Consider the following 230,686-nt stretch of genomic DNA (forward strand, 5'->3'; position numbering starts at 1 on the left):
TTGCTCCATCTCGAACCAAGAAGCTAAGCTCGTCATGGCTGATGATACTATCTCTTACTGGGACTGGAAAAGTAGGTCGCTGCGAGCTTTGTTAAAAATACTCTTTGATATTCTTATTTTTTTTAATTCTATTTTATAAAATCAATTTAGAATAATTAAAATATTTTTTATTAAAAGCTTTATAAACTTTTATTTTTAAATAAATTCATTTTACTTGTTAATTTCTTTTTATTTTACGCTATAATTAAAACTTCAATTTTATTTTAAAGGATTATCATGAAAAAATTACTTTTACTTATAGCTATGCTAGCTAGCCTTGCCTTTGGCGCTGTGGATATTAACACAGCTAGCAAAGAAGAGCTAATGAGCCTAAAAGGCATAGGTGCTGCTAAGGCTGAAGCCATTATCGCAGCTCGTCCTTTTACAAGCACTGATGAGATTAAAAAGGTAAAAGGCATAGGTGAGGGTATTTACAATAATATCAAAGATGAGATTATTGTAAAGTAAGCTTGCTGTGTTCTGCTGGGAATTCTAGATTGGGAATTCTAGTTTAAGAATTCTTGTTTGGGAATTTTAGTTTAGGAATTCTCTTTGGGAATTCTAGATTAGGAATTCTAGTTTAAGAATTCTAGTTTAGAAATTCTAGAATTCCTAAAAAAATTGCTAAGAAAATCTAAAATTCCTAGCATAAAATCTCTAGGAATTCTAGATTTATTTATTTTTAAAATTGCGGAATTCTAGAATTCTGCAATAAAGCTTCAACAATCTCTAGGAATTCTAGATTAGAAATTCTAGAATTCCTGCTAGTTTAAAACTAGCTTAGGCTTCTAAGTTCATAGTGTTGCCGCTAGTATCACCGCCAAGCTGTGCTATGCGGTCTTCTATTAGTTTTAAAGTAAGCTCTTGGGTCTTTTGTGAAATATCAGGTAATGCACCACCCCAAAGCTTCGTAGCTTCGTCGTATCCTCGTTTTATGCCCTCTAAGCCTGCTTTTAGCAAGTCTAGATTATCACCTGCGCCTTTTAGCACGAAATCAGCCACACGGTTTGCTGTGTTTTTCATACCAAAAAATCCTGAATCGCTCACAAGCGCAGCCGCATCATCCTGTGTTAGCTCGCTTAGCGGTTTGCCCTCGTAGCCTATATCGCTTAGATTAAACTTGCTTAAAATATCATTAAGCTGTCCTAGCGCACCCATCCGCCCAGTTACTGTTAGTGTGGTTAGATTGCTCTGCGTTTTGCTATACATACTCATGCTATCTCCTGAGTTAAAGGCGCTTTGAAAGCCGCTAGTATTTAGCACTGAGAGCTGAAATGAGAAGTTTCCACCGCTTTGAGTAAAACTTGCTTCCATAAAGCTTGCTTGGTAGCTTGAGCTAATTGAGCTACCCGCTTTTAGTTTGCTAGCAGCGTCTTGTAGGGCTTCTTTGTTGCCCCCCGCTAGGGCTTGGTTAAAGCTTGCCAAAGCGTTACCAGTGCTGTTTTTTTGGCTATTATTTTTAACTCCGCCAAAAAAGTTATTTAAGCTGCTTAGTGAGTTTGTGATTGTATTTGCCATTTTTTATCCTTTTTAGATTTACTAGCTAAATCGGCAAAAGTATTTAAAGTTTTAGCTTTTTGCTGTGAAAATGTGTGAAAATTTGCTTTTTGCTGTGAAAAACTATGTGAAAATCTTGGAGTTGATACATAAAGTCTGGGGAATTCTAGATTAAACCTGAGCCGTATTTGTTTTGAAGCTTTAAAAGAGCGTCATCTAGGGCTTTTTGTTTGTTTGATTTTTGCTGCCAAAACAGCCCCTTTTGTCCGCTAAAATCGCTGCTGCCAAGGCTGATATAAACAACACCTAATCTAGGCGAGTTATCAAGCGCACAAAAGCTTTGCCAAAACTCACTAGCTAGTGTGGTTTGAGTGAATTCTTTATCTGTGCTAAAAGTGTGGCTGGTGGTTTTTGAGTGTTCGTAGGCAAAGCGGATTTCAAGTTTTTTTGGCACGAGATTTTGCTCTGCAAGGTCTATGTGTAGGTGTTTTGCGAGTATTCTTATGCGGCGCTTTAGCTCAGTTCTATCAAAAACACGCTCAAAAGTGCGAGCAATGCTAAGGCTTTTTGGCGCGTTTTCTTTGCGCAAAAAATCGCCACTGCTCCCACAAATATGCTCCCATAAGCTAAGTCCAGCCTTACCAAGTCGCTCAAAGCTAGGGCGTGAGTTTTTAGCATCATTTAGCGTGATTATGCCCTCTTTATTTAGCTTATCTAGGCTAGCTTTGCCAGCCCCAGCAAAGTCTCTTAAAAGAACAGAGCCAATCTCATCAAAACTTGAAATATGCTTTATTCCAGCTGGTTTTGCTAGACTTGTAGCAAGCTTTGCCCACCATTTATGTGGCGCAGTGCCAAGCGAGCAAGGTAGGGCAAGCTCACTTTCAATGCGGTTTTTTATAATACTAGCAAGAGCACTTGGTTCATTATCCCAGCTAGTGCCTCTAAGGTCTAAAAAATACTCATCAATGCTGTATTTTTCAATCTCATTTGTATAATCATAAAGCACATTAAAAACTTCTTTGCTAAGCTTTTTATATAGCGTAAAATCTGTGCTAACTAGCTTTATTTGTGGATCTATTTTTTGAGCGGTGGCTGCTTGCATAGTGCATTTTATGCCTTTTGCGCGTGCTTCATAGCTAGCACTTAGCACCATACCAGGCGGTAAAAAATCGCCAAAGATATCCACGCAGTTTCCGCTGATTACAGCTGCACTCACTCCACGCAAGCTAGGCTCTTTTGTTCTAGCAGCGTTTATAAAAAAAGCATCAAGGTCAATGTGTAAAAACACTAAGCACTCTTTTTTATAAAGGCAAAAAAGAACCCCGTTGCTAGCGCAGAACAAGCAAAAATAACTAAGCCAAGTTGCCAAGGCATATTTGCTCCATACGCTCCCACACCAAAGCTAATAATCCCAGCTAAAGCAAACTGCGCAGTTCCAAGCATGGCTGAGGCTGTACCTGAGTGCTCTTTAAAGCGTGACATAGCTAGGGTTACAGCATTTGGCGCAATAAGCCCCAAGCAAGCAATAGCGCAAAATAACGCTCCCTCAAACAGCCAAAAACTATCAAAAAACATCAAAAGCAAAGAAAAAGCACACATCAAAGCAAGTCCAAACCCGAGCAAAGTGCGTGGCTGGCACCAAAAAACAAGCCTAGCGTTTATAATGCTAAGAATCATAAAGCCTAGCGAGTTTGCGCCAAAAACAAGGGCATAAACCTGCTCATGTAAGCCAAAATACTTAATAAACACAAAAGAACTGCCAGTAATATAAGCAAACATCGCCCCCATAGCAAAGCCTGATGAGAGCGTGTAGATGATAAAAGAGCGGTCTTTTAAAACATCTTTGTATCTTGAGGTAATAGCTTTAAAATCAAAGCTTTCTTTGTGTGGTTCGTGGCTTTCTTTTAGGGTAAAAATCACAAAAAGTAGCAGCGCAATGCCAAGCAAAAATAAGCTTATAAAAATGCTCTCCCAGCTAAAAAGCTGAAGTAAAAATCCGCCAAAAGTAGGCGAGAGCATAGGCGCAAGTGATGATACTACCATCATCAGCGCAAAAACAGCTGCTGCCTCGTGCAGCTCAAAAAGATCATTTACAATCGCCCTTGCTATCACGACCCCAGCACATCCCCCAAGTGCCTCTAAAAAGCGAAGAGCAATAAAATGCGCAACATTATCTACCATAACACAGCCCAAAGACGCACTCATAAATAAAGCAATGCCGATAATAAGGGGCTTTTTTCGCCCAAAAAAGTCGCTTAGTGGCCCATAAATGAGCTGCCCTAAAGCAAAGGCAATGAAAAAACTAGCCAGGCTAAGCTGGGTGAAAAACTCGCTTGTAGCAAAGGCTTCTTGAACGTTGGCTAGGGCTGGCAAATACATATCAGTGCTAAGTGGCGCAACTGCGCTCATAAAAGCTAGGATAAAAATAAGCCAGAGCTTTTTAAAGCCTGTGATTTTGGTGCTTGTTTGCATGGTTTGCCTTTTGATTTTGCGTTTATTATACAAAATTTTGGCAGAATTAATACTAAAAGACGCTTTAAAAAATGCGCTACCTTGGTGGGCATGATGGGGCGAGGGCTGTAATTATTCAATAGAGTTTAGAAGCAATGTGCGCCGTGTTTTCCACCATTTTACTATGTATGGCTTTATTTTCTATTTTATAGCTACTTTGCTTGGAGTTATTTATTTACATAACTTAAATCTAGAATTCCTAAGGAATTCTAGATTCTTATTTAAATAAATTAGCTGGCAAGCTTAGTGTATTTTTTATAATGTTATATGGTGTGCTTAGGATGTCTACTGCCACTGTGGATGTGTATTTTGGGTCGTCATAAGTGCCAAAGACTTCGATTATGGTAGAAGCAACTTTATTCTCGCCTAGTAAAATGTGGTTTATGATAGGGATATTAGCTATTACACTGCTAGCTGTTTTTAGCAGGCGTAATTCTAGTTGCATTTTTATATCCTTATTATCCGTGTTTATTCCACCAGTGCCGTAGATATCAGCATTTGAGCCATTTATCGTAAGAGCGTTTATTTGTAGCAAATTACCTTGTCTTTTTAGCTGGGCTTGGGCTGTTTTTGCCTCAAAGCCTTTTTTTGTAAAGTCATTTACTTTAAAAATTATAAGACTTGGAATGCTATCTAAAAAAGCAAGCAAATTTTGCTGTGCTTTAAGACCTAGAAAATATGTATCTTTAGCATTTATAGTGGCTGTGAAGTCCTTAAAATCCCTGCCTTCTAGCTTGATATCAAAGCCACCATCAAAAATGAATTTACCACCTAAAAAGTCGTTTATAGAAGTATCTGGTAGATTTGTGCCATTTATTTTTAGATAATTAGGCTTTAAGACAACATTAAGCTTCCTGTCATTTCCATAATCGCCAGTGAAATCTAATCCCTCTTTAAAATCAGCTCTAAAAGCTTTGAAGTTTAAGGTGCGGTTAAAATCGCTTAGAGATAGTGATGAGTTTTTGCCTATGTATGTTATGTTTGTTTTGCTTTTATTGCTTGTTGCTTGTTGATTTATAGGGATTATTATATTGTTTACAAAGACTTCTAGTTTGCCTGTTTTGCTATTTTTAGCAAGTATATTTCCGCTTCTAGATGTGAGATTAAAACCCTCTTTTGCTACCAAAAAGGTGAATATATCGTGGTTGTATGGATTTTGATTTTGATCTTTTAAGCCAAAGTTAAAAAACAGCTCAAAAGCTCCACCAAAGTTTGTAAAATCATCGCCATCTAGCTTAAAAGACCCAGCCGTTGCGTTAAGCTCACTTAGTAAAGGAGAGTATTTTATCACCTTGCTTAAATCATTTATACTAAGACGCTTTTTGCCTGAAAAATTCCCAACAAAATCAAAATCAGCTATGCTTACCTCAAAATCTTTAGCTAAATCTAGCTTGGCAGTGGTTTTTATATTTTTGATATTTAGCAAATCTCCTTCTAAATCAAGGCGCTTTATATGCGTATCTAGCGTGCCTTTATCGCTACTAAAGTCTAGTTTGCCAACAAAATCAATATCCAAAAAATCTGAGCTAAGATTTGCTTTTTTAAAGTTTAGCACAGTGCCATTTAAGTCTAAATCAAGAATAGTGCTATAAAAACTAGCCTCACCTATGCGCAATGGACTTTTGGTGCTAAAAGCGAAGTTGCCATCAGCCCTAACATCAAAAGGCTCCAAGCTAATATCAAGGCGCAAAGTGGTAGTAGTAGGCGCAGACGAGCCAAGCACACCCAAATCTATATCATAGTTTGCCAAAATAGGCTTAGCATCATCAAGGCTGATTTCATTTGAGCTAAGATCTACTATGATATGAGAATTCTCTCCTGTGATATTTGTGATGGCAACCTTTGAGCCCTCTAAGCTCTTGCCCTCAAAGCTAGGCTCATTTAGCGTGAAGTTTAGGCTGTCATTAGCTAGCTTTATATCAATGCTTTTAAACAAAATCGGCTTTAAACTAGGTGAGAGAAAAAGACTAGCATCACTAGCATGTGCTAAGCCATCTAGTCTTTTTATCTCTTTGCTTCTTGTATCAATGCTGCCTTTAAAGCTGTATATTTCATAATTTTTGGCTTTTATATAGACATGAATCCACTTCTTTATCTCCTCATCTAAGTCTATATTTTTAGCAAGGCTATCCATAAAATCATCAATACTAGCTGCCCTCGCATCGCTAATCTCAAAATCTAGAATTCCATTATTTAGCCTAGCACTCATATTAGCACTTATATCAAAGCTAGAAATACTGCCATTTAAATCAAAATTTTGCTCGCTAGCATCTATATTAATATCGCCGTTAAATCTAAAATCAAAGTCCTTTAAAAGCAGTTCATCAACCTTGGTTTTTGCGCCATCAAAAGTAGCAATAAGCGTTACATAGTCGCTATCTAGCGTAAATTTATCGCCAAAGTAAGTAAGGGCAAACATATTATTTTCATAAGAAATTTTATCAAAAATAAGTTCTTTAAAGAAAATTTTTATATAATTAGCGCTTTGAAAAAAAGTTTCTAGTTCTTCAGTCGAGCTATCAGTTTGCCTGCTAGCGTTGATATGAAGGCTCTCAAGTCGCAAAATAAACTTTTTTTCCAGCTTAAAATATAGATTTTCAAGTGAAAAATAAGGCGTTTTGAAGCTAGAAATGTGAATGCCTTGCATCAAAAAAACTATGCCACACAGGAATAACATGAGTATAAAAAGTAAAATATTTTTTTTCATAGCACACTTTGTTTTGCTCTTTTTTATAAGCTGGGGCGCAAGCTTGTGCCAGCCCATGAATACGAGCAAAGTTGTATTTATCCCAAAAGGATCTAGTGCTGATATTATATCTTATTTATCTTTGCGAAACTTTAATGTAAACAAGCTTGATAAATATATTTTAGCACTTCTTGGCTCGGCGCAGGCTGGCTGGGTGGAGATAGGCACTTCTAGACTAAGCAGGCTTGATTTTCTTTACCGCCTTACAAAAGCTAAGGCCGCCTTAGAAGAAATCACGCTAGTGCCTGGAGAGACTAGCGAATATTTTTTAAAAGACATTTCTAGCAAACTAGGGCTAAAATACGAGCTTTTGCTAAGCGAGCTAAGGGCAAATGCGCTGTTTTTTGAGGGATTTTTGGTGCCTGATACTTACAAAATTCCGCTTGGCATGAGCGAAAAGCATTTGATATTTTACCTAGTAAATTTATCCAAAAAAACCCATGAAGAACGCTCGGCCAAGATCTTTGGCACCTTTAATCAAAAAGAGTGGGAAAACTACATAATAATCGCCTCAATCATCCAAAAAGAAGCCGCAAACGAAGATGAAATGCCGTTGGTAGCATCAGTGATCTATAATCGATTAAAAAAAGGCATGAAACTACAAATGGACGGCACGCTAAACTACGGCTTATACAGCCACGAGAAAATCACCCCACGGCGCATAGCAAATGATAATACCAAATTTAACACCTATAAATTTGCAGGACTTCCAGAAGGGGCTGTGTGCACAGTATCTATGTCTGCTATAAGAGCAGCGATTTTTCCTAAAAAGACAGATTATTTATACTTCGTTCGCGATAAAAAAACTGGCAAGCATATTTTCACCACAAACTATGACGCTCATGTAAATGCTATAAATGCTAGTAGAAAGTAGGAATTCTAGATTTAGCAAGTTTTAATGCCTAGGAATTCTAGGTTTTAATGCGCAGGAATTCTAGATTAGGAATTCTAGATTTAGCAAGTTTTAATGCCTAGGAATTCTAGGTTTTAATGCGCAGGAATTCTAGATCAGGAATTCTAGATTCACAAGTAAAATCTAGAATTCCTATATTTATTGCGCATATTTATTGCGCAGATATTGCCTAGGAATTCTAGATTTAAATTATATTTTTATAAGGAATTCTAGAATTCCTTATAAAAAAAAAGGGAGCAAAACTAGAATTGAATTCTAGTTTGTAAAGATTTTATTACATACCCTCAAATGGATTTGTAACAACCTCGTTGCGATCAACGATATATGGGATAAGAGCTGCTTGACGAGCTCTTTTAATAGCACGCTCAACCATCTCTTGGTATTTTTTGCTAGTGCCAGTTAGACGGCGAGGCATGATTTTAAAGCGCTCTGAAAGGCAGTATTTTAGCATTGATGTATCTTTGTAATCAATAAACTCAACCTTTGCCTCTGAGTAGCGGCAGTATTTTTTGCTATATTTTCTTTTTTCAGCCATTTGTTATCCTTTTTTAAAATGGTATTTCGTCTTCTTTATCTAAGTCAATCTCTGGTAGTTTTTCTTCTTGTTGTGGGGCTCTTTGCTGGCGAGCGAAATTTGCGTTATTTGCTCCATTTGCGCCTTGATTAAAACCTTGGTTTACATTTACCCCAAAGTTATTTGCGCTTTTGCTAGGGTTTTGATATCCGCCATCAAATGAGCCATAATTAGCATTTCCAGCATTATAGTTAGCATTGCTGCCATTATAGCTTTGATTGCTGTAGTTTTGGCTAGCATAATTTTGGCTAGCGTAGTTTTGATTGCCATAGTTTTGGTTGCCATAGCCACCATCATTGTAGCCATTATCATAGCCACCGCCATTATAGCCGTTATTTGAGCCACTTTCTTTTGAGCCTAGCATTTCCATACTTTCTACTGTCACAGAGTGTTTTGAGCGGTTTTGTCCGTTTTGGTCTTGCCATTGCTCTAGCATTAAACGACCCTCAATAAGCACTTTTGAGCCTTTTTGAAGGTATTGATTTGCTATCTCTGCTGTGCGACCCCAAAAAGTAAGGTCTATAAAGCAAACTTCTTCTCTCATCTCACCATTTACATTTGCCTTGCGACTTACCGCAATACCAGTTTTTGCCACTGGTGTGCCTTTGCCCTGAGTGTATTTTAGCTCTGGGGCGCGAGTGAGATTTCCTACCAAGATTACTTTGTTAAAAGACATTTTTTACTCTTCGTTTTCTTCTTTTGCTTCTTCTTTAGTAGCTTTTGGTGCGCGTGGCTCAGGCTTTTTGATTTGGTTTAGCTTTTCGCCGCGGCTTAGTTTTTCCCAAGCTGCTATTTCGCGTTTTGTCTCGTATTTTACAACCAAGAAGCGAATGATATCTTCGTTAATGCGGATATTGCGTACTAGCTCTTCAATTAGAGCTGTTGGTGCCTCAAAATAGCATACTTTATACACGCCGCGCTCAAATTTGTCTATTTTATACGCTAGTTTGCGTGTACCCATGTCTTGCCAAGATGTGATTTTACCGCCGTTTTTGGTGATTACACCCTCGATGAAATCAACTCTTGCTTTTACTTCTGTTTCTTCAAGTGTAGGCTTGATGATAAGAAGAACCTCGTAGTGTTTCATTTATCTCTCCTTGTGGATATTTAGCTCTTTGCCATAGCAAAGGGCAAGGATTTTTGTCTTTAGAATTCTAGACCTGCGCCTTTAAATTCCAAAAAACAAGCGCGGATTTTAGCTAAAATATACTTAATGTTTGCTGTGTTTTGCGATAATGCTTGAGAGTTTTAGCAATTCTGAGCGTAAAAAAAGCTCTTTATCCATGAAATTTTTTGGCTTTTTAAGCTCATAATCACAAGCATTTAAATGCGCAAAAATATCATAAAACATAGGCAAAGAAAAGCGGCTTGCCTGCGCTTTTAGCTCAGTTTCTACATGTGCTGGCAGTGCGTAGCCTAGGAATTCTTGAAGCTTTGCGTTAGGTTTTAGTTTTAGCCCTAAGTGGACAAGAAAAAGGCGGTGAAATGATTTATAAAGCGCAGCTAAAAAAACGCTTTCTTCTATGCTATTTGCATCAAAATACTGCGCAATTTTTGCGCTTGCATCGTGGCTTTTTAAAAGCGTGTTAAAAAGTGTATCAAAGCTAATGGCATTTAGACTTGAGACTAGTTTTGCGATTAGTTCGTCATTTAATTCTAGCCCTGAAATAGCAATGCGGTTTAGCTCTGAGGTAGCAAGATATACATTTTCATTATGAATATGATAAATGCGTAGTAAAAGCGCAGGATTTGCGTTTGTAATGCCTAGTTTTTTTGCGTGATTTAGCAGGATTTCGCTAGCTTCGCTGTCGTTTTTTGGCACAAAAAAGCGAGCAAAATTAGCACCAAAAACCTTTGCTTGTTCTGCTACATTTTTTTGCACTCCATCGTGAAGCTCATAAACAAAAATCGCAGAGCTATTAGCAAGGCTAACAAGGGCTTTTAGCTCTTTTAACTGGATTTTTTTATCAGTTTTGATGTGTAAAATGCTTACATCGCCAAAAAGCGAGTTTTGCTCAATCTGCGATTTTGCTCTATTAAAATCATACTCATCAAAGCTAAGTGTGAGTTTATCCCCATTAAAGCGTGAGAGATATTCTTTGGCATAAAGCTCTATTTGATAGCTATCATCTCCATAAAACATAAAAAAATAGGGTATATTCTTACCCTTTAGTATAAAATCTAGATCTTTTTTATACATCTAGTTTCTCCACGACTTTGCCGATGATTTTAGCACTTGCGATATCGCTTGAGATTATGCGTACACGTACTCTTGTAAGCAGTGGGCAAGTGAAGTTTGGCAGGATTATCCTAGCGCCTTTTAGCTCATCATCAAGCCTAGCAATAAGTGGCTCACTAATCTCACTAATGTAGCAAATAAATTCCTTGCCGATGTTTTGCTCTGCCCATCTAGCAAACTTTCTATCCATAAAATCAAAGGCTACTTTATCAGCTTCTCTTTCTTTTATATTTAGCTCCTCGCAAGTAGCTTCAATGCCCTCTAACAAATAATTATAGAGCTTATCGTCTTTTGCTAACTGCGCTTTTAAAAGGCGGTGTAAAGTAAGGTCGCTATAACGCCTAATAGGGCTAGTAAAATGCGTATAAGTCTCAAACCCCAGCCCAAAATGCCCACTGCTAGTGTGCGAGTACTCGGCTCTTTTTTGCGCTTTTATTATTAGTTTATCAGCATCTTCTCTTATGCCTAGTTCATTTGCTTTGCTTTGGATTTTGGCTATCATCAAAGCAAAGTCACTCTCATACTGTGCTTCTATGCCAAGGGTAGCTAAATTATCAAGTAAGAAATTTATTTTTTTTATATCAGCTGGGGCGTGGTTGCGAAATATGCCTTTGCTTATCATTTTTGCAGCGGCTTTGTTTGCTAGAAGCATACAGTCCTCTATCAAAGCATGGCTTGGCGTCTCGCTCTCAAAATGCGTGCTAGCTATGAGCCCATCATCATTAAGGCTCATTTTTAGCTCTTTTGAGCGAAAATCAAAGCCCTTTTTTAATCTAATTTGTTTTAGTTTTTGCGTGATTTTGTGTAGTGGCAAAAGCCAATCTAGAATTCCTTGTTCGCAGCCGCTTTTATTTTCTAAAATTTTATCTACTTCATTATAAGTAAAACGCTTTTTGCTTTTTATAATCGCAGAAAAAAGCTCTTCTTTTTTTACGCTTAGATCGTCATTTAAGCTAATTTTAAAAGTAAATGCTAATCGTGGCTCATCAGGCCTTAGCGAACAAATATTTTCGCTTAGAGTTCGTGGCAACATAGGCACACTTTTGTGTGGAAAATATATAGAAAAACAGCGGTTTTTTGCTTCTTTATCAGTAGCACTAAACGCACTTACATACTCGCTAACATCAGCTATTGCTACATAAAGTTCGTTTTTGCTAGTATCGTAGTAAATAGCATCATCAAAGTCTTTTGCATCATCAGGGTCAATGGTGCAAAATGGCAAATGCTGCAAATCCACTCGCTCTTTATACATGCTAGGATCTACCGTATCTCCCCACGCTCTTGCCTCATCCTCGCAGGCTGGGGTAAACTCATCTTTTTTATTATATATAGCAAGGGAGATTTTCTCATCTATATTTGGATCAGTTATTAGCCCTAGAACTTCGGTTATTTCATTATTTGCGTTATTTATTTTTAGCAGAGTGCCAAGGGGCAAGGCTTTTAGGGATTTTTGGCTAGCTTTTAGAGCTAGACTAAGACCATTTTGGATATTTACGCCTAGAACTGCCTCGCCAAAGCGTTTTAGATATACTAGGCTAGTTTCATTTGCAGGTTCTAGCACGGCTAGGATTTTTGCGCTTTGGCGAGATTTTTTATTTGAGAGCAGATGAGCCACCACTATATCGCCAAGGTGCGCACCACCAAGATTTTTGCTCTCAACTACGATATCACGCATGGGCTTGTCGCTAAATACTTCTATAAAGCCCACGCCCATTGCGTTTATATCAAGGCGACCTGTTATAAAACCATTGTTTAGATATGCTTTGCCTTTGTGAAAGCTAATTGCTTTTAGGAATTCTAGAATTCTTAGGGCTTCTTTACATTTAGCATTTGGGTTACTAGCCCCACGACTAAGCGTTTCTAAAAAATATCTCACACGCCTACTTTTTCTAATGCTTGATTAAAGGCGCTTTCATTTAGTCCAGCAGTTTTTAGATTTGCTTTAGCAGCAGCTACGCCTTCTTCGCTAAATTTTGAAAATACATTAACTGCGTTTTTAACTACATTTAGCACTGCTGAGTAGTCTCTTATCTCAGTTGGGGCATCAGCAAAGTCATTTATGTGTAAAATGCTCTCAACCACTTTATACTCAAAGTTCCATTGCTCCAAAATTTTAGCTGCTACTTCCTCGCTATCTACGCCAACTAGCGATATTTCAAGCTCGCTTAGCTCTTTTAGACTTTTAATTTCATCAAAGGCTTTTTTAAACTCATCTGCTTTGCCACTCTCTATTAGCTCTTTTGAGATGATGATTTTACCAACTTCCATAAGAAAGCTCGCTGGCGAAATTACATTTAAAAACTCTCCGCCAAGCTTTTTGCACCAATCAAACGCTAGAGCATTTTGCGTGCTTACTATATCTAAAAACTGCTCAGAGTTTAGACTATATGGACCAAGGTCGATTTTAAAGTTTTGTTTAATAGCACCATATAGCGCAAAACCACGAATTGTCGCCATGCCAAATAGATTTACAGCTTGATTTATCTCTGTAATCTCGCGTGAAAAGCCATAAAGTGGGCTGTTTGCTGAGTGTAGGATATTTGCTGTTAGCATAGGGTCTTTTTTGATGACATCTACTAGTTCGCCGATTGTTGCGTTTTCATCACGGCAAATTTGCTGGATTTTAATCACAGTATCATCAAGTGGCGGTAGAGTTTTTATGCTTTTATAGATTGAATCATTCATAGCTTTGCCTTTTAGAAAAATAAATTGCGCAATTATAATAAAAAAAAATTAAATTTTGCCAAAATTTTAAAAATTTTTCAGCACTTTTGGCTATAATCGCAAAATCAATTTTTCTAAAAGGATCAAAAATGGCTGTTACAGTTTATTACGACAAAGACTGCGATTTGAGCATAATCAAATCAAAAAAAGTAGCAATGATAGGCTTTGGCTCACAAGGTCACGCACACGCTGAAAACTTACGCGATAGCGGCGTAGAAGTTGTTGTTGGACTTCGCCCAAATGGTAGCTCAGCAAAAAAGGCAGAGGCAAAAGGCTTTAAAGTACTAAGCGTAGCAGAGGCTACAAAATACGCTGATGTTATTATGATTTTAACCCCAGATGAGCTTCAAAGCGAGATTTTTGCTAACGAAATCGAACCAAACCTAAGCGAAGGCAAGGCTATTGCTTTTGGTCACGGCTTTAATGTTCATTTTGGTCAAATCAAAGCGCCAAAAGGCGTGGATTGCATCATGATAGCACCAAAAGCCCCAGGTCACACAGTAAGAAGCGAGTTTGTAAATGGTGGCGGAATTCCTGATCTAATCGCTGTTGCCCAAGACGCAACTGGCAAAGCAAAAGAACTCGCTCTAAGCTATGCTAGCGCAATCGGCGGTGGTCGCACAGGTATAATCGAGACTACATTTAAAGACGAGACTGAGACTGATCTATTTGGCGAACAAGCTGTGCTATGTGGTGGTCTATGCTCGCTAATTAACGCTGGCTTTGAGACGCTAGTTGAGGCTGGATATGAGCCTGAGATGGCGTATTTTGAGTGCTTACACGAGCTAAAACTAATCGTAGATCTAATCTACCAAGGCGGTATGGCTGATATGCGCTACTCTATTTCTAATACAGCTGAATACGGCGACTATGTAAGTGGCCAAAGAGTAGTAAATGAAACATCAAAAGCTGCTATGAAACAAATCCTAAAAGAAATTCAAGATGGCACCTTTGCTAAAAACTTCATTTTAGAGCGCAAAGCAGGCTATGTGAAAATGAACGCAGAGCGCGCTATCACAGCCAACTCGCTAATAAGCAAAACAGGCGATAAGCTAAGAGCGATGATGCCGTGGATCGCCAAAGGCAAAATCGTAGATAAAGATAAAAACTAAGAGTTTTTCTTTTGAGTCCAAAAATAAAAGGGGCGGGTAAAACCGCCTCAAAATCTAAGCCAAAGAATTCTAGCAGGAATTCTAGTTTAAATTCTAGTAGGAATTCTAGTTTGAATTCTAAAAAAAGATCTTTTAATATAACAAGAGCTTTTTTGGCTGTTTTTGTGCTAGTTATGTTAGCGTGGTTAGCTGCTCTTATGATGATAAAAGAAGAACCACAAGCAAAAAAAGCAAACCTAGCCCAAAATAATAACACACAAAAAATCCACGAACTACTAGAGAGTAAAAAGAAAAAAAGCTCTGTTTTAGACGAGCAAAACAGCAGCCAAAAAATAAGCAAAGACAATAAGATTGCTAATATCTACGAAGAAATCAGCGATGAAAAACTTAAGGAATTCTCTAAAAAACTACAAGAACAAAAAGAAGAGTTTATCGCTAAAACTGTAATAGAGCAAAATATAAGCGAACAAAACGCCAGTAAAGAGCAAAGCACTTTTGAAAAAACAGCCGAGCAAGCACCGAAATACAGCTACAGCGCAAACTCTCACTCCAAGCTAAAATCTCACAAAGCCCCAAACGGGGGACCAAAACTAGCTATCATAATGGATGATATAAGCACAAATGCACAAGCAAGCGAGCTAAAAAAGCTTAGCATAAAAGTAACGCCTAGCATTTTTCCGCCTGAGAAACAGCATCCAAAAACCGCCGAGCTAGCAAAGGAATTTTCTGTTTATATGGTGCATTTGCCCCTGCAGGCTCTAAACTACACAAACGAAAAAGCAAATACTTTGCGCACTGGCGATAGCAAAGAAAAAATCTCCCAGCGCATAAAGGATATAAAAAACGACTTTAAAGGCGTAAAATACATAAATAATCACACCGGCTCAGGCTTTACTAGTGATTTTAAAAGCACGCTAGCATTGCTTGATGAGCTAAAAAATAGTGAAATTTACTTCATTGACAGCCTTACAACAAACAAAAGCACTGTGCTTGATGCTAGCAAGAAACTAGGGCTAAAATATGCTTATAGAGATGTTTTTTTAGATAACGAACAAAATGTAAGCAAAATCCTAAAAATGATAAATAACGCAGTTGCGGTGGCAAAAAAAGATGGCGTGGCAATTGCGATTTGTCATCCTTACAAAAGCACTTTTGAAGCTCTCAAAATCGCACAAAAAGACGCATTTAAGGGCGTTGAAGTAGTGTATGTGGATAAAATCTATGAGTACTACAAATAATCTAGAATTCCCTAATTCTAATCTAGAATTCCAAGATAAAAATCTAGAATTCCAAGATGAAAATCTAGAATTCTCAGCCAAACTAGAACTAAAGGGGCAAATAGCAAAAAAGCTTTTGCGTCTTAAAAAACCGCCAAAAGAGCTGTTTTTCAAAGGCGATACTAGTCTTTTAAGCTGTCCTATTGTAGCAATTGTAGGCTCTCGCAAATGCTCAAAATACACGCAAAACTTGATTTTAAATCTCTCAACCACGCTTAAAAAGCACGGAGTTGTAGTAATCAGCGGTGGGGCAATAGGCGCTGATATTTTTGCTCACGAAGGCGCCTTACCACGCACTATAGGCGTGTTTGCAAATAGCCTTGATATGATTTATCCAGCCCAAAACGAAGGCATAATAAAGCAGATTTATAAGCGCGGTCTTGCTTTAAGCGAGTTTGCTAGTTCGCATGCGCCAAGAAGCTATGATTTTTTAGCCAGAAACCGCATAGTAGTGGGACTTAGTGATGCTGTAGTAATAGCCCAAGCTGATATAAAATCAGGCTCAATGTCTAGCGCAAACTACGCAAAAAGCGCAGGAATTCCCCTTTTTGGCTTGCCTCAGCGCAAGGGTGAGAGCAATGGGACAAATATACTTATAGCAAAAGGCGATATGAAGCTTTTAGATGATTTTGAGAGCTTTGCGCTGTCTTTTGGCGCTGAGCTTTTTGTGAGTTTAAGTGAGCAAAAGAGCAGAAAGGGTGATGAAATTCTAGAATTCCTTAGCGCAAATAATGATTTTAACGCAGCCTACGCACGCTTTGGCGACAAGCTTTTTGAGTATGAGATTGAAGGGCTTGTAGCAATTGATGGGGCTTTTGTGAGGGTGCTGTGATAATCGCTCTTGATATAGGCTTAAAGCGCATTGGCGTTGCTATTTGCCCTGATAAAAAGACTATTTTGCCTAGCACGGCGATTTTGCGAAAAAATCGCAATCAAGCAGCAAGAGATACTAGCCAAATGCTAAAAGAAAAAAACGCAAGCACGCTTGTTGTAGGTGTGCCGCTTGGTGGGGCTAGCGAGGATGAGATGAGACGCAGGATAGAGCATTTTTGCAGCTTACTTGATACGGATTTAGAGCCGGTTTTTGTAGATGAGAGCTTTTCTAGCGTGGAAGCTAGCAAGCTTTTGGCTGGGGGATACTCAAAAAGCCGTGATGGCAAGCTTGATAGCCTCTCAGCTTGCGAAATTTTAAGGCGGTATTTGTGTTTAAAGAGTATTTAAAAGAGCTTTTAGGCAGCGATTTTGAGAGTGTTTGGGCTAGTTTTTTTGCGCCAAAAAAATCTGGCTTTTTTATCACTGACAAAAGCGCAAAAAAGCGAGTGTTAGAGCAATTTAAGGGCGCAAAAGAGCTGTTTGATAACTTTTATATTTATGATAATAAAAGCGCACTTAGTCATAGTGAGTTTTTTAGCGCAGGGCAAATATATATCCAAAATCCTAGCTCGTATCTTGCTACCTTGTTTTTAGAGCTTTGCATGGGTGATGAGTTTTGCGATATGTGTGCAAGCCCAGGCGGTAAGAGCATAGCACTTTTTAGCCGCTTTGCTGGCATTAGCGGGGCTGCTATAGAGTATGATAAAAGCCGCTTTTTTACCCTCAAGCAAAACCTAGAAAAATACGGACTAAAAGGCATTAGAGCCTATAATAAAGATGCGCGCAGCATTGCAAAAACCTGCGCAAATCGCTTTGATAAAATCATGCTTGATGCGCCTTGTTCGTCATATTCGCACTTTAATGAGATGTTTAGCGAAAAATCTCCAAAAGAGCTAAAAGCCATAGCAAAACTTCAAAAAGGGCTTTTAAACGCAGCACTATACGCTTTAAAAGACGGCGCAGAGATGATTTATAGCACTTGTACCTTTTTTAGCGCTGAAAATGAAGAAGTGATAGAAAATGCGCTGAACTCACGCTTTAAGCTAGAGATTTTGCCACTAGATTTTGAGCAGTTTTTTAGCAGCCAAAATGCTGCCCCAAAAATTCTGCCACGAAAATACGGCGCGCTTATTTTGCCAGATGAGCTTTATAGTGGATTTTATATTTGTAAGCTAAGAAAAGTTTGCCAAAAAGAGCAAAATTAACAAAAATTTTTTTAAAATAAACTAGAATTTCTAGCACAGAATTCCTAGCAAAGGAGAGAAAATGAGATATTTTTTGATACTAGCGATGTTTTTTGCCTTAGCGCAGGCTAGGGTTGATGTTAGCATCAGCACGCCAAATGTTTTTATAGACATAGGCGGCGGCGGACACTATTACAAAAGAGGCTACAAAAATCACCACAGAGATCATTATAGAAATAAAGGTTATTATAAGCGTGGCTATATCCCAAGGCATCATTATAGACCACACCACTACCGCCCTTATTCTAGATGGTAAAAGTTTTTTAAAATTTTCTAAGGAATTCTAGAATTCCTTAGTATAAATTTTCTAGGGAATTCTAGCTAGGGAATTCTAAAAATTCTTTAGTCCAAATTTTCTAAGAAATTCTCTACGGAATTCTACGGAATTCCAAAATTCCCTAGTATAAATTTTCTAAAATTCTCTAAGGAATTCCAAAATTCCTTAGTCCAAATTTTCTATGGAATTCTAGGGAATTCTAGCTAGGGAATTCTAGAATTCCCTAGCCGCCCTCACTCTACAATCTCATCCCAAAAGCTCTCTAATAGCAGTGAGTAAGCCCTAAGCGCAGATTGTTCTCTTATATAATCTCTATCTCCGCTAAAATGACACTCTCTAACCTCGCAGTGCTCGTCATTTGCCACTGCTATATACACTAGTCCTACTGGCTTTTCTCTACTTCCTCCGCCAGGTCCAGCAATACCGCTAATTGCTATAGCAAAATCAGCCCCTGACATATTTAAAGCCCCTTTTGCCATTTGCTCTACGCACTGAGAGCTAACGGCACCTTTTGTCTCTAGCACGGCCTCATCCACGCCTAGCCAGACATTTTTGATGTGATTTGAGTAGGTTACAAGAGAGCCTGAAAACACCTCGCTAGCGCCAGCTATAGAGCCTAATTTAGCAGCTACAAGCCCGGCTGTGCAACTCTCAGCAAAGCTTAGATTTAGCCCCTTAGCTTTTAGGCTTGAAACTATGAATTCTGCTATATTATCGCCTTTTATGAAGTGCTTTTTAAGCCGTTCATTTACGCTTGCTAAAAACTCGTCAATTTGACCAAATTTTTGATTTGTCGCACGCACCAAAACAAGCTCAGGCAAGATTTGGCTAGTAAAAATATTTACATTAAAACTATCAGCAAGAGAGGCTAGCAAGCTAAGAGCGTCATCTTTATTTACAGCATTTAGCATGAAGTTTTCTGTGCGAGTGGTATTTTCTAGCAAGAATACAGGCAAAGCCTTATTAGGACAAGCTTTTAAGAGATTTATTTTAGCATCTAAGATTTCAGCCACAAAAGAGTTTTCTACAAAAAGCTCAGTTCTGCTTGGCATTAAAGTATCGTTTTTTAGCTCAAGTGAGTCGCTACTTAGAGTACAAAGAATTTTTGAGATTGTATAAAAGTTGCTTTCATTTGCGATAATGGTAAGATAATCATAGTTTTTGGCTAAATTTTCTATCTTAAAAGGCAGTTCTTTGTCGCTATTGCCGATGTAAGAAATAAGCGGCGTGTGTGTAAAATGCTCTTTAAAACGCTTTAAAATATAGTCCATAAAAGGCTCATTTATGTGAATTTCTTCTCCAACGATGATTAAAATATGTCTCAAGCTTTACCTTTAAAAATCTAGAATTCCTAGAAAAATTTTTCATTATTCTAGCAAAATAAAAGTTATTTTTATGTAATTTTTGCTAAAATTGCCGAATTTTTATACAAAAAAGGCTTATTTTATGGACTACAAAGATACATTATTATTGCCAAATACTGATTTTGCCATGCGTGCTAGCTTGCCTGAAAACGAGCCAAAGCGTTTTGCAAAGTGGCAAAAAGAAGGCGCTTATGCTAAAATGAAAGCAAACCGCAAGAATGCTAGTGCAAGCTTTTGTTTACACGATGGCCCTCCGTATGCAAACGGACACATTCACATCGGCCACGCACTAAATAAAATTCTAAAAGATATAATCATAAAAACGCATTATTTTAGCGGTGAGAGCGTGCGATACACGCCAGGTTGGGACTGCCACGGCTTGCCTATTGAACAGCAAGTTGAAAACAAGCTAGGCGAAAAGAAAAAAACCGCCTCAAAAGCTGAAATTAGAGAGCATTGTAGGGCTTGGGCTAGCGAGTTTATAAATATACAAAGAGATGAGTTTAAAGCCCTTGGCGTCATAGCTGATTGGGATGAGCCGTATCTTACGATGAAATACGCCTTTGAGGCTGATATTTACAAAGCTCTTTGTGCGGTGGCAAAAAAGGGGCTTTTAATAGAGCGTTCTAAGCCTGTGTTTTGGAGCTGGGCAGCACGCTCAGCCCTAGCTGAGGCCGAGGTAGAATATGAAGAAAAAGAAGACTACAGCATTTTCGTAGCCTTTGCCCTAAGCCCTGAGGCAGAGCAAAAAATAGACGCCAAAGGCGCAAGGGCTGTAATATGGACTACGACGCCTTGGACTTTGGTAGCAAATCAAGGCATAAGCCTAAATCCAAATGAAACCTACGTGCTAACTGCTGAAAATCTAATCTTTGCTAAGCCTTTAATAGAAAGCGTAGTAGCGCAGGGGCTAAGCAAGGGCGAGATTATAAAAGAGTTTAAAAGTACAGAGCTAGAAGGATTATACGCTATAAATCCGCTAAATGGTAGAAAATCGCTATTTATGCTTGGAGAGCATGTTTTAATGGATGGTGGCTCAGGTCTAGTTCATACAGCACCAGGACATGGAGAGGATGATTATTTCGTAAGTCTTAAATACAATGTAGAGGTTATAATGCCTGTTGATGAGGGCGGCTGCTATGATGAGACTTTAAGGCTTAAAGAGCTTTTGCCAAAAGACTTGCTTGATGAGTTTATAGGCATGCATATTTTTAAGGCAAATGACCGCATCGTAGAGCTTTTAGGCGAGTTTGCTCTAAAAGTTAGCAAGTTTACACACAGCTATCCATTTTGCTGGAGAACGCATAAGCCTGTGATTTATAGAGCGACAAAGCAATGGTTTATCTCAATGGATAGCCCAAAACTAAGTGGCGGACGCTCTTTAAGACAAGTTGCTTTAAGTGATCTTGAAAATGTAGAGTTTATCCCAGCTGCGGGCATAAAGCGCATTAGCTCAATGATAGAAAATCGTCCTGATTGGTGTATTTCACGCCAAAGAGACTGGGGCGTGCCGATTGCGTTTTTTAGGCACAAGGGTAGTAAAGAGCCGATTTTTGATGAGGGAGTGCTAGAGCATATTGCTAGCATTTTTGAGCAAAATGGCTGCGATGCGTGGTGGGAGCTAGAAATTAGCGAGCTTTTGCCAAAAAATAGTAAATACAAAGCAGATGAGCTAGAAAAAGTCTATGATATACTTGATGTGTGGTTTGATAGTGGCTCAACATGGAATGCTGTGCTAAAAAGCGGTAACTACGATGCAGGCGGTTTTAAAGCTGATATGTATTTAGAAGGCTCTGACCAGCACAGAGGGTGGTTTCAAAGCTCGCTTTTGCTAAGCTGTGCGATAAATGAGTGTGCTCCGTTTAAATCAGTGCTAACTCATGGCTTTACAGTAGATGGCAAGGGCGAAAAAATGAGTAAAAGCAAGGGCAATGTCGTTGCCCCTGATGCTGTGGCAAAGGAATTCGGTGTAGAAATTCTGCGCATGTGGGTAGCACTAAGTGATTATACAGATGATCTAAAAATCAGCCCTGATATCCTAAAACAAACTGCTGAGCAATACCGAAAAATTCGTAATACAATTCGCTTTTTGCTAGCAAATACAAATGATTTAAAAGAGATAAAAACTGATAATTTCACTTTTATTGATAAGTGGATTTTAAGCCGAGCTAGCGAGACTTTTAGCGCAGTGACTAAATGCTTTAAAAGCTATGATTTTTCAAAAGGCTTTAATATCTTATTAGGCTTTTTAAGTGGGGATTTGAGCGGAATTTATCTTGATATTTGTAAAGACCGCCTTTACTGCGATAGTAAAAACTCAGCTCGTAGAATTTCAGCCCAGTCAGCCATGAGTCTTATAGCAAAGGCGCTTTTAAGCCTTGTAGCACCTACGCTTACTTACACAGTAGATGAGGCTTTAAGCTCAGCCCCAAGTGCGATAAAAGGGGATTGGAGCGATGTATTTAGCATAAGTGAGTTTAAGCTTGATTTTGATTTTGGCATTGATGCAAGCTTTTTGCTAGCTAGCAGAGAGCTATTTAACGAAAGCATTGATAAACTAAAAAAAGATAAAATCATAAAAAGCACCTTAGAACTTGAACTTGTTACTGATAGCAGAAGAATTCTAGCTCTTTGTGATGAATTTGGCGATGATATTAGTGATTTTTATGGTGTTAGTGCTGTAGTAGCAAAAGAGAGCGGTGAGGTGCTTTGTAAGTTTGCTTGCGACGAGGCAAACTTTAGCACACAAAAAGCAAGTGCTTTCAAATGTCCTCGCTGCTGGAAGCTTAATGCCAGCAAAACTGATGCTCTCTGCCCTCGCTGCGAGGCTGTAATGGAGAACAAATGAGTCCAGTGCCAAGCTGGCTTGTAGTAGCTACTATCGTGATTTTAACAGCACTTACACTAAGTGGTGTGTATTTAGTAAATAAAGGAAAGAAATGATAAGTTTAAAAGAAGCTTTAAAGCTTGATAATAATGGTGTTGTAGAGCTTAGAAAAGAACTAAAAGAAAAAATAAAAGCAAACTCTCATTTAGGCGCATATATAGAACAGCTTACAAATGCAGAACTTAGCGATGAATATTCTGGAATTCCCATCGCTATAAAAGATAATATCCAAGTAAAAAACTGGTCAATTACAAGCTGTTCAAAAATACTTCAAGGCTACATCGCCCCATATAACGCTACTGTAATAGAAAAAATGCTTAGTAGAGGTTTAGCACCTTTTGGACGAACAAATATGGACGAGTTTGCTATGGGAAGCACGACTGAATCAAGCTTTTATGGCAAAACCTTAAATCCACTTGATAATGCCTATGTGCCTGGCGGTAGCAGCGGTGGGTCTGCGTGTGCTGTAAGTGCTGGTATTGCTCTAGCTGCGCTTGGTAGTGATACTGGCGGTTCTATCCGCCAGCCAGCAGCGTTTTGTGGTTGCGTGGGATTTAAGCCAAGCTATGGCAGGGTTAGTCGCTATGGGCTAGCAGCCTACTCATCAAGCCTAGATCAAATAGGACCTATTACAAGAAGCGTAGAAGACGCAGCTATTTTATACGATATAATAGCAGGCTATGATGAGCGAGATACTACTAGCGCAAATGTAGAGTTTACGAGCACCGCTGACAAGCTAGATTCAAACAAAAAATACAAAATCGCCCTAGTAAAAAACTACACAGACGAAGCCAGCGATGAGGTAAAAAACTCAATCTACCTAGCTGCTAATAAACTAAAAGAAGCTGGCCACGAAATAAGCGAAGTAAGTCTAAGTAGCGCAAAATACGCAATCGCAGCTTACTACATCATAGCCACCGCTGAGGCTAGCGCAAACCTTAGTCGCTATGATGGCGTAAGATACGGCAGGCGTGGTGAGGCTGAGAGCCTTGGAGCAATGTATGCTACTACAAGAGGCGAGGGCTTTGGTGCTGAGGTTCAAAGGCGTATGCTTCTTGGCACTTTCGTGCTAAGTAGCGGCTACTACGATGCTTATTATATCAAAGCGCAAAAAGCAAGAGCTTTTATTAGCAAGGCTTATGAGAGCGTTTTAGATGGCGCGGATGCTTTGCTAATGCCTGTTGCGCCGCACGCTGCTTATAAGTTTGGCGAGCTAAAAGACCCACTTACTGCTTATCTAAGCGATGTTTATACAGTTAGTGTTAATCTTGCTGGTTTGCCAGCTATCTCTGTGCCAGTTACCAAAAATGCTGATGGATTAAATATTTCAGCGCAGATTATAGGGGCGCAGTGGGAGGAACAAAAGGTGCTAGATATTGCCGCATCACTAGAAAGAGCGTGTAAATAAAATGGCTTTTGGCGATTCGTCTCGCAGCACTATTACACCAAAATCCTGCGGAAATGCGCACGGCTCGGTGAACTATATGTTCTACCCACGCCGTGCGCACCGCAGGTTTTTGGCATACTAGCACATGGGTACTAGAATCGCCTTTTAACAAATTTTTGATAGGGAATTCTAGATTTTATATTTTAGAAATTGCAGATTTTTAAAATGTGGAATTAAGAAAGAAAGGACAAACGATGAATATACTTAAAAAAGCTCTTACTTTTGAAGATGTGCTTTTAGTACCACAATACTCAGAAGTACTGCCAAAAGAAGTAGACATAACTACAAAATTCACAAAAAACATTAACCTAAATATCCCACTAGTATCAGCTGCTATGGATACAGTTACTGAGACTCGTGCGGCTATTGCTATGGCTCGCCTTGGTGGTATAGGTGTAATTCACAAAAATATGGATATAGAAAGCCAAGTAAAACAGATAAAAAGAGTGAAAAAAAGCGAGAGCGGTATCATCTTTGATCCAGTTTTTGTTCACCCTGATGATAGTGTAAGCCAGGCGCTAGACATTATGGGTGAGTATCACATTTCTGGTGTGCCTGTGGTGGATGAAAATAAAACCTTGCTAGGAATTCTTACAAACCGTGATTTGCGCTTTGAGAAAGCCTTTGATAGAAAAGTAGGCGAGGTGATGACAAAAATGCCACTAATCACCGCACCAAAAGGCTGCACGCTTGATGATGCTGCTAAAATCTTTGCTGGAAATAAAGTAGAAAAACTACCTATAGTAGATGATAATAACAAGCTTGTAGGCTTGATTACTATAAAAGATCTAAAAAAGAAAAAAGAATATCCAAACGCAAATAAAGATGAGCTTGGCAGACTAAGAGTGGCTGCTGCTATCGGTGTAGGTGGGTTTGAGAGAGCAAAGGCTTTAGTAGAAGCTGGGGTTGATGCGCTTGTCATGGACTCAGCCCACGGACATACAAAAGGCATAATTGATACGCTAAAAGCTATCAAAAAAGAGCTAAATATAGATGTAGTTGTGGGAAATATCGCAAATCCAGCCGCTGTAAAAGACCTAATAGATGCAGGCGCTGATGCGATAAAAGTGGGAATTGGACCAGGCTCAATCTGTACTACTCGCATAGTCTCAGGCGTGGGTGTGCCACAAATCACAGCTATAAGCGACTGCGCAGATGTAGCTAGAAGCTATGGTGTGCCTATCATCGCAGATGGTGGTATCAAGTACTCAGGCGACATCGCAAAAGCTCTAGCTGTTGGGGCAAGCTCAGTTATGATAGGCTCGTTATTTGCAGGCTGTGATGAGAGCCCTGGAGATATAGTAACTTTTGAGGGTCGTCAGTATAAGAGCTACCGTGGTATGGGTAGCCTTGGGGCTATGAGCAAAGGCAGCTCAGATCGCTATTTTCAAGAAGGCACCGCTGCTGAAAAACTAGTGCCAGAGGGCATAGAAGGACGCGTGCCGTATGCTGGGACAATGGCTAGCGTAGCTCATCAGCTATTAGGCGGCGTGAGAAGCTCTATGGGGTATTGTGGCTCTGCTAGCATAAGCGAGTTTTGGGCTAAGGCTGCTTTTGTGGAGATTACTAGCGCAGGTCTTAGAGAGAGCCACGCTCACGATGTAATCATCACAAGAGAAGCGCCAAACTATAAACTAAAAGGTGGTAATTAAAACTTGTTTTTTTGTAGGCTGGCTCAGCTTGCGGGCGAATTTTGCTAAAGTGCTTTTGCGCAGCCCAGCTCGTTCTGGCGAAACTTCTGCGGCAGTTTTCTACGCTCGCCGCTGAATTTGTGGTGTTTTTGATAGCAGCGGCGAGCTTGAAATTCAGCCGCACAATTTCACCAGCCGCTGCCGCGGACACGGCTCCACGGCTAGCGCTGCAAGCACTTTAGCAAAATTCCCGCCACAATCTTAGAGCCGTAGTCATAAGTAAAAAACTAGAATTCCTTAGGAATTCAAATTTTTAGGAATTTGAATTTTTGAATTCCTAGGGAATTCTAGAACAAAAGCATAGCCAAATAAAAAAGATGAATATACAAACAAAAAAAGAGTATTTTAACGAAGTTTTGCGCTTAGAGAGCGGTCGTATTTTAAGTGAGTTTGAGCTAGTTTATGAGACTTACGGCGAGCGTGCTAGCGATGATAGCAATATCATAGTGATATGCCACGCACTAACTGGCAGCCACCACGCAGCAGGCAAATACGATGAGAGCGAGCCAAAGCCTGGTTGGTGGGACACTCTAATCGGCGATGGTAAGTGCATAGATACTAGCAAATATTTTGTGATTTGTGTTGATATTTTAGGCTCGCCTTTTGGCTCTACTAGCCCACTTAGTATAGAGCCAAATAAAAATGCGCAGTATCGCTTGCGCTTTCCAGTGCTTGCTATTAGCGATGTGGTAAATGCGCAAATGAGGCTTTTTAAGAGGCTTGGTATAAAAAAGGTGCGAGCCATCATCGGTGGCAGTCTAGGTGGTATGCAAGCATTATGCTTTGCTATAGAGCATCCTGATTTTGCTAGAAATGTAGTGAGTATGGCTAGCACTTACGCCACGCAGCCTTGGGCGATAGCGTTTAACAAAATCGCTATGCACGCTATCAAAAATGACCCTGAGTTTAAAGGCGGTTATTATGATGAAAAGCAAGTGGCAAAAAATGGACTTTTAGGTCTTGAAGTAGGGCGAATAGCTGGGCATATAAGCTTTTTAGCCCCAGCTAGCATGGAGCGGAAATTTGCTCGTCGCTATGTAGGCACGGACGGACTTTATGAGCTTTTTGGTAGGTATGAGGTGGATCGCTACATGGAGTATAACGGCGCAAACTTTGCTAAGCGCTTTGATCCGCTATGCTATCTTTATACTATAAAAATGATGAATAACTTTGATACCACTCGTCACTACGGCTCACTAACAGCTGCGCTTAGCAAGGTTCGCTCGCAGCTTACTTTGCTAAGCTTTAGTGGGGATATGCTCTTTTTCCCAAGCGAGATGAAGGCTATAGCCGATGAGCTAAAAGCACTTGGCAAGGAGCATTATTACGAAGAGATTAAGAGTGATTATGGGCATGATGCTTTTTTGGTAGAAGTCCCAAAGATAGAAAATCACATTAGAAAGGCTATACAATGAGTGAAGAAATGAGTGAACTAAGCTTTGAAGCAGCACTAGCAAGGCTTGAAGAAATCACAACGCAAATACAAAAAAGCGATATTGGCTTGGAGAAAAGCTTGGAGCTTTTCAAAGAAGGCGATAAGCTAGCAAAAAAAGCTAGTGCGCTACTAGAAAACGCAAAACTAAGCCTAGAAGAATACCAAAAAGGCGAGCAATGAGCGAACTAAAACTTTGCGCCTTGCAAATTGGCACCTTGGCACTTAGTAATTCTAGACTAGATTATTACCTCCAAACAGCAGCCAAAAGTGGCGCAAAAGTCGTGCTACTGGGCGAATATGTGATAAATTCGTTTTTTAGTGAGCTAGAACTGATGCCAAAAAGCATGATAAAAGAACAAAGCGAGAGCAAGAAAAAAGCCCTAGCCGAACTTGCTATAAAGTATGATCTACACATCATCGCCCCTATCGTGCTTGTAAAGCCAAAAGAGTATGTAAAGGCAATTGCGCATTTTTCTCAAGCTGGTGTGAAATACCGAGTGGCTAATGCTCTTATGCCATATTCTCACTGGAATGAGGCGGCGTTTTTTAGCGCAAATGAGAGCCTTGAGATTGGTGCTTTTAGCGTGGATGGATTTAAGTTTGCTACGATTTTTGGCTTTGAAGCGCATTTTGATGAGTTTTTTGCGCTTGCTCGTGCCAAAAAAATAGACTGCTTACTTATGCCAACAGCTTGTGCTTTGGAGTCAGGACCTCGCTGGGATAGTTTGCTTAGTATGAGAGCATTTACTAATAATATATATATTTTAAGAGCAAACCGCCTTGGCAAAGCTACTTTTGGAAGCGGCAAAAACGAGTATGAAACGCAGTTTTATGGGCGTTCTATGCTATGTTCGCCACACGGAGAAATCACTCATATACTAGGTGAAAAAGAAGAAATGCTACTTGCTACAATCTCAAAAAGCGAGCTAAATGATGCTAAAAAAACTTGGAAATTTGGCACAATCTCAAATAGCTTTGTTAGATAAAGTTTATTAGGATTTCTAGAATTCCCAGAATCTAGAATTCCCAAGTCTAAAATCTAGAATTCTTTATGAAAATACAGCTAGGAATTCTAGACTTCCTAAGTCTAAAATCTAGAATTCCTTATGAAACTACAGCTAAGAATTCTAGAATTCCCAAAATCTAGAATTCCCTGAGAGAATTCCTAGAATAATTTTAGAATTCCTAGAATAAATTCTAAAATTCCCAAGCCTTGTGTCATCCCCCGACTTGACTCTAGGATCTCATCACAAATAAATTTTTGAATTCCTAGAGGCTTTTTGCGTTTATATCATTTAAGAATTCTAGAATTCTATATAGGGATCCCCCAAAGGGGCTGGGGGGGGGGATGACATAGTAGAGAATTCTAAAATTCCTTAAAGAGAATTCCTAAACTAAAATTCCCTAAACTAGAATTCCTTAAAGAGAATTTCCTAAACTAGAATTCCTTAAACTAGAATTCTTTAAGATAAAAAATACCCCCTAACCCCCAAAAAGCCTATGAATTCTAGAATTCCCAAAATCTAGAATTTCCAAGTTTAAAATCTAGAATTCCCTATGAAAATACAACTAGGAATTCTAGAATTCCCAAAAATCTAGAATTCCTACAATCCAGAATTCCCTAAAACTTCGGTACGCTAGCACGCACAAGCTGACTAAACTTCACGCCTTTTAGTCCCTTGATATTTGCGCTAAACTCCTCTATATCACGCACCACACCACGTAGTATCAGCGTCTCCAAGCAGTTGTGATGGTCTATGTGAATGTGATTTGTGCAGATGATTTCTACCTTGCTGTCGTGTTCTAAGCGCATTTTGCGCATTAGTAGCTCGCCTTCGTGGTGGTCATAGCTGATTACTAGCACGGCAGTGGCTTCGCTACTACTATCACTCCAACTCTTGCGCCCTAGATACTCACGGATGATATCGCGCGTAAACTCACTTCTACTAGCGTAGTTTTGGGCTTTTACAAGAGCGTCAAGCTCTTTTAGCAGTGGCGCAGGTAGCGAAATGCTATACCTTAAAATCTTCTCATTCATTTTCATCCTTTAATGCGTAGTAAAGCTGACCTAAGGCTATGCTCTCATCGCCAGCAGGCAGATTTTTTGGCAGGTAATAGGGCGTATTTTGCGCTTTTAGTAGGGTTATAGTTCGCTCTAAAAGAGCCTTATTGGCAAAACAGCCGCCGCCTAAAACCACGCTTTTTTCGTGCTTTTTGGCAATTTTTGCAATAAGTGCTGCGATGCCGTTTATAAAGCCAGTTGCTGCCACGCTTGGCAAACTCTGGGCCAAAATGCTCTTTAAAACAGCTTCTAGGCTGATTATCTCGCCACTTAGGCTAAACTCATAGCAAACATCAAGGCTAGAATCATAAAGAGCTTCTAGCTCCATAGCTGCTTGCGCATCGTAGCTAACGCTATCAAGCCCAAGTACAATGCTAGCAACTGCGTCAAATATCCGCCCCAGCGAGCTAGTTTGAACACTAGCGGCTTTTAAGCCGATTTCAAGCCTTTTAAGCTGATTTTCATCAAAACGCCCAAAAAAGCTAGGCGCGCTTAGCTCGTATTTTCTAAGCAGCGCAAAGGCTAAAAAATAAATGTTTTTTATAGCATTTTGGCTACCTATCATCGCAAAATAATCAAAATGATAAAGCCTTTTAAGCCCCTTGCTATCGCAAACTCCAAAAACCTCTCCGCCCCAGATTTTAGCGTCCTCTCCATAACCTGTGCCATCAAAGGCAAAGCCGAGTATATCAGCATTTAAGAGCAGGTTATTCTCGCACATTACGCTATAAATGTGCGCCTTGTGGTGGGCTAGTTTTTTTATGTTTTGCCCACTTTTTTCAAAGTCCTTTGTATGGCTAAAATGCGGATGCAAATCAGCGATAATCTCAGTGAATTCCAGCTCATAAGTACGCTTAAAAGTAGCTAGTAGGGCATCAAATCTCTCTTTTGTAGCTATATTTTTTAGATCGCCGATATAAGGACTTAGAAAAATATTTCCCTCGTGGTAAATGCCAAAGGTGTTTTTAAGCTCGCTGCCAAGGGCGAGTATGGTTTTGTGGGGGGTGCGGGGGGTGTATTTTGGAATTCTAGAATTTTCGCTAGGAATTCTAGAATTTAATAAATTATCGCTAGGAATTCTAGAATTTGGCGAAATATTATTTGGAATTTCAAAAGGTACAATGCTAGGTCTTAGCCCCCTTGAAGTGCGTATATACTGCGCCAGCTCCAGATTCTCAGAGTAAAACACCACGCTATCATCGCTAGGATTTAAAATCTGCCTATTGTGATCAAGCACAAAATCAGCCACCGAGTTAAGTTTAGCACAAAGCTCGTGGGAGCTTGTAATAATCGGCTCACCACTTAGATTTGCGCTAGTTGCGATGATGGGCTTTTTAAAGTAATGAAAAAGCAAGAGATTAAAAGAAGTTGGAGCCAGAAAAACACCGATTTTATCAATGTTTGGAGCGATTGCCTGACTAAGTTTAGCTCTTAAAAATTGTGATTTTTTTGCTAGCACGATAGGGCGAAGCTGTGAGTTTAGAAGCTTTTTTTCGCCCTTAGTAAAATCAGCCAAAGCACTTGCCATTTGCTCGTTTTCGCACATTATAGCAAGCGGCTTTGCTGGGCGATTTTTGCGCTTTCTTAGCTCATTTATTGCCTTAGCATTTGAGCCATCACAGCATAGATGAAAGCCGCCAAGCCCTTTGATTGCGATGATTTTACCTTGTTCTAAAAGCTCTGCGCAGGTGTTAAAAGCACTCTCGCCCTCCGCGAAAATCTGTCCTTTTAAATCTTTTAAAAACGCTTTTGGACCGCAGTTAGGACAGCAAGTAGGCTGAGCGTGAAAACGACGATTTAAAGGGTCGTTATACTCACGCTCACAGCTAGCACACATTTTAAACTCTGCCATGCTAGTGTTTTTGCGGTCGTAGGGCAAAGATGAGATGATAGAAAAGCGTGGTCCACAATGCGTGCAGTTTATAAAAGCGTGATGGTAACGGCGGTTTTTAGGGTCTCTAAACTCAGCCTCACAATCAGCGCAAATAGCAAAATCACTTAAAATCGGCGCGATTTTTTGCGCCTGCTGCGAGCTAAGAATTCTAAAATCATCAAAAATCTCGTTTGAGCTCTCACAAATAATCTCATCAATGCGAGCAAGTGGGGGTGGATTTTTTTTAAGCCTAGATAAAAAGCTCTCGCAGTCTGCTGCACTGCCACAAAGGCTGATTTGGACGCCAATACCATCATTATAGACCTGTCCTTTTAAGCCAAGAGAGAGTGCGAGATTATAGATAAAAGGGCGCATGCCCACGCCTTGGACTAGCCCTTTTAGCGTGATTTTAAGGCAGTTCAAGTGGATAAATCTCACTTAGTTTAGCATTTGTGTGTTTTAGGGCCAGCTCGCCAAGTGGCTTTGAGCTAAATAGCGAGCCTAAAAGAACGAAATCTTCGCATTCTAGCTCATTTTTTAGCAAGTCAGTATAGCTGTCAATAAAGCTAACAAGGCTCTCAATCAGCCCAAAGCTGATATTTCTCTCATCAGCGCCAGCTAGCGCAAAGCTCATCGCTGAAGCAATTAGGCTGATTGTATCAAACTCATCCTTACTTTGCATTTTATAATCAATCCTAACGCCCCTTGCGCCGCTAAAATCAGCCCCAAGGTCAAGTGGCTCATCCTTAAAGCCTAAAATCTCAGCGATAATACAAAATAGCGAGTAAAAATTCGCAGGGCGGTCTATTTTGCCGGTTTTTAGAGGGAATTTTGCCTTAAAATTTTCAATAAGAGCTGAGCGAGAGCTGATTATTTCATATATTTCTTCGTATGAGCTAGGGATATTGATTTTTAGCATTTCGTATTGGCTATCACCTTTGAAAACCTTGATAAAATCAGCATTTTCTTTGCTAAAATAAATTAGTCCGCAGTTTTGAGGACTGATTTTGTACTCGGCTAAAACTAGCGCAAATAGCGCTGCTAGCTTGTTTTTGCTGTTTATGACTGGGCTAAACTCTCCGCCTTTAATCACGCAAAGCTGGCGCTCAAGCAAGTTTGCGCAAAATGGGCGATTTGAGTCCTTTATAGCTAAGAAGTTTATGCCCTCTAAGCTCTGGGCTAGTTTAAAAAGATTTATATCAAAAGGCGCTCTTACCCCAAAAAATAGTGGCGCATCCTTGTGATTTTGGCGAAAAAGCGCACTGGTTCGCAGGCGAATAACTGGCTTTTCAAAACTACTTAGTGCTATCATATTTTTTTCATCGCAAATAAAAATCTTTGGCAAGAGATTTAGCCTTGTAGGCATGATATAATCGCAATCAAAGTTTTCTAGCTTTGAGATAATAAGCCCTTTGTAGCTGACACTTTGAGAAGCTTTTAGAGCTTGGGATGCAGCTTTTATAAAGTCCTCATCGCTCTCAAATCCGCACTCATTTTTGCCAGTTTCAAGTGCATATGGCGTGATATTTGCGCTTTTAAAATCCGTGCTAAATGCTGGGATATCAGGCACTTCGTCACAAAGCTGGACGCTAGTGTCTTTTAAAAACACCGAAGTAGACATCTTAGCTAGCTCATCGCTAAACTTTGTTAGCTCGCTCTCGCTGCCTTGTATAAAAAGCTCGCAGCTATCATCATTTTGGCGCAGAGCATAGCGCAGATTTGAGCGCCTAGCCCAAAAATCCACAAAAAACGCAATATGCCGCGCCTTGCTATAAAATGTGAAATGTAAAGTCATAAAAACGCCTTAAATTCTAGAATTTAAATATCGTGATTATAGCAAAAATTATAAGGAATTCTAGAATTCCTTAGGTAATTGTATGATTTTTTCTAGGGGGTGTGGGGGAATTCTAGTTTGGGAATTCTAGAATTTTGCCTTTATTTTAGCCCTAGCTTTGAGTGCGAACCAAAGCGTAAGCAGTGTAAAATAAGCTCATTTTCGTTTTTTTTCATATACCAAAAGTGCATTGCCTTTTATGTGGCATTCTCTCGTGCCGATAAAATCGCCTTTTAGTGCGTGGTCTTTGTATTTTGGCTCTAAAATCTCATCATTTGCTAGCTTTTCTATGACAGCACGAAGCTCGGCTATAAGCGCAGAGTCGTTTTTAAAAGGCTTTAAATCTTTTTTAAAAACCTTGTGGTATTTAATGCTAAATTTCATTTTAGCAAGTCGCTCATAAGCTCATCTACATCGCTATAAGCTTTTGAGAGATTTTTGTTATTTCTAGCTTCGTTTATTACTTTTAGCGTTTGGCTTTGGTCGGTGCTAAACTTAAACTTTTGATTTTGTTCTTTTGCTAGTTTTTTGGCAAATTCTAGAATTTGTTCTAAAAATGCGCTATTTGCGCTTAGTGTTAGGCTTGTCATCTTTGCTCCTTTTTGTGAATTTTAGCTGAATTTTTAGGCTTTATGTAGATTTTTTAGCAAATTCTAGAATTTAGAGTTAGGAATTCTAGATTTTATTCTAAGGAATTCTAGATTTAGAATTCTAAAATAATTTAGGAATTCTAGAATTGCTTTTAAAATTGTTTTTCTTGCCATTTTTTGGCAATGTCAGCTATGCTGTAATCAGCCTTTTTATCACAAGTAAAGCCAAGCTTACTCAGTTCTTTTAAAAACACCTTGCTCATTACAGGCACGGCGTTTTGTAGCTCAGAGCTTAGCTCAAAGCTCATAGGCTCTATGCGTTTTGGGATAACGCCTATTATCTTAGTCTTTGGGCGGTCGCCTAGCAAGTCCATCATTTGTAGGGTTTGGAGCATTTCTACTTCATGCGCTGAGCCACTCCATTTTATAGCATTTGGGGCATCCTCAAAGTCAAAAAAATACACATCGCCCACCAAGCCACCATTTGCGTCAATGCAGTCGCAAACTATGAGATACTCATAGTCAGCGATGATAGGGGCAAGGTGATTTGCCATTGTCCCACCATCAAGGAAAGTCAAAGTATGCTCTGGCGATGAGAATTCGTAGTTTTCGCTCATCATTTTCATAAAATGAACGCCTACGCCCTCATCGCCAAACATCACATTGCCTATACCAAGAGCTAGTATTTTCAAGTGCGTTTTCCGTCTTTTATAAACTTATAGCCGCTAAAAATCGCATCCATGCCGCCGTCTCTACCTTTTATAGCGTTAAAGACAGCCATATAGATATGAACACAGACAAAAATCACAACAGCCCAAGTAAGAATATGATGAATTTGGCGTACATTTGCTAGACCACCAAACATCGCCTCAAAGCTCCTCATACACTCATAAATAAGCCCACCAAAGCCCTCGTGATAGCTATTTGCGTATAAAATAAACCCAGTTAAGCAAAGTCCTATCATAAGCAAATAAAATACCACATAAGATATAAATTGTAGTGGATTATACACGCCTTTTAGGTGTGGGTGCTCGCCTACAAATAAATAATATTTTATTTGCGCTACCCAAGTTTTGATATTAAAGCTATCTTTTATACTTACTCTTTCTCCATGACTTTTTCTATCAAAGAAAAACAAATAGCTTTTAAAAATCAAGCAGCCAAGCAAGATAAATCCAGCCACTTCATGTACAGCACGCCATTTAGCGTTCATGAAGTTTATCGGCTCGCCAGTTACCACAGGTGCAGCAAATACATAAGCGATATATAGACCGCTTACAGTAAGCACGATTATGCTTATAGCACGCACCCAGTGAGTAAAGCGCAAGCCAATAGAAAATTCATAAACAGCTTCTCTATTGTTCTCGCCGCTTCCGTGTTTATATACTTCTTTCATGCTCGCCCCTTAGATCAGGTTTGGATTTACTTTGTAGTGGCTGATTTCATTGCCTTTCATATCCATTACATGTACAGCACAAGCGATACAAGGATCGTAGCTGTGGATTTTGCGGATGATTTCTAGTGGCTGTTTTAGATCAGCGATTTTTAGTCCTACTAGGCAAGCCTCATAGCTACCCATTTTGCCAGCAGCATCTTTTGGAGATGCGTTCCATGTGCTTGGCACTACTGCTTGCCAGTTTTCTATCACTCCGTTTTTTATACGACACCAGTGGCTTAGAGTTCCTCTTGGCACATGTCCTATGTAGCGACCTTTGTATTCTTTGTTTTTATCTATTACATATGGTGCGCAGGTGCTATCATCTACTTTTAGATTTTCTACTAGGTTGTTAAAGGCTTTTAGGCAGTTATCAGCTATTACTTTTGCTTCTATCATGCGAGTTGCGGTTCTACCTAGTGTGCTAAGAACTGCGCCTAGTGGCAAGCCAGTATCGCTTAGGAATTTCTCTACAACAGGCGCTACATATTGATTACCTTTTGCGTAGTTTACTACGATATTTGCAAGTGGTCCTACTTGCATAGGCTCGCTGTCATAGCGTGGTGCTTTTATCCAACTATACTTGCCAGCATGATCAAATACCTTGCTATCAGCCATTTGCCCTTTTGCGTTTAGCGTTTTTTCATCTTTAAGCCCTGTGAAGTTTGGCTCAGTCTCGCCGTCGTATGGATGTAATGCTTTGTCATTTTTATACCATGAGTGAGTGGCTTCTTCTGTGATTTTGCTCTCATCTACTTCAAGCACATTTTTTATATCGCCGTTCATAATAATACCGCTATCAAATAGATAGTCATTTTTGCCTACCATAAAGGTCCTGCTTGTAAACAGATTTGGTACGCCCACATCATTTAGCACGCTTGCTTCGTTTGCGTAGGCTTTACCTGCCATTACTAGATCTGGGTAGTAAGCACGGTTGATAAAATCAGCAACTTCCTGGAATTTAACCATATACTCGCCTAGTCTTGCTGGGCTTTTTAGATCCATTACGCAAGTTACGCCGCCAACAGTTAGGCTTTGTGGGTGAGGTTGCTTGCCGCCAAAGACAGCCATCATCTGCGCTGCTGTTCTTTGTACTCTTAGGCACTCTAAATAGTGGCTTAGAGCAATAAGGTTTTGCTCTGGTGTGAAATGATAAGTGCTGTGTCCCCAGTATGCGTTAGCAAAAGGTCCTAGTGCGCCCTTTTTCACAAAGGCTGCTACTTTGTCTTGGACTGCTTTTAGCTGGTCTGCACCACAAGCGTATGGAGTAGAGCAGTATTTAAAGGCTTCATCGCTTGCTTTTTTAGGATCGGCTGAGAGAGCGCTAACGATATCAACAAAATCAAGTGCGTGGAGTTGATAAAAATGCACCGGATGGTCGTGTAAAAATAGTGCTGCATTCATCAGCGTTCTAGTTAGCTCAGCATTTAGTGGGATTTGAATTCCAAGAGCGTTTTCTACTGCTTCTATGCCGGCTCGGTAGTGAGAAAAGGTACAAACTCCACAAATGCGCTGAGTCATAAAGCCAGCATCGCGTGGGTCACGGCCTTTTACGATTTGCTCGATTCCACGCCATAGAGTTGAGCCGCTATAAGCTTCTTGGACTACATTATTTTCATCTACCATTACTTCTATGCGCAAGTGTCCTTCAATGCGTGTGATAGGATCTACTACTATTCTTTGTGCCATGTTTTATTCCTCCGCTTTTTTCGCACTTGCGATTACTGCGTGAGCAGCTATCGCTACACCAGTTAGAGCTAACACGCCTATGCCGATTTTATCAGCCACGGCGTCGCTGCCAAGTCCGCCAAATACGCTTTTATATAATCTATCGCCCAAAGGCTCTTCAAATGGTCCCATGTTATCCCAGAAGTTTGGCTCTGAGCAGCCGATACAGCCGTGACCTGCTTGGATAGGCCAGCTTGTGTGGCTATTAAAACGTTCTTGCGAGCAGTTATTAAATGTATATGGGCCTTTACAGCCGACTTTGTATAGACAGTAGCCTTTTTTTGCGCCTTCATCGCCGAAGGCTTCTACGAACTCGCCAGCATCAAAATGTCCTCTACGCTCGCAAAGGTCGTGAATTCTATGTCCGTAAGCCCATTTTGGTCTATTGTAGCTATCAAGTGCTGGCAAAGTGCCAAATAGCAAGTAATGAAGCACATTTCCTACTATATTTTTCTCACTTGGTGGACAGCCAGGGACATTTATAACAGGTTTATTTGTTACTTTGTGAAGTGGCATTGCGCCAGTTGGGTTTGGAGCTGCTGCTTGGATACCGCCAAAGCTAGAACAGGTGCCAATAGCAAATATAGCAGCCGCATTCCCAGCTGCGTGCTTAGCATGTGCCTCGCCAGTTTTGCCCTCTGGACCTACGCTTAGATAAAAGGCGTTTTGTCCGGCTGGAATTCCACCTTCTACCATTAGCACATATTGACCTTTGTATTTTTCTATCGCGCCCTCTAAGTTCTCTTCTGCTTGCCAGCCACTAGCTGCCATCACAGTCTCGTGATACTCAAGGCTAATGTAGTCAAATATAAGACTATCAATAGTTGGCGCATCGCTGCGAAGTAGGCTCTCAGAACATCCTGTACACTCAGCCATGTGTAGCCAGATAACAGGCAGACGATCTGCCATCTCAGCAGCCTTTGCCACGCTTGGTGCTAAGCTAGCAGGCAGTGCTAGTAGGGCAGTCATAGAACCAGCCCATTTCATAAAATCACGGCGAGAAAAGCCATGAGATTTAAGAGCGTCCATTATAGAGCCGTCTTTCATCTTTGGCAAAGCTTGAAGCTGTGCTAGACGAAGATCAAGCGAATTTTGAAGGTCTTTCATCTTTACCCCTTTACAAAAGATTTTTCGTAATTATATTTAATTATTATTTATAAAAAAATAAGTTTTTAAACTAATATTTTTTTTTAAGATTTTATTAATAAGACAGGGAATTCTAGAATTCCTAGACTAAAAATACCCCCACACCCTGGGTCAGCGGATGCGAAGCAAAAAATCTAGAATTCCTAGCAAAATTCTAGAATTCCTAGAACTTATAAATAAAAAAAGCCCTAGGGAATTCTAGAATTCCTAGCAAAATTCTAGAATTTCTTAGGGCTTGAGATTTAGTGAATTCTAGATTTATAAAAGAATTCTAGAATTCCCTAGAAAAGCTTAGAAGCTAACTCTTAGTATTTTTTCTTTTCGTTATCTTCTACGATGCTTTTTGCGATTTTGCTTACTTCGCTAGCGATAGTAGCTGAGTCGTGAGCGATAGTAGCATTTTCGTTCATATGAATTTCTATATTAGCTACATTTTCGTTAATTCTCTCAATGCCTTCGCTTTGGATGCGGATTTGCTCGCTCATGTCATTTACGCTTTGAACTAGTATGCTAGTGTTGCTCTCGATATCAGCTAGTGATTTTTGAGTTTTTTCAGCTAGATTTCTTACTTCATCAGCAACAACAGCAAAGCCTCTACCATGCTCACCAGCTCTTGCAGCCTCAATAGCAGCATTTAGAGCTAGCAGGTTGATTTGATCAGCGATATCGCGGATGATAGCAGTTACATTTTTGATATCCTCAGACTGAGTGGCAACTTCGCTAGTTTTTTGAACTACATTTGACATAGATGCTGTGATATTTGCTAGTAGATCAGCACTAGATTTTAGATTTTTGTTTTGCTCATCTGAGCTGTTTCTTAGAGCATTTACTCTTGATGTTAGCTCCTGGCTTTGTGCGCTAAGTGCCTGCGCAAAGCCAGCAGAGGTGCGTAGCATTTTGATAATCTCATCGCCAAGAGCATTTGTAGTAAGCTCAACATCGCCTTTTGCGCCTTCAATTTTATTTCTAAAATCAAGTGCTTTATACTCATCAAAAGTTTTTAGTATAATATTCATATCATTACCAACTCTAGCTTGAAGAGTATCAAGCATTTTATTTAGCACATTTTTAAGTTTAACTAGCTCTGGGTTATTTGGATTAAGAGCAATGCGAGCTGTTAGATCACCTTGCTCTATGCTTTGAGCTACTGCAACTGAGTTTTCCACAGCATCGGTATCTTGTTTTAAGCCAGCTTCCGTGCTTTTTATATTTTTATTTATCATAGAAGCAATTCTGCCAAACTCATCGCCTGTGTTGATATTTAGTAGTTTTGGAGCAGATGAAAGCTCGTGATTTACATATTTAAAGCTATCTGCTACGCTTTTTTCGATTAAAGCAATAGGTGCTAGGAAGTGGCGCAATACAAAATATAGTGAAATCGCACCGATGATTAAAAGCACTATAACAGCAATAACCTGAGCTAATAAGTTTTCATTTAAAACGCCGTTATAGTCTTTGTCAGCTGCTTCTGCGACAACAGTCCAGCCAAAATCAAATCTTTGATAAATTGCTGTTACTTCCTCATTGTTAAAGTTTATAAACTTAAATGTGCCAGTAGTATTGTTTGAGCTTTTAAGAGCGGCATCTAGTTTTTCTTTTAGATTACCGTTTGCTTGAGTGCGAATAACACCATTATCTTTATGTGAGAAAATTCTACCTGAACTATCTAGTAAAAAAATATTTTGACTAGGAATTGTTTTACTAACAAATTTATCAAATCTTGTTTGAAAATCATCAACAAAAATATCAACTGCTACAACACCAACAATAGCTCCATTTTTCTTCATCGGCAAAGCTGCTTTAGCTACCATGCGACCTGCAAAAGGACCATCTTGTAGCTGATGAACTTCGCTGATGTATAGTTTGTCAGATTTTTTTGCTGCTTGATACCACATTTCATTTCTTAGATCTGTGCTTTCATCCCAAGCAGTGTTAGCAGGGCGGAAGTCTTTATTTAGCCAGCTTACAGCACTACTGCCAGACTCAAATGCTACATAAGCCTTAGGATAGCGGATTAGCTCCATTACATCATCTTCTATAATGCGAGTATTTTGTAAGCCGTGAATAGCCAAAGAATCACCAAGAGCTTTTAGGTGCTGCTCTGCTTCTATGTTCATAGTGATATTTATGGTTGTGTGAGAAGCACTTAGTGCTAGGCGTTGAATATCACTAAAATAATCAACTGTTTCTGATTTTACTCTTGCATGCGAATAAGCGCTAAGTGCGCCTACAAGCACAATAAAGAGCAAAACAACTACGCTAATTGTTTTAGCGTTTAAACCCATTTTGTTCATGTTTTGTCCTTTTTTTGATGAAAATTAAGGTTTGATTCTAGCAAAATAATTTTAATATAAACTAAAATTTAATATTTTTTCATTTTAATTCGAAATTTTATTTTAAATTTTTTAATTTTATATATTTAAGTTTGAAAGTAGAAGATAACGAAAAGAAAAATACTAAAAGTTAGTTTTTAAGTTTTTCTAGGGAATTCTAGAATTCTTTGTATAAAAATTCTAGAATTCTTTTATAAATCTAGAATTCCCCAAATCTCAAGCCCTAAGGAATTCTAGAATTTTGCTAGGAATTCTAGATTTTTTGCTTTGCATCCGCTGACCCAGGGTGCGGGGGTATTTTTAGTCTAGGAATTCTATATTTTGCTAGGAATTCTAGATTTTATTTGTTTTTTTTCTTTACAAAACTCGCTTAAAAAGCAGTCCTCGCAATGAGGCTTAATTGCCTTACAAGTATAGCGACCAAAGATTATCATTGCTTGATGAAGTCTATTTAAATCAGTTTTAAAAAGCTCGCTTAGCTCGACATCAGCTTGTTCTGGCACCTTAGCTTTTTTTAGCAAATCAAGCCTTTTTGATATGCGAAAAACATGCGTATCAACAGCCATGAAGTTTGCTCCAAGTGCTTCTATTAGCACCACATGCGCAGTTTTTACGCCCACGCCTGCTAGAGCCTTTAGCTCGTTTTCATCTAGTGGCACCTCTCCTGCGTGCTTTTGGCACAGAGCTTGCGCCATTTTTATGAGATTTTGCGCTTTGTTGTTAAAAAACGAACACGAGTTTATAAGCAGTTTTAGGCTGGGTAAGTTTGCCGCTGCTAGACTTTTTGCATCAGGATAACGCTCAAAAAGCGCTGGCGTGATGAGATTTACACGCTTGTCAGTACACTGGGCTGAGAGCATAACGCACACAAGTAGCTCAAAATTGTTTTTAAAAACAAGCTCAGTTTTTGCGCTTGGGTAATGCTCCAAAAGGCGTTCTTTGATAATTTTTACATTTTTTTTACTTTGCATGCTCGCAGTTTACCAAAAAATTCTTTAATTGTGCTATAATTTGCGTCCAAACTTACAAAAAGGAAAAAAAATGAAAAAATCACTAATCGCAATGCTAGCACTTGCTGGCGCTCTAAATGCTGCTCCAGTAGCTGTAGTAAATGGCGAGAGCATCGATGATGCTATCTTTGGTCCAAACCCAGCCGAGCTAAAGCAAATGCCAGCTGATGCTAGAAAACGCCTAATAGATAGTGCAATCGATCGCAAACTAGTGTTAATGGAAGCAAAAAAAGAAAAAGTTGAAAACTCAAAAGAATATAAAACTCTAGCTCAACTAGCAGAAGAAAATGTTTTAATCCAGCTTTGGGAGAAAAAACAATTTGACGCTATTAAAGTAAGTGACGCTGAAGCACAAAACTTCTACAACCAAAACAAAAATCAGTTCGTTGTCCCTGCGCAAGTTCGCGCAAAACACATTTTGGTTCAAAGCAAAGCAGAAGCTGATGCTATAATAAAAGAACTAAGCGCACTAAAAGGCGAAGCACTAAGCGCAAAATTTTCTGAGATCGCAGCAGCAAAATCAATAGACAAAGGCTCAGCAGCAGCTGGTGGTGAGCTAGGCTGGTTTCCAAAAACTCAAATGGTTCCAGCATTTGGCGATGCAGCATTTGCTCTTAAAAACGGTGAGATGACAAAAAAAGCAGTTCAATCACAATTTGGCTATCACATCATCTATAAACAAGATTCAAAAGCACAACAAACACTAACTTTTGACCGTGTTAAAGATAATATAATCGGCAACCTTAAAGCACAAAAACTTCAAGGTGACCTAGCTAAAAAAGTAGAAAATCTACGCAAAAACGCAAAAATCGAGTATAAATAAAAAGGCGAAAAATGGGAGCATTATCATTAGTCCCAGCCGGTGTGCTAACTGGCTGCCAAGCTTGCCAGCTCTATGAACATGCAAAAGAAGTAGGCTTTGCTATGCCTGCTGTAAATGTAGTAGGCACAAACAGTCTAAATGCCGTGCTAGAAACTGCAAAAAAGGTAAACTCACCAGTCATCATACAGCTTAGCAATGGTGGAGCGTCATTTTATGCTGGCAAAGGCATAAATGGAGCTAGCCAAGTAGGTGTTGGAGATGCGCTAGGTGCGATAGCTGCGGCTCATCATACGCATCTTTTAGCTGAGCATTATGGCGTGCCTGTTATACTTCACACCGACCACGCTGCTAAAAAGCTTTTGCCGTGGATAGATGCTCTAATCATAGCAAACCGCAAGTATAGAGCCGCTAATGGCAAACCGCTTTTTAGCTCTCATATGCTTGATCTTAGCGAAGAGAGCCTAGAAGAAAATGTAGCAATCAGCAAAAAATACCTAAAAGAGCTAAGCGAGCTTGATATCGCTCTAGAAATTGAACTAGGCGTAACTGGCGGCGAAGAAGATGGTGTGGATAACACAAATGTAGATAACGCCAAGCTCTACACTCAGCCAGAGGATGTGGCATATGCTATAAAAGAGCTAAGCGAGGTTAGTTCTATGTTTAGTATAGCAGCTAGCTTTGGCAATGTTCATGGCGTCTATAAGCCAGGAAATGTAGTGCTTCGCCCTGAGATTTTGGATAATTCTCAAAAATATGTGATAGAACACCTTGGTGCTAGCACTTTTAAGCCTGTAAGCTTTGTATTTCACGGCGGCAGCGGCAGCGATATAAAAGACATCAAAGATGCTGTTAGCTACGGCGTTGTCAAAATGAACATTGATACTGATACACAATGGGCGTTTTGGGACGGAGTGCGAGATTATGAGGCTAAAAACCACGGATATCTACAAGGTCAAATCGGCAATCCAGAAGGCGATGATAAACCAAATAAAAAATACTACGACCCACGCAAATGGCTAAGAGAGGGCGAGGCTAGTATAGTAAAAAGACTAGAACGAGCTTTTGAAGAGTTAAATTGTATAGGTAGAAACTAAAATATTTTAGTCTAAATTCTAGAATTCCTAGTAGGAATTCTAGATTTTTTATTAGGAATTCTATATTTTTTATTAGGAATTCTAGAATTTTTATTAGGAATTCTAGAATTCCTTAAGATAATCAAAAAATTCTCAAAGTACAAAAACTTTTGTTTTTTGAGAATTTTTTTTAAAAAATAGGGCGCATTGTGAATAAAAATGAGATTGATTTAAACCTGCCTGAAGGAAGAGCTGGCAGTCGTATCATAGTTTATAGCAAGATTGTTTTCTTGCCTGTTTTGGTGCTTGGACTTTTTGCTTTTGGGTATTTTAGCGGATACTGGCCAAGCATTGATAAAACAGCCCTTGTGCTAATGGGTGTGATTTTACTTTTTGCTCTGTTTTTTGCTAGACATAATGCTAGATTTGGTTGCTATATTTTTGAACAACAGCAAATAGAGTTTAAAAAAGACTTAAAAGAATTCATCATAAAAACCCTGCTTACCATCGGCAAAGAGACCAAATCAAACGGCGATTTTGACGATTTTGTGCGAAACTATACTAGATTTGTACGAAATGACAGCTTTGCAAATGTCGCCTCAGCTACATTTTCTATACTTGGCGTGCTTGGTGTTTTTGTGTGTATCGCACTAAGACTGCCAAACTTCGCTTTTAGCGATGCAAAGGAGTTTGAGTTTGAGATAGCACAGCTTTTTATCTCTGTGGGTTCTGCTTTTTATGTGGCTATTTATGGACTTTTACTAGCATTGTGGTGGATATTTTTTGAGCGTTTTGGGCAAAGTAGATTTAGGGTTGTTATAAACCGCCAAAAGCTTGCTACAAGGAGCTTTTTTTGGAGCAGAGACGAGATAGAACACCGCCAACTTCAAGAATCCATTGATAGCTTTGCTAAAATCAGTCAAATTTTTGGCTATGTAAGCAATCAAGAATTTTTCAAAGAACTCGATAGAGTGATTGAAAATAAATTTGAAAACTTCACGAATATAATGAAAAATGAAGAACAAGCCGTAAAACTAAGTGGCGAACAGCTAAAGCAAACCATGGCAGGACTTAGCAAAGCCCAAAGAGAACAAAAAGATATGGCGCGCGTCCATAGCGAGATTATAAATGTGCTTTATAACTTTAATCAAACCTTAAAAGAAATGCAAGAAAGCTTTGCACAAAACTATGCTAGACTTCAAACTATCAGCGATGAGCGTATTGTACGCTTGGAGCGTGCTATAGGCTCGCTTTGTGAAAATGTGGATAGATTTGAGATGAAATTAGAGCATTTTAATGCCAACTTGCTTGATAATCAAAGGGTGGTGCTTGATGGATTTAGATCAGCAATGTTTGATGGCATGCAAGCATTTCGCAAGACCTTTGATGATGAGGGCACAGACGCACAAGAAAGCATTGATACTATAAAAGACTTGAGAGAGAGCATTGCTCAGCTAGATAAAGAAGCAAATGACGCCCTAGCAAATCTTCAAGAAAAAAGAGCCCAAGAGTGAGACCAAACGAACACACCAGCTTTTGGTTAAGTTATTCAGGGCTTTTTTTGGCTCTGTTTTTTATATTTTTACTGATTTTTGGCGCGCTTAGTGCTAAGCTTGTGTTTTTACAAGATGGCACAAAAGCTAAAAACCAAGCCATAGAAGAAGATAGAAAAGCACTGCTACTAAAAGCTCATAAGCTAGAAAAAGAGCAGCAAACCTTGCTTAGTTTCATCTCTGAAATAAACGCTACAAACGAGCTGCTAGCTAGCAAAATCTCACTTAGCTTTTTAAAGCTAAAAAATGATAGCAATGAAACAGCTGATTTGCTAAGTCGCAAAGAAAGTGAGATAAATCAGCTAAAACTAAACCTAAACAAGCTAGAAAGCAAGCTAAATGAAGCTAGGCAAAAAGAACCAGTGCTAATGGTAGATCAAAACTCCACAAAAGCAAATCAAAATAGCCTAAAAATCATCGCTAATCTTAAAATGCGCTTAAAAGATGCTGAGCTTAGTGAGAAAATCGATGCCAAAACTGGCTCTTTAGCACTTAGCGCAGATGAGTTTTTTGATGGCTCAGCTCTAAAAAATGAAGATGCTTTAAAAAGTTTGATTGAGTCTTATTTTGCCGTGCTTTTGGACCCTGAGATTTTTGAGAGAGTGCTTTTTATCACAGTGGCTGTGCCTGCGCCAAAGGACATTGATGATGCGCTTTTAGCACTTGAGAGAGCTAGTGCTTTGGCTGGATTGATTTATGGTTTTAAAGAATCTGCTGTTTTTAAAGACAAGCTAGTCTTTGCTCCACTCTCAGCGCAAAATGAGCTTTTAAGTCTTTCTTTTGTGCCAAAGCCTTAAAAGAGACTTAAAATGAGTGAGTTTTTTAGCCAAATTCACTTTGAAAATCGTGATTTTTTCGTGCTTAGAGATGATTTAATAGATGCAGAGTTTAATGGCAATAAGGCTAGAAAATTAGAGTTTTTTCTACACGCTGATTTGAGTGCTTTTAATTGTATTTTAAGCCACGGCTCATCTCAAAGCAACGCTATGTCAGCGCTTAGCAGCTTTGCTAAGCTAAAAAATCTAGAATTCCTATATCATCCCACGCATATTAGCTCGTTTTTAGCGCAAAATCCTTGTGGTAACTTTGCCTTTGCGCTTAAAAATGGCATGAAAATTATAAGCCAAAAAAGCCAGTTTGATAGCTTAAAAAACAGTCCCAGCACGCTTTTTATCCCTGAGGGAGTAGCCTGCAAAGAAGCTGAGCAGGGCTTTAAAAGCCAAGCAAGACTGATTGATAATCTTAGCGTAGAATTAGGCTGTGATTTTGATATATTTTTGCCAAGTGGGACTGGGGCTTCGGCTGCTTTTTTATCTAGGAATTCTAGATTTAGCGTATTTACCACGCCTTGTGTGGGCAGTCCCCAGTATCTAGCAAAGCAGATTTTTGCGCTTGTGCCAGACTCAAAGGTGCGTATTTTACCCCCAGCTATTAAGGCGTATTTTGGCGAGCTAAAACTAGAATTTTTGCGTATTTGGCAAAGGCTAAAAGAACAAACTAGCATTACTTTTGAATTGCTTTACGACCCTCAGGGCTGGCTTACTTTGCTAGCAAATCTTAGCGTGTTTTCAAAGCCTGTGCTTTATGTTCACCAAGGCGGACTTGGCGGACTTGCCTCCCAGCTAGCAAGGTATGAGCGAAAATTTGGTTTAGTAAGTTTGGTTTAGCAAGTTTGGTTTAGAAAATTTGGCAATAAAATGATAAAACTAGAATTCCTAAGCGAACTAAGGGGCAAAAAACTACTTTTAGCCTTTTCACACGGTAGCGATAGCACGGCACTTTTTCATCTGTTATTGCAAGCAAACATCAGCTTTGATTGTGCTTTGTTTAACTACAAAACAAGAGCCAGCAGCGACCTTGAAGAAGCAAGTGCAAAAGAGCTTTGCGAGCGTTTTGGCAAAAGATTTTTTAGCAAAAGCGCAGAGCTAAAAAACGGCAATTTTGAAAGCAAGGCTAGGGCTTTGCGCTATGATTTTTTTAAGGGGCTTTGCTTAGAGCATGGATATGAGGGGCTTGTTTTAGCCCACCAGCTAAATGACTATTTTGAGTGGTTTTTGATGAGATTTTCTAAGGGTGCTGGGCTTGCTAATTTGCTTGGCTTTGATGAGAGTTTGAGGCTAGAAAATGGAGAAAAAATAAATATTTATCGCCCTCTTAAAAACACGCCAAAGCACGAAATACTAGCATTTTTGCGCGAGAATAATATAAAGTATTTTAACGATGAGAGCAACAAAGATGAGAGTTTTGAGAGAAATTATATAAGGGCTAATTTTAGCGATAAGTTTATTTCTAGTTTTGCTGCTGGCGTGGCAAGGACTTTTGAAGCTTTAAATGCTGATAAAAAGGTGCTTTTGGGCGATTTTGCCTTTGAGAGTGGTGGGCTTTTTGTGCTAAAAAATGATGAAAAAGCCATAAATCTAGCCGATAAAGCACTAAAAAAACTAGGTGTTTTGCTAAGTGCGGACTCTAGGGCTGTGGCTGCTCGGGCCATGAAAAACGAAGGGCAAATCGTGCTTTCTCATAAAGTTGCACTTTGCGCTAACAGCGCTTTTATTTTCATCGCTCCACTAAAAACTGTTGTGCTAAAAAAAGAGTTTAAAGAAGAGTGCAGGCTGCTAAAAATCCCTAGTAAAATTCGGGCATTTTTGTTTTTAAACAAAGATATTTTTAAAGATTTAAAAGAGTTTTTAAGCTAGTTTTTTTCTGGGGGTTAGGGGGTATCTTTTAGGGAATTCTAGAATTTTCGTCATTGCGAGCGAAGCGAAGCAATCTCTAGAAATTCTAGATTCATCCTTAGGAATTTTAGATTTATTTTTAGGAATTCTAGATTTGTCTAGGAAATCTAAATTTTTGCTTGCTTTAGTGGGGTTTGCCTCACTGCTCGCAAATTTTATAAAGGCTATGCCTTAAACCCTTAGGGGCTACCTCCCCTAAAACCCCACTAAAATCTAGAATTCTCTTGCTTTATTTTCGTTTTTGAGGTTAGGGGGTATTTTTAGCCCTAGGAATTCTATAATTCCTAGAGATTGCTTCGGTCGCTCTGCTCCCTCGCAATGACGGCAATACGGAATTTTGAATGAGATTGCTTCGCTTCGCTCGCAATGACAGAATTTCCGCAATGACGGGAGTTTAGACGAGATTGCGGAAATTTGAATGAGATTGCTTCGGTCGCTTTGCTCCCTCGCAATGACGGATGAATTCTAGAATTCCCTATAGAGATCCTCGGGTCAAGCCCGAGGATGACAAAGAAAGTTAGGTTGGGGGATGGCACAAGGTTTAGGGAATTCTAGATTTATTCTTAGGAATTCTAGATTTTGCTTAAAAGAAACCCCCTAACCCCCAGAAAACTAGAATTCCTAGCTTCGGTCGCTTTGCCCCCCCCCAATGACGCAGGGAATTCTAGATTTTTTCAAAATACCCAGCGTTGCTAAGTTTTTCTAAAATATTATCTAAAAAGCCTTTAAATACAGCGTCATTTGGAGCTTCTATTTTTTCTTGTTTGCCATTTCGCACTTGAACTAGGCTTTGTCCGCTTGATTTAATTATATCCTTAAAGCCTTTTAAAACCTTGCCAAGATCCCTGCCATCGCACAAAAGTGCTACTTTTGCCTCAAGCGGACTTAGCGAAATTAGCGCATTTAGCTCATTAGCAGCACCGATTACAGGCGCATCAGTGTTAGCAAAGTAACTTATATAGCCACGCAAACTCTCTTTTACTCTGGTTTTTGCGCCCTCATAGCCTAGCACTCGCAGCGGCGCAGCGCTAAAGTCAATCACGCCAAGTGCTAGTAGTTGCGCTACGCTAGCCCAGATGATATCTTGCTTTTGGCTGTATTTTTCTAGCAGGTCTTTTAGACTAAGGGTGCCTGGATAAAGAGCGTTAAACTCATCGCAAAGCCATTTTAGCTCGGGATTTATTTTGTGAGCTTTGTTTAGCTTTGAGATGATTTCTAGTTTGCCATCGGGGCTGTTTTGATACTCAAAGCCAGCTTGAAAATACAAGTTTTGTAGCACGCTTTTTTTCACACCACCATCAAGCCCACCGCCAGCTGTAAAAAGCTCTAAAACACTCTCTTTTAGTCCCAAAATAGAGCATCTAAAAGCCTTATTTAACAAAAAGTCGCCAAATTGCTCTTTTATAATGCGGTCATTTGGCATCATGCTAGCAGGTATTGCCTCAAAAATCTGTGAAAAGTGCGAGCTTAAATGCGTATCAGCGACATAATCTAGCCCATGACTTCTAGCCTTTGCTACAAAATCCTTAAAATAGCAAGGGTCATTAAAGGTCTCAAAATACTCGTGCATCACATAATAATCTTTTTCTGGGTTATTGGTCAGCACATGTTCTTTAGCAAAGTTTATTGTGTGGCGTGAGATTCCAAGCTTGTAGCACTCATCTTGACCGATTTTTTCGCTAAAGTCCACTAACGCAGTACAAAAGCCCTTTGCCATAGCTAGTTTGTTTTTAGCACTTAGCTCGCCATTTGCGTCTATTTCAGCTTTTGCGATGTCTTTGGCAGCTGCTATGCTAAGCGCTGTCTCGTTACTAGCAGCAAATAGCATGAGATCACGCAATACATCTTTGCCTTTCCAGCCTGGGTAAGTGTTGTATGAGATGTAGATTAGTCCGTGCGGGCTAAGGTAGTTTTTGCCCACTTCAAAAATAGCATCTTTGACAAAATCAGGCACCCAGCTATAAATGCCATGAACGATGATATAATCAAACTTTTCGCCAAATTCTCTGCTGCCCCCCCCCATAGCGATTTGACTGATGTCGCCTTGGATGAGTTTTAGGTTTTTTATACCCATTTGTTCTACGATTTTTGAGCCGCGCTCTATTTGCTCGCTTGAGAGGTCGATGCCGATAAACTCGCTATCAGGGCAGCGCAGAGCACTCATCATGAGATTGCCACCAAAGCTACAGCCAAGCTCTAAAACACGGCATTTTTCGTGTGGGGCTGGCTCAAAACCGCTCATTTTAGCGATTGCTTCTAAGCGAAAAATGCTTGATATTGCAAAGGGATTTGAGGTATAAGGGATGCTATCATAGGTGTCTTTTATATTATTTTCTTGCATTTTTTGACCTTTTTATTGTATTTATTGTGGGAATTCTAGATTGTTCTAAGGAATTCTAGAATTTGCCTAGGAATTCTAGAATTTCTAGCTTCGGTCGCTTTGCCCCCCCCCAATGACGCAGGGAATTCTAGAATTCCTAAGCTCTAAAATTACAGCTCGTAGCCTAGCATGCCATTAAAGTCATTTGAAACTCCAAGTAGTTCAAGTTCTGCGCCTACTATGCCTCTGTGGTGGGTGCTGTGATTTAGCAGAGCCAAAATTAGATTTGCGCGAGATTTTTTAAATGTTATGCCTGGAAAGCTTAGCTCGTCTATTTTTTCTAGCTCTGGCGTTTTTTCTATGATTTGGATGATTTTTTCATCACAGGCGGCAAAAAGCTTAGCAATGCTTGCTACACCCTTATTTTTGAGGCTTAGATCTTCATTTATCTGGCTTAAAATATCAGCGCAGTCCACGTCAGCCCACTTAGCAAACACACCGCCAAAAACAGCCACTTGAACGCCTAAAATATGAGCAAGCTCAGCTCTTAGATTTTTGTAAAAAAGCCCTAAATTAGCATCTAATTTCTCATCGCTTAGACTTGCTGCAATGCTCATCATAGCAGCGTTTGCGGCTTTATTATACTTTGCTTGAAGTACTAAAATTTCTTTCATTTTTTATCCTATTTTAATATTTTTGTTAGATTTTTAGCAAATCGCAGTCTTTTTTTATAGCTTCTTTTGCGGTTTTAAGCTCGCAAATATCAGCTAAAATCTTGATTTTTTTGCCAAATTTCACAGCCCTGCCGCAAGGATAGCCACTCTCATTAAGTGCCGAACAGACAAGCACTTTGCCATTTCTTGCCCTTAAAGCTTCGCAGATTTTTAGAATTCCTGCTGCTGGGGCAAAGTAAGCTGACGAGCCAAGCAGACTAATTATCCTTGCGCCACTTTCTTTGGCTAGGTTTTCTAGCTCGCAGGCTAGATTTTGGCTTATTTTTTGCCCTTTTGCGTATAAGTTTGCAGCGCTCATATTTTCTCCATGCTCGCCGTAAATCTGCCCTTTGCATTCGCTGTTTTTTAGCCCAAAGTGTTTGGCTATCTCAAATCTAAGCCTAGCACTATCAAGCTCGCCAGCCATGCCAAAGACTTTCCCACGCTCAAAACCGCTGGCGGAGTGAGCGCAAAAGGTCATAGCATCAAGTGGGTTGCTAACTACGATTATCACGCTTTTTGGGGCGTATTTGGCTATTTGCTTGCTTGCGTGCTTTATGATACTAGCGTTTGTGGCTAGCAAGTCAGCACGGCTTTGGCCAACTTTACGGGGCACGCCTGCTGTGATCACGCAGATATCAGCGTTTTTGATGATTTTATACTCATCGCTGGCTTTGATTTTTGTATCATTGTCAAGCAGGGCTGCCATGTGATTTAGATCTAGTGCTTTGCCTAGGGTAGGGTTTTTGGCGATGTCTACAAGGGCGATTTTTTTTGCTACATTGCGAGCAATGAGCAAAGCAGCTGCGTTTGCGCCGACATTGCCTGCGCCGATTATTGCTATTTTCATAAAATTTTACCTTTGTGTGTGGCTCTTGCAAAGTGGACGCTTTTTAGAGCCTTTTTTATAATATGTAAAAAATAAATTCACAATAAATCTCTCAAAATATTTTAAGAAATTTATTGTGAATTTACTAGGGAATTCTAGAATTCTTTAGCAAATTCAGGAATTCCTAGAATTCTCTAGGAATTCTAGGAATTCTAAACTCGCGGCAGCGGCTGTTAAAATAAAGTGCAGTGTGAGAAAAGCCGACAAATACGCTATTTAACGGCGATTCTAGTATCGTGGTGCTAGTATGACAAAAGGCAGCAAGCGCGCCGCAGGGATAGAATACGAAATTCATCCCAAGGCGCGCGTGGCTGGCTTTTTTTATAATAGTGCTGCGAGACGAATCGCCAGCTGCTAGCCAGCAAAATTATTTAGACAAAGCCTCGTTAAATAATTTTGATGATCTCATCACAGCATTTGCCTTAGCATCATCAAGCTTATAGTATCCGCCTACATCAGCTGGACTGCCTTGATTGCCGTTTAGCTCGTTTGCGATTTGCTCTTTATTTGCGTTTAAAAACTCAGCCAAGCCTTTAAACTTATCCCCAAGTTCGCTATTTGCAAGCTCATTTGCCCAGTAAAGTGCTAGGTAGAAGTGAGAGCCGCGGTTGTCGTTTTCACCTACTTTTTTGCGTGGTGAGTTGTCGTTTTTAAGATACTGAGCGATTGCTTTATCAAGCGTGCTAGCTAGTACTAGTGCGCCTTTTTTGCCAGAGGTATTGCCAAGGTGCTCTAGACTTGCCCCAAGTGCTAAAAACTCGCCCAAGCTGTCCCAGCGAAGGTGTCCTTCATCTAGTAGTTGGCGAGCGATTTTTGGTGCTGAGCCACCAGCTCCGGTTTCAAATAATCCACCGCCATTTAGAAGTGGGACGATTGAGAGCATTTTAGCACTAGTGCCAAGCTCCATGATGGGGAAAAGATCTGTTAGATAATCACGCAAAACATTTCCAGTCACGCTAATAGCGTCTTTTCCTGTGCGCATGATAGCTAGGCTGTCTTTCATCGCTTTTTCGTAGTTTTCTATGCGGATATCAAGCCCTGTGGTGTCATATTTTTTTAACTCATCTTTTACTATTTTTATCATATTAGCATCGTGGGCTCTTTTCTCATCTAGCCAGAAAATCGCAGTAGCACCAGTGGCTTTTGCTCTATTTATCGCTAGTTTTACCCAGTCTTTGATAGCCTCATCTTTTGCTATCATCGCACGCCAGATATCGCCTTTTTCTACTTTAAAGCTTAGGCTTTCTTTGCCATCACTTAGCACAAACTCGCCGTCTTCTTCGGCAATAAAGGTTTTATCGTGGCTGCCGTATTCTTCTGCTTTTTTTGCCATTAGACCTACATTTGATACTGAGCCTACCACAGCTGGATTTAGTGCGCCGTTTTCTTTTAGCTCATCGATGATTGCGCTATATATCATAGCGTAGGTTTTATCTGGGATTGCAGCCAAGGTCTCTTGCTCTTTGCCATCTTTGTTCCACATTTTGCCGCTATTTCTTATCATATTTGGCATTGAGTTATCTATGATGATATCGCTTGGTACATGTAGGTTTGTGATACCATTGTCGCTATCAACCATAGCTAGGGCTGGGCGAGTGGCTAGGATTTCATTGTATTTTGCTATTACTTTATCTTTTATAGGGCTATTTTCTATTTTGGTAAATAGGTCTTTTAGTCCGTTATTAGCATTTACGCCAAGGTTTTTTAGCTGCTCGCCAAACTCGCTAAATAGCTCAGCAAAAAATACCTTTACAAAATGCCCGAACATAACAGGATCGCTTACTTTCATCATTGTAGCTTTTAGGTGAACTGAGTAGAGAAGCCCTTCTTTTTTAGCATCAGCAATACTGCTTTCAATAAAGCTATCAAGGGCTTTTGCGCTTAGATAAGTTGCGCTTATTACATCGCCTTTATTTAGCTTGATACCGCTTTTTAGCGTTTTTTCGCCACTTGCACCTTTAAATTTTATGCTAAACTCGCTAGCATCACTAGCAATTAGTGATTTTTCATTTGAATAAAAATCACCGCCGTTCATGTTAGCTACTCTTGTTTTTATACTTTTATCCCAAGCGCCGTTTTTGTGCGGGAAAGCTTTTGCGTATTCTTTTACAGCAGCGGCGCAGCGGCGATCGCTATTACCTTCTCTTAGCACTGGATTTACAGCTGATCCTAGCACTTTTGCGTAGCGAGCTTTGATTTCTTCTTCTTTGGCATCTTTTGGCTCTGCTGGGTATGCTGGGACTGCGTAGCCTTTTTGATTTAGTTCAGCGATAGCTGCATTTAGTTGTGGGATAGAAGCTGAGATATTTGGAAGTTTGATGATATTTGCTTTTGGATCCTGCGTCATTTCTCCAAGTTTAGCTAGAAAATCAGGGATTTTTTGATCTTCTTTTAGATAGTCGCTAAAATTAGCCAGAATTCTACCAGCTAGCGAAATATCCATAGTCTCAATGCTAACATCGCCACGGCTTAAATATTCTTTTAATACCGGAAATAGCGAATAGGTCGCAAGTAGCGGCGCTTCGTCTGTGTAAGTGTAGATGATGTCACTCATTTTAAGTCCTTTTTAGAAAAATAAACGCAGAGATTTTAGCAAAAAAATATAAATTCTTTTAAATTTTTTAAAATTTTAAGGAATTCTAGATTTTGTTTGCTCTTTTTGTTACAAAAAGTAACGCAAATATCAAAAAAACTTAAAAAAATATAAAATTAAAAATTAAGTTTAAATTGTTTACTTTGATTAAAGGTTTTTTAGCTAGAATTGCGAAAAATTTTTAAAAAGGAATAGTTATGGTAGAACAACCGCAAAACCAAGCGGTATGGGTAGACGAAAGTCGCTGTAAAGCCTGCGATATATGCGTTAGCTATTGTCCAGCAGGCGTTTTGGCGATGAAAGAGGATACTCATGCCATCCAAGGCACGCTAATTGAAGTAGTACACCCAGAGAGCTGTATAGGATGTAGAGACTGTGAGCTTCACTGCCCAGACTTTGCTATTTATGTAGCTGAGAAGGGATTTAAGTTTGCTAAGCTAACACCAGAGAGCAAAGCAAGAGCAGAGGCTGTAAAGGCAAATCATTACCGCAAAATCGACTAAGGAGCTAATGTGAGAGAAGTAATTTCAACAGGAAATGCGCTTGTAGCAAAAGCTGCTATTGAGTGCGGATGTAATTTTTTTGGCGGCTATCCTATCACTCCAAGTAGTGAAATAGCTCACGAAATGAGCGTGCTTTTACCAAAACAAAGAGGCACATTTATCCAAATGGAAGATGAAATCTCAGGTATCTCAGTAGCACTTGGTGCTGCGATGAGTGGAGCAAAGGCGATGACAGCTAGCTCAGGTCCTGGAATTTCTTTAAAATCTGAGCAAATCGGTCTTGGCTTTATCGCTGAAATTCCACTTGTTATAGTAAATGTTATGCGTGGTGGCCCATCAACTGGACTTCCAACTCGCGTAGCACAAGGCGATATTTTACAAGCAAAAAGCCCTAGCCACGGCGACATTTGCTCACTAGCAGTCGCTCCTGGTAGTATCAGTGAGATTTATACTGAGACTATTAGAGCATTTAACTTGGCAAATAGATTTAGCACTCCGGTTTTCTTGCTGCTTGATGAGACTATCGGTCACATGCAAGGCAAAGCTTTCTTGCCAGAGGTTAGCGAGCTAAAAATTGAGCCGCGCCGTGAGTTTAAAGGCGATCCAAAAGACTATAAACCTTACGAGGCAAAAGAAGATGAGCCAGCTACACTAAACCCTTTCTTTAAAGGATATCGCTATCACATCACAGGACTTCACCACGGCCCAACAGGCTTTCCAACAGAAGATGGAGTGATAGTAGATTACAATATCAAGCGTCTATTTAACAAATTCCACGCTCACTTAGATGAGATAGACAACTACGAAGAATACAAGCTTGATGATGCTGATATTTGTGTGATTTGCTACGGAAGTGTTAGTCTAGCGGCAAAAGAAGCGATAAACAAAGCAAGAGAAGCAGGTATAAAAGTAGGGCTATTTAGACCTATTACTCTATGGCCAAGTCCAGAAAAAAAGCTAAAAGAAATCGGTAAAAAATTCAAAAATATCTTAGTAGCTGAGCTAAATATGGGGCAATATTACAGCGAAATCGTGCGCTGCACACTAAGAGATGATATGAAAACATTATTTAAAGCAAACGGAAGACCGCTAAGCCCAAGCGAAATTCTAGCTAAAATCAAGGAGTTCTAAGATGGCATTTAATTATGATAAATATTTGCGCACAGACAAAATGCCTACACTATGGTGCTGGGGCTGTGGCGATGGTGTAATTCTAAAAAGCATAATCCGTGCTATCGATGCGATGGGCTGGGATATGGACGATGTGTGCCTAGTAAGTGGTATAGGCTGTTCAGGACGCATGAGTAGCTATGTTAATTGCAACACAGTTCATACTACTCACGGACGCGCGATTGCTTATGCAACTGGAATTAAGCTAGCAAACCCTAAAAAACATGTAATCGTAGTAAGTGGCGATGGTGATACACTAGCAATCGGTGGTAATCACACAATCCACGGATGTCGCAGAAACATAGATATAAATCACATTCTAGTAAATAACTTCATCTACGGCCTAACAAATAGTCAAACAAGTCCTACTACTCCACAAGGATTTTGGACTGTTACAGCGCAGTGGGGAAATATAGATCCAAACTTTGATGCAGCTAAGCTTGCTATTGCAGCAGGTGCGTCATTTGTAGGTCGCCAAAGCATTATTAACCCAGCTCAGCTTGAAAAACTATTTGTAGAGGGCTTTAAGCATGAGGGATATAGCTTTTTTGATGTGTTTTCTAACTGCCACATTAACCTAGGTAGAAAAAACAAAATGGGCGAGGCTGTCCAAGCGGTAAAATGGGTAGATAGTAGAACTGTAAGCAAATCAAAATTTGAGGGGCTAAGCGAAGAAGAGCGCAAAGGACTATTCCCGCTTGGTGTGCTTCACAAAGACGAGAGCCGCATAGAATACTGCAAAGCATACTCTATGGTTCAAGAAGCAGCTGCTACTAAGGGCAAAATTAACTTTGAGGAGATAGTAAAATGACGCAATTAAGATTTGTTGGTGTTGGCGGTCAGGGCGTTATTTTAGCAGGTGAAATTCTCTCAGCTGCCAAAATCGCTGATGGCGGATATGGAATAAAAGCAAGCACTTATACCTCACAAGTGCGTGGCGGTCCTACAAAGGTTGATATTTTGCTAAGCGATGATGAGATACTTTATCCTTATGCAAACGAGGGCGAGATAGACTTTATGCTTGCTACTGCGCAAAAAAGCTATGATGCTTTTAAAGACGGCGTAAAAGAAGGTGGCATAATCGTAATAGAGCCAAACCTAGTAAAACCAAGCGAAGAAGACAAAAAACGCTGGAAAATTTACAATATTCCTATCATCTCAATTGCCAAAGATGAAGTAGGAAATGTGATCACTCAAAGCGTGGTAGCACTTGGTGTGGCTATGGAATTTACTCATGTAATGGACATGGAAAAAGTGCGCCAAAGAATGCTTGATAGCGTGCCTGATAAAGTGAAAGCCGCTAACGAAAAAGCCTACGAGCTTGGTATAAAATACGCAAAAGAAGCTAGGGGATAATTTCTTTTAATTAAATAAATCTAGAATTTCTTATGGAATTCTAGATACTTTCTTTTTATTCTACCTTATTTTTATATTTTCAAGATGATTTAGGAAATTCTAGATGAGAATTCTAGTTTGTAGGAATTCCAGATTGGGAATTCTAGTTTAGGGAATTCTAGAATTCCTAGGCTTTTTGGGGGTTAGGGGGTATTTTTTATCTTAAGGAATTTTAGTTTGTAGGAATTTTAGAATTCTAGAATTTTCTACGCTATATTAAAATAAACTTAATTTCATCTATTTTTAAGTTTATTTTAATGGGGGGGGGTATAATAAGAGCTTATTTTACAAAAAAGGTAGGCTATGAGTATAGAAGAAATTTGTCAAATCGCCCAAATCGAACCTAGCGATGAAAATAAAGAAATAATTGAAAAGTATACTAAGCATATCATTGCTTGGATAACTAGCGATGAGTTTAAGCAAAACTGGGCTCATAAGCCTTTTCCACCGCTCATTAATCCAGCTGTTATGGACTATGCAGGCTCAGATGCCTCTCATGCGTGGGTACTAAATCTGCCGCTGCCTAAATACTATGATTTTGTAGTATTTGGAGCGCATGCTAGTGGCTTGCACTCAGCCATTCCTGCTTTTCTATATCTTTGCGGCTGTGGTTTGCGAACGATGTATCTAAGAGAAATGGATGGTCAAAAAGACGAACATAAGGGCAATAAAGGCAATTATATCCGCATGTATGACGAGCTAGTATTAGCAAAACAATTAAAAGACCGCGGAGATATTAAATATGCGTTTTTACAGCTTAGTGACTTGTGCTTGGATAAAGATGGAGTGAAGTTTTTTAGTCTTGTTGATGCTAGCAAGGCTTTGCATGTAGTAAAAGATCCACTTGAAATCATAAAATCACACTCTGCTTGTCCGCACCGCCTAGAAAAACTTGGCTTTAAAGACAGCGATGAGAGCGTGCCTCTTGGTGTGTTTTTAGATACTGATCCAAAGGAGTTTGCCAAAAATCATATTTTTTACAGCTCGCCTAATGTAAAAGACTGGACGATAGAACGCCCAAAAATGCCTGATATAAATAGTGCTGAGGGCTGGATAATGGATGGGGCGCAAAACTTTCATAATGCGCTTATGTTTGCTTTGCTAAAAGGTAGTTTGAAAGTTGTTAAATTAAAACAAACTAATGATTTTATAGGCGATAAATGTTTTGATACTATGAAGGAAGTGGCGGAGTTTTTGGGTATTGATGCACCAAAAGAACAAGATAGGTGGCTTTTTGAGAAGCGTGTGAGTGACTATAAGCATTTTTTGCCACTTAGAGTATATGCAAATGATGAAATGAGTGTGTTTGACGGCTCAAATGCTAGAAAAATAAGCTTTGATAAAAGTGCTTATTATATGGACAAAGTTAGCAAAGAAGTGGTAGAAAATAGTGTAGAGTTCATTATCTCCACGGCTTTTAGCGACCTTAGTGCTAGGGCAAGCGACCAAGATATCAGCGAGCTTTTTGAGCTAGGCGATGATGTGATGAGAGTGTTTATCCGCCTAAAAGATGCTATAAAGCTGCTGAAAAATCCTAATTTGCTCCAAAAAGCTAAAAAGTATATAAAAATGCTAACAAATGAAATAAAAGAACAAGCAAAGATTGAAAATACAAAGAAATTTAAAGCAAGTGATTTGCTAGAATATTTAGAAAAACACCCAAAAATTGCCTTTGATTTAAAAGAAATTTTAGAGCAAGATTTGAGTGTTTTAATGGCAAACAAACCTGAAATTATAGATGGTTGGCAGACTTATCAGGACTTTTTAAAACTTTGTGAAAAACTGCAAAAAGAACAAAAAGATATTGAGCTAAAGCCTATGATGAGCAATTTATCTGTTTGTCTAGCTCTTATGGATAGCAGACTTGTAAAGAGCGTTTAGAGATGAAAATTCTAGGGAATTCTAGAATTTCTCTGACTTCAAAACATATCAAGGATAAAAATGGGGCAGATTATTTGGATAAATGGCTTAGCTGGGGCTGGTAAAACTACTACTGCAAAAGCTCTGGTAGCTAGACTAAAAGAACTACAAAAGTTAGGCGAGCTAAAAGACGATGGTGTGATTTACACAGATGGCGATGAGTTTAGAACTATTTTTAAAAGCATTGGGTATAGCAAAGAAGCTAGAATACAAGGCTCTAAACAAAGAATAGCACTCAGTATAGCCTTAGCAAAGCAAGGTTTTTGTGTAATTGATGCTGCAATAACACTTTTTAATGAATGCTACGAAAATAACCGTAAAATGTGTAAAGAAGCAAATATAAAATATACTGAAATCTTTATAGACTGCCCATTTGAAGTGCTTGAAAGCAGAGATCAAAAAGGACTATATAGCGGTGCTAAAAACGGCACTCAAAAAGATGTAGTGGGCGTAGATATAGCCTATGACATACCAAATGCTGATGTAGTGCTAAATGGTGCTGGCGATGTAAAACAAAATATAGAGCAAATTGTAAAATATCTAGGTTTGTAGATGAATATAGCAGTCGTTTTAGCAGCTGGTAGTGGTAGCAGGATAGCTAGTGATACACCAAAGCAATATATAGAGATTTTAGGCAAACCGATACTTGCTTATACCTTAGAAATTTTTGAAACAAACAAAAATATAGATGCTATTTTGGTGGTAACAAATGATTTTGATAGAGTTAGAGAGATTTGCGCTACTTATCATATATCAAAGCTTAAATGGCTATGTGCTGGCGGGGATAGTTTTCAAAACTCGGTTAAAAATGCTGTATTTGAGCTAAGGGATAAAATAGCAGATGATGATATAGTTGTAATTTCATTTGGTGTGGCTCCGATGACCCCACAAGATGATATAGATGATGCTATCCTTGTAGCTAAAAAATATGGTAACGCTATAAGCGCAAAAGATATTGATCTTTGTACTTGCATAAAAGACAATGAAATTTCATCAAGTAAGAGCATTTTAAGAGAGAGCTTAAAAGGCTTTGCTAATCCTTGGGCTTTTAAATATGCTGAGCTATTTTTGGCTTATGAATATGCGATTGAAAAGGGAATTCTAGAACAAATCGAGCCGCATACGACTTCACTTTATTTTGAATTAGGCAAAAAAATATATTTTTCAAAGTGCACTAGTGCGCAAGCAAAAATCACTTATAAAAGCGATTTAGAGCTTTTTGAGGCTTGGGTTAGATTTAAAAGGACTTAAATGTTAAATTATAAAGAATTTGAGTTATTAAAAGATTTGTTGGAGACTTCATGCATCGCTGATATAGCAAAAAACTCTAAATATGAAGTGTTTGAAGATGAAAATGAAATAAATGAAATCATAAAAGAACTAAGTAGTAGAGGTTATTTAGAGAATTTTATTCTTAGCAAAAAAGCTCTTAGCGAACTAGAAAAGTATAAGGTAAAAAATGCTGTAATTTTAGCAGCTGGTGGGGATGAAGTATCTGCTAAGTCTGTTTATTCTATGCCAAAAGGACTTTTTGTAAAAGACAATGAAACCTTGATAGAAAGGCAGATTAGGCAATTACACGAAGTGGGCATTGATGATATTACAATAGTAATTGGATATAAACAAGAGTTGTTTTTCTTTTTAGAAGAGAAATGGGGCGTAAAACTGCTAATCAACCCAGATATCAAAAAAAATAATATTTATTCTTTGTTTATAGCAAAAGATAAACTAAGTCAAACTTATATTTTAAACTCTGATAATTATTTTACGCAAAATCCTTTTAGTAAGTATGAATATCACGCATTTCACGCTACTGTTTATAAAGAAAATACAAAAAATGAGCTTTTTATAGAAAAAAATGATTTTAGCAGAATAACTAAGGTTTTTAGTGGAAAAAATAGTGGCGAGTGCGTATATGGACATGCTTTTTTTGATAATAATTTTTCTAAAACTTTTAAAAAATACTTAGAAAACCAAATAGATGATTTTAGAGTTTGTATGTTATTTTGGGAAGAATTTATTTATAAAAATATAAAAAACTTAGATTTATACGCTCATAAATATAATGATGATTTTGTTTATGAGTTTGATAGCATTTCGCAGATACAAAATATAAATACTTTATTTTTAGATACTGTAAGCCAAAAGATAAATAATACAATTTGCGCTGTGTTTAAATGCCAAAAAGAAGATATTAAAAATATACAAATACTACAAAAAGGCTTAACTAATATTTTATTTACATTTGAAATAAAAGATGAAAAATATATTTTTAGATATCCGGGTGATTCTAGTCAGTTTTTTATATACAGACAAAACGAGTGTGTAGCACAAAAAATAGCAGCTAGTTCTGGTGCTGATGGGACTTTTGTCTATATAGATGATAGTGGGATGAAAATCTCTAAATATAGACAAAATTGTATAAACTTAGCAGATATTTACTACAAAGATATAAATTTTATGAAAGAAGTAGCTAGAAAAATTAGGCTTTTTCACGAAGCAGGACAGGCTAGAAATGACTTAGAGCGCTATTTTTACGACCCAGTAAAAGAGTGCGAAAAGCTATTTTTTGAAGCTTCAAAAATCAAGGGAAATTTGTTTGATATTTTTAAAAAAGAGTGGCAAGAAATAAGGCTTCTACAAAAATACGCCGATATGGATGGATTTAAAAAAACTATGTGTCACAATGATATAAATATAGACAATATCTTATTAAGCGATGAAGGTATAGATATTATAGACTGGGAGTTTGCTGGATTTAACGACCCTGGATATGATTTTGGTCGTGTTATGGCTGGGCTTTGCTATGAGTGTGACGATGCTAGAATTGATGAGATTTTAGAGGCGTATTTTAGCAGACCTGCTAGTGCTGATGAGAAGCTACATTTCATGGCTTATAGTGCTATACATAATTGGTATTATGTCGGCTGGGCTTTGTATAAAGAGTCTATAAACGAAAGCAGCAGGGACTGGATGATATTTTTTTATAAACAAAGCAAAAAGCTACTTTCTTGGTGCTTGCTACGATATGAGAAAAAATATAAAATTTCTAGGGAATTCTAGTTTATGGAATTCTAGAATTCCTAGGCTTTTTGGGGTTAGGGGGTATTTTTTATCTTAAGGAATTTTAGTTTAAGAATTCTAGATTGTAGGAATTCTAGTTTAGGGAATTCTAAATTCTGTGAATTTTAGATTGTAGGAATTTTAGATTTTGGGAATTCTAGAATTCCTAGCTGTATTTTCATAAGGAATTCTAGATTTTAGACTTGGGAATTCTAAATTTTGGGAATTCTAGAATTCCTACTTGCTGGCGATTAGTTCCATTGGATTTATATGATAGTTTTTTTGCGTGACTTCAAAGGTCAGGTCTCGCTCAACCCTGCCTATCACATAGCCTTTTTTTAGTCTTGAGCCTACTTTTATGGTTGGGGCGATTTTGCTAAGGTGCGCGTATATCGTGTGTATGCCATCCTTGTTTTCTACAATCACTACTTTTTGTAGCAAAGAGGTTTCTTTGGCAAAGACTACCTTGCCATCAAGCACATTTTTTACCACAGCATCGCTCAAAGCCGAGCGAAGCACGACTGATTCGTTGAAAATCTTGATTTTATATATAGGATCAGTATAGTCGCCAAAGGCTTGTTTTAGCGTGAATTTTTCGAGCGGTGCTATGGTTTTTGCACCGGTGTAGCGTTTGACTTGGCTCATTTGGTAGCTTGAGCCTACTTGACGCACATCATTTTTGGCTGTTTTTTGGCTTTGGCTAGCTAATTTTTCATTATTTTTAGCTTTTTTGGCTTCTTCTAATTTGGCTTTTTGCTGGGCTCTAGCTTTTTCTTCTTCTTCGTTTTTAGCGATTATTGCTAGTTTTTCTAGGGTTTTTCTTAGTTCTTCTTGGTCAGCTTGGATAGCGCTTAGTTCTTTTTCGTAGCTATCCTTGTCGCTTTTTAGCTGGGCTAGGTCTTTTTTTTGCTTTGTTTGTAGGGCGATTAGCTTGTCTTGTTTGCTGCGAAATTCTGCTAAATCAAGCTTTATAGCACCTATTTTATCGGTTTGGGATTTGATAGAGTTTATTGTTTTACTATAGTCTTTGGCGATTTTGTTTACTTCGTTTTGTGAGTCTTTGGTAAGGGAGTTTAAAATTTCAGCTGAGATAATGCTCTCTTCGCTTTCTATGTAGTTTTTTGGCACTATTAGATCGTAGGCAAAACGCTTTGAGATGATAGCTAGCAAGGACGCTTCTATGCGTTTTTGTTCGGCTACTAGGTCTTTGTTTTGCGCTATTAGTGTATTTAGCGAGGCATCAGCTGCTTTTGCGCTGCTTTCTAGCTCTTTTACTTGCACGCTTAGGGCTGAGATTTGCTCGGCTGTTGTTTTGACATTTTCTTCGCCACTTAGTATGCTTTTTGCCAGCTCGTCAAGCTTTTTGTTTAGCTTTTTTTCTTGTTCAGCTTTGGTTTTTAGATTTTGCTTGGTGCTTTGAGTTTTGTTTGCTGTTGTCCCAGCAGCAAAAAGAGTAGCACACACTGCCAAAATAAGTAAAAAAGCCCTAAAAATCATAAGAAGCCTTTGAGGCAAGCATTACTACGCTAACTGTGATGATAGAAATGCCCACACTAGCAGCTAGCAAAATTACTGCATCTTTTACTATATCGATACTTGGCATACTAAATCCTACGCTAAAAAGCACAGATGAAAGCAAAGATGGAGCAAAAATATATATAACACAAACCAGCGCAGTCGCTACTATACTATCACCTATGGCTAGTTTGTATAGCCTAGATGCTTTTAACCAAAATGAAGCCCCAAGATCACTCATAACCTCTATCCTGCGCCTGTGCTCGTAAAGCCAAATGCGCATTTGCTTGAAAATCAGTGTAATTCCCATAAGCGCAATGAGAGCTGTAAAGCCCTGAGCTACAGCTTTAAATAGCACTAGCATTCTATATACTTTATCGTGAGTTTTAGCAAAAGTTTCTACCTTGCTAACCCCTTCAATGCCTAGTAAATCACGCTCAATTTTTGCCATAAAAGTAGGGCTAGGCAAAATATTTAGCTTGATTGAATAAAACTTTGGCAAGGAATTTTCTAGCTCTTTTAGGTTTTTATCACTCATTTGCCCTTTTAGGCGGTCTAAAACAGGCTTAGCATCAAGTAAAATTGCGTTTTTAAAACTAGGAATTCTAGATTTAAAAACTTCATCGCTAAGCTCTTTTTGGCTAACTGCGATGATATTATACTCATCACTCATTGAGCTTTCATAATCGCTTAAAATTTTGCCAGCTACCACGCTAAACTCTATAGCAAAAAGTAGCACAAATAGAGGTAAAATCACGCCAAAATGGTTTTTTAAACTTCTCATTTTCTAGCCTATTTCTATTACTTTGCCATCTTCTATCTCAAAGTGGCGGTAGCTCATGCGTAGGTTTGTGGGAATTCTATGAGTAACTACGATGATAGAGGCATTTAACTCTTCTCTAGCTGAGCGAAGTAGCTTCCAAATAATCTCACTTGAGTACTCATCCAAGCTTCCAGTTGGCTCATCACACAAAAAAAGCTGTGGATTGTGCGCTAGTGCTCTTGCTACTGCTACTCGCTGCTGTTCGCCACCTGAGAGCTGCATAGGATAAGCATCTGCTTTGTGAAGTAAATTTACTACTTTTAGCATTTTTTGGGCTTGTTTTTTTGATATATTTTTTGAGTAGCCTTTTATAAGCAGTGGTAGCATTACATTTTTTTCTATGCTCCACTCATCAATTAGCTTAAAGTCTTGAAAAATCAGCCCTAGCTTTTGGCGGAGTTTTGCTAGCGAGCTAGAGCTTATGTTATTTAGCTCTTTTAAGCAGACTCTTAGACTTCCACCAGCGCAGGGTAGGGCACCATAAAATGAGCGAATTAGCGTGCTTTTGCCAGAGCCACTTTTGCCTGTTATAAACACAAAGTCCTTTGCATTTATACTAAAACTAGCGTTTTTTATGATGGGCTGAGATTTTTCGTAGCAAATGCTTAGATTTTTTGCTTCTATTATTGTTTGCACAAAATTTCCTTTAATTTTTCATGCGCTTTTGCGTTTGCCTTTGTTGCTGGTGGGGCAAAGATATAATTTATGTGTTTATTTATCAGCAAATAAACATTACATGGTGCGTAAAAATCGCCCATGCTCAATTTAAGTAGCAAGCCAGTAGGCCCTACATGCAAGCTTAAAAAATGCACAAAAAAGTCATCAAATTTCAAAGTAGCTGTGTTAAAGTTGCTTTTTAGTTCGTCTTTTAAGCCCTCTTTTGGAGAGTTAAAACTAAAATCAAAGTTTTGGCATTTTTGTAATAAATCTGTATTTTTATCGCAAATATAAATCATATCATAAATATCTTTATCTTGTTCTCTCCATCTTGCTTCGTATTTACTAACTATCTCAAGTTGGCGGTCTTTTATTATACGCAAATTAGCATTAGGTAGTTGCATGAAAAGCTCTACTGCGTCTTTAAAAAACTCTTTATCATCGCTTCTTAGCTCAAACTCTCCGTTTTGGATGAGAATTCTATTTAGTTCTTGGACGAAGTTTTTATTTAGAACACGGCGGCTTGGGCTTTCATTCCATGGCACTGGAAAGTGCATATAAACTAGGCTAAAAAGGTCGTTTTTAAACATTTCGCTTAGCTGGCGGATATCAGCGTTTGTAAAAAGCACATTTTTTAGCCCCATTTCATTTGCTATTTTGCTGGCTTTTGCGACACCTGGGCGGTAGATTTCTACACCTACAAAAAGCACATTTGGCATTTCTTTTGCGCGGTAAAGTAGGTGAGAGGCAGACCCAAAGCCGATTTCTAGGCGAATTTCTTTAAAATACTCTAAATTCCAAATCCCAAAAAGAGTAGGAAAATCAAATCCATGCCCATTTTCATTGCCGTTTAGCACATTTGCTAGTCTTTCTGGCTCAAGTACTAGTGGCATTTTTGCCGGTGTTTTGTTGCTTGTAGTATCACTCATGATATCAAAGGCATAGTTTTGCTTAAAAGTATTTAGTACCATGTGAAGGTGGCTAGTGTTTGTTGGCTTTGTATTTTTATCGCCTTTTACTACATATTCACCATTTGTTTTTTTTGAGATACTTATGAAAAAAGCACTATTTTCAAAAGCAGTAAGAACTAAAAAATTCCCAGTATTCTTGCCATCTCTAAGCTCTTCAAAAGAGCTTTTAAACTCACAGCCGTTTATGCTGGCTGGGAATTCTAGTTTACTTAGTTTTTTACAAACGAAATTTGGCATTATTGTAACTCTATTTTGGCAGTTTTGCTTTTATCACTCTCTAAGCCGTATTCATCTATGGCTGAGACTTCATATTCATATTTTTGAGAGCTTTGAACATTGCCATCAAAGTAACGGGTATCATTTACTTCTATAGCCTCATTACCTAGGTTTGAGCTTTTATAGATTATGTATTTTTGTGCTCTTGGGACTGGATTCCATGCTATATCAATGCCTCCGTTTGTATAAGATGACATTATTATATATGGCTGTTCTGGTGCGCTTAGGGTTGCTCCCTCTACGCTAGAGCTTGGCTTTTGCCCCTCTAAGCCACTAGTATCTACAGCTGTCACCTTATAAAATCTAGATGAACCATTTGTGCTTATATAATCATCATAGCTAGTTTCTTTTGTGGTGCCTAGCTTGGTTGCTGGCAAAAACTTTGAGCGAGAGCTGTAAATTACATAGTGGTCTATATCATCTTGGGCTGGGGCTTGCCAGCTTAGCGTGATTTTTTTAGGTTGATCTAGGCTTGCGCTTAGATTTGTTACTGGTAGTGGTAGAGCCTTTGTAGTAGAGTTTTGTGCTCCACTTGGTTCGCCTAGCACACCATCACTTGATTTTGCTCTAACTCTGTAATCAAAGCTTTCTTCAGGCTTTAATCCGCTATCTATATACTCAGCACTTAGTCTGCCCTTTACTTCAGCGATTTTGCTCCAGTTATTTGCGCCTGCTTTGCTACGCTCTATTACATACGAACTTACCCTTAAATCCTCATGCGGAGACCAAATGATTTTGGCTCTTAAAGGTAGGTTTGTGATAACTTGAGTAAACTCCACAGCAGAAAAAGATGAGAGAGTTTGTATAGTGTATATGCTGCCCATTTGCGAGTGAGCGCCGTCTTTGTCATAAGTACTCATAGCATACTGATAGTTAGTGCTTGGCTCAAGCCTAGTATCTACATAGTGCGTGCTAAATCTATCTTTTATGGTTGCAATTTTTTGTAGTTCACCGCCGTCTTTGGCGCGGTATAGGTTGTATCCAGCGACTTTTGGATCTTCGCTTCTCTCCCACTCAAAGGCAATCTGCGTCATTTCACTAATTGTATTGAAGTTTGAGATAGTAGCAAGCTCTGCATTTAGCGTCTCTTTCTTGCTTGCCTGCAAACTAGCTAAGGCACAGCCACTGATTAATAGGCTCAAAGCAAGAAAGCACAAAGTTTTTAGTAAGTTTTTCATTTAAAGTCCTTGTATCCACACCAGTAAGTGCGGCAAAATCATCCTCTAAAGGTGCGCAAAAGCTCATCATTTGCCCTGTGCGTGGGTGTTTTAGCTCTAAAATATAGCCGTGTAAAAAAACTCTCATTATATCGCAAGAGCCCTTAAAACCATATAAAACATCGCCTAAAATATGGCGATTTATGCTAGATAAGTGAACTCTTATTTGATGCGTTCTGCCTGTGAAGAGCTTTGCTGCGATGATATTTGGCGTGTTTTTTTGAGGTGAGTTTTGCGAGTTTTGAACTTCATCTAAAAAAATATTACAAAAGGCTGATTTTGCGTATTTTGCGCCGTTTTTACCTAGCGGATAGACAGCCTTTTTTAGCCTGTTGTTTTCACATCTGCCAATGGCTCTTTCTACTACGCAATTTTGCTTAAGTGGCAAATCGCAAAGTGCGATATAGATGCGAGAAGCAGTCTTTTGCTGCAGCTGTGAGCTTAGTTCTGCACTAGCAAAATCGCTTTTTGCTACGACCATTACGCCACTTGTATAACGATCAAGCCTATGGACAATCCCAGCTCTAAACTCTCCACCAAGCGTGGCTAGCTGCCTGCCGCTTTGCTTTAAAAAATCCACCAAAGTACTCTCGCCTTTTAGCGAGCTAGCCTCGTGGACTACTAGCCCTGAGGGCTTTGAGATTACCAAAATATCATCATCTTCATAAATAATCTTGATTTTTTCAAAAAGCTCACTAGAAATTCTAGAATTCTCACTAGGAATTCTAGAATTCTCACTAGGAATTCTAGATTTTTTTACTAGCACTTCATCGTTTATTTTTAGTTTATGAGATGGCTTTAAAACAGCCTTTTTATTTACGCTTACAAGTCCTGCTTTTATCGCTGCTGAAATGCTAGAGCGAGATGCCCCGGGCAAAATTTCGCCTAAAAACCTAGCCAAAAAACTATCAAGCCTTTGCGCATCATTACAGACGATTTTTTGAAATAAAACTTCATCACTCACAATAAAATCCTAAATTTTTGCTACAATTCTAGCTAGTTTTTTAGAATTTTTTGCTTTAAGGTAATAATTTTGATTTTGCTTGATAGAAGGCTTTGGTCGCATTTTGATTTTATTTCGCCTTGTTTAATCATACCTATAATCATACTTTCGCATATGCTAATTAGCGATAGTAGCGATTTTCTGGCTAGCAAGCAGCTTGTGTATTTTGGCTTTGGGGCGGTGGCTTTTTTGGCATTTTTCTTGCTGCCGCTGCGCAGGTTAGAGTGGCTGATACCGCTTTTTTTCTGGTTTTGTGTGGTGCTACTTTTGGGGGTTGAGTTTTTTGGCGTTAGCAAGCTTGGTGCCAAGCGCTGGCTAGAAATCCCTTTTGTACATTTTACCATCCAGCCTAGCGAGATTATGAAGCCAGCGTTTATAATGATGATTGCTTATCTTATTAAAAAGCGTCCGCCAGGCCCAGATGGCTATGGTTTAAAAAGCTTTGTGAAATTTAGCTTTTATATTATGGTGCCTTTTGCGCTGATTTTAAAAGAACCTGACCTTGGTTCAGCGTTAATCTTGCTTATTAGTGGATATGGAATTTTATTTTTAGTTGGCGTAGATAAGCGCATTTGGATCACGCTAGCAGCGATCATAGCTATCTCTGCGCCGGTGCTTTATGATTACGGGCTTAGAGATTATCAAAAAAAGCGCATTGCTGATTTTTTGGGCGAGCCTAGCTATCAGGTGCGCCAAAGTGTGATTGCTATCGGCAATGGCGGACTTTGGGGCAAAAGCGAGGATGAGGCTACTCAAAGTAAATTTAAGTTTTTGCCGATTTCTACTAGCGATTTTATTTTTGCTTATACGATTGAGAGGCACGGTTTTGTGGGTGCGCTTGTGCTTTTGGGGCTTTATGGGGCGTTGATTGCGCATTTTTTATCCTTGGTGTGGCGTTTTAGGCGCGATCATTTTGCTAGTGGAGTTAGTGCTGGTATTGCGATGCTAATTTTTATTTATGTTAGCGTAAATGTGCTAATGACTATCGGCTTTGCGCCGGTGGTGGGTGTGCCGCTGCCGTTTTATAGCTATGGTGGCAGTAGTTTTATTACTTTTATGTGTCTTTTTGGGATAATGCAAAACTTAATTACATTTCGCTATGACCCTGAGTATAATAAGCTTTTAAAAATAAAATTTTAACTCTAGGGAATTCTAGTATCGTGGTTCTAGTGTGGCAAAAAATAGGCTCCAATTGTGCGGTGATTTTTTCTACTCGCAGCGTAGTGCTAGGGCTGTGTCTGCAGTAGCGGCTGGCGAAATTTTGTGCTGATTTTTTAAGGCGGTAGCCACAGAAAAACGCTGCGAAAGTTTTGCTAGAACGAGCTGTGAGTACAGCCAAGCTTTTTAGTGCTTTTTGCTCAAAAATCTTAGAGCCTGATTTTTACTGCCGCGTAACTAAAAGCCCTAGGGAATTCTAGAATTCCTAAATCTAGAATTCCCTAGAAAAATTCTAGAATTCCTAAAAACTAGAATTCCCTAGAATTCCTAAAAACTAGAATTCCCTAGAATTCCTAAAAACTAGAATTCCCTAGAAAAATTCTAGAATTCCCTAGAATTCCCTAGAATTCCTAAAATCTAGAATTCTCTAGAAAAATTCTAGAATTCCCTATTGAAATTTCAAAGCCTCTCTAATGGCAAAAACTTCTTTTAAGCTTTGCTTTAATTGCGCTGGTGTAAGCATATTTGCCCCATCGCTTAGAGCGTCTTTTGGGCTTATGTGCGTTTCATAAAAAAACCCATCCACGCCCACAGCCGCAGCAGCTCTAGCCAAAATCGGCGCAAAGCTAGAATCCCCGCCGCTAGTCTCCCCAGCTCCTGCTGGCATCTGCACGCTGTGAGTGGCATCGTAGATTACAGGTGCATACTCACGCATTATAGCTAGGCTTCGCATATCTACTACTAAGTTGCCATAACCAAAGCTGCTGCCTCGCTCGCAAAGGCAGACTTTGTTCTCAAGGCAGATTTCATAGCTAGGTTCCTCTTTAATACCACGAGTTTCTAGCACTTTTTTTAGGCTGTGCTTCATGGCTTGTGGGGCTAGAAACTGACCTTTTTTTATGTTTATAAAAGCATTGGTTTTTGCAGCTGCTACAAGCAAGTCAGTCTGGCGACACAAAAACGCTGGGATTTGTAAGGCATCAGCGACCTTTGATACAGGAGCAGCCTGGTAGCTTTCGTGGATATCTGTTAAAATCTTATAGCCAAATTTTTCTTTAACCTCGGCTAGTATCTGGCAGCCCTTTTCAAGTCCAGGACCACGAAAGCTTGAAATACTCGTGCGATTTGCCTTATCAAAGCTAGATTTAAAGTAAAAATCTACATTTGGCAAACTAGCAATTTCTCTTAGTTCTTCTGCCATTTGTAAAATAAAATCACGGCTTTCTATTACGCAAGGCCCAGCAATTAAAATCATTTTCTATCCTTTTATTTTTTTGTGATTATAGTTTATTTTTGCTTAGCTAATAGCACGCCACTAAGTGCGATTACAAAAATTCCACAAAGTGCGATGAAATTTGGCAAAGCCTCACCCAAAAACAGCCCAAAAATCATAGCAAAAATAACATCGCTATAACTAATGCTAGCTATTATCCCAGCTTTTTTTGAAGCAGCAAAAGCCTTTGTAAGATAAAGCTGAAAATAATACCCACCAAGTGCCACAAGCCCCAAAAGCAGCCACTCATAAGCATTTGGAAAACTAAATTTCACGCCTTTTAAAAGCCCGCTACCCTTTGGATAAAGCTCGCCTAAAATCAGCAAAACCGCCATTAGCAAAGCCCCTGCTATCATGTATGAAAGCACGATTGAGTTTGCTTTGTAGTATTTACGCAGCTCATGGACGCTTGCTAGTGCTGCGCCTGAGCACAGACCTCCTATGATGCCAACAATATCAGTTAGCGCAAATCCACCGCTTGGCTGCGCTGTTAGCAAAAAGCCAACAAAACCAAGCAATATAGCAAACCAGCTAAGGGCTCGCAGCTTTTGCGCAAAGAAAAATCCAGCAATCAAAGCTGTAAAAATCGGTGCTGTCTTGTAAAAAGCAAAAGCCATAGAAAGCCCAGCATTTGCGATATTATAAAAAAACGCAGCCATACCGCAAACGCCGATAAATCCACGAAATAAGAGCAAGCACATATGCCCACCACGCAAAAAATCGCACTCACCGGCTTTTTTAATCGCCCAAAGCACGATAAAAAGCCCTATTAGATTGCGCCAAAAAACTATTTCAAAGCTATGAAGATTTTGACTTAAAATTTTAGCCAAAAATCCAAGGCAAGCATTGTAAAAACTAGCAATAAGCATATAATAAATACCAAGGTGGCGAAGTAAAAATGGATTAAACTCTCTCATTATTTTTCTTTTGCTATTAAAAGTCCGCTAAATATGATCACGACTATACCAAGCAAGGCAAAGCCCATAGGTAAAGCATCGCCTAGTAAAACGCCCAAAATCATACTAAATACGATATCAGCGTAGCTAACAGCAGCTGGAATTCCTGCTTTTCTAGTGGCTCTATAAGATTTTGTCATATATACTTGATATATATAGCCTAGCAGCCCCACACCAAGTGCTAAAACCAAGCCAGTACTATCAGGCATCACAAAAGCAGGCAAACTCTGGGTGTATTCACCAAGTGCTAAAATAATAGCCATAGGAATAGTGCCAAAAATCATAAATGATAGTATTATCATATCAGCCGAGTAGTATTTTCGCATTTTTCGCACGCTAGTCATAGCAAGCCCCATACACACGCCACCACTAAGTCCTATTATACTATCAATTAGCCCCATATCTCCGCTTGGTTTCATTATAAAAACAATACCGATAAAACCTAGCAAAATCGCTACCCAGCCAAGCTTTGATAGTTTTTCTTTTAGCGCAAAATATGAAAAAACAGCTATAAAAATCGGTGCTGTTTTTTGAAAGGTAAAAGCCGTGCCAAGCTCGATGTGAGCGATATTATAAAAAAAGCAAAGAAGTCCAAGTGAGCCAATAACCCCACGAAAAACAAAAAGCCACGGCGCACCACCTTTGCCAAAATTGCGGTGTCTATATAGCGCAGCTAGGATAAATGCTAATCCTATAATATTACGAAATAGCACAATCTCTACGCTGCTTACTTGCTCGCTAAGTAGTTTTGAGGCAGCCCCCATCAAAGAAAACGCAAAACAAGCAATAAGCATGTAATAAACGCTTAAATGCCTGATAATAAATAATCTTAAAGTATTCATAGTCTTACTTTTAAAAAATAAGCGCAATTTTAACATAAAGTTTTAAATTTATTCGTAAACTTAAGGAGAAAATTCATTTTTAAATATATTTTCAATAATTTTTTGCTAAAATGACAAAGCAAAATTTTTTACAGGTGAAAACATGAAGCACACACTACTTTTAGCAAGCGTACTTCTAGCTTTTATCGCATGTAGCGACAAAGAACTAGAGGAAAAAGAACGCTTAGCTCAAAGCGCTGTTCGTGGAAAAGTTCTTTTTGAACAGTGCGTAGTCTGTCACGGAGAAAGAGCTGAAAAATCATATATGGAAGAAGTCCCACCAATCAAGCTTATAGACTATGGCATGAGAGCACAAATGATGAAATCATATCGTGATGGCACTCTTGGCAAAAAGGGAATTTATGGTCTAGCTGACCTTAAAGGGGAGGTTATGCTGCGTCTTAGCGATCAAGACATGGCTGATATTGATGAGTATATCGAGAGTATGAAACTAGCCGATGAGGCTGCGGAAGAGAATACAAAATAAAGAAAATAAATGAAAAAAATAGCAATTAGCCTAGGTGATCCAAACGGTATAGGCATAGAAATAGCTTTAAAAGCTCACGATGAAATTAAGCAATTTTGTAAGCCACTTTATTTTATAAACAAAGCCTTACTTCAAAGAGCAGCCAAACTGCTTGGATGTAGAATTCCTGATGATTTTATAACCTGTGAGTGTGGCAAGGACTTTGAGCTAAAACCAGGCAAACTTAGCAAAAAAGCTGGCAAGTTTTCTTTTGTAAGCTTTGCAAACGCATTTTTAAATGTAAAAAATCATAAAGCAGACGCTCTTGTGACCTTGCCGATAAATAAACAAGCTTGGGCAAAAGCAGGTATTAAATACCACGGACACACAGAGGCACTAAGTGATTTTTGTAAGCGTGATGCTATTATGATGCTAGGCTGCGAGGAGCTTTTTGTGGGGCTTTTTACCGATCATCAGCCTTTAAAATCAGTCCCAAAAAGCGTTAAAAAAAAGGCATTAGCAAGATTTTTGCTAAGCTTTGCTAAAGCTAGTGGCTTTGATAAAATCGGCGTTTTGGGGCTAAATCCTCACGCAGGCGATGGCGGAATTTTAGGGCGTGAAGACGAAAAAATCGTAAAAGCCATAAAAATCGCAAACAAAGTTTTAGGCGCAAGGGTTTTTAGCGGTCCACTCGTGCCTGATGTAGCCTTTAATCCACTTGCGCTAAAAAGGACAAATCGCTTAGTAGCTATGTATCATGACCAAGCCTTAGCACCGCTAAAAGCTTTGTATTTTGATAGTGCTATAAATGTAAGCCTTGCTTTGCCTATTATCCGCACTAGCCCAGATCACGGCACGGCTTTTGATATCGCTTACAAGGGCTTTGCAAACATTACAAGCTATATAAATGCTGTAAAATACGCAGTAATACAAGCTAATAATAAAAAACGATCTAAGTAAAAAAGGAGGAAATTTTGAGTGCAGGCTTTTTAAAAGCAAAAGATAATGTTTTTGCTTTAATTTTCTTTATTATTTCAGTTTGTGCTTTTTTTGTTTGGGGCTATAACTATATACCTAGCAATCATTTATTGCTTTTCATGCTAGCTAGTGTTTTTGGTATTTTTATGGCTTTTAACATCGGTGGAAACGATGTGGCAAACAGTTTTGGAACAAGCGTGGGCGCTAAGACGCTTACGATCAAGCAAGCTTTAGTGATCGCTGCTGTTTTTGAACTAAGTGGTGCGATTTTTGCTGGTGGAGAAGTAACAAATACCATTAGAAGTGGAATTATCACCATTAGCGATAATGTGCCGCCTATGTCTTTTGCAGCTGTTATGATGGGGGCTTTGTTTAGTGCTGGTGCGTGGCTGTTTATCGCTACGAAGTTTGGTATGCCAGTAAGTACTACTCACTCTATCGTTGGTGGTATTTGTGGTGCTGGAATTACTATGGGTATGATGCACTTTGGTGGTTGGGTGGAAACATCTGGGATGATAAATTGGAGCAAGGTTTTAAGCATCGTTGCTAGTTGGTTTATTAGCCCTGCGGCTGGACTTATTATAGCTTTTCTTATCTTTGGCTTTGTAAAAACTAAAATCATCACTCCAAGTGAGAAAAAATACGAACAAGTCCGTGAGCTAAAAAAAGAGCGCAAAACATACAAAAATCAATACTTCAAAGAACTTCGCTCTAAAAGCGAAGCCGAGCAGCTTGCAACACTTAGAAAAATAGCTTCAGTAGATGATGATGACGAGGACGACCCAGAAATGTCAGTATCTACAAAAAGCGAGTATAGAAATCAAATCCGCAAGATGAAAAAAGCTGAAAAAGAAATAGATGTTGGCAGCCACATGAGATTAAATATCCCGATTGTAGCAGCTTGTGGTGCTATGGTTATTGCTTCATCTTTGCTATTTAAAGGACTTCAACACCTAAACCTTGGCTTTAGCCTTTTTGAGACGCTTTGGATAATCTTTGTTATCGGGCTTTGTGCTTATCTTATTATCTTTGCGCTTGTAAATATGGTAAAAAGAGATAATCCTAAAAAAAGCATTAACCGCATTTTTGGCTGGTTTCAGATCTTTACGGCTTCAAGCTTTGCTTTTAGCCACGGCGCAAACGATATCGCAAACGCTATAGGTCCATTTGCAGCGATTTTGGATGTGCTAAAAACTAGCTCAATCAACTCAGAATCACCAATTCCATTTATCGCAATGGCTACTTTTGGTGTCTCTCTTGTAGTGGGACTTTGGTTTTTAGGTAAAGAAGTTATCACAACAGTGGGTAATAAACTTGCAAATATCGAGCCTTCAACAGGATTTAGCGCAGAGCTAGCTAGTTCTATTGTTATCCTAGTAGCTACAAAAATGGGTTTGCCAATCAGCTCAACACATGTGCTAATCGGTGCAGTTTTAGGCATCGGCTTATATAACAAAAGTGCAAACTGGGCTATGCTAAAACCAATAGGCCTAGCGTGGGTTATCACAGTGCCAGCTGCTATGCTAGGCTCTGCGCTTTGCTACGCTGTTATTGCTTATTTGATGGGACTTGCGTAGCCAGGCTTACTAAGAGAGCGATTAGGAATTCTAAAATTCCCAAGCCTTGTGTCATCCCCCGACCCCTTCGGGGGATCTCATCACAAATAATCTAGAATTCCCAATCTAGAATTCCTTATAAATTAACCACCATTAACCAAAGTTTATTATAATTTAGACATGAATACAAGTCAAAGTAGAGTTTATCTTATTTTTATCTGTATTGCGTTTTTTGCAGCTGTGTTTGCCGTCTTTACGCTCTACCGAGTAACGCTTGATCGCTCACTACCAAAGCTAAACACCTCAGATGAAGACACGGCTCTTAGAGGCGATATTATTACAAGTGATGGATTTAGCGTAGCAACAAGCCAAAAGCTCTACTCAGCTGTCGTAAACACTCGCAACATAGACCCAAACAAAAAAGAGCTTTTTATAAATTTATATAGTCTTTATAGTGGGGCTGATCCTAAAAAAGTAGAAAAAATCCTAAAGACTAAAGGCTCAGTTACGCTCTCAAAAGATCTAAATGCTAAAGAGGCAGCTCACCTTAGAGAACTAGCGCGCAAGCTTTATCGCAAAAAAGTCTTTATCCCCTATCAAGACCCAAAAACTGGCATAGTCACCACCCAAGGCCTAGATGTAACAGAAAGTGGCGAAAAACGCAGCTACATAGCAGGTGATACACTCACGCCACTGATAGGCTATACAAGCAAAAAACAAGAGGGCAAAATCACCAAAGCAAGCGGCGTAAAAGGTATAGAAAAGTTTTACGAAGACCAGCTTGATGATATCACAAATGAGAGTTTAAAAGGTCCAAGAGACCTCTCAAATACCATAATCCTCTCAGGCGAGAGCAAACTAAAACGCCGCAAAGACGGCTATAATGTAGTGCTAAACATAAATCTTCGCCTCCAACAAATGCTAGAAAAAATGATAGATGAACGAGCCAAAAGTCTAATCGCAAAAGAAATAGTTTTGGCTGTCATGGAGGCAAAAACAGGCAAACTTCTAGCCCTAGCATCAACCAAACGCTACAATCCAGGCGCAATCACGCAAAAAGACTACGAAGCCCTAAACTCATCAGCTAGCGAGTATGCTTATGAAATGGGCTCAGTTATGAAGCCGATTATATTTTCACTTGCCTTGCAAGAAAACAAAATAAATCCGCTTGAGAATATAAATGTCTACGGCGGCAAATATAAGCTAGGCACACGCACCATCACAGATAGCCACAAAGCAGACAGCCTAAGTGCCGAAGAAGTCATCGTTCAAAGCTCAAATATCGGTATGATAAATGTCATCGAGCGCCTTGATGATGTTAGCATTTACAATGGTCTGCGCAACTTCGGCTTTGCGCAAAAGACAGGCGTGGATCTAAGCTACGAACAAACGGGCAAAATTCCGCAAATCAGTGACCTAAAAAACCGCACTTATAAGGCAACTTTAAGCTACGGCTATGGAATTCAAGCTACTTTTATGCAACTTCTAAGCGCGTATAATGCTATAAATAATGGCGGCGTGATGATGGAGCCAAGGCTGTTTTCGCACCTTGAGCGTGATGCTAAAAAATACTTTTTACATAGCGGCGAGACAAAACAAGTGCTTAGCAAAGAAGCTGCTGATAAAATGCGAGCTATATTAGTAAAAGTAGTAGATAGCCCACGCGGCACAGGTAGAGCGGCAAGAATTCCAGGGCTAGTGCTAGGTGGTAAAACAGGCACCGCACACATCGCCACCACAGGCGGATATAGTGACAAGCGTTATAACGCAAGCTTTTTTGGCTTTGCTAGCGATGATGCGGGACACAACTACACAATAGGCGTTTTGGTGCGAGAGCCGATGCGACCTTATCCTTATTATTTTGCTAGCTGGAGTGCTTTGCCAGTGTTTAAGCAAGCTGCTGAAATTCTAGTAGAAAACAACTATCTAAGTCCAAGCGAAGCCTTTAATAGAAACAAAAACGACATCGCAGCTACAGCACTGGATTAAAAATCTAGAATTCCTAGCAAAATTACTTAGGAATTCTAGAATTCCTAGGACTAAAATCTAGAATTCCCAGCAAAATCACTTAGGAATTCTAGAATTCCCTAAAGCTGTGTCATTCCCTGACTTGATCGGGGGATGACATCACAAATAAATTTAGAATTCCATATGGAGATCCTCGGGTCAAGCCCGAGGATGACATAGTAGGGAATTCTAGAATTCCTAATGCTTTTTAAGATTATAAATTATATTTATTGCTAAACTTGCCCAAATAAGCATAAAGCTAGCAAGTTTTAGCATGCCAAGTGGCTCATTATACAAAAAAATTGCCACCAAAAAGCTAATGCTAGGGCTTAAATACTGAAAAAATCCCAGTGTGCTAAGGCGCAAGTATTTTGCCGCGCTATTAAAGGTCAGCAGCGGCAGTATGGTCACCACCCCGCTAAAAGCTAGCAAAAATCCTGTGCTATCAAAATCCAGCCTTGCTTCTCCCACGCTCCACAAATACAGCAAAAACCCAAGCGCAAAAGGCAAGGTAAGCATAGTCTCTACAAAAAGCCCATGCGTGCTAGGCACTCGCACTTTTTTGCGAATTAGCCCATAAAAAGCAAAGCTTGCTGGCAGTATGAGCGAAATAAAAGGCAGGCTGCCAAGGTCGTAGATTTGAATGCAAATTGCGATAACTACGATAAAAAGCGAGATTTTGCTAGCCTTGCTAAGTCGCTCTTTTAAAAAAATAGCACCAAGCAAAATACTAAAAAGCGGATTTATAAAATATCCTAGGCTGGTTTCTAGTATCTGCCCACGCTCCACCGCCCAGATGAAAACGCCCCAGTTAATGCTAATTAACACGCCGCTTGCTAGTAGATTTAGAGCTACTTTTTTTATAGAGAGCAGGCGAAAGACTTGGCGTAGTTTGCTGCTAAAATAAAGCAAGCCAAAAAGAATAATCGCTGACCACAGGATACGGTGAGCCAGCACCTGCACCGCACCCACATCTGCTAAAAGCTTGAAATAGATAGGAAAAACGCCCCACATAAAAAATGTGCTAAGCGCAAAGGCAATGCCTTTTTGCTCCTTATTCATTTTTTATCCTATTTGTGCTTTGCGTAGCTTATTATATAAGTAGCGCCTGAGTATAGAGTAAGAGCCACCGCTATCCACAGCAGCAGCTCACCAAAGACCCACTGCATGGTCAAAAAACCCACAGCTATCATTTGAAAAGTAGTTTTTAGCTTGCCAGCAAAGTTAGCTTTGATGCTGATATTCTCACTTGCTAAGACCACACGAAAACCTGTTATAAAAAACTCACGCACAAGTATGATATAAACAGCCCAGACATTTGCCCTATCAATCATCGCAAGTCCCAAAAATGCGCCCAAAATCAGCATTTTATCAGCCAGCGGATCTAAAATCTCTCCAAGCTTAGTTCGCTGATCCCAAGCCCTAGCGATATAGCCATCAAAAAAATCGCTTATACTAGCGATGCTAAAAACAAGTGCAGCAAAATAATTTAGCCACGAAATCGCCCCAGCATCATCTGTGCTTTTTGTTTGAAGCAGTAAAAACAAAAACAAAGGCGCAAGTAGTATTCTAACACTTGCTATTGCGTTTGGTAGATTAAGGTTTTTCATTGTTTAGCTTTTATTTTTTAGATTAAAAAGCGAATTTTACTTTAAATTTTAGAATTTTGAGTAAAAAAATATGAAAAAATAAAAAATTTTACGCATTAGCGCCTAGTTTATTTAAAGCTATTTTTGCATTTTTGTACCAAAAGCTAAGGAATTTTAGAATTCCTAGTGATTTTTGCTTAGGAATTTTAGAATTTATTCTAGGGAATTTTAGATTTTGCTCACTTTAGTTGGGCAAGCCCCACTGCTCGCAAATTTTATAAGGGCTACGCCCTAAACCCTTAGGGGCGTTGCCCTTAAAACCCACTAAAATCTAGAATTCTCTTGCTTTATCTGTGTTTTTGGGGGTGCGAGGGTATTTTTTAGGGAATTCTAGAATTTCCTATAGAGATCCCCTAGTCAAGCTGAGGGATGACACTAAGAAAAAAATCACCTTAGCCACTTTTGTGAGCAATTTTTTATATTTTCTCTCATTACTGAGATGCCGCCTGCTATGTTAAATAGCCAAGTGCCATGGATGCTAACCAAAAGAAAGAGCTTTTCGTGCTTTTCTTCTAGTGTTTCACTAGGTTTTGCGATGATAGCAGTAAACTCTAACTCTTGGTGCTGGATAAAAGAGTTTAGCACAGCATAATACGAGCTTTTAAATCTCTTATCATCCAAACTAGCCTTAAAATCGCCGATTTCAAATGAGAGCTTTTGTAGCTTGTCATAGTTGATTTTTTCAGCTTTGCCTTGCTCTTTTAGCTTTTTGCCACGCTCTATTTGCTTGGCTAGTTTTAAAAACAGCTTTTCACATTTTTTTTGTAAGCTCTCGCCGTATTTTAAAGTGGCTTTTATGCGCTTTGAGAATTTTTTATATTTTGCTTCTTTTTGTCTATCATTTAGCTTTTTTGGCAGCGGCAAATGCGTTTTAGTCTCTTTGAAAATCTCTTTTTCTAGCAGTTTTTTAAAAGGCAGTTCTATCGCACCTTCTATTCTAGCGCCACCTTCGGTGCAGTTGTAAACGCTTATTTCTTTATGGTCTTTTTTGGTTAGGGTGATTAGCACCTCAAAAAACTGCCTAAACTGATTCCACACAGTCATGGTCTCTACCTCGCCATCCCCGCCATAAGCTGGGGCGTATTCTGATGGCATGGCTTCTTCTAATTCTGTGGTGGTTACATGGCCTTTTGCGTGTGTGCTTCTGCCTTTGCCATAAGCTAGGTCTTGTCCTATTAGCACGATTTTTTCATGCCCTAGCTGCACACTTAAATCAAAGGCTAAGTGTGCAGCTGATTGCCCACCGCCTATGTAGCCAAAGGTGGAGTCGCCAAAGCCCTTTTCATAAGAAAGCGGTCTAAAAACATAAGCTGTATTTCTGCCTTTTAGATACTCTACTGTGTTTGAATGAACTAGCGTAGCAACTACAAAGATGATATTTTCATCAAACTCGCTTGGCTTGCTAGCAAAAAACTCAGCTGTGAGTGGCTCTCTTTCTATACAAGCTACATAATCAGGTTTTATTCCGTGAGCTTTTAGTATAGGATAGCTAGCATCTACGCTGATTATAGTAGCGTGAGATTGTGCAATTTTGAGCAGTTTTAGTTGTTTGTTTAGACTAGGGCCTGTTGAGACTATGATAGCGGTTTTATTTTTTTTGCCTCTTTGTTTTTTGATATGGCTTAGTGGAATGCTATTAAGCATATCTGGGATATGTTCTGTGGTTTGCCTCACTCCTATTAGTGAGTCTACGCCGTCGTTGCCAGCTTCTCTTAGAAGTTGCATTATAGCCTTTGAGATACCAGCGGTTACTTTTTGCATATCGTCTTTGTAAATATCATAAAAATTGCTTGTTATATATAGATTAAAAAGCCTTGCGCTTAGTAGCACATCTTTCATCTTTGCCATTATATAGTAGTGTGGCATGTCCAAAATGTCGCTTTGAAATATAATTAGCCTATTTTTAAATATCTGCGTGCTAAAATCAAAAAAGTGAAAAACTATATAAATAATCTCAATTTCTGGCTCAAATACAACAATAGTTTTATGAGTTTGGTTTTGTAAAATTCCTTTTAAAAGCACGCCGTTGCCAAGTCCGTATAAAAAAAGCGCACCATAGTGAGAATACTCTTTTTCAAAGCTATCAAGTTGTTCTTCTATATCTTTTAGCGGATTCTCATACATGTAGCGTGAGCCATCTTTTGTGATTAGATTTATATCTAGTGGGTCTTTGCCAGTAAAGACATTGATTTTTTTGTTGCCTTGTAGTTCTAATAGTCTTTTGGCTAGCTGGGCTGAGTAGACAGCAGTTGCTATTAGATTTTTTTCAAACTTTGATATCGTGCCTTTTTTCTTTGCTATTGCTTCTATTTGATTTGAGAATTCTTCGTTTGTCATTTTTATCCTTTTGGATTTTTGGGATATAAGCAATTTTTGTGCCAAAAGCGTGGAATTCTAGAATTCCATAGCTAGACAAGGCGTATATGTCATCCTTGGGCTTGAGCTGAGGATCTCTATAGAAATTCTAAATTTATTTGTGATGAGATCCTCCGATCAAGTTGGGGGATGACACAGAGCGGTCAAGGCGGGGGATTTTTATAGAGATTGTCCGGTCAAGCCGGACAATGACACAAGGCTTGGGGATTCTAGAATTCCTAAGGTAAATAAATAAAAAAGCTAGGAATTCTAGAATTCCCTAAGATTTAATTAAAATTATTTAAATGTTGTGCCACCATCTACTACTAGCGAATGTCCTGTTATCCAGCTAGCTGCCTGTGAGCACAGAAATAAACAAGCCCCACTCATGTCTGCCGGCTGTCCCATGCGAGATAGTGGGCTTAGGCTAGCTGTGGCATCGCGCACTTCTTCATAGTTTGTAAAGGCTCTTAGAGCGTCTGTTTCAATGGGTCCTCCGCACACGGTATTTACACGGATATTTTTCTCTCCAAGCTCAGTAGCTGCGTAGCGAGCCATAGCCTCCACAGCAGCCTTTGCTGTGCCATGACCGCTGTAATGCTCTATATATACCAAATGCCCTGTGCTTGAAAGTGTGATAATAGAGCCGCCGCCTACTTTTTCCATGCGCTTAGCTGCTTCTTGGCTGCCACAGACAAAGGCGTTAATGGTAGCAGTAAAGATATTGTTTAGCCCTTTTGGCTTTAATTTCATAAACTTAGTATATCCCCCAGCTACTGCTCGCCCTGAAATAATCGCATTTGAGATAAAAAAATCCACTCTATCAAAGTCTTTGTCTATTTCTTCAAATACTTCTTTATAGCTCTCAGGCTCTAAGATATTTAGAGCGTAAGCTCTTGCTTTTATGCCATACTCTTTTTCAAGCTCTTTTGCTTGTTGCTCGGCTAACTGGGCGTTTGAGTTATAAGTAAATGCTATATTTACGCCATTTTTAGCAAAGTCAAGCACGATAGCTCTGCCTATGCCACGAGTACCACCACTAATAACTAAGGTTTTGCCTTTAAACTCATCTCTAAAATCCATTTAAAATCCCTTTATTTCGTAGTTTTTAAGTGTTTGTTCTATTTTTTTCATATTCTCATTGCTTGGAGCGCAAAGTGGCAAGCGGTATTCTAGCGTAGGGATAAGACCAGCTATATACATCGCTGCTTTTACCGGTATTGGATTGCTCTCGCAAAACATGATTTTATTTATCTCAAAAAGTCTTTCATTTATCTGCCTAGCTGCGTTAAAATCGCCTTTTAAGGTAAGGTGCGTTAGCTTAGCAGTTAAATCAGGTAAAAGATTTGAAGTTACAGAAATCACGCCCTTGCCGCCATTTGCTAGGATAGGGAAGTTTATCGCATCTTCGCCACTTATGACGCAAACTTCGCTGCTATGAGCTAGCAAATCTACGCAACGCTCCATATTTCCGCTAGCTTCTTTTACTCCATAAATATTCTCGCACTCGTTAAATAGCCTAATAGTAGTGCTTGCTGCTATATCACAGCCTGTGCGACCTGGGACATTGTAGAGTAGAACAGGGATTTTTACGCTATTTGCTATTGCTTTATAGTGCTGATAGAGGCCTTCCTGCGTAGGTTTATTATAGTAGGGGGCGACTGAGAGAATTCCGTCTGCGCCGCAGTTTTGAGCAAACTTAGCAAGCTCAATTGCTTCGTGCGTAGCGTTTGAGCCAGCACCAGCTAGCACCTTTACAGCTGTATTTTTACACTCATTTACAGCTATTTCAATACACAGCCTATGCTCATCATGCGTTAGTGTCGCACTCTCGCCAGTGGTGCCAACAGGCACTATTGCATCTATGCCAAGCTTTATTTGGCGTTTTATAAGTTTCTCGTAGCTTTCTACATCTACTTTGCCGTTTTTAAAGGGAGTAATTAGCGCAGTCATTGCGCCGGTTATTGTTTTTTTCATTATCTGCCTTTCAGTATGACTGAGGTCATTTGATTTTGATTTAGGTATTTTTTTGCCATTTTGTTTATATCGGCGCCTGCTAGTTTTGCGGTGCGCTCTTCTAGGCTATAAAGCGGTGAAATGTCGCCGTTTGCGATATACTCGCCTACTAGCCTTGCTGTGCTAGAGGCTGAGCTTAGCTGGAATTCTAGATCGATTTTTAGCGCATTTTTAATTTTTTCTATATAGCTTTCATCAATATTTTGGCTTTTTGCGCTTTTAATTAGCTTTAAAATTTCGCTTTTTAGCTTGCTAGCACGCACTTTTGGATTGGCAATAGCAATGATGATAAAAAGCCCAGCATCTTTTAAAGCCATATTAAAACAGCTTATGCTAGTGGCTAGTTTTGCGCTATCAACTAGCTCTTTTTGTAATAAAGAGCTTTTACCATCGCCTAGATACTGAGCCAAAGCATCCAGCGCAGGCACATCATCGTGAGCAAAATTTGGCGTTTTAAAGGCTAAGGCGCAAATCTGGCTATCATTTGGTTTTATTATTGTGATTTCTTTTGCGCCTTTTTGTTCTGGTTCGCTAAAAGTGCGTTTAGGCAGTTCGCTTTTGTTTTTGATACTGCCAAAGTGCTTTTTAGCCACGCTAAAAGCTGTTTTAGCATCACTTGCGCCGCTTATCATCAAAAAAGCATTTTGCGGCTGATAAAATCTTTTGTGAAAGTCTTTTATATCATTTATATCCCAGTTTATGATATCATCATAAAAGCCAATCGGTAGCCAGTGATATGGATGATAGCCAAAGGCACTCTCAAAAAGCTTAAAATACAAAAAGCCCATAGGATCATTATCAGTGCGCCATCTGCGCTCTTCTGCTACTACATTTCGCTCTGGTTCAAACTCACTTTTTTTAAGCGCAAGATTTTCCATCATATCGCTAAAAAGCTCTAAGCTTTTATCTAGATTGCTTTTTTCACATTTTATATAATAATGCGTAAAATCAAAGCCAGTGCTAGCATTATCCACGCCACCAAAACTCTTTACAATGCGGTCAAACTCGCCAGCTTTATGCTTTTTGGTGCTTTTAAAATTCATATGCTCTAGCATGTGTGCGATGCCTGTTTTGCCAAGTGTTTCATCACGCGAGCCTACTTTGTAGTATAGATCTACGCTTATTACGCCACTTTTTTCATTAACAGGGGCAAAGTACACCTCAAAGCCATTTTCTAGTGTGATTTTCTCGTATTTTGGTATCAAAGCTTTCCTTTTTTTTAAGCTGCGCATTTTAGCGCATTTTGTCTAGATTTTAGCTAAAAAAAGGATAAATTTTACTTTTTATAAGCAAATCTAGAATTCCTAGTTAAATTTTAAGAAAATTCCACTAGGAATTCTAGATTTTGCTTATTTTTTTAGCGCAGAGCCCACGGCCTCATTTATGTTTTCAAAGCCTTCGATTTTTAGCAGATTTGCTAGTTCTTTGTTTAGATTTTCTATCATTGCTGGGCCTTTGTAGATAAGGGCTGTGAAAATCTCTATTAGGCTAGCACCATGCTTTATACGCCATAAAGCCTCTCTTGCATCGCTTATGCCGCCGCAGCTTATTAGCACAGCCTTGCCAAAAATCTCGCTTGCTACCGCGCTAAAAAGCTCACGACTTTTAGCACAAATTAGCTCGCCGCTTAGCCCACCTATGCTTTTTGCTCCTCTGTAGAGCGAGTAGTCTATGCTGGTATTGTTTATTATTATAGCATTAAAGCCACTTTCTATGGCACACTGACACAGAGCCACAGCAGCATTTGGCTGCATATCAGGGGCGATTTTTAGCACAAGTGGATTATTAGTAATTTTTCTTAGTTCTTTGCCAAGAGTGCTTAAAAACTCATCATTTTGAAGCTCACGCAGATTTGGAGTATTTGGCGAGCTGATATTTATCACAAAGCCATCGCAAAGCTTTTCAAAACGCTTTGTAAGGTAAATATAATCATTTATCGCATTTTCATTTGGAGTAGTTTTGTTTTTGCCGATATTTGCAAAAACAGGCAGTGAAAGCGGAAAATACTTGGCGATATTTTGCTCCACCGCAGCTGAGCCTTCGTTGTTAAAGCCCATTGCGTTTTGAAGGCTATTATGTTCTTTTATGCGCCAAAGCCTTGGGCGAGGATTGCCACTTTGGGGGCGTGGAGTAAAGGTGCCATACTCCAAAAAACCAAAGCCAAGATAGCCGAGGCCGTAAGCCAAATCAGCATTTTTATCAAAACCACCGCCTATGCCGATAGGATTAGCAAAATTTAGGCCTAGTAAGTTTTGGCTCAAAATTTCATCTTTAAAATCTTTTTTAATAAGATTTTTTATAAGTGGCGTTTTTATCCCTAGTTTTAGCCCCAAGCCAGCTAGGTGATGAGCGCACTCAGGGGGCAGGGTAAATAGCAGTGGTTTTAGCGTTTCATACATTTTTCTCTCCTTATTCTATATGGCTTAGTTTTTTAAAGGCATCGCAGTTTTGAAGTAGGGCTTCTTTGCTATCAAAGCCTACTACTTTGCCGCCATCTAGCACTAGAATTTTAGTAGCGTTTTTGATACTGCTTTGGCGGTGAGCGATAACAAAGATTATGCGGCCTGAGCGAATACGCTCTATGACATCTGTGATGATGCGCTCGCTTTCATTATCCAAAGCACTTGTAGCCTCATCAAAGATGAGAATTCTAGGTTCGTTGTACAACGCCCTTGCTATTGCTATGCGCTGGCGCTGTCCACCGCTGAGATTAGCTCCAAACTCATCTAGCATAGCGTACACTCCACCTTCCATATTCTCTACAAAGTCCCAAGCATTTGCTACTTTTAGAGCGTTTATTACTCTATTTTCATCAATTTCTTTTGCGCCATAAGCTACATTTGCAGCGATAGTGTCATTGAAAATATATATGCGCTGGGTTACTATACCGATATTTTGGCGCAAAGATTGTAGTTCAAAGTCACTGATTTCGCTTTGATTTATTAGGATTTGTCCGTTATTTGCGTCATAAAAGCGCATTAGCAGATTTATTATAGTGGTTTTGCCACCACCGCTTGTGCCTACTATACCGATGATTTCATCGCTATTAGCCTTAAAGCTCACGCCTTTTAAAATCTCGTTTTCATCATAGCCAAAGCGCACATCATTAAAGCTTATGCTAAGCAGATTTTTAGGGAATTCTAGATTTCCGCCGATTATGCTAGGGCTTTGATTAAGCAGCTCAAAAGTCCGTTCAGTAGCAGCGATGGCGTCTTGCATTTTGTTATATAGATAGCTTATGCGCTTAATAGGCGTATAAAGCATAAAAAGCGCTGTTGTAAAGCTAAAAAATCCACCAACGCTAAGCGCACCAGAGATTACCTCTGAACCGCCGATTATAATCACTACCGCGATGCCCACAGCACCTAGCATCTCCATTAGCGGATTTACTAAGGTGCTGGTTCGCTCAGCTTTTATATTTAGATGAAAAAAGCGTTCATTATGGCTTTTAAAACGCTCTAGTTCTTTGTTTGCGGCATTATTTGCTTTGATTATTTCTATATTTGTAAAGATTTCAGACAAAGCTGAGGTCATATCGCCGATTTTGGCTTGGCTTTGGTGAGAGTATTTTTTGATTTTTTTAGCTAAAAGCGAGAGCGGATAAATCGCAGCTGGAAAGATCACAAGCGCAAAAAACGCTAGCTTGGGACTTTGATAAATCACCACTGCTAGCAAGCAAATAGCAGTAATTACCTCTCTTGCAAAATCAGGAATCATACTTGAGACTACATTGCGAATTCTATCTATATCGTTTGTATTTCGGCTGATTAGCTCGCCAGTTCTAAGGCGGTTAAAAAAGCTAAGATCTAAGCGCAGCAGGTTTTCAAGTAGCATAAAGCGAAAACGCCGCACCATATCATGCCCGATATAAGCAGTAAAATACTGTTGTAAATAAGTGCCAAGTGCTTTTAGAAAAAACACCGCCACCACGATATAAGGCAGGATATAAAGCAGATTTTCATTTTTGCTTATAAAAATCTCATCAAGCACATCTTTTATAAGATACGCACTGCCTGCTGTGCCAATAGCTGCCATTATCATACCAAGCACAGCTATACAAAACTGCGGAATATAGTCTTTTAAATAGCCTTTAAAACGGCTAAAAATTATTTTTATGCTATTCATAATTTAACCTAGATTTTTTTGTAAGCTAAATTTTAGCAGAATTTCAAGGGATTTTAGTAGGAATTCTAGATTTTTTAGGGAATTCTAGAATTTTTAAGGAATTCTAAAATTCCTTAGGGAATTCTAGTTTGATGAATTCAAGTTTAAGGAATTCTCTTTGGGAATTCTGGTTTTTTTAGGGAATTTTAGAATTTCTAGAGTTTTTGGGGGTTAGGGGGTATTTTTTAGGAATTCTAGTTTAGGGAATTTTAGATTATGGAATTCTAGATTTTTAGGGAATTCTAGTTTATTTAAGGAATTCTAGTTTAAGGAATTCTAAAATTCCTTAGTGAATTCTAGGGAATTCTAGAGTTTCTTTACACCCTTGCACTCGGCGCAAAGCTCGTTTAAATCAGCATCCAAGCCCTTATATCTATCCCAAAATGGAAAGCTTTTGCACTGCTGTGGTCTAGCAGCATAGATGCTACAATTTTTGTTAATTTCATTAAAAAATACACAAGCAGCACCGTCATTATAAGGCTTTTCTGCTATAGAGTAGCGACCATCAAGGCGGTATAAATATCGCTCTTTTAGCTCATCCTTGCTGATATTTAATAGGCTTGCTAGGGCTGTGATCTCGGCTTCGTTTATCCATATAAAGCCGCTTTCTCCTGTGCAGCACGCCCCACCACAGCCACCGCAAGCACTCTCATCAAAGATAAAATTAAAGTTTTCTTGTCTAATCATTTTAGGGTTTAGCAAATTCTAGAATTCATTAAAAGCAATTTTAATTATTTAAGCGAGTTAAAAATTATAGAATTGTGCGTTTTGTGTGCTTGTGGCGGTTCGCACGCTAGGTAAATAACCTGCGAAGAGCCGCCACAAGCGCAATAAGCGTGCAAGACGAATTTTTAACTCGCTTAGCCAATTATTCGTGTGGTGCTATCATGTTTTCTGGGATAACCCAAGCATCAAACTCTTCGGCTGTTAAAAAGCCCGAGTTTATAGCCTCTTCGCGCAAAGTAGTGCCGTTATGGTGCGCAGTTTTAGCAATTTGCGCTGCTTTTGCGTAGCCGATGTGTGGATTTAGCGCAGTTACAAGCATCAGGCTTTCTTTCATTAGTTTTGAGATTTTCTCTTCATTTGCGCTAATTCCACTTGCGCAGTGCTCATCAAAGCTGATTATGCTATCGCTTAGCAGTTTGATTGCTTGAAGTAGATTATAGGCGATCACTGGCTTAAACACATTTAGCTCAAAGTTACCTTGGCTTGCGCCAAACGCTACGCTTGCGTGATTTCCAGCTACTTGAACCGCTACCATTGTTACAGCTTCGCACTGAGTAGGATTTACCTTGCCTGGCATGATTGAGCTGCCTGGCTCGTTTTCTGGAATGTTGATCTCGCCGATACCAGAGCGAGGTCCGCTAGCTAGCCATCTTATATCATTTGCGATTTTCATCATATTAGCAGCAAGTCCGTTTAGCGCACCGCTTAAAAATACCTCTGCATCGTGGCTTGTTAGGCCATGGAATTTATTTGGGTGTGAAACAAAGGCGTATTTTGTGCTGGTTTGTTTGTTTAGTTGAGCGCTTACTAGCTCAGAGAATTTTGGGTGGCTATTTAGTCCTGTGCCAACTGCTGTGCCGCCTATTGCAAGCTCGGTTAAAAACGGTATGCTAGCGATGATTTGAGCTTTGCTAGCTTTTAGCATGTGCGCATAGCCGCTAAACTCTTGACCCAAAGTTAGCGGAGTAGCGTCTTGAAGGTGAGTGCGGCCGATTTTTACGATTTTAGCAAACTCAGCCGTTTTTTTATCCAGGGTTTTTTCAAGTCGCTCAATAGCTGGTAGGATTTGCTTTTGAAGCTCCAAAACAAGCGCAATGCGAAGCGCTGTTGGATAAGTGTCATTTGAGCTTTGACCTTTGTTTACATGGTCGTTTGGGTGAACGAAGTTTGGCGCGTCAGTTGCTGGCTTAGCTCTAAAATCTGCTCCCATTATCTCCATAGCGCGATTTGAGATGACTTCGTTCATATTCATATTGCTTTGTGTGCCTGAGCCTGTTTGCCACACGACTAGCGGAAAGTTTCCATCTAGTTTGCCCTCTAAAATCTCATCGCAAGCCTTGGCAATTGCATCAGTGCGTGCTTTATCCATTCTGCCAAGCTCATTGTTTACAATAGCGCAAGCTTTTTTAAGCTCGGCAAAGGCGTTTATTATTTCGCTAGGCATTTTTTCAATACCGATTTTGAAGTTTTCAAAACTACGCTCAGTTTGTGCTCCCCAATACTTATCGTTTGGGACTTTGATCTCACCCATAGTGTCTTTTTCTATGCGATAATCCATCTTTGCTCCTTTTTGTAAGATTTAAATGCGATAATTATATAAAAAATATCTAAATATTTGAGTGATTTTATAGAAATTTTTGTAAAGATTAAAAAAGTTTTGAAAAATCTAGAATTCCTAGGTAGGAATTCTAGATGAATTCTAGAATTCCTAGAAAAAGGCTAAATCTTAGCCAAAAATAGCAGTAGCTAAAAAGCCTAGAGCAACGCTAAATGCGATTGCTAGCACGCCTGGGATGAAGAAAGCGTGGTTAAAAACATACTTACCGATTCTTGTTGTGCCAGTATCGTCCATTTGAACAGCACCAAGTAGAGTTGGGTAAGTAGGCAATACAAATAGCGCAGAAACAGCCGCAAAGCTAGCTACGATCATATAAACATTGCTTGTGTCACTAGCTGTGATGCCAAGTGCTACGATAACAACCGGAGTGATGGCTTTTGCAGTTGCAGCTTGGCTATATAGCAGCATCGCTGCAAAGAAATAAACTACCGCAAGTAGAGCAGGGATCGCTTTTACCCACTCTTCGCTTAGAGCTTTGATCTGATCAGTGTGGCCACTTACAAATACAGTTCCTAGCCAAGCAACACCGATTACACACACAGCAGCAGTCATACCGCTTCTAAATACGCTAGTCTCAGGAATTTTGCTAGCTTTGATTTTGCATAGTATTACGATAAGCGCAGCCACTGTTAGCATGATACCAACGATAGCTGAGTCGCGGTTTACTTTTACATTTTCAATTAGCACTGGTTTGCCACCGATTTTTGAAATCGCAGTAGCATAAAGAACAACCACAATAACGCCGATGATGAAAAGTAAAACAGAAAGTTTAGCACTTTTTGTAACTTCCATATTTTGTGCACCTTTTGGAGCTGAGACTAGACCAGCTGCTAGGCGCTCTTTGTAAACTGGATCGCTGTTTAGATCAAGATTGCTAACCAAAGTCATGATAAATGCTGTGATCATACAACCAATAAATGTAGTTGGAATCCAAATAGCAAGTAGCACTGGATAGCTCCAGCCAAACGGCTCTAAAGCACCTGTCATATACACAACAGCAGCTGAAACTGGGCTAGCAGTAATTGCGATTTGGCTAGCTACAACTGCGATTGATAGTGGCGAGCTTGGTTTGATACCTTGTTCTTTTGCCACCTCTACGATAACTGGGATCATAGAAAATGCTGTATGTCCAGTACCTGCTAGGATAGTAAGTAGATAAGTTACAGTTGGGGCTAGGTAGTTGATGTATTTTGGATTTGAGCGCAGGATTCTCTCTGCGATTTGAACCAAATAATCAAGTCCGCCAGCAAGCTGCATAGCAGAAATGCATGAAATAACCGCCATAATGATAACAACGACATCCCAAGGAATCATCTTTGTATCTACATTCATACCAAGCACAAGGCCAAGCACTATAACGCCTAGACCACCAGCATAACCGATGCCGATGCCGCCAAGGCGAATACCGATGAAAATCGCACCAAGAAGCACGATAATCTGCAAGATTAACATAATGTCCATCTTAACTCCTTTCTTTTTGGTTTTATACTTTTAGGGAATTCTAGAATTCCCTAAATCTAGAATTCCTAAATCTAGAATTCCTAAATCTAGAATTCCTAAATCTAGAATTCCTAAATCTAGAATTCCTAAATCTAGAATTCCCTAGAATTCCAGCTAGTAAGCAAGTTTATTTTGTCATTCTTGGATCTAGCATGTTTTTAGGATCAAGAAGTTTATCTATCTCCTCGCGGCTTAGATATCCACGCTCAAAGCAGATATCGCCTACGCGTTTGCCAGTCTCAAGTGCTTCTTTTGCTATGCTAGCTGATTTTTCGTAGCCGATGGCTGGGTTTAGCGCAGTTACGATGCCAACTGAGTTTAGCACATGGTTTAAGCAAGCCTCAGGGTTTGCTTTAAGTCCTACGATAGCACGCTCTCTTAGTGTTCTAGCTGCGTTTTCTAGGATAACGATAGAGTTAAATATCGCATAAGCAATACCTGGCTCAAAAGCATTTAGCTCAAACTCAGCTCTTTCTGAGCAGTGAGTGATAGTTGTATCATTGCCAAATACCTCATAGCACGCTACGCCTGTTACTTCGCAGATTACTGGATTTACTTTACCTGGCATGATTGAGCTACCTGGTTGCATTTTTGGAAGTTCTATTTCGCTTAGACCAGTTCTTGGGCCTGAGTTCATTAGACGGATGTCGTTTGCGATTTTGCTTAGGCGAACTGCCAAAGACTTTAACACACCGCTAACAAATACAAAATCAGCTGTATCTTGAGTAGCAGCGATGAAGTTTGTTGAAGGGATAAACTTTATGCCTGTGATAGCACTAAGGTGCTTTTCTACGCAGTCTTTGTAGTCTGGGTGGCAGTTGATACCAGTGCCGATGGCTGTTGCACCCATGTTTAGGTGAGTCATAGGCTCTTTTGCAAGTTCAAGTTGTTTTAGGCTATTTTTGATATAGTGACCAAAGGCTTTAAAGGTATTGCCAAGTGTGGTTGGAACAGCATCTTCTAGCTCTGTGCGTCCCATTTTGATTATATCTTTCCACTCTTGCCCTTTTTTATTTAGCTCAGCTTCCAGCTTCTCAAGCTCAGCTTGAAGGTCGCAAAGTTTAGCATAAGTAGCTACTTTAATAGAGCTTGGATAAGTGTCGTTTGTGCTTTGTGCTAGGTTTGTGTGGTCGTTTGGATGAAGGGTATCTGGGCCATACTCACCTTTTTTCTTACCCATCATCTCAAGGGCGACATTTGTTAGCACTTCGTTCATATTCATGTTTGTGCTAGTGCCTGCGCCGCCTTGGACCATATCTACTACAAACTGATCGCTAAACTCGCCAGCGATAATTCTATCAGCTGCTTTACATAGATAATCAGCCTTAGTCTTATCTAGCACGCCTAGTTCAGCATTTGCCATAGCTGCTGCTTTTTTGATTTGAGCAAATGCTTTTACAAAAAATGGATAATCGCCAAAAGTGCGACCAGTCATTTTGAAGTTTTCTAGCGCACGAAAGCTTTGTACGCCATAATACTTGCTATCATCGATCTCTAATTCACCGATGAAGTCGTGTTCTTTTCTAGTTGCCATTGTAACTCCTTTGTGAAAATTCAGTGAAATTATAACACATTTAGCTATTTTTATTCTTAAAAATAAGCGTTAATTAAGAAATTCTAATGAGTTTAAATGAAAATTTTACTAATTCTTATAAAATTAACAATTTAATATTAAAAATGTAGCACAAAAATACTAAAGAATTCTAGATAAAGATAAAATTTATAGCTCTTTAAGTTTTTTTAACGCAAATCGTGCTAAACTCACAGCTTTAAAATCGTAAAAATTTGAGAGCAAAATGTGTACTGATAAACCGCTTTTTTATCTTACTTCGTTTATTATTGCTGTAGGCATTGTGTTTGCGCTATCTTTGCCGGTTTTTACGGTGCTTTATTTTGATTTTAGTCCTTATCATTTTTTTATTCGTCAGCTTGGCGTGGGGCTAGTTGGCATACTTATTATGTGGTCGCTTTCGCAGCTTGACCCTGATAGGGTTATTGTTGGCAGGCTTACTACCTTTGAAGTTATTGGCTTTTGCTTGTTTTTTGGCTCGTTTTTGCTTATTATGGTTATGCAGCTACTACCTGCTTCGCTCGTGCCGCTAACTGGTGGTGCCAAGCGCTGGATACGGCTTGGGCCGCTATCGCTTTCACCGGTGGAGTTTTTTAAGGTTGGCTTTGTATTTTTCCTAGCGTGGAGCTTTAATCGAAAAATTAGCCGTGATAAAAAGAAATTAAAAGAAGAGTTTTGGCTTTTGCTACCATATTTTTTGGTGCTTGCGGTGGCTACATTTTTTATACTTGTGCTACAAAAAGATCTAGGGCAAGTTGTAGTGCTAGCTGTAACGCTTATGGTGCTTGGCACCTTTGCTGGCACCTCAAAGCGCTTTTTTGCGATTTTAAGTGGAGTGGGAGTGCTACTGCTAATCGCTGCTATCATCACGCAGCCGCACCGTATCAGGCGTTTTCAGAGCTGGTGGGTAACAAACCAAGATGCTATTTTAAAAATGCTGCCTAGTGAGTGGGCGCAGCAGCTCTACATAACAGGTGCAGAAGAGCCTTATCAAATCACGCACTCGCTAAATGCGATTTATCACGGCGGTTTTTTTGGCACTGGGCTTGGCGGTGGGACATTTAAGCTTGGTTTTTTAAGCGAGGTTCATACTGACTTTGTGTTAGCTGGAATCGCTGAGGAGATCGGATTTATAGGGCTTATTGGGGTTAGTGCGATTTTGCTTTTTATTATTTTTAGGATTTTAAAAATTAGTTCAAGGTCGTTTAATAACAATGTTTATCATCTCTTTAGCCTAGGTATTGCGGTGATTATCACGGTGGCGTTTTTGATGAATGCTTATGGTATTACCTCGCTAATCCCTATAAAAGGTATAGCTGTGCCGTTTTTAAGCTATGGTGGTAGTTCAGTTCTGGCTCTGTCCATCGCAGTTGGTATGGTGCTAATGGTGAGTAAAAAGGTGGATTTATCGTGATTTGTATTTGTGGTGGTGGGACTGGCGGACATTTAGCTATTGCTAGAGCACTTGGCGCAGAGCTAAAAAGGCGTGGTGTTTGCGTGATTTTTGTAGGCTCGCAGCAAGGGCAGGATAAAATGTGGTTTGAAAATAGCGATATTTTTGAGCAAAAGTATTTTTTAGCTAGTAGTGGCGTGGCAAACAAAAGCGGGTTTAAAAGGCTTTTTTCATTATTAAATATAATAAAGCTTAGCTTTGCTTGTTTTGGCATATTTAAAAAACACAAAATAAAAGCAGTAATTAGCGTGGGCGGATACAGCGCAGCGCCAGCAGCATTTGCAGCTATTGCTAGCTTTAAGCCACTTTTTATCCACGAGCAAAACGCTCATACTGGAAGCCTAAATGCGCTTTTAAAGCCACTAGCAAAGAAGTTTTTTTGCTCGTATGATAAAAATGAACCTTTTGATTATCCGGTTAGGCAGGAGTTTTTTGCGTTAGCTAGAATTCGCTCTAAGTGCGAGTGCGTGCTGTTTTTGGGTGGGTCTCAAGGAGCAAGTGCGATAAATGCGCTAGCCATTGCTTTAGCACCTATTTTAAATCAGCGTGGCGTAAAAATCATCCATCAATGCGGGACCAAAGAATATGAAAGCGTGCGAGCCAAGTATGATGAGCTAGGCATAAAGGCTGGGATATATGATTTTAGTGAGCATTTGCCAGAGCTTATGAGTAGGGCTGATGTTTGCGTCAGTCGCGCAGGGGCATCAAGCCTGTGGGAGCTATGCGCAAATGCTTTGCCTAGCGTGTTTATACCATATCCATATGCAGCTGGGGATCATCAGTATTATAATGCGAAGTTTTTGGCTGATTTGGGACTGGCTGGGCTTTTTAGACAAGAAAGCCTTGTGCCTAGTGCGGTGCTTGAGTTTATTGATAATATGGACTTAGCTAGCATTAGTGCGTCATTAAAAGAAAAAATAAATAGCGGTGGTAGCCAAAAAATCGTAGATGAAGTGCTAAAAAATATAAAAATCTAGAATTCCTAGCTAGGAATTCTAGATTTGAGCTTAGGAATTCTAGATTTTCTAGCAAAAAATGCTTTAAAACCATTAAAAATTCGTAAAATTTTTGCTAAAACATTGAAATTTTCTACAATTTCTATTGATTTTTCTTAAAAAATTATGTAAAATTGCGCTACATTTTATTTTGAAAGGATAAACAATGACTAAGTCAGAGTTTGTGAGCCTTGTTGCTTCAAAAGCGGAGTTAACAAAAAAAGATAGCGAAAAAGCACTAGATGCGATTATCGCTAGTATCCAAGAAACACTACAAAAAGGTGATAGTGTAACTTTCGTTGGCTTTGGTACTTTTAGCGTAACTGAGAGAGCAGCACGCACTGCGCGCGTTCCAAGAACTGGCGAGGAAGTAAAAGTTCCAGCTAAAAAAGCTGTAAAATTCAAAGTTGGTAAAAATTTCAAAGACCTAATCGCAGGTCCTTCAAAAGCTTCTAAAAAGAAAAAATAATTTTTCTTTTATTTTAGCCTCGCTTCGGTGGGGCTTTTTTATTTAAAATTCTAGAATTCCCTTTATTTTTAAGCCAAAATTAGTTAAAATAAGTCTATGAGAGTAGATAAGTTTTTAAATATAGTAAATATTACAAAACGCAGAGCTATTTCAGAAGATATGTGCAAAAGTGGCGTCGTAAGCGTAAATGGCGTAGTAGCAAAGCCAGCAAAAGAGCTAAAAATCGGCGATGAAATCACAATAAAGTTTTTAACCCGCCAGGTGCGATATAAGGTTTTGGAGTTTCCAACCCTAAAAAGCGTGCCAAAAAGCGATCAGGGCAAGTATGTTAAAGAGCTCTAATACCGCTAGCTACGAGCTTGGGCTTGATGAGCTTGATGGCTTTGCGCTTGATTTGCTACGGAATTTTAGAAGCGGAGTTGTGATACTTCGTGGAGATTTAGCTGCTGGCAAAACTACGCTTACAAAAGCACTTTGCGCTGCTTGTGGTGTGGATAAAACTGCTGTTAGTTCGCCTACATTTTCTTTGATGCATGAGTATGGCGGGGTCTTTCACTACGACCTTTACCGCAGTGATTTTGATAGCATTTGCCAAAATGGGCTGTTTGAAAACTTTTTTGAAGAGGGGCTTCACATCGCAGAGTGGGGCGATGAGAGGCTTGAAAATGCTCTTAAAAAATACAAAATTCCACTATGTATAATAAAAATCTCTGCTTTAGAAAATAGCAGAAAATACGAGGTGAGCTTTGCATAAACTAGAAGTAAAAGACTTAGAAAAAGTCATCAAAAAAACCAAAATCATAAATAAAATCTCCCTTGAAATAAAAAGTGGCGAAGTTGTGGGCTTGCTAGGGCCAAATGGTGCTGGTAAAACCACTACTTTTTATATGATTTGTGGGCTTATAGCACCTACAAAGGGACAGATTTTCTTAGACGGCAAAGACATTTCAAAAGAACCACTTCACAAAAGAGCTCATCTTGGCATAGGATATTTGCCACAAGAAAGTAGTGTTTTTAAAGACCTTAGCGTTGAAGAAAATATCCGCCTAGCAGCTGAGATTTTATACAGCGATAAAAAGCAGATAAATGCTAAGGTTGAAGAGGCTTTGGAGCTTTTAAACATCGAGCCAATTCGCTCTCGCAAAGGGCTTAGCCTAAGTGGTGGAGAGCGTAGGCGCTGCGAGATAGCTCGTTCGCTTGTGATGCATCCAAAGTTTTTGCTACTTGATGAGCCTTTTGCTGGAGTTGATCCTATTGCGGTAAGTGATATAAAAAGTATTATCAAAAAGCTAAAAAAGCTGGGCATTGGCGTGCTTATCACAGATCACAGCGTGCGTGAGATGCTAGATAGCTGTGAAAGGGCCTATGTCATAAAAGATGGCAAAGAACTAGCTAGCGGCACAAGCGAACAAGTAGCGCACAATGCTTTGGTGCGTGAGTATTATCTAGGTAATGATTTTAAGCTTTTTTAAATCTAGAATTCCTGCGTAATTATGAAGCTCCGCCAGTCCCAAGCCACCAAAACTAAGCTAAACCAAGCCCTAAGAAACTGGCTGCCGCTACTACAAATCTCAAGCGATGAGCTAAGGCAGAGAATTAGCGAGCTTTTGGTGGATAATCCCTTTGCTAGTGTGGAACAAAAAAAGCCTGATGATTTTAATAGCCCAGGTGACTATAGCGATGCGGCGATTTACAAGCCTAGCCTTTATGAGAGCCTTTTTGCGCAGGTAAATGCGCCACTTTTTAACAAAGATGAAGAAAAGGTCGCAAATGCTATTATAGAGTGTATTAGCGATGAGGGGTATTTTGAGTGGGATGATGAGATTTTGGCTGCTTTTAGCCCTGAGAAAATAGAGAGTGTGCGGCTGAAATTTTCTCAGCTAGAGCCTGTGGGGGTTGGCGCAAAGGATTATAAAGAAAGCTTACTTTGGCAATTAGATGATCTTTGTGGGGTTGTGGGCTGCGATGCTGATGAGATTTTGGGCTGTGATGAGTATGAGGCTTATAGCCTTGCTCGCACGCTTATATCGCACTTTGAGGAGCTTGGCGAGTATACTGATGAGACGGGCTATGATGAGGCGATGGGGCTTATAAAAAGGCTAAAAAATCCGCCTGCGATGGAGTTTATGGCTGAGGCTGCGCCTATTACCCCTGATCTTGTAGTTAGCATTAAAGGCGGTGAGATTAGCATAACTTTAAGCGATGATTTTTACCCTGAGATTTGCATTGATACCCAGGGCTTAGATGAAAAAATGGACTTTGTGGCTGCTTATATAAAAGAAGCAAAAGATTTGATAGATGCGCTTTCGCTGCGCAAAGCCACGCTGTATAAAATAGGACTTATGATAATAGAATATCAGTATGATTATTTCTTTGGCGGAGCGATAAAGCCTATGAAGCTAAAAGACATCGCCGCTGATCTTGGGCGTTCTGCTAGCACGATTTCACGGGCGATAGCAAACAAATACTTACAAAGCCCAAGGGGGACTGAGCCACTAAAGAGCTTTTTTGCTAGTGAGGTGGGCGATGAAGAGGTCTCAAATGCTGCGCTAAAGGACTTTGTGCGTGAGCTTGTAAAGGGCGAAAATCACGCAAAACCGCTTAGTGATGAGGCGATTTTGCTTGCTATTAAAGAAAAGTTTGGTATAGAACTGGTGCGAAGAACTATCACAAAATACCGCAAAGCCTTAAATATTGCAGGTTCAAGCGAACGAAAAAAACTCTATGCTATGGCTAGTGGGTAGGAATTCCAGTTTTTCTAGCAATTAAGAATAAAAATCTAGAATTCCTAGGCTAGAATCTAGAATTCCTTATAAAATAACAATATATTAGCAAATTTTGTGTTATAATTTTAGTTATGAAAGAAGCAATAAATCACAAGATAGATGTTATAAAATCAGCGTTAAATACCGTTTTAATCGCATTTTTTGCGGTTTGTGGATATATTTACATTAACTTTGCTACGCTTGGTATTTTTGAGTTTTTGGTAGCACTTTTAGGTGCGGTGCTTTTAGCTGTTGCGTGGAGTGCATTGCTTTATCTTTTTGATAAATTTTTAAAGGAATTAAAAAATGCTAATTCTTAAAACTGTTTTGTTTTTTGGTGTTTTGATTGCTTTTGGTTGCGTGATGTTTTTTGGACTAAAATCAATGTCCGAAGAGCCAAAAGTCGTATAAAAGAGGCGGATATGAAAGAGATAAAATTAGATCTAGGAAATTATAGTTATAGCGTGTTTATCGGTCCTTTGGGTGAACTAAACTTCGCTGGCAAAGTAGCTGTGGTAACAAACCCAAAAGTAGCTGGACTACACTTAAAAACCCTGCTTAGCAAGATAAAAGCCCCAGAAGTCTACGCAATCAGCGTCCCTGATGGCGAGGAGTATAAAAATCTCTCTAGCGTGGAGAGCATTTTAGAGCAGTGCTTTACAAGCAAGCTAGACCGCAAAAGCACGATAATTAGCTTTGGCGGTGGCGTTATTAGCGATATGGCTGGCTTTGCGGCGAGCATTTATGAGCGTGGGATAGGCTATGTGGGCGTGCCTACTACTTTGCTAGCAGCTGTGGATGCTAGCGTGGGTGGTAAAACTGGCGTGAATAATAAATTCGGCAAAAATCTCATCGGCAGCTTTTATCAGCCAAGTGCTGTTTATATAGATACTAGCTTTTTAGCCACGCTTGATAGCAGAGAGATTGCAGCTGGCATGGCTGAGGCTATCAAAATGGCGGTGATGTTTGATGAAGGGTTTTTTAATGAACTTGCTAAAAAAAGCCTAAGTTATGATGAAATAATCGCAAAATGTGTGAGTCTAAAAGCTGATGTGGTAAGCCAAGATGAAAAAGAAGCAGGGCTTAGAGCAGTGCTAAACTACGGCCATACCTTTGCGCATGTTATAGAGTGCGAAGGGGGTTACAGCACGCATTTACATGGAGAGGCTGTGGCGATTGGCATGGTTATGGCAAACACTCTTGCTTGCGAACTGGGGCTTTTAAGCGCAGATGAAGCACAAAAAATCAAAAACGCACTAGAAGCATATAACCTGCCAACAAGCTATAAAATAAAAGATACAAATGCCTTTTATGAAGCCTTTTTTCACGATAAAAAAAGCATGGGTGGAAATATAAAGTTTATTTTAACAAATGGTAAAATTGGCTCGCATATCATCAAAGGCGATATAAGCAAAGATGTCGTAATCAAGGTGCTTAGCAGGTTTTACTAGAAACTAGAATTCCATAGGGAATTCTAGTTTTGCTAAAATCTAGAATTCTCTAGGGAATTCTAGATTTAAAATTATAAAAAGGAGAAGTGATGAGAGCTTTATTTTTGTTAGCGATTTTTGTTTTTGCTCTTTTGGCTAATGAAACAGCAGCACAAACCGAACCGCCAAAGCTCTCAGAGAGTGATCAAAAAATAAAAATTAAAGAAATAGATGCAAAGCTAGCAAACAATATCTGGGCTAGAGAATACGCAAACTACATGCTCTACACTAAGCTAGAACGCGAGCTAGCACTAGCTAAGGAGCAAGCAAACAAAGGTACTACTGACCTTGAACTAGAAAATCAAATCAAACGCCTAAGCGCTCAGCTTGATGCGCTAAAAGACTTTGCTAAATCGCCCTTTGTTACGCTTTTGGTCCCACCAAATATAGAAGCCTCTCCGCAAATTACAAATCCACTTGCTCTTTTTGGCGGTTTTTCGTATCTAAAAAGCCTTAATCAAACAAAAGAAAGCTACGAAAATCTGCTAAAAGAAATACAAATAGCCTCAAAGGCTCTAAAAGAGAAAAAAGATCTTTTAAGCGATGAGGCGCAAATAGCCGAGCTTGAAGCTCAGATTTCTGAGTTTGAAATCGCTAGTGTCACTGCAAATACAACTTTTTCTATATTTTCAAAAAAAATTGATGAAAGCATAGCTGAGATAAATGCTAAAATCACCGCTCAAATCAAGCATAGCTTTGTGATTTTAGGCAGCATTCTCTCAGTTTTTCTAATCGGCATTGTGGCAAAATTTAGCATTCACCATTATATGAAAGATAATCAAAAGTTCTATACCATAAATAAATTTATAAACATCACTGGCTTTATTATTATAGTCTTTATCTTGCTTTTTGCTTATATTGAAAATGTAAATTACCTAATTACCATTTTAGGTTTTGCCTCAGCTGGTTTAGCAATTGCGATGAAAGATATGTTTATGAGCTTGCTTGGATGGAGTGTTATTCTTGCTGGCGGTAGCTTTCATGTGGGTGATCGCATAAAAGTGCGTTATGAAAATGGAGATTTAGTAGGCGATATCATTGATATTAGCTTACTTCGCATGACGCTATACGAGGATATCACGCTTACAACCTACAAGCAAAACCGCAGGTCAGGTCGCATAATCTTTATCCCAAATAACTATATATTCACAGCTACCATAGCAAACTACACGCATAGCGGTATGAAAACAGTCTGGGATGGCATAGATATAGCAATTACCTTTGATAGCAATCACAAAAAGGCTGTTTACATTGTAAAAAGCATAGTTCGCCACTACTCAAAGGGCTTTACAGATGTAGCAAAAACACAGATGAATAAGTTGCGAGATCAATACAGCATAAAAAATACAAATGTAGAACCTCGCATTTATACTTTCTTAGAACCCCATGCAATCGTCGTTAGCGCGTGGTATAAAACAAACTCTTATGCTACTCTAGCACTGCGCTCAAATATCAGCGCAGATATAATAGAAGCCTTTAACAAAGAAAATGATATCAAAATCGCCTATCCTCGCCAAACCCTTTATCTAGGGAGAGATAAGGGACCTTTGCCAAGCGATGAGGCATGGGAGCAAAACTCATGAGTAAGGTCTTTGTCAAAACCTTTGGCTGTCGTACAAATATAGTTGATAGCGAGCTAATTAAAGCTCATTTAGACAATTCTTTAAGCAGCGATGAAGCAAGCGCAGATACTATCATAATCAATGCTTGTACTGTCACAAACGGAGCTGATAGCGATGTGAGAAACTACGCAAATCGCATGAGTGCTTTGGGTAAAAAAGTGCTTTTTACAGGCTGTGGCTTTGAGAGTAGGGGAAGGGAGCTGATGGAGGCTGGCAAAGTCTTTGGCGTCTTTTCGCCGGCTAAAAAAGCTGAGATTAAAGAGCTAATATCAAGGAATTCTAGATTTTTTGAAAATGGCAGCAGCGATTTTGTAGAAAATCATGTAATAAGCGGCTTTTCTAAGCACTCAAAAGGCTTTGTTAAAATTCAAGAAGGTTGCGATTTTTCTTGTTCGTATTGCATTATCCCTAGTGTGCGTGGCAAGAGCCGTTCTATGAGCGAGGAATTTATCATCGCTCAAGCAAAAGAGCTAATCGCAAATGGCTACACAGAGCTTGTGCTAACTGGCACAAACATCGGCAGCTACGGTAAAGACAGCGGCTCTAGCCTAGGGCTTTTACTCCAAAAACTAGGTGCGCTAAATGGCTTAAAGCGCATCCGCCTTGGTAGCATAGAACCATCTCAAATTGATAATAGCTTTAAAGAGTGCTTTGGCGAGAGTTGGCTAGAACGCCACCTTCACATAGCCTTACAGCACACTAGCCAAGCTATGCTAAATATCATGCGCAGAGCAAATAAAGCGCATAAAGACAAAGAGCTTTTTTTAAGTCTTGCTGATATGGGCTTTGCTCTTGGCACAGATTTTATCGTAGCTCATCCTGGCGAGAGTGAGCAGATTTGGACTGAGGGCTTAGAGGCGTTTAAAGCCCTGCCGATTACTCATTTACACGCTTTTATTTATAGCAAGCGTGATGGCACAAGGTCTGCTAATATGAGCGAGCCTATCCCAAATGCCAAGCTAGCAAAAGAGCGTCTAAACACGCTAAAGCAAATCGCTAGCGAGCATAATCTAGAATTCCGTAAAAAAAAGCAAAAGCTAGATGTTTTTTGCGAACAAAAGGGCAAGGATGGGCTATATCATGGCTTTGATCAGTTTTATAACAAAATAGCAATAGAGTCAAACACAGACATCACTAAACAATGGTTGGAGATAGATGATTATGAAATCAGACCTGAGAGCAATTTTGCAAAAATTAACCGCTAATAAAAAATATCTTTTCTTTGGACTTTTGGCTCTGCTTTTTGCGCTTATTATCTTTGTGGCAATTCGTGCAGTACCAAAAGAAATCACAATCAGCGAATACGAAACACTACTAAGCCAAAACCTAATTAGCGATGCTGTGCTTGATGAAAATAGAGTGCTACTTAGCGTGGGACACTCGCGCTATTATGTACTAAAAGACAGCATTGATATGCGTGAGCTTGGCAAAAGAGTAGCAATTAGCGTAAAAAGTGGTTTTAGCACCGAGTTAACCTTGTTTATAGGGTTGGTGCTGGGGCTGTTTTTTTACTCGCTTTATTCTAGGCGCAAAAAACCAGCCACTCATCAAACAAGCGCAGAACTAAGCTCGTTAGTTGGGGCCGAGGCTATTACGCCAACTATATCAAATGTGCTATTTAAGGATGTTGCTGGCATTGATGAAGTAAAATCAGAGCTAATGGAAATAGTTGATTTTCTAAAACATCCACGCAAATATAGGGAGTTTGGTGTCAAACTCCCTCGTGGCGTGCTGATGATAGGACCACCGGGTGTTGGCAAAACGCTAGTAGCAAAAGCCGTAGCAGGTGAGGCTGGGGTGCCGTTTTTTTATCAAAGTGGCGCAAGCTTTGTTCAAATCTATGTAGGCATGGGCGCAAAAAGGGTGCGAGAGCTATTTGCTAAGGCTAAAAGCTTTGCTCCAAGCATAATTTTCATTGATGAAATAGACGCTGTCGGCAAGGCTAGAGGCGGTGGGCGAAATGATGAGAGAGAAGCCACGCTAAATCAGCTGCTAACCGAAATGGACGGCTTTAATGACAGCAGCGGCATAATAGTAATTGCTGCTACAAATAAGATTGAGATGATAGATGAAGCACTGCTGCGCTCAGGGCGTTTTGATAGGCGTGTGTTTTTGGCTCTACCTGATCTAAACGACCGCAAAGACATACTAAAATCATACCTAGCTAGCAAAAAGCATGAAGTAGACATCGACGCTCTTGCTAGGCACACTACAGGATTTAGCGGTGCTGGGCTAGCTACTTTGGTAAATGAAGCGGCGATAAATGCTATTAGAGAAAAAAGAGTGCTTATTAGCGATGATGATTTTAAGGCTGTTTTTAGCAAAGTGCTTCACGGAAAACGCAAAATTGGCGCTCTAAACGAGGCTGAAAAACAGCTCCAAGCTCTATATAAAGCCGCTAAGGCTTTAAGTGCTGAGTGGTTTGGTGTGGAGTTTGAGAGAATTTCGCTGCTTGAAGAGCGTTTTATAGACTACGACCATGAAATAAAAAGCAAAAGCGAAATCATCGCAAAAATCAAAGTGCTATTAGCAGGCAGAGAAGCGATGAAAATCTATCAAAATGAGCTATATAGCAACTGCGCTAGTGATGTAGCTCTAGCAAGAGAGCTAGCACATAAGGCAGTTAGCGAGTATGCGATGAGCAAAAATCTACTTGCTAGTGAGGCTGATGTGCTAGAAATCTTAGAGAGTGCGCAAGCACAAGTAGCAGAGTTTATCTCTAACATGCAAGCCCAGCTTGAGGCTATAAGTGAGTTTTTGGCTCAAAATGAGAGCATAAGCAGAGCTGAGGTAGCAAATATCATAAAGGCAAAATATGAGCAACACTGAAAAAAAAGCAAAAATAGGAATTCTTACAATTAGCGATAGAGCCAGTGCTGGCGTGTATGAGGACAAAAGCGGAGCGGCTATCAAAGAGTGCTTAGAGCTGTGGATAAAAACGCCTTTTGAGTGTGATTATAAGGTAATTCCTGATGAGTTTGAGCTAATTTGCCAGGCTCTGCGCTCTTTTTGTGATGATGGCTGTGATCTAGTGCTAAGCACTGGCGGCACAGGCCCAGCTCTGCGTGATATCACGCCTGAGGCAACGCTAGCTGTGTGTCAAAAAGAACTTCCTGGCTTTGGCGAGCTTATGAGAATGACTAGCTTAAAGTATGTGCCAACAGCGATTTTATCTCGCCAGACAGCTGGTATTTTAGACTCATCGCTTATCATAAATCTACCCGGTCAGCCAAAGGCGATAAAAGAGTGCTTGGAGCCGATTTTTCCTGCTATTCCATACTGCCTTGATCTAATAGGTGCAGCTTACATTGAAACTGATGAAAACTACATAAAGGCATTTCGCCCAAAAAATAAAAAATAAAAAAGCATTGTTGTCGGGTGATGACACAGTAGGGAATTCTAAAATTCCCTAAAATTCCGTCATTGCTGAAATTTCATCATTGCGAGGCTTTGAAAAAAAGAGGGAGCAATCTTGTTCAAAATTCCGTCTAAAATTCCGTCATTGCGAGAAGTGAGTGAAACGAACGACGAAGCAATCTCGTTCAATGTTTAATAAATGAGATTGCTCCCTCTGCTTTGCTCCCTCGCAATGACGAATTTTAGGAAATTCTAAAATTCCTTAGCACAGAGATCCCCCAGTCAAGCTGGGGGATGACACAGTAGAGAATTTTAAAATTCCCAAAAAGAATTCCCAAAAAGAATTCCCAAAAAGAATTTCCAAAGATAAAAAATACCCCCGTACCCCCAACCAGCGGATGCGAAGCAAAAAAGCCTAGGAATTCTAAAATTCCCTAATCTAGAATTCCTAGTAAATAAAGTTCAAATTTTGAGTTTTACTTTCAAAAACTTTTAAAAATTAAGAAATATTTAATATTGCTTTTGTTAGACTTTTATCGCTCATTTTAAAAGTCAATATCAAATTGATTTTATAAAATGAAAATTTTTTTAAAGGATTTATGATGAAATTTTCTAAACTTTCTTTGTTTGTGGTAGGCGCTTTGCTTGCTACTTCACTCAGTGCTAAGGCTGATTTTAGTAAAGAAGTTAGCGAGTATAGAGCTTATGTCATCGCTGAGATTGACGAGCTGCTAGCTAAAACAACCGAGTTTGTGGATAAAATAAACGCAGGCGATGTAGAAAGCGCAAAGCGTCTATATGCTCTTTCTCGTATGCATTATGAACGCTCAGAGCCTATTGCTGAGAGCTTTGGCGAGCTTGATCCAAAAATCGATGCTCGCCTAGCAGACTTGCAAGAAGATGGCAAAAGCGAAAAAGACTGGAGTGGCTTTCATAAAATAGAAAAAAATCCTTTGGGAGAGCGGTAGCACAAAGGGCGCAGAAGCCACTGGCGCACAACTTCTAAATGATATAAAAGAGCTAAGAGCAAAAACTCTAACTGCTAAGGTGGATGCTGAGCTTATGCTAACTGGGGCTGTGGATTTGCTAAATGAAGTAAGCACTAGCAAAATCACCGGCGAAGAAGATATATTTTCAAAAACTGACCTTTATGACTTTGCAGCAAATATAGAGGGTGCGCAAAAAATCTATGATATTCTAAAACCACATTTGCTAAAAAAAGATAAAAATCTAGCTAAGGATATAGAAGCTCAGTTTAAAAATGTAAATGCGCTTTTAGCTAAGCAAAACTTCTCAAAAGACGGCTATGATTTTAAAGCTTATGATAAGCTTTCGCAAAATGAGATAAAAGAACTTGCTGAGGCTGTAAATAAACTTGGCGAACCATTATCAAAAATGGGTGTAATTTTAGACTAAGGTTAATTTATGAACCAAAGAAGAAGTTTTTTTAAAAATACTCTTGGTTTAGTACTTGGTGCTAGCGCTGCGCTTAGTGGCGCTAGTGCTAATGAGCTAGCAAGTAGGATAAAGTCAAAGACTGCTAATAAATACGAATTTTACGGCACTCATCAGCAAGGCATCGCCACGCCAGCTCAAAAGTTTATTTACTTTTTGGTGCTTGATTTACATGAAACAGAACCAAAAAAATAAGTGAAATCTTTAAGCTTTGGACAGCGCAAAGCGCAAATTTAACTGAGGGCAAAAATATAGAAAAATATAGCTCAAATGCTCTTTTGCCGCCTGTTGATACTGGCGAGGCTGACTCGCTAGAACACGCAAATCTAACGCTTACTTTTGGCGTGAGTGCTAGCTTTTTTGATAAGCTTGGGCTAAAAAATAAGCCTAGCAAGCTAGCAGATTTACCACATTTTCCACGTGATCAGCTAAAAGAGCAGTTTGTAGGCGGAGATATCTGTATCCAAGCCTGCGCTGATGATCCACAAGTAGCATTTCACGCTGCTAGAAATCTACTGCGAACAGCTCGCACAAGCCTAAGTCCAAAATGGTCGCAAATGGGCTTTAATTCATTTATGGGTAGCGATACGCCACGCAATCTTTTTGCCTTTAAAGACGGCACTATAAATCCTAAAAAAACAGAGCTTGATAAAGAAGTGTGGATAAAAGGCGGAGTTTTTGATAATGGCTCTTATCTTATAGCTAGAAAAGTCGTTATGCACCTTGAGACTTGGGATAGAACGCACTTAAAAGGACAAAATGAGACCTTTGGCAGGCAGAGAGCTAGCGGTGCGCCTTTTGGTAAAACTAGCGAGTTTGACGAGATCGAGCTAAGTGGAGATAATGCTGCGCCAGAGACTTCGCACGCATTTTTGGCAAAAAGTGCTGGGGCAAAAATCCTGCGCCGCTCATACAGCTACGCAAGCGGGGTAAATGAGCGTGGGGCTTTGGACGCTGGGCTTTTGTTTATTAGCTTTCAGCGTGATCCAGCGCAGTTTATTGCTATCCAAAGCGCACTTGGACTAAAAGATAGAATGAATGAATATATCACAAACATCGGCTCTGGCGTGTTTGCCTGCTTTGGCGGGGTGAGCCGTGATAAAAATGATTATATAGGAAAAAGGCTTTTTAGCTAGGGAATTTTAGATTTTAAACTTGAATTCCTAGGAATTCTAGAATTCCGTGGAATTCCCTAGAAATTCCGTGGAATTCTAAATTCAAAATTTTAGGGAATTTTAGATTTTAAACTTGAATTCGCAAAGAGAATTCCCAAATCTAGAATTCCCAAATCTAGAATTCCCAAAGAGAATTCCTACAATCTAGAATTCCTAGGAATTCTAGATTTAAAATTTAGGATATAAAATGAAAAAATACATTTTGGTTTTGCTTTTAATCTGCGCTAGTGTTTTTGGGCAGCAGCTTTCATTAAGCAGTTTTTTTGTGCGTATTTCTGATAGCCTCGATTGTGCTAAGGCTAATGATTTTAGCTGCGTCCGTGTCCAGCTTAGTGCTTTTGAGCTTAGCTTTAATGCCTTAGAGCAAAGCAGCTCGCCAGCAGCCAGGGGCGTAAAAATGGCTCTAAACACGGCAAAAAAAGAGCTAAGCAGCGCTAGTTTAGAGGCACTTTCAATTGCGCTAGTTGCTTTTGAAAAAGAGCAAAATCCTATTAATTATCAAGCTTTGATTAAAAACTTTGAAAAAAAGGTAATGCCTGCTTTTAGAGCCTTTGAGGCAGCTACGCCAAATGGCGAGCTAGGCGAGCTAGGGCTAGTGTATAAAAAGCTCTACGATGCTTGGCAGCGAAATGAACGCGTTGTAGGCGATCTAAGCTCAGCTCACTATGGCAAAATAGAAACTGCGATGGCGATGTATAGACTAGCCATGCTAAATGAGCCTATGGATAGGGCTGCGATGAGTGAGCAAGCAGGGCTAATAAAAGGCTATTTGGCTGAGTTTTTAGCAGGCAAATACCAAAATGCAAGCAGCGAAAATGGCGGCGCAAGCGGGCTTTTAGCAGGACTTGCGGGGCTAAAAACCGCACTTGATAACATAGGCAAGGATGATAAAAAGGCTAAGGCTGAGATTCTTTCTTTTATCACGGCGTGGCCTGCTTTTGAGGGCGAAATTCGCACAAGAGATGCTGGGCTTTATAATAGAATTGAAAGCGATTTGCCTAGCATAGCAGCAAATCTAAGTGCTAACAAAGCTAACTTAGAGGACATTATTTTGGGCATAGAAGCACTTAATTTAAACGCTGGATATAATGCCATTGATGTAGCACTAGTGCTAATTAGAGAGGGCTTAGAGGCACTTTTAATCATAATTGCACTTTTTGCGGCTTTAAAAACTAGCACAAAAGCTAAGGTTGCAATTAGCTTGGGCTCTGGGCTTGGAGTAGTGCTTAGCGTAGCTACTGCCGTGCTTTTAGCCACATTATTGCCACTTGATAATGCAGATGTTGATAGAGAGATTTTAGAAGGCTTTGTAGGCATTGTGGCTGTGGGTGTGATGGTCTTTATCATCGCTTGGCTACATAGCAAATCTAGCGCGAAGGCTTGGGAGCAATTTGTGAAAAATCAAGCAAAAATCCTAGCTGGCGGTAGCGTGCTTTGCCTTGGTGGGCTTGCCTTTTTGGCTGTGTTTAGAGAGGGGGCTGAGACGATTTTGTTCTACGCTGCAATGCTGCCAAAGACTGAGATAACGCACTTTGGCGGTGGTTTGGTGCTTGGCGTTATAGTGCTAGCAATTTTTGCTTATTTTATGGATTATATCACCAAAAAAATCCCTATGCGACATATTTTTAGAGTGATGAGTTTGCTACTTTATGCGCTAGGATTTAAGATTTTGGGCATGAGCGTTCATGGACTTGAGCTTACTGGTGTGACTACTAGCACGATTATTTCAGCTTTACCTAGCATTTCATTTATCGGCTTTTATAACAGCATAGAGAGTATTAGCGCGCAAGTTATTTATATCTTAGCGGTTTTAGCACTTTTTGCCTTTTCTAGCTTAAAAGAGCAAAAAAGCACGCTAAGAGTAGCTAGGGCGTAAAACTCTGCTAGGGAATTCTAGAATTCCCTAGCGTTTTACTATTTTTTTAATAAAAAAACCAAAATTTGGTAAATTCGTAACAATTAAAACTTAAAATTTATCTTTACTTACTCAATCAAGGCAAAATTTGTGTTATAATTTTGCGATATTTTTTATGAGGCAAAAATAATGAAAAAGTTAAACGGCTCACAAATGATAAGCGAAGCACTTCACGCTGAGGGCGTAGAGGTAGTATTTGGCTATCCAGGCGGTGCAGCGTTAAATATCTATGATGAAACATATAAGCAAGATTATTTTACTCACATTCTAGCTCGCCACGAACAAGGTGCTGTTCACGCAGCTGATGGCTACGCTAGGGCTTCTGGCAAGGTTGGAGTTGCTTTTGTAACCAGCGGTCCAGGCTTTACAAACGCTGTTACAGCAATAGCTACTGCGTATTGCGATAGCGTGCCTTTGGTGCTAATAAGCGGTCAGGTAGCTTTGCCACTTGTTGGTTCTGATGCTTTTCAAGAAATAGATGCGGTGGGAATCTCTCGCCCTTGTACTAAGCATAACTTTTTGGTAAAAAGCATAGATGAATTGCCAAAAATCCTAAAACAAGCCTTTTATATAGCTCGCTCAGGTCGCCCAGGCCCAGTTCATGTAGATATCCCAAAGGACATCACAGCAGCAGTTGGTGAGTTTATATATCCAGAAGATATTTATATGCAAACCTACAAACCAACTCTAAAAGGTCATCCATATCAAATAAAAAAAGCTTGTGAGGCTATAAAAGAGGCAAAAAGACCGATTGCTTACATAGGCGGTGGAGCTATTAGTTCTGGTGCTAGCGAACTTGTTAGGGAATTTGTAGAAAAAACCGGCATGCCAGTAGTGCAAACTCTAATGGCACTTGGCGTAGTAGATGCTAATGATGAAAGAAACCTTGGAATGGTAGGTATGCACGGCAGCTACGCAGCAAATATGGCTTTAAGCGAGGCTGATTTAATAATCGCACTTGGCGCAAGATTTGATGATAGAGTTACTGGAAATGTAAAAGAGTTTGCCAAATCAGCAAAGATAATTCACATAGACATAGATCCAGCAAGCATAGATAAAATCATACACTCAGACTATCCTATCGTTGGCGATCTAGCTAGCGTGCTAGAACAAGTGCTAGAAAAGCTCTCTTGCGATAAAGAAGCTCTAAAGCCTTGGCTAGAGCAAATAAAAGTATACAACAACCTTCATCCACTAAGCTACAAAGATAGCAAAGATGGCGAGGCTCTAAAGCCTCAGTGGGTAATACAAGAACTTAGCAATACTCTGCCAAAAGATGCTATAATAGCAACCGATGTTGGTCAACATCAAATGTGGACAGCGCAGTTTTTTAAGTTTTGCCGTCCTAGAGCCTTGCTTACATCAGGTGGACTTGGTACTATGGGCTTTGGCTTGCCAGCTGCTATGGGAGCTGCCTGGGCTGTAGATGATAAAAAAACCCCAGTTGTCGCAATCAGTGGTGATGGCGGTGTGCTAATGAATATCCAAGAGCTAATGACACTAAGCGAACATGGCAAAAGAGTGATAAATATCGTGCTAAATAATAACTTTTTAGGTATGGTGCGTCAGTGGCAAAGTCTATTTTATGACAGTAGGCTCTCAAGCGTAGATCTAGTAAAACAACCTGATTTTGTAATGCTAGCAAAGGCTTTTGGGCTAGAAGGATATAGCGTGAGCGATAAAGTAGGCTTTAAAAGCGCGCTTGAAGCTGCACTAAAAAGCGATAAAAGCTGCGTGATAGAAGTAAAAATCGAGCGTTTTGAAAATGTCCTTCCTATGGTAGCACCTGGTGCTGCTATATATAATATGGTTTTGGAGTAGGTTATGCGTAGAGTAATTTCAGTAATCGTGCTAAACGAACACGGCGTGCTTTCACGCATTGTAGGGCTTTTTAGTGGTCGTGGATATAATATAGAAAGCCTTACTGTTGCCCCAGTGCCAAATAGCGAGTTTTCACGCATAAATATAGTTACAATCGGCGATGAGCATACAATCGAGCAAATTATCAAGCAACTTCACAAGCTCATTTCTACTTATAAAGTAATAGATAGCGGAGAGTTTGTAGAGCGTGAAATGGTGCTATTAAAAATCTCTTTAAATGAGGATTTCTCAGGGCTTGATGCGGTGCTAAAAAGCGCAAATGGCACAGTAACTAGCTCAAATGAGGATTATATAATAGTAATGGCATGTGATAAGGCTGATCGCATAGAAAACTTTATAAAGGTAATGAAAAAATACAACCCTTCTCAAATCGTGCGCTCAGGGTCAGTGATGATGGAGTTGTGATGCTTTTAAGTAGTATATATAAAATTTTAGGACAAAACCAACCAGCTGGATATGAACTAGACATCTCAGGCCTAAACTCACTAAAAAAAGCAGGTGCTCATGAACTCTCATACTGTGATGGCGAGGCAAATGTTAAGGACTTGGAGGGCTCAAATGCTGGGGCTATTTTGGTGCGCCAAGAACATGCTAATTTAGTAAAAAACCACGCTATAATTAGCAAAAATCCGCATTTAGATTTTGCTAATATTTCAGCGTTTTTTGCTAAACCGCTTTTTGAGGATAAGCATCCAGCCCAAATAGCTAGTAGCGCAAAGGTCATGGAAAATGTCCACATAGGCTCAGGTGTGATGATAGGTGAAAATGTCATCATCATGCCAGGCTGCTACATCGGCGATAATGTCTATATCGGCCGTGGCACACTAATTCATCCAAATGTAGTTATATATAATAATAGTAAAATCGGCGAGAGCTGCATCATAAACGCAAATGCAGTAATCGGCTCAGATGGCTTTGGCTACGCTCACACCCCAGATGGCAAACATGTAAAAATCCACCACAACGGCAATGTAGTAATCGGCAACCATGTAGAAATCGGAGCTTGTACTACTATTGATCGTGGAGTTTTTGATAGCACCGTTATAGCAGATCATTGTAAAATCGATAATCTAGTCCAAATCGGCCACAACTGCGAGCTTGGCTTTGGTACGATTTTGGTATCACAAGTAGGGCTTTCTGGCTCGTCAATTCTAGGGCGAAATGTAGTAATGGGCGGTCAAGCAGGCACCAAAGGGCACATTCGCATAGGTGATTTTGTCCAGTGTGCTGCTAGAACCGGAGTTAGCAAGGATCTGCCAGATAATAGTGGCGAGTATGCAGGTCATCCTATAATGCCGCTAAAAGAGTGGTTTAAGCTCCAAGCCAAGATTATAAGGTTTTTTAAAAAAGAAAGCAAGTAGGCTTTATGGAATTCTAGATATTTTATTCTAGAATTCCTTAGAAAAATGAGTTTAAATCTAGAATTCCCTATCTAGAATTCCTTGTAATTTCTAGGAATTCTAGATTTGAACTTAAACTTAAATTTAAAGGAGAAAATATGAGTTTTTTTGACTCTTACAATGCACATGTTGCCGAGCGCGCTACTTTGGGTATCCCGCCACTAGCTCTAAATAAAGAGCAAGTTAGAGAAGTTTGCGAGCTTCTTAAAAAAAGCCCAAGCAAAGAACTAGTTGATTTACTAGCAAACCGTGTAAATCCAGGCGTAGATGAGGGCGCAAAGGTTAAGGCTGAGTTTTTAAATGAAATCATCAACCACGACCTAAAATGCGAGCTAATCAGTAAGATTGACGCTGTAAAAATGCTAGAGCCTATGCTAGGTGGATATAGCGTGATCGTGCTAGTTGCTAGTCTAAAAAGCAGCGATGAGAGCGTAGCAAAAGCAGCTGCTGATGTGCTAAAAAATACTATTTTTGTTCATGATTATTTTAACGATGTAGCTCGCCTTGCAAAAGAGGGCAACGCAAACGCTAAAAGCGTAATCGAGAGCTGGGCAAATGCTGAGTGGTTTAAAGCAAGAGCTGATATACCTGAAAAAATCGAAGGCATAGTTTTCAAAGTGCCAGGCGAGACAAACACAGATGATCTAAGCCCAGCAGGCGATGCTTTTACTCGCTCAGATATCCCACTACACGCAAACGCAATGCTTGGCAAACGCCAACCAGGTAGCCTAGAGAAAATCGCTGAGCTTAAAAAAAACGGCCGTGAAGTAATCTATGTAGGCGATGTGGTAGGAACTGGTTCTAGCCGTAAATCAGCTACAAACTCTATTCAATGGCATATCGGCCGTGAAATCCCAGGAATTCCAAACAAAAAAACAGGTGGTGTGATCCTTGGTAGCATCATCGCTCCAATTTTCTTTAACACAAATGAAGATAGTGGTGCGCTGCCTATTATCGTTGATGTTGATGGACTTGAGATGGGTGATGAGATCACTATTTATCCACTAAAAGGCGAGATTCACAAAAACGGAAGTTGTGTAAAAACATTTAAATTAGAGCCAAATACTCTAAAAGATGAAGTAAAAGCAGGTGGTAGAATTCCTCTAATCATCGCTAGAAGCCTATGTAATAAAGCAAGAGCTGAGCTTGGGCTAGGTGCTGAGGATATCTTTATCAAACCAGAAGAGCCAAAAAACATTGATAATAGCGCAGGCTACACACTAGCGCAAAAAATGGTAGGCCGCGCATGTGGGCTTGATGGTGTTCGCCCTGGTATGTATGTAGAGCCAATTACTTCAACCGTGGGCTCACAAGATACTACTGGACCTATGACAAGAGATGAGATTAAAGAGCTTGCTAGCCTTGGCTTTAGCGCAGATTTCGTGCTACAAAGCTTCTGTCACACAGCAGCATATCCAAAACCAAGCGACGCACTAACTCACAAAACCTTGCCTGATTTCATGACAAGCCGTGGTGGTGTGGCACTTCGCCCAGGCGATGGTGTTATCCACAGCTGGCTAAATCGTATGGTACTACCTGATACAGTAGGAACTGGCGGTGACTCACATACACGCTTCCCGATAGGCATTAGCTTCCCAGCTGGTTCTGGTCTAGTAGCCTTTGCTGCAGTTCTAGGCTCTATGCCACTAAATATGCCTGAGAGCGTGCTAGTTAGATTTAGTGGAAAAATGCAACCAGGTATCACTCTAAGAGACCTTGTAAATGCTATCCCATACTACGCTATCAAAAAAGGCCTACTAACAGTAGAGAAAAAAGGTAAAATCAATGTATTTGCTGGCAAAGTGCTTGAAATCGAGGGCTTGCCTGATCTAAAAGTAGAACAAGCATTTGAGCTAAGCGATGCCTCAGCTGAGCGTTCAGCAGCGGCTTGTGTTATTGCGCTAAATAAAGAGCCAGTAATCGAATATCTAAAAAGCAATATCGCACTAATCGATGCTATGGTAGCTGATGGATATGAGGATAAAGAGACTTTACTTCGCCGCAAAGGCAAAATGGAGGAGTGGCTAGCAAAACCAGAGCTTATGAAAGCTGATAGCAATGCTAAATACCACACTGTAATTGAAATCAATATGGATGAGATCACTGAGCCAATTTTAGCTTGTCCAAACGACCCAGATGATGTGGCAACTCTAAGTGAAATTCTAAATGATCCAAAACGCCCTAAAAATATAGATGAAGTTTTCGTAGGTAGCTGTATGACAAATATCGGCCACTACCGCGCTCTTGGTGCTGTGCTAAATGGAGAAGGGCAAGTGCCTGCTCGCCTTTGGGTAGCACCTCCAACTCGCATGGATGAAGCTCAACTAAAAGCTGAAGGCGTGTATTCACAATTTGGCGCAGCAGGCGCTAGAATGGAGCTTCCAGGCTGCTCACTATGTATGGGTAACCAAGCAAGGGTGCGTGATAATGCTGTTGTGTTCTCAACTTCAACTCGCAACTTTGATAACCGCATGGGTATGGGAGCAAAAGTTTACCTTGGCTCAGCTGAGCTAGCAGCAGTTTGTGCTATGCTAGGACGCTTGCCAAGTAAAGAAGAGTATCTAAAAATCGTGCCAGAAAAACTAGCTGGTAAAGAAAGCGATATTTACAAATACCTAAATTTCAATTTGATCGATAACTTCAAATTGTAATTATTACTTTTTTATAAAGGAATTCTAGAATTCTTACTTAGGAATTCTAGAATTCCTAAACACTCTCAAAGCATTTTACAGCAAACTTTAAAAAAATTTCGGTATAATACGCTCTTTTTTATTCGCAAAGGAGCAAAAATGGGCGTAAAAGAACTCACAAATGCCATAGAAGAGCTGTTTGCTGAAAACTCAAAAGCTTATATAACTTTTGAAAAGCTAATCCGTCTTTTTGACAAAACCCCAAGTGCTGCACAAATCACCAAAATAATGGGCTTTATGGAAAAATACAAAGTCAAGTTAATTAGTGCCGCAGAAGCTACAAAGCTAAAAGACGCAATAGCACTAAAAAAATCTAGCACTAAGAAAAAAAGCCAAGAAGAAGAAACTGAATTTGACCTAAACACAGAAAGCGACCTGCTTGAGTGGTCTCGTTCTGATTCACCTGTGCGAATTTATCTTCGTGAAATGGGTGCTATTGCTTTGCTTAGCAAAGAAGAAGAAATAGAAATCAGCAAAAAAATAGAATTAGGTGAAGATACCATAATAGACGCATTTTGCTCAGTGCCGTATCTAATAGAGTTTATCCTAAGCTACAAAGAAGCTCTAATAAATCGTGAAAGGCGCGTAAAAGAGCTATTTAAAAGCTTTGATGAGGATGAAGAGGGCGAAGATAATGACGAGGAAGAAGAGTCTAATGACGACTACGAGAGCGGCGATGAAGCCCAAAAAGCAAAGGCTAATAAGCTAAAAAAACAAGACAAAAGAGCTGAGAAGGTAGAAATCAGCTTTAAAGCCTTAGAAAAAGCAAAAAAAGAGTGGATAAAAACCATGCCTACTACCAAATTAAGCGAAAAAGACGATAGTGATATCGCTGCTAAGCTAGCCCTTGCTTTTAAGAAAAAAGTGCTAAAAGAAAAGCTAGTTGACCTAGGGCCCACAAGCAAGCTAATAAATGAAATCGTTCGCTCTATAGAAACTGCGCTAAAAAGCGATGTGGACTTTAAAAAAGACCTTCAAAGCCTAGAATACCGCCTAAATCTATGCAATGACAAACTGCGCGCAAACCACGTAGCTTTGCTAAAAGATATCACAAAGCTAAGCAAAGAAGAGATTTTAGCGCGTGTGCCTGAGGCTACGATGGTAAGCACTTATATGGATATCCAAAAATTATTTCGCACAAAAGAGGCTAGCCAAACTGGCTTTGATCTAGACCAAGAAGAGCTAAAAATCGTCCTTGATCAAATCAAGCGTGGCAAAAACATAAGTGATAGTGCCAAGGGCAAAATGGCTCGTGCTAACTTGCGCCTAGTAGTTAGCATCGCTAAACGCTTTACAAATCGTGGTTTGCCGTTTTTGGATCTAATCCAAGAAGGAAATATCGGCCTTATGAAGGCTATTGATAAGTTTGAGTATAGAAAGGGCTATAAGTTCTCAACCTACGCTACATGGTGGATACGCCAAGCTATCAGTCGCGCAATCGCTGATCAAGCACGCACCATTCGCATCCCTATCCACATGATAGAGACGATAAATAAAATCAACAAAATCACTCGCTCATACATCCAAGAGCACGGCAAAGAGCCAAGCATAGAAGAAATCGCCGCTGAAATCAATCTAAGCGTGGACAAAGTCAAGCAAGTAATCAAAATCACAAAAGAGCCAATCAGCCTAGAAGCTCCTATCGGCAATGAAGATGATGGCAAATATGGAGATTTTGTAGAGGATAAAACCTCAGTTAGCCCTCTAGAGCAGATCCTAAAAGATGATCTAAGAGAGCAAATCGATAAAGTCCTAGCCCAGCTAAATCCTAGAGAGCGTGAGGTTATAAAAATGCGCTTTGGCTTGCTTGAGGATCAAAGTGACCTAACACTTGAAGAAATTGGCAAGGCTGAAAATATAACCAGAGAGCGTGTGCGCCAGATTGAGAGCTCGGCTATCAAAAAACTTCGCTATCCAAAATTTGGCAAAGAGCTTAAAAAATATGTCCACGGAGACTGAAACTACTATAGGGAATTCTATATATTATTTTTCTAGAATTCCCTGCGGTAAAATCTAGAATTCCTAAGCTTTATAGCTAGAATTTTGATCTAGGAATTCTAGATTTTCTTAATAGCCACAATAAAACCACTTATTATTTAATGCGCTACTTAAAGCATAGTATGGTAAGCAAAAAGCAAACATAATATACAAAGTATAAATCTAGAATTCCTAAGTGACAATGTTGTATTATTTTACGCATATTAGCACTTGTTTTTAGTATCAAACAGAATTCCTAAGTCAAATTTTAATTCCAGAATTCTCAAAATTGTGGTGTTAGATTTTTGAATTTATAGAAGTGACAAAAGGTTGAAATCTACTAAATAAACTCTAAAATCTATAATTTTAGAGTTTATTTCATTTTCTTACAGCTGTCTTTATCGCCATTATAGCAGGCTTTTTGCCAAATTTCTTTGGCAGTTGTGCTGCTTTTTACTACGCCAAGTCCGTTATCAAACATATCAGCTAGGATTAAGCAGGCTTTTAAATGTTGCAATTTTGAACACAGCGCATCATAAGCTGCTGCTGCTTCAGTGTAGTAGCCCTTATTATAGAGCGTGCCTGCTACTTGCATACACGCATCTACATTGCCAGCTACGCACGAATTATCTAGCGCTTCAAGCTGCTTTTGTTCTGCTTGGCTAATAGTGTGTGAGCTACCTTGGGCTTGGATATTTGCTGTAGTTTTAGGCTGCTCGCAGCCCAAAAAAACCACGCCTAAAAGCGCAAAAAGTAAATAAAACTTACTCATCTTTACCTGTGATGTAGAATACTTCTTTACCATCAAGTTTTTTAACCTTAAAGCCATTTTCTTGCCCCCAGTTATAAACCGCTAGGTTAAACTCTTTTAGCGCAGTGATGTCGCTAGTTTCGCATTTGATTTTAAATACATCCTCGCTATTTGATAGTGCTACATATCCGCCCATTGTTTTGATTTCTTCGTTTAGCTCAGCGATTTTATCTAAATCTGGCACACTTAAACCTGCTTCTTCGATGCAGCGTTTTACTTGCGCTTTTAAAGCGTCGTTTGGTGTGTAGCCTAGGCTTGTAAGTACTGGTGTGTAATGCATTGTTTCTCCTTAAAATTTTGTTTTAGTATTTTAGCACAAATTTTGCGTTTTTCAGCTTGATTTTTGGCTAATTAACACGCCTTCGATGATTTTTTTGATATCGCCATCTAAAATAGCGTCTGTTTGGCTATAAGCCTCACCACTTCGCACATCTTTTACTTGTTGATATGGAAAAAGCACATATGAGCGTATTTGATGCCCCCAGCCGATCTCATCTTTTGGCGCATTTGCCTGTTCGGCTTGCTGTTTTTGCATCTCAAACTCATATAGTCTTGATTTTAGCATTTTTAATGCAGTGGCTTTATTTTTGTGCTGGCTTCTATCGTTTTGGCACTGAACTACAATGCCAGTTGGGATATGTGTGATTCTTACAGCACTTTCAGTTTTATTTACATGCTGTCCACCTGCACCACTTGCTCTGTAATAATCAAAGCGCATATCCTTTTCCTCGATATCAATAGCGATATTATCATCAAGCTCAGGGCTTACCATAACTGATGAAAAGCTAGTATGTCTACGCCCTGCGCTATCAAAAGGACTTACTCGCACCAAGCGGTGAACGCCGTTTTCAGCCTTTAAATATCCATAGGCATTTTCGCCACGAACGATGAAGCTCACATCTTTTAGCCCTGCCTCGTCGCCTTCTTGGAAATCAAGCGTTTCTACCTTATAGCCCTCTCGCTCGCAAAAGCGCAAATACATACGATAAAGCATGCTCGCCCAGTCATTGCTCTCTGTGCCACCAGCTCCTGGGTGGATAGTGATAATTGCGTTTTTATCATCATTTTCGCCACTTAGCATCATTGAGATTTCTAAGCTTGTTACTTTATCTTCAAGCCCCTTGCTATCATCAAAAAGCGCATTTATAGTCTGGGCATCATTTTCAGCATTTGCTAACTCAAAAAGCTCGCTTGCGTCATTTAGAGCACTTTTTGCTTCGTTAAAGTTTTCTAAGATTTTAGAGATTTTGCTTTTTTCTTTGCCGATTTTAGCACTTGTTTCTACATCGCTCCAAAAGGCTGGATCGCTTTCTAAACTGGCTATTTCATCAAGTCTAGCTTTTATTTCATCAGGTTTTATGATACTAGCGATATTTGAGATTTTATTGCTAAGAGCCTTTAAAAGCTCACTATATTCGTAATTATCCAAGATTTTTTCCATTTTAAAATTTTCTAAAATAGAGATTGTATTTAAAATTTGCTTTAAAAGTGCTGATATTTTGGCTTATTATTTATTGATATTTATTTTTTTATTATATTTAAAAACATCATTTTCTATGCTTTCATTGTAGCCAAGAGTTTTGAAAATCACCTGCGATGCTATATTGCTTTTTTTTACATCAGCATATAGGTAAAAGTCTTTAAACTCTTCTAATAAAGCACTCTCGCATAATTGTAAAATAATTTTGCCAAAGCCAAGTCCTCTATAAGCTTTGTCTATGCTATAGCTTATTTTGCCTTGATTTTGTTCTTCTATTTTTATACGGATTTGCCCTATATCATTGCCATTGTAGCAAAGTATATAGTGGCGTGTTTTTAGGTCTTTTAAGGTATTTTCAAACCAAGTTTCGTGTTCAGCCCAAGTGATTTCTTTTGTTTTAAAAGAATTATTTCTTACATTTTTATCATTTGCCCACTCAAAGATAAGCTTTATGTCGCTTTGTAGGACTTTGCGCAAATATATACTTTGTTTTTCCATATTTTTGCTAGTTTTTATACCCCACGATATCAAGCCCAAAGCCTGAAATAGCAGCGAATTCTTGAGATTCATTTTCGCTTAGTAGAGTGATTTGCTTTATATCAAAGTGGCGCAAAATTTGTGCGCCTATGCCGTAGCTTTTGGCTTCTTTACTGCTTTTACCACTTAAAAACACTAGCATTCCACCTTCAGTTTTTAGTGTTTTTAGACTTTTCATAAACTCATCGTAGCTTGTCATTGATAGTAGTTCGTGGTCAGTTTTTATGCGGTGAAACTTCACATTTACAGGCTTACTAGTATCAAGTGCTCCAAAGGTGTAGGCAAAATGCGTATTGCCAAGATGGTCGCTAAGCTCGTATTTTTGGGCTGGCAAACCTGCTATTTGACTAGCTTTTGGTTTGCTAACGCTAATTAGCTGTTCGTGGTGAAGGCGGTATTCAATTAGCTCGCTTACGCTTATCATATTTAGTCCATGCTTAGCGCAAAACTCTACTAGATCATCACGGCGCGCCATCTCTCCATCATCTCGCACGATCTCACAGATTACGCTAACTGGCGCAAGTCCAGCTAAAGCGCACAGATCCACGCTGCCCTCAGTATGCCCAGTTCGCTCCAAAACCCCGCCACGCTTAGCAATCAGTGGAAAAATATGTCCAGGACGAACAAAATCAGCTGCCTTTGTGCTAGGATCAACTAACATTCTTATAGTCATATTTCGCTCGTATGCGCTCACGCCTGTTTTTGCCTTTGCTGCATCAATGCTAATGGTAAATGCTGTCTCGTGGCAGCTAGTATTGCTCGCTACCATGGGGCTTAGCTCAAACTTAGCTGCAAGCTGGGCACTCAGTGGAGTACACAGTACGCCACGAGCGTGAGTTATCATAAAATTTACCTTTGCCTCATCGCAAAAGGCAGCCGCACAGACTACATCACCTTCGTTTTCTCTATCTTCATCATCGGTCATTACGACCATTTTACCGGCTTTTATATCTTCTATTGCTTGTTTAACATTTTCAAATGCCATTTTTATAAAGTCCTTGGAAAAAATTTCGCTTACTTTATCTAAATTTTATAAATATTAAGGCAATTTTGCTACAATCTGCGCCAAAAATTTAAATTAAAGGAGCAAAAATGCGAGTTTTACTAATAAAAGATGTAAAAGGTCTTGGCAAAGCCGGCGAGGTAAAAGAAGTAAAAGACGGATATGGAAATAATTTTTTAGTTGGCAAAGGCTATGCAAAAGTAGCAACTGATGCAGTTTTGCGCCAGTGGGAAGCTAGCAAAAGAGCAAAAGCTGAGAGTGATGCCTATGAAGTAGCCCAAGCTAAAAGCCTAGCTGATGATTTAGCAAAAATTAAGCTTGAAATCGCTGTAAAAATCGGCGCAAATGGCGCACTTTTTGGCTCAGTTACCAAAGATGAAATCGCAAAAGCACTAAAAGACAAAGGCTTTGAAATAGATAAAAAGTGCTTAGAATTTGATAGTATAAAAACCCCTGGTGAGTATGAAATACACGCAAAACTAGGTCATCAAATCACAGCTAAGTTTACTTTAAGTGTAAAAGGTGAGTAATGTTTCATGCAACTACGATTTTAGCCTATAAAGGCAAAAACGCTTCAGTAATCGGTGGCGATGGGCAAGTAAGCTTTGGCAATACAATTATGAAAGGCAATGCTACTAAAATTCGACAGCTTGATAATGGCAAGATTTTAGCTGGTTTTGCTGGTAGCACGGCTGATGCTTTTAATCTTTTTGATATGTTTGAGAGAATTCTAGAAGGTGCTAAGGGCGATTTGATGAAGTCTGCTGTGGAGTTTAGTAAAGAGTGGCGCAAGGATAAGTATCTGCGCAAGTTAGAGGCTATGATGATAGTGCTAAACCGCGAGCATGTGTTTTTGCTAAGTGGCACAGGAGATGTGCTTGAGCCTGAAGATGGCTGCCTTGTAGCAATAGGCAGTGGTGGAAACTACGCTATTTCAGCTGCTAGGGCACTAAAAGCACACTCAAATCTAAGTGAGCTAGAGCTTGTAAAAGAGAGTTTAAAAATCGCCGCTGATATTTGTATATATACAAATCATAATATCAAAACTTACGAAATAAGAGATGAAAAATGAACGCAAAAGATATGAAACCAAAAGAAATAGTTGAGTTTTTAAATGATTATGTAATCGGTCAAAAAGAAGCTAAAAAAATAATAGCAATCGCACTTCGCAACCGCTGGCGTAGAATGCAGCTAAGCCCTGAAATGCAAGATGATATAATGCCAAAAAATATTCTAATGATAGGCTCAACAGGCGTGGGAAAAACTGAAATCGCACGCCGCTTAGCAAAGATGTTTGGTATGCCTTTTATAAAAGTAGAAGCTAGTAAATATACAGAAGTTGGCTTTGTAGGGCGTGATGTAGAGAGCATGGTGCGAGATCTGGCTGCTGCTAGCCTAAATTTGCTAAAAGAAGAAGAGCGTAAAAACAAAGAAAGCGAAATCAACGAGTATATAGAAAAGCGAATTTTAGAGCGTCTTTTGCCACCTTTGCCAAAGCTAGCAAGCGAAGAAAAACTGCGTGATTACGAAGCAAGCTATGCTAAAATGCGTGAGCGGCTAAAAGCTGGCGAGCTAGATAATCTAAGCATAAGTATAGAAATCGACCAAAGCGCAATAGAGGCAAATCCTACCTTGCCACCTGAAATGAGTCAAATGCAAGATAGCCTAATCAAAGTCATCGGTATAGGCTCAAAAAAGGTAAAAAAAGAACTAAAAGTAAAAGATGCTAAAAATGTGCTAAAAAACGAAGCTTGCGAGAAAATCTTAGACATTGATAATCTAAAAAGCAAGGCCTTAGAAAGAGCCGAAAATGAGGGCATAATTTTCATCGATGAAATCGATAAAGTGGCTGTGCCAACGGGTGCTAGCAGCAGGAGCGATCCTAGCAAAGAAGGCGTCCAGCGTGATCTTTTGCCTATAGTAGAGGGCAGCAGTGTAAATACAAATATCGGCACACTAAAAACCGATCATATACTTTTTATCGCAGCTGGAGCCTTTCATCTTGCAAAGCCAAGTGATCTTATCCCTGAGCTTCAAGGTCGCTTTCCACTAAGAGTAAATCTTGATAGCCTTGATGAGGATGCGCTATTTGAGATTTTAACAAAGCCAAAAAATGCTTTGCCAGCGCAGTATAAGGCACTGCTTGGTGCTGATGGTATAGAGCTTGAGTTTGAAAACGAAGCACTTCGTAAAATCGCAGCTCTAACTCACAACGCAAACGAAAAAGTAGAAGACATAGGCGCAAGACGCCTACACACCGTAATCGAGCGTGTGCTTGAAGACATCAGCTTTGAGTGTAGTAGCGGCAAGGCCATCATCACAGCCGCACTTGTAGAAGAAAAACTAGCCGATGTAGCGCAAAATCAAGATTTAGCAAAATATATTTTATAGAAAATTATTTTATGAATTTATCCTTAGGAATTCTAGAATTCTTAGGGATAAATCTAGAATTCCTAGGTACTTTTTGCGTTTATAGACTAGGAATTCTAGAATTCCTAAGTCTTGTGTCATCCCCCGACCCATTCGGGAAATCTCTACTATGTCATCCTCGGGCTTGACCCGAGGATCTCATCACAAAGAATTTAGAATTCCCTGCGTCATTGCGAGGGAGCAAAGCGACCGAAGCAATCTCTAGGAATTCTAAATTTTAGTAGGGGTTTTAGGGGCGGCGCCCCTAAGTGTTTAGGACGTAGCCCTTATAAAAAGCAGTGTGGTAAACTCCACTAAAGCGAGCAAAAATCTAGAATTTTTAGGGATAAATCTAGAATTCCTTAAAGATTGCTTTGGTTGCTTTGCTCCCTCGCAATGACGAAATTCTAGAATTCCCTAGGTAATTCTAGAATTCTCGCTGTCCTTTTGACTTTGCGGTAGCGGCTGTTAAAAGCTAGTGAATTCTAGAATTCCTAATGATAAATCTAGAATTCCTAGGGGCTTTTTGCGTTTATATCATTTAAGAATTCTAGAATTCCATATAGAGATCCTCGGGTCAAGCCCGAGGATGACATAGTAGGGAATTCTAGAATTCCTAGAACTAAATCTAGAATTCCTAGAACTAAATCTAGAATTTCTAGGTAAAATTCTAGAATTCCAAAAATAAATTCTAGAATTCTTAGTGATAAATCTAGAATTCCAAAAATAAATTCTAGAATTCCTAGGTGCTTTTTGCGTTTATAGACTAGGAATTCTAGAATTCCCAAGCCTTGTGTCATCTCCCGACTTGATCGGGGGATCTCATCACAAATAATCTAGAATTCCATATAGAGATCCCTCAAAGGGGTTGGGGGATGACATAGTGGGGAATTCTAGATAAAATCTAGAATTCCTAGCTTCGGTCGCTTTGCTCCCTCGCAATGACGAAATTCTAGAATTCCCTAGGGAATTCTAGAATTCTTGCTGCCCTTTGGGCTTTGCGGTAGCGGCTGTTAAAAGCTAGGGAATTCTAGAATTCTTAGAATAAATCTAGAATTCCTAAGGATGAATTTAGAATTCCTAGAGATTGCTTCGCTTCGCTCGCAATGACGAAAATTCTAGAATTTCATATATAGATCCCCCAGTCAAGCTGGGGGATGACATAGTAGGGAATTCTAGAATTTCAAAAAAAAGACACCCCCTAACCCCCAGAAATTCTAGAATTCCTAAGGATAAATTTAGAATTCCTAAGCAAAAAAATTGCCCTGTAAAAAATAAAAAAATAGCAAATTTTTACATTTTTAAGCTTGAATTTCTAAAAAGAATTCTAAAATTGCGCTTTTATTTTACAAAAGCAAAGAACATAAAATGAAACCAAAAATTGGCGATTTAGCATTATTCATTAGCAAATATCTTGCTGCACTTCATGCGTGTGGGGCCTTTGTATCTCGTGAAAATCGCTGCACTCAGCGCATCGCTCATGCTTATGGCTATGATATTAGCATTAACTTTTTTTTCAACAACACTGCCCTTACGCTAAAAGACCAGCAAAATCCACATATCAAAGAAACGCTCGTACTCTCAAATCCAGCCGTGCAAATAAACCTAGCAGAACTTAGAGAACTAAGCGCGCTTAGCTGGCACATCCACGATGATAGACCTGAGCTTGCGCAGTGCTACGAGCATCTAAAAACCGCAAAAGAGCGCAATATCAAAGAGCGCAATATCTGGGTGGTTTTGCTTGTAGTTGGAATTTCGTTTGGTGCGCTTTGTAGGCTTTTTGGCGGTGATTTTGTAGCGATGGCTTTTACTTTTGGGGCGGCTTTTAGTGGGGCAGGGCTTAGGCATTTGCTTACGCTTTGGGGCATTGATATGAGGCTTCAATACATTTTTTTATCCTTTTATTCATCGGCGTTTGTGGCGTTTTTGGGCGGGATTTGGGCGGCTCATTTTGGCGAGTTTAGTATGCATATTGCCATTGCTACTAGTATACTTTATCTAATTCCAGGTATATTTTTTATCAACTGCGTGATTGATATTTTGGATAATCATGTTTTAGTGGGCTTTTCACGCATTGTAAATATAGCTATTTTGATTACTTGTATGGCGATTGGTGTGTATTTGACCTTGGTTATTTTTGAGCTTGGAGCACTAGCATGAGTTCGGTTTTTTGGGGTATTGGGGCGGATATGATTTTTGCAGCACTTGCTGGTTTTGGCTTTGCTTATGGGGCAAAGCCGCCGGTGCCTGCGCTTATTTTAGCTGCTTTAATCGCTGCTTTTGGGCATGCTTTTCGCTTTACTTTGGTAAACTTTTTAGGCTTTGAGATGATTGTGGTGGCTACTTTTTTGGCTTCTTTTTTGGTAGGACTTTTGGGTCTTATGGTAGCTAAGTTTTACAAAACACCACTTGAGGTCATTACCTTTCCTGCACTTTTGCCTATGATACCTGGATTTTATGCTTATAAGAGCATATTATTGCTTTTTGAATTTTTAAATACTAGCGATGAGATGGCAAAAACTATTGCTCTTTCAAACTTCTTTTATCAGCTTTTTATCACGATAGGGGTTACATTTGCGCTTGCTGCTGGGGTTAGTACGATGATATTGGTTTTTGCAAAAAAGAGTTTTTCTATAACAAGGTATAGCAATATTTTTAAAAAAAAGAGTATAATAGCGAAAAAAATTTCTAGGGAGTAGAACATGATGCCTGATTGGGACGAGAAATACTGCATCGGAAGCGCTGTAGTAGACGATGAGCATAAGCGTCTTTTTGAGCTTGCAAAAAAAGCGTATATTTATGCTAGTAAAAATGTCTCAAAAGAGCAAATGAAAGAGATTGTAACTGAATTTTTTAACTACATGAAAGAGCATTTTGCTCACGAAGAAGAGTATATGAAAAGCATTGGCTATCCAGCATTGCCAGCACATGCTAAGATTCACAAAGAAATCATCCATAGCATGTCAGATCTAATCACAAAGATCAAAAATGTAAATGAAATGAAAGAAAACCTAGTAACAATCGCAAAATCATGGCTACTAGAGCACATCATCCAACAAGACATGAAAATCGAAGAGTGGCATAGAAAAAATAAAGATGTAAATGTTGTAGAATACGATTATGTTTGTGGTTGTCCTGGTAGAGTACACAAAATCTCTCACACAATCCATCTAAAAATAGTTGATGAGGGCAAAAACTTTAAATGTACTGCTTGCGATCAGGTGATTAAACAAAAATAAATGTTTGAGTGGAAAAGGGAATATAGCGTCGGTAACGCTTTGTTAGACAAGGAACATGAGCGTTTCTTTGAGCTAGCAAAGCGTGCTTTTTTTACTGGACGCAATGAAGTTTCACCGATTTATCTAAAAAATCTAATCAATGATTTTGTAAATTTTGCTAAACAGCACTTCAAGCACGAAGAAGATTATATGAAGCAGATCGGCTATCCTTTTTTAACCGAGCATGCTGCTTTGCATGAAAATATTTTGCGCACTTTTGTCATGCTTAGTAGCAGTGATAAGCCTGTATTGCAGGCAAAAGAAGAGCTTATAAAAGTCGTGCGTGCGTGGCTAGTAGAACACATGCTAACTAACGATATACGCATTGAGCGTTGGCAGAAAAAACAACAAATCAATATTACCGAAGAAAATGTATTAGAAAAAGAAATCAATGAACTAGAACAAAAGTTCATAGACTACGATTATGTCTGCAACTGCCCTGATATGGTTCACAAAATTCCTGAGAGTATTCATTTGCGTATAGTTGCAGGTGAGCCTTTTGTCTGCGAAAGGTGTGGCGCAAAAGTAAAGCTAAAGAATTAAAATGTCACAAAACTCACAAAAATATAACGCTCAAATCAATAAAGAGCATATTTTAGGCTTTTAGATAATGCCACTTTCTCATCTAAATCCTGAGCAGTTTGCTGCTGCTAGTGCGCCTTTTGGACACAATCTTATAATCGCCTCAGCTGGCACTGGCAAAACTAGCACCATAGTCGCTCGCATAGCTCATCTTTTAAGCTCTGAGGTAGAGGCTAGCAAGATTTTACTACTTACTTTTACAAACAAAGCCGCAGCTGAAATGCTCTCTCGCCTTGCTAAAAAGTTTGATAAAAGCGTGGTTTCTAGCGTGAGTGCTGGGACTTTTCACGCTACTGCTTATGCCTTGCTTAGAGCAAATGGCTTTGATATCACGCTAAAGCAGCCAAGCGAGCTAAAACTACTGCTAAAAAGTATAGTAGGACAAAGAAAATTTCATCACATTAGCGATATAGGCGCATTTAGCGCGGCGTATTTATACGAGCTTTACTCATTTTTTCAAAACACCGGTGGGGATGATTTTGAAGAGTGGTTTAGAGCAAAAAACGGAGAACAAAGCGTATATAGCGCAATTTATGCTGATATTTTGCGTGAGTTTGAAGAAGAGAAAAAACGCTTTGGCTATGCTGATTTTAACGACCTTTTGCTATACCTAAAAAGAGCTTTAAAAGAGGGCGATATAGCTCAGGAATTTACTGAAATTCTAGTAGATGAGTATCAAGATACAAATTTGCTTCAAAGCTCACTAATAGATGCTTTTGGCGCAAAGAGCTTATTTTGCGTAGGGGATTATGACCAAAGTATTTATGCTTTTAATGGCGCAGATATTAGCATAATAGGCTCGTTTAAAGAACGCTACAAAGACGCTAAAATCTACGCGCTAAATACAAACTACCGCTCAAGCCAAAATATCCTAAAACTAGCAAACCGTGTAATAGCAATAAATCCACGCCTCTATGAAAAAGAGCTAAAAGTGGGCAGAGAAGGTGTTTTTAGCCAGCCGCGCCTGCTAGTATATGATGATCTTTTTGCGCAGTATAAGGGCATAGCGCAAATAATTAGCTCTCTAAAAGTGCCAAGCGATGAAATAGCTGTGATTTTCCGCAATAACTCAAGTGCTGATGGCGTAGAAATCGCTCTAAAAGAACTAGGGATTGCCTCAAAGCGCAAGGGTAGTGGGAGTTTTTTTGAAAGTCGTGAGATAAAGGCTCTAATCTCGCTTGTCTCGCTGCTGCTAAATGGCAAGGATATAATGGCGTTTATTGATGTAGCGCAGTATTTTAAGGGGCTTGGCGAGGCAAAATCAAAGCAGATTTTTGAGCTTTTATCTCAGTGTGGGGCAGGGGACGCTATAGCTGGACTGCTGCGACCTGACCCAAAAGCCACTATCACGCACAAAAGGCGCAAAAACTACGAACTAGGGCTTTTTGATGATGAGCTTAGCGTGAGCGAAAACCTGCCAGCAAGCATAAAAAATCACAAAATCGCTAGTTTTTTATCTACTGAGGGCGGGGAGTTTTTAAGCGATTTGCTATATTTTCTAAAAGCGCTAAAAGGCGTAAAAGACGCCTCAGCCTGCCTTGGGCTTATCATCGCCTCTCCAATATACGAAAAAATCGCCACCGCAATCGCTCACAAAAAATCTGTTCATAAAGATAAAAGCATAGATGAGAGCCAAAAAGAGCTTACAAAAGAGCGAATAATCCATAGGGCAAGGTCGCTTGAGAGCATTGCTAAAAACTACAAAGATTTAAGCGCGTTTTATAATTTTTTAAGCCTTAGTGATAGCCAAATGAGCGCAGGTAGCGGTGTAAGCTTGCTTAGCGTGCATGCTAGCAAGGGGCTGGAGTTTGAGGCTGTTTTTGTCATAGACCTGGCGCAAAACCGCTTCCCAAACATCCGTCTAAGCTCAGGTGCTGGGGGCATAGAAGAAGAGCGAAGGCTTTTTTATGTAGCTGTAACAAGAGCAAAAAACGAGCTTTTTTTAAGCTACGCAAAATACGACAAAAACGGCAAAATCAGCTATGAGCCAAGCCAGTTTTTAAAAGAAGCTGGTTTTAAAATAGAAAAAGAATAAATCTAGAATTCCTACTTAAAATTTGTTAGGAATTCTAGAATTTTTGCCTAGGAATTCTAGATTTATGCTAGGAATTCTAGAATTTTTGCCTAGAAATTCTAGATTTTCTGGGGGTTAGGGGGTGTCTTTTTTTGGAATTCTATAATTCCATAGCTAAACAAGGCGTACTATGTCATCCCCCAGCTTGACCCGAGGATCTCTATATGGAATTCTAGAATTCTATTATACTTCCCCTGTCATTTTTTTAAGTGATATACTCTCGTTTGGGCGATCGAATTCTTAAATGATATAAACGCAAAAAGCCCCTAGGAATTCTAGACAACCTCTCTTCTAAGGAATTCTAGAATTTTTGCCTAGGAATTCTAGAATTATTATTAGGAATTCTAGAATTCCCTAGCTTTTAACAGCCGCTACCGCAAAGTCCAAAGGGCAGTGAGAATTCTAGAATTCCCTAGGGAATTCTAGAATTTTGTCATTGCGAGGGAGCAAAGCAACCGAAGCTAGGAATTCTAGTTTTTGCCTTAGGAGTTCTAGATTTTAGCTTAGGAATTCTAGATTTTTGCTCGCTTTAGTGGGTTTGCCCACTGCTTTCAAATTTTATAAGAGCTACGCCCTAAATCCTTAGGGGCTGCCGCCCCTAAAACCCCACTAGAATCTAGAATTCTCTTGCTTTATCTGCGTTTTTTGGGGAATTCTAGATTTTCTGGGGGTTAGGGAGTGTTTTTTTTGGAATTCTAGAATTTCTAGTAAATTCTCTTAGGAATTCTAGAATTCCCTACTATGTCATCCTCGGGCTTGACCCGAGGATCTTTATATGGAATTCTAGAATTCTCTGTGATGAGATCCCCCGATCAAGTCGGGGGATGACACAAGACTTGGGGAATTCTAGATTATCCTTAGGGAATTCTAGAATTCCTAGTGTATTATGCTCTTTATAAAAAATTATAAACTCCCACGCTAATTATCGCCGCTGGTACGATAATGCGTATTACCCACACCCAGATTTCAAAAACGCCTTTTGGCATTTGGTGTTTTAGGTTTTCAGCCAGAGTGCTTTTTGGCACGACCCAGCCCACAAACACGCAGAAAAATAAAGCACCCAAAGGCATAAGAATAATCGAGGTAATATAATCAAGCAAATCAAAAAAGCTCTTTCCAAAAAATGTAAATACCTCTGCGCTAGGCTTGTAATAAGAAAGTATACAAATAAAGCCCACCACGAAAATAAACACCGCACAATACGCCACCGCCTTTGGACGCTCTACTTTGACATTATTCATCAAAAATAGTGCCGTAGGCTCGATGATAGAAATAGCAGAGGTAATACCAGCAAAAATTAAAGCCATAAAAAACGCAAAGCCGATAATCTGCCCAGCCACGCCCATAGAACCAAAAAGCGAAGCAAGGCTTACAAAAATAAGCCCAGGTCCTTCGCTAGCATTTTCAATAGGTATAAAGCTAAAGACCACAAGCCCCATTAAAATGCCAACCATGGTATTTAGCACGATGATGTAAAAAACCGAGCTAAAAAGATTAGTAAACTTATCAGTATTTGCTGCGTAAGTACACACCGTTCCCATTCCAAGGCTCATAGAAAACATAGCAAGCCCAAGGGCTTTTAGCAGCAAGTCAGCATCTAGGACTTTTGAGAGGTCTGGGGTGAATAAAAAGCTAGCAGCACCTGCGAAATTGCCAAAAATTGCAGAATAAGTAACCAAGGCTATAAGCAAGATAAAAAGACTTGGCATAAGCACTAAATTTAACTTTTCAATTCCTTTTTTAACGCCTTTTAAAATCGTATAGATTGAAAGAGCAAAAACGATAAGAAAGCCCATGCTAACGCCAAAAATATTGTTTGATGCTAGGTAGCCAAAGGCCTCTTTTGCACTTACTGGATCAGTTGGCAGCTGCGACATACACAGCATTGCGTAGTAAAATATCCAGCCAACCACAACTAGATAAAAGGGCACTATCATAATGCTGACAAATACAAAAAACCCACCAATGCTCCACGCTCTTTTAGCACTTGGTGCTAGCTCGTAGATGGCGCCTACTGTATCACGCCTAGTAGCACGCCCTAGCAAAGCCTCAGCTAAAAAAGCAGCCGCACCGATAGCCAGACACAGCACCAAATACACCAAAATAAAAGCAAAACCGCCACCAAGCCCCACCATAGTAGGAAACTTCCACGCAGTCCCAAGCCCTATAGCTGAACCTGCCATAGCCAAAATATAGCCAACACGCGAAAAATGCGCTTCTTTATGCATAATCTCTCCTTAATTAAGTCTATAAATACCGATTCCAACGACTAAAATCGGCAAAATAAATCGCAAGATAAAATACCAAATATCCACCGCAAACTTTGGTGCGTAGTTTAAAAATAGTGTATAAAATCGCTCTTTTGGCATTATCCAGCCAGCAAAAATGCTAAAAAACAGCACGCCAAGCGGCATAAGTACATTTGAAGTAGCATAATCTAATATATCAAAAATACTCTTGCCAAATATAGCAAAACTATCTTTTGTAGGCTCATAAAAACTAAGCACACAAAGCACTCCAAGCCCAAAGACCAAAATTCCAAGAATTGCGCTAGATTTGATTCTGCTTATGCCTTTTTCATCCTCGAAGTATCTTACAGCTGGTTCTATCATCGATACAGCAGATGTTATACCAGCAAAAAGCAGTGAGATAAAAAACATAAACCCAAGCACAGAGCCTACCGCTCCAAGCTCGCCAAAAAGCGAAGCAAGAGAGACAAAAATCAGCCCTGGGCCATCGTTAGCACTGGCCCCAGGTGCTACTTGAACGAAGCTAAATACCACAAGCCCCATGAGAATTCCCATGCAGATATTAAGCCCTACTATATATAATAAGGATTTAAAAAGATTTGTATCCTCACCCAAGCTAGCCCCATAAGTGCTAACCGTCCCCACACCAAGTGAGAGCGAAAACAGCGCTAGTCCCATGGCAGCTAGTATCAGCTCAGGGTCTAAAATCTTGCTAAAATCAGGGGTAAAAATAAAACTCACAGCCCCACTAAAACCGCTACTATTAAAAGTAAATGAATATATCAAAATCACAATTAACAAAATAAACAAGCTAGGCATTAAGATAAAATTTAGCTTTTCTATACCTTCTTTTATACCTCTTGATACTGTATAAAAAGTGATGAAAAGCACCGCAAAATAGCAGGACAAAACGCTTGTTAGATTGTTTTTAATAAGACTATCAAAAAGCTTGCCAGCCTCATCTGTGCTAGCTGGAAGCCCACCAATGCTAAGACAAGCGTAGTATAAAATCCAGCCGATAACCACAAGATAAAACGAAGCAATAAGCAAAGCTGTAATCATAAAAAATCCGCCAAGCCCCCAAAATCTCTGCCCTTTTGGTGCTAGTTCTATGAGAGCCTTTGGCGTGTCCTTACCACTAAGTCTGCCTATGCCAGCCTCTGCCAAAAAAGCTACACAAGCTATCAAAATCGTAAGCACAAAATAAAGAAAAATAAAAGCAAATCCTCCGTGATTGCCAGTCATTGTAGGAAATTTCCATGCATTGCCAAGTCCTATAGCAGAACCAGCCATGGCTAAAATATAGCCTAGTTTGGAGAATTTTTTATGCATTTCTTGCCTTTTAGAAAAAAAAATTTGTCAATTCTAGCAAAAATAATTTTAAACTTTGTTATAATTAAGGCTTGAAATCAAATGTAAAAAGGAAAAAAATGAAAATAATCGAAGGAAAACTAGCCCTAAGTGGCAAAGAGCGTGTGCTTATCATTAACGCTAGGTTTAATCACATTATCACAGACCGCTTGGTTGAGGGCGCAAAAGACGCTTTTATCCGTCATGGTGGAGATGAGAAAAATCTTAGTTTATTGCTTGTGCCTGGGGCTTTTGAGATACCACTTGCGCTTGAAAAAGCACTTAGTTCAGGCAAGTTTGATGCTGTGTGCTGCGTGGGTGCGGTGATCCGTGGTAGCACGCCTCATTTTGACTATGTTAGCGCTGAGGTGGCAAAAGGCATCGCAAATGTAAGCCTAAAACACGGCAAACCAGTAACCTTTGGCGTGCTAACAACTGATAGCATAGAACAAGCTATCGAGCGCGCAGGCTCAAAGGCTGGCAATAAAGGCTTTGAGGCGATGGCTGGGCTAGTTGAGCTTATTTCACTTTTTGATGGGCTTAAATAATGGCAACTCGTCATCAAGTGCGCCAAGCTGTCATAACCTTTCTCTACGCGCATGAAATGGATACATTTAATAAGGATTTTGCTAGCGAGTATTTTGCTGAACAAAAGATAAAAAACGAGCAAAAAAATTTCGCCGAGACTCTTTTTGGTGGTGTTTTAGAAAATATTGATAATATTGATGAAAAAATCAACTCTTATCTAAGTAGCTTTAAGTTAGCTGAACTTGGGGCTATGGAGAGGGCAATTTTGCGGCTTGGGGCGCATGAGATACTAGCGCAGACTTGCGAGGCTAGGGTGGCGATTAGCGAGGCTGTGGCTTTGGCTAGTGAGTTTGGCTCTACAAACGGCGTAAAGCTCGTAAATGGCGTGCTAGATAATATCGCAAAAGATAAAAGCCCAGTAACAAGCGCAGCTGTGGATACAAAAGAATTCTATGAAAATCTAAGCGCAATACAAGAGAGCCTAAAACCAAACGAGTCTAGGAATTCTAGAATTCCTAAGGATAAAGAGAACAATGAGCTTAGGAATTCTAGAATTCCTAAAGAAAGCGGCTTTAAAAAATCAGCAAAATCAGGCCCAGCCAGCAAAACAGCCGCAAAACAGCCGCTAAAGCGAGCTAGAAAGGATGAGAAATGAAACTTTGTGTAGCACTTGATTTGCCTAGCCGTGATGAGTGTCTAGGGCTTGCTAGTGAGCTAAAAGGGCTTGATTTATGGTTAAAGGTTGGTATGAGAGCCTTTTATAGAGATGGGCTTGATTTTATTTGTGAGCTTAAAAAAATCAGCGATTTTAAGATTTTTTTAGACCTTAAACTCTATGATATACCAAATACCATGAGTGATGCAGCAGCCGAGCTGTGCAAGACTGGGGTGGATATGATAAACATCCACGCAAGCGCAGGTGCTGTGGCGATGAGAGCAGTGATGGAGCGCATCGCTAGTGAGAAAAACCGCCCACTAGTGTTAGCAGTCTCAGCGCTAACTAGCTTTGATGAGAGCGGATTTAGCGATATTTATCACACAAATATAGAAAGTGCTGTGCGTAGCATGTCGCTTTTAAGCAAAGAATCTGGGCTTGATGGTATGGTTTGTTCGGCTTTTGAGAGCAAGATGATAAAAGAGCATTGCGGTGATGATTTTATCACGCTTTGTCCTGGGATTCGCCCTGTATTGCGTGGTGAGACCTCCGCTCAAGATGATCAATCAAGAGTAGCTGGTGTAAGCTTTGCAAAGTCTCACAAAGCTGATTTTATTGTAATTGGTAGACCGATTTACAAAGCTAGCAATCCAAAAAATGCCGTAAAAGAAATTTTATCTCAATTTTAAGTAAAATATAAGCTTTTCGTGTTATAATTCCAGTTCTTTTTACTTTAAAAAGAACTTGGACAGGTGGGTGAGTTGGTCGAAACCACACCCCTGCTAAGGGTGCAGGCTCTAACCGGGCCTCGAGGGTTCGAATCCCTCCCTGTCCGCCACTATGCCCATAAAATCATCATTTCAAGCAACTTTTTTTAGCTTTTGGTTTCCCTATGCCTAGGCGAGCTTAATACAACTTTAAATCTCGGTTAAAATCTTGTAAATTTTGATTAACATAATTTACATAAACATTATAAATCATTTTAGGCGTGCTATGACCTAGCAGGGCAGCAAGCTTTACAGGCGTTACATAGTTATTAGTAAGCATAAAAGTCGCATAAGTGTGCCTCATAGTGTAAGGACGGCGATATTTGATGCCTAAATCAGCTAGAATTTTGCTCCAAATATCTTGAAAAATTTGAGAATCTCTATAGGGCTTATTATATTGATTTTCTAGCAAATATCCACTAAAAAACTTGCGGCTGTCTATAAACTCGCATAAAGTTTGCCTTAGATTTTTTAAAATCGGCACTTTACGCATACTTTTAGCAGTTTTTGGAGTGCCTTCGCCAAAGCGAGAGCGAGTAGAATTTATAGAAATTATATCACTAACAAAATCAATATCTTTTAGCTTTAATGCTATAATCTCGCCAGTGCGCATACCAGTAAAAAAGCCTAGTCGCACGAATATTTGAAAATTTTGGCTATATTTTTTGCTCTCAGCTAAAATTTCAGTTACTTCATCATTGCTAAAAGGCTCTATTCTAGGGCTAGTATGCTGTAAAGATTTTAAAAAGGTTATAGGATTTCTATTTATAACTTCATCTTGCAAAGCAAGTGTAAAAATACCACTTAATGCGCTTATATAGTGCTTTTTACTTTTATTGCTAACATCATCAATACTAGCAAGCCAAAGTCTAATAAAACTAGGCTTAATCTCATCTATATCAAGACTTGCGAAGTCTTTTAGCCTAGTTTTAACAATTCCGCAGTTTTTATCATAAGTGCTAGGCTTCCAGCTTTTTTGACCTAAATCAAGCCAAAGTTTAGAATATTTTTCAAAAGTCATATTTTACCTTTTTTATGAGCTCTATAATATTTAGTATTTAAATATCTATCAAAAAGAGCAGGATATTTAGTAACAAAATGGTAAAGTTCAAAATCATTATTTTTTAAATAAACAACTAAATCACAATAAAAGTAAATATCTTGTTTTTTTATAATCTCAAAAACAAGCTTTTTTTTCTCTAAATAAACAAAATAAGATTCTAAATCTTTTTTAGCCATTTTTTACTCCTCTAAAATATAAAGATTTTCTTTTAAAGCTTTTTCAATTTCATCAAAACTGTAACCCATATTAAGACAACGATAAAGAAAACGCTTAACCAAAAAATCTAAAAAAGATTTTTTATCATTTTTACAAATTTCCAAATATTGAAAATCTAAAATTCTCTCATAAAATGAAAATCTATCACAAACAAATTCATAAAGCTGATGATTATTTCTTTTAAGATAAAAAATCAATTCTCCACAAAGTTTGATTTTTTCAGACTTTATAATTTCTAAAATTTTTTTATGATTTTTTTTAAAAATCTTACAATTTATTAAAAAATAATCACGCATCATTGTAATCTCCTTATTTATTTAGATAGTAGTTATACTCAAATACATCAATATCATCAATAGCATTATTTAGACTTATTTGACGGTCTGGAATACCAAAGATTTTATTCATGCCACGCTTTATTAGCTCATTTACGCAAAGCGCATAGTGAGGTGAATTGCTAATAGCAAGAGCCTTGAAATACTCCAAAAACTCATAATCTTTCATTCTATTTATCGGCTTGCGACATTCCCAGCGACCAAAAGGTTTTTTATCTTTTTCATCATAAGTTCGCAAATCTATCTTTTGCCTTTGAGGCTTTTTAGGCAGTTTTTTCTCATAGCGATGAATAATCTTGCCTTGAATGCTATACTCAAGCACGCCATTTTCATAGTTTATTAGCTCAGTAGTTTTCATATTGCTTAGTCTAAAATATTGCGAGCTATAATCCCACTCGCAAAACCAATCACTGTGGTCTTTAAGCAAGCAAAGGTTATAAAAATCTTTTTTGAAAAAGTTAATTTTTCTATATATCCACAGCGGAATTTGGTGCCTGCTAGTAGTAAAGCGGCGAACTTTATATTTTATATACCAAGCTTGCTGATGATTAAGCTCTTTATTTTCTAGGCAGTTAATAAAGCTTTTATTTATATATTTTAAAACATAGCCTGCTGGATTATTTATGCTCCATTGAAAGCCGTTAATCTCACCATTTTTTACTTGTTCTTTGCTTAGATAAGTGCTTTTTAGGTTTTGGGGAGCATTAAATATATCTTTGTAAGCTTGTAGCACTTTTTCGTGTATTTCCTTGGGATAAGAGATTAAGGCGTGAATGTGTGGCACTCCGTCTTTATGCGGTTCAAAAGCACGAATGTAAAAATATTTTGAACCTTTTAGATAAGCTAGAATTCTTTTAAAAAATGCGTGCCACTGATAATTTAATAAATCCACTAAATCTTTTATACCACAAGGCTCACAATTTAGCTTTTTTTCAAAGAACTCAGGGCTTAGTTTCTTTTCATCTTGGATTTTAAAGCGTGAGTAATCGCCATTTAAGGCACGGCGAAAGCAGCCATTTAGCGTAATTGTAAGAAATGCTATGCGGTGATTATGATTTAGCATAAAATCGCTTATAGTATTTGTTCTATTCCATACTTCAGCATAATACTTTTTAGAGTGATTAGCAGACATAGTAAAATCTAAAAATGTTCTTAGCTCACCAGTAACATCGCTAATATATTCTTGGCTTTCTAGCCATTTGGATTGTAAAGCAAGCTTATTTTTTGCTTCTTTTAAATCGTCATCACTTACACCATAAGTGCGTGAAAGAACGATATAGTCAAAAGCTGGCATTTTTTTATTAAATTGACAAGGCGCTGCTTTGTTCGCGGTTGGCGCGAAGCGCCCCCCGCTCACAGGCGCAGACGCAGCGCCAAAGTTCTCATCAAATAGACTTGGCTGCCCATCATCAACAAACTTAATTTTTCTCATCGGTTTTTTATCCTTTACAGCTCTTGTAATCAGAGCTTTTAAAAAATTTGTTTTTTACCTCAGATTTTTTTGACGCTTTGAAACACGCTTTTTAAGCGCATTTCAAAGCTAACAAAAAAATCGGCTAGTCGCAGACAGAAATTTTTTAATTTTTTCTAGGGAAAAAATTAAAAAATTTTGCGACTAGCTTAAAAAAGCCACCCAGCGGCGCAAAAACTATTTATCATCATCTTTACTTTTTTCTAAAACCTTAGCAATGCTGACTTCATCATCAACGATTTCAATCGTTATAGTTAAGATACTATTGCTTAAATCAGTAGTTTCAGTGCTAAATAGATACTTTAAAAGCCAAATATCTTTTAGCAGTGGTATACCAGTGCGACCTTTAGTTTCTATATCTTGATTTATTCCACTAAGAACAATGATTTCACCACGATTTAAGCGATAACTAGACTTTAATTGCTTTTTGCTAGTGCTAGGCGTTAGCTTGTCGCTATTTGCTAGCAAATTCTCAAAAGTCAAATCCAAATCTACATCAATATTACTACCAACCACAACAGGACGAAGTTTTAGCGTAAGTCCAACATCCTTATAATCATAAGTATTTTGACTTTGAGTAGAATATTGATTAAAGGTGCTAGTATTCTTTAAGAACGGTATAGTTTTAACAGAGCTAAAAAACACTTCGCTATTTGACTTAGCAACCACAAAAGGGCTAGATTTTATCTTTGTTATGGAGTTTTGGTCTAAGAAGTTTAGAACTCCATAAAAGTCCGCAGCCTGAGTAATAACATTGCTATTTTCAATATAAGGGACAGTTATCATATTAAAGAAAAAGCGAAAATCTTTACTATCAACGGCTTTTAAAAGCGAATTAACTTCTGTGCCACGCTTGCGTAAATCGCTTAAATCAGTTTCTAAAATAGTGATTTTAAAGCGAATTTGCTCTACAATCTTATTATCAAAGTTAGGCAAATAGCTTAAAATTTCGCTATATTGCTTTTCAGTAGCCTTGATGACAGCAGCATTATCTTGTGCTATATAAGTAGCGTTTTTGTCGTATTGATTAAGCATAGCATTTAATTCAGCAAAGCTATTGCCCTGCATTTTTATATAGTAGAGATTTTCAGGCTCTTCATAACTGGTAGAATTAAAATCACTATTAGCGTTTAAACTTTTGTCAATATCTACAAAATAAAAGTCATCAAGCTTTAAAAAACGCAAGCCTTGAAGCTCAACCATTTTCTTAAATAAAGACAAAGTAACATTAACTTGTTTTTGGTCAGTAAAAAAGTAATAATCATCAGGCTTTAAAGAGCCGCTAATAAGAATTTGAGTTTTATTTGTATTAGCAGCAATATTAGCAAATTCTAACAAATTACTTTTTATTTGAATTGCCGAAACTTCCAAGACCAAAATCAGGACTAGAGAAGTCATTATTAAAAGTTTTTTCATCGGTTTTTCCTTGTGTGTAAGTTATATTTAGAGGCTTAAAAACATCGTTCTTTAAAAGAACTTCATAGGTAACCCCACCTTTTAAGCCAGAACTTCGTTTTAAACTAAAAACTTGTTCAGTAGTCCCCATTAAATGAACTAAAATTTCATATCTAAATAAATCAATAGAACCAGAGAAAGAACATAAATTTTCATAGCAAGTAAAAGAATAATAAAATAAATCATCTACATTTTTTTCTTTTAACTTTTCAAGCTCTTTTTTAATTCTAAAATTCTCAGTATTTTTAATAGTGTAGTTTGAATCTTGTTTTATAGCTTTTTCATCTATTTTTTCTACTTCATCAGGGCTTAAAAATACGCTAATTAAGACTTTAAAAAGTATAAATACAATTAAGGCAAGTAGAATTCCAATCCACATAAACTTTTTTACAGCACTTTTACCAATTCCATTATTTCCAGAGTGATATAGATTAAAAATCTCTTGTTCAAAATCCACAAGAAATTTGCTGATGATATCTTTTTGATATAGCTTATAGCTTGAATATTGAATATATCTAAATTTCTTGCTAAAAAATCGCTTACTACTATCTACTGCTTTATAAAAATATTCTGCGATTGTTTTATACTCATTGCTAACTAGGCTCAAATCTTGTGTTATTAAATACAATTCTTGGTAAAGGTGGCGATGATAAGTAAGCCACCAGCGCAAAACTTCATTATCTTTGTCAAAAAAATTGTGTATTTCATCTATAACAAATAAAGCTTTATATAGTCCAAGCTCGCTAGCAAGTTCAATTAGTTCTTTATCGCCACTATCTTTATTGTTTTTATACTCAGTATAAAGCATTGTTAATTTATTTTCAAGGTCAACAAAATCTAACTTTTTTATTTTCTCGCATAACTCAAATTTGAACTCATTTATATTTGTATAAGCAACTAAATAATCATTATCTCTCTTTTCATCATCCTTTAAAATTTCATCTAGACTTTTATGTTTTTCATTGTTTTTATAAGCTTTCATAATTGCTGGCATAACGCTAAAAATGCTTTTATGCTTAGGACGCATAAAAGCATCATAAAGCACTTTTACGCCGTAATAGCTCTTACCACTGCCAGGGTTTCCTACAATGTAACGAATTGACATAACTACTGCGCACCAAATAGATGTAATTGCTTAGTAAATGTTATAAATCTCATTACAGCCTTATAATAAAGAACCGAAAGAACAAAAGAAATCAAGCTAATTAAAACTGGAGACCAAAGAGAATAAGTATCTTTTAAAACTTCCATAATACCCAAAGAATTTGCTAAATCATAAAATAAACTAAGAGAATCAGTGCCAGTGCCTGAACTAATCAAAAGTTCAAAACCATCTCTGATTCTTAAGTAAATATCTACTAAAGCTAAATAAGTGCTTACAAAAACACCTACAACGCTGACAAAGAAAAAAACTAAAGCACTCTTAACAAAAGGCAAGCTAGCAAAAGTAGCAAAAAATCTGCCACTAGCAATTTTACGGCTAAAAAAACTTCTTATAATAGGGAAAAGCCAAACAAAAAAACCAGTAATTACACCAAAAAAAGGCTTCCACAAAAGAGATATAACTCTAGCTATCCAAGCAACAAAAGCAGGCATTTAAACTCCTTAAATAGATACCAAAATTAAAACGAATAATCTAAACATCCCAAAAGCTATGAAAACATTTAAAGCCAAGTAAAAAATGGCATAAAAAAGATTTTTAAATTGAGAAATATATTGACATAAATCAATTTTAATGCTTTTATCTAAAAGGCTAAAATCAATAGCGCAGCTAGTGACATTTGATGATGAAAAAGGGTTTTTACTCAAAGCAGAAGCCTTTTCAGCAACATTATCTAAAGAACCTTTTAAATCATCAATATATGATGTAACATTATTAACAATGCTATTTAAAAGACCTAAATTATCATCAGACAAACTATCAAGCTCATCATTTAAGCCTGATAAAACACCACCAGTGTCAAAATCATTAGCATTGCCTAAAGCACCTAAATTAGGAGCTTTAAATTCAAAATCATCATTATTCTTTTTATCGCTCTCTGCTTGAGAATTATCTGCTTTACCGCTCTCTGCTTGAGAATTATCTGCTTTACCGCTCTCTGCTTGAGAATTATCTGCTTTATCTGTATCTTTAGGGCTTAAATCAATAATTACATCTTTGCCAGTATAAGGGTCTTTATAGCTAATTTCATTTTTTCTATTATCATTTTTACCAATTTCAACAGTCTTAGTTTCACCAGTAATAGTATCTGTAATAGTAATAATATTGCCACCAGTTTTATCTTTAGGTTTAATTTCTACTTGATTTCCAGTTTCAGGGTCTCTATAGCTTATAGAATTTTCTTTTTCATTTTTACCAATTTCAACAACTTTCTCTTCACCAGTAACAGGGTCTTTTATAGTTATAGTGCCTTTACTAACACCATCTTGCTGTCCACCACCTTGAGAGCCACCTTGCTCGCCACCTTGTTCGCCACCTTGAGAGCCACCTTGTTCGCCACCTTGTTCGCCACCTTGAGAGCCACCTTGCTCGCCACCTTGTTCGCCACCTTGCTCGCCACCTTGTTCGCCACCTTGAGAACCACCTTGAGAGCCACCTTGCTCGGATTCAGAATCGCTTGGGTCAACAAGGTCAATATTAGTAGAATTATCAACTGTGCAAAATTTAGTGGTATCACTAAAAGTAGTTTGAATATAACCACCATTAAAAACAGTATCAAAAAGCTGTTTAAAAACATTAATATTAGAAATAGTAGATATTGTAGAACCATCTTCGCAAGTAATAGAACAATCGGTTCCAGCACCTGTAACAAAAGTTTTAACACTAGCTCCAGCACCGTGACCACCCTCACGGCACATACAATCAAAACGCTCCATTTTATTTTCTAATTCAAAACATTTAAAATTAGAACAAATTCCAGCATTTTCATCAAAAGTAGCACCAAAAGAACAAAATTCACAGCGTTCTTTTTTATCATTATAAAAACCTTGCTCACCATTTTCAGGGTTGACACATTTTGGAACACATTTACCGTCTTTTAAAGAAAAATTGTTATTTTCATCTAAAGAACATACAGGAGAAGCTTTAAACGATGAACTATTATAATAAGGAGCAGTCCCAATAATTTCGCAATAAGTAGAACCTGAATCTTTACAAGGATTTGAACTAGGTGAACTCCAAGAAAAATAACAAGGTTTATATAAACAACCATTCCATTCAACATAATATGTTAATTCCGTTTTATTTGAATAACAACCATAATTACCACTAGTCCCAATACATATATCAGGCTGTGAACGAACAGAATAAACGGTATTATCAATTTTAATAAAACAACCCTTAGAAGAACAACCAAGATTGCTAAAAAGAACACCTTTTTTTTCAAATTCAATTGCAGATGCAATACTCTGATTAGCAGCCTTACGAGCTTGTTCTAAGGTATCACCATATAAAGAACTAAAACCAATAAACAAAAAAGCAAGAATTCTAAGAAAATATTTCATCGGTTTTTTATCCTTTACAGCTCTAGTGATTAGAGCTTTTTAAATTAAAAGCCACCCAAAAACTCAATACTATTTAATAAGCCTGTTAGTGAAAAGTGTAGTCACTAGCAGAAGTGGCAGAGCCGAAACTGTAAACCAAAAAAATATGCTAAAAAAATAATCAAAAGCAGGGTTATTCATTATTTCTAAAATCATTTATAAAGCCTTATAGTTTTTTTGATTATCCATACAGAAAATAAAGCAACTATCAAGATAGAAGCACAAAACATAAACGGAGCAATATCTAAATTAGAAAAAGAAAAATCGAAGTTATCATTAGAACGCATAGAGTCCAAAGGATTAGCAGAACTGAAAAAATAATTTAAATAATCGTTAGATTTGTCAGCTTCAAGTTTGAAAAATTCTAAAATTGGGTCATTAGGATTATTAGAAAGAACTTCATTATAACGATTTAAATTAGACAAAGGTGTTTCGTAAGCATCAATAAAATAGCTAGAAAGATAATCACCTAAACTCCTAGTATCACCAAAATTAGAATTATCTGACCACTCCCTAATAGCAGAAGTAATATCATCGCCATCATAATTAACAAAATCAACTAAGCCAGTTAAATCATAATTTTTTAAATCAGCATAACCTTGTATATCAGAAAAAGCATTATAAAAAGAATCTTTATCTAAATTATTATCTTTGTCAATATAATCCAAAATATTAGGAAACATCTTTTTATCAGCCATAACTAAGCCTTTATATTTGAAACTATAAGAAATGAAATAAACATAAAACAAAAGCCAACTAGAATTCCTGTAATAGACATAGAAAAAGCAAAGTCATTATCAGTCATACAAAGAAAATTAAGACCTTGATTTATACAAGTTTCAGAGTAAGAATTCATTTTTATTCTCGGTTAAAAACAGTTATCGCAAAAAATATACCTTTTACCGCAAAAAGAGCTACAATTAAAATTCCAAAGAAACTATTAGAAAATAAAATAAAATTGTTTACAGGTATATCCATTTTTAAAACCTTTAGCCCTTGCTGATAGGGTCTAATTAACAGCAAGGGCAGAGTTTGACACTCAAAAAGTTAATCTTAGCGAAGTAGAGAGATAACTTTTTTGATTGCCCACATAGCACCAAGCGCAACGATAACAACGCCAGCACCACTCATAAATGGAGCAACATCTAGGCTACCACTTATAGCACCATCTTGTCCTACTGTAACAGCAGCATTAGCAAGGCTAGCAGAGCCAAGCACAGCAGCACCAAGAGCCAAAAGTTTTGTTTTCGCAGTCTTAAACATGGAAAACTCCTTTCAAAAAAATAGTATTGGCAAGTAAGTCGAACGGCTTACTTAAAAGAGTGCTTTTTGGCGCTTTTAGGTGATGAAAAAAGAAAGAAAGCACTCTTTTAAATAAACGCAGGGGCAAAGCCCCCACTTGCTAGCTAGTCAAAAAGACTAGGCTCATCCTTATAGCTATTTTGAGAGCTAACAAAGTTTTTATATTCTTTGCTATTTTCTATCAAAGATGCTAAAAACCCATCAGGATAATCTAAATTATCCAAAAATTCCCAAATATGTTCAGGGAACATAAAAGAATAAGAAGCCCATCCCATAGTAACTACTTACTAGCCTTAGTTAATTTTGGCATTTCTACCACTACTTCAATAGAGCCATCTTGTTTTCTAGATGGCAAGCCACCACTAAAATAAATAGGCTCACCTTTAGCTAAAAGTGGTTTTAAAGTATTTACTATTTGACCTGCTTCTTGTGGAGTTTGGCAAAGAATTTTTAAGTTCAAAACTTCTTGTCTTGTGTTAGCAACACCAGTTTCAGGGTCAATATCGCTATCGATAATATTTGTAGTAGTAACACGAACAGAGTTACCATAATTAACACTTTGACCGTTAACAACCATTGAACCTGCTTTGGTAATACGGCAAATGCCACCTGTCACTTCGTAATTAAGTGAGAATTGTTTTTGAATTATAAGAGCCATCGGCTACTCCTTTAAAGAAAATATTTCATCGGTTTTTGTCATACGACGCCCAAATGTTACCGATGCGAGACATTTGAGCGAAGTAGCGAGTTTAGCGACATCTAGGGTCGGACTTAAAATAATTAAGCGTTTTTATGCTAGAATGAAAGCAAAAAAACATAAAATTACTTTAAGTGTTTCACTTAAATTATTTTAGAAGTTTAGCAAAAAACTAAAAAGAAGTCAAGATGAATATAAAAGAATTTTGTAATTTTTTGAATATTAGTGAGCCAACCATTTATAATTGGCGCGCAGATAAGCCAAATTTATACAAAATTGTGATGGAATACAAGAAAGAAAAAATAGATAATGCAGACAATTTAAGTGAAATACTAAAATATTTCAATAAATTAAGCGAAAAAGAAAAAGAATTTTACTTAGCAGATATAAAAGCAAGAATTCTAAGAAAGGAATTAGAATGAAATATATAATCTTAGCAATATTTTTTATACAAGCACAAGCAAATTTAATTTTAGAATACAAAGAAAAAAATGGAACAAAAGTTATAATAGAAAAAATAAACGATAATACAAATTATAAAAAAATGATAGTAGAAAATGAAAGATTAAAAAGTATAAATAACGAAATAATAAAGCAAAACAGAGAACTAAAAAAAGAAATAAATAAGCTAAAAATACTAAACAAAGAATTTGAGAAAAATTTAATACTAGGAAATAGAATAAAAGAATACAGAATCACGGATGATACCTACATTTATGAAAATGTAAGAGAAAAGCAAATGAGAGAGGGATCAGGCGCAATAGCAGAAATGTATAGAATAGGCGGATCAGCAATAGCAGCTTTAATTTTTGGAGTATTTTTAGCTAGATTTTTTAGAAAACAACCAAAACATGAATTAGCAGAATAATAGGGGCAAAGCCCCTAAATTTTAAGTAGATTTTAGAGTTTTGTGCTTATTTACTTCGTATAAAAGCTTTAATATCACAGCACTACCAAACACAAGGGCAACACTAGCAAAAGCCAAAACTATACTTTGAAAGTCCATAGATAAATTAAGCCTCTTTAGGCTCTTTTGTAGAAGCAAAAATTGCTAGATAGCCAAGAGCCAAAACACCAAAAATCAAAATAAAACTAGCAAAATACATTACAAGCCCCCTAATTCATCTTTCTTTTTATTCAGTCTATTTTGAACATAAATAATAAGGAAAAATACAAAAAATGTAGTGATACCAGCTAGATAAAATAAAAAATCGTTTTTATCATAGTGATTAACTACATAACCAATCAAAGCTACAAAACTAGCTATCAAAGCGACTAGATAAACTCTTAAATCTAGTATATCTTGTGTAATCTTTTCTTTTTTTGACATGGTAAAATTATAGCAAAAATATATAAAAAAATCAATAAAAAAGCAAACAAGAGTTCGAATCCCTCCCTGTCCGCCACTTATTTTTAAAAATCACTACTTTAAAAAATCACTAAATATTTTTTTTTAAAAGCCTTAGCATCTACGGCGTTTGTAATCTTGTCTTATGCGCCCTTATTTTAGCTGTTCTAAGAAGTTTTTGTAATTATGCTTAAAAAATATAAAAATCTGTAATAGATAGAGTAAACCCAGGGAATTCTAGAATTCTAGAATTCCCCAGAATTCCCCAGAATTTCTAGGCTTTTTTGATGATTATTTCATCGCCACTGGCTGTTATTATTATCTCATCGCCGCTAGCTATGTTCTCGCGCAGGATTTCATCTGCGATTTTATCCTCTACTAGCTCGTATAAGGCTCTGCGCAGTGGCCTAGCACCATATACTGGATCAAAGCCAGCATCGCTAATTAGCTTTATAGCACTCTCATCAAGGCTAGCTTTTATTCCACGATTAGCAAGAGCAAGCTCTAAGTCTTTAAACATAATGCTAACAATGCCTTTTAGCTCATTTAGGCCTAGTGGATTAAAGATGATTATATCATCTAAGCGGTTTATAAACTCAGGCTTGAAGTAGTTTTTTAGCTCGGCTTTTACAGCAGCTTCCCTTTCATTTTCTTTGCCTTCGCCACTTAGCTCGCTAATAGCTGCGCTAGCAATGTTTGAGGTTAGAATTATAATGGTGTTTTTAAAATCCACCACCACGCCTTTATTATCAGTTGCCCTACCATCATCTAGAATTCCTAATAGGATATTAAACACATCAGGATGAGCCTTTTCTACTTCATCAAAAAGTAGCACAGAGTATGGTCTGCGCCTAACCGCCTCACTTAGCTGTCCGCCCTCATCATAGCCCACATAGCCCGGAGGCGCACCTAGCAGGCGAGAGGCGCTGTGCTTTTCCATATATTCACTCATATCAAAGCGTATTAGCGCCTTTTCATCATCAAACAAAAACTTCGCCAAAGCCTTTGCGCTTTGCGTTTTTCCCACACCGGTTGGACCAAGAAACAAAAATGAGCCAATAGGTCTAGTGCTTGGACTAAGACCTGCTTTATTTCGTTTAATTGCCCTTGCTAAGGCAGCTAGGGCTTTATCTTGTCCTACCACACTTTCTTTTAGGTGCTCTTCTACGCCAAGGAATTTTTCTTTTTCACTTTTTAGCATGCGAGAGACTGAAATTCCAGTCCATTTACTAAGAATAGAAGCCACCAAGTCTTCATCAACCTCGTTTTTTAGCAGCACGCCTGCTTTTTTCATATTTTCCCATTTTTCCTCTAACTCTTTGATTTTTTTGGCAGCTTCTGGGATTTTTGAGTATTCTATTTCGGCGGCTTTTTCGTATTTATTCTCACGCTTGGCTTGCTCGCTTTCGTTTTTTAGCAAATCAATTTGCTTTTTTTGCTCGGCAATCTGGCTAAATACAGCTTTTTCGTTTTCAAACTGCGCATTTAAGGCGTTTTTACGCTCATTTAGATTTGCTAGTTCTTTTTCTATTTCATTTAGACGAGGGGCATTTTGCTCGTTATTTTCCATTTTTAGAGCTTCTCTTTCTACTTCAAGCGTTTCTATTTCACGCTTAGCCTTTGCTAGTGCGCTTGGTTCGCTTTCTATTTGCATTTTTAGCTCGGCTGCTGCCTCGTCTATTAGATCTATTGCTTTATCAGGCAAAAAGCGTCCGCTAATGTAGCGGTGGCTAAGTTTTGCAGCAGCGACTAAGGCAGCGTCATTTATGCGGATATTGTGATGGACCTCTAAGCGGTCTTTTATGCCGCGAAGTATTTGTAGGGCTTCATTTACGCTTGGCTCAGCCACAGATACAGGCTGAAAGCGGCGTTGCAAGGCAGCGTCTTTTTCAAAGTATTTTCTATACTCTTTTAGCGTGGTGGCTCCCACGGTGTGTAGCTCACCACGAGATAGAGCTGGTTTTAGGATGTTTGCCGCATCCATACTGCCCTCAGATGCACCGGCTCCCACGATAGTGTGAATCTCATCTATAAAAAGTATGATATTTCCAGCCTTTTTTACTTCGTCAATCACAGCCTTTAAGCGGTCTTCAAACTCGCCTCTATACTTTGCGCCAGCTATTAAAGCACTCATATCAAGGGCGATTACACGCTTGTTTGCTAGGCTAGTTGGCACCTCACGCTTTACTATCATTTGCGCTAAGCCCTCTACAATCGCCGTTTTTCCCACGCCTGGTTCGCCTAGTAATATAGGATTATTTTTTGTCTTGCGGATCAAAATCTGCATCATGCGAGTAATCTCATCATCTCTGCCAATAACCGGATCAAGCTCGCCAGCAAGGGCTTTTGCGTTTAGATCCACGCCAAATTTTTTAAGCGCATCAAGGTTTTCATCACTGCTTTCATTTGTGATTTTTGCGCCACCCCTTATGGCTTCTAGCTCTTTATTTAGCTCGCTAATATCAATGTATTTGGCTAAAATCTGCTTTACTTTGCTCTCAGCTAAGCTATTTGCGATAAGCCAAGTGTCAAGTGCTATGAAACTATCGCCCATTTCAAGCATTTTTGCTCTAGCAAGCTCCAAGCTATTTAGTAGCTCAGAGCCTATTTTTATGTTTTCTTTGCTTACATTTGAGCTAGTTGGCAAAGAGCCTACGCTTGATTTTAGATCAAGCATTAGTGCGCTTTGGTTTATATCTCTTTTGTTAAATACTTGATTTAGCACTGAGCTACTATCACTGATAATAGCCCAAAGAAAATGTAGGCTAGAAATTTCAGGATTTTTAGAGCTGATTGCTAAGCTAGCTGAGCTTTCTAAGGTGCTTCTAGCTTGATTTGTAAGGATTTCTAGTATGTTTGCCATTTGTTACCCCTTTAAAAAAAATTGCACTTGGCATTATATAACATTGAGTATAGTCTTGTCAAGGTTTTTTAGAAAATTTATCACTCTTTATGCTAGAGTGCTAAAATTTAAGGAAATTTGCCTAGGAATTCTAGAATTCTTAGATATAAATTCATAAGGAATTCTAGAATTCCTAGGCAAATTTTAATATAAATCTTAGAAAAATTGCGCTAAAATCGTAGCTTTTAAACTTACTTTTAGGACAAAAAAATGAAATCATTTTTCACTGCCTTTGGCTTTTTTACAGTCTTTGGCGTTGGTCTAGTCTCGCATTTAGGTGCTGCGAGTGCTGGGGACTCACGCTTAGAGCAGCTTTCTAAGATCACTAAAACTATGGCTGTGGTTGAGAAATACTATGTTGATGATCTAAACTTCACAGATATTTCAAACAAAACTATTTCAGGGCTTCTTAGCAATCTTGATGCGCACTCAAGCTACCTTGATGAAAGAGCCTTTAAAGATATGCAAATCGCTACTAGTGGCGAGTTTGGCGGACTTGGCATTACCATAGGTATGAAAGACGGCGCAGTATCTGTAATAGCACCGATTGACGATACCCCAGCTGCTAAAGCTGGCATAAAAGCAGGTGATGTGATACTGCGTATTGATGGGCAAAGCACCATTGGCATGAGCATAGACGATGCTGTAAACAAAATGCGTGGCAAGCCAAAAACCGGCGTGGATATCACCATAGTTCGCAAAGGCGAGAAAAAGCCTTTGGAATTTCATATCATCCGTGATACAATCAAAGTCCAAAGCGTAAGCGCAAAGCTAGTTCCTAGCGAAAATATTTTGTATCTGCGTGTAAGCACCTTTGATGCAAATGTGGAGAAAAAAGCTAGGGAATTCATAGAAAAAAATAAAAGTGTTCGTGGCATAGTGCTTGATCTGCGCAATAACCCAGGCGGGCTTTTAAATCAAGCTGTGGGGCTAACAAATCTTTTTGTAAGCGATGGCGTGATAGTAAGTCAAAAAGGCAGAGATGAGAGCAATAACGAAGCCCACAAGGCTGATCCTAAGAAAAAAGTAACTGACCTGCCACTTGCAGTTTTGATAAACGAGGGCTCAGCTAGTGCTAGTGAGATAGTAAGCGGGGCTTTACAAGACTTTAAAAGAGCGGTGGTAATAGGGCAAAAAAGCTTTGGCAAAGGTAGCGTACAAGTTGTAATGCCAGTAGATGATAAAGAAGCTATCCGCCTAACCGTGGCTAGATACTACCTGCCAAGCGGCCGGACTATACAAGCAGTAGGCGTAGAACCTGATGTAGTAGTATATGCTGGCAAGGTGCCAAATGAAGAAAATAATCTTACTTTAAAAGAAAGTGATCTAAAAGCGCATTTACAAAGTGAACTAGAAAAGGTTGAGGGCAAAAAAGAGAGTAAAAATGATGATAAAAACATCATCACAGCTGCGCAAATCTACGAGGATATCCAGCTAAAAACTGCAATTGATAGCGTAAAAATCATTGAAAAAATCAGTCAAAAAGGAGAGCAAAAATGACAAAAAAAGAGATGATTTACGAGGGTAAAGGCAAGAAAATGTGGAGCGTCGCTGAAAATAGCGATTTGCTTATTGCTGAGTTTAAAGATGATTTAACAGCCTTTGATGCGACAAAAAAGGGCAATGAAAGCGGCAAGGGCGCGCTAAATAATAAAATCTCTACTGAGCTTTTTGGCTTATTAGAGCAAAACGGCATAGAAACAGCACTAGTTGAGACTATAAGTGATACAGAACAAGTGGTAAAAAAATGCTCTATCGTGCCACTTGAAGTAATCGTGCGAAATATCGCCACAGGGAGCCTTACAAAACGCCTTGGCATAACTGAGGGTAAAGAGCTGCCTTTTGCTTTGGTTGAGTTTTGTTACAAAGATGATGCGCTGCATGATCCTATCATAAATGATGAGCATGCTATTATTTTAGGTGCTGGCGAGCAAAAAGATCTAGACTATATCAAAGAACAAGCTAGAAAAATCAATGCTATTTTAAAGCCGTTTTTTGCTAGCAAGGGGCTAAAACTAGTGGATTTTAAAATAGAGTTTGGGCGTGATAAAGACGGCAAAATCATACTAGCTGATGAGATCAGTCCTGATAGCTGTCGCTTCTGGGATGCTAAAACAGGCGCAAAGATGGATAAGGATATTTTCCGTCAAGATATAGGTGGGGGGTCTGTGAAAGTGGCTTATGAAGAGGTGCTTAAACGCATTCTTAATTAAACTTTTTTAGCAAATTGTTATTAGTGACGGATTTTGCTCATTTTAAGCTAGGCACTTTGCTTGGGTGTTCTTAATGTTCTATCTACGCAAAGCACCTAGCTTAAAACAAGCAAACTACACCTATTCTAAAATTTGCTTTTGGGAATTCTAGAATTCTCAAAATCTAGGGAATTCTAGAATTCTAGACTTTAAAATTTGTCGCAAAAATAGGCTCTAAGATTGCGAGGCGAGTTTTGTCTAGCGAGCCGCAGCGCTAGCCGTGGAGCGTCGTAGCGGAGCGTTCGCAGAAGTTCTGTGACAGCTTTTCAAGCCTTGGCACAGGAAAGCAAGCAGAAGCTTCTGCGTAAGACGCTGGGCTGCGCAAGGCTCGCTAGGCAAAAATCGTACGCAAGCTGAGCCTATAAAATTTATAAAAAGGATAAAAATGCAAGTAAAAATAAATGTATTCTTAAAAGAAGGTGTGCTTGACCCTGCTGGCAAGGCTACAAGGCACGCTCTTAGCTCTCTTGGCTTTGCTGGTGTTAAAGAAGTTCGCATCGGCAAGCAAATTGTAATAAATTTTGATGGCGATGTAAGCGATGAAAAAATCAAAGAAATGTGCGATGAACTGCTAGCAAATCCTGTAATAGAAGACTACGAGATACTAAAATGAAAGTAGCAATTATAACCTTTCCTGGCACAAACTGTGAGCGAGATACGGCTTATGCTTTTGATTTGCTTGGGGCAAAAACTAAAATTTACTGGCATACAGAAACTGATATAAAAGCTGATCTTATCGTGCTTCCTGGTGGATTTAGCCATGGAGATTACCTGCGAACTGGCGCTATTGCGAAGTTTAGCCCTGCTATGAGTGCTGTTGTAAAACACGCTAAAAATGGTGGTCTAACGCTTGGCATTTGTAATGGTTTTCAAATGCTTTTGGAGCTTGGACTTTTGCCTGGAGCAATGCTTAGGAATTCCAGCATGAGTTTTATTAGCAAAATTACAAATATCAAAGTAATTTCAAATAATAATATCTTCCTTAGCCAAACAAAAAATAATGAGATTTTAAGAATTCCAGTAGCGCACGGTGAGGGGAATTATTTTGCTGATAAAAACACGCTAAAAGCTCTAAATGATAATGAGCAAATCATCTTAAAATACTGCGATGAAAAAGGCGTGCCAACTGATCTAAACGGCTCACAGCAAAATATCGCTGGAATTTGCGATAAAAATAAGCGCATTTTTGGGCTTATGCCTCACCCTGAAAGAGCCTGCGAGAGTATGCTTGGCTCAAATGATGGGCTAAAAATGCTAAAAGGTTTTCTTTGCTAAGTAGAGTTTTTGCCTTATTTTTTGCGCTTTTGCTAGGCGTGCTTGGCGCAAATGAGGCTAGTGTTTTTAACAAAAATCCGCTACAAATCACAGCACCACAAAAACCTAGCCAAGAAGAAACTAAACCTCGCCCTAAAAATAATGCGCAAAACTTTAACAATGTAGTACTAAGCCCAAATGAGCTAAGAAATATAGCCGGTAGCGACGAACCAGATGTTAGCGGGGCAGAATTATATGAAAAAAAAGAACCTATAAAAATAGAACTTGAAGCAAAACTTCTAAACAAAGAAGTTTATATCTACGAGCCTTTTGGCATAGAACTCACGCTAAAAGGAGATAGTCTTGCGCAGTTTCGCCCTGAGCTTAGCTTAAAGCTAAAAAACGCCAAAAATCTAAACCCAAAAGTGCGCTTTGTAGATATCGCAAAAAATGAAAGCAAGGCTACTTTGTGGTTCATTGCTCATAGTGATGATGCTAATATAGATGATATCGCTGTGGTTTTAAAGCGTGGCGGAGAGTTTGTATTAAGGCAAAGCGCAGAGAGTCAAACTCCGCTCATAAAGCCACTAGCACAAAAAGATGATTTTTGTAATGTCGTGGCTAGTTCTTTGGTGCTAAAAAGCTTTAAGGCTAGCAAATTTGATGAGTTTAACAACCTAATTACGCTAGAACTAGAAGCTACAAACGCTACTTTAAGCGAGTTTAAAGTCCCGCTTAATGGTGCAAGGGGTGGAGTAGATAATATAAAAGGCGGAGAGACAAAAACAACCGCTACTTACTCGCTCATCGCTCCAAGCGAGGCAAAGAAAATCACATTTAGCTACTTTAATAGCACAAAAAACACCTTTGAGACCATAGAAGCACTAGTAAAGCCAGCTAGTAATGACCTTAGCACGCAGACTAGCCTAAATCCAGTAACTAGCGAGTTTGCTGCTTATAAATCAATTGCTGTTTATGCGCTAATTATTCTTTGTTTGCTTAGCTTTATGCTATGGCGGTCGTATTATGGGCTAGTTTTAGCAGTGATTTTTGGGGCTTATGCGTTTTATGATGCTAGGCCTTTTGCTGGGGCTAATATAAAAGCAGGTTCAGCTGTAACCATACTGCCAGTGAATGGTTCTAGCGTGTTTTACAAGCCTAGTAGCGATGAGAAAGTTCAGGTCTTGCTAAGCCAAGAAAAATATACCAAAATACTACTTGATAATGGCAAGATCGGCTGGGTAAGAAACGAAAATATAAAGTAAAACTATGGAATTTTTGCGCAAAATTAAAGGTATTTTTATAGCTTTTTTGCTTTTTGGTATCACTGCTTTTATCGTGCTTATTATGCGGATTTTTCCTAGCAAGCAAAGGTCGCTTAGACGCGTGATAGCAAAGGTCGTGCGCACTATCGTAGGATATAAAGTAGAGTTTGAGGGCGAGTTTGATGGCAGTAGCGAACTTTTTGTGCTAAATCACCAAAGCCTGCTTGATATACTGATATTTGATGAGTTTCATCCAGGTGATATAAAATGGGTAGCAAAGCAAGAACTTGGCAAGGTGCCGCTTTTGGGTGCTGGCTTTCGCTCTGGGGCTTGTATACTAATAGACCGCTCAAACCCAAGAGAAATCGTCCATATCATCAAGCAAACTAGCGAATTTACCAAAGCTGGTGGGGCTGTGGCGATATTTCCAGAGGGAACTAGAGGTAGTGGCAAAAAGCTTTTGAAGTTTCAAAGTGGCGCGCAAATCATCGCAAATAAACTAGGACTAAAAGTCCAGCCAGTGCTTATAATAGGCTCAAAAGAGATAATTGATTCAAAGAAACTTTCTTTTAATAAAGGCGTGGTTAAAGTGGTGTTTTTGCCTAGTTTTGTAGCTAGTGAGGGTAGCGAGTGGCTAGCTAAAATAAGAGAAAATATGCAAAAAATCCTAGATGAAAAATTAGCGCAAAATTCTTAATTTGGCTTGGGAATTTTAGAATTCTTGGTTTAAAAATTCTAGAATTTTCGTCATTGCGAGTGAAGCGAAGCAATCTCTAGAAATTCTAAATTCATCCTTAGGGAATTCTAGATTTATTCTTAGGAATTCTAGATTTTTGCTCCGCTTTAGTGGGGCAAGCCCCACTGCTCGCAAATGTTATAAGGGATACGCCCTAAACCCTTAGGAGCTGCCGCTCCTAAAACCCCACTAAAATCTAGAATTCTCTTGCTTTATCTGCGTTTTTGGGGAATTCTAGATTTTCTGGGGGTTAGGGGGTGTCTTTTTTTGGAATTCTAGAATTCCATAACCAAACAAGGCTTAGGAATTCTAGAATTCCTAGCGTTTTGGGACTATGGGGTATTTTTTACCTTAGGAATTCTAGAATTCTTGATTTAGAAATTCTAGGAATTCTAGATTTATTCTAGAAATTCTAAAATTCCTAGCAATTTTTTATTAGCTCTTTCATCTCTTTTACAGCTGTTTCTAAGCCTGTAATAGTAGAACGAGCGATAATGCTTTGACCGATATTTAGCTCGCAGATTTGAGGAATGCTAGCAATTAATGGCGTGTTTTGGTAGTTTAGTCCATGACCTGCGGCTACTTCTAGCCCTAGGCTTTTTGCGTAGATTGCGGCTGCTTTTATGCGCTCGCACTCTTTTTTTAGCATTTCTTTTAGCTTAGCCCTTGGCAGTTCTAGTGCTTTTATGCTATATTTACTTTGGCTTAGATTTGAGTTTAGCATGAGATAAAGATTTGCAAAAGCACCGGTGTGAAGCTCGATATACTCGCATTCTAGCTCTTTTGCTTTATTTATCGCTACTAAATCAGGCTCTATAAAAAGTGAAACTTCTATCTCAGACTTTTTTAGAGTTTCTACTGCTTTTTCTAGCCCTTTTGCGTCTGTATTTAGTCCGCCCTCAGTCGTAAGCTCCTCACGCTTTTCAGGCACTAGGGTAGCACGCTGTGGAGCGATATCTGCGATAATATTTATTATATCTTTATCTATGCTACACTCTATATTTAAAGGCACTTTACAAAGTGCTTTTATGCGCCTAGCATCATCATCGTCTATGTGGCGGCGGTCTTCTCGCAGATGAACGGTGATTTGATCACTTCCTGCTTTAATAGCTGCAAACATCGCTGCTATGATATCAGGGTCATTTACGCCCCTAGCTGCACGCAAAACGCAGATATGATCGATATTTACTCCAAGTTTCATGCACTTCCTTTTAGGTATTTGTCTTGTTCGGTAAAAAAAGGTTTTAGAGCCTCATAAGCAAAGCTGATTTCTTGAAATTTTGAGCGTAACTCTTGCTCATTGCCACTGGCGTGGTCTGGGTGATAGAGCTTGCTTAGGCGTAAATACTGCGCCCTAACGGTGTTAAAATCATCGCCCACCGAACACTCAAGCGTAGCAAAATGCTCTTCAAGCAAGCTTGCTAGTGCATTAAAGCGCATTTTGTAGCCTTTTGAGTTAAGCTTATATATCATTTCACAAAAGCTCTCATACTCGCCCCTATCAAACTCAAAGTTAATGATATAGCGCAAATGCTCTTTAAAAGCTAGCAAGTCTTGTAAGGCTTCAAGCTGCTTTGTATCTTGGATAATAAAGCGTGAGAAATGAGCTAAGTTTTCGTGTTTTGCGCCTAGCATTTTGATAAAGTATTTTTTTAGCACTTCATCGCAGTTTTTGGTATCAAAAATCACGGAGTTTCTATCAAAGCTAAGGTGGACGCTAACGATGATTTGAACCGAGTTTTTTCGCTCAAAAGCAAGCTTTACATTTGTCGCCCATGATGGATGAAGGTTGATTATTTCATCATTTAGGCGTGAGTTTATCTTGGCAATTAGCTTGAAAAGATACTTGCGCTGGACTAGTTCGTTTGGGCTGTAAAAGGCGATTATTTTGTTCTTTTGACCGATTGCTTGGCAAAAAGACGAGCGCATTTTACCCGCTATTCCCATAAAAATATCATCATCATCAGTTACCACGCTTACAAGAGAGGAGCTTTGAGATACATTAAATTGATGTTCTAAAGCATTTTGTGCTACTGACATTTTTCCTTCTTTCGCTAAAATTTTTGACTTTATAAGCAATTTTTATTCCTAAATTTTTCTAGCAAGAAGCGAGGGAATTCTAGAATTCCTTTGATAAATTTACGCAAAATTTACAGCCAAACACTATAATTAAAGCAATTTTCTAAGGAGTATTTATGAAGTTTTTAGCTTGGATTTGTGGTATTTTGCTAGTGCTAGTAGTAGCTTTATACTGCGTGTTTTTTAGCTCTTTTGGCAACTCAGTTTTAAAGCCTTTTGTAGAAAAAATCGCTAGCGAAAAAATCGGTATGGAATTTCGGCTTGAAAAGTTTGAGCTAGGATTTAGCAGTTTTGATATTTTGGCTATCATAAATGGCGAGCTTGGTGTTGAGAGCAAGGGTAAATATAGCCTTTTTTCATCGCAGTTTGATCTAAATTACAACACGCAAGCAAAAAGCTTTAATGGCATGCAAATTGATCTAAGCTTAAAAGGCGAAGCCCTTGGTAGCTTTGATAACTTTGTAGCAAATGGCTCAGGCTCGCTAGCTGGCTCAAGCATTCGCTTCGCAAGCCGCATAAAAGACTACGCGCCTTTGGAGCTAAAACTAGATGCTAAAGCGCTAGACCTAGCAGCACTTAGCATGATAGCCTTAAAAAAAGCCTATATCACAGGCAAACTAAGCGCAGTTGCCGATATAGCAGGACAAGAAGGCACAGCAAAGCTAAACTCAGCTAAAATCATCATCACAAAAGAAGCTCAAAATGACTTTGGCATTAGCTTACCGGCAAATTTTGCCCTAAGCCTAAATAGCGATATAAAACTTCTTGGCAAGCAAGTAGCAGCTACTACTAGGGTAAAATCAGCCCTAGCAAACCTAAGCGCAAAAAATACTAGCTATAACTTTGAAAATGGCGAGATAATAAGTGATTTTAATTTGGATATCGCAAATCTTGCCGCCCTAGAGCCTATCATAAAACAAAAGCTAAATGGAAGTATAAAAGTAGCTGGCAACACAAAAATCGCAAATGGCGCAATGGAGTTTTTAGACGCTAAAATAAACGGTCTTGGTGGAGAGATTTTAGCAAGTCTTAAAGACAATGAGCTAAACGCAAACATAAAAAATCTAAAACTAGCACAAGCCCTTAGTCTAGCAGGACTTGCGCCACTAGCAAATAGCGATATCAGCGGTACAGCAAAAATCACAAATCTAAACGATACTAAAAAAATAAAAGGTAGCGCAAATCTAACTCTAAGCAGCGGCGTGCTAAATCATAAGCAAATGAACGCTTTGCTAGGCTCTGATCTAAGTAGCGATGTAAGCTTTAATGCTCAAAACAAGCTAGAAATAACCTCTGGCGTGCTGAACTTTGATAGCGTGTTAAACTCGCCTGTGATAGAAAATCTAGGAGCAAAAGGCAGCTACACACTAGCTAATGGTGATGCAAAAATAAATCTAGCAGGCAAAATCGCAGACCTTGGCGCAATCTTTGGCTCTGGGGCAAAAAGTCCAGCTAATATAAAAGCAAATGTGGGGCTAAAAGCAGGCGAGTTAAGCGACGGGGATATTGATATAAAAGGCTTTGGCGGTCAAATCTTAGCTAAGGTAAAAGGCAAAGCTCTAAATGCTAACATAAAAAATATAAAAGCTGAACAAGTGCTTGCTATGACTACCTTTGGCGCGCTTTTTAATGGTGAGGTAAATGCTGAACTAAGCCTAGATGGACTAAATCTACAAAACCTAAATGGCAGAGGCGAGCTAAGCGTGAAAAACGGCGTATTCAACGCTGCTGCGATGTCAAAGCTACTTGAAACTGAATTCCCTGAAAATGTGAAATTCTCTCTAAACTTTAAGCCAACTTTTACAAACTCAGTGGCGTATTTTAGCTCAAACTTTGCTAGTGATATAGCAAATATTAGTAAATTTGATGGTAGCTATAATCTACAAAAAAATGCCCTAGATGCTGCTTATAGCGCAAATGTAAGCGATCTATCTAAGCTTAGCTTTTTAACCGGTTTGGCTTTATACACCCCGCTAAATGTAAGCGGCAAAATCGCTAGCACAAATCAGGCTATAAATGCTAGCGCAAATAGCAATATATTTGGCTCAAATACTGATATAACATTTAAATCAGGCGTGCTAAATGCGAATATGAAAAACGCAAAAATAGAGCAAATTCTAAAAGCCCTTGGCTACGAGCAGTTCTATATAGGCAGCACAAATATGACCTTTGATTACAACACAGCTAGCAAGCTTGGCGAGTTTAACGCAAATATACTAAACGCTCATCTAGCAAAAACAGGGCTAACGGAGCTAATCTCTAGCGTGCTTGGCGGCCGTGATATCACAACTGAGGTCTATGAAAACGGCGTGGTAAAAGGCACTATAAAAGGTGATATAATCACATTTGATGCAAATATGCACTCAAAACGCTCGGATATAAATGTAAAGCAAGCTAGCATAAATACAAAAAGCAAAGCTCTAAACATCCCAATAAGCGCAAACTATGAAAAAACCGATATTGGCATAGATATCACAGGCACAACTGAGGCGCCAAAATACGCTCTTAGCTCGCAGTATCTACAACAAAAAGCCGAACAAGGCGTAGAAAAGCTGATTGATAAAGCCTTTAAAGGCAATGATGAAAAGGCTGATAAGGCAAAAGATATTTTAAATAATTTGAAAAAATTGTTCTAAAATTCTTTAGGGAATTCTAGAATTCCTAGCCTAGGAATTCTAGATTTTTTCTTAGGAATTTTAGAATTCTTGGCTTAGAATTTTTAGATTTTTTTGGGAATTCTAGTTTAAGAATTCTAAATTAGGAATTCTAGAATTCTTGAATTCTTGGTTTAGGAATTCTAGAATTTTTAGCCTAGGAATTCTAGTTTAAGGAATTCTAGTTTTTTCTTGGGAATTCTAGAATTCTTAGCCTAGGAATTCTAGAATTCCTAGGGTTTTTCTTGGGGGTGTGGGGGTATTCTTTTGCTTAGTATTGCGATTTTTTTGCTTACGATTTTTGCTGTGATTTTCCGCCCTTTTAATCTTGGCATAGGCACTTGTGCTATTATCGGTGCTGTGCTTAGTCTAGTTTGTGGGACGGTTAGCTTTGGCGATACGCTAGAGGCTTTTAGCATAGTCTGGGATGCTAGTCTAGCATTTTTAGGCATTATTATTTTTTCTTTGGTGCTTGATGAGATAGGCTTTTTTGAGCATGCTGCGCTTAGGGCGGCTCTGGCTTGCGGTGGGGATTTAAAAAAGCTATTTTTTGCCCTTATGGTGCTTTGTGGCGTAGTTTCTGCGCTTTTTGCAAATGATGCGGCTGTGCTGATACTAGCACCTATTATTCTAGCGCAGACTAGGGCGCTAAACCTGCCGCCACGCTCAGCGCTTGCGCTTTTACTTGCTACTGGCTTTATGAGTGATAGCGCAAGCTTGCCTTTTGTGTTTTCAAACCTTACAAATATCATTTCAGCTGGCTTTTTTGGCATTTCGTTTTGGGGATATTTTAGCTCTATGTGGGCAGCGTTTTTGCTCTCTTTTGTGGCAAGCACTTTAATTTCATATATTATCTTGCGAAAAGATTTAAGCGCAAAGCTTGATATAAGTGTGCTTAGAAGTGAATTTAAAGTGGTAGCAAACAAGCAGCTTTTTATCTTTACTTGGATATTTTTTGCGCTTTTGCTCGTTGGATACGGTTTGGGCGATGCGTATGCTTTGCCATTTTGCGTTTTTGCGCTTGGTGGGGCGGTAGTTTTTATGGGCATTTGTGCTAGGCTTGGAGCGATTAGGGCTAGGGTGATTTTTACTCGCACGCCGTGGCAGATTTTGTGGTTTTCTCTGGGGCTTTATATAGTAGTTTGGGGGCTAAAAAATGCCCAGTATTCAGAGCTTTTAAGCAGTTTTTTACTCTTAGCAAAAGAAAGTGGCGAGTTAGCGCTGGTCCTTGCTAGTGGGCTTGCTAGCTCAGTTCTTAGCAGCCTTATGAATAACCTACCAGCTATGATGCTAATGGATATAAGCTTAGAGAGTGTGGGTAGTAATAAGGCTATATACGCAGCTATCATCGGCTGTAATGTAGGGGTGAAATTTACTCACTTTGGCTCGCTTGCGACCTTGCTGTGGCTGTATTTACTAAAAAGCAAAAACTGCGAGATTAGCATAAAAACTTATCTTATTTTTAGCTTTAAAATTACTTTGCCTGTGCTTTTTATCACGCTTTTTGGCGTGTATTTGTGGGCATAAAATGCGCTAAAAAAGTCAAATTTTAGCGATATTTTGGTATAATCAGCGAATTTTTAAGGTTTAATATATGAAAAAAGTAATTTTACTAGGTCGTCCAAATGTGGGTAAATCAAGCCTATTTAACCGCTTAGCAAGGGCTAGGATAGCCATAACTAGCGATGTGGCAGGTACCACAAGAGATGTGAATAAAACTGAAATTAACATTAATGATAGAGAGTGCTTGCTTATTGATAGTGGTGGACTTGATGAAAGTAGCAAGCTTTTTGCTGCGGTGCAAAAACGCAGCCTAGCAGAGGCAAATGAGGCTGATATAATCGTCTTTATGGTAGATGGCAAGCTGTATGCTGATGAGATTGACAAAAAGCTTTTTTATGCTATAAACCGCCTTGGCAAGCCTACTGCGCTTGTGGTAAATAAAGTAGATGGCAAGCGTGATGAAGAAAGAGCAAAGGATTTTATTAGCTTTGGGGCAAAAAAACTCTTTGAGATTTCTGTTTCGCATAATAGTGGCACAGATGAGCTTTGTGAGTGGATATACTCGCACCTTGAGCCTGCTAAGACTGGCATAGAAGATGATGAGAGCATAGAGGATTTTCTAGCTGATTTTGATGAGAGTTTACTAGAAAGTGATGAGAGCGATGAGGGTGGCGATAGCCTTAGGAATTCTAGATTTAAAAGCAATATTGACTACGAAAATAAAACTATAAAAGTTGGCATTATAGGCAGGGTAAATGTAGGCAAATCAAGCCTGCTAAATGCACTTGTAGGGCAAAACCGCTCAGTAGTAAGCGATATAGCAGGCACCACAATAGATCCAGTAAATGAAAAAATCAGCGTAAATGATGGCAATAAAGAGCGTGAGATAGAGTTTGTAGACACAGCTGGCATTCGCCGCCGTGGCAAGATAGAAGGCATAGAAAAATACGCACTAAACCGCACGCAAAAAATGCTAGAAAATGCTGATATTGCTGTGCTTGTCCTTGATAGCGCAGAGGGGATAAACGAGCTTGATGAGCGCATAGCTGGGCTTGCTAGTGAGTTTGAGTTAGGCGTGATAATCGTGCTAAATAAATGGGATTTAAAAGGTGGCGATGATAAAGAGTTTGATCGCATGAGCCGTGAGATTAGAGATAAATTTAAATTTTTAGCTTATGCGCCTATTATCTCACTCTCAGCTACTAGCAAAAAGCGTGTAGAAAAGCTAAAAGAGCTAATCTGCGCTGTGTATAAAAACTACACTATAAAGCTGCCTACTTCAAGGCTAAATGAAGTAATAGCTGCTGCTACAAAAGCCCATCCTATCCCAAGAGAACACGGCAGAGCGGTGCGTATATACTACGCTGCGCAGTTTGATACAGCAGCACCAAAAATCGCTCTTGTGATGAATAAGCCAAAATGCTTACATTTTAGCTATTTGCGCTACTTGCAAAATCAGCTTAGAGCTAGCTTTGAGCTAGGTGGGACGCCTGTCATTTTAGTGCCAAGGGGCAGAGGAAAATCAAAGGATGAAAATAATGAATAATATAGTTTTAATAGGCTTTATGGGTGTTGGCAAGGGGGCTGTGGCAAGGGAGCTAAGTAAGCTTAGTGGACGCTTTGCCATTGATGGCGATGATATGATTGAGAGCCTTTTTAACAAAAAAATCTCAAAAATCTTTGAAGATGAGGGCGAAGAGGCATTTAGGGATGCCGAGAAAAATCTAGCAAAGTTTTTAGAGCATAATGTAAAAGGTGCTATTATTAGCACTGGTGGGGGCTTTTATAGACAAAGAAATCTTAAAAAAATCGGCACTATAATATACCTAAAATCTAGCTTTGCTAAAATCATGGAAAGACTACAATCTGCGCCAAATAGTGCTAAAAAACTAGCCAAAAGACCACTGCTAAAAGACCTTGAAAAAGCTAAAAAACTACATAAAGAAAGAAATAGTGCTTATGCTAGAAAGGCTGATATAATCATTATAGCTGAAGATAAAAGCCCTAAAAAAATAGCAAAAGAGATTTTAAAAGCATTAAAGGGACAAAAATGAGAATACTAACAGGACTTCAGCCTAGCGGAAAATTACATTTAGGCAATTATTTTGCTAGCATCAAGCCTATGGTGGAGCTTCAAAACGCTGGGCAAAATGAGATGTTTATTTTCATCGCTAACTACCACGCAATGAGTAGCGCAAATAAAGGCGCAGAGCTTCAAAACTCTACCTTTGAAGCAGCTTGCGCTTTTTTGGCTCTTGGCATTGATCCAGCAAAATGCGTTTTTTGGGTTCAAAGCGATGTAAAAGAGGTTTTAGAGCTTTACTGGATACTTAGTGGGATCACGCCTATGGGGCTATTAGAGCGTGCGCATGCGTATAAAGACAAGGTAGCAAAGGGCATTGAAGCAAATCACGCACTTTTTAGCTATCCAGTTCTCATGGCAGCTGATATCTTGCTATATGATGCAAAGCTCATACCTGTGGGCAAAGATCAAATTCAGCATGTAGAAATCGCGCGTGATTTGGCGCTTAAATTTAACAATAACTTTGGCGAAATTCTAACTCTGCCTGAGGCAAAAATCGCTGAAAATGTAGCCGTAGTGCCAGGTACAGATGGGGCAAAAATGAGTAAGAGCTATAAAAATACCATTGATATTTTTAGCACTGATAAGCAGCTAAAAAAGCAATGTAACTTGGTTGTGACTGATAGTACGCCATTAGAGGCGCCAAAAAAATGGCAAGATTGTAATATTTTTAATATAGCAAAGCTGTTTTTAGATGAGAGTGGGCAAGCAGAGCTAAAAGCACGCTATGAGCGTGGTGGTGAGGGCTATGGGCATTTTAAGGCTTATTTAAATGAGCTGGTTTTGGACTATTTTGGAGGGGCGCGCAGCAAATACGAGTATTTCATCACTCATAAAAGCGAGGTGCGAGATATTTTAGATATTGGCGCAAAAAAAGCTAGTGAGCTAGCAAATGCTAAAATGGCAAAGATTAGAGACTTAGCTGGCGTGTTCTAGGAATTCTAGAATTCTTATTAAAAATAAGCTAGGGAATTTTGGAATTCTTATTAAAAATAAACTAGGGAATTCTAGAATTTCTACTAAAATTAAGGATCAAAAATGATAAATTTAAAACTGATTGAGACAAACTTTGATGAGTTTAATAGCAAACTAAAAGCTAAAAAAGTAGGCGAGGATGTGCTAAAAAATCTGCTTGAAGCCTACAAAGAAAATAAAAAAATCAAGCTAGAAATTGAAAGCCTTCAAAGTGAGCAAAACGCAAAAAGCAAAAAAATGGGCGAGTTTATGAAAAATGGCGATAAAGAAAGCGCAAACGCCTTAAAAACCGAGCTTGATAGCAAAAAGGCTCAAATTGCTACTTTAAATGAGAGCCTAAATGAAAGCGAAGAAAAGCTAAGCTTAGTTGCCGCTGCCGTGCCAAATATCATCGATGATGATGTGCCACTTGGTGCGGATGAAGATGAAAATGTGGAGCTTAAAAAAGTTTTAGAGCCACCTCGCTTTGATTTTAAGCCCTTAGAGCATTGGCAATTAGCTGAAAAAAACGGCTGGATAGACTTTGCCACCGGCGCAAAGCTTGCTGGTTCTCGCTTTTCTGTGCTAAGAGGGCAGGGCGCAAAACTAGCAAGGGCTCTTGTTAATTACATGATTGATTTTAATTCTAGCCGTGGTTTTGAGCTTGTTAATGTGCCGTTTCTCGTTAGCTCTAATACGCTTTTTGGCACAGGACAGCTACCAAAGTTTGCTGATGATTTATACAAAATAGATGATGAGGATCTATACCTGATCCCTACAAGCGAAGTGCCTGTAACAAATCTATATAATGATGAAATAATCGCAGAAAATGAATTGCCTATTAAAATGACTTGCTACTCAGCGTGTTTTCGCAAAGAAGCAGGCTCTGCTGGTAAGGATACTAGGGGCATGATCCGTCAGCATCAGTTTGAAAAAGTAGAGCTTGTATGTATCACAAAGCCTGAGCAAAGTGATAAAGTCTTTGATGAGATGGTAGCTTGTGCTAGTGATTTGCTAAGCTCTTTGGGCTTAGCTCATCGCCACATGCTGCTTTGTAGCGGCGACCTTGGATTTAGCGCAGCAAAGACCATAGATCTTGAGGTCTGGCTAGCTGGACAAGATAAATATAGAGAAATTAGCTCAGTCTCAAACACACGCGATTTTCAAGCTCGCAGGGCAAAAATCCGCTTCAAAGATGGCAAGAAAAACACACTATGCCACACGCTAAATGGATCAAGCCTAGCTGTGGGCAGAACGCTAATAGCAATAATGGAAAACTATCAGCAAAAAGATGGAAGTATAAAAATCCCAGCCGTGCTAGAAAAATATATCTAAAGAGCATAAATGGCAGCAGATAATGAAATAGTCATACTTGATGACGATCAAAAAGAAAAAAAAGATCAAAACAGCCAAAATACACAAAATGAGTTTGGACAAGATGATTTTGTCTTGCTTGAAGAACTAGCCGTTGCGCCAGCTGGTTCTAGCCAAGATGCAGAAGACGAAGAAGAAGGTGAGCAAAAAGGCAAAAAAAAGCTAAATAAAAAAATGCTAATCATCATAGCTGCTGGCGGTGGTGTGATACTCCTTTTGCTAATTGTGCTAATAACCCTGCTGCTTAGCAGAGGTAGCAAAAAAGAACCAGCCCCAGTCCCAGAAGTGCCAGTAACTACCATGCCTAGACAAGAGCCGCAAAACTACTATGAGATAAATAAAGGTCGCATAGAAGAAATGATAGCAAAAGCAAATGTCCTATATGACAGCGGTAACCGCATAGAAGCCCTTAAAATATATGAAAATGTAGCAATATATAATGAAAGCCTTTCATATTATAATCTTGGTGTATCGCAAATGAATCAAGAGAAGTTTGATGAGGCGCTTGAGAACTTTAAAAAAGCTATATCAAATCAAGAACACACCGATGTCTCAGCACTAAATGCAGCAGTTTGCGCACTTCATCTTAATAACACAGAGTTATTTCGCTACTATATAGACCTTGCTAGGGCTTTTCTTACACCAAATTCCAGTGCGTATATCTACTATAGTGCACTTGTAAATTACTACAAAGGCTATTATATAGAGGCTTATCACATATTAAATAGTATTAAAGATGGCTTTTATGCAAATAACGCAAACTATCTAAAATCTAAAATTCTAAGCCTAATTCGCCGTGATAAAGATGCAATTGCAGCCCTTGATGATTTAAGGGGGTATAATACAAACTTACCCATGGGCTTACTTCACGCAAGACTTGGTAATTACGATGATGCTCTTTATTATCTAAATAGAGTAGATCCACTAGCTTCAAACATTGATCTAGCAAAGCTTGCTCGCTCTCTTGTGCAGCTTAAAATCGGCACTTACTTGACAGCAGCTGAAGTAATAGGCGAAATTCACGAGCGCAACGCCACTTTTGTAGCTAGTACTTATCCTATAAAAGCTGGGCTAAAAGATGATTATTTTAACATAAACGCAGCACAAAAAAACTTTGATGAAAAGCTGTTTTTTCATAAAAATAGCGCCTTTTCAATGCTATTTTATTACACACCTTATAAGGTCTTTGATGCTAAGCAAACTATTGATTATATAGCAAAAGGTGGAGTTAGTGCCTTTGTATCTCAGGGCGTGGATGCTGATGAGTATTTGCGCACCTCTGGTATCATAAGCCGTGTAAACGCAAGCCTGTCAAAAACCATAGAAAAAGCTATAAATAGCGAGCTTAGAGTGGCAAATAAAGAGTTTTTGGCTCTAGTTTCAGAGTATCCTGGGCATGCGATTTTGCAGTATGATTTGGCACTTAGCTACGCTCAGCTAGGCGACTATGCAAATGCTTATAAACACTTTGTCATAAGCTACCACCTAAATCCAAAAAATCACCTTGCTGGCGTGTATGCTGTGCTTTGTGCGCAGGTGGCTGGGCGTGATTATCGTCAGCTTTACGCAGAGGTTAGCGAGAATATTACAAATGATGAAACTCTAGGCGATGCGAACTTTTATAATACCTTGCTATTATATTTGCGTGATAACTCAGGTGCTCTAACGCGCTGGCTAGATGAGGGCAAAGACGAAGGTGATACGCTAAAAATGGTATTTAGCTACATTTCTGCTATGATACTAAACCGTAAAAATGATGCTAAAATCTACTCTAATTCCTTGCTAGGCAAATTGCCAAATGATATTCTTACAAATATCTTACATTTTTTGGCTCACAATGAAAGGGAGGATATCAAAGAATACGCAAAAAACATTCAAATTCGCTTTTTGGGTGCAAACTTTGATCTAAATACGCTCTATGGTGGCTCAAATATAGTAAAAGAACAGTTTGTAAAACTGCTTCAAATCTCAGGTCTAAGCGATGTTTGGCGGGGTATCATAATAAGCGACCTTAAAAAAGAAAAAAATAGAGCAGATGAGATTCGCCACGCACTTGCATATATTGATCTTTTTACAAATCGCCATGATGAGGCCTTTGAGATATACAACTACCTTGTACATACCAAAAAAGAACAAGACGCTTATACGCTATTTTTAGCAGCAGTAGCTAGCATAGGCTCAAACCGCCCGCAAAACGCCGTAGCTTACCTAGAACTTGCCAAGCTTACAAACCCAACTGACCCTGGAAATAAAATCGCTCTAGGCTTTTTATACCACGAACTAGGCAATATCCCAGCAGCTGTGGCACAGTATATCAGCGTGGGAAATACTGATTATAAATCTAGATTTTTCACCTTTCATTTGGCTAATTAAGAATTCTAGAATTCCCACATTAAATTTAATCTAGAATTCCCTAGGAATTCTAGAATTTTCAAACTAGAAATACCAAACTAGCTAAAACACATTTTTTCTCTCTTTTGCTTTTTGCTAGTTTTGGGCTGCTAATAGCTGGTGCCTCCTGCGCTGCTTTTAGTAAAGAGTTCTTGTTTATTCGCTTAGTATATCGTAGTTTGCTGGGATTTGCGGCTCTAAAAGTTTTTCATCAATTGGCTGATTTTTCTTAGCATTTTTGAGTAAAATTGTAACATTATTGCCAAGTTTATCAGTGTAGTTTATCTGTGCTGGGACGCCACTTCGCACCCTTAGAGTGTAGTGGACGCCGTCTATATCACACTCAAAGCGGTCTTTGTTTGTTTCAGTAGCGTTTTTTAGGATTTGACGCAAATCTGGGGTGTCTTTGATATCTGTGATTATTGCCTGCTCTAAGCTTGGCTCTATTATGGTTATGCGACCGATATTAAAATAAATTAGCTTCTCAACTGGCTTTTTGTAGTGCCAAAATGCGCCGTATTTGCTGTTTGCTACTAATTTGCCTGTGTAGGTGATGGTCTTATTTTTGCTTCTTACGCTTTGGCTAAACTCACTTGTAAGTGTATCAAACTCAAGGCTGTTTGCCCACACAAAGCACGAAATAATCATCAAAACTAGAATTCTCATCATAAAATCCACAAAAAATTTTGCTCTTATTATACTATAATGTATGTTAAAATAAGAATTCTTAGCAAAATTTAAAAAAATTTTAGGTAAAATCGCTACTTCTTAACACATTTTTAAGGATACGAAATGCTAAAAGCCCTAGCAAAAATTTTTGGAACCAAAAACGATAAACAAGTAAAAAAATACCGCAAGCAAGCAGGCGCAATCAATTTGCTAGAAGATAAATACGCAAGTCTTACTGATAGCGACTTGCAGGCAGCTTTTGATGTGATTCGCGCGGCCGTTAGAAGCGAAGAGCTGAGCCTAAAAGATGCTTTAAATGATGTTTTTGCCATAGTTAGAGAGACTAGCAAGCGTGTGCTAAACATGCGACATTTTGATGTGCAGCTAATAGGCGGCATGGTGCTAAATGATGGCAAAATCGCTGAGATGAAAACAGGCGAGGGAAAAACACTAGTTGCTACTTTGCCAGTGGTGCTAAATGCTCTTAGTGGCAAAGGCGTGCATGTAGTTACTGTAAATGACTATCTAGCAAAGCGAGATGCTGAGCAAATGGGGAAGATTTATAACTTTCTTGGTCTTAGCGTAGGCGTAGTGCTAAGTAGCGAACGCGATGATGCTAAGCGCAAAGAAGCTTATGCTTGCGATATTACTTATGGCACAAACAACGAGTTTGGCTTTGATTATTTGCGTGATAATATGTGCTTTGATATAGCCAGCAAGGTTCAAAGAGGGCATAATTTTGCTATCGTGGATGAAGTTGATAGTATCCTTATAGACGAGGCTAGGACACCACTTATTATCTCAGGTCCTACAAACCGCACGCTAGATGGCTATATAAAGGCAAATGAAGTAGCCAAGGCTCTAACTCGTGGGCAAATGCCAGAAAAATCGCTTGCTGACCCACACGCAAAGCCAACTGGGGATTTTGTAGTAGATGAGAAAAACCGCAATATCATGATAACAGAAGCTGGTATAGAAAAAGCAGAAAAACTCTTTGGCGTAGATAATCTCTATAGCCTAGAAAACGCAGCTCTAAGCCACTACCTAGACCAAGCTCTAAAAGCGCATAATCTTTTTGAAAAAGATGTTCAATATGTAGTGCGTGATGAACAAATTATCATCGTTGATGAGTTTACCGGTCGTCTTAGCGAGGGAAGACGATTTAGCGAGGGCTTACACCAAGCCCTAGAAGCCAAAGAAGGCGTAAAAATTCAAGAAGAGAGCCAAACTCTAGCTGATATTACCTTTCAAAATTACTTTAGATTATACGAAAAATTAGCTGGTATGACAGGAACAGCGCAGACTGAGGCCACTGAGTTTAGCCAAATCTACAAACTAGATGTAATCTCAATCCCAACAAATCTACCTATACGCAGAATCGATAAAAACGATGTTATCTTCAAAAGTGAAAAAGAGAAATTCACAGCTGTAATTAACGAAATAAAAGCCGCAAACCAAAAAGGCCAACCAGTGCTAGTAGGAACTGCTAGTATAGAAAAAAGCGAAGCCCTACACGCTCTACTAGTAAAAGAAAAAATCCCTCACTCAGTGCTAAATGCCAAAAACCACGAAAAAGAAGCCCAGATTATAGAAGGTGCTGGCGCAAAAGGTGCTGTAACCATAGCTACAAACATGGCTGGTCGTGGTGTGGATATCCGCATAGATGATGAAGTGCGAGAACTAGGCGGGCTTTATATCATAGGCACAGAAAGACACGAGAGCCGCCGCATAGACAACCAGCTTCGTGGCCGCTCAGGTCGTCAAGGTGATCCGGGAATTTCACGCTTTTTTCTAAGCTTAGAGGATAATCTACTTCGCATTTTTGGCGCAGGTAAGATCAAAACCATAATGGAAAAACTAGGCATAGAAGAGGGCGAGAGTATAGAAAGCGGCCTTGTAACACGCGCTGTAGCAAACGCTCAAAAAAAGGTAGAGAGCCTACACTTTGAAGCTAGAAAGCATATCCTAGAATACGATGATGTAGCAAATGAACAAAGAAAAACCATCTACAAATATAGAAATGAGCTGCTAGACCCAGCCACTGATATAAGCGAAAAAATCAGCTCAAACCGCAAAGACTGGGTAGCTGATATGGTGATCACAGCTGGCGTAATGGCTGGGGATTTGCCTGAAAACATCGACACTAGTGCTATTTGTAATATAGTTTTAGAGCAAAGCGGAGTTAGCATAGAGCCAAGCACACTGGCAAACTTGGGCTTTAATGAGATTTGTGGTGAAATAGAAAAGGCTATAGAAAATGACTACAAAGAGCGAATGAGCGTAATTAACGATGAAGAGCGAAAAGGCATAGAAAAAATGCTGTATTTGCAAATCGTAGACCGTGCGTGGAGAGAGCATCTATACCAAATGGATACGCTAAAAGCAGGAATTGGCCTAAGAGGCTACAATCACCGCGACCCTCTAACTGAGTATAAAAAAGAAAGCTATAATCTTTTCATAGAGCTAGTAAAAAGCCTAAAAATAAGCTCAGTTCGCACTCTAAGCCACATACGCTTTGAGAGTGAAGATAGCGAGCAAAGCAAGCAAAAAGTCCTGCCAAATAATAAACCTAGTCGCAATGACCCTTGTCCTTGCAGCTCGGGCAAAAAGTATAAAGACTGCTGCGGCAAATCTGGGCCAAAAATCTAAGTAAATGAGTTAATAAATGAGCGAGAACCCAGCGTTTTTAAAAGAGCAGATTATTACTTATCTTGGCAATAAACGCTCTTTGCTAGGGCTTATTGATGAGGCTATTAGCGATATCAAGGCTGATATGAAGCATGATAAAATAAGCTTTGCTGATGTATTCTCAGGCTCAGGCGTGGTATCAAGACTAGCCAAAAAACACGCAAAAATGATTTTTGCAAACGACTTGGAGAGCTACTCACGCATTATAAATGAGTGTTATCTCAGCAACTTTACTAGAGAGTTAGAGCTAGGAATTCTAGAATTCCATAACACTCTAAGCAAAATAAATGAGCTAAAAGCCGGTTTTATTACAGAGCTTTACGCCCCAAAAGACGATGAGAATATAAAAAGAGCAGAGCGTGTGTTTTTTACTAGAAAAAACGCTATGTTTATTGATACTATGCGAGATGAGATTAGCAAATTACCTAGAGTTTTTCAAAAGTTTTTCATCGCTCCGCTAATTTATGAAGCTAGCGTTCATAACAACACAGGCGGCGTCTTTAAAGGATTTTATAAAGGCAAAAATGGTATTGGTAAGTTTGGCGGAGAAAAGGCTAATGCGCTTGGTCGTATAAAAGGTGAAATCAGGCTAAAAATGCCTGTTTTTTCAAACTTTTCTTGTGATTTTGCTGTGAGCCAAAAGGAAGCCGCAGACTTTGCTAAGGACTGCGAAAGAGTGGATATTGCGTATTTTGACCCACCTTATAATGAACACCCTTATGGCTCAAATTATTTTATGTTAAATTTGATTGCGCAGTATAAAAAGCCAAAAGATATTAGCGAAGTTAGCGGAATTCCAAAAGAGTGGAACAAAAGCGTATATAACAAAAAAGCAAAGGCAAAAGAGAGTTTTTTTGAGCTTTTAGCTAGTTTTAAAGCAAAGTATTTGCTGATTTCTTTTAATAATGAGGGCTATATTTCTAGGGCTGATTTTGAGGTCTTTGGCGCAAAAATCGGTAAGCTAAATGTAATAGAGCAAAAATACAACGCTTACCGCGCTAGCCGCAACCTTGGTGCTCGCAGTATTCATACGACTGAGTATTTGTATATAATCAAAAAATCTTAAAGGCAAACCTTGATAAAGTATTTATTATTTCGTTATTTGCGCTTTGATAAAAGCCAGCCATTTATCGCACTTTGCTCTATTTTAGCCTTTGTGGGAGTTAGCATCGGTCTTATGGTGCTAATCATCGCTATGGGTATAATGAATGGCTTTGATAAAGAGTTTGAGCGAAAACTATTTGCGATGAACTATCCTATAACCGTGATTTCAGCTTACCGTGGCGGGATAAGCGATGAGTTTGTAAGCAAGCTACAAAATGAGTTTAGCGAGCTAAAAATGAGCCCTTATATCAGCACGCAAGCTGTGCTAAAAAGTGGAGATAAAATGGAAGGCGCGCTTGTTTTTGGCGTGGATTTTGAGAGTGAAAAAGCAGTAAATAGCGTGCTTGCCAAAGCCTTAGAGCAAAGTGGCATCCCACAAGGCTTTGAGATGATAGTAGGCAAGGGGCTTAGTGATGAGTTTTCGCTGATTTTAGGAGAGAAAATCACAGGAATTTTCATGGAAGCTAGTCCAGCTGGACTTGGGATAAATCCGCTTTTAAAGCGTTTTGCTGTGCGTGGCGAGTTTAGCTCAGGGCTTATTGCTTATGATAGGGGCTATGCTTTTAGCACAGCTGATGCTCTAAGGCGCATTTTAAACACGCAAGGCTGGGATGGCGTGCATATTTACTCAGCCCAGCCAAGGCGTGATATAGAAGCGATTAAAGCTGTTTTGCCACTAGGATACCGCGCGCTTGGCTGGTGGGAGCAAAATGGCAACTTTTTTAGTGCCTTAGAGCTTGAAAAAAGAGCACTTTTTATCGTGCTAATGCTTATTATTTTGGTAGCTAGCTTAAATATTATTAGCTCGCTTTTGATGACAGTTATGAACCGCCGCAGCGAAATAGCCTTGCTTTTAGCACTTGGGGCAAGTAAGCGTGAGATAAAAAATAGCTTTTTTGCTCAGGGGCTAGTTATCGGTGGTGGTGGCATTATTTGCGGACTTATTTTGGGACTTTTTGGCGTGTGGCTGCTTGGCAGCTTTGATATCATTAGCCTACCAGCTGATGTGTATGGCAGCAGCAAGCTACCTATGGAGCTAGGGCTTTGGGATCTAGTCTTTACGCTATTAGGCGCTGTTATCATCGTAGCAGCCTCTAGCTACTATCCAGCCAAAAAAGCTGCAAATGTAGATGTGCTTTCAACGCTAAGAAACGAGTAGGAATTCTAGAATTCCCTAGCTAATCCTAAACTCGCGCTACCGCAAAGCCAAAAGGACAGCGAGAATTCTAGAATTACCTAGGGAATTCTAGAATTCTCGTCATTGCGAGCGAAGCGAAGCAATCTTTAAGGAATTCTAGATTTTATCCTTAGGAATTTTAGATTTTAGCTTAGGAATTCTGGATTTAGTCTTAGGGAATTCTAGATTTGCGCTGTCCTTTAAACTTCGCAGCAGCAGCGGTAAAAAGCCAAGGAATTCTAGAATTTCTAGAGATTGCTTCGGTCGCTTTGCTCCCTCGCAATGACGAGAACTCTAGCGAATTCTAAAACTTGCTCCAGCCGACAGCCCCGCAGGGCTGGGTCAGTCGATAAAAGCAAGTTAAAATCTAGGGAATTCTAGATTTTAACTTGGGAATTCTAGAATTTATTGTAGGAATTCTAGAATTCTAGATTTTATTTTAGGGAATTTTAGAATTCTGGAATTCCCTAAAACTATCTTATAACTTTCTTATCATTAAAATTCGCACTATGAAAAATCACTGAGCCGTTTTTTAAAGCGTAGTAGCGCAAAAGCAGGTTTTGAAGCGTGCTTTGTGTGCTTGGGACAAACCACGCATCATTGCTAAGTAGTAGCACAAAATCAGGCTTATTCGCATAAAGCTGGGGCCTTGTGCCCTCGTAGCAAATAGCTACTTTAAATCTCACGCCCTCTACTTCTATATAGCTAAAATCACCAGCTTTGCCAAAATCACTAGCACCACCAAAAAACAGCGCATTTATAGGCTTTTTAAGAAACTCTGGCAAAGGAATTTCTTCACCAAAAGGCACCAAAATATGCTTATCAATGCGCCTCATCTTTCCAACATCAAAAAAATACGCACTATTATAAAAAGTGCCATTTTCATACGCCTCTGCACCTGCTAAAATAGCAATTTTTTGTGATTTTTCCTTTAAAGTCTCTATAAGCTCTAAGTTTTGATTAAGATTAGTCGCAAAGGCTGATTCTGGCAGGACTATAAGCCTAGCACCATTTTTTATAGCCTTATCAATCAAAGCTAGATTATTAACAAAATGCTCTTTTTTGCGTGAGCTTTGCCACAGCTCGTTTTGGGGAATTCTAGATGAAATCAGCTCTATTTTAAAAGGTGGATTTTTGCTATCATTTTGCCCAGCAAAAACTCGCTCAAAAGGCGTGCCAATCAAGCTTAAATGCCAATTAAGCCAGTTAAAGCCAAAAGGGTGAACAAACTGGATAAGATAAAAGCCAAGTGCTAAAATAACAGGCTTAAAAATGCCCCCCAAACGCCTAGCAAAAGAGCTAAAAATCACATAAAAACAAAGAAAAATGAGACCATAAACCACGCCTATACCAAAAATTTCAAAAGGTATAAGATAAGCAAAATTATAATAAACAAGGCTAAAAGCTATCCAATAAAACCAAAAAACTCCTACAAAAAAGCCAGTTAAGAGCCAAATAAAAGCAGCATTTTCTCGCACAAAAACTAGTCTAAAAGCCCCAAAAACAAATGCTAAAAGCCCCAAAATGCTAAGAAAAATATTTTCAAAAATACTAAAATAAATAAAAATACTTAATAAAATAGCAGTTAAAAAGCTAGATTTTATGATTTTTAAGCTAAAATACGAGCTTAAATTTTTTTTAAAGGACGACAATGCAAGGCGATCTACTTTCATCTTTACTACCTTTGGTGGTTCTCGTTTTGATTTTTTGGTTTTTGGTCATTAGACCACAGCAAATGCAAGCCAAAAAGCATAAAGAAATGCTAAATGCGCTAACAAAAGGCGATAAAATCATCACAAACGGCGGACTTGTCGCAGAGGTGGTAAATGCCGAGGGCGATTTTATCAAAGTTAAGCTTAATGATGATGTAATTGTGCGACTTGATCGTGCTTTTGTAGCTAAAAAATACGAAGATACAGCAGCAGAAGTAAAAAAATGAAAAAAGCAAGAATTACTTATAAATTCGTAATTTTGCTTGTAGCTTTGTGCTTTGGGGCTGTTTTTTGTGCGCCTAGTTTTTTTGGTACTAGCTGGGGTTCGAAGATCACTCTTGGGCTTGATTTACAAGGTGGACTTCATATGCTCCTTGGGGTAGAAACTGCTGCGGCGATCGAGAGCAAAGAAAAGAGCATAGCCTCAAGTATAAAGTATTTTACTGGCAAAAATGATATTTTAATTGACGAGCTAAAAGTAGAAAATGGACTTATCACCTTTAGTTTGCTTGATAGCGATGATAGCGTAAAAATCGATGAAATGCTAGCTACTAATCAAGGGCTAATCATAGATAAAAAAGATCTAAGCTACGAGCTTCATCTAAGCGATGAAGAAAAGCTAAGCACGGCAAACTACGCAATCGATCAAGCTGTAGAGGTCATAAGAAACCGCCTTGATCTTTTTGGTCTAGCTGAGCCAACGGTTGCCAAGCAAGGCAAGGAAAATATCCTAGTTGAACTCCCTGGTATAAAAACCAGTGCTGATGAGCAAAGGGCTTTGGATCTAATAGAAAAAGCAGCTCACTTAGAGCTAATGGCTCTTGATGAAGAGCGTCAAAGCATGGCGCAGACTATATCAGCGCGCGATGCAGCAGCCTATGGCGATGTGCTGTATGAGGATGCTAAAAACCCAGCGCAAAAGTATCTTTTAAAAGAACTAGCCGTGCTTGATGGTGCTATGCTAATTGATGCTAAGGTGGCTTTTGATCAAAACAATAATCAGCCTATAATAAACTTCACGCTAAATGCCCAGGGAGCTAGAATTTTTGGTGATTTTACCGGAGCAAATGTGGGCAAACGCCTAGCAATCGTGCTAGATAAAAAAGTCTACTCAGCCCCTGTGATAAATGAGCGCATAGGCGGAGGAAGTGGGCAAATAAGCGGTGGATTTAGCGTAGATGAGGCGCATGATATCGCTATCGCACTTCGCTCTGGAGCCTTGCTGGCCCCTGTAAAAATGCTAGAAAAACGCTCAGTTGGACCTAGCCTAGGAAGTGATAGCATACGCCAAAGTATGATAGCGCTTATATCTGGTGCTGTGCTTGTGGTGCTTTGTATGATTGTAGTGTATGGACTAGCTGGCGTTATAGCAAATGTGGCACTTGTGGCAAATATCTTGCTTCTAATAGCGATTATGGCGATGTTTGGAGCGACTCTTACCCTGCCTGGAATGGCTGGAATCGTGCTAACTATCGGTATGGCAGTCGATGCTAATGTCATCATAAACGAACGCATACGAGAAATGCTAAAAGCTGGCGCAGGAGTAAAAAACGCAATCGCCAAGGGCTATGAAAACGCAATGAGTGCAATTGTGGACTCAAATCTAACCACGCTTATAACATCAATTGCGCTTTATGCTTATGGCACAGGGCCGATTAAAGGCTTTGCTGTAACTATTAGCATAGGAATAGTAGCTTCTATGATAACAGCGATTTTAGGCACGCACGGCGTGTTTGACGCATTAGGTGAGAAAATACAACGCTCAGGCAATACAAGGCTTTGGTTTGGCTACAAAATAAAGGGCAAAAATGCAAGTATTTGATAGTGGAAAAATATATGATTTTATGGGCAAAAAGCTTGGCTCTTTTGTGATTTCTTGCCTACTTATTTTTGGTAGCATTTTCTTTTTAGCTACAAAGGGGCTAAATTACGGTATTGACTTTGCTGGTGGAACGCTAGTTCAGGTGCGCTACGATGGCCCTGCGCCTATTGAGAAAATCCGCGCAGCACTTGATTTGCCAAATCTTAGTGTAACTGAGTTTGGCAGTGCTAATGAAGTAGTAATCCGCTACTCAAGCGCAAGCGAGCAAGTAGCGACTGACCCTGGCAGGTACATCGCAAAAATGCTAGAAAATACAGGTAATTTAGAGGTTCGCCGTGTGGATGTAGTAGGCCCAAAAGTAGGCGCAGAACTGCGTGAGAAAGGCATAATGGCAATTAGCGTTTCTTTGGTGCTTATTCTTATTTACATAGCATTTCGCTTTGAGTGGCGTTTTGCCTTGGCTGCTATTATCTGTGAGTTTCACGATGTTATCATCGTGCTTGGTGCTATCTCAGCCCTTGGACTTGATGTAAATCTTGATACGCTAGCAGCTGTACTAACGATAATAGGCTACTCGCTAAATGATACTATTATCGTCTTTGACCGCATTAGAGAGGGCGTGCAAGCTGGCAAAAGTAATGATCTAAACCATAATATAAATGAGAGTATTTCAGCTACGCTCTCTCGCACCTTTATGACTAGCCTTACTACTTTGCTTACGGTGCTTACCTTGTTTTTCTTTGGTGGGGATATAATTCACAGCTTTTCAACCATTATGATAGTTGGTATCGTAATAGGCACGCTAAGTTCTATTTTTATCGCTGCGCCTATGCTAATATGGTTTAAGTTTGATATAGCAAAATACAAAGAGGCACTAGCCCAAAAACAAAGAGCAAAGGCTGAAAAAGAGCGTATGCGAGCAATGTATGAAAAAGGCAGTGTGTAGGGAATTCTAGGGAATTCTAGATTGAGAATTCTAGAATTCCTTGGCTGAAATTTCTAGGAATTCTAGGGAATTCTAGGGAATTCTAGAATTCCTAGAAATTTTTAAGCATTCTGTAAACATAAATAAAGGATAAAGATGAATTGGAGTAGGGTAATTTATACTTTTTTTGCGCTGATGTGTCTTACTACTGTGGCTGGATTTTTATACGACCACAACGACATCACGCTTTTTATCGCAGCTAGTATCAACCTGATATCAACACTGCTTAAAATCGGCGTGAGAAACATGCTCTCAGCTGAGCTTTTTGCTAGTTCGTTGGTAGCAGATTTACACCTTTTGCCTGCGCTTGTGATAGTGATGAACTCAGGCTTTAGCAGCATTGTCTTTGGTCTAGCGCTTGGTGGGCTTGTGGCAAATGCTTTTTCGATGGCGCTGATTCTAATAGAAGCAGGCAAATCTCGAGACGATTTTTAACTTCGTCTTGCTTGGCACTGCACTTGAAGTGCGCTTGTGCTTCACTGCGACGCACGCTAAGTGCGTCTCATTTCGCACTGCGCTTACTTCAAGCACATTGCCTTCGCAATACTCGTTAAAATGCTGTTTTTAAGTTCGTTTTATGCGCTTATTGTTACTAAACTTCGCTTCTGCTTCACTGCGACGCACGCCAAGTGCGTCTCATTTCGCAGTCGCTCAGTTTAGCCATACTAAGCGCACAATATAGGCAAAAACAATAATTTTAAATTTTGTTTTTAACTTCGTCTTGCTTGGCACTGCGCTTACTTCAAGCACATCGCCTTCGCAATACTCGTTAAAAACAGCATTTAAAAAGTTTGAATATTTAATTGTAAGGATAAAAAAATGAGAGTTTATAACGCTAAAATTATTGAGCCAAAATGGCAAAAAATTTGGAGTGAAAACAAATACGCAGAGCCAAAAGATGACTATACCCTGCCTAAAAAATATATTTTATCAATGTTTCCATACCCTAGCGGGCGACTTCACATGGGGCATGTGCGAAACTACTCAATCGGCGATGCGCTCTCACGCTACTACCGACTAAAAGGCTACAATGTGCTTCAGCCTATCGGCTTTGATAGCTTTGGTATGCCAGCTGAAAACGCAGCCATTAAGCACGGCATTCATCCTAAAAAATGGACTTATGAAAATATTGATTATATGAGCCACGAGCTTGAAATTCTGGGCTTTAGCTTTAGCAAAAATCGCCGCCTAGCTACTAGTGATCCACTTTATACAAAGTGGGAACAAGAGTTTTTTATCAAAATGTATGAAAAAGGCTTAGTCTATCAAAAATCAGCCGTGGTAAACTGGTGCGAACACGACCAAACCGTGCTAGCAAACGAACAAGTGATAGAGGGCAAATGCTGGCGTTGCGATCATGAAGTGGTGCAAAAAGAGATGCCAGGCTACTACCTAAAAATCAAAGACTACGCAGATGAGCTGCTAACTTGCCTAGATAGCCTTAAAGAAAAGTGGCCAAATCAAGTGCTAACCATGCAAGAAAACTGGATAGGCAAAAGCTATGGCGCGCAGCTGTTTTTTAGCTTTGATGAGACAAGTGCTGCTAAAACTGGCTTAAAGGGCTTTAATGTCTTTACCACTCGCCCTGATACGATTTTTGGTGCTTCATTTACCGCACTTGCGCCAGAGCATGAAGTAGTAAAGGCTGTAATGGAGGCTGATTTATTACTACCTGAGCAAAAAAGCACGCTAGAAAAAATCATAAATCTAAGCCCAAGAGAACGCTCGCAAATGGATAAAGAAGGCGTGGATTTAGGTCTTTTTGTAATCCATCCATTTACTGGGGCAAAACTGCCTGTGTGGTGTGCGAATTTCGTGCTAATTGAATATGGTGGTGGAGCGATTATGAGCGTGCCTGCTGGCGATGAGAGGGACTTTGACTTTGCTAGCAAATATAACTTACAGGTTTTAAATATTTTTAAAAACTGCGCTATCCCACATACTGAAAAAAACGCTATTTTAGAAAACTCTGGCTTTTTAGATGGGCTAGATTATGAGGCGGCGACTGCTAAGATTTTAGCCGAGTTAGAGGCAAAAAACATAGGCAAAAAGGTAGTTCAGTATAAGCTGCGTGACTGGGGAATATCTCGCCAGCGCTACTGGGGTGCACCTGTGCCGATGGTGCGTTGTCCTAGCTGTGGCCTTGTGCCTGAGGCCTTAGAAAACTTGCCTGTAACCCTGCCTGATGATGTAGAGATCACAGGCGAGGGCAGCCCTTTGGCAAAACATCCTATTTGGAAGCACTGTAAATGCCCAAAATGTGGCAAAGATGCCGAGCGTGAGTGTGATACTATGGATACTTTTGTGGATAGCTCGTGGTATTTTGCTAGATTTGCTAGTGATGAGAAAACCTGGCCCGGCACAGCTTTTGATAAAAAAAGCGTGGATTACTGGATGAGCGTAGATCATTATATAGGTGGCATTGAGCATGCGATTTTACACTTACTTTATGCTAGATTTTTTCAAAAAGTTTTGCGAGATTTGGGCTATTTGCGTGATAGCGAGCCTTTTTCTCATTTGCTAACGCAAGGCATGGTGACAAAAGATGGCGCAAAAATGAGTAAAAGCAAGGGAAATACGGTTGATCCTGATGATATTATAGAAAAATACGGCGCAGATACAGCAAGGCTGTTTATTCTCTTTGCTGCGCCACCTGCTAAAGAGCTTGAGTGGAACGATAGCGCAGTAGAGGGTGCTTATAAGTTTATTTCAAGGCTATATGATAGAGCTAGCAAAGCCAAAAAATGCGGGGCTATTCCAGCACTAAATCACGCTAGCTTAAACGAAGCTGAGAAATACGCGCGCCTAAAAGTATATGAAGCTATGAAAAAAGGTAGCGAAGTCTATGAAAATAGCTTTGCTTTTAATACTTTGATCGCTGCTTGTATGGAGGCCTGTAATGCGCTAAATGCGCAAGAAAATGCTGAAATTTGGGCTGAGGGCTACTATATCATTTTAGCACTTTTAGAACCTATTATTCCGCATGTTTGCGCCGAGCTTAGTGCTGAGCTTTTTGGCGGGGCAAACTTGCGTGATTTTGCTAAGCTTGAGGTAAAAAATGAAGTCTTTGTAAGTGAGACGCTAAACCTAGCAGTTACCATAAACGGCAAGCGCAGAGCTGAAATTAGCGTTAGCGTAGATGCAAGCGATAGCGATATTTTAAGCACAGCAAAGACTGAGTGCGCCAAATGGCTAGAGGGCAAAGAGATAATAAAAGAAATTATCGTGCCTAAAAAACTTGTAAATATCGTAATCAAGGGCTAGTAGTAATTAGCTTTGACTTTTTTGGCTGGCTCGTGCCAAGCGGGCGCCTTTATCCGCCGCCTGCTTCGATGAATTATATATTCTATCTTCGGCGTGCGGCGAATAAATTCGCCTCGCAATCTTGAAGCCTTATTTTTACTGCCGCTGTCACGACTTTTAGGGAATTCTAGAATTCTCTAAGCCCTAAGGAATTCCAGAATTCTCTAAATTCTACGGAATTCTAGAATTCCCTAAATTCTACGGAATTCTAGAATTCCCTAAACTCTAAGGAATTCTAGAATTCCCTGATTTTCAAAAACTCATTTTTATTTATATTTAAGTCTAAAAAGGTTAAAATCTCAGCCTTTTTAGGCAAGAGGTTCTTGCAAAACTTATATTCAAGGTCTTTACCATGAAAATTTCTTACATCGGTATACTCTCAGGGCTTGCTCTTGGTGTTTTAGCGCCACTTCTTGTGTGGCAAGGAAATCCAGGCAATATGGGTATTTGCGCAGCATGTTTTATCCGTGATACGAGCGGGGCTCTTGGCTTTCAAAGCGCACTTGCTTACATCCGCCCAGAGATAATTGGCATCGTGCTTGGAGCATTTATCGCAGCACTATTTTTTGGCAAGTTTGAGCCACGAGGCGGCTCGGCACCAACTACACGCTTTTTCTTTGGCGTGTTTGCTATGCTTGGAGCACTTGTGTTTTTAGGCTGTCCGTGGCGTGCTTTGCTACGATTTGGAGCAGGGGATCTTAGCGCGATTGCTGGCATTTTGGGGCTTGTTGCTGGTGTTTTAGCTGGACTCCTCGTTCAGTTTAAAACTACTTTTACTCTTGGCGCTCAAAGACCGCAAACAAAGGCTACTGGGTTGCTTATGCCTATTTTTGCCCTTGCACTTTTGGGCTTACTTTTGCTTGGACTTGGTGGCTTTGAGTGGGTTAAGTTTTCTCAAAAAGGCCCAGCTAGCATGCACGCACCGCTTATCATCTCGCTTATCGCTGGTCTAATAATCGGCGTAGTGTTTCAAAAAAGCGGCTTTTGTTCGGTGGGTGCGATTAAAACGCTAATTGTGGATAAAAACTCAGCCATGATGCAAGCAATAATCGCTTTGCTAATAAGCACCGCGCTTGTAAATCTCGCGCTTGGGCAATTTAACCTTGGCTTTGAAAAGCAGCCTATTGCGCACAATGATATGCTATGGAATTTCTTAGCTATGCTACTTTGTGGGTTGTGCTTTACTCTTGGTGGCGGTTGTCCTGGCAGACAGCTTATTAAAAGCGCAGAGGGCGATAATGACTCAGCGATTTTTGTAATGGGACTAATCGCAGGTGCTGGCATAGCGCATAACTTCGGGGTAGCTGCTAGCCCAGCAGGACTTGGCGCAAACTCAGCAGTTGCTGTCATCATAGGGCTAGTATTTTGTGCTCTTGTAGCGATTTTTAGCCGTAGAAGCCCAGCTATGCAAGGCTAAATTTTTATAAAATCTAGAATTCCTAAGGCAAATTTCGTTAGGAATTCTAGATTTGCTTTTAAAACTTCTATAAAATCTAGAATTCCTAAGGCAAATTTTGTTAGGAATTCTAGATTTTGCCTAGGAATTCTAGAATTCCTACATAAAAATAGCAATTATCACAGGAATTACTACAAAGGTAAAACACATACCAATGGCGATTGCGCTGATTGCTAGATTGCTATCTAGCTTGGCTTTTAGTATCATCGCACTTGCTAGCACCATCGGTGGCATCGCAGTCTCTATAAGCCCTACCATATAACTAGGCGAAAACTCTATCCCAAAAACCCATGCAAAAGCCACGAAAAAGCAAGGCGCTACCACCATACGCAAAAACACTACCAAAGCTGTGCTTTTATAGCTAGAACGAACTGTATTAAACCCAAGCCCAAGCCCCACAGCAAAAAGTGCTACAGGCACAACAGCACCGCTAAAAAGCCTAAGTGGAGCAAACAAAAAATCAGGAATTTCCACGCTTTTTGCCAAAAGTCCTGCTACTAGGGCTAGAAATGGCGGGAATTTCATTATTTTAAAGACATTTGCGATTAGACTTACATTGCTAGGTGCTGCGTAGCTAAGGATAAAAGGCCCCAAAAATGCTATCGGCACGCAAGTAACCATCTGGTCGTATAAAATAACCTCATTTGCGATATCATCACCCAAAATACCTTGAAGCACTGGTAGGCCCATAAATAGCGTATTACCAAACATCGCAAGTAGTGCCATGCTAGCAGTAGTAGCCTTGCTAAATCCTAGCAGACGCCCAAGGCCAAAGGCTAATAGCATCGCTACGAAGTTCGCCCCAAGCCCACAGGCAATCACGCTAAAAAGATGAAAATCTATATTTACATGATAGACTTTATCAAAGATCAGCGCAGGCATAGCAAAAACAAGCACAAAATCAATGAAAATTATAAGTTGATTTTGCGGTATAACCTTTGTTCGCTTGGCCAGGTAGCCACTAGCCAAAAGCACAAAAATAGAAAAAAGCGGTAACATTTTTCATCCTTATTTCATAAAAAATTTGGAATTCCTTATAGAATTTTAGAATTCCTTACGGAATTTTGAATTCCATAACAAACTTAGAATTCCTTACGGAATTTTGGAATTCCCTAAAAAAAACACGCATTATGCCACTTTTACTTTTAATTAACGCTGATTTGCTAAGATTTGTCTTAAAAATTTCAAGGCTTTATATGAGAAAATTTAAGAAAAAACCACTTATTATAGTAGCTATTATAGTGCTAGCAGGTGTGCTTTACTGGACTTTTAGTTCTAGCAGCGAGGAGCAAAATCAGCTAATTACTTCAAAAATCAAAAAAGCAAATCTAATTCTTAGCGTGGATGCTGTTGGAGAGGTTTTTGCTGAAAATCTAGTAGATGTAGGCACCAGAGCCACCGGACAGATAAAAGAGCTGTATGTAAAAGTAGGCGATAAAGTAAAAGTAGGCGATAAAATCGCTCAAATAGATGATGAAGTCCAACAAAATACTTTGGAGCAAAAGCAAGCCGAACTAGGCAGCCTTGAGGCTAGAAAAAACTCAGCCCAAGTAGCCTACAACACAGCAAAATCGCAGTATAGCCGTGAACTAGGGCTTTTTAAAAATCAAGCCACCTCAAAAGAAAACCTTGAAAATGCTAAAAACGTACTTTTTAGCGCAGAAGCCAGCCTAAAAGAAGCTGATGCCAAAATCACTCAAAGCAAAATCGCAGTAGATATCGCAAAGCAAGATTTAGGCTATACAAATATCATCGCTCCATTTTCTGGCACGGTGGTATCTGTGCCTGTTGAAGTAGGTCAAACCCTAAATGCTGTCCAAAGCGCACCAACAGTAGCTCAAATCGCAGATCTTGGCAAAATGGAGATAAAAATGGAAGTAAGCGAGGCTGATATCGGTCAAATAAAAGTAGGCGACATAGTAGAATATAATGTGCTCTCAAATGTAGAAAATAAATTCCGCGCAAAAGTAAGCTCTATCGATCCAGGGCTAACTACGCTAAGCAATGGCAATTACAGCACTACAAGTTCTAGCTCAAGCACTACAAAAAGTGCTGTTTACTACTATGTAAAAATGCTAGTAAATAACGAAAGTGGCGCACTTCGCATAGGTATGACTACGCAAAATAAAATCATCGTAAAAGAAGTAAAAGACGCTATCCAAATACCGCTAATTGCGCTAAAAACTGATGAAGAAGGCAACTACGCCCTATTAAAAACAGGCAATGAAATCAGCAAAAAATACCTAAAAATCGGTATAAAAACAGAAGCTTACGCAGAGGTTATAGAGGGACTAAATGAGGGCGATGAAGTAGTAAGCTCTCAAATGAGCCAAGCACAAATTGATGAAATAATCGCAAATCGCAAGGTGAGATTTCGCTAATGATCCACTTAGAAAATATCACAAAGTCCTTTGCTAACGGAAGCGAGCAAATGCTAGCTTTAAAAGGCGTGAGCTTGCATATAGAAGCTGGCGAGTTTATCGCAATAGTAGGACAAAGTGGCTCTGGCAAATCAACCCTTATGAATATAATCGGCTGCTTAGATACCCTAACTAGCGGTAGCTATAAGCTGGGTGGCAAGGACATCACGCATTTTAGCCCTGATGAGCTAAGCGAGCTAAGACTTAAAAAATTTGGTTTTATTTTTCAGCGTTACAATCTAATTAGCGCAAATAACGCACTTGAAAATGTAGCCTTGCCAGCAATCTATGCTGGTTCGCACAAAGATGAGAGAACTGCTCGTGCCTTAGAGCTTTTAGATATGCTAGGGCTTAAAGGCAAAGAATACCAAAACCCAAACAAGCTAAGTGGCGGTCAACAACAGCGTGTTAGTATCGCAAGGGCTTTAATGAACGGTGGAGAGATACTGCTATGTGATGAACCAACAGGAGCCCTAGATAGCGCAAGTGGAGAGATGGTGCTAAAAATACTAAAAGAGCTAAACGCCAAAGGTCACACCATCATCATGGTAACGCACGATAAAGGCATAGCCTCTCACGCAAACCGCATAATAGAAATAAAAGATGGCCAAATTATCTGCGATGAGAAAAAAGATGCTAAGTTAGCAAAGTTAAAGACCCCAAAACTCACTTACTCAAACAATCTAAGTGCGCTAAAAGCTGAGCTTAGCGAGAGCCTTGCTATGAGCATAGGAGCGATAAAAGCGCATAAACTCCGCTCTTTTCTTACTATGCTTGGAATTATCATCGGTATCACTTCAGTTATTTGCGTAGTAGCCCTTGCCAAAGGTAGCCAAGAAAGCATCATAGAAAGCATAAACAAAATGGGCACAAACACCATACAAATAAACCCTGGTCGTGGTCCAGGCGATAGAAACTCAGCTAAGGTAAAGAGATTTAATGTAGATGATGCAAAAATGCTTGAAAAACTTGATTTTGTAGACTATGCCTCACCTATAATGAGAACAAGCGCAGAGCTAATACACGCAAATAAATCAAGCACAGGCTTGGCTAGAGCAGGAAATGAAAAAATACTTCAAATCTCAGGCGTGGAGCTAGAAAGTGGTAGAAACTTCACAAAAGAAGATGTGCTAAACTCAGCTTCTGTGATGATAATAGACCAAAATACCAAAAAAGAGTTTTTCCAAGCCCTAAAAGACGATGAAGTTATAGGTCAAAATATTATTTTTGCTGGGCATCCTTTTAGCATCATCGGCATTGCCAAAAAAGACGAAGGACCTTTTGGCGATACCACGCTTAGCGTGTATCTGCCATACACCACTGTCACAAACCGCCTAACAGGAGATTATAACCTACGCCAAATCATAGTTAGCATAAAAAACAATATAAACAGCCAGCTAGCAGAACAAGCAATCAGCGATATTTTGCTAGCCAGAAGAGGCACAAGAGACTTTCATATGCGCAACTCCGATACCATATTACAAACCATAAAAGCCACCACTGATACAATGGGTCTGCTTATTTCTGGTGTGGCTCTTATATCGCTACTTGTGGGTGGTATAGGCGTGATGAACATCATGCTAGTAAGCGTGATTGAACGTACTAAAGAAATCGGCGTTCGCATGGCAATAGGCGCAAAAGGGAAAAATATCATGCTACAATTTCTAATAGAAGCGGTGCTACTTTGCGCCCTTGGTGGTGCTGTGGGAGTAGCACTTGCTTTTGCTATAGGCTGGCTTATAAATCTCTCTGGCATTGTAAGCATGATATTTTCGCTCTCATCTGTTTTGGTAGCCTTTGGGATTTCATCGGCTATTGGCATTATTTTTGGCTATATGCCAGCAAAGAGTGCTAGTAGGCTTAATCCTATTGATGCCTTACAGCGAGAGTAGAGCTTTATAAAGGCTCAGCTTGTGGGTGCTTTTTGACGCTAAAAGGCTCAAATAACAGCAGTCTAGGAATTCTAGAATTCCTAGGCCTTGTGTTATCCTAGGGCTTGACTCTGGGATCTCATTTAAAATTCCGTCATTGCGAGGAGTGAGTGAAACGAACGACAAAGCAATCTCGTTTATTGAGTTTTTTGCTTTTTAATGAGATTGCTCTCTCTTTTTTCAAAGCCTCGCAATGACGAATTTAGGGAATTTTAGAATTCCTAGGCGATTTTTTCTAGGAATTCTAGATTTGTTTTAAGAAGGAATAAAATGAAATATATTTTTTTAGCATTTTTGGCTTTTTTTATGACAGCTTGTGCGACCAAAGCTCTAAACTACGACCCAAAAGACATAAAGCGTGATTATAACGCCACTTGGCAGTATAAGTTTAATATCGCTGAGCTTGATAGCCTTATTACTGAGGCTTTAAAAAATAACGAGGACTTAGAAACTGCTAGCCTAAATCTCTACCAAGCAATGCTAAGAGCAAATATCGCTCTAAGCGACCTTGCCCCAACGCCAAGTGCTAGCACAAGGGCTAGCTCAAACCGTGATATAAAAGCAGGTGGCGCAGCAGCTAGGAGCTTTACAGCCGATGCTTCTCTTAGCTGGGAGCTTGATATTTTTGGGCGTATTTATGATGGTTATGAGAGTGCGAGATTTGGGGCTATTGCTAGCTCGCTCAGTTTAGAAGATGTGCGAGAAAGCCTTGTAAATAGCGTAATTTCAGCGTATTTTAATATCTTGTATCTAAACGAACAAAAGGCAAATTTGCTACTAAATTACGAAAATATGCTAAAACTGCATGAAATCGTAAAAATAAAAGAAAGCCTAGGGCGAGAAGAGCCTTTGGCTTTGTCACAAAGCGCTGGGAACTTGCTAAGCCTACAAAATAGCCTAAATAACGCTGATAAAGACCTAAATGCTAGCTTTGAGAGCCTAAAAAACCTTACTCGCACGCAGTTTTTGCCAAGTGCTAAAATTAGCGAAATTTCTTTGCCAAAGGCTGATTTAGGCACAATTAGCGCAGAAAATAACGATGGTGAGCTAAATATATCGTGGCTTTCTCGCCTTAGCTCTCGCCCTGATGTAAATATGGCACTAGCTCAGCTAAATGCTGGATTTTACGACTACAAAGCTAGCCAAAAGGACTTTTTGCCTCGCATAAATCTAGGTGGCTCGCTCTCTAGCAGCAGCGGCAAAATCAGCGATGCTTATACCTTTAACCTACTTAGTGGCAATGTGAGCATTAGCCTACCATTTCTTAATTTTTACAAACTTAGCCAAAACTTAAAAATCTCAGAAGCCGAGTTTAATAAATTGCGCCTAAACTACGAAAAAACACTAGCAAATGCTGTAAATGAAGCCCTGCGCTTTGCAAGTGATTATGAACTAGATAGCCAGAGCCTTTTAAATAGCGAGAATATTATCACTGAGAGAGAAAAAATCCTAGCTATTTATGAGCAAAAATACTCTCTTGGCAGAGCCGAGCTAAAAGATTTGCTAAGCGCACAAAATGACTTGCTAAGTGCGAAAAACTCGCTAGCGAATATGAAATATCAGGTTTTAAGGGACTTGATAGGCTTTTATAAAGCCAGTGCTTACTAGGGGGCAATTCGTCTCGCAGCACTATTGCACCAAAATCCTGCGGAAATGCGCACGGCTCGGTGAACTTTATGTTCTACCCACGCCGTGCGCACCGCAGGCTTTTGGCACACTAGCACCACGATACTAGAATTGCCTAAAATCCAGCTCTAGAATTATATAGGGAATTCTAGAATTCCCTATATAAAAAGTCCCAAAAAATAAATAAACGCCCCACTAAGTGCTACAAAAACAGCGCAGTATTTATATCTCACAGCAAAGAGTAGAGATAGATTAAAAAGCACAAAAAGCCAAGTAGGGATAAAAATCTCGCCGCCTTTTGTCGCGTAGGCTAAAAAATCTAGTAAATAACTATCCATTAGCCCACCAAAGCCAAAAAGATGTAAAGCTATACTAAGTGGATAAAACACGACAAAAGCGTAGCTAAGTACTATCACACTAAGCTGAAAAATGCTAGCTTGCGGAAAAAAGTAAAATACTGGGATATTCATTGCTGAGAATACAAAAAGCTCAAAGCATAGGGCGTGAGCGAGCATTTTTGCCTTGCTTTTAAAGTCGCTATACTCACCAAAATGCCTAATATAAACAAGTATAAAAAACACGCCCAAGCACGAAAAATAAAAGCCTATGCTAAAAATAAGGCTTGGCGAGCTACAAAGCGCAAAAACTACGCAAAGAAACAGGGTGCCAAAAGCAAAAATCTTTATGCCTCGCACAAGCAAAATAAAGCCAAAAACGCTCATCAAGTAGCTTCTAAAAAAGCTTGGCGTAAAGTCCAAAATCCACAAATAAAACGCCCCCAAAGCCAAAATAAAAAGGCTTAAATCAATATCTCTGTTTCTATATGGGAAAAATCTTTGCTGAAAATAGCTATAAGGTCTTTTTAACAAAAAATAAAAAATCGCAAAAAGCAAGCCTAGATGAAAGCCAGAAATGGCTAGTAAATGCGCAATCCCCCAGTTTGTAATCTCGCTTCTAAGCTCTTTTGAAAGTGGTGTGGCAAAAAATAATGCTGAATATAGCTCGCCAGCTTTGGGGCTTTGGTGTTGAGCTGATACTAGATTTACTAGCTTTTGGCGCAGGGTTGGGGCGGTGCTAATAGCCTTTATATCAAAAACTGCACTAAAAAACATGCCTTTTAAGTAGGATTTAAAATCTAGCTTTTTTGTAGGTATTTTTATGCTATATGCGCCTTTTTCTAGCTTGGCTTTTGCGTAGCTGTAAATGCGAAAATCAGGTGTAGCAAAGATATTTGAGTAATAAACCTTGCCGTTTTTGCTAAGCTTTTGCTCGCTAGCAAGCAAGGTAGCTTGGCTGCTAAGGTAGGGTTTGGCTTTGATTTTGGTAAAATTATAGTATTTTAGCCCCACGTTAAGGGCAAAAATCAGCCCAGCGATAAGGAAAAAATAAATAATTTCTTTTTTGTTTTCAAAGAGATCCATAGCTAAATTCTAGCTAAAAATATTATGAATTTGTGCGATTTGTGCTAAAATTAGCCCAAAATATCAAAAAAAAAGGCAAAAAATGTTAGAACTAGAAAAAATCAAAGCCGCCCACGAGACCATAAAAGACTTCGTTTACAAAACCCCTTTTTCGCTCTCAACTCGCATGAGCAAGGCAATGGATGCAAAAATCTACCTAAAAGAAGAAAATCTGCAAATCACCGGTGCTTATAAGGTGCGAGGGGCGTTTAACAAAATCGCAAACCTAAGTCCTGAACAAAAGAAAAAAGGCGTCGTAGCAGCAAGTGCTGGCAATCACGCCCAAGGCGTAGCAATCAGCGCAACGCACTTTGGCGTTCGCTCCACTATCATCATGCCAGAAGCTGCCCCACTGCTAAAAGTAGCAGGTACAAAAGCCCTAGGCGCAGAAGTCATACTAAAGGGCAATAACTTTGATGAGGCCTACGCCTTTGCGCTAGAATACGCAAAAGAACACGATATGTGCTTTGTGCATCCTTTTGAGGACGAACTAGTCCAAGCAGGGCAGGGGACAATAGCCCTTGAAGTGCTAGCTAAGGTGGAAAATCCTGATTATATCGTAGTGCCAATAGGTGGCGGCGGGCTAATTAGCGGCGTGGGCTCATGTATAAAACAGCTAAGCCCAAATACCAAAATAATCGGCGTTCAAAGCAGCGGCGCACCTGCTATGAGCAAGAGCTTTGCTGCTAAAAAGCAAATAAACTCAAGTTCTGTTCGCACTATCGCTGATGGTATTGCGGTGCGTGATGCTAGCAAGCTTACTTTAAAGACGATCTTAGAGGTGGTTGATGAGATAGTAGAGGTAAGCGACGATGAGATAGCAAATGCGATTTTATACCTGCTAGAGAGCCAAAAAATCGTAGTAGAGGGCGCTGGGGCTGTGGGCGTGGCGGCTTTGTTTGAGCGAAAGTTTTGCTTTGAGCCGGGTAGCTCTATTGTGATAGTGCTAAGTGGCGGAAACATCGATGTACAAATGCTAAATGTCATCATAGAAAAAGGTCTAATCAAATCAAGCCGCAAAATGATAATAAATGTAACGTTAATAGACAAGCCAGGCGCCTTACAAGGCCTTACCTCAGTGCTAACAGGAACTGGCGCAAATATCGTAAAAATAGACTATGATAGATTCTCAACCAAGCTAAGCTACGGAGATGCGATGATAAAAATCACGCTTGAGACTAAGGGCAAAGAACACCAAGAAAATGTAAGCTCTGCGCTAAGGGCAGCTGGATATGAGTTTTATGAGGAGTTTTAGAATTCCCTGCGTCATTACGAGGCTTTGAAAATTCCGTCATTGCGAGGCTTGAAAAGCCGAAGCAATCTCGTCCAAAATTCCGTCCAAAATTCCTAAGCCTTGTGTCATCCCCCAGCTTGACCCGAGGATCTCTGCGTTTTTGTAGTATTTTAGTCTTAGGAATTCTAGTTTTTAGCTAGAAATTCTAGATTTTTGCTCGCTTTTAGGCTGGATAAATTTAGCTCACAAATTTTATAAGTGCTACGCCCCAAACCCTTAGGAGTCTCGCCCCCTAAAACCACACAAAAATCTAGAATTCTCTTGCTTTATCTGCGTTTTTTTGGGGAATTCTAGATTTTCTGGGGGTTAGGGAGTGTCTTTTTTTTGGAATTCTAGAATTCCCTATTATGTCATCCTTGGGCTTAACCCGAGGATCTCTATAGGGAATTCTAAATTCTTTATAATGAGATCCTGGGGTCAAGTCGGAGGATGACACAAGGCTTGGGAATTCTAGATTTTGCCTTGGGAATTTTAGAATTTATCTTAGGAATTCTAGAATTCCTAGAGATTGCTTCGGTCGCTTTGCTCCCTCGCAATGACGGAGATTTGATGAGATCCACCGATCAAGTCGGGGGATGATAAAAAACGCAAGTCGGGGGATGACACAAGGCTTGGGAATTCTAGATTTTGCCTTGGGAATTTTAGAATTTATCTTAGGAATTCTAGAATTCCTAGAGATTGCTTCGGTCGCTTTGCTCCCTTGCAATGACGCAGGGAATTCTAAATTTTTTGTGATGAGATCACCCGATCAAGTCGGGGGATGACAAAAAACACAGGTCGGGGGATGACACAGGGCTTAGAAATTCTAGAATTTTCGTCATTGCGAGCGAAGCGAAGCAATCTCTAGGAATTCTAGATTTATACTATGAATTTTAGATTTTGCTCGCTTTAGTGGGGTAAGCCCCACTGCTCGAAAATTTTATAAGGACTGCGTCCTAAACCCTTAGGCATCTCGCCCCTAAAACCACGCAAAAATATAGAATTCTCTTGCTTTATCTGCGTTTTTGGGGATTAGGGGATATTTTTAGGGAATTCTAGAATTCCTAGAGATTGCTTCGGTCGCTTTGCTCCCTCGCAATGACGCAGGGAATTCTAAATTTATTTGTGATGAGATCATTGGGTCAAGTCGGGGGATGACACAAGGCTTGGGAATTCTAGATTTTGCCTTGGGAATTTTAGAATTTATCTTAGGAATTCTAGATTTTGCCTAGGAGTTCTAGATTTAGTCTTAGGAATTCTAGAATTCCTAGAGATTGCTTCGGTCGCTTTGCTCCCTCGCAATGACGCATGGAATTCTAAATTTATTTGTGATGAGATCCTAGGGTCAAGTCGGGGGATAACACAAGGCTTAGGAATTCTAGAATTTAGCCTAGGAATTCTGGATTTTGCTTAGGAATTCTAGTTTTATCCTTAGGAATTTTAGATTTATGCTCGCTTTAGTGGGGCAAGCCCCGCTGCTCGCAAATTTTATAAGGGCTACGCCCTAAACCCTTAGGGGCGTCGCCCCTAAAACCCCACTAAAATCTAGAATTCTCTTGCTTTATCTGCGTTTTTTTGGGGAATTCTAGATTTTCTAGGGGTTAGAGGGTATCTTTTTTTTGGAATTCTAGAATTCCTAGAGATTGCTTCGGTCGCTTTGCTCCCTCGCAATGACGCAGAGAATTCTAAATTCTTTGTGATGAGATCCCCCAGTCAAGCTGGGGGATGACAAAGAAAGTCAGGTCTGGGGATGACACAAGACTTAGGGAATTCTAGATTTTGCCTAGGAATTTTAGATTTATTCTAGGAATTCTAGATTTATCCCTAGGAATTCTAGAATTCCTAGGGTTAAAAATACCCCCGCACCCCCAAAATGTGAAGTAAAAAAACTCGCTTAAAAAATCATCACTCTAAAACAAACGAACCGCCGTTTTGATACTCGATTACCATAGGACCTGCTGCTTTTGGCGAGATTTTTAGGTCGTATTCTTTTATTAGCTCAGGGCTTATGAAATGATAATTTATTTTTATATTTACCTTATATGCATCTTTTGGCGGGTTTAGCTTGATCTGCTTTTTCTCTAAGCCTTCTAGGCGCTCATCTTGCATGCTATCAGCTAGGTATTGTAGTGCTGGGCGACCATTTTTTTTGTAGTGCGCGCCAAAGGTTCTAGTTTCACTCTGGACTAAGGTATTGCCTTTTTTATCCTCGTAGCTAAAGACAAACTCCAAAAGCCTTCCGCCAAAGCCTGTTGGCACCATGTGCGGCGAGGTGTTTTGGATAAAAATGCTCTTGCTTTCTTTGTCGTATTCGTAGCGAAATGCGCTACGCACCTGCGACATATCGTGTCCGCCTGCAAATCTATGCTCTCTTACCTCTCTAAGTTCTGCTATTTCAGCGCCGCTAACTGAGAGATTTTTTTGTATTTCGCTCATGTGGCAGTCGGTGCAGTTTTTGCTTAGATCTATCATTTCATCACCTGTGGTATAAGATGATATGATAAGAGGCTTGCCGTTTTTGTCTTTCATTGACACTTGGTTGTGACAGGCTAGGCAGATTTGATCACTTCTAAATATATCTTTTTGTACATTTTTGTGAAATTCATTTACATTTGAGGCAAAAGGCCCTGAGAAAGTGTTTTCTTCTTTTATCCACTCTACTAGCTCAGAGCCGGCTAAAGAGCCGTGTGGATTTGGCTTGATAGAATCTATACTGTGGCAAAACGAGCAGGTTACATTGCTAATTTTGCTTGTACTTTTTGCTACTTCGTCTATTTCTCTTGTGGCTGAGTTTTCAATGCCTAGGATTTTTGAGAACATATAGGTGTTTAGATTTTTGTTCATTGCTAATTCTGGATTGTGGCACCTTGAACACAGTGAGAGCACTTCTATTTTTAGGGTATCTGTTTGCTTTGCTACAGCTTCTAGCACTGCTATGTATAGCTCTGAGTCATGGTTTGCGTGCCTACTTTTTTTCCAAAAGTTTGTTTGAGTGCGGTGGCATGTGTTGCATTCAATCGCATCCATAAATCCATCTACACCATGTGCAAAAACAGCCAAAAAAACAGCAAAAAATACAAATTTCATGATAATTCCTAAAAGTTTTAGCCAATTATAGCTGATTTTTAAAATAATTAAGCTATAATTTGCGCTTAATTTTTCAAAAAAGGGCTAAAAATGTCAAAATCATATGTAACTGGCTTTGGTCGCATAGGCGAACAAAGAGAGCTAAAATTTGCGCTTGAGGCGTACTGGGCTGGCAAAAGCGATTTTGCTAGCGTAGAAAATGTAGCAAAAGAATTACGCAAAAGACACTGGCAATACCAAAAAGACGCTGGCATTGACTTTATCAGCGTTGGAGATTTTTCTTATTATGATATTATGCTTGATCACAGCATTGCTTTTGGTGCTATTCCAGCTAGATTTGCTGGGCTTAGTGGCGAGGAGTTGTATTTTAGCATGTGCCGTGGAAACAAAGGCGCAGTTGCTATGGAGATGACAAAGTGGTTTAATACAAACTACCACTACATCGTGCCTGAACTAAATGCTAGCACAAGCTTTAAACTAGATGCTAGCAAATACATAAATGAGTATAAAGAAGCAAAAGCACTAGGCATAAATGCTAAGCTAAATTTAATTGGACCATTTACTTATCTTGCGCTTTCAAAAACAAATGATGGAAGCGATGCTTTTTCTCACTTAGATGCGCTTGTTAGTGTGTATTGCGAGCTAATTGCTGAGATTGCTAAGCTTGATGATGAAGTAGTTATCCAGCTTGATGAGCCAATTTTTGTAACTGATAGAGCAAGTGATCTTGCCCCTCGCTTAAAAGGCGTGTATGACAAGATCTGTGCAGCTGCAAGCAACGCAAAAATCATATTTATGACATATTTTGAAAAAGCCCCAGAAGCTACTGAACAAATAGTAAAAACTGGCGTGTGGGCAGTAGGTCTAGATCTAGTTCATAACTCAGAGTGTCAACGCCCAAGCATAAAGCTAATAAAAGATGCTAACAAGGTGCTATTTGCTGGAATTATAAATGGACGAAATATCTGGGTAGCTGATCTTGAAGAGCGCAAAGCAAAAGTAGGTCGCTTGCTAGATCAAATAGAGAGCGAGCGCCTATATATCGGCACTTCATGTTCACTGCTTCATGTGCCTTTTACGCTAAAATACGAAGAAAATCTAGCTATAAAAGAGTGGCTAAGCTTTGCTGTTGAAAAGCTTGATGAGATTGTGATTTTAACAGCATTTGCTAATGGTAAAGAACTATGCGCAAGATGCTCTGAAATCTATGAGAAAAACAAAATAGCTATCGCTAATCGCAAAACCTCAAGCCTAGTAAATGACGCAGCCGTACAGGAGCGTGTGAAAAATCTAAGTAAATTTGAGCGTGAGACACCATTTAGCGAGCGTATAAAAGTCCAACACAAGCTATTTAATCTACCAAGCTTGCCAACTACTACCATAGGCTCATTTCCTCAAACCGCTGAGCTAAGAGCGGTTAGAAATGCTTTCAAAAAAGGCGAGATTGATAAAGCAAAATATGAAAGCGAGATTAAAAAATACATTGATGATTGTGTGGCTTTCCAAGAAAGCATCGGTCTTGATGTGCTAGTTCACGGCGAGCCTGAGAGAAATGATATGGTTGAGTACTTTGGCGAGCAGTTAAAAGGCTATGCATTTAGCAAAAACGGCTGGGTTCAAAGCTACGGCTCTCGCTGCGTTAAGCCACCACTACTTTTTGGCGATGTAAGCAGACCAAATCCTATGACAGTAGACTGGATAACCTACGCTCAAAGCAAAACCAAAAAAATCATGAAAGGCATGCTAACAGGACCAGTCACTATAATGAACTGGAGCTTTGTTCGTGATGATATGCCACGCAGCGAGGTTGTTAAACAGCTAGCGCTTTGTATCTATGATGAGATAAACGACCTTCAAAAAGCAGGTATCAAAATCATCCAAGTAGACGAAGCAGCCTTTAAAGAAGGCTATCCACTAAGAAAAGAAAATATCGGCGATTATGAGAGTTTTGCGGTAAATAGCTTTAAGCTAAGTGTAAGCTGTGCTGAGGCAAAAACTCAAATCCACACCCATATGTGCTATTCTGAGTTTAATGATATCATTAAAACAATAGAAGCAATGGACGCTGATGTAATCAGCATAGAAACAGCAAGAAGTGGCAATGAGCTACTAAAAATCTTTAAATCAGTAGGCTATAAACAAGAAGTAGGTCCTGGTGTATACGACATCCACAGCCCAAGAGTGCCAAGCGTGAGCGAGATAGAAGAGCAAATCAAAGCTATACTAGAGGTGTTACCAAAAGAACAACTTTGGATAAACCCAGACTGCGGTCTAAAAACTCGCAAATGGGAAGAGGTAAAACCAAGCCTAGAAAATATGGTAAAAGCAGTAATAGCAAGCCGCTAAGAGCTTTTTAAAAATCTAGAATTCCCTAGAAAAATCTAAAAAAACTAGGGAATTCTAAGGTGAATAAATGAAATTAAAAGAAAAAATTAAGCAAAATTCTCCAGCGATTTTACTTTATGGCTTTACGCCACCTAGCATTGATACTGATAGCAAAAAAGTAGAACAAATCGCAGCCACGCAGCTTTTGCGCTTAGCAAATAGCAGGCTTGATGGGCTTGTGATTTATGACTTACAAGATGAAAAAGAAAGAAATAAAGATAAAAGAACCTTTGATTTTAAGGATACTTTAGAACCACTTAATTACTATAAAAAGTTTTTTGCGGGCAAATATCAAGCAGTAATTTACAAAGCAGTTAGCAAATACTCCCCAGAGGCACTAGCAGATTTTCTAGGGCAAAATAATGAAATAATCAGCGTCTTTGTAGGTGCTAGTAGCAAAAACGATACGCCAAAAACTCACCTAAACGATGCTTATGAATTAAAAGCTAAAAATGCTCCAAATATCGTACTTGGTGGCATTTGTATACCAGAAAGACATATTAGCAAGGGTGATGAGCATCTAAGAGTAGGGCAGAAAATATCAGCAGGCTGTGAGTTTTTTATCACTCAAGCTGTCTATAACATAAACAACGCAAAGCATTTTCTAAGCGATTATGCTAAGCTTTGCGCTAGCAAGGAAACAAAAAAAGTGCCTATAATCTTTACTTTTACCCCTTGTGGCGATGCTAAGACACTTAGCTTTATGCGCTGGCTTGGCATCGATGTGCCAAAGTATTTTGAAGGGCGCCTAATGCATAGCTCAAATCCGGTTGAAATGTCGGTAAAAACTAGCTTTGATATGTTTTGTGAACTTTATCATTATGGCAAAGAATTAGGCATTAGCGTCGGCGCAAATGTAGAGAGCATTTCACGAAAAAAAATTGAGATTGAAGCGAGTATTGCTTTACTTGATACTATTTCAGATTTTATCAAAAAGGAAACAAATTGAGAATTATCCTAGGACTTGGCATAGCTGTTTCGCTGGTAATCTTGATGTTTTTGGGGAATTTTTATTCGCAAATGAAGCTTGATATTAGCCCTATAGTTGATTATAAGCCAAAGCTTACCACGCAGTTTTTTGACAGAAACGGCGAGCTTATAGCAAATGTATTTGACGAAAAAAACCGCCGCTATGCTAGCTTTGATGAGATACCAACTAGACTTGTTGAAGCTCTTGTAGCAGTTGAGGATACTGCGTTTTTTGAGCACGATGGTATAAATATAGAAGCGATTTTTAGAGCAGCGATAAAAGACATCCAAGCAATGGCGCTAGTCGAAGGAGCTAGCACTATCACACAGCAGCTAGTAAAAAACCTAGTGCTAACAAGGGAGAAAAAGTTCGTTCGCAAGCTAAAAGAAGTCCTGCTTGCTTATGAAGTAGAAAAAGTCCTAAGTAAAGAGCAAATCATAGAGCGGTATTTAAACGAGGTGTTTTTTGGGCACGGCTATTATGGGGTAAAAACAGCGGCTGCTGGATACTTTCGCAAGCCACTCTCAGCCCTAAGCCTAAAAGAAATGGCGATTTTAGTGGGCCTGCCAAAAGCACCTAGCACCTACGACCCAACTCGTCAGTATGAACTAAGTATGAGTAGGGCAAATGCCGTTATAGGGCGTATGAGAGACCTTGGCTGGATAGATGCAGCGCAGTATCAGCAAGCTATAAACGAACAGCCAAAGGTCTACAATGACACTCTAACGCAAAACAAAGCTCCATATCTTATAGATGAGGCTTTAAAACAGCTAAGTGCCACTATCCCTGATATAAAAAGTGGCGGATATAAGATTACTCTCACAGCTGACTTGCGAGTTCAAAAAATCGCAGAAAATGCACTAAAAGATGGCTACAATGAGATTTTAAAACGCAATAAAAACGCTGATGAAAATGTGCTAAATGGCGCTGCTATAGTAAGCAATCCGCTAACTGGCGAAATTCTAGCCCTAGTTGGCGGTGTGGATTACGCAAAAAGTAGCTATAACAGGGCTACACAAAGCTCACGCCAGCCAGGCTCGTCTTTTAAGCCTTTTGTATATTTAGTAGCGTTAAATCAAGGCTTTAGCCCAGCTAGCAAGGTAGCTGATGTGGCAATGGCCTTTGAGGGAATGGGAGGTGATGGCAAGGCTTGGAAGCCAAAGAACTACGGCGGCGATTTTGCCGGCTTTATCACGCTAAAAGACGCTCTTAAAAAATCACGCAACCTAGCAACAATCAGCTTGCTTGTAGATGTGGGCTTTAATAGCGTTCATAGCAAGCTTGATGGCTTTGGCTTTCGCAATATCCCACCAAATCTAAGTATAGCACTAGGCAGTTTTGGCATTAGCCCTATGGATTATAGTGAGGCTTACTCGCTCTTTGCTGGCATGGGAAATATCGCAAAGCCCTATCTCATCAGCGATATCACAGCTGCTGATGGCACCAGCTCACACTTTGCGCCAAATATCCGTGAGGTAGTGCCTGCTCGCCAAGCCTACTTGATAGTAGATATGATGAAAGCGGTGGTAAACGAAGGCACCGGTCGCAGAGCGCGCGTGCCTGGAGTAGAAATAGCTGGCAAAACAGGCACGACAAATAATAACATCGATGCGTGGTTTTGTGGCTTTAGCCCTGAGCTAGAAGTCATCGTCTGGTATGGAAACGACGATAATACCCCTATGCGAAGAGTAGAGGGCGGTGGCCTAACATCTGCGCCTGTATTTAGCCAAATCGTGCGTGAGTATAAAAAACTCTACCCAGATACAAAAAGCACCTTTAGCGTCCCAAGTGGCGTAAAATCAAGCGGTGGAGTGCTATATACTGACATCTCACCACTACCGCAAAAAGCCGGGCACGATACGGTAGAAATTCAAGAAAACGAGGGACTAATTTTTTAAGCTCTAGGGAATTCTAGAATTCCTTACTATGTCATCCCCCAGCTTGACCCGAGGATCTCTATAGAATTCTAGAATTTCGTCATTGCGAGGGAGCAAAGCGACCGAAGTAATCTTTAAGAAATTCTAAATTTTACTCTAGGAATTCTAGATCTTCTGGGGGTTAGGGGGTGTCTTTTTTTGGGGGATTCTAGAATTCTCTACTATGTCATCCTCGGGCTTGACCCGAGGATCTCTATCCGGAATTCTAGAATTCTTTATGATGAGATCTCCGATCAAGTCGGGATGACACAAGGCTTAGGAAATTCTAGAGCTCTCGTCATTGCGAGCGAAGCGAAGCAATCTCTAGGAATTCTAGATTTTGCCTTAGGAATTCTAGATTTTTGTTCGCTTTTAGTCTAGATAAATTTAGCTTACAAATTTTATAAGGACTACGCCCTAAACCATTAGGGGTGCCACCCCTAAAACCCCACCAAAATCTAAAATTCTCTTGCTTTATTTGCGTTTTTTGCTTCACATCCGCTGGTTGGGGGTTAGGGGATATTCAGTCCTAGGAATTCTAGAATTCCCTACTATGTCATCCTCGGGCTTAACCCGAGGATCTCTATATGGAATTCTAAATTCTTTGTGATGAGATCCCCCGATCAAGTCTGGGGATGACAAAGACTATGGAATTCTAGATTTGTGCTGCCCTCTAAACCTCACAGTAGCGGCTGTTGAAAAGCTATAGAATTCTAGAATTTCGTCATTGCAAGGGAGCAGAGCGACAGAAGCAATCTCTAGAAATTCTAGATTTTTGCTAGGAATTCTAGATTTATGCTTAGGAATTCTAGAATTCTCGTCATTGCGAGCAAAGCGAAGCAATCTGGAATTTTAGATTTAGTCTTAGGAATTCTAGATTTTCTGGGGGTTAGGGGGTGTCTTTTTTTTGGGAATTCTAGAATTCCATAGCTGAACAAGGCGTACTATGTCATCCCCCAGCCCCTTTGGGGGATCTCTATATGGAATTCTAGAATTCTTTATGATGAGATCCCCCGATCAAGTCGGGGGATAACACAAGGCTTAGGAATTTTAGATTTATGCTGCCCTCTAAACTTAGCAGTAGCGGCTAGGCATAAAACACCTTTTTTAGATATAGTCCTGCAGCTGGGGCTGGGATTTTAGTCGGCACTGCTTGGCTTTTATTTTCTAAACGATTTTTTAATATTTCTAGTTTTTCTGGGTTTTTAGCGCATTCTAGGGCGTTTGCTACCATGAGACGAACCTGAGAGCGAAGAAAGCCATTGCCTTTAAAAGCGATTATTACAAACTCTCCAAGCGCTGTTTTTCTCGCTCTTGCCCTAGCGTAAAAAAGTCTGCGAACGGGGCTTTTTTCATTGCTACCGCTTTTATAAAAGCCGCTAAAATCACGCTCGCCACAAAAGAGCCTTAAAGCCTCATTTAGCACCTTCATATCAGGCTTGGCGCAAAAATAGACCAAATCAGCAAGCTCTATTCTTTGCCTCCCACAAAAGAGCAAATAGCGATAAGCTCTAGCTTTTGCGCTGTATCTTGGGTGAAAATCAGCATTTACTTTTTTTACATTTTTGACAAAAACGCTAGCTGGCAGGTGGCGGTTTAGCTCGTTTTTTAGCTTTGTTAAATCCCAAAAGTCCCCGACCTCCACGCTTGAGAGCTGCATAAGTGCATGAACCCCAGCGTCCGTGCGAGAGCTTGAAATTACAGGGCTAAAAACGCCTATTTTTCGTAAAGCTAGATTTAGCGCGTCCTCTACTGCCTTGCCATTTGGCTGGGTTTGTGAGCCTTGAAACTTTGCGCCATTATAGGCATAAATGATAGCAATTTTCACACTCTAGCCTAAAAACGCCTTAGAATTCCGCGCTTAAAGAAATAAAAACTAGAAGCAAAAGTAGCCAAAAATACTAGCGGAATTCCAACAGCCGGTAGCTTGGCAAGGAGCAAAATACCGCTAAAATACGCAAAAAGCACCAAAAACACACTAGCATAAGGCCCACGCTGTTCGTAGCGATAAACCACAAGCCCAAAGCGCAGCGCAAAAAGCACACTAGCAAGCGGGAAAAGCGCAATGAGCGTGTAAATACAAAGATCACGGGCTTTTTTAGGATTTGACCAGTATTTTATAAGATCAAAATCTTCTAAAAGCTCAGGCTTTGTCGTGCTTGAAATAATGAGATTTTTAAACTCGCCCACTTGCCAGTTTTTCTGCCCTATATCATAAAATGAGCCCTTATCAAGCACAAGCGAGAGCGTGCCATCTTTGTTTTCTACATGACCGCCACTGCTGATTATTAGTCGCTCGCCGTTTATAAAGGGATTATAAAGAACGATATTTTCATACTCCAAGCTAGCTTGGTTTTTATCACTAGCAAAGATATACCAGTTGCCAAACTTCTGCCCAAACTCGCCTGGGCGGATATTTAGGCTAAATCTTGTCTTTTTATACTCTATAAACTTTGCGTTTTGATCTTGCATGTAGGGCATGAGAACTAGCGCATTTAATAGCATTAAAAGGCTTAAAATCCCAGCTACCACACCAAAGAATATACTAAGTTCTCTTGGGCTTTTGCCAAGGGTGAAAATCACGATGCTTTCATTATCACGAGAGAGTTTAAAAAGGCTCATCGTAAGCGAGACAAAGAAGCTAATAGGCAGCGTAAAAAGCAAAATTTGCGGCAGCAAAAAGCTATAAAGCTTGATAAATTCTAAAAAACTGATTTCTACATAGCTTGTGATTCTTGCTATATTTATAAAAAACACGATTGAGACAATAAGAAATAGCGTCAAAAACAAAGATAATAAATTATCAATAAAGTTTGTGAAAAAATACTTATTTACTCTATTTAGCATTTAAAAATTCCAAAAATTTTGTGAAATTAACGCAAGTAATAGCGCAAGAGAGAGCGCAGGTATAAAAGGTACTTCTACTTTTTTGCCAAGTAAAAGCAGGTGAAAAACTAGCTGTATAGCGCAAGCTAACATCACAGCCAAAAAGCCAAGCTTAAGCCCACAAAGCGCGCCTATAACGCCAAAAATCAGCACATCAGCCTCGCCCATACTCTCAACTATCTCGTTAGTGTTCTTGCGGTTTTTCCACGCACTCACGCAGGATTTGATAAGAAAAATCGCACCCATAAAAAGCAAGGCCATGCTAAGTGGCGAAGAAAGCGTAAGCATATCCTCTAGGCTAGTAAATTTGCTAGCAAGCGCAAAAAATAAAGCAAAAATTAACAAGCTCTCAGGCACAGCCAAATACTCAAAATCAATAATGCTAAGCGCAAAAAGCAAAATCAAACTAAGCGCAAGAAAAATAGCACTATAAATTTCACCACAAAGATAAAAAGCAAGCGCGCCAAAAGCCCCACAAATAAGCTCAACAAAGGGATAGCGCAGGCTGATTTTGCTTTTACAAAAGGCGCATTTGCCACCTAAGAAAATATACGAAAATACTGGGATATTATGATAAAAGCGTAGTTTGTTGTGGCAGTTTGGGCAGTTGCTAGCTGGGTAAAAAATACTAAGACCTTTTGGCATGCGAGCGATAAGCACATTTGCAAACGAGCCTACACACAGCCCAAAAAGCACGAAAAATACATAATAAACTAACATTTTCTCCCCTTAAAATATTCATAAATGATTTTAGCGAAATTTTTAAAAAATTTAGCAAATAGTCTATGATTTTAGCTAGGAATTCTAGAATTCCCTACTATGCCATCCCCCAGCCCCTTTGGGGGATCTCTATATGGAATTCTAGAATTTGTTTTATATTTGCGTTTTTGGGGGTTAGGGGATATTTTTAGTCTTAGGAATTCTAGAATTTTCGTCATTGCGAGCGAAGCGAAGCAATCTCTAGAAATTCTAAATTCATCCTTAGGGAATTCTAGATTTATTCTTGGGAATTCTAGTTTTTGCCGTAGGAATTCTAGAATTCCCTACTATGTCATCCTCGGGTTTGACCCGAGGATCTCTATATGGAATTCTAGAATTCTCTGTGTCATTGCGAGGGAGCAAAGCGACCGAAGCAATCTCTAGAAATTCTAAATTCATCCTTAGGGAATTTTAGATTTTCTGGGGGTTAGGGGGTATCTTTTTTTTAGGGAATTCTAGAATTCCCTAAAATTCGTCATTGCGAGCGAAGCGAAGCAATCTCTAGGAATTCTAGAATTAACTCGGGAATTCTAGATTTTATCCTTAGGAATTTTAGAATTCCCTACTATGTCATCCTCGGGCTTAACCCGAGGATCTCTATAGAAATTCTAAATTTATTTATGATGAGATCCCCTGATCAAGTCGGGGTATGACACAAGGCTAGAGAATTTGGAATTCCCTAAAATTCGTCATTGCGAGGCTTTGAAAAAGAGGGAGCAATCTCTATAAAAAATATCCGCCTTGCGCTTTTCTGCCATTTTCTAATAAATTTCCACTAAAGGCCATATATCCACTAAAACCAGCAAATGCTGCGTCTTTTTTGCTTACTTCTACACCTAAAATAGTTACCATTGTTTTATTCCTTTTTGTTCTAAAGTTATTAAGAAATTTTTAAAATCTTTGTTTGTAAAAGGTATATTTGAAATCCTAAATATTAGACTAGTTTTTAACGCTTCTTTGCGCGAACGCCTTACTATTTCTTTTTTTTAAATCAAATACAAATAGTCTGCTAAAAGCACCAATTTTAATATTTCCATATCGTATGATTTCATCATACATAACGCTATAAATTCCAAAATTACGCTCAACTACAATCTTATCGTCATATAATAATACTTGCTTAATACTGCCATCATAAAAACTAATGCAAACATATAAAATACAAGCAATCATAAGACCAATTAAAATATTATATTTTAAGCTTTCAATCTCATAGTTGTCAGATAAATTATAGCTTACAATAATCCAAAAAGTTCCAAGGATTTTACTACCCATTCCGCTAAATCTATAAGCCTTTTTCATCACAAAAATCGGCTCATCATTTGGTAACTCTTTTAGTTTTTGCATTTTTGCTCCCTCGCAATGACGAAATTTCCGCAATGGCGGAATTCTAAAATTCCATAAAATTCCTTAAAGCCCACCAAAGCGTCTGTGAGTCTGCTCAAACTTAGCACAAATCTGTTCGCACTCTGCGCTTGTAAAATCAGGCCAAAGAGTAGGGCAAAATACAAGCTCTGCGTAGCTTGCTTGCCAGAGCAAAAAGTTACTAAGCCTGTGTTCGCCACCTGTGCGAATGAGCAAATCCACATCGCCAAACTCCGCTGTATCAAGCGCTGCGCTGATATTATCCTCGCTAAACTCGCTGTTATTTTTAGCCAGTTTTGCACAAGCCCTGCTTAGCTCGTCCCTTGCGCCATAATTTAGTGCTAGGACTAGATTTAGCCCAGTATTTGCCGCGCTTAGGCTTTTTAGCCGCTCTATTTGCGCCCTTAAATCAGCATCAAAAGCACTAATATCGCCTATGGTGTGAAATCTAATATTATTTTGTATAATCATCTGCTCTTTGCTTTTTAAAAATTTGCTTAAAAGCTTCATCAAAAAATCCACCTCACGCTGCGGTCTGCGCCAGTTTTCGGTGCTAAAAGCGTATAAACTAAGCGTTTTTATCCCACGCTTAGCCGCAAAAATCGCAATGTCCTCTACCACTCTAGCCCCAGCCTCGTGCCCAGCACTGCGCTCTAAAATATGCGCCTTTGCCCACCTGCCGTTGCCATCCATGATTATAGCTAGATGTTTTAGTTCGTTCATTGCTTATTTTTATCCTTTAAAATCTAGTATATTTTTGCTAGCGGTGAAAAAGGGCTTGGTATCAGCCACAGCGGCTTTTACCTTTAGAGCCTTTGCTAGGGCTGCGCTTAAAGACGCATAGGGGCTTTGCGCCTCTACAATCTGCCCTGATTCAATGCTAATAATAATAGGCGCAAAAGAGCTAAAAAGCAAGTAAAGCTCGCATTTTGCGCCGTTTTTTCGTAGCTGAAAAAGGCAAAAAAGCTCATCATAAACAAAAGGCAAACTCACAATGCCCTTTTGTAGTGCCATGAGGCTTTCAAGCAAAGCATCAAAGCTAAGCGCATCATCGCAAAGCGCAAGAGAAGTTTTTAGCTCGTCAAACAAAAAATCAGTCTCGCCGCTATCCACGATACGCTCTATCCAGCCTTGCGCACCGCTTATATACACGCCTCTTTGGCGTTTTATAAGCTTGTTTATGTTTATTACTCCGCCTTGGTCTTTGCCGACATTAGCAAAATACAGCTCGCCGATTTCTAGCTCCCTTTGGCTTTTTGTGCTAAGTATTCGCTTGCCAAAGCGTAGATTATACCGCCACCAGCTCGTTTTTTCAAGTACTTCAATGATGACTGGCAGGCTTGCGTTTATTATGGTATTAGTCCCGCTCATAAATCCTCGCTTAAATTCTCACTAAGCCTGGCAATTTGAGCGGCTATTTCATGCTTGCTAGCCATTTTTAGCATTTTTTGGCTATTTTTTGTGATAAAAAGCACCTCATTTTGCTCGCTGCCAAAGTAGTTTTGCGCTTTTAGCACATTTAGGCACACAGCATCTAAGGCTTTATTTTCAAGCATATTTTTGGCTGAGCTAAGAGCGCTTTGCTCGTCCATTTCCATTTTAAAGCCGATTTTTTTACATTTAAGCTCTTTTAAAGAGCTTAAAATATCTATGTTTTCTTTTAGTTCTAGATTTAGATTTGCACCTGATTTTTTGATTTTTCCCTTTGCTTTTTTAGAGGGGATATAATCACTTATCGCTGCTGCCATCACGAGCAAATCATCTTTTGCTAGCTTTTTATTTTTTAGGATTTCTAAAAGATCAGCCGAGCTTTTGAAGCTAAGGAATTCTAGATTTTCCATGCTTTTTGGCAGGTTTTGGGCTGAGCTTATAAGCGTCACATCAAAGCCCCTTAGATAGTAGGCAAAGGCTAGGGCAAGCCCCATTTTTCCACTTGAGAGATTTGTAATAGCCCTAACATCATCAATCATCTCATAGCAAGCACCGGCTGTGATGATGACCTTAGAAATTCTAGAATTTTTAGTAGAAATTCTAGAATTTGCGCCAAGCATTCTAGCAGCACTTAGCACTATGTCTTTTGGACTTGCTAAGGCTCCTTTGCCGACATCTCCACAAGCTAGGGTTTTCTCACAGCTGTTTACTGCCACAAAGCCACGCTCTTTTAGCACTTTTAGTGAGTTTTGCGTGGCATGATTTTCTAGCATTGCGGTGTTTGCTGCTGGGGCAATAAGCTTTGGCGCCCTGCAAGCAAGAATGCAGCTTAGCATAGCATTATCTGCTATACCTAAGGCGATTTTGTTTATTGTATTTGCCGTGGCTGGTGCTATTATCATCAAATCGCATTTAGCATACTCAATATGCGCCAAAGGCTTGCTATCTCCTACTAGCACGCACTCCTGGCTAAGTGCCTCAAAAGCTAGCGGCGAACAAAACTTCAAAGTCTGCTCACTCATTGCCACACGCACCTTTGCGTTTGCGTGCCTGAGCAAACTTAAAATCTCAAAAGCCTTATAAAAACTAATGCTAGAACTCACACATAGCGTGATTTTAGTATCTTTTAGGTTTAGGAATTCTAGATTTAGCATTATTTTTTACCAAATTTTTTCTCAAAATATCCAGCTATGTTTTGCTGTTTTGCTCTTGTGATTACTAGCTCGCCTTCGCTGCTATCTTTTGTTACTACTGAACCAGCGGCGATTAGGGTATTATCAGCGATATTAATAGGCGCTACAAAGGCAGTATCTGAGCCTACAAAGACATTTTTGCCTATTATCGTGCGGTGTTTTTTGATGCCATCGTAGTTGCATGTGATAGTCCCACAGCCTATGTTTGTGCCAGAGTCTATTATGCAGTCACCAAGGTAGCTTAGATGACCTGCTTTTACGCCATTTAGCGTGGCGTTTTTTAGCTCTACGAAGTTGCCGATATGAGTGTCTTTGATATTGCTTTTTGGACGCAGGTGCGCATTTGGCCCTACATCGCTATTTTCTACTAGTGAGCTTTCAATGACTGAGCCTGATTTTATCACGCTATTTTTGATGATACTTGCGCCTTTTATGACAACAGCACTTTCAATCTCGCACTCGCCTTCAAAACTCGCCTGCGCATCTATATATATAGTGTTTGGCAGGTGCATTATCACCCCAGCTCTCATCCATTTTTGGCGGATGAGACCCAGCATTTTATCTTGGGCAGCAGCTAGGGCGATTTTGTCGTTTACGCCCATGAAATTTGTGCTATTAAGGCTTTGGCTACTTACTTTTGCTCCACTTTTGATAGCTAGGGCGATGGCATCAGTTAGGTAGTATTCTTTGCTTGCGTTTTGCTTATTTATTTGTGGCAAAAGCTCTTTTAAAAGAGCGGTTTTAAAAGCATAAGCCCCACTATTACATAGTTTTATAGCTTTTTCATTTTCGCTAGCATCTTTTTGTTCTACGATTTTTTCTACTTTATTGTTTTTGATTACCACTCTACCATAGCCAAAAGGATTTTCTAGCTCAAAAGCTCCCACGCAAACATCACAAGGCTCATTAGCTAGGCTTTTAAGCTCGCTAGCAGTGATTAGTGGCATATCAGCGCAGGTTATAATAAGAGTGTCTTTGCTAACCTCACTCATCCCAGCCATGACAGCACCGGCTGTGCCTGGAAGGTTTTTTCTATCTTGGAGAGCAGTTTTTATCTCTTTGCCCATTTGGCTAGGGAATTCTAGATTTAAATGCTCTAAAATACGCTGGCTTTCAAAGCCAAGGACAACCACTACATTTTGACTGATTTCTAAGGCTGTATTTATGCTGTGATATAGCATGCTTTTGCCACAAATTTCGTGTAGGACTTTTGGCTTAGTGCTTTTCATGCGAGTGCCCTCGCCAGCTGCTAGTATCATTACGCAAATATCGTTCATTTTATGCTCTTTTTTGATTTTTAAAGGCGCGATTTTAGCAAATATCAGCATAAATTTACTTTAATTTAGCTAATATTTTGGCTTTTAAATGTAATTTTTGGAAAAACGATTTGAAAGCTTTTTTACTGATTATTTCGCTATTTGCTCTCTCTTTGGCAGCACCAACTGTGCCAACGATAAATCTAAGTCTAAGTGCGCCTGATACGCCGTCCCAGCTAGTAACTAGCCTAAATGTGCTAATCATTTTAACCTTGCTTGCGCTTGCGCCTAGCCTGATTTTTATGATGACTAGCTTTTTGCGTATTATTATTGTCTTTAGCTTTTTGCGTCAGGCGATGGGAACACAGCAAATGCCACCAACAAATGTGCTAATCAGTCTAGCTCTCATTTTAAGCTTTTTTATAATGGAGCCCGTGGGCAAGGCTAGCTATGAAGCTGGAATAAAGCCTTATTTAGAAGAAAAAATCGGCTATCAAGAGGCTTTTGAGCTTAGTGCAAAGCCTTTTAAAGAATTTATGGTGCGAAATACACGCGAGAAGGATTTGGCATTATTTTACCGCATTCGTGGCTTAGAAAATCCAGCCACTATAGATGATATACCACTTAGCATCGCAATGCCTGCTTTTGTGGTTAGTGAGCTAAAAACTGCCTTTGAGATAGCGTTTTTGTTATATTTGCCCTTTTTGGTGATTGATATGATAATAAGCTCGGTTTTGATGGCTATGGGTATGATGATGCTACCACCTGTGATGATATCCTTGCCGTTTAAGCTGCTGATTTTTGTGCTAGTGGATGGGTGGAATTTGCTTGTGGGTAATCTCATCGCTAGTTTTAAGTAAGGAATTTTACTTCGCCTTGTGCGCCTAGTAGGACAAAATCTCTTAGGGCTAACTTCGCTTGACGCACGCTACAGTGCGCCTGCGCTCGCTAGCTAGAGCTTTTGCCCTACTAGACGCACAATGCTCGTAAAATTTAATGATTTTAATAATTTAATAAAGGTAAAACAATGAAAATATCGTGTAAAAAAGTAAATTTTAGCTGTGATAGCGAGCTTTTTGAACTTTGTGAGAGCTTGGCAAATGCGGCTTTCCCACCTAATGAAATGCTCTTTCCTATTACTTTTAGCGAGTATAAAAGTGAGCATGAGCTTTTAGCCTTTTATCAAAGTGATTTGCGTGATGATATCATGGGATGCTGCGCTAGTGATGTGGATATAGGCGATGAGTTTATAGGTTTTTGTGCTTTGGTACTGCGAAGTAGCTTTGTTTACCTAGCGTTTTTTGCTCTTTGTGAGGATAAAAGAAATAAAGGTTATGGCGCAAGAATTCTAAAATATCTACAAAAAAAATACCAAAAGCCGGTAGTCTTAGAGGCTGAAAAACCCTATATCGGTGCTAATGATTTAGCTCTTAGAGTGCGTAGGGCTGGCTTTTATACTCGCACGGGCTTTGTTAGAGCAGGGTATAGTATAGCGTATTTTGATGAGATTTATGATATTTATTGCACTGAGTTTGATGATGGAATTTTGGCTGATTATAAGGCGATGTATGAGGACTTTGCTAGGCAAAAATCAGCTAACTTTGAGCTAAAAAAAAGATGACTAGCTAAAAGGAAATACATTGAAGCCGCAGTATCATTTTTACAATAACACAAAGTTTGCTTTGCAGGGCTTTTTGGCTATGTGGCGCAGTGAAAAAAGCTTTAGAATAGAGCTTTTTATTTGCTTGCCACTTATTGTTATCTCGCTTTTTGTGCCTTGTTCTTTGATAGAGCATATTTTGCTAATTGCTAGCATGATTTTTATATTTTTTGCTGAGGCGATGAACTCTGGGATTGAAGCGGTTGTGGATTTAGTAAGCCCTGAGTATCACGAATTAGCCGGCAAGGCAAAGGACTGCGCTAGTGCTGGGGTGTTTTGCGCTATTACTATTGCTGTGCTTTGCTGGGTTTTAGTGCTAGCAAAGGCCTTAGGAATTCTAGAATTCCCTAACCTTTAATCAGTGCTTAAACAAAAATACGTATAATTTCACGCAATTTTGTATGAAATAAGGAAAATTTGTGACTTTTAGCAAGGACGAAATCTACACCGCAACGCAAGTGGTGCGTAATTTCAGCGAAGTTCTTAGCAAGGTAAGCACTGGCGAAAATAATAGAGCCTTTATCGTAAAAAACAATAAATTCGAAGCTGTAATGCTAAGTATGAGCGAGTATGAAAGGCTAAATAAAGCCGAAGAACTACTAAAAAAAATCTACGAACAGCGCAAAAAAGAAGAGGTATAAATGGCAAGTAGAGAAATAAGCTATAATGGCATTAAATATAATATCAGCTATGAGATTGTAGGGCGTGGAGAGGAGATACTTTTTCTTCACGGCTGGGGTGCAAAAAAAGAAGTGATGAAAAAGGCTTTTGGCTCTTATTTTGATGATTTTCGCCAGATTTATGTAGATTTGCCTGGCTTTGGTGCTAGTAGTATTGAAAAAGCCCTTGTTACAGAGCAATACGCAGGCATCATCCGTGAGTTTTTAGCCAGTATCGGCTCTCATCCGCTTTGTGCGGTGGGGCATAGCTTTGGCGGTAAGGTCGCTTCTTTGCTAGCGCCAAGAGTGCTAGTTTTGCTAAGCTCAGCTGGAATTCCTATCAAAAAGAAATTTAGCACTAGGGTTAAGATTCGCTTATTTAAGATGTTTAAGGCTATGGGCTTTGGCTTTTTGTGGAGAATATTTGCTAGCAAGGATGTAGCTGGCATGAGCGCTACTATGTATGAGACGCTAAAAAATGTAGTAAATGAAGATTTTACTAGCGTTTTTGCTAATTGTCCATCTAGAATTCTCATCTTTTGGGGCGCAGAAGATAGCACTACACCACTAAGCTGTGGCAAAAAAATCTCAGAAATAGCTAGAAACTGCGTGAGATTTGAGCCACTTAGTGGGGATCATTTCTTTTTTCTCACGCACGGAGAGAGCATAGCAGCAAATACAGCTGCCCTAATAGCACAAATGCAAGATGGCATAGCTCAGGGCAAGAGCGAAGAAGAAATAGATAAAGAATTAAATATGAAAGGTGAGCTATGATAGGTTTTTCTGCCTGGATTTTTACTGTTACTTTGGGGTTTTATACGATTTGTTCGTTGCAGTGGTATAGCTACCGAGTAGAGCGTGCTTTGTTTCACTGCGCAAAGCCAAAGTGGCATTTATACTTTGCGCTTGCGCCTTTTGTGCTTTTTGTACTAGTGCTTGCGCTGCTACCAAAGCTCTCACTCATCATCGCTATTGCTTACGCAGGGCTTATTGTTTACTGGCAATTTAAAATGGCTACAAAGCTTGTAATGACTGATAGAACTACTAGGTATTTTTTGCTTTTAGCTTTTGTTTCTATTCTTTGTCTTTTTGGTGGGGGCAAAAAATGGTATTTGCTAGCTCCTGCTATCATTATAGCAGTGGTGCTTAGCGTGTATATTTCAGCCTTTATAGAAAAAAAACTAGGCAAAAAATATATACAAAAAGCAAAAGAAAAACTTGGCGCCATGCCAAATCTAAAAATCGTGCTAATCACCGCAAGCTATGGCAAAACTAGCATCAAAAACTATCTAAAAACTCTACTAGATGAAAGCTATAAAACCTACGCTTCGCCTCGTTCTGTAAATACTCTCATGGGACTAGCAGCAGATATAAACGATAATCTTGCTGATAACACCCAAATCTACATCGCAGAAGCTGGCGCAAGAGTAAAAGGCGATATAGCTGAAATAACTAAGTTTTTAAATCCGCATTGTGTGATTATCGGTCAAATCGGCGATGCGCATATAGAATATTTTAAAAGCATAGACGCTGTTCGTGCTACAAAGCTAGAAGCCTTACAAAGCGCGCGCCTGGAGCATATAGTGGCTCACTCTAGCACAGGACTAAGCGATGATGAAAAATGCGTGATTTATGATAAAAATGTAAAAAATGTAAAAGCTAGCTTGGATGCGCTTAGCTTTGAGCTAAAAATCGGTAAGGATAACTTTGGCTTTGAGATACCAAGGCTGCTAGGCGAGTTTAATGCTGCAAATGTCGCAGCAGCTGCTCTCATGGCTAGTTATCTTGGTCTAAATGCTACGCAAATAGATGCTAGATCAAAGCATATCAAAAACGCAGAACACCGTCTAAACCGCATGGATAATGGTGGTAAAATCATCATTGATGATGGCTTTAATGGTAATTTTGAAGGCATGAGTGCTAGCTATAAGCTATGCGCTACTTATAATGGCTCAAAAGTGCTAGTAACCCCTGGTATAATAGAGGGACAAAAAGGCATAAATGCTAAGCTAGCAAAGGTGGCTGATGGTATATTTGAGACTGTGATAATCACAAGTACGCTAAACGCAGCTGAGCTAAAAAGCGAGCTAAAACACGCAAAAGTAGTAGAGCTAAAACATAAAAGCGAGCTAGTAGCAGCTTTAGCAGAGCATACAAAAGCAGGTGATCTAGTGCTATTTAGCAATGACGCCCCGCAGCATATCTAATAGTGAATATAGCGTTACTTTGATGGCAGCTTTAAAAATAGCTTTATAAGCTTTTTGCGCTACAAAAATAAGTAGAAGTTTTACGCAAAATTCACTATAATGCGCTTTTTGTAAAAGGATGAGAGTGAATATAGAACTTAGTATTATCGTGCCTTGCTACAATGAAAGCGAGGTTGTAGAAAAATTTTTTTCTGCTATGGTAGGAAATAATGGTATCTTAAATAATCTTGGGCTTAACTGCGAGCTGGTTTTTATAAATGATGGTAGCAAAGATAATACTTTAGAGCTATTAAAAGCCCAAAAAGAAATTTATAGTAATAAATCTAATCTAGATATAAAAATAGTAAATTTATCAAGAAATTTTGGTAAAGAGGCTGCTATGAGTGCTGGATTTAGCGTGGCTAGCGGTGAGGCGATAGTGCCTATGGATGCTGATTTACAAGACCCACCTGAGCTTATAGCTAAGTTTGTAGAGCTTTGGAGGCAAGGCTATGATGTGGTTTTAGCTAAGCGAAATGATAGGCAAGAAGATAGTTTTGCTAAAAGATTTAGTTCAAGTCTATTTTATAAACTTAATAATAAAATATCTGATGTAAAACTCCCTGATAATGTAGGCGATTTTCGCCTTTTTACTCGTAAGGTGCTAAATGCTATAAACTCACTGCCCGAAAATCAGCGTTTTATGAAAGGCATTTTTGCTTGGGTTGGTTTTAGAAGCATTACGATCGAATACAAAAGACCTCAAAGGATTGCTGGTAGTTCTAAGTTTAATGGCTGGAAGCTGTGGAATTTTGCTTTGCAAGGTATTACTGGCTTTGGGACATTGCCTTTGCGTATTTGGACTTATATAGGTTTTATCGTTTCATTTTTAGCTTTTATTTATGCTAGTTTTTTGATATTACGCACTTTGATTATGGGTATAGATTTGCCTGGCTATGCTTCACTTGTGGTTATTATATTGTTTTTAGGCGGGCTTCAGCTTATAGGCGTAGGAATTCTAGGTGAATATGTGGGGCGGATATATATGGAAAGCAAACACAGACCGCCTTTTATAATAGATGAAATTTATTAAATCTCAGAGCTTTTTGTATCTAATAGTTGGTGGGGCTACTACGGCTGTAAATTTTATAGTTTATAGCTTTTTGGTTTATTTTGATATCACCGGAGTGTTAGTAGCTAACGCTATTGCTTGGTTTTTAGCGGTGCTTTTTGCTTTTTTTACAAATAAGCATTTCGTCTTTTATTTTCATAGCTATAATAGTTTTTTTAAAGAGTTTTATCTTTTTGTTTTAGCTAGGGGGCTAAGTGGAGTTTTTGAGATATTTGTGCCTAGTGGGCTTATTTATCTAGGGCTTGATGCTAGACTTTTTGATATAGAGGGCTTTTGGGCGAAGTTTATAGTGAGTGTATTTGTCGTGGTGGCAAATTATTTTTTTTCTAAGTTTTTTATTTTTAAATAAAGGTTTTTTATGAGAGAAATAAATATTTTTTTGCTTTTTAGCTTATTTTTAAGTTTAACTATTTTTGGTCTTATTTATGGCTACGATATACTTAATCCCACTTATGATGCATGGATATTTAAAGACGGATATCATGATATTATTCAGCATTACATGGGCTGGCTTTTTTATAGACAAAGTCCTTGGCATTTTCCTATTGGCTTGATTGATAATTTGGCTTATCCTTATCAATTTTCTGTGATTTATACTGATAGCATTCCTATTTTAGCTGTATTTTTTAAATCTATTTCTTTTTTGTTACCAGATACTTTTCAATATTTTGGCTTATGGGGCATAGTCTGTCTTTTTTTAAGTAGTTTTTTTTCATCACTTATAATATTTAAATTAACAAAAAATATTTATTATTCTTTACTTTGTTCTTTATTTTTTATTTTAGCACCTGTTATGCACATGAGAATGTTTGGCCATCATGCTCTAAGTTCTCATTGGATACTACTTGCTGGTCTTTATATATGCGTGATAAAAAACGAACTTACTAGGTGGCAATTTAGAGTTTCTTGGTGTGTTCTTTTTGGGATTTCAATATGTGTGCATGCATATTTTGTGCCTATGTTAGGATTTTTGCTTTTAGGTTGTGTTATATCTAATTTTTTAAAAGATAAAAAATTATCTTTTTTACTTGATTTGATTTTGCCTATATTAAGTGTATTATTTATCATGTGGATTTTAGGAGCTTTTAGTTTTGGTGGTAGCAAATCAGCTGGTGGCTTTGGGTATTATAGTGCAAATTTAAATACTCTTTTTTATTCAGCCCCTATTAGTATTTTTGCACCAAATATTCCAAATGGACTTATCTCGTATATTTTTAATCTTAGTATAATGCCTGGACAATATGAAGGGTATGGATATCTTGGGCTTGGAATACTTGTCCTTAGTGGTATTTGTTTGTTGTTATTATTTAAAAATATAAAAAACATAAAAATAAAAATAGATTATTTAATTATCATTTTTATCTTACTATTATCCTTTTTTTATGCCCTTAGTAATAATATTTATTTCAATGAAACAAAACTGCTCTCTATCGTACTCAATCCTAGTTTGGAGCAATTTTTTTCTACTTTTAGGGCTAGTGGCAGATTTATTTGGTTGCTTGATTATTCTTTGCTTATTATTATTTTTTATTTTATTTATAAAAATTTTAAGAAATCGGTTTTGGTTTTAGTTTTTGCATGTTTATGCTTACAATGCTATGATTTAAAAGATTATTTTATTCGTTTTAAAAAAGAGTCAAATATGATATATCAAAATGACTTTTTATCAAAACTGCCAAAAGGCAAAAATATTGTTATTTGTGATTCTCCATTTTTAAGCAATATTGATGAAATGTTCGATTATTCTAAGAATATTTTTAATTTAGCTTATTATGCTTATAGAAATTCTACCTCAATAAATGATTTTTATATAGCTAGAAAAAATGAGAAAAAAATTTTAGAATATAAGATCTTGATTCAATCAGAGCTTAATATGGGTAAGTTAAGAGATGATGCGATTTACGTGTTCACAACAGATTACTACAAAAATTATGATAGTGTGCTAGATTTTAAAAATATTAACGGATATATGTTTGGATGGAAAAAATAGATTTATATCAGAGTATAATTTTGCTAGGAATTCTAGAATTCCTAGACTTTTTTGGGGTTAGAGGGTATTTTTACCTTAGGAATTCTAAATTTTTGGCAAGAATTCTAGATTTTTGGTAAGAATTCTAGATTTTTGCTAGGAATTCTAGAATTCCTACCAAAGTATGCGGCCAAGGCGGAGCATATTTGAGCCGCATTTTAGCGCAATACGCCAGTCATCACTCATACCCATTGAGCAGATTTTTGCGCCGTGCTTTTGTAGGCTCTCAAAGACCTTATAGGTATCCTCAAAGCTCTTTGCTATCACGCTTTCATCGCTATTATTAGCACCTATGCTCATCACGCCAACAGGCTTTAAATGCTTGCAACGCTCGCAAATCTCATGGTAAATATCCACCGCCTCATTTAAGCTTGCGCCTTGTTTGCTACTTTCATTTGCGCTGTTGATTTGGATTAGGCAAGGCAGCTCGTAGCTAAGGCGTTTTTCTACGCTTAGTGCAGCATCCACACTCTCGCAGCTTTGCCATAAAGCAGGGCGCAGGGCTAAAAGTGCGTTTATTTTATTACTTTGAAGCCTGCCGATAAAATGCCAGCGAAGTCTGCTGTAATCAGCACTTATCCCAACTAAGCCCTCTATTTTTCGCTCTAATTCTTGAACTCTATTTTCGCCAAAATCCAGCTGTCCAAAGCTAGCTAGTCCTTTTACATCGTGAGTATCTACGCTCTTGCTAACTGCTACTAGCTTTGCGCTCCCTACTTGCTCTAAAAGAGCCTCAAACTGAGCCTTATTCATATCCACCTGCTAGTCTGTAAATGTCATTTGCGATAGTAAAAGCCATGAGAGAAAAAAGCAGCGCCATACTACCATAGCTTAGCACTACAAAGACCCTTTCTCCAACAGGCCTTCTAAAAATCATCTCATAGAGATTAAAAACAATATGCCCACCATCAAGCACAGGCAAAGGCAAAAGATTTAAAATCCCAAGATTTACCGAAATTAAAGCTGTAATGATAAACAAGGTGCTAAGGCTAATCGCAGCTGCTTTTGTCGTGATATCAGCCATAGCGACAATGCCTCCAAGCTGATTTATCGGCACCACGCCAAGCACGAGCTTTTCTAAGCTTTGATAGATAAGCTTGCTAGCCTTTATAGTCTCATCAAGGGCAAAATTAACAAGCTCAAACCCACTAAAATATAAGGTTACTAGCTCACCACTTGCGCCTATTCCTAGCATAGGGGTTAGCACGCTCTCGCCAAAAATATTTTTGCTCTCCATGATTTTTGGTGTTAGATTAAGGCTTAGTTTTTGCCCATCACGCAGTATTTCTACGCTCATAGGCTCGGTTTTTAAAAGCGGCTTTATCTCATCCCAGTGCGTGATAGCGGTGCCATTTATCGCAGTGATTTTATCGCCTTTTTGTAGAATATTAATAGCAGGCGAGTTTGGCACGATTTGTCCTATATTTGGCGCTAGTTTTTCTATGCCTAGCACGCCCACAGCGATATAGAGCAAAAATGCTAAAATTATATTAAAAGCAGGCCCAGCAAAAAGCACAGCAATTCGCCCAAGCGGGCTAAGCGTGTTATAGCTATCTTTATCGTAGTTTTTTAGCTCAGGGCGAGCGTCATCTTGGCCTTTTAGCTGGACATATCCGCCTAGCCAGATTGCGCTTATGCGGTATTTTGTGCTGCCAAACTGACGCTCAAAGACAGGTGCGCCAAAGCCCACGCTAAATACATTTACCGCTACACCAAGCAGTTTTGCGACGATAAAATGCCCAAGCTCGTGAAAAAATATAAGAAAAGAAAGGGCTAAAATCGTAGCAGCAAAATACGCCCCCCAGTAATAAAAACTAGCTATTAGCACAAGCGCAAAAAGCAGAGATTGAAGTTTTGATGACATATTTATCCTTTGATAATTCAAGGAATTCTAGAATTCCATATTTAAAAATTCCTGTGATTTTGCCAAAATTTAGATAACAAATAGTAAAATGCGGCTTTAATTTTACAAAAAAGGCTTGAAAATGTATGTAGCCCCTAGCTTGCTCTCGGCTGATTTTGGCAGGTTAAATGATGAAATAGCTGCTGTTTGTGAGGCTGGTGCGGATCTTTTGCACTTAGATATTATGGATGGGCATTTTGTGCCAAATCTTACTTTTGGAGCACCTGTAATGAATGCTATCAAAAAAGCTGCCAAAGTCCCACTAGATATTCATCTTATGGTAGAAAATGTTGATTTTTTTGTTGATTATTTTTTGGATTTTAAGCCAAAGTTTCTTAGCTTTCATATCGAGCGTGCCACGCATCCATTGCGCCTAATTGAGCATATAAGAAAAGCAGGAGTAAGCCCAGCTGTGGTGCTAAATCCGCACACTAGCCTAAACACGCTAGAATACATTTTAAGCGAGATTGATATGGTGCTTTTGATGAGTGTAAATCCTGGTTTTGGCGGACAGAGCTTCATCCAAAGCAGCCTAGCAAAAATCGCTGCCTTGCGAGCGATGATAGATGAGAGTGGGGCAAAGTGCCTAATAGAAGTAGATGGCGGAGTAAGCGGACAAAATATAGCCGAGCTTGATATAGCAGGCGTAGATATCGCTGTGGCAGGCTCTTTTGTCTTTGGCTCAAACGACTACGCAGCAGCCATAAAAGCGCTAAAAGTATAAAAATCTAGAATTCCTAGCTTAGGAATTCTGGATTTTGGTAAAATTTACTTGGGAATTTTACTTAGGAATTCTAGATTTGAAACTGCTAAATATAAAGAACAAAAATTGATAAAATTAAGAAAAAAACAAAAAGTAGATAAATTCGCTAATTTCATTGATATTTTAAAAAAAGCTCCGCTTAGTCGTGATGCGTTTGTGCAGATTGCTGGCAGGGCTCTTGGCGAGTATGGCTTTGATGTGAGTGAAATAGAAAACTTTTTTGCGCTTGGACTTGAGCTTTTTGAGCGTGAGGGGCATGTGGGACTAGCTACAGCAGAGCGGCTTTTAGGCGAGCAGGAGTTTTGTGTAGTTGATATCGAGACCACAGGCTCAGTGCGCAGCGGTCAAATCATAGAAATCGGCGCAATAAAGCTAAAAGGCGGCGAGAAAATAGGGCATTTTTCTACGCTAGTTTTTGCCCCGCAAGTCCCACCTGTCATCACAGAACTAACTGGCATAACTAGCGCAATGCTAGTTGGCGCACCTAGTCTTGCTCATGCTTTAAGTGAGTTTAGGCGCTTTTTGGGTCAGGCGGTTTTTGTAGCGCATAATGTAAGCTTTGATTTTGGCTTTATTAGTACTTCGCTAGTTTCTTTAGGACAGCCGCCGCTTTTTAACCGCAGGCTTTGTACTGTTGAGCTTGCTAGGCGCACGATTGAGAGTGAGCGTTACGGCCTAGATGTGCTAAAAGAGCTGCTAGGTATCAAAAACACACACCACAGAGCTTATAGCGATGCTATATCGGCTGGGCAGATTTTATTACATGGATTTAAAAAACTGCCTGATTGGGTTCACACGCCAGAGGATCTCATTACTTTTAGCAAGACAGCGCCTAGCTTACAGCTTGAGCGTGAAGAGATTAGGGAGTATGTTGAGTTTTAAGGGAGCATTATGGATAATATTTTTTGGATAATTGTAGGCATTGCTTTTGTTACTACTTCGGCTTTTGGGGCGATTTTGCTTAGTTTTTTAGCACTTAGTAGCAAGGAAAAAAGGCTTTGCAAGGAAAAAGAGTTTTTTGAGCATCAAAATATCGCTTTAAAAGTAGAGCTAGAGCATGAAAGAAGCGTGTCTGCTAGCGCAGAAGAAAGACACAAAAAAGAACTTAGCGAGCTAAACGAGCGTTTAGAAAAACACTTTAAAAGCACGGTAGAGACAGCAAAAGCAGAGCTTTTAAACATAAATAATGAAAAAATCGCAAAAAGCTCAAACGAGCTTGTAAGCAAAGCACTAGAGGGGCAAATAAAGCCTTTGCGTGATGAAATAGCAAAGTATATGAGCGAAAATCTAAAGCTTACTACGAGCTTTAGAGAAAACTTTGATGGTTTGCGTGCCATGAGTAGTGAGCTTAGCAAGCAAGCAAACGAGCTAGCCACGGCACTAAAAGGAAATAAAAAAATCGCAGGAAATTGGGGTGAGTCTCAGCTAGATCTGGTGCTAGAAAACAGCGGCCTAGTGCTAAATCAAAACTATCAAAAACAAGTGCTATTTGATGATAGCGAGGGGAATAGACGCTACCTTGATGCGGTGGTGGACTTTGGCAATGGTAAAAAAGTAGTAATTGATGCTAAATGCTCACTAGTTCACTATCTAGAATTTGCTAACGCAAGCGATGATGAGAGCGCAAAATCGGCTCAAAAAGAGCTGGTAAAAGATCTGCGCTCGCACATTGATAATCTTAGCTCAAAAGATTATCAAAAATATAATCAGGCTTATGAGTATGTATTTATGTTTATCCCAAATGAAAATATGCTTTATGCAGGGCTTGGCGGCGATGAAAAACTATATCAATATGCCTATGAAAAAGGTATATTTTTAACCACGCCACTAACCTTGCTTATGGCACTTCGCACCGTCTATATGTGCTGGCAAAATCTAAAAATAGATGCAAATACCAAAAAAATCTTTGAAGCAGCTGGCGGGATATATGACAAGCTCTTTACTTTTATAAACAAATTTGAGACTATAGGGCGTGATATAGCAGGTATTTCTAAGCATTTTGACGAGGCAAAATCTGTGCTAAATGAGGGAAAAGGAAACCTTAGTAAAAGAGTAAATGATCTAAAATTCCTTGGCGCAAAGACTACAAAAGAGCTAGATACTACTAAGTTTGATGATGAAGATGAGATAGTTTTAGGCGATAATGTAGAAAGAGCAGAGCTTTTAGCGCAAAACTCTAAGGAAAATTCTAAGGAAAATAATGAGCAAAATAATGCGTAAAAAAATATGTATTTTAAATACAGGCGGCACTATTTTAGCCAAGGGCTGTGAAAACAGCTGTGAAAACGACGATAAAAACGGCGATGAAAACGGCTATGAGGCTGGTGGGCTTGGATTTTTAGATGTTTTTGGCTCTATTTTAGAACAGTTTAAGCCTGATGCTAAAAAGAGCAAAAAAGATCATTTTGTTTTTGCTGATTTTAGCTTGGATATTATTACGCCTTTTAGCATAGGCTCACAAGATATGGATAATGCGCATTTACTTCGTCTTGGCAAAGAGGCGATAAAAGCTAGCAAAAAGTATGATTTTATCATCATCACTCACGGTAGCGACACGCTTGAAGAGAGTGCTTTTTTTCTAAGCCTTTTAAAAGAGATTAAAATAGGCGTGATTTTAACAGCTTCGATGTATCCGCCAAATGATAAAAACTACGATGGAGCAGCTAATCTAGAATTCGCTTTAAAATCTGCTTTAAAAAGTGACATAAAAAGCGTGAGAGTAGCGATGAATGGCGAGCTTTTAGAGCCTAAAAAGCTAATAAAGTTTAAAAGCTGGGGCAAGGATGCATTTTGCCAAAGTTTGGCTTTTGATATAGGAATTCTAGATTTTAAGCCCTTTTCTTTGCCAAAAGCCTTGCCAAAAGTAGCTGTGATATATGCTGATGGGCAGTTTTATCCTAGTCTTTATGATCTAAAAAGCCTTAAAGGCGTGGTGCTTGCTGGCATGGGTTCAGGAACTCTACCAAAAAATGCAATAAAGTTTTTTTCTAAGCTTAAAATCCCAGTAGTTCGTAGCTCTAGGGTGGCTATGTCAAAAATCACTTCAAAAGAAGTAAATGACAAAAAATATGGCTTTATAAACGCAAATCATCTAAGCCCAGCTAAGGCAAAAGTTTTGCTAATGCTAGCTCTAAGCAAAAAATCTAAAGATATAGCAAAATATTTTGAGAATTTTTAAAAATAAATTTTAGTTTTAAAGCTTTATTTATGCTAAATTTCGCTAAAATGCGCAGATTTTTAAAATTTGAAGGCAAACAATGACACAAGAAGAACTAGATGCACTGATGGCAGAAGCTGATAATATAGCAGAGGCTGATGATATGCCAGAAGCTGATGGTGCTACTATGGATGCGCCTGAGCAAAAAAAGCCAGCTTTTAGTGCTAGTGAAGAACTAGATGAAGATGGCTTTCCAAAAGACTATAGAGTAGATGCACAAAAGCAATGGCCACCACCGCCACCATCAGCTGATCACAAAATGGTTCAGCAGCTTGACGATGTAACCCGTGATAGCGAAGAAAAAGCCACTCAAGTACTTGACATGCTTGATTCTATTAACAACTTGCTAATGGATGGTGAGGAAGAAGCTACTGGTATCAAAGATGTGCTAAACTCAAATATAGAAATATTTGAAAAACTTAGCGCAAAGTTTTCTCATATCCCAAGTTTTGCCGAGCAAAAAGATAAATGCCAAAGTGCCTTAGAAGCATTAGAGAGCATAGAAACAAAGCTACAAGATGGGCAAAATGATATAATGAATATCATGGATATGATGCAATACCAAGATATTCACCGCCAAAAAATAGAGCGTGTTATAAATGTAATGCGTGCTCTTTCTAAATATATGAATAGCTTATTTGAGAGCAATATAGATGATAAATCTAGAGCTCCAAGTGCTGTTCACTTAGAGGGTGATAGAACAGATAATCTGATGAGTGATGATGATATAGAAGCACTAATCAACTCACTAGGCAAAAAATAATTTTTAGCTTTGTCTGGCACGTTATCTGCGCTAAAATCTCACTTCTCACTTCGCTTGACGCACCATCAGTGCGCCTGCGCTCGTGTTTGTGAGCTTTTAGCACATCTAGCGCACCATACTTAGCTAAAAAGTGTTTTTTAAGTTTTAGCACAAAATTTTTAATCTAATTTATGAAAAAAATTTAAAATGAGAAAACCAGAATTACTAAGTCCAGCAGGTAACCTAACTAAACTTAAAATTGCTCTAGCATACGGTGCAGATGCTGTTTATGCTAGTGTGGGCAGCTTTTCACTGCGTGCTAGATCGGGCAAAGAATTTGACATGGATAGCTTTGCTAAGGGCATTGAATACACACACAAAATGGGCAAAAAATTCTACGCTACTGTAAATGGTTTTCCATTTAACGGACAAATTGAACCTCTAAAACGACATATAAAAGCCATGGGAGAGCTAAACCCTGATGGCTTTATCATAGCAACCCCTGGGGTTATGAGTATAGCGCGCGAGCTAGCCCCACATGTAGATATACATCTCTCAACGCAAGCAAATATAATGAATTATTTGGACGCCAAGTTCTATCACGACCTAGGTGCTACTCGCATAGTAGCAGCGCGCGAGATGAGCCTAAAAGATGTGATAAATATAAAAGAGAGAATTCCGGAGCTTGAAATAGAGATTTTTATCCACGGCTCTATGTGCTTTGCTTACAGCGGTCGCTGTTTGATAAGCGCTGTTCAAATGGGCAGAAGCTCAAACCGTGGGGCTTGTGCTAACGACTGCCGCTTTAAATACGAACTTTACGCAAAAGGCGAAAATAACGATACTTTATTTCGCCTTGAAGAAGATGAGAGCGGCACACATATTTTTAACTCAAAAGATCTAAATCTCTCAGCCCACATCGCTAAAATAATAGAAAGTGGCGCCGTTGATAGCCTAAAAATAGAAGGCCGCACAAAAAGCGAGTATTACGCTGCTTGCACAGCCGGGGCGTATCGCAGGGCTATTGATGATGCTGTGGCAGGGTGTTTTGATCCTAAAATCTACGCTGATGAGCTAAATACACTAAAAAATCGTGGTTTTAGCGATGGTTACTTGATTTCACGACCTTTTGAAAAAAGTGACTCACAAAACCTACAAACTAGCATTAGCGAAGGCTCAGCACAGGTGGATGCTTTTAGCGAAGATGGCAAAACTTTTAAAGCCAAAGGGCAGGTTTTTAAAAATAAAGCCTACGAGCTACTAAGCCCAGCAAATGAAAAAATCAGCCTAGGCGAGGATGAAATAGGGCGAGTTTATCAAAAAGAAGGTAAAACTTTTGTAGAGTTTAAAAAGCTAATTAGCCCTACTGGCAAGGCTTTTGAAAGCGTTCATAGTGGCAATGTAAATGATATTTGCTTGCCTGCTGGAATTCCACCTTTTAGCTTTTTACGCTCAAAAACTGAAAATAAGGATGAAAAATGAAATTTGTAAGCATAATAATCGGCTCAAAAAGCGACTACGAAATCGCAAATGAATGCTCTAAAATTCTAAGTAACTTTGATGTGCCTTTTGAGCTAATCATCAGCTCAGCCCACCGCAGTCCAGAGCGCACACACGAGTATGTAAAAGACGCTAGTGAGCGTGGAGCGCAAATCTTTATCTGTATGGCTGGTATGGCAGCACACTTAGCAGGCGCAGTAGCAGCGATGACTATAAAGCCAGTTATTGGCGTGCCTATGCCAGGAAGTGCGATTGATGGAATAGACGCGCTGTACTCAACTGTGCAAATGCCAGGTGGAATTCCAGTAGCCACAGTAGCCATCGGCAAAGCAGGGGCAAAAAACGCAGCCTATCTAGCCTTGCAAATCTTAGCACTAAATAACGAAAGCATCACCTCAAAACTAGCAGATGATAGAGCAAAACAAAGCGAAGCTTTAATAGAAGATAGCAAAAAAATTGAAGTTCTAATAAAGGAAAAAGCGTGAAAACCTACCTTGAAATCAGCGAGTTTTGCAAGCTGGTTCATCTAAACCGCCAAACTGTAGATGAGATGCTCGCTCGTGGGGCTTTAATCAGCAAAGAAGAAGATGGCAAAATCTACATAGAAGCTGATGAAAATAGCATCATAGCAAGTGGAGCAAAAAGCACTAGTGTAGAAAAAGCCCCAGAACAAAATAACTCTATTTTAGCCGGTGCGAGCTTTATAGAAAAAACGATAGGCACGATACTAAACCTACATGAAAAAGTCCTAGATGCCAAGGATGAAACGCTTGAAGCTCTAAAAAGTGAAAATAAATTTCTAAAAGAAGCACTTTACTCAATGCAAGAACTTTACGATGAGGATAGAAAAACAGTAGAAACACTAAATAATCAGCTAAAAATCGCCCAAGATGAAGTGGAGTTTATGAAACGCAAATACAAACTAATGTGGGATAAAACCGTAGCAAGCTTCGCTGCTGGCGCAACAGAGCAAAGCAAACAAGCAGAACAAAGCAATAGCTAGGAATTCTAGAATTTCTAGCAAGGAATTCTAGAATTCCTAGGCTTATTTATAAGTAGTTAAATGAATTTAATTTAAAATTGATTAAAAGCTTAAAAAATTCCATAGGAATTTTTGGATTCTTATGGAATTTTTTAAAAAAATTAAACTTAAAAAAGGGGAAAAAATGAAAGAAAATCATTACGAAGTCGTCATCATAGGTGGCGGTATCAGTGGCTCAGCAGCAGCATATGTGCTCGCACGCTACACAGATATCAAGTCTGTTGCGATAGTGGAGAAATACGAGGGTCTCTCAACCCTAAACTCAAAATGCACCGCAAACTCTCAAACCATCCACTGCGGTGATATAGAGACAAACTACACTTACGAGAAAGCAGCAGTAGTAAGCAAAAAAGCAAATATGATTTCAAAATACGGCCTTCAACACGGTCTAAATGAAAAACACATGTTCGCTGGTCAAAAAATGGCAATAGGCGTAGGTGATGAAGAATGTGAAAAAATCAAAGCTAGATATGAAGAGTTCAAAACTCTTTATCCTTATCTAGAATTCTTTGATAAAGAAACGCTAAAGCAAATCGAGCCAAAGATTATCTTTGATAGAGATGGCAAAGAACGCCCAGAAAATGTAGTAGGTATGGGCTCAAGAGGCGGTCAATACACTACGGTTGATTATGGTGCGTTTTCAAACAGCTTTGCAAATAACGCAAAAGCGCAAGAGGGAAAAACCTGCGATGTGTATCTAAACAGCCAAGTAACAAAAATCGCAAATGTAGGCGGAAAGTTCTATATAACAACCAAAAATAATCTTAGCATAAGTGCTGATTTTGTGCTAGTAGATGCTGGTGCGCACTCACTTTACCTTGCTCATCAAATGGGCTATGGTCTAGAAAAATCATGCTTTCCAGTAGCTGGAAGTTTTTATATGACAAAGCAAAAACTGCTAAATGGTAAAGTTTATATGGTTCAAAATCCAAAACTACCATTTGCCGCACTTCATGGAGATCCAGATTTGGCTGAGGGTTGGTGTACTCGCTTTGGTCCAACAGCACTTGTTATCCCTCAGCTTGAGCGTTATCACGGACATGTGGTTACATTTTTGGAGTTTTTTAAGACCTTGCGTTTAGATTCAAAGGTTATCTCAGCTGGATTTGACCTGCTAAAAGACAGCGATATCCGCAACTATATCTTGCGCAATTTCTTGTTTGAAATTCCACTTATTAACAAAAGCACCTTTATAAAAGATGTTCGCAAAATAGTGCCTAGCATACAACCAGATGAGTTAAGATACGCTAGTGGCTTTGGTGGTGTTCGCCCTCAAGTAGTAGATAAAATCCAGAAAAAACTACTTCTTGGCGAGGCTAGTATAAACGAATGTCCAGGCGCAATCTTTAACATGACTCCAAGTCCAGGTGCTACAAGCTGTCTAGGCAACGCAAAACGCGATGCGATAGAGATTTGTAAATATCTTGGCAAGAGCTTTAATGAGGATAAATTCCACGCTGAGCTAGAGGGCTAATGAAATTACTTAGCACGGAGATTTGCGGATATAAAGTTCCGCTTGTTTATGAGCTTGATGAGAGCTTAGGGCTTGTTAGTTTGCGTCTTATTTTTAAAAACGCAGGTAAAATAGCATGCAAAATCCCAGGGACTGCGTATTTGCTAGCAAGAGTGCTAGAAGAGGGCGCAAAAGGCGATGCTGATTTTTATAAAAAGCTTGAGATAAAAGGCATTGAACTCTCAGTCCAAACAGGGACTGAGAGCTTTAACATTTCGCTTTTGTGTCTTAAAGAGCATTTTGCATATGCTTTAAATATGTTAAATGAGCTTTTATCGGCTCCAAAGTTTGAGCCTGAGTGCTTTGAGCTTGTAAAGACAAAGACTCTTGGCTACATCAGCGCAAGCAAAAGCAACCTAGACCATCAAGCAAAACTCATGCTAAATAAGCTAATTTTTGAAAATCATCCTTTTGGTTTTTCTAAGCGTGGCGATGAAGAAAGCTTAGCAAAGATTGAGCTAAGCGATGTTGTGAGTTTTTTTAAAGAAAACTTAATTTTAGAAAATCTCTTTATCGTCCTTGGCGGAAACGCAAAAACTGAAGAGCTAAAACTAGATTTTGCTAATCGTGGCGAGCAAAAACACTTTGGCAATGCTTGTATACAAAGCGATCTTTATAAAGAGCTAAAAATGCCAAGCGAGCAAGCCTATATTTATTTTGCTGCGCCTTTTCATGTGGCTAGCAATAAGCATTATAAAGCTAAGGTGGCTACCTTTATCCTAGGCTCAAGTGGCTTTGGCTCTAGGCTTATGGAAGAAATCCGTGTAAAACGAGGGCTAGCATATAGTGCTTATGCCAAAAATACTTTTAGCCTTTATAAAAGCGGAGTTTTTGGCTATTTACAGACCAAAAACGAAAACAAAAATGAAGCTATAGAGTTAGTAAAAAAGATATTTTTTGATTTTACTAGCCAAGGAATTAAAGAAGCTGAGCTAGAGAGCACAAAAAACTTCTTGCTAGGCAGTGAGGCTCTAGCAAAAGAGACGCTATTTAAGCGTCTTAGTATAGCTCAGTATGAGCATTACATGGACTACGAGCTAGGTCATATAGATAGGGATTTAGAGAGCATAAAAGCACTCTCGCTAAAAGAGCTAAACGCCTTTATCTTAGCTCATACTGAGATTTGCTCGCTTTCTTTTGCGGTGATTCATGGCTAGCTTTGAGGCAGCTGATAGCAGTGATTTACGCCTTGTGGGCGTATCTAGCTTGCTTGATTTAGCCTTGCTTTTGCCTGTTGGTTTTGAGGATTTTAGCTGTACTGACGAGCCTAGAGTAGGGCAAATGTGCAATGTAGCTGTAAATATACAAAGCCAGCACACAGCAGCTAGAACACTGCAAATCACAGCTTTTGCTCCACTTTGGAATGCTTATATAAAAATCGCTATTTTTAATGCTAGTAGGTGGCACTACGCTGCGTTTAAAAGTGGAAAAGAGCTGATTTTACATGGCAAGCTTGGCGAATACGGCGGTTTTCTTAGCCTTCAAAACCCAAAAATTCTAAAAGAGCTAAGTGGAATTAAAGCTTATTTTAAGCTTGGCTTAAAAGATGAGAGAATTCTAGAGCTAAAAGCAAAGTATTTAAATGCTAAAAATCTAGCACTTTGTGGGCTCAATGATAATGAAATAAACACACTTTTAGCCCTAAACGCAAATGATAAAAACGCAAAAGAATTACTTGATAATTTGCCAAATAATAAAGAAGTTTTAAATATCTTAAAATTTACTGAAATCTACAATCATATCCGCAAACTAAGTTCTAAAAAGACAATTTTCTCAGCGCAAAAAATCAGCCCAAATGACATCAGAGAGTGGCTAAAAAGCCTACCTTTTGTGCCAACTGGCGACCAGCTAAAAGCTATAGATGATATCAAAAATGATCTAAAAAGCGACCAAGCCAAGCGTCGTGTGATAATGGGAGATGTAGGCAGCGGCAAAAGCCTTGTGATGTTTGCTACTGCGCTACTTGCTGCGCCAAAAAAGAGTATTATCATGGCTCCAACTAGCATTTTAGCGCAGCAACTCTACAGCGAGGCAAAAAGGCTGCTACCAAGTGATTTTTCTATTTTGCTAGTCCAAAGTGGGGATAAAAAAGTAGATTTTTCTAACGCCACGCTTATCATCGGCACACATGTGCTATTGTATCAAAAACTGCCAAAATGCGCTGTTATCATGATAGACGAACAACACCGCTTTGGCTCTGCCCAACGCCATAAAATTGAGCTTCTAAGCTCTCAAGGCGAGGATGAAAAAGGAGGCCTTGCTAGGAATTCTAGAATTCCTAAGCAAAACGATGAGCAAAACGATAAGCAAGAGGGCGAGCAGATTTTGTCGCAAAATTACAGTGCAAACGCTCGCGCGCATTTTTTACAATTTAGCGCCACGCCTATCCCACGGACTCTTGCGCTTATTAACTCGCGTTTTGTTAGCTACTCGTTTTTAAAGCAAATGCCTTTTGAAAAGCAGATTTTGACAAAAATCATCAAAAACACTGATTTTAACGCACTCTTAGAGCATATCCGCACGCAAATAGAGCAGGGCAAACAAACCATCATCGTCTATCCGCTAGTCGCATCAAATGAGCGCAGCAACTACACCAGCCTTGAAGAAGCCAAAAGCTTTTGGTTTTCTCGTTTTAAGGGCGTTTATGCCACGCACGGCAAGGATAAGGAAAAAGAAAATATTGTAGCTAATTTTGCCCAAAACGGAAATATTTTACTCTCAACCACGATTATTGAGGTAGGGATTTCTCTGCCACGCCTTAGCACCATTGTAGTAGTCGGTGCTGAGCGACTTGGTCTTGCTAGCCTTCATCAGCTGCGTGGCAGAGTGGGGCGGCATGGCGGGCAGGGTTGGTGCTTTCTTTTTACCAAGATGAGCACGCCGCCACAAAGGCTAATTGATTTTTGCGCCACGCTAGATGGCTTTGAGGTCGCAAACATCGACTACAAAAACCGCCAAGGCGGTGATATCCTTGATGGCAGCATTCAGCACGGAGCGACTTTTAGATTTTACGAGCTTGAAGAAGACATAACAACTGCGGCGCAGGCTAGAGCGCAAGTTTAGGAATTCTAGAATTCCTAAACTAGAATTCCTAAACTAGAATTCCTAATCTAGAATTCCTAATCTAGAATTTCCCAATCTAGAATTCCTAGAAAATATCTACAAATCTAGAATTCCTAATCTAGAATTCCTGGCGCAAATTTTGCGTAATTAAAACTTTGTTTATCTCATTTAGCTAAAATCACAGCCATATTTCACAAAAAAGGATAAAAAATG

209 protein-coding genes, 1 tRNA gene and 1 pseudogene (1 of these 211 cut by a window edge) are annotated in these 230,686 nt (G+C 39.1%); 120 read left to right on the forward strand and 91 right to left on the reverse strand.

The window, feature by feature from the left end; translation table 11 throughout:
- The first annotated feature begins 276 nt into the window (after nucleotides 1-276).
- Nucleotides 277-507, forward strand: coding sequence for a ComEA family DNA-binding protein (locus PTQ34_RS00005; protein WP_273931421.1), 231 nt, complete (start codon nucleotides 277-279; stop codon nucleotides 505-507).
- A gap of 312 nt (nucleotides 508-819) precedes the next feature.
- Here the strand turns inward: PTQ34_RS00005 and PTQ34_RS00010 are convergent, their stop codons facing one another.
- The 4 genes from PTQ34_RS00010 to PTQ34_RS00025 all read right to left on the reverse strand — a co-directional run bounded on the left by PTQ34_RS00010 (nucleotide 820) and on the right by PTQ34_RS00025 (nucleotide 6,754).
- Nucleotides 820-1,557: a hypothetical protein gene (locus PTQ34_RS00010; RefSeq protein ID WP_273931422.1), complete on the reverse strand. Its 738-nt coding sequence runs from the start codon at nucleotides 1,555-1,557 to the stop codon at nucleotides 820-822.
- A 145-nt stretch (nucleotides 1,558-1,702) separates the two neighbouring features.
- Nucleotides 1,703-2,824, reverse strand: a complete 1,122-nt coding sequence (locus tag PTQ34_RS00015; protein ID WP_273931423.1) for a Y-family DNA polymerase — start codon at nucleotides 2,822-2,824, stop codon at nucleotides 1,703-1,705.
- On the reverse strand, nucleotides 2,824-4,008 hold the full coding sequence (locus tag PTQ34_RS00020; RefSeq protein ID WP_273931425.1) for a multidrug effflux MFS transporter: 1,185 nt from the start codon (nucleotides 4,006-4,008) through the stop codon (nucleotides 2,824-2,826). The genes PTQ34_RS00015 and PTQ34_RS00020 overlap by 1 nt, the downstream gene beginning before the upstream one ends.
- Before the next feature lie 256 nt (nucleotides 4,009-4,264).
- Nucleotides 4,265-6,754, reverse strand: coding sequence for a YhdP family protein (locus tag PTQ34_RS00025; protein WP_273931427.1), 2,490 nt, complete (start codon nucleotides 6,752-6,754; stop codon nucleotides 4,265-4,267).
- Between PTQ34_RS00025 and mltG the strand changes: the two genes are divergently transcribed.
- Entirely contained in the window at nucleotides 6,723-7,667 is a 945-nt protein-coding gene (mltG, locus tag PTQ34_RS00030; RefSeq protein ID WP_273931429.1) for an endolytic transglycosylase MltG, read from the forward strand. The two genes, PTQ34_RS00025 and mltG, sit on opposite strands and share 32 nt — an antisense overlap.
- 313 nt (nucleotides 7,668-7,980) lie before the next feature.
- On the opposite strand, the gene rpsR is transcribed toward mltG, so the two are convergent.
- The 6 genes from rpsR to PTQ34_RS00060 all read right to left on the reverse strand — a co-directional run bounded on the left by rpsR (nucleotide 7,981) and on the right by PTQ34_RS00060 (nucleotide 13,204).
- Nucleotides 7,981-8,241 (reverse strand): 30S ribosomal protein S18, encoded by a 261-nt coding sequence (gene rpsR, locus PTQ34_RS00035; RefSeq protein ID WP_273930401.1) that lies wholly within the window; start codon nucleotides 8,239-8,241, stop codon nucleotides 7,981-7,983.
- A gap of 13 nt (nucleotides 8,242-8,254) precedes the next feature.
- Nucleotides 8,255-8,956: a single-stranded DNA-binding protein gene (ssb, locus tag PTQ34_RS00040; RefSeq protein WP_318532609.1), complete on the reverse strand. Its 702-nt coding sequence runs from the start codon at nucleotides 8,954-8,956 to the stop codon at nucleotides 8,255-8,257.
- A 3-nt stretch (nucleotides 8,957-8,959) separates the two neighbouring features.
- Nucleotides 8,960-9,367: a 30S ribosomal protein S6 gene (gene rpsF, locus PTQ34_RS00045; protein ID WP_273930403.1), complete on the reverse strand. Its 408-nt coding sequence runs from the start codon at nucleotides 9,365-9,367 to the stop codon at nucleotides 8,960-8,962.
- A 123-nt stretch (nucleotides 9,368-9,490) separates the two neighbouring features.
- A complete protein-coding gene (locus tag PTQ34_RS00050; protein ID WP_273931430.1) occupies nucleotides 9,491-10,480 on the reverse strand; it encodes a hypothetical protein in 990 nt (329 codons plus the stop codon).
- Entirely contained in the window at nucleotides 10,473-12,395 is a 1,923-nt protein-coding gene (locus PTQ34_RS00055; protein WP_273931431.1) for a VacB/RNase II family 3'-5' exoribonuclease, read from the reverse strand. The genes PTQ34_RS00050 and PTQ34_RS00055 overlap by 8 nt, the downstream gene beginning before the upstream one ends.
- Nucleotides 12,392-13,204 carry an HDOD domain-containing protein gene (locus PTQ34_RS00060; RefSeq protein ID WP_273931432.1) on the reverse strand — a complete coding sequence of 271 codons (813 nt, stop codon included), beginning with the start codon at nucleotides 13,202-13,204 and terminating at the stop codon, nucleotides 12,392-12,394. The genes PTQ34_RS00055 and PTQ34_RS00060 overlap by 4 nt, the downstream gene beginning before the upstream one ends.
- A gap of 128 nt (nucleotides 13,205-13,332) precedes the next feature.
- On the opposite strand from PTQ34_RS00060, the gene ilvC reads away from it, so the two are divergent.
- From ilvC to PTQ34_RS00090, 6 genes are all read left to right on the forward strand, one after another.
- The gene (gene ilvC, locus PTQ34_RS00065) at nucleotides 13,333-14,355 is read left to right on the forward strand and encodes a ketol-acid reductoisomerase (RefSeq protein WP_273930407.1); all 1,023 of its coding nucleotides are present in this window, start codon (nucleotides 13,333-13,335) and stop codon (nucleotides 14,353-14,355) included.
- Nucleotides 14,356-14,366: 11 nt separating this feature from the next.
- Nucleotides 14,367-15,593 carry a divergent polysaccharide deacetylase family protein gene (locus tag PTQ34_RS00070; protein ID WP_273931433.1) on the forward strand — a complete coding sequence of 409 codons (1,227 nt, stop codon included), beginning with the start codon at nucleotides 14,367-14,369 and terminating at the stop codon, nucleotides 15,591-15,593.
- Nucleotides 15,562-16,464, forward strand: a complete 903-nt coding sequence (locus tag PTQ34_RS00075) for a DNA-processing protein DprA (protein ID WP_273931434.1) — start codon at nucleotides 15,562-15,564, stop codon at nucleotides 16,462-16,464. The genes PTQ34_RS00070 and PTQ34_RS00075 overlap by 32 nt, the downstream gene beginning before the upstream one ends.
- Nucleotides 16,461-16,853 (forward strand): Holliday junction resolvase RuvX, encoded by a 393-nt coding sequence (gene ruvX, locus PTQ34_RS00080; protein WP_273931435.1) that lies wholly within the window; start codon nucleotides 16,461-16,463, stop codon nucleotides 16,851-16,853. The genes PTQ34_RS00075 and ruvX overlap by 4 nt, the downstream gene beginning before the upstream one ends.
- The gene (locus PTQ34_RS00085) at nucleotides 16,835-17,710 is read left to right on the forward strand and encodes an RsmB/NOP family class I SAM-dependent RNA methyltransferase (protein WP_273931436.1); all 876 of its coding nucleotides are present in this window, start codon (nucleotides 16,835-16,837) and stop codon (nucleotides 17,708-17,710) included. The genes ruvX and PTQ34_RS00085 overlap by 19 nt, the downstream gene beginning before the upstream one ends.
- A gap of 61 nt (nucleotides 17,711-17,771) precedes the next feature.
- Complete coding sequence (locus tag PTQ34_RS00090; RefSeq protein ID WP_273931437.1) at nucleotides 17,772-18,005, forward strand: hypothetical protein; 234 nt, start codon at nucleotides 17,772-17,774, stop codon at nucleotides 18,003-18,005.
- 254 nt (nucleotides 18,006-18,259) lie between these two features.
- On the opposite strand, the gene PTQ34_RS00095 is transcribed toward PTQ34_RS00090, so the two are convergent.
- Nucleotides 18,260-19,351: a CinA family protein gene (locus PTQ34_RS00095; protein WP_273931438.1), complete on the reverse strand. Its 1,092-nt coding sequence runs from the start codon at nucleotides 19,349-19,351 to the stop codon at nucleotides 18,260-18,262.
- Nucleotides 19,352-19,472: 121 nt separating this feature from the next.
- Between PTQ34_RS00095 and ileS the strand changes: the two genes are divergently transcribed.
- The 6 genes from ileS to PTQ34_RS00125 all read left to right on the forward strand — a co-directional run bounded on the left by ileS (nucleotide 19,473) and on the right by PTQ34_RS00125 (nucleotide 27,836).
- Nucleotides 19,473-22,238: an isoleucine--tRNA ligase gene (gene ileS, locus PTQ34_RS00100; RefSeq protein ID WP_273931439.1), complete on the forward strand. Its 2,766-nt coding sequence runs from the start codon at nucleotides 19,473-19,475 to the stop codon at nucleotides 22,236-22,238.
- A gap of 91 nt (nucleotides 22,239-22,329) precedes the next feature.
- The gene (gene gatA / locus PTQ34_RS00105) at nucleotides 22,330-23,685 is read left to right on the forward strand and encodes an Asp-tRNA(Asn)/Glu-tRNA(Gln) amidotransferase subunit GatA (RefSeq protein ID WP_273931440.1); all 1,356 of its coding nucleotides are present in this window, start codon (nucleotides 22,330-22,332) and stop codon (nucleotides 23,683-23,685) included.
- 233 nt (nucleotides 23,686-23,918) lie between these two features.
- The gene (gene guaB, locus PTQ34_RS00110; protein ID WP_273931441.1) at nucleotides 23,919-25,376 is read left to right on the forward strand and encodes an IMP dehydrogenase; all 1,458 of its coding nucleotides are present in this window, start codon (nucleotides 23,919-23,921) and stop codon (nucleotides 25,374-25,376) included.
- Between the two features lie 356 nt (nucleotides 25,377-25,732).
- Complete coding sequence (metX, locus tag PTQ34_RS00115; RefSeq protein WP_273931442.1) at nucleotides 25,733-26,830, forward strand: homoserine O-acetyltransferase MetX; 1,098 nt, start codon at nucleotides 25,733-25,735, stop codon at nucleotides 26,828-26,830.
- Nucleotides 26,827-27,030 (forward strand): exodeoxyribonuclease VII small subunit, encoded by a 204-nt coding sequence (gene xseB, locus PTQ34_RS00120; protein ID WP_273931443.1) that lies wholly within the window; start codon nucleotides 26,827-26,829, stop codon nucleotides 27,028-27,030. Before metX ends, xseB begins: the two co-directional genes overlap by 4 nt.
- Entirely contained in the window at nucleotides 27,027-27,836 is an 810-nt protein-coding gene (locus PTQ34_RS00125) for a carbon-nitrogen hydrolase family protein (RefSeq protein WP_273931445.1), read from the forward strand. Before xseB ends, PTQ34_RS00125 begins: the two co-directional genes overlap by 4 nt.
- A 635-nt stretch (nucleotides 27,837-28,471) precedes the next feature.
- On the opposite strand, the gene nikR is transcribed toward PTQ34_RS00125, so the two are convergent.
- From nikR to nth, 12 genes and pseudogenes are all read right to left on the reverse strand, one after another.
- Nucleotides 28,472-28,894, reverse strand: coding sequence for a nickel-responsive transcriptional regulator NikR (gene nikR / locus PTQ34_RS00130; RefSeq protein ID WP_273931446.1), 423 nt, complete (start codon nucleotides 28,892-28,894; stop codon nucleotides 28,472-28,474).
- Nucleotides 28,881-31,223 carry a carbamoyltransferase HypF gene (gene hypF, locus PTQ34_RS00135; protein ID WP_273931447.1) on the reverse strand — a complete coding sequence of 781 codons (2,343 nt, stop codon included), beginning with the start codon at nucleotides 31,221-31,223 and terminating at the stop codon, nucleotides 28,881-28,883. Before hypF ends, nikR begins: the two co-directional genes overlap by 14 nt.
- Nucleotides 31,195-32,580, reverse strand: coding sequence for a hypothetical protein (locus PTQ34_RS00140; protein ID WP_273931449.1), 1,386 nt, complete (start codon nucleotides 32,578-32,580; stop codon nucleotides 31,195-31,197). The genes hypF and PTQ34_RS00140 overlap by 29 nt, the downstream gene beginning before the upstream one ends.
- A 195-nt stretch (nucleotides 32,581-32,775) precedes the next feature.
- Nucleotides 32,776-33,003 carry a type II toxin-antitoxin system YafQ family toxin gene (locus tag PTQ34_RS00145; protein WP_404814881.1) on the reverse strand — a complete coding sequence of 76 codons (228 nt, stop codon included), beginning with the start codon at nucleotides 33,001-33,003 and terminating at the stop codon, nucleotides 32,776-32,778.
- The gene (locus PTQ34_RS00150) at nucleotides 33,000-33,209 is read right to left on the reverse strand and encodes a THUMP domain-containing protein (RefSeq protein ID WP_273931450.1); all 210 of its coding nucleotides are present in this window, start codon (nucleotides 33,207-33,209) and stop codon (nucleotides 33,000-33,002) included. The genes PTQ34_RS00145 and PTQ34_RS00150 overlap by 4 nt, the downstream gene beginning before the upstream one ends.
- Nucleotides 33,210-33,361: 152 nt before the next feature.
- Entirely contained in the window at nucleotides 33,362-33,901 is a 540-nt protein-coding gene (locus PTQ34_RS00155) for a HyaD/HybD family hydrogenase maturation endopeptidase (protein WP_273931451.1), read from the reverse strand.
- Nucleotides 33,898-34,605 carry a Ni/Fe-hydrogenase, b-type cytochrome subunit gene (gene cybH, locus PTQ34_RS00160; protein WP_273931452.1) on the reverse strand — a complete coding sequence of 236 codons (708 nt, stop codon included), beginning with the start codon at nucleotides 34,603-34,605 and terminating at the stop codon, nucleotides 33,898-33,900. Before cybH ends, PTQ34_RS00155 begins: the two co-directional genes overlap by 4 nt.
- A 9-nt stretch (nucleotides 34,606-34,614) precedes the next feature.
- Nucleotides 34,615-36,333, reverse strand: a complete 1,719-nt coding sequence (locus PTQ34_RS00165; protein ID WP_273931453.1) for a nickel-dependent hydrogenase large subunit — start codon at nucleotides 36,331-36,333, stop codon at nucleotides 34,615-34,617.
- A gap of 3 nt (nucleotides 36,334-36,336) precedes the next feature.
- Complete coding sequence (locus tag PTQ34_RS00170) at nucleotides 36,337-37,479, reverse strand: hydrogenase small subunit (RefSeq protein WP_273931454.1); 1,143 nt, start codon at nucleotides 37,477-37,479, stop codon at nucleotides 36,337-36,339.
- Between the two features lie 344 nt (nucleotides 37,480-37,823).
- Nucleotides 37,824-38,570 (reverse strand): methyl-accepting chemotaxis protein, encoded by a 747-nt coding sequence (locus PTQ34_RS08830; RefSeq protein ID WP_404814891.1) that lies wholly within the window; start codon nucleotides 38,568-38,570, stop codon nucleotides 37,824-37,826.
- Nucleotides 38,562-39,812: pseudogene (locus PTQ34_RS08835) on the reverse strand (cache domain-containing protein); the annotation flags it as partial. The gene PTQ34_RS08830 and the pseudogene PTQ34_RS08835, both read right to left, overlap by 9 nt.
- A 353-nt stretch (nucleotides 39,813-40,165) precedes the next feature.
- Nucleotides 40,166-40,822, reverse strand: a complete 657-nt coding sequence (gene nth, locus PTQ34_RS00180) for an endonuclease III (RefSeq protein WP_273931456.1) — start codon at nucleotides 40,820-40,822, stop codon at nucleotides 40,166-40,168.
- Between the two features lie 70 nt (nucleotides 40,823-40,892).
- Between nth and PTQ34_RS00185 the strand changes: the two genes are divergently transcribed.
- The 6 genes from PTQ34_RS00185 to tilS all read left to right on the forward strand — a co-directional run bounded on the left by PTQ34_RS00185 (nucleotide 40,893) and on the right by tilS (nucleotide 47,006).
- The gene (locus tag PTQ34_RS00185; RefSeq protein WP_273930432.1) at nucleotides 40,893-41,684 is read left to right on the forward strand and encodes a peptidylprolyl isomerase; all 792 of its coding nucleotides are present in this window, start codon (nucleotides 40,893-40,895) and stop codon (nucleotides 41,682-41,684) included.
- 11 nt (nucleotides 41,685-41,695) lie between these two features.
- Complete coding sequence (fbaA, locus tag PTQ34_RS00190) at nucleotides 41,696-42,778, forward strand: class II fructose-bisphosphate aldolase (protein ID WP_273931457.1); 1,083 nt, start codon at nucleotides 41,696-41,698, stop codon at nucleotides 42,776-42,778.
- A 188-nt stretch (nucleotides 42,779-42,966) separates the two neighbouring features.
- Nucleotides 42,967-44,271 carry a hypothetical protein gene (locus PTQ34_RS00195; protein WP_273931458.1) on the forward strand — a complete coding sequence of 435 codons (1,305 nt, stop codon included), beginning with the start codon at nucleotides 42,967-42,969 and terminating at the stop codon, nucleotides 44,269-44,271.
- Nucleotides 44,268-45,107 (forward strand): hypothetical protein, encoded by an 840-nt coding sequence (locus PTQ34_RS00200; protein ID WP_273931459.1) that lies wholly within the window; start codon nucleotides 44,268-44,270, stop codon nucleotides 45,105-45,107. Before PTQ34_RS00195 ends, PTQ34_RS00200 begins: the two co-directional genes overlap by 4 nt.
- A 12-nt stretch (nucleotides 45,108-45,119) precedes the next feature.
- On the forward strand, nucleotides 45,120-45,977 hold the full coding sequence (locus tag PTQ34_RS00205) for a 1-aminocyclopropane-1-carboxylate deaminase (RefSeq protein ID WP_273931460.1): 858 nt from the start codon (nucleotides 45,120-45,122) through the stop codon (nucleotides 45,975-45,977).
- 30 nt (nucleotides 45,978-46,007) lie between these two features.
- A complete protein-coding gene (gene tilS / locus PTQ34_RS00210) occupies nucleotides 46,008-47,006 on the forward strand; it encodes a tRNA lysidine(34) synthetase TilS (RefSeq protein ID WP_273931461.1) in 999 nt (332 codons plus the stop codon).
- A gap of 703 nt (nucleotides 47,007-47,709) precedes the next feature.
- On the opposite strand, the gene PTQ34_RS00215 is transcribed toward tilS, so the two are convergent.
- From PTQ34_RS00215 to PTQ34_RS00230, 4 genes are all read right to left on the reverse strand, one after another.
- Nucleotides 47,710-49,386, reverse strand: coding sequence for a methyltransferase regulatory domain-containing protein (locus tag PTQ34_RS00215; protein ID WP_273931462.1), 1,677 nt, complete (start codon nucleotides 49,384-49,386; stop codon nucleotides 47,710-47,712).
- A gap of 149 nt (nucleotides 49,387-49,535) precedes the next feature.
- Nucleotides 49,536-50,039, reverse strand: a complete 504-nt coding sequence (locus PTQ34_RS00220) for a DinB family protein (RefSeq protein WP_273931463.1) — start codon at nucleotides 50,037-50,039, stop codon at nucleotides 49,536-49,538.
- A 25-nt stretch (nucleotides 50,040-50,064) separates the two neighbouring features.
- A complete protein-coding gene (locus tag PTQ34_RS00225) occupies nucleotides 50,065-50,928 on the reverse strand; it encodes a lactate/malate family dehydrogenase (protein WP_273931464.1) in 864 nt (287 codons plus the stop codon).
- Between the two features lie 406 nt (nucleotides 50,929-51,334).
- The gene (locus tag PTQ34_RS00230) at nucleotides 51,335-53,521 is read right to left on the reverse strand and encodes an NADP-dependent isocitrate dehydrogenase (RefSeq protein WP_273931465.1); all 2,187 of its coding nucleotides are present in this window, start codon (nucleotides 53,519-53,521) and stop codon (nucleotides 51,335-51,337) included.
- 236 nt (nucleotides 53,522-53,757) lie between these two features.
- On the opposite strand from PTQ34_RS00230, the gene PTQ34_RS00235 reads away from it, so the two are divergent.
- From PTQ34_RS00235 to PTQ34_RS00270, 8 genes are all read left to right on the forward strand, one after another.
- Nucleotides 53,758-54,063: a 4Fe-4S binding protein gene (locus PTQ34_RS00235; RefSeq protein WP_273930442.1), complete on the forward strand. Its 306-nt coding sequence runs from the start codon at nucleotides 53,758-53,760 to the stop codon at nucleotides 54,061-54,063.
- 9 nt (nucleotides 54,064-54,072) lie between these two features.
- Entirely contained in the window at nucleotides 54,073-55,194 is a 1,122-nt protein-coding gene (locus PTQ34_RS00240) for a 2-oxoglutarate synthase subunit alpha (RefSeq protein ID WP_273931466.1), read from the forward strand.
- Between the two features lies 1 nt (nucleotide 55,195).
- The gene (locus tag PTQ34_RS00245) at nucleotides 55,196-56,044 is read left to right on the forward strand and encodes a 2-oxoglutarate ferredoxin oxidoreductase subunit beta (protein ID WP_273931467.1); all 849 of its coding nucleotides are present in this window, start codon (nucleotides 55,196-55,198) and stop codon (nucleotides 56,042-56,044) included.
- Nucleotides 56,041-56,589: a 2-oxoacid:acceptor oxidoreductase family protein gene (locus PTQ34_RS00250; RefSeq protein ID WP_273930445.1), complete on the forward strand. Its 549-nt coding sequence runs from the start codon at nucleotides 56,041-56,043 to the stop codon at nucleotides 56,587-56,589. The genes PTQ34_RS00245 and PTQ34_RS00250 overlap by 4 nt, the downstream gene beginning before the upstream one ends.
- Nucleotides 56,590-56,931: 342 nt before the next feature.
- Nucleotides 56,932-58,509, forward strand: a complete 1,578-nt coding sequence (locus PTQ34_RS00255) for a DUF2972 domain-containing protein (protein WP_273931468.1) — start codon at nucleotides 56,932-56,934, stop codon at nucleotides 58,507-58,509.
- A gap of 60 nt (nucleotides 58,510-58,569) precedes the next feature.
- Nucleotides 58,570-59,100 carry an adenylyl-sulfate kinase gene (locus PTQ34_RS00260; RefSeq protein ID WP_273931469.1) on the forward strand — a complete coding sequence of 177 codons (531 nt, stop codon included), beginning with the start codon at nucleotides 58,570-58,572 and terminating at the stop codon, nucleotides 59,098-59,100.
- The gene (locus PTQ34_RS00265) at nucleotides 59,101-59,799 is read left to right on the forward strand and encodes an IspD/TarI family cytidylyltransferase (protein ID WP_273931470.1); all 699 of its coding nucleotides are present in this window, start codon (nucleotides 59,101-59,103) and stop codon (nucleotides 59,797-59,799) included.
- Entirely contained in the window at nucleotides 59,800-61,611 is a 1,812-nt protein-coding gene (locus PTQ34_RS00270; RefSeq protein ID WP_273931471.1) for a phosphotransferase, read from the forward strand.
- Between the two features lie 237 nt (nucleotides 61,612-61,848).
- On the opposite strand, the gene PTQ34_RS00275 is transcribed toward PTQ34_RS00270, so the two are convergent.
- The 6 genes from PTQ34_RS00275 to PTQ34_RS00300 are packed head-to-tail and all read right to left on the reverse strand — an operon-like array spanning nucleotide 61,849 to nucleotide 68,034.
- Nucleotides 61,849-63,108 (reverse strand): murein hydrolase activator EnvC family protein, encoded by a 1,260-nt coding sequence (locus PTQ34_RS00275; protein WP_273931472.1) that lies wholly within the window; start codon nucleotides 63,106-63,108, stop codon nucleotides 61,849-61,851.
- A complete protein-coding gene (locus PTQ34_RS00280; protein ID WP_273931473.1) occupies nucleotides 63,098-63,910 on the reverse strand; it encodes a cell division FtsX domain-containing protein in 813 nt (270 codons plus the stop codon). The genes PTQ34_RS00275 and PTQ34_RS00280 overlap by 11 nt, the downstream gene beginning before the upstream one ends.
- 3 nt (nucleotides 63,911-63,913) lie before the next feature.
- Nucleotides 63,914-64,585, reverse strand: coding sequence for a cell division ATP-binding protein FtsE (locus PTQ34_RS00285; RefSeq protein WP_273931474.1), 672 nt, complete (start codon nucleotides 64,583-64,585; stop codon nucleotides 63,914-63,916).
- On the reverse strand, nucleotides 64,573-65,814 hold the full coding sequence (trmB, locus tag PTQ34_RS00290; protein WP_273931475.1) for a tRNA (guanosine(46)-N7)-methyltransferase TrmB: 1,242 nt from the start codon (nucleotides 65,812-65,814) through the stop codon (nucleotides 64,573-64,575). The genes PTQ34_RS00285 and trmB overlap by 13 nt, the downstream gene beginning before the upstream one ends.
- The gene (locus tag PTQ34_RS00295; RefSeq protein ID WP_273931476.1) at nucleotides 65,814-67,031 is read right to left on the reverse strand and encodes a fibronectin type III domain-containing protein; all 1,218 of its coding nucleotides are present in this window, start codon (nucleotides 67,029-67,031) and stop codon (nucleotides 65,814-65,816) included. The genes trmB and PTQ34_RS00295 overlap by 1 nt, the downstream gene beginning before the upstream one ends.
- Entirely contained in the window at nucleotides 66,961-68,034 is a 1,074-nt protein-coding gene (locus tag PTQ34_RS00300; protein ID WP_273931477.1) for an RluA family pseudouridine synthase, read from the reverse strand. The genes PTQ34_RS00295 and PTQ34_RS00300 overlap by 71 nt, the downstream gene beginning before the upstream one ends.
- A 69-nt stretch (nucleotides 68,035-68,103) precedes the next feature.
- On the opposite strand from PTQ34_RS00300, the gene PTQ34_RS00305 reads away from it, so the two are divergent.
- Entirely contained in the window at nucleotides 68,104-69,213 is a 1,110-nt protein-coding gene (locus tag PTQ34_RS00305) for an FtsW/RodA/SpoVE family cell cycle protein (RefSeq protein WP_273931479.1), read from the forward strand.
- Here the strand turns inward: PTQ34_RS00305 and PTQ34_RS00310 are convergent.
- The 4 genes from PTQ34_RS00310 to PTQ34_RS00325 all read right to left on the reverse strand — a co-directional run bounded on the left by PTQ34_RS00310 (nucleotide 69,161) and on the right by PTQ34_RS00325 (nucleotide 72,302).
- Nucleotides 69,161-69,412 carry a hypothetical protein gene (locus PTQ34_RS00310; protein WP_273931480.1) on the reverse strand — a complete coding sequence of 84 codons (252 nt, stop codon included), beginning with the start codon at nucleotides 69,410-69,412 and terminating at the stop codon, nucleotides 69,161-69,163. The two genes, PTQ34_RS00305 and PTQ34_RS00310, sit on opposite strands and share 53 nt — an antisense overlap.
- Nucleotides 69,413-69,679: 267 nt before the next feature.
- Entirely contained in the window at nucleotides 69,680-70,486 is an 807-nt protein-coding gene (gene kdsA, locus PTQ34_RS00315) for a 3-deoxy-8-phosphooctulonate synthase (protein ID WP_273931482.1), read from the reverse strand.
- 32 nt (nucleotides 70,487-70,518) lie between these two features.
- Nucleotides 70,519-71,421 (reverse strand): DMT family transporter, encoded by a 903-nt coding sequence (locus tag PTQ34_RS00320; RefSeq protein ID WP_273931483.1) that lies wholly within the window; start codon nucleotides 71,419-71,421, stop codon nucleotides 70,519-70,521.
- Nucleotides 71,421-72,302 carry a DMT family transporter gene (locus tag PTQ34_RS00325; RefSeq protein ID WP_273931484.1) on the reverse strand — a complete coding sequence of 294 codons (882 nt, stop codon included), beginning with the start codon at nucleotides 72,300-72,302 and terminating at the stop codon, nucleotides 71,421-71,423. The genes PTQ34_RS00320 and PTQ34_RS00325 overlap by 1 nt, the downstream gene beginning before the upstream one ends.
- Nucleotides 72,303-72,444: 142 nt before the next feature.
- On the opposite strand from PTQ34_RS00325, the gene PTQ34_RS00330 reads away from it, so the two are divergent.
- From PTQ34_RS00330 to PTQ34_RS00345, 4 genes are all read left to right on the forward strand, one after another.
- Complete coding sequence (locus tag PTQ34_RS00330; protein ID WP_273930462.1) at nucleotides 72,445-72,828, forward strand: c-type cytochrome; 384 nt, start codon at nucleotides 72,445-72,447, stop codon at nucleotides 72,826-72,828.
- Between the two features lie 9 nt (nucleotides 72,829-72,837).
- Nucleotides 72,838-73,767: a 4-hydroxythreonine-4-phosphate dehydrogenase gene (gene pdxA, locus PTQ34_RS00335; protein ID WP_273931485.1), complete on the forward strand. Its 930-nt coding sequence runs from the start codon at nucleotides 72,838-72,840 to the stop codon at nucleotides 73,765-73,767.
- Between the two features lie 14 nt (nucleotides 73,768-73,781).
- On the forward strand, nucleotides 73,782-75,362 hold the full coding sequence (locus PTQ34_RS00340; protein ID WP_273930464.1) for an inorganic phosphate transporter: 1,581 nt from the start codon (nucleotides 73,782-73,784) through the stop codon (nucleotides 75,360-75,362).
- Nucleotides 75,363-75,521: 159 nt separating this feature from the next.
- Nucleotides 75,522-77,330 (forward strand): peptidoglycan D,D-transpeptidase FtsI family protein, encoded by a 1,809-nt coding sequence (locus PTQ34_RS00345; RefSeq protein ID WP_273931486.1) that lies wholly within the window; start codon nucleotides 75,522-75,524, stop codon nucleotides 77,328-77,330.
- A gap of 216 nt (nucleotides 77,331-77,546) precedes the next feature.
- Here PTQ34_RS00345 and rarD read toward each other — a convergent pair whose 3' ends face one another.
- The 13 genes from rarD to PTQ34_RS00405 all read right to left on the reverse strand — a co-directional run bounded on the left by rarD (nucleotide 77,547) and on the right by PTQ34_RS00405 (nucleotide 92,910).
- On the reverse strand, nucleotides 77,547-78,410 hold the full coding sequence (rarD, locus tag PTQ34_RS00350) for an EamA family transporter RarD (protein WP_273931488.1): 864 nt from the start codon (nucleotides 78,408-78,410) through the stop codon (nucleotides 77,547-77,549).
- 8 nt (nucleotides 78,411-78,418) lie between these two features.
- Nucleotides 78,419-78,958, reverse strand: coding sequence for a CDP-diacylglycerol--glycerol-3-phosphate 3-phosphatidyltransferase (gene pgsA / locus PTQ34_RS00355; RefSeq protein ID WP_273931489.1), 540 nt, complete (start codon nucleotides 78,956-78,958; stop codon nucleotides 78,419-78,421).
- Nucleotides 78,959-79,384: 426 nt separating this feature from the next.
- Nucleotides 79,385-81,334: a motility associated factor glycosyltransferase family protein gene (locus PTQ34_RS00360; protein WP_273931490.1), complete on the reverse strand. Its 1,950-nt coding sequence runs from the start codon at nucleotides 81,332-81,334 to the stop codon at nucleotides 79,385-79,387.
- Between the two features lie 315 nt (nucleotides 81,335-81,649).
- Nucleotides 81,650-82,435 carry an enoyl-ACP reductase gene (locus PTQ34_RS00365; protein ID WP_273931491.1) on the reverse strand — a complete coding sequence of 262 codons (786 nt, stop codon included), beginning with the start codon at nucleotides 82,433-82,435 and terminating at the stop codon, nucleotides 81,650-81,652.
- Nucleotides 82,436-83,329 carry a 4-hydroxy-tetrahydrodipicolinate synthase gene (gene dapA, locus PTQ34_RS00370; RefSeq protein ID WP_273931492.1) on the reverse strand — a complete coding sequence of 298 codons (894 nt, stop codon included), beginning with the start codon at nucleotides 83,327-83,329 and terminating at the stop codon, nucleotides 82,436-82,438. It lies immediately after the preceding gene.
- Nucleotides 83,329-84,573 (reverse strand): M16 family metallopeptidase, encoded by a 1,245-nt coding sequence (locus PTQ34_RS00375; RefSeq protein WP_404814882.1) that lies wholly within the window; start codon nucleotides 84,571-84,573, stop codon nucleotides 83,329-83,331. The genes dapA and PTQ34_RS00375 overlap by 1 nt, the downstream gene beginning before the upstream one ends.
- A gap of 144 nt (nucleotides 84,574-84,717) precedes the next feature.
- Nucleotides 84,718-85,767 (reverse strand): quinone-dependent dihydroorotate dehydrogenase, encoded by a 1,050-nt coding sequence (locus tag PTQ34_RS00380; RefSeq protein ID WP_273931493.1) that lies wholly within the window; start codon nucleotides 85,765-85,767, stop codon nucleotides 84,718-84,720.
- A 10-nt stretch (nucleotides 85,768-85,777) separates the two neighbouring features.
- Complete coding sequence (locus PTQ34_RS00385; RefSeq protein WP_273931495.1) at nucleotides 85,778-87,493, reverse strand: ABC transporter ATP-binding protein; 1,716 nt, start codon at nucleotides 87,491-87,493, stop codon at nucleotides 85,778-85,780.
- A gap of 345 nt (nucleotides 87,494-87,838) precedes the next feature.
- Nucleotides 87,839-88,219, reverse strand: coding sequence for a YkgJ family cysteine cluster protein (locus PTQ34_RS00390; RefSeq protein ID WP_273931496.1), 381 nt, complete (start codon nucleotides 88,217-88,219; stop codon nucleotides 87,839-87,841).
- 181 nt (nucleotides 88,220-88,400) lie between these two features.
- Nucleotides 88,401-89,816, reverse strand: a complete 1,416-nt coding sequence (gene fumC / locus PTQ34_RS00395) for a class II fumarate hydratase (protein ID WP_273931498.1) — start codon at nucleotides 89,814-89,816, stop codon at nucleotides 88,401-88,403.
- A 168-nt stretch (nucleotides 89,817-89,984) separates the two neighbouring features.
- On the reverse strand, nucleotides 89,985-91,337 hold the full coding sequence (locus PTQ34_RS00400) for an anaerobic C4-dicarboxylate transporter (protein ID WP_273931499.1): 1,353 nt from the start codon (nucleotides 91,335-91,337) through the stop codon (nucleotides 89,985-89,987).
- A 40-nt stretch (nucleotides 91,338-91,377) separates the two neighbouring features.
- Nucleotides 91,378-91,485 carry a pentapeptide repeat-containing protein gene (locus PTQ34_RS08840; protein ID WP_404814892.1) on the reverse strand — a complete coding sequence of 36 codons (108 nt, stop codon included), beginning with the start codon at nucleotides 91,483-91,485 and terminating at the stop codon, nucleotides 91,378-91,380.
- A gap of 18 nt (nucleotides 91,486-91,503) precedes the next feature.
- The gene (locus PTQ34_RS00405) at nucleotides 91,504-92,910 is read right to left on the reverse strand and encodes an aspartate ammonia-lyase (protein ID WP_273931501.1); all 1,407 of its coding nucleotides are present in this window, start codon (nucleotides 92,908-92,910) and stop codon (nucleotides 91,504-91,506) included.
- Nucleotides 92,911-93,172: 262 nt separating this feature from the next.
- On the opposite strand from PTQ34_RS00405, the gene PTQ34_RS00410 reads away from it, so the two are divergent.
- The 23 genes from PTQ34_RS00410 (at nucleotide 93,173) to rpoD (ending at nucleotide 117,572) form a co-directional block, all read left to right on the forward strand.
- Nucleotides 93,173-94,360, forward strand: a complete 1,188-nt coding sequence (locus tag PTQ34_RS00410) for an FtsW/RodA/SpoVE family cell cycle protein (RefSeq protein ID WP_273931502.1) — start codon at nucleotides 93,173-93,175, stop codon at nucleotides 94,358-94,360.
- Nucleotides 94,357-95,376 (forward strand): undecaprenyldiphospho-muramoylpentapeptide beta-N-acetylglucosaminyltransferase, encoded by a 1,020-nt coding sequence (murG, locus tag PTQ34_RS00415; protein ID WP_273931504.1) that lies wholly within the window; start codon nucleotides 94,357-94,359, stop codon nucleotides 95,374-95,376. The genes PTQ34_RS00410 and murG overlap by 4 nt, the downstream gene beginning before the upstream one ends.
- A 184-nt stretch (nucleotides 95,377-95,560) precedes the next feature.
- Nucleotides 95,561-95,863 (forward strand): HU family DNA-binding protein, encoded by a 303-nt coding sequence (locus PTQ34_RS00420; protein WP_273931505.1) that lies wholly within the window; start codon nucleotides 95,561-95,563, stop codon nucleotides 95,861-95,863.
- Between the two features lie 96 nt (nucleotides 95,864-95,959).
- Nucleotides 95,960-96,205: a S4 domain-containing protein gene (locus PTQ34_RS00425; protein ID WP_273930480.1), complete on the forward strand. Its 246-nt coding sequence runs from the start codon at nucleotides 95,960-95,962 to the stop codon at nucleotides 96,203-96,205.
- Nucleotides 96,189-96,617, forward strand: a complete 429-nt coding sequence (gene tsaE, locus PTQ34_RS00430) for a tRNA (adenosine(37)-N6)-threonylcarbamoyltransferase complex ATPase subunit type 1 TsaE (RefSeq protein WP_273931507.1) — start codon at nucleotides 96,189-96,191, stop codon at nucleotides 96,615-96,617. Before PTQ34_RS00425 ends, tsaE begins: the two co-directional genes overlap by 17 nt.
- The gene (gene lptB / locus PTQ34_RS00435) at nucleotides 96,610-97,335 is read left to right on the forward strand and encodes an LPS export ABC transporter ATP-binding protein (RefSeq protein WP_273931508.1); all 726 of its coding nucleotides are present in this window, start codon (nucleotides 96,610-96,612) and stop codon (nucleotides 97,333-97,335) included. The genes tsaE and lptB overlap by 8 nt, the downstream gene beginning before the upstream one ends.
- A 21-nt stretch (nucleotides 97,336-97,356) precedes the next feature.
- The gene (locus PTQ34_RS00440) at nucleotides 97,357-98,607 is read left to right on the forward strand and encodes an RNA polymerase factor sigma-54 (RefSeq protein ID WP_449727695.1); all 1,251 of its coding nucleotides are present in this window, start codon (nucleotides 97,357-97,359) and stop codon (nucleotides 98,605-98,607) included.
- Between the two features lie 113 nt (nucleotides 98,608-98,720).
- Nucleotides 98,721-98,948: a hypothetical protein gene (locus PTQ34_RS00445; protein ID WP_273931509.1), complete on the forward strand. Its 228-nt coding sequence runs from the start codon at nucleotides 98,721-98,723 to the stop codon at nucleotides 98,946-98,948.
- A 102-nt stretch (nucleotides 98,949-99,050) separates the two neighbouring features.
- A complete protein-coding gene (gene aroB / locus PTQ34_RS00450) occupies nucleotides 99,051-100,079 on the forward strand; it encodes a 3-dehydroquinate synthase (RefSeq protein ID WP_273931510.1) in 1,029 nt (342 codons plus the stop codon).
- An 89-nt stretch (nucleotides 100,080-100,168) separates the two neighbouring features.
- Complete coding sequence (locus tag PTQ34_RS00455; protein WP_273931511.1) at nucleotides 100,169-101,701, forward strand: mechanosensitive ion channel domain-containing protein; 1,533 nt, start codon at nucleotides 100,169-100,171, stop codon at nucleotides 101,699-101,701.
- Complete coding sequence (mtaB, locus tag PTQ34_RS00460; protein ID WP_273931512.1) at nucleotides 101,683-102,945, forward strand: tRNA (N(6)-L-threonylcarbamoyladenosine(37)-C(2))-methylthiotransferase MtaB; 1,263 nt, start codon at nucleotides 101,683-101,685, stop codon at nucleotides 102,943-102,945. The genes PTQ34_RS00455 and mtaB overlap by 19 nt, the downstream gene beginning before the upstream one ends.
- Nucleotides 102,902-104,569, forward strand: a complete 1,668-nt coding sequence (locus tag PTQ34_RS00465) for an AAA family ATPase (protein ID WP_404814893.1) — start codon at nucleotides 102,902-102,904, stop codon at nucleotides 104,567-104,569. Before mtaB ends, PTQ34_RS00465 begins: the two co-directional genes overlap by 44 nt.
- Nucleotides 104,556-105,101, forward strand: a complete 546-nt coding sequence (mog, locus tag PTQ34_RS00470; RefSeq protein WP_273931514.1) for a molybdopterin adenylyltransferase — start codon at nucleotides 104,556-104,558, stop codon at nucleotides 105,099-105,101. Before PTQ34_RS00465 ends, mog begins: the two co-directional genes overlap by 14 nt.
- A gap of 598 nt (nucleotides 105,102-105,699) precedes the next feature.
- Nucleotides 105,700-106,065, forward strand: coding sequence for an EfeM/EfeO family lipoprotein (locus PTQ34_RS00475; protein WP_273931515.1), 366 nt, complete (start codon nucleotides 105,700-105,702; stop codon nucleotides 106,063-106,065).
- A gap of 43 nt (nucleotides 106,066-106,108) precedes the next feature.
- The gene (locus PTQ34_RS00480; protein ID WP_404814894.1) at nucleotides 106,109-106,513 is read left to right on the forward strand and encodes an imelysin family protein; all 405 of its coding nucleotides are present in this window, start codon (nucleotides 106,109-106,111) and stop codon (nucleotides 106,511-106,513) included.
- Nucleotides 106,514-106,522: 9 nt separating this feature from the next.
- Nucleotides 106,523-106,747, forward strand: a complete 225-nt coding sequence (locus tag PTQ34_RS00485) for a hypothetical protein (RefSeq protein WP_273931516.1) — start codon at nucleotides 106,523-106,525, stop codon at nucleotides 106,745-106,747.
- 5 nt (nucleotides 106,748-106,752) lie between these two features.
- Nucleotides 106,753-107,688, forward strand: coding sequence for a Dyp-type peroxidase (locus tag PTQ34_RS00490; protein ID WP_273931866.1), 936 nt, complete (start codon nucleotides 106,753-106,755; stop codon nucleotides 107,686-107,688).
- A gap of 226 nt (nucleotides 107,689-107,914) precedes the next feature.
- Nucleotides 107,915-109,603: an FTR1 family iron permease gene (locus tag PTQ34_RS00495; protein ID WP_273931517.1), complete on the forward strand. Its 1,689-nt coding sequence runs from the start codon at nucleotides 107,915-107,917 to the stop codon at nucleotides 109,601-109,603.
- Nucleotides 109,604-109,771: 168 nt separating this feature from the next.
- Entirely contained in the window at nucleotides 109,772-111,463 is a 1,692-nt protein-coding gene (locus tag PTQ34_RS00500; RefSeq protein WP_273931518.1) for an acetolactate synthase large subunit, read from the forward strand.
- 3 nt (nucleotides 111,464-111,466) lie between these two features.
- Nucleotides 111,467-111,928 carry an acetolactate synthase small subunit gene (ilvN, locus tag PTQ34_RS00505; RefSeq protein ID WP_273931519.1) on the forward strand — a complete coding sequence of 154 codons (462 nt, stop codon included), beginning with the start codon at nucleotides 111,467-111,469 and terminating at the stop codon, nucleotides 111,926-111,928.
- Nucleotides 111,928-112,884, forward strand: a complete 957-nt coding sequence (lpxD, locus tag PTQ34_RS00510) for a UDP-3-O-(3-hydroxymyristoyl)glucosamine N-acyltransferase (RefSeq protein ID WP_273931520.1) — start codon at nucleotides 111,928-111,930, stop codon at nucleotides 112,882-112,884. The genes ilvN and lpxD overlap by 1 nt, the downstream gene beginning before the upstream one ends.
- 137 nt (nucleotides 112,885-113,021) lie before the next feature.
- A complete protein-coding gene (gene acnB / locus PTQ34_RS00515; RefSeq protein ID WP_273931521.1) occupies nucleotides 113,022-115,574 on the forward strand; it encodes a bifunctional aconitate hydratase 2/2-methylisocitrate dehydratase in 2,553 nt (850 codons plus the stop codon).
- A gap of 138 nt (nucleotides 115,575-115,712) precedes the next feature.
- Nucleotides 115,713-117,572, forward strand: coding sequence for an RNA polymerase sigma factor RpoD (rpoD, locus tag PTQ34_RS00520; RefSeq protein WP_273931522.1), 1,860 nt, complete (start codon nucleotides 115,713-115,715; stop codon nucleotides 117,570-117,572).
- A gap of 391 nt (nucleotides 117,573-117,963) precedes the next feature.
- On the opposite strand, the gene PTQ34_RS00525 is transcribed toward rpoD, so the two are convergent.
- The 5 genes from PTQ34_RS00525 to PTQ34_RS00545 form a co-directional block, all read right to left on the reverse strand.
- Nucleotides 117,964-118,419 (reverse strand): SEL1-like repeat protein, encoded by a 456-nt coding sequence (locus PTQ34_RS00525; RefSeq protein WP_273931523.1) that lies wholly within the window; start codon nucleotides 118,417-118,419, stop codon nucleotides 117,964-117,966.
- Nucleotides 118,355-118,681: a type II secretion system protein gene (locus PTQ34_RS00530; protein WP_273930498.1), complete on the reverse strand. Its 327-nt coding sequence runs from the start codon at nucleotides 118,679-118,681 to the stop codon at nucleotides 118,355-118,357. The genes PTQ34_RS00525 and PTQ34_RS00530 overlap by 65 nt, the downstream gene beginning before the upstream one ends.
- A gap of 51 nt (nucleotides 118,682-118,732) precedes the next feature.
- Nucleotides 118,733-119,830 (reverse strand): peptide chain release factor 2, encoded by a 1,098-nt coding sequence (prfB, locus tag PTQ34_RS00535; RefSeq protein ID WP_273930499.1) that lies wholly within the window; start codon nucleotides 119,828-119,830, stop codon nucleotides 118,733-118,735.
- 78 nt (nucleotides 119,831-119,908) lie between these two features.
- Nucleotides 119,909-120,412 (reverse strand): GNAT family N-acetyltransferase, encoded by a 504-nt coding sequence (locus PTQ34_RS00540; protein WP_273931524.1) that lies wholly within the window; start codon nucleotides 120,410-120,412, stop codon nucleotides 119,909-119,911.
- On the reverse strand, nucleotides 120,387-121,403 hold the full coding sequence (locus PTQ34_RS00545) for a bifunctional 3,4-dihydroxy-2-butanone 4-phosphate synthase/GTP cyclohydrolase II (RefSeq protein WP_273931525.1): 1,017 nt from the start codon (nucleotides 121,401-121,403) through the stop codon (nucleotides 120,387-120,389). The genes PTQ34_RS00540 and PTQ34_RS00545 overlap by 26 nt, the downstream gene beginning before the upstream one ends.
- 107 nt (nucleotides 121,404-121,510) lie before the next feature.
- On the opposite strand from PTQ34_RS00545, the gene rplI reads away from it, so the two are divergent.
- The 8 genes from rplI to PTQ34_RS00585 all read left to right on the forward strand — a co-directional run bounded on the left by rplI (nucleotide 121,511) and on the right by PTQ34_RS00585 (nucleotide 129,725).
- Entirely contained in the window at nucleotides 121,511-121,951 is a 441-nt protein-coding gene (rplI, locus tag PTQ34_RS00550; protein ID WP_273930502.1) for a 50S ribosomal protein L9, read from the forward strand.
- A complete protein-coding gene (hslV, locus tag PTQ34_RS00555) occupies nucleotides 121,951-122,493 on the forward strand; it encodes an ATP-dependent protease subunit HslV (RefSeq protein WP_273930503.1) in 543 nt (180 codons plus the stop codon). Before rplI ends, hslV begins: the two co-directional genes overlap by 1 nt.
- On the forward strand, nucleotides 122,490-123,812 hold the full coding sequence (gene hslU, locus PTQ34_RS00560) for an HslU--HslV peptidase ATPase subunit (protein WP_273931526.1): 1,323 nt from the start codon (nucleotides 122,490-122,492) through the stop codon (nucleotides 123,810-123,812). Before hslV ends, hslU begins: the two co-directional genes overlap by 4 nt.
- Nucleotides 123,813-125,198: 1,386 nt before the next feature.
- Entirely contained in the window at nucleotides 125,199-125,990 is a 792-nt protein-coding gene (locus tag PTQ34_RS00565) for a threonine/serine exporter family protein (protein WP_273931527.1), read from the forward strand.
- A complete protein-coding gene (locus tag PTQ34_RS00570) occupies nucleotides 125,987-126,529 on the forward strand; it encodes a threonine/serine exporter family protein (protein WP_273931528.1) in 543 nt (180 codons plus the stop codon). Before PTQ34_RS00565 ends, PTQ34_RS00570 begins: the two co-directional genes overlap by 4 nt.
- 3 nt (nucleotides 126,530-126,532) lie before the next feature.
- The gene (locus PTQ34_RS00575) at nucleotides 126,533-127,069 is read left to right on the forward strand and encodes a bacteriohemerythrin (RefSeq protein ID WP_273931529.1); all 537 of its coding nucleotides are present in this window, start codon (nucleotides 126,533-126,535) and stop codon (nucleotides 127,067-127,069) included.
- Nucleotides 127,070-127,651, forward strand: a complete 582-nt coding sequence (locus PTQ34_RS00580; RefSeq protein ID WP_273931530.1) for a bacteriohemerythrin — start codon at nucleotides 127,070-127,072, stop codon at nucleotides 127,649-127,651.
- A gap of 67 nt (nucleotides 127,652-127,718) precedes the next feature.
- Complete coding sequence (locus tag PTQ34_RS00585; protein ID WP_273931531.1) at nucleotides 127,719-129,725, forward strand: ATP-dependent helicase; 2,007 nt, start codon at nucleotides 127,719-127,721, stop codon at nucleotides 129,723-129,725.
- A gap of 932 nt (nucleotides 129,726-130,657) precedes the next feature.
- Here PTQ34_RS00585 and PTQ34_RS00590 read toward each other — a convergent pair.
- Complete coding sequence (locus PTQ34_RS00590) at nucleotides 130,658-131,992, reverse strand: sodium-dependent transporter (protein ID WP_273931532.1); 1,335 nt, start codon at nucleotides 131,990-131,992, stop codon at nucleotides 130,658-130,660.
- Nucleotides 131,993-132,001: 9 nt separating this feature from the next.
- Nucleotides 132,002-133,345: a sodium-dependent transporter gene (locus PTQ34_RS00595; protein ID WP_273931533.1), complete on the reverse strand. Its 1,344-nt coding sequence runs from the start codon at nucleotides 133,343-133,345 to the stop codon at nucleotides 132,002-132,004.
- Between the two features lie 98 nt (nucleotides 133,346-133,443).
- On the opposite strand from PTQ34_RS00595, the gene ribH reads away from it, so the two are divergent.
- The 4 genes from ribH to PTQ34_RS00615 all read left to right on the forward strand — a co-directional run bounded on the left by ribH (nucleotide 133,444) and on the right by PTQ34_RS00615 (nucleotide 135,384).
- The gene (gene ribH, locus PTQ34_RS00600; RefSeq protein ID WP_273931534.1) at nucleotides 133,444-133,911 is read left to right on the forward strand and encodes a 6,7-dimethyl-8-ribityllumazine synthase; all 468 of its coding nucleotides are present in this window, start codon (nucleotides 133,444-133,446) and stop codon (nucleotides 133,909-133,911) included.
- The gene (nusB, locus tag PTQ34_RS00605; protein WP_273931535.1) at nucleotides 133,911-134,546 is read left to right on the forward strand and encodes a transcription antitermination factor NusB; all 636 of its coding nucleotides are present in this window, start codon (nucleotides 133,911-133,913) and stop codon (nucleotides 134,544-134,546) included. Before ribH ends, nusB begins: the two co-directional genes overlap by 1 nt.
- Nucleotides 134,543-135,235, forward strand: coding sequence for an orotidine-5'-phosphate decarboxylase (gene pyrF / locus PTQ34_RS00610; RefSeq protein WP_273931536.1), 693 nt, complete (start codon nucleotides 134,543-134,545; stop codon nucleotides 135,233-135,235). The genes nusB and pyrF overlap by 4 nt, the downstream gene beginning before the upstream one ends.
- Before the next feature lie 57 nt (nucleotides 135,236-135,292).
- A tRNA-Ser gene (locus PTQ34_RS00615) sits at nucleotides 135,293-135,384 on the forward strand.
- Between the two features lie 68 nt (nucleotides 135,385-135,452).
- On the opposite strand, the gene PTQ34_RS00620 is transcribed toward PTQ34_RS00615, so the two are convergent.
- From PTQ34_RS00620 to PTQ34_RS00680, 13 genes are all read right to left on the reverse strand, one after another.
- On the reverse strand, nucleotides 135,453-136,334 hold the full coding sequence (locus PTQ34_RS00620) for a tyrosine-type recombinase/integrase (protein WP_273931537.1): 882 nt from the start codon (nucleotides 136,332-136,334) through the stop codon (nucleotides 135,453-135,455).
- The gene (locus PTQ34_RS00625) at nucleotides 136,331-136,552 is read right to left on the reverse strand and encodes a hypothetical protein (RefSeq protein WP_273931538.1); all 222 of its coding nucleotides are present in this window, start codon (nucleotides 136,550-136,552) and stop codon (nucleotides 136,331-136,333) included. The genes PTQ34_RS00620 and PTQ34_RS00625 overlap by 4 nt, the downstream gene beginning before the upstream one ends.
- Nucleotides 136,553-136,555: 3 nt before the next feature.
- Complete coding sequence (locus PTQ34_RS00630) at nucleotides 136,556-136,891, reverse strand: hypothetical protein (RefSeq protein WP_273931539.1); 336 nt, start codon at nucleotides 136,889-136,891, stop codon at nucleotides 136,556-136,558.
- A gap of 10 nt (nucleotides 136,892-136,901) precedes the next feature.
- Nucleotides 136,902-138,359, reverse strand: coding sequence for a replication endonuclease (locus PTQ34_RS00635; protein WP_273931540.1), 1,458 nt, complete (start codon nucleotides 138,357-138,359; stop codon nucleotides 136,902-136,904).
- A 216-nt stretch (nucleotides 138,360-138,575) separates the two neighbouring features.
- Nucleotides 138,576-139,814: a type II secretion system protein GspD gene (locus tag PTQ34_RS00640; protein ID WP_273931541.1), complete on the reverse strand. Its 1,239-nt coding sequence runs from the start codon at nucleotides 139,812-139,814 to the stop codon at nucleotides 138,576-138,578.
- Nucleotides 139,738-140,958, reverse strand: a complete 1,221-nt coding sequence (locus PTQ34_RS00645; protein WP_273931542.1) for a zonular occludens toxin domain-containing protein — start codon at nucleotides 140,956-140,958, stop codon at nucleotides 139,738-139,740. Before PTQ34_RS00645 ends, PTQ34_RS00640 begins: the two co-directional genes overlap by 77 nt.
- A gap of 2 nt (nucleotides 140,959-140,960) precedes the next feature.
- The gene (locus tag PTQ34_RS00650) at nucleotides 140,961-141,449 is read right to left on the reverse strand and encodes a hypothetical protein (protein ID WP_273931543.1); all 489 of its coding nucleotides are present in this window, start codon (nucleotides 141,447-141,449) and stop codon (nucleotides 140,961-140,963) included.
- A gap of 9 nt (nucleotides 141,450-141,458) precedes the next feature.
- Nucleotides 141,459-143,357: a hypothetical protein gene (locus PTQ34_RS00655; RefSeq protein ID WP_273931544.1), complete on the reverse strand. Its 1,899-nt coding sequence runs from the start codon at nucleotides 143,355-143,357 to the stop codon at nucleotides 141,459-141,461.
- Nucleotides 143,358-143,548: 191 nt separating this feature from the next.
- Nucleotides 143,549-144,094: a hypothetical protein gene (locus PTQ34_RS00660; protein WP_273931545.1), complete on the reverse strand. Its 546-nt coding sequence runs from the start codon at nucleotides 144,092-144,094 to the stop codon at nucleotides 143,549-143,551.
- Nucleotides 144,095-144,096: 2 nt separating this feature from the next.
- Nucleotides 144,097-144,252, reverse strand: coding sequence for a hypothetical protein (locus PTQ34_RS00665; protein WP_273931546.1), 156 nt, complete (start codon nucleotides 144,250-144,252; stop codon nucleotides 144,097-144,099).
- Between the two features lie 197 nt (nucleotides 144,253-144,449).
- Entirely contained in the window at nucleotides 144,450-144,659 is a 210-nt protein-coding gene (locus PTQ34_RS00670; RefSeq protein ID WP_273930523.1) for a hypothetical protein, read from the reverse strand.
- Nucleotides 144,660-144,802: 143 nt separating this feature from the next.
- A complete protein-coding gene (locus PTQ34_RS00675; protein WP_273931547.1) occupies nucleotides 144,803-144,973 on the reverse strand; it encodes a hypothetical protein in 171 nt (56 codons plus the stop codon).
- 5 nt (nucleotides 144,974-144,978) lie between these two features.
- Nucleotides 144,979-145,275, reverse strand: a complete 297-nt coding sequence (locus PTQ34_RS00680) for a hypothetical protein (RefSeq protein WP_273931548.1) — start codon at nucleotides 145,273-145,275, stop codon at nucleotides 144,979-144,981.
- A gap of 308 nt (nucleotides 145,276-145,583) precedes the next feature.
- Here PTQ34_RS00680 and PTQ34_RS00685 point away from each other — a divergent pair, with 308 nt between their 5' ends.
- Nucleotides 145,584-145,817, forward strand: coding sequence for a hypothetical protein (locus PTQ34_RS00685; RefSeq protein WP_273931549.1), 234 nt, complete (start codon nucleotides 145,584-145,586; stop codon nucleotides 145,815-145,817).
- Nucleotides 145,814-146,263: a hypothetical protein gene (locus PTQ34_RS00690; protein WP_273931550.1), complete on the forward strand. Its 450-nt coding sequence runs from the start codon at nucleotides 145,814-145,816 to the stop codon at nucleotides 146,261-146,263. Before PTQ34_RS00685 ends, PTQ34_RS00690 begins: the two co-directional genes overlap by 4 nt.
- A 754-nt stretch (nucleotides 146,264-147,017) precedes the next feature.
- Here PTQ34_RS00690 and PTQ34_RS00695 read toward each other — a convergent pair.
- Nucleotides 147,018-149,606, reverse strand: coding sequence for an ATP-dependent Clp protease ATP-binding subunit (locus PTQ34_RS00695; RefSeq protein ID WP_273931551.1), 2,589 nt, complete (start codon nucleotides 149,604-149,606; stop codon nucleotides 147,018-147,020).
- A gap of 249 nt (nucleotides 149,607-149,855) precedes the next feature.
- Between PTQ34_RS00695 and PTQ34_RS00700 the strand changes: the two genes are divergently transcribed.
- The 6 genes from PTQ34_RS00700 to PTQ34_RS00725 all read left to right on the forward strand — a co-directional run bounded on the left by PTQ34_RS00700 (nucleotide 149,856) and on the right by PTQ34_RS00725 (nucleotide 155,113).
- Nucleotides 149,856-151,145, forward strand: coding sequence for a S41 family peptidase (locus PTQ34_RS00700; protein ID WP_273930528.1), 1,290 nt, complete (start codon nucleotides 149,856-149,858; stop codon nucleotides 151,143-151,145).
- A complete protein-coding gene (gene purC, locus PTQ34_RS00705) occupies nucleotides 151,142-151,858 on the forward strand; it encodes a phosphoribosylaminoimidazolesuccinocarboxamide synthase (protein ID WP_273931552.1) in 717 nt (238 codons plus the stop codon). Before PTQ34_RS00700 ends, purC begins: the two co-directional genes overlap by 4 nt.
- A gap of 424 nt (nucleotides 151,859-152,282) precedes the next feature.
- On the forward strand, nucleotides 152,283-152,510 hold the full coding sequence (purS, locus tag PTQ34_RS00710) for a phosphoribosylformylglycinamidine synthase subunit PurS (protein WP_273930530.1): 228 nt from the start codon (nucleotides 152,283-152,285) through the stop codon (nucleotides 152,508-152,510).
- A complete protein-coding gene (gene purQ / locus PTQ34_RS00715) occupies nucleotides 152,507-153,172 on the forward strand; it encodes a phosphoribosylformylglycinamidine synthase subunit PurQ (protein ID WP_273931553.1) in 666 nt (221 codons plus the stop codon). Before purS ends, purQ begins: the two co-directional genes overlap by 4 nt.
- Nucleotides 153,166-154,416: an SH3 domain-containing protein gene (locus PTQ34_RS00720; RefSeq protein ID WP_273931554.1), complete on the forward strand. Its 1,251-nt coding sequence runs from the start codon at nucleotides 153,166-153,168 to the stop codon at nucleotides 154,414-154,416. The genes purQ and PTQ34_RS00720 overlap by 7 nt, the downstream gene beginning before the upstream one ends.
- A 4-nt stretch (nucleotides 154,417-154,420) precedes the next feature.
- The gene (locus PTQ34_RS00725; protein ID WP_273931555.1) at nucleotides 154,421-155,113 is read left to right on the forward strand and encodes a lysophospholipid acyltransferase family protein; all 693 of its coding nucleotides are present in this window, start codon (nucleotides 154,421-154,423) and stop codon (nucleotides 155,111-155,113) included.
- Nucleotides 155,114-155,573: 460 nt separating this feature from the next.
- On the opposite strand, the gene PTQ34_RS00730 is transcribed toward PTQ34_RS00725, so the two are convergent.
- Together PTQ34_RS00730 and PTQ34_RS00735 are read right to left on the reverse strand one after the other, a co-directional pair.
- Nucleotides 155,574-156,353, reverse strand: coding sequence for a pyridoxine 5'-phosphate synthase (locus PTQ34_RS00730; RefSeq protein WP_273931556.1), 780 nt, complete (start codon nucleotides 156,351-156,353; stop codon nucleotides 155,574-155,576).
- Entirely contained in the window at nucleotides 156,350-157,192 is an 843-nt protein-coding gene (locus PTQ34_RS00735) for a J domain-containing protein (protein WP_273931557.1), read from the reverse strand. The genes PTQ34_RS00730 and PTQ34_RS00735 overlap by 4 nt, the downstream gene beginning before the upstream one ends.
- A gap of 155 nt (nucleotides 157,193-157,347) precedes the next feature.
- On the opposite strand from PTQ34_RS00735, the gene PTQ34_RS00740 reads away from it, so the two are divergent.
- From PTQ34_RS00740 to PTQ34_RS00770, 7 genes are all read left to right on the forward strand, one after another.
- A complete protein-coding gene (locus PTQ34_RS00740) occupies nucleotides 157,348-159,867 on the forward strand; it encodes an AsmA family protein (RefSeq protein ID WP_273931558.1) in 2,520 nt (839 codons plus the stop codon).
- 285 nt (nucleotides 159,868-160,152) lie between these two features.
- Nucleotides 160,153-161,412 (forward strand): ArsB/NhaD family transporter, encoded by a 1,260-nt coding sequence (locus tag PTQ34_RS00745; RefSeq protein ID WP_273931559.1) that lies wholly within the window; start codon nucleotides 160,153-160,155, stop codon nucleotides 161,410-161,412.
- Nucleotides 161,413-161,479: 67 nt separating this feature from the next.
- Nucleotides 161,480-162,934 carry a ribosome biogenesis GTPase Der gene (der, locus tag PTQ34_RS00750; RefSeq protein WP_273931560.1) on the forward strand — a complete coding sequence of 485 codons (1,455 nt, stop codon included), beginning with the start codon at nucleotides 161,480-161,482 and terminating at the stop codon, nucleotides 162,932-162,934.
- Nucleotides 162,918-163,442, forward strand: a complete 525-nt coding sequence (locus tag PTQ34_RS00755) for a shikimate kinase (protein WP_273931561.1) — start codon at nucleotides 162,918-162,920, stop codon at nucleotides 163,440-163,442. Before der ends, PTQ34_RS00755 begins: the two co-directional genes overlap by 17 nt.
- Nucleotides 163,439-164,407: a tryptophan--tRNA ligase gene (gene trpS, locus PTQ34_RS00760; protein WP_273931562.1), complete on the forward strand. Its 969-nt coding sequence runs from the start codon at nucleotides 163,439-163,441 to the stop codon at nucleotides 164,405-164,407. The genes PTQ34_RS00755 and trpS overlap by 4 nt, the downstream gene beginning before the upstream one ends.
- Before the next feature lie 102 nt (nucleotides 164,408-164,509).
- The gene (gene serS, locus PTQ34_RS00765; RefSeq protein WP_273931563.1) at nucleotides 164,510-165,760 is read left to right on the forward strand and encodes a serine--tRNA ligase; all 1,251 of its coding nucleotides are present in this window, start codon (nucleotides 164,510-164,512) and stop codon (nucleotides 165,758-165,760) included.
- A gap of 9 nt (nucleotides 165,761-165,769) precedes the next feature.
- Complete coding sequence (locus PTQ34_RS00770; protein WP_273931564.1) at nucleotides 165,770-168,172, forward strand: tetratricopeptide repeat protein; 2,403 nt, start codon at nucleotides 165,770-165,772, stop codon at nucleotides 168,170-168,172.
- A gap of 174 nt (nucleotides 168,173-168,346) precedes the next feature.
- On the opposite strand, the gene lolA is transcribed toward PTQ34_RS00770, so the two are convergent.
- Nucleotides 168,347-168,859 (reverse strand): LolA-like outer membrane lipoprotein chaperone, encoded by a 513-nt coding sequence (gene lolA / locus PTQ34_RS00775; protein WP_273931867.1) that lies wholly within the window; start codon nucleotides 168,857-168,859, stop codon nucleotides 168,347-168,349.
- Between the two features lie 123 nt (nucleotides 168,860-168,982).
- On the opposite strand from lolA, the gene secA reads away from it, so the two are divergent.
- Genes secA through PTQ34_RS00790 form a run of 3 tightly spaced genes read left to right on the forward strand, consistent with a single transcriptional unit; the run spans nucleotide 168,983 to nucleotide 173,810 of the window.
- The gene (secA, locus tag PTQ34_RS00780) at nucleotides 168,983-171,508 is read left to right on the forward strand and encodes a preprotein translocase subunit SecA (RefSeq protein ID WP_273931565.1); all 2,526 of its coding nucleotides are present in this window, start codon (nucleotides 168,983-168,985) and stop codon (nucleotides 171,506-171,508) included.
- 16 nt (nucleotides 171,509-171,524) lie between these two features.
- On the forward strand, nucleotides 171,525-172,613 hold the full coding sequence (locus tag PTQ34_RS00785) for a DNA adenine methylase (protein WP_273931566.1): 1,089 nt from the start codon (nucleotides 171,525-171,527) through the stop codon (nucleotides 172,611-172,613).
- A gap of 9 nt (nucleotides 172,614-172,622) precedes the next feature.
- Nucleotides 172,623-173,810: an ABC transporter permease gene (locus PTQ34_RS00790; protein ID WP_273931567.1), complete on the forward strand. Its 1,188-nt coding sequence runs from the start codon at nucleotides 172,623-172,625 to the stop codon at nucleotides 173,808-173,810.
- A gap of 491 nt (nucleotides 173,811-174,301) precedes the next feature.
- Here the strand turns inward: PTQ34_RS00790 and lnt are convergent, their stop codons facing one another.
- The gene (gene lnt, locus PTQ34_RS00795) at nucleotides 174,302-175,501 is read right to left on the reverse strand and encodes an apolipoprotein N-acyltransferase (protein ID WP_273931568.1); all 1,200 of its coding nucleotides are present in this window, start codon (nucleotides 175,499-175,501) and stop codon (nucleotides 174,302-174,304) included.
- Between lnt and yajC the strand changes: the two genes are divergently transcribed.
- The 4 genes from yajC (at nucleotide 175,480) to PTQ34_RS00815 (ending at nucleotide 178,782) form a co-directional block, all read left to right on the forward strand.
- On the forward strand, nucleotides 175,480-175,767 hold the full coding sequence (yajC, locus tag PTQ34_RS00800) for a preprotein translocase subunit YajC (protein ID WP_273930547.1): 288 nt from the start codon (nucleotides 175,480-175,482) through the stop codon (nucleotides 175,765-175,767). The two genes, lnt and yajC, sit on opposite strands and share 22 nt — an antisense overlap.
- Nucleotides 175,764-177,362, forward strand: a complete 1,599-nt coding sequence (gene secD, locus PTQ34_RS00805) for a protein translocase subunit SecD (RefSeq protein WP_273931569.1) — start codon at nucleotides 175,764-175,766, stop codon at nucleotides 177,360-177,362. Before yajC ends, secD begins: the two co-directional genes overlap by 4 nt.
- Nucleotides 177,349-178,308: a protein translocase subunit SecF gene (gene secF / locus PTQ34_RS00810; RefSeq protein WP_273931570.1), complete on the forward strand. Its 960-nt coding sequence runs from the start codon at nucleotides 177,349-177,351 to the stop codon at nucleotides 178,306-178,308. The genes secD and secF overlap by 14 nt, the downstream gene beginning before the upstream one ends.
- Before the next feature lie 135 nt (nucleotides 178,309-178,443).
- A complete protein-coding gene (locus PTQ34_RS00815) occupies nucleotides 178,444-178,782 on the forward strand; it encodes a DUF6394 family protein (RefSeq protein WP_273930550.1) in 339 nt (112 codons plus the stop codon).
- 216 nt (nucleotides 178,783-178,998) lie between these two features.
- On the opposite strand, the gene PTQ34_RS00820 is transcribed toward PTQ34_RS00815, so the two are convergent.
- Nucleotides 178,999-179,208 carry a hypothetical protein gene (locus PTQ34_RS00820; RefSeq protein ID WP_273931571.1) on the reverse strand — a complete coding sequence of 70 codons (210 nt, stop codon included), beginning with the start codon at nucleotides 179,206-179,208 and terminating at the stop codon, nucleotides 178,999-179,001.
- Here PTQ34_RS00820 and leuS point away from each other — a divergent pair.
- Nucleotides 179,167-181,611 carry a leucine--tRNA ligase gene (gene leuS, locus PTQ34_RS00825; RefSeq protein WP_273931573.1) on the forward strand — a complete coding sequence of 815 codons (2,445 nt, stop codon included), beginning with the start codon at nucleotides 179,167-179,169 and terminating at the stop codon, nucleotides 181,609-181,611. The genes PTQ34_RS00820 and leuS overlap by 42 nt on opposite strands.
- Before the next feature lie 391 nt (nucleotides 181,612-182,002).
- The gene (yedE, locus tag PTQ34_RS00830) at nucleotides 182,003-183,067 is read left to right on the forward strand and encodes a YedE family putative selenium transporter (RefSeq protein WP_273931574.1); all 1,065 of its coding nucleotides are present in this window, start codon (nucleotides 182,003-182,005) and stop codon (nucleotides 183,065-183,067) included.
- 138 nt (nucleotides 183,068-183,205) lie between these two features.
- Here the strand turns inward: yedE and PTQ34_RS00835 are convergent, their stop codons facing one another.
- Nucleotides 183,206-184,105, reverse strand: coding sequence for an AEC family transporter (locus PTQ34_RS00835; protein ID WP_273930553.1), 900 nt, complete (start codon nucleotides 184,103-184,105; stop codon nucleotides 183,206-183,208).
- Nucleotides 184,106-184,302: 197 nt separating this feature from the next.
- On the opposite strand from PTQ34_RS00835, the gene PTQ34_RS00840 reads away from it, so the two are divergent.
- The 3 genes from PTQ34_RS00840 to PTQ34_RS00850 all read left to right on the forward strand — a co-directional run bounded on the left by PTQ34_RS00840 (nucleotide 184,303) and on the right by PTQ34_RS00850 (nucleotide 189,065).
- Nucleotides 184,303-185,487: an efflux RND transporter periplasmic adaptor subunit gene (locus PTQ34_RS00840; RefSeq protein WP_273931575.1), complete on the forward strand. Its 1,185-nt coding sequence runs from the start codon at nucleotides 184,303-184,305 to the stop codon at nucleotides 185,485-185,487.
- Nucleotides 185,487-187,418 carry a MacB family efflux pump subunit gene (locus PTQ34_RS00845; protein WP_273931577.1) on the forward strand — a complete coding sequence of 644 codons (1,932 nt, stop codon included), beginning with the start codon at nucleotides 185,487-185,489 and terminating at the stop codon, nucleotides 187,416-187,418. Before PTQ34_RS00840 ends, PTQ34_RS00845 begins: the two co-directional genes overlap by 1 nt.
- Before the next feature lie 309 nt (nucleotides 187,419-187,727).
- Entirely contained in the window at nucleotides 187,728-189,065 is a 1,338-nt protein-coding gene (locus PTQ34_RS00850) for a TolC family protein (RefSeq protein ID WP_273931579.1), read from the forward strand.
- A 176-nt stretch (nucleotides 189,066-189,241) separates the two neighbouring features.
- Here PTQ34_RS00850 and PTQ34_RS00855 read toward each other — a convergent pair whose 3' ends face one another.
- Nucleotides 189,242-190,504, reverse strand: coding sequence for a ComEC/Rec2 family competence protein (locus tag PTQ34_RS00855; protein WP_273931580.1), 1,263 nt, complete (start codon nucleotides 190,502-190,504; stop codon nucleotides 189,242-189,244).
- Between the two features lie 82 nt (nucleotides 190,505-190,586).
- Between PTQ34_RS00855 and ilvA the strand changes: the two genes are divergently transcribed.
- On the forward strand, nucleotides 190,587-191,798 hold the full coding sequence (gene ilvA, locus PTQ34_RS00860) for a threonine ammonia-lyase (protein ID WP_273931581.1): 1,212 nt from the start codon (nucleotides 190,587-190,589) through the stop codon (nucleotides 191,796-191,798).
- 1,923 nt (nucleotides 191,799-193,721) lie between these two features.
- Here the strand turns inward: ilvA and PTQ34_RS00865 are convergent.
- Nucleotides 193,722-194,903, reverse strand: a complete 1,182-nt coding sequence (locus tag PTQ34_RS00865) for a multiheme c-type cytochrome (RefSeq protein WP_273931582.1) — start codon at nucleotides 194,901-194,903, stop codon at nucleotides 193,722-193,724.
- A gap of 90 nt (nucleotides 194,904-194,993) precedes the next feature.
- Here PTQ34_RS00865 and metE point away from each other — a divergent pair, with 90 nt between their 5' ends.
- From metE to PTQ34_RS00880, 3 genes are all read left to right on the forward strand, one after another.
- Nucleotides 194,994-197,249 carry a 5-methyltetrahydropteroyltriglutamate--homocysteine S-methyltransferase gene (gene metE / locus PTQ34_RS00870; RefSeq protein WP_273931584.1) on the forward strand — a complete coding sequence of 752 codons (2,256 nt, stop codon included), beginning with the start codon at nucleotides 194,994-194,996 and terminating at the stop codon, nucleotides 197,247-197,249.
- A gap of 67 nt (nucleotides 197,250-197,316) precedes the next feature.
- The gene (locus PTQ34_RS00875) at nucleotides 197,317-198,237 is read left to right on the forward strand and encodes a methylenetetrahydrofolate reductase (protein WP_273931585.1); all 921 of its coding nucleotides are present in this window, start codon (nucleotides 197,317-197,319) and stop codon (nucleotides 198,235-198,237) included.
- A 44-nt stretch (nucleotides 198,238-198,281) separates the two neighbouring features.
- Nucleotides 198,282-200,156: a transglycosylase domain-containing protein gene (locus tag PTQ34_RS00880; protein ID WP_273931868.1), complete on the forward strand. Its 1,875-nt coding sequence runs from the start codon at nucleotides 198,282-198,284 to the stop codon at nucleotides 200,154-200,156.
- A 1,105-nt stretch (nucleotides 200,157-201,261) separates the two neighbouring features.
- Here the strand turns inward: PTQ34_RS00880 and truA are convergent.
- The 9 genes from truA to glmU all read right to left on the reverse strand — a co-directional run bounded on the left by truA (nucleotide 201,262) and on the right by glmU (nucleotide 209,085).
- Nucleotides 201,262-202,002 carry a tRNA pseudouridine(38-40) synthase TruA gene (gene truA, locus PTQ34_RS00885; RefSeq protein ID WP_273931586.1) on the reverse strand — a complete coding sequence of 247 codons (741 nt, stop codon included), beginning with the start codon at nucleotides 202,000-202,002 and terminating at the stop codon, nucleotides 201,262-201,264.
- An 8-nt stretch (nucleotides 202,003-202,010) separates the two neighbouring features.
- Entirely contained in the window at nucleotides 202,011-203,021 is a 1,011-nt protein-coding gene (locus PTQ34_RS00890) for an LptF/LptG family permease (RefSeq protein WP_273931588.1), read from the reverse strand.
- The gene (locus tag PTQ34_RS00895; RefSeq protein ID WP_273931589.1) at nucleotides 203,022-203,780 is read right to left on the reverse strand and encodes a prepilin peptidase; all 759 of its coding nucleotides are present in this window, start codon (nucleotides 203,778-203,780) and stop codon (nucleotides 203,022-203,024) included.
- A gap of 762 nt (nucleotides 203,781-204,542) precedes the next feature.
- Nucleotides 204,543-204,671, reverse strand: coding sequence for a hypothetical protein (locus tag PTQ34_RS00900; protein ID WP_273931592.1), 129 nt, complete (start codon nucleotides 204,669-204,671; stop codon nucleotides 204,543-204,545).
- A gap of 87 nt (nucleotides 204,672-204,758) precedes the next feature.
- Nucleotides 204,759-205,199 carry a hypothetical protein gene (locus tag PTQ34_RS00905; protein ID WP_273931593.1) on the reverse strand — a complete coding sequence of 147 codons (441 nt, stop codon included), beginning with the start codon at nucleotides 205,197-205,199 and terminating at the stop codon, nucleotides 204,759-204,761.
- A 30-nt stretch (nucleotides 205,200-205,229) separates the two neighbouring features.
- Nucleotides 205,230-205,907: a polyprenyl diphosphate synthase gene (gene uppS / locus PTQ34_RS00910; RefSeq protein WP_273931595.1), complete on the reverse strand. Its 678-nt coding sequence runs from the start codon at nucleotides 205,905-205,907 to the stop codon at nucleotides 205,230-205,232.
- Between the two features lie 9 nt (nucleotides 205,908-205,916).
- The gene (locus PTQ34_RS00915; protein ID WP_273931596.1) at nucleotides 205,917-206,555 is read right to left on the reverse strand and encodes a hypothetical protein; all 639 of its coding nucleotides are present in this window, start codon (nucleotides 206,553-206,555) and stop codon (nucleotides 205,917-205,919) included.
- On the reverse strand, nucleotides 206,552-207,769 hold the full coding sequence (gene coaBC, locus PTQ34_RS00920) for a bifunctional phosphopantothenoylcysteine decarboxylase/phosphopantothenate--cysteine ligase CoaBC (RefSeq protein WP_273931597.1): 1,218 nt from the start codon (nucleotides 207,767-207,769) through the stop codon (nucleotides 206,552-206,554). Before coaBC ends, PTQ34_RS00915 begins: the two co-directional genes overlap by 4 nt.
- Nucleotides 207,769-209,085, reverse strand: a complete 1,317-nt coding sequence (gene glmU, locus PTQ34_RS00925; protein ID WP_273931869.1) for a bifunctional UDP-N-acetylglucosamine diphosphorylase/glucosamine-1-phosphate N-acetyltransferase GlmU — start codon at nucleotides 209,083-209,085, stop codon at nucleotides 207,769-207,771. The genes coaBC and glmU overlap by 1 nt, the downstream gene beginning before the upstream one ends.
- 110 nt (nucleotides 209,086-209,195) lie before the next feature.
- Here glmU and fliP point away from each other — a divergent pair, with 110 nt between their 5' ends.
- From fliP to PTQ34_RS00970, 9 genes are all read left to right on the forward strand, one after another.
- Nucleotides 209,196-209,924 (forward strand): flagellar type III secretion system pore protein FliP, encoded by a 729-nt coding sequence (fliP, locus tag PTQ34_RS00930; protein ID WP_273930839.1) that lies wholly within the window; start codon nucleotides 209,196-209,198, stop codon nucleotides 209,922-209,924.
- A gap of 167 nt (nucleotides 209,925-210,091) precedes the next feature.
- Entirely contained in the window at nucleotides 210,092-210,685 is a 594-nt protein-coding gene (locus PTQ34_RS00935) for a GNAT family N-acetyltransferase (RefSeq protein ID WP_273931598.1), read from the forward strand.
- Between the two features lie 19 nt (nucleotides 210,686-210,704).
- Nucleotides 210,705-211,082 (forward strand): diacylglycerol kinase, encoded by a 378-nt coding sequence (locus tag PTQ34_RS00940; RefSeq protein ID WP_273931599.1) that lies wholly within the window; start codon nucleotides 210,705-210,707, stop codon nucleotides 211,080-211,082.
- Between the two features lie 61 nt (nucleotides 211,083-211,143).
- A complete protein-coding gene (locus tag PTQ34_RS00945) occupies nucleotides 211,144-211,365 on the forward strand; it encodes a type II toxin-antitoxin system prevent-host-death family antitoxin (protein WP_273930842.1) in 222 nt (73 codons plus the stop codon).
- Nucleotides 211,366-212,157, forward strand: a complete 792-nt coding sequence (locus tag PTQ34_RS00950) for an alpha/beta fold hydrolase (RefSeq protein WP_273931601.1) — start codon at nucleotides 211,366-211,368, stop codon at nucleotides 212,155-212,157.
- Nucleotides 212,154-213,590, forward strand: a complete 1,437-nt coding sequence (locus PTQ34_RS00955) for a Mur ligase family protein (RefSeq protein ID WP_273931603.1) — start codon at nucleotides 212,154-212,156, stop codon at nucleotides 213,588-213,590. Before PTQ34_RS00950 ends, PTQ34_RS00955 begins: the two co-directional genes overlap by 4 nt.
- 124 nt (nucleotides 213,591-213,714) lie before the next feature.
- Nucleotides 213,715-214,662 (forward strand): glycosyltransferase family 2 protein, encoded by a 948-nt coding sequence (locus PTQ34_RS00960; protein ID WP_273931604.1) that lies wholly within the window; start codon nucleotides 213,715-213,717, stop codon nucleotides 214,660-214,662.
- Nucleotides 214,649-215,050 (forward strand): GtrA family protein, encoded by a 402-nt coding sequence (locus PTQ34_RS00965; RefSeq protein ID WP_273931605.1) that lies wholly within the window; start codon nucleotides 214,649-214,651, stop codon nucleotides 215,048-215,050. Before PTQ34_RS00960 ends, PTQ34_RS00965 begins: the two co-directional genes overlap by 14 nt.
- 9 nt (nucleotides 215,051-215,059) lie before the next feature.
- Nucleotides 215,060-216,691 (forward strand): DUF6311 domain-containing protein, encoded by a 1,632-nt coding sequence (locus PTQ34_RS00970; protein ID WP_273931606.1) that lies wholly within the window; start codon nucleotides 215,060-215,062, stop codon nucleotides 216,689-216,691.
- A gap of 153 nt (nucleotides 216,692-216,844) precedes the next feature.
- Here PTQ34_RS00970 and PTQ34_RS00975 read toward each other — a convergent pair whose 3' ends face one another.
- Entirely contained in the window at nucleotides 216,845-217,483 is a 639-nt protein-coding gene (locus PTQ34_RS00975; RefSeq protein ID WP_273931607.1) for a YggS family pyridoxal phosphate-dependent enzyme, read from the reverse strand.
- The gene (locus PTQ34_RS00980; protein WP_273931608.1) at nucleotides 217,476-218,594 is read right to left on the reverse strand and encodes a M50 family metallopeptidase; all 1,119 of its coding nucleotides are present in this window, start codon (nucleotides 218,592-218,594) and stop codon (nucleotides 217,476-217,478) included. The genes PTQ34_RS00975 and PTQ34_RS00980 overlap by 8 nt, the downstream gene beginning before the upstream one ends.
- Nucleotides 218,595-218,715: 121 nt before the next feature.
- Between PTQ34_RS00980 and rpe the strand changes: the two genes are divergently transcribed.
- The 5 genes from rpe to PTQ34_RS01005 all read left to right on the forward strand — a co-directional run bounded on the left by rpe (nucleotide 218,716) and on the right by PTQ34_RS01005 (nucleotide 223,376).
- Nucleotides 218,716-219,357 carry a ribulose-phosphate 3-epimerase gene (rpe, locus tag PTQ34_RS00985; protein WP_273931609.1) on the forward strand — a complete coding sequence of 214 codons (642 nt, stop codon included), beginning with the start codon at nucleotides 218,716-218,718 and terminating at the stop codon, nucleotides 219,355-219,357.
- Nucleotides 219,358-219,462: 105 nt separating this feature from the next.
- Nucleotides 219,463-220,278, forward strand: coding sequence for a 3'-5' exonuclease (locus PTQ34_RS00990; RefSeq protein ID WP_273931610.1), 816 nt, complete (start codon nucleotides 219,463-219,465; stop codon nucleotides 220,276-220,278).
- A 9-nt stretch (nucleotides 220,279-220,287) separates the two neighbouring features.
- Nucleotides 220,288-221,616, forward strand: coding sequence for a DNA recombination protein RmuC (locus PTQ34_RS00995; protein ID WP_273931611.1), 1,329 nt, complete (start codon nucleotides 220,288-220,290; stop codon nucleotides 221,614-221,616).
- Entirely contained in the window at nucleotides 221,597-222,574 is a 978-nt protein-coding gene (locus PTQ34_RS01000) for an asparaginase (protein WP_273931613.1), read from the forward strand. Before PTQ34_RS00995 ends, PTQ34_RS01000 begins: the two co-directional genes overlap by 20 nt.
- A gap of 79 nt (nucleotides 222,575-222,653) precedes the next feature.
- Nucleotides 222,654-223,376: a protein phosphatase CheZ gene (locus PTQ34_RS01005; RefSeq protein WP_273931614.1), complete on the forward strand. Its 723-nt coding sequence runs from the start codon at nucleotides 222,654-222,656 to the stop codon at nucleotides 223,374-223,376.
- On the opposite strand, the gene PTQ34_RS01010 is transcribed toward PTQ34_RS01005, so the two are convergent.
- The gene (locus PTQ34_RS01010) at nucleotides 223,354-223,527 is read right to left on the reverse strand and encodes a hypothetical protein (protein ID WP_273931615.1); all 174 of its coding nucleotides are present in this window, start codon (nucleotides 223,525-223,527) and stop codon (nucleotides 223,354-223,356) included. The two genes, PTQ34_RS01005 and PTQ34_RS01010, sit on opposite strands and share 23 nt — an antisense overlap.
- A gap of 35 nt (nucleotides 223,528-223,562) precedes the next feature.
- Here PTQ34_RS01010 and PTQ34_RS01015 point away from each other — a divergent pair, with 35 nt between their 5' ends.
- The 7 genes from PTQ34_RS01015 to PTQ34_RS01045 all read left to right on the forward strand — a co-directional run.
- Nucleotides 223,563-224,837: a peptidase U32 family protein gene (locus PTQ34_RS01015; RefSeq protein WP_273931617.1), complete on the forward strand. Its 1,275-nt coding sequence runs from the start codon at nucleotides 223,563-223,565 to the stop codon at nucleotides 224,835-224,837.
- Nucleotides 224,834-225,340, forward strand: a complete 507-nt coding sequence (gene purE, locus PTQ34_RS01020) for a 5-(carboxyamino)imidazole ribonucleotide mutase (protein ID WP_273931618.1) — start codon at nucleotides 224,834-224,836, stop codon at nucleotides 225,338-225,340. The genes PTQ34_RS01015 and purE overlap by 4 nt, the downstream gene beginning before the upstream one ends.
- Nucleotides 225,337-225,858, forward strand: a complete 522-nt coding sequence (locus PTQ34_RS01025) for a DUF3972 domain-containing protein (RefSeq protein WP_273930856.1) — start codon at nucleotides 225,337-225,339, stop codon at nucleotides 225,856-225,858. Before purE ends, PTQ34_RS01025 begins: the two co-directional genes overlap by 4 nt.
- 163 nt (nucleotides 225,859-226,021) lie before the next feature.
- A complete protein-coding gene (locus PTQ34_RS01030; RefSeq protein WP_273931619.1) occupies nucleotides 226,022-227,371 on the forward strand; it encodes an FAD-dependent oxidoreductase in 1,350 nt (449 codons plus the stop codon).
- Nucleotides 227,371-228,567 carry a M16 family metallopeptidase gene (locus tag PTQ34_RS01035; protein WP_273931620.1) on the forward strand — a complete coding sequence of 399 codons (1,197 nt, stop codon included), beginning with the start codon at nucleotides 227,371-227,373 and terminating at the stop codon, nucleotides 228,565-228,567. Before PTQ34_RS01030 ends, PTQ34_RS01035 begins: the two co-directional genes overlap by 1 nt.
- Complete coding sequence (locus PTQ34_RS01040) at nucleotides 228,560-230,473, forward strand: DEAD/DEAH box helicase (RefSeq protein WP_273931621.1); 1,914 nt, start codon at nucleotides 228,560-228,562, stop codon at nucleotides 230,471-230,473. Before PTQ34_RS01035 ends, PTQ34_RS01040 begins: the two co-directional genes overlap by 8 nt.
- 210 nt (nucleotides 230,474-230,683) lie before the next feature.
- On the forward strand, nucleotides 230,684-230,686 hold the 5' end (the start) of the coding sequence (locus PTQ34_RS01045) for a flavodoxin domain-containing protein (RefSeq protein WP_273930860.1). The gene runs 513 nt beyond the window's last position; the window shows 3 of its 516 coding nt (coding positions 1-3); the start codon lies at nucleotides 230,684-230,686; its stop codon lies beyond the right edge, outside the window.

It is taken from the genome of Campylobacter magnus (assembly GCF_028649595.1).
Taxonomy (GTDB): Bacteria; Campylobacterota; Campylobacteria; order Campylobacterales; family Campylobacteraceae; genus Campylobacter; species Campylobacter magnus.

Coding starts and splice junctions, on each gene's coding strand:
- PTQ34_RS00620 (WP_273931537.1), bottom strand. CDS start 136,334: ATGACTTTTGAAAAATATTCTAAACTTTGGCTTGATTTAGGTCAAAAA.
- PTQ34_RS00630 (WP_273931539.1), bottom strand. CDS start 136,891: ATGATGCGTGATTATTTTTTAATAAATTGTAAGATTTTTAAAAAAAAT.
- PTQ34_RS00855 (WP_273931580.1), bottom strand. CDS start 190,504: ATGGATCTCTTTGAAAACAAAAAAGAAATTATTTATTTTTTCCTTATC.
- trpS (WP_273931562.1), top strand. CDS start 163,439: ATGAGAATACTAACAGGACTTCAGCCTAGCGGAAAATTACATTTAGGC.
- PTQ34_RS00970 (WP_273931606.1), top strand. CDS start 215,060: ATGAGAGAAATAAATATTTTTTTGCTTTTTAGCTTATTTTTAAGTTTA.
- PTQ34_RS00005 (WP_273931421.1), top strand. CDS start 277: ATGAAAAAATTACTTTTACTTATAGCTATGCTAGCTAGCCTTGCCTTT.
- PTQ34_RS00425 (WP_273930480.1), top strand. CDS start 95,960: ATGAGAGTAGATAAGTTTTTAAATATAGTAAATATTACAAAACGCAGA.
- fbaA (WP_273931457.1), top strand. CDS start 41,696: ATGGGAGCATTATCATTAGTCCCAGCCGGTGTGCTAACTGGCTGCCAA.
- PTQ34_RS00250 (WP_273930445.1), top strand. CDS start 56,041: ATGACGCAATTAAGATTTGTTGGTGTTGGCGGTCAGGGCGTTATTTTA.
- PTQ34_RS01015 (WP_273931617.1), top strand. CDS start 223,563: ATGAGAAAACCAGAATTACTAAGTCCAGCAGGTAACCTAACTAAACTT.
- PTQ34_RS00010 (WP_273931422.1), bottom strand. CDS start 1,557: ATGGCAAATACAATCACAAACTCACTAAGCAGCTTAAATAACTTTTTT.
- ilvN (WP_273931519.1), top strand. CDS start 111,467: ATGCGTAGAGTAATTTCAGTAATCGTGCTAAACGAACACGGCGTGCTT.
- PTQ34_RS00255 (WP_273931468.1), top strand. CDS start 56,932: ATGAGTATAGAAGAAATTTGTCAAATCGCCCAAATCGAACCTAGCGAT.
- PTQ34_RS00645 (WP_273931542.1), bottom strand. CDS start 140,958: ATGTCAATTCGTTACATTGTAGGAAACCCTGGCAGTGGTAAGAGCTAT.
- PTQ34_RS00145 (WP_404814881.1), bottom strand. CDS start 33,003: ATGAAATTTAGCATTAAATACCACAAGGTTTTTAAAAAAGATTTAAAG.
- purC (WP_273931552.1), top strand. CDS start 151,142: ATGACAAAAAAAGAGATGATTTACGAGGGTAAAGGCAAGAAAATGTGG.
- PTQ34_RS00220 (WP_273931463.1), bottom strand. CDS start 50,039: ATGAAAGAAATTTTAGTACTTCAAGCAAAGTATAATAAAGCCGCAAAC.
- coaBC (WP_273931597.1), bottom strand. CDS start 207,769: ATGCTAAATCTAGAATTCCTAAACCTAAAAGATACTAAAATCACGCTA.
- PTQ34_RS00670 (WP_273930523.1), bottom strand. CDS start 144,659: ATGTTTAAGACTGCGAAAACAAAACTTTTGGCTCTTGGTGCTGCTGTG.
- PTQ34_RS00420 (WP_273931505.1), top strand. CDS start 95,561: ATGACTAAGTCAGAGTTTGTGAGCCTTGTTGCTTCAAAAGCGGAGTTA.
- PTQ34_RS00320 (WP_273931483.1), bottom strand. CDS start 71,421: ATGAGAGAGTTTAATCCATTTTTACTTCGCCACCTTGGTATTTATTAT.
- PTQ34_RS00785 (WP_273931566.1), top strand. CDS start 171,525: ATGAGCGAGAACCCAGCGTTTTTAAAAGAGCAGATTATTACTTATCTT.
- PTQ34_RS00165 (WP_273931453.1), bottom strand. CDS start 36,333: ATGGCACAAAGAATAGTAGTAGATCCTATCACACGCATTGAAGGACAC.
- PTQ34_RS00570 (WP_273931528.1), top strand. CDS start 125,987: ATGAGTTCGGTTTTTTGGGGTATTGGGGCGGATATGATTTTTGCAGCA.
- lolA (WP_273931867.1), bottom strand. CDS start 168,859: ATGATGAGAATTCTAGTTTTGATGATTATTTCGTGCTTTGTGTGGGCA.
- der (WP_273931560.1), top strand. CDS start 161,480: ATGAAAAAAGTAATTTTACTAGGTCGTCCAAATGTGGGTAAATCAAGC.
- PTQ34_RS00140 (WP_273931449.1), bottom strand. CDS start 32,580: ATGACTTTACATTTCACATTTTATAGCAAGGCGCGGCATATTGCGTTT.
- PTQ34_RS00075 (WP_273931434.1), top strand. CDS start 15,562: ATGTGGATAAAATCTATGAGTACTACAAATAATCTAGAATTCCCTAAT.
- PTQ34_RS00845 (WP_273931577.1), top strand. CDS start 185,487: ATGATCCACTTAGAAAATATCACAAAGTCCTTTGCTAACGGAAGCGAG.
- PTQ34_RS00330 (WP_273930462.1), top strand. CDS start 72,445: ATGAAGCACACACTACTTTTAGCAAGCGTACTTCTAGCTTTTATCGCA.
- mog (WP_273931514.1), top strand. CDS start 104,556: ATGAGCAACACTGAAAAAAAAGCAAAAATAGGAATTCTTACAATTAGC.
- PTQ34_RS00090 (WP_273931437.1), top strand. CDS start 17,772: ATGAGATATTTTTTGATACTAGCGATGTTTTTTGCCTTAGCGCAGGCT.
- PTQ34_RS00695 (WP_273931551.1), bottom strand. CDS start 149,606: ATGGCAAACATACTAGAAATCCTTACAAATCAAGCTAGAAGCACCTTA.
- PTQ34_RS00565 (WP_273931527.1), top strand. CDS start 125,199: ATGAAACCAAAAATTGGCGATTTAGCATTATTCATTAGCAAATATCTT.
- PTQ34_RS00150 (WP_273931450.1), bottom strand. CDS start 33,209: ATGACAAGCCTAACACTAAGCGCAAATAGCGCATTTTTAGAACAAATT.
- PTQ34_RS00475 (WP_273931515.1), top strand. CDS start 105,700: ATGAAATTTTCTAAACTTTCTTTGTTTGTGGTAGGCGCTTTGCTTGCT.
- PTQ34_RS00525 (WP_273931523.1), bottom strand. CDS start 118,419: ATGGCTTTAAGGTTAAAAAACTTGATGGTAAAGAAGTATTCTACATCA.
- PTQ34_RS01030 (WP_273931619.1), top strand. CDS start 226,022: ATGAAAGAAAATCATTACGAAGTCGTCATCATAGGTGGCGGTATCAGT.
- PTQ34_RS00685 (WP_273931549.1), top strand. CDS start 145,584: ATGAATATAAAAGAATTTTGTAATTTTTTGAATATTAGTGAGCCAACC.
- PTQ34_RS00245 (WP_273931467.1), top strand. CDS start 55,196: ATGGCATTTAATTATGATAAATATTTGCGCACAGACAAAATGCCTACA.
- pyrF (WP_273931536.1), top strand. CDS start 134,543: ATGAAACTTTGTGTAGCACTTGATTTGCCTAGCCGTGATGAGTGTCTA.
- PTQ34_RS00815 (WP_273930550.1), top strand. CDS start 178,444: ATGAATTGGAGTAGGGTAATTTATACTTTTTTTGCGCTGATGTGTCTT.
- hslU (WP_273931526.1), top strand. CDS start 122,490: ATGAACGCAAAAGATATGAAACCAAAAGAAATAGTTGAGTTTTTAAAT.
- PTQ34_RS00170 (WP_273931454.1), bottom strand. CDS start 37,479: ATGAAAGACCTTCAAAATTCGCTTGATCTTCGTCTAGCACAGCTTCAA.
- PTQ34_RS00935 (WP_273931598.1), top strand. CDS start 210,092: ATGAAAATATCGTGTAAAAAAGTAAATTTTAGCTGTGATAGCGAGCTT.
- rpsR (WP_273930401.1), bottom strand. CDS start 8,241: ATGGCTGAAAAAAGAAAATATAGCAAAAAATACTGCCGCTACTCAGAG.
- rarD (WP_273931488.1), bottom strand. CDS start 78,410: ATGAATAAGGAGCAAAAAGGCATTGCCTTTGCGCTTAGCACATTTTTT.
- PTQ34_RS00025 (WP_273931427.1), bottom strand. CDS start 6,754: ATGAAAAAAAATATTTTACTTTTTATACTCATGTTATTCCTGTGTGGC.
- rpe (WP_273931609.1), top strand. CDS start 218,716: ATGTATGTAGCCCCTAGCTTGCTCTCGGCTGATTTTGGCAGGTTAAAT.
- PTQ34_RS00595 (WP_273931533.1), bottom strand. CDS start 133,345: ATGCATAAAAAATTCTCCAAACTAGGCTATATTTTAGCCATGGCTGGT.
- PTQ34_RS00410 (WP_273931502.1), top strand. CDS start 93,173: ATGTGTACTGATAAACCGCTTTTTTATCTTACTTCGTTTATTATTGCT.
- mtaB (WP_273931512.1), top strand. CDS start 101,683: ATGGGAGCAAAACTCATGAGTAAGGTCTTTGTCAAAACCTTTGGCTGT.
- hslV (WP_273930503.1), top strand. CDS start 121,951: ATGTTTCATGCAACTACGATTTTAGCCTATAAAGGCAAAAACGCTTCA.
- nth (WP_273931456.1), bottom strand. CDS start 40,822: ATGCAAAGTAAAAAAAATGTAAAAATTATCAAAGAACGCCTTTTGGAG.
- PTQ34_RS00660 (WP_273931545.1), bottom strand. CDS start 144,094: ATGGCTGATAAAAAGATGTTTCCTAATATTTTGGATTATATTGACAAA.
- PTQ34_RS00880 (WP_273931868.1), top strand. CDS start 198,282: ATGTTTTTGGGGAATTTTTATTCGCAAATGAAGCTTGATATTAGCCCT.
- PTQ34_RS00440 (WP_449727695.1), top strand. CDS start 97,357: ATGAAGCTCCGCCAGTCCCAAGCCACCAAAACTAAGCTAAACCAAGCC.
- PTQ34_RS00950 (WP_273931601.1), top strand. CDS start 211,366: ATGGCAAGTAGAGAAATAAGCTATAATGGCATTAAATATAATATCAGC.
- nusB (WP_273931535.1), top strand. CDS start 133,911: ATGGCAACTCGTCATCAAGTGCGCCAAGCTGTCATAACCTTTCTCTAC.
- PTQ34_RS00700 (WP_273930528.1), top strand. CDS start 149,856: ATGAAATCATTTTTCACTGCCTTTGGCTTTTTTACAGTCTTTGGCGTT.
- PTQ34_RS00640 (WP_273931541.1), bottom strand. CDS start 139,814: ATGAAAAAACTTTTAATAATGACTTCTCTAGTCCTGATTTTGGTCTTG.
- uppS (WP_273931595.1), bottom strand. CDS start 205,907: ATGAACGAACTAAAACATCTAGCTATAATCATGGATGGCAACGGCAGG.
- PTQ34_RS00260 (WP_273931469.1), top strand. CDS start 58,570: ATGGGGCAGATTATTTGGATAAATGGCTTAGCTGGGGCTGGTAAAACT.
- secF (WP_273931570.1), top strand. CDS start 177,349: ATGCAAGTATTTGATAGTGGAAAAATATATGATTTTATGGGCAAAAAG.
- glmU (WP_273931869.1), bottom strand. CDS start 209,085: ATGAACGATATTTGCGTAATGATACTAGCAGCTGGCGAGGGCACTCGC.
- PTQ34_RS00665 (WP_273931546.1), bottom strand. CDS start 144,252: ATGAATTCTTACTCTGAAACTTGTATAAATCAAGGTCTTAATTTTCTT.
- cybH (WP_273931452.1), bottom strand. CDS start 34,605: ATGAAAGAAGTATATAAACACGGAAGCGGCGAGAACAATAGAGAAGCT.
- PTQ34_RS00235 (WP_273930442.1), top strand. CDS start 53,758: ATGGTAGAACAACCGCAAAACCAAGCGGTATGGGTAGACGAAAGTCGC.
- PTQ34_RS00900 (WP_273931592.1), bottom strand. CDS start 204,671: ATGGTAACTATTTTAGGTGTAGAAGTAAGCAAAAAAGACGCAGCATTT.
- PTQ34_RS08830 (WP_404814891.1), bottom strand. CDS start 38,570: ATGCTTGATACTCTTCAAGCTAGAGTTGGTAATGATATGAATATTATA.
- PTQ34_RS00675 (WP_273931547.1), bottom strand. CDS start 144,973: ATGGGATGGGCTTCTTATTCTTTTATGTTCCCTGAACATATTTGGGAA.
- PTQ34_RS00225 (WP_273931464.1), bottom strand. CDS start 50,928: ATGAAAATAGCAATAATCGGCGCAGGCAATGTCGGCGCAAACGCAGCT.
- PTQ34_RS00445 (WP_273931509.1), top strand. CDS start 98,721: ATGAAAGAAGCAATAAATCACAAGATAGATGTTATAAAATCAGCGTTA.
- mltG (WP_273931429.1), top strand. CDS start 6,723: ATGAGTATAAAAAGTAAAATATTTTTTTTCATAGCACACTTTGTTTTG.
- PTQ34_RS00020 (WP_273931425.1), bottom strand. CDS start 4,008: ATGCAAACAAGCACCAAAATCACAGGCTTTAAAAAGCTCTGGCTTATT.
- PTQ34_RS00725 (WP_273931555.1), top strand. CDS start 154,421: ATGGAATTTTTGCGCAAAATTAAAGGTATTTTTATAGCTTTTTTGCTT.
- PTQ34_RS00060 (WP_273931432.1), bottom strand. CDS start 13,204: ATGAATGATTCAATCTATAAAAGCATAAAAACTCTACCGCCACTTGAT.
- PTQ34_RS00890 (WP_273931588.1), bottom strand. CDS start 203,021: ATGCTAAATAGAGTAAATAAGTATTTTTTCACAAACTTTATTGATAAT.
- PTQ34_RS00530 (WP_273930498.1), bottom strand. CDS start 118,681: ATGCATTACACACCAGTACTTACAAGCCTAGGCTACACACCAAACGAC.
- PTQ34_RS00545 (WP_273931525.1), bottom strand. CDS start 121,403: ATGGCATTTGAAAATGTTAAACAAGCAATAGAAGATATAAAAGCCGGT.
- PTQ34_RS00735 (WP_273931557.1), bottom strand. CDS start 157,192: ATGTCAGTAGCACAAAATGCTTTAGAACATCAATTTAATGTATCTCAA.
- metX (WP_273931442.1), top strand. CDS start 25,733: ATGAATATACAAACAAAAAAAGAGTATTTTAACGAAGTTTTGCGCTTA.
- PTQ34_RS00325 (WP_273931484.1), bottom strand. CDS start 72,302: ATGAATACTTTAAGATTATTTATTATCAGGCATTTAAGCGTTTATTAC.
- PTQ34_RS00265 (WP_273931470.1), top strand. CDS start 59,101: ATGAATATAGCAGTCGTTTTAGCAGCTGGTAGTGGTAGCAGGATAGCT.
- pdxA (WP_273931485.1), top strand. CDS start 72,838: ATGAAAAAAATAGCAATTAGCCTAGGTGATCCAAACGGTATAGGCATA.
- PTQ34_RS00625 (WP_273931538.1), bottom strand. CDS start 136,552: ATGGCTAAAAAAGATTTAGAATCTTATTTTGTTTATTTAGAGAAAAAA.
- PTQ34_RS00270 (WP_273931471.1), top strand. CDS start 59,800: ATGTTAAATTATAAAGAATTTGAGTTATTAAAAGATTTGTTGGAGACT.
- ssb (WP_318532609.1), bottom strand. CDS start 8,956: ATGTCTTTTAACAAAGTAATCTTGGTAGGAAATCTCACTCGCGCCCCA.
- PTQ34_RS00345 (WP_273931486.1), top strand. CDS start 75,522: ATGAATACAAGTCAAAGTAGAGTTTATCTTATTTTTATCTGTATTGCG.
- PTQ34_RS00385 (WP_273931495.1), bottom strand. CDS start 87,493: ATGAATAGCATAAAAATAATTTTTAGCCGTTTTAAAGGCTATTTAAAA.
- serS (WP_273931563.1), top strand. CDS start 164,510: ATGATAAATTTAAAACTGATTGAGACAAACTTTGATGAGTTTAATAGC.
- rplI (WP_273930502.1), top strand. CDS start 121,511: ATGCGAGTTTTACTAATAAAAGATGTAAAAGGTCTTGGCAAAGCCGGC.
- PTQ34_RS00365 (WP_273931491.1), bottom strand. CDS start 82,435: ATGGATTTTAGAGATGAGTTTAAAGGCAAAACCTTAGTTATTAGTGGT.
- secD (WP_273931569.1), top strand. CDS start 175,764: ATGAAAAAAGCAAGAATTACTTATAAATTCGTAATTTTGCTTGTAGCT.
- PTQ34_RS00585 (WP_273931531.1), top strand. CDS start 127,719: ATGCCACTTTCTCATCTAAATCCTGAGCAGTTTGCTGCTGCTAGTGCG.
- purS (WP_273930530.1), top strand. CDS start 152,283: ATGCAAGTAAAAATAAATGTATTCTTAAAAGAAGGTGTGCTTGACCCT.
- lpxD (WP_273931520.1), top strand. CDS start 111,928: ATGCTTTTAAGTAGTATATATAAAATTTTAGGACAAAACCAACCAGCT.
- acnB (WP_273931521.1), top strand. CDS start 113,022: ATGAGTTTTTTTGACTCTTACAATGCACATGTTGCCGAGCGCGCTACT.
- yedE (WP_273931574.1), top strand. CDS start 182,003: ATGAAAATTTCTTACATCGGTATACTCTCAGGGCTTGCTCTTGGTGTT.
- PTQ34_RS00400 (WP_273931499.1), bottom strand. CDS start 91,337: ATGGACATTATGTTAATCTTGCAGATTATCGTGCTTCTTGGTGCGATT.
- PTQ34_RS00405 (WP_273931501.1), bottom strand. CDS start 92,910: ATGGCAACTAGAAAAGAACACGACTTCATCGGTGAATTAGAGATCGAT.
- PTQ34_RS00215 (WP_273931462.1), bottom strand. CDS start 49,386: ATGCAAGAAAATAATATAAAAGACACCTATGATAGCATCCCTTATACC.
- PTQ34_RS00125 (WP_273931445.1), top strand. CDS start 27,027: ATGAGCGAACTAAAACTTTGCGCCTTGCAAATTGGCACCTTGGCACTT.
- fumC (WP_273931498.1), bottom strand. CDS start 89,816: ATGGATTATCGCATAGAAAAAGACACTATGGGTGAGATCAAAGTCCCA.
- purQ (WP_273931553.1), top strand. CDS start 152,507: ATGAAAGTAGCAATTATAACCTTTCCTGGCACAAACTGTGAGCGAGAT.
- PTQ34_RS00500 (WP_273931518.1), top strand. CDS start 109,772: ATGAAAAAGTTAAACGGCTCACAAATGATAAGCGAAGCACTTCACGCT.
- PTQ34_RS00770 (WP_273931564.1), top strand. CDS start 165,770: ATGGCAGCAGATAATGAAATAGTCATACTTGATGACGATCAAAAAGAA.
- PTQ34_RS00680 (WP_273931548.1), bottom strand. CDS start 145,275: ATGGTTGTTAACGGTCAAAGTGTTAATTATGGTAACTCTGTTCGTGTT.
- PTQ34_RS00730 (WP_273931556.1), bottom strand. CDS start 156,353: ATGAAACTTGGAGTAAATATCGATCATATCTGCGTTTTGCGTGCAGCT.
- nikR (WP_273931446.1), bottom strand. CDS start 28,894: ATGAAAATGAATGAGAAGATTTTAAGGTATAGCATTTCGCTACCTGCG.
- PTQ34_RS00455 (WP_273931511.1), top strand. CDS start 100,169: ATGAGAGCTTTATTTTTGTTAGCGATTTTTGTTTTTGCTCTTTTGGCT.
- PTQ34_RS00965 (WP_273931605.1), top strand. CDS start 214,649: ATGAAATTTATTAAATCTCAGAGCTTTTTGTATCTAATAGTTGGTGGG.
- PTQ34_RS01040 (WP_273931621.1), top strand. CDS start 228,560: ATGGCTAGCTTTGAGGCAGCTGATAGCAGTGATTTACGCCTTGTGGGC.
- PTQ34_RS00650 (WP_273931543.1), bottom strand. CDS start 141,449: ATGCCTGCTTTTGTTGCTTGGATAGCTAGAGTTATATCTCTTTTGTGG.
- PTQ34_RS00655 (WP_273931544.1), bottom strand. CDS start 143,357: ATGAAATATTTTCTTAGAATTCTTGCTTTTTTGTTTATTGGTTTTAGT.
- PTQ34_RS00230 (WP_273931465.1), bottom strand. CDS start 53,521: ATGAGTGACATCATCTACACTTACACAGACGAAGCGCCGCTACTTGCG.
- PTQ34_RS00185 (WP_273930432.1), top strand. CDS start 40,893: ATGAAAAAATCACTAATCGCAATGCTAGCACTTGCTGGCGCTCTAAAT.
- PTQ34_RS00390 (WP_273931496.1), bottom strand. CDS start 88,219: ATGATTAGACAAGAAAACTTTAATTTTATCTTTGATGAGAGTGCTTGC.
- PTQ34_RS00995 (WP_273931611.1), top strand. CDS start 220,288: ATGGATAATATTTTTTGGATAATTGTAGGCATTGCTTTTGTTACTACT.
- PTQ34_RS00840 (WP_273931575.1), top strand. CDS start 184,303: ATGAGAAAATTTAAGAAAAAACCACTTATTATAGTAGCTATTATAGTG.
- ilvA (WP_273931581.1), top strand. CDS start 190,587: ATGTTAGAACTAGAAAAAATCAAAGCCGCCCACGAGACCATAAAAGAC.
- PTQ34_RS00895 (WP_273931589.1), bottom strand. CDS start 203,780: ATGTTAGTTTATTATGTATTTTTCGTGCTTTTTGGGCTGTGTGTAGGC.
- PTQ34_RS01000 (WP_273931613.1), top strand. CDS start 221,597: ATGAGCAAAATAATGCGTAAAAAAATATGTATTTTAAATACAGGCGGC.
- PTQ34_RS00050 (WP_273931430.1), bottom strand. CDS start 10,480: ATGTATAAAAAAGATCTAGATTTTATACTAAAGGGTAAGAATATACCC.
- ribH (WP_273931534.1), top strand. CDS start 133,444: ATGAAAATAATCGAAGGAAAACTAGCCCTAAGTGGCAAAGAGCGTGTG.
- PTQ34_RS00465 (WP_404814893.1), top strand. CDS start 102,902: ATGAAATCAGACCTGAGAGCAATTTTGCAAAAATTAACCGCTAATAAA.
- PTQ34_RS00280 (WP_273931473.1), bottom strand. CDS start 63,910: ATGAGAAGTTTAAAAAACCATTTTGGCGTGATTTTACCTCTATTTGTG.
- PTQ34_RS00575 (WP_273931529.1), top strand. CDS start 126,533: ATGATGCCTGATTGGGACGAGAAATACTGCATCGGAAGCGCTGTAGTA.
- PTQ34_RS00955 (WP_273931603.1), top strand. CDS start 212,154: ATGATAGGTTTTTCTGCCTGGATTTTTACTGTTACTTTGGGGTTTTAT.
- PTQ34_RS00875 (WP_273931585.1), top strand. CDS start 197,317: ATGAAATTAAAAGAAAAAATTAAGCAAAATTCTCCAGCGATTTTACTT.
- dapA (WP_273931492.1), bottom strand. CDS start 83,329: ATGAAAAAAACAATAACCGGCGCAATGACTGCGCTAATTACTCCCTTT.
- PTQ34_RS00205 (WP_273931460.1), top strand. CDS start 45,120: ATGAGTGAGTTTTTTAGCCAAATTCACTTTGAAAATCGTGATTTTTTC.
- purE (WP_273931618.1), top strand. CDS start 224,834: ATGAAATTTGTAAGCATAATAATCGGCTCAAAAAGCGACTACGAAATC.
- guaB (WP_273931441.1), top strand. CDS start 23,919: ATGAATATACTTAAAAAAGCTCTTACTTTTGAAGATGTGCTTTTAGTA.
- yajC (WP_273930547.1), top strand. CDS start 175,480: ATGCAAGGCGATCTACTTTCATCTTTACTACCTTTGGTGGTTCTCGTT.
- PTQ34_RS00275 (WP_273931472.1), bottom strand. CDS start 63,108: ATGATTTTTAGGGCTTTTTTACTTATTTTGGCAGTGTGTGCTACTCTT.
- kdsA (WP_273931482.1), bottom strand. CDS start 70,486: ATGATTTTAATTGCTGGGCCTTGCGTAATAGAAAGCCGTGATTTTATT.
- PTQ34_RS01035 (WP_273931620.1), top strand. CDS start 227,371: ATGAAATTACTTAGCACGGAGATTTGCGGATATAAAGTTCCGCTTGTT.
- aroB (WP_273931510.1), top strand. CDS start 99,051: ATGAAAGAGATAAAATTAGATCTAGGAAATTATAGTTATAGCGTGTTT.
- leuS (WP_273931573.1), top strand. CDS start 179,167: ATGAGAGTTTATAACGCTAAAATTATTGAGCCAAAATGGCAAAAAATT.
- PTQ34_RS00740 (WP_273931558.1), top strand. CDS start 157,348: ATGAAGTTTTTAGCTTGGATTTGTGGTATTTTGCTAGTGCTAGTAGTA.
- PTQ34_RS00690 (WP_273931550.1), top strand. CDS start 145,814: ATGAAATATATAATCTTAGCAATATTTTTTATACAAGCACAAGCAAAT.
- PTQ34_RS00360 (WP_273931490.1), bottom strand. CDS start 81,334: ATGACAAACGAAGAATTCTCAAATCAAATAGAAGCAATAGCAAAGAAA.
- PTQ34_RS00295 (WP_273931476.1), bottom strand. CDS start 67,031: ATGAAAAACTTACTAAAAACTTTGTGCTTTCTTGCTTTGAGCCTATTA.
- PTQ34_RS00635 (WP_273931540.1), bottom strand. CDS start 138,359: ATGAGAAAAATTAAGTTTGTTGATGATGGGCAGCCAAGTCTATTTGAT.
- PTQ34_RS00755 (WP_273931561.1), top strand. CDS start 162,918: ATGAAAATAATGAATAATATAGTTTTAATAGGCTTTATGGGTGTTGGC.
- ilvC (WP_273930407.1), top strand. CDS start 13,333: ATGGCTGTTACAGTTTATTACGACAAAGACTGCGATTTGAGCATAATC.
- secA (WP_273931565.1), top strand. CDS start 168,983: ATGCTAAAAGCCCTAGCAAAAATTTTTGGAACCAAAAACGATAAACAA.
- xseB (WP_273931443.1), top strand. CDS start 26,827: ATGAGTGAAGAAATGAGTGAACTAAGCTTTGAAGCAGCACTAGCAAGG.
- PTQ34_RS00835 (WP_273930553.1), bottom strand. CDS start 184,105: ATGTTACCGCTTTTTTCTATTTTTGTGCTTTTGGCTAGTGGCTACCTG.
- rpoD (WP_273931522.1), top strand. CDS start 115,713: ATGGGCGTAAAAGAACTCACAAATGCCATAGAAGAGCTGTTTGCTGAA.
- PTQ34_RS00975 (WP_273931607.1), bottom strand. CDS start 217,483: ATGAATAAGGCTCAGTTTGAGGCTCTTTTAGAGCAAGTAGGGAGCGCA.
- tilS (WP_273931461.1), top strand. CDS start 46,008: ATGATAAAACTAGAATTCCTAAGCGAACTAAGGGGCAAAAAACTACTT.
- metE (WP_273931584.1), top strand. CDS start 194,994: ATGTCAAAATCATATGTAACTGGCTTTGGTCGCATAGGCGAACAAAGA.
- PTQ34_RS00590 (WP_273931532.1), bottom strand. CDS start 131,992: ATGCATAAAGAAGCGCATTTTTCGCGTGTTGGCTATATTTTGGCTATG.
- PTQ34_RS00495 (WP_273931517.1), top strand. CDS start 107,915: ATGAAAAAATACATTTTGGTTTTGCTTTTAATCTGCGCTAGTGTTTTT.
- lnt (WP_273931568.1), bottom strand. CDS start 175,501: ATGAAAGTAGATCGCCTTGCATTGTCGTCCTTTAAAAAAAATTTAAGC.
- PTQ34_RS00380 (WP_273931493.1), bottom strand. CDS start 85,767: ATGTATGAAACGCTAAAACCACTGCTATTTACCCTGCCCCCTGAGTGC.
- PTQ34_RS00980 (WP_273931608.1), bottom strand. CDS start 218,594: ATGTCATCAAAACTTCAATCTCTGCTTTTTGCGCTTGTGCTAATAGCT.
- PTQ34_RS00915 (WP_273931596.1), bottom strand. CDS start 206,555: ATGAGCGGGACTAATACCATAATAAACGCAAGCCTGCCAGTCATCATT.
- trmB (WP_273931475.1), bottom strand. CDS start 65,814: ATGCCAAATTTCGTTTGTAAAAAACTAAGTAAACTAGAATTCCCAGCC.
- tsaE (WP_273931507.1), top strand. CDS start 96,189: ATGTTAAAGAGCTCTAATACCGCTAGCTACGAGCTTGGGCTTGATGAG.
- pgsA (WP_273931489.1), bottom strand. CDS start 78,958: ATGAAAAACCTTAATCTACCAAACGCAATAGCAAGTGTTAGAATACTA.
- gatA (WP_273931440.1), top strand. CDS start 22,330: ATGATAAGTTTAAAAGAAGCTTTAAAGCTTGATAATAATGGTGTTGTA.
- rpsF (WP_273930403.1), bottom strand. CDS start 9,367: ATGAAACACTACGAGGTTCTTCTTATCATCAAGCCTACACTTGAAGAA.
- PTQ34_RS00580 (WP_273931530.1), top strand. CDS start 127,070: ATGTTTGAGTGGAAAAGGGAATATAGCGTCGGTAACGCTTTGTTAGAC.
- PTQ34_RS01005 (WP_273931614.1), top strand. CDS start 222,654: ATGACACAAGAAGAACTAGATGCACTGATGGCAGAAGCTGATAATATA.
- ileS (WP_273931439.1), top strand. CDS start 19,473: ATGGACTACAAAGATACATTATTATTGCCAAATACTGATTTTGCCATG.
- PTQ34_RS00850 (WP_273931579.1), top strand. CDS start 187,728: ATGAAATATATTTTTTTAGCATTTTTGGCTTTTTTTATGACAGCTTGT.
- PTQ34_RS00485 (WP_273931516.1), top strand. CDS start 106,523: ATGAACCAAAGAAGAAGTTTTTTTAAAAATACTCTTGGTTTAGTACTT.
- PTQ34_RS00865 (WP_273931582.1), bottom strand. CDS start 194,903: ATGAAATTTGTATTTTTTGCTGTTTTTTTGGCTGTTTTTGCACATGGT.